The following is a 225583-nucleotide window of genomic DNA, read 5'->3' on the forward strand; positions in this document are numbered from 1 at the left end:
CGCGTGGCGGGGGGCGCGGCGCTCCTGGTTGGGGGGGCTCCGCATAGATGTGGTCTTGTTCCCCGTTAAACATGCGGGGTTCGGCTTGGTGGAGGCGGCGTGGGGCGGTTTTTCACGTGAAACACCGCCCCTCGCTCGCACGTTACGGGGTGCGTCCCGACCGGTCCCAGCGGAACACGGCCGCAGCGGCCGCCGCGTAGACGAGAGCGACCCCGATCACCAGCGTGGCCGAGCGGCCGTCGGCGGGCAGCATCAGCGCCGCCGTCGCCGCGGCGCCCACGAAGGCGACGTTGAACAGCACGTCGTAGATCGAGAACACCCGCCCGCGATAGGCGTCGTCGACCGACGACTGCACCACCGTGTCGGTGGTGATCTTCGCGCCCTGCGTCGTGAGGCCGAGGACGAAGGCCGCGATCATCATCGGTACGGGCTCGAAGGGCAGCGCGAGGGCAGGCTCGAGTACGGCGGCCGACCCCGCACACATGACCATCCACCCGTACGGTCCGAGCCGCCCCACCACCCACGGCGTCAGCACGGCGGCCGCGAAGAACCCCGCCGCTGAAACGGCAACGGCGATGCCGAGCAGCGCCAGCCCCTCGTCCCCCCGGGCCCCCGGCCCGCCGGACCAGGCGTACCGGCACAGCATCAGCACCATGACCGTCAGCGCGCCGTAGCAAAAGCGCATCAGCGTCATCGCGGCCAGCGCGCGTGCCGCGGCGCGTCGCTCCGACAGATGCCGCAAGCCGTCGGCGAGCCCCTGTGCCGTGGAGGCCAGCGCGGCGCCCAGCCGGGGCTGCACCTGATCGGGATCCGGGCCGAGCAGTTCACGGTTCATCCGCAGCGACGACAAGGCGGCGCAGAGGTAGAGGGCCGCCCCCAGCAGCACCACCGCCGCATCGGAGTCCGACGCCACCAGCCGTACGGCGAAGGCCAGGCCGCCCCCCGCGGTGGCGGCGAGTGTCCCGGCTGTCGGGGAGAGCGAGTTGGCCATGACGAGCCGCTCGGCGTCGACCACGCGGGGCAGTGCGGCCGAGAGCCCGGACAGCACGAAACGATTGACGGCGGTGACGGAGAGAGCCGAGACGTAGAAGAGCCAGTCGGGCACGGACGCGAGGATCAGCACCGCCGTGCCGCAGGCGAGCACCGCCCGCAGCAGGTTCCCGTACAGGAAGACCTGTCGGCGCCGCCAGCGGTCGAGCAGCACGCCCGCGAACGGGCCGACGGCCGAATAGGGGAGCAGCAGTACGGCCATGGCTGAGGCGATCGCGCCGGGCGAGGTCTGCTTCTCCGGGGAGAAGACGACGTACGCGGCGAGCGCGACCTGGTACACGCCGTCCGCGCACTGGGAGAGCAGCCGGACCGTCAGCAGGCGGCGGAAGTTGGTCAGGCGCAGGAGTACGCGCAGATCACGTACGACGGGCATGCGAGCAAGCGTCACACACGGCGAGGGTCCCCGGGCGGATTACCCGGGGACCCTCGCCGATCGGACTGCTACTGCTGCGCTTTTAGCGCTCGACCTCGCCCGCGATGAAGCTCTCGACGGCGCGGTGGGCCGCGTCGTCGAAGTACTGCACCGGCGGGGACTTCATGAAGTACGAGGACGCGGAGAGGATCGGGCCGCCGATGCCGCGGTCCTTGGCGATCTTCGCGGCGCGCACGGCGTCGATGATGACACCGGCCGAGTTCGGGGAGTCCCAGACCTCGAGCTTGTACTCCAGGTTCAGCGGGACGTCGCCGAAGGCACGGCCCTCGAGGCGCACGTACGCCCACTTGCGGTCGTCCAGCCAGGCCACGTAGTCGGAGGGGCCGATGTGGACGTTGTCGGCGCCCAGGTCACGGTCGGGGATCTGCGAGGTGACGGCCTGCGTCTTCGAGATCTTCTTGGACTCCAGGCGCTCACGCTCGAGCATGTTCTTGAAGTCCATGTTGCCGCCGACGTTCAGCTGCATCGTGCGGTCCAGGACGACGCCCCGGTCCTCGAACAGCTTCGCCATGACGCGGTGCGTGATGGTGGCGCCGACCTGCGACTTGATGTCGTCGCCGATGATCGGGACGCCCGCCTCGGTGAACTTGTCCGCCCACTCCTTGGTGCCGGCGATGAAGACCGGGAGAGCGTTGACGAAGGCGACCTTGGCGTCGATGGCGCACTGCGCGTAGAACTTCGCAGCGTCCTCGGAACCGACGGGCAGGTAGCAGACGAGGACGTCGACCTGGCGGTCCTTGAGGGTCTGGACGATGTCGGCCGGGGCCTCGTCGGACTCCTCGATGGTCTCGCGGTAGTACTTGCCCAGGCCGTCGAGGGTGTGACCACGCTGCACGGTGACGCCCGAGTTCGGCACGTCACAGATCTTGATGGTGTTGTTCTCGCTCGCGCCGATGGCGTCCGCGAGGTCGAGGCCGACCTTCTTCGCGTCGACGTCGAAGGCGGCGACGAACTCGATGTCCTTCACGTGGTAGTCGCCGAACTGCACGTGCATGAGACCCGGCACCTTGCCCGCCGGGTCGGCGTCCTTGTAGTACTCGACGCCCTGCACCAGCGAGGCGGCGCAGTTGCCCACGCCGACGATGGCTACGCGAACCGAACCCATTGGCGGTTGCTCCCTGTGTGTTCTCTACGAAGCCCTGCGGATGTGCAGGGCCTCACTTGACGGTGTCGTCGGACGGACCCGGCGGGGAGTCATCCCGGTGCCGGGGCAGGCCGTCCGTCTGTCCAGATGTGGTGTCGTGACGAGCCGGGGACTCGGGGTCGGATCGTCGCTGATCCCGCCCCGCCCGCTCGCTCTCGATGAGCTCGTTCAGCCAGCGCACTTCGCGCTCGACGGACTCCATGCCATGCCGTTGCAGCTCAAGCGTGTAGTCGTCCAGGCGCTCCCGGGTACGGGCCAGGGAGGCGCGCATCTTCTCGAGACGCTCCTCCAGCCGGCTCCTGCGGCCCTCGAGCACCCGCATCCGCACCTCGCGCTCCGTCTGTCCGAAGAAGGCGAAACGGGCAGCGAAGTGCTCGTCCTCCCAGGAATCGGGACCGGTGTGGGAGAGCAGCTCCTCGAAGTGCTCCTTACCTTCGGCTGTCAGCCGGTAGACGATCTTCGCCCGGCGTCCGGCGAGCGAAGCGGCGAGCGCGTCCTCGGGAGCGCTGCCGGGCTCTTCGATCAACCAACCGTTTGCGACGAGCGTCTTGAGGCAGGGGTAGAGCGTCCCGTAGCTGAAAGCGCGGAAGACCCCCAGTGAGGTGTTGAGCCGCTTTCGCAGCTCGTAACCGTGCATGGGGGACTCGCGCAGCAGGCCGAGCACGGCGAATTCGAGGATGCCTGAGCGCCTGCTCATCCTTCGCCTCCTCAGTCGCCGACGGGCCTTATGCCGAGCTGATGTATCGACTCGATACATCCAGACGATAGATCGGCTGTCCCGCTTCGACAAGGGGGGCCATGGTGAACGGCGTCACATCACCAATTCGATGCACGCAACTTGCCTGATTTGGGGTGAACATCGGCACTGGGTGGGTTTTGACGGTGCGTAGTCTGTGCGGCATGCAGACCACCGGGAACCAAGTGACGCCTGGGAGCGTCCTCGTCCTGGATGCACATGAGGCCGTACGGACGAACCCGATCCCGGGCTGGTCCGTACTTCGGGGGGACCGGAACTCACCTGCCGCTTCCAGGCGATCTCGCCTGCCCGAGGAGTAGTCGTTCGATGAGCGAGCACCGTCGCAAACCGTCGCAGCCGCAGGACGGAGGACGTGCCGCGGCCCGGCGAGCCGCCCAGCAGCCATCAGGCCGCCGCGCGGCCCCCACGCGGGACACCAGCAGCACCACCGAGATGCTTTCCGGCTCGTACGGAGAGGAACGTCCGCCCGGCGGCAGAGCGGAAGCCCGCCGGGCCGCCCAGCGCGGCACGGCGGGCGGCTCACGCCGACGAGGCGCCGAGCCTGCCGGCCGGGGCTCCGGACGGTCGCGCGGGGGCCCGCCGCCCAAGGAGGACCGGTTCATCAACTACCCGCGCTCGGAGAAGTACGGGTGGCGGCGGTTCGTACCGTCCTGGAAGCTGGTCGGCGGCACCTGCCTCGGCTTCTTCGCGATCATGGTCGCGGGCGCGGGGGTGGCCTTCGCATGGGTCGACAAGCCCAACCCGCAGTTGATGGCTCAGGCACAGAACAACGTCTTCTACTGGGACGACAAGACGCAGCTGGCCGCGACCGGCGGAGAGCGCAACCGCCAGTCCGTCGGCATCGCCGAGATTCCGCAGTCCATGCAGGACGCGGTGATCGCTGCGGAGAACGCCTCTTTCGAGACCGACTGGGGTGTCGACCCCATGGGTATCGGCCGGGCCGTCTTCAACATGGCCATGGGCGAGGAGACGCAGGGCGGCTCGACCATCACCCAGCAGTACGTGAAGAACCTGTACCTCAAGCAGGACCAGACGATGAAGCGGAAGTTCACCGAGCTCATCATCTCGCTCAAGGTCGGCGCGACGGACGACAAGGACGACGTCATGGAGGGATACCTGAACACCGCGTACTTCGGGCGCGGCGCGTACGGAATCCAGGCCGCGTCCCAGGCGTACTTCGGCAAGGACTGCCAAGACCTGAACGCGTCCCAGAGCGCCTTCCTCGCGGCACTTCTCAAGGGTCCGAACCTCTTCAACCCCGATGGCGGCATCGGCGACAACGCCACCCGCGAGAAGAACACGGAGCGCGCCAAATACCGCTGGTCATGGATCCTCGACCGCGAGGTCGAGGTCGGCCGGATGGAGCCGGCTGAGGCGGACAAGTGGAAGAAGGCCGGATTCCCCACGCTCAACGACTCCGACCTGGCCAGTGGCCTCGGTGGCCAGAAGGGCTACCTGGTCGAGACCGCCAAGAAGTACGTGATGAAGCAGACCAACATCACGCCGGAGAAGTTCGAGCTCGGCGGCTATCGCATCTACACGACCTTCAACAAGGACAAGGTCAAGGCGATGGAGAAGGCGGTCAACAAGACGCGCAAGGCGTTCCTGGACACCAAGGCGCGCCCCGAAAAGGACAAGTTCGTCCAGTTCGGTTCCGCCTCGGTGGACGTGAAGACCGGCAAGATCGTCGCGCTCTACGGCGGCGAGGGCTGGGACAAGAAGCACTTCACCAACAACGCCGACACCTCCGGCGTCCCTGTCGGCTCGACCTGGAAGCCGTACGTCCTCGCCGCGGCGATGGAGCACGGCACCCACAACTCGGGCGGTGAAGGGCTCTCGCCGCTGAGCAAGTACAACGGCAACGACATGATCGAGATCAAGTACCCCAGCGGTAATCCGGTCCCGGGAAAGAACGGGCAGCCGTTCCGTCAGAAGAACGAGAGCGACAAGGCGTACGGCTACGTCACGCTCAGGGAAGCGATGGAGAAGTCCATCAACACCCCGTTCGTGCAGCTCGGCATGGACGTGGGCCTGGACAGGGTGGCCGAGATGGCAGCGAGCACCGGAATCCTCGAAGAGAGCATGGACCAGCGGAACGCGTCCTTCTCCCTGGGTACGTCCACCCCGAGCGCCATCCGCATGGCCGACTCGTACGCGACCTTCGCCGACTCCGGCACGCACCGCGAGCCCTACTCCGTGAATGAGGTCCGCCTGAAGGGCGAGCAGCTGCCCGGCTTCGAGAAGCCCAAGGCCCAGCGGGCGATCGACCCTGACGTCGCGGACAACGTCACCGACGTCCTGAAGAACGTCGTCGAGAGTGACGAGGGCACCGGCAAAAAGGCGCAGGAGCTGGGGCGCCCGGTCGCCGGCAAGACCGGTACCACCGACAAGAACAAGTCGGCCTGGTTCGTCGGCTACACCCCGCAGCTGTCGACCGCGGTCACCCTGTTCCGTACGGACCCCGAGTCCCGCAAGCTGCTCTCGATGAACGGAACGGGCGGCGTCTCCTCCATCCACGGTGGTGACATTCCCACCGAGGTGTGGACGAACTACATGCGCGACGCGCTCAAGGGGGAGGAAGTGGAGGACTTCCCCGAAGCGCTCCCCATCGGCAAGAAGGCCGACTCGGCCGGTGCGCCGACGCCGAAGCCGAGCGTCACGCCCAGCCAGACGCCGTCCTCGACCCCGTCCTCGACCCCGTCCTCGACCCCCTCGGAAACCACGCCAACACCCTCCGCGACCCCGACCGAGACCGAGACGTGCGAGCCGCTCGACTGGGCCTGCGAGAGCGGTGGGAACGACAACGGCGGCACTGCCGACGGCGGCACGGACGCGGGCGGCACCGACGCCGGCGGTACGGACGCAGGCGGAACCGATACCGGCGGCACCACCGGCGGCGGAACCACCGACGGCACCACGACCGACGGCACGACAACCGACGGCGGCACCGACGGCAAGCCGGGCAACGGCAACGACGGTGGCCTGTTCGGCGGAGGCGGCGGCTGACGCCACGCCCCACCCCACCCCTGACGAGGGCCGTCGCACCCCGGTGCGGCGGCCCTCGCCGCATGCACAGCCCCGTACGGCAGGATGACCCCCATGACGAGCGTGCACGAGGACCGGCCCGTAGTACGGCCCACGCAGCAGGACAAAGTCGCCGCGGCGGGCAGCGAGCTGATCGGCGGACCCGTCGGCCGGTGGGCCCGGCTGGAAGCCGGCCGGCTCACGCCGGTCCGCGTCGTAGCCCTCGTCGCCATCGGCATGTTCGCGCTCGGCATGGTGCAGAAGATCCCGTGCTACGAGTGGGCCTGGTTCCGCGGCACCAGTTCGCAGTACACCCACGCCTGCTACTCCGACATCCCGCACCTCTACCTGGGGCGGGGCTTCGCCGACGGTCTCGTACCGTATTTCGACCGCCTGACCGGCGACATGGAGTTCCTCGAATACCCCGTCCTGACAGGGCTGTTCATGCAGGTCGCCGCCTGGTTGACCATGCCCTTCGACGGCTCCGTCCAGGAGCGCGAACAGGCCTACTGGATGGTCAACGCGGGCATGCTGATGATCTGCGCCGCCATCATCGCCGTCTGCGTCGCCCGTACCCACCGACGACGCCCCTGGGACGCCCTGCTCGTCGCTCTCGCGCCCGCCCTCGCCCTCACCGCCACCATCAACTGGGACCTGCTCGCCGTCGCCCTCACCGCCGCCGCGATGCTCATGTGGTCCCGGGGACGCTCCCTGGCCTTCGGCATCCTCATCGGGCTCGCCACCGCCGCGAAGCTCTATCCCGTACTGCTCCTGGGACCGCTCCTCGTGCTCTGCTGGCGAGCCGGGAAATACCGGGAGTACGGAGCCGCGCTGCTCGGCGCGACAGGCGCCTGGCTGCTCGTGAACCTGCCCGTCATGATCTTCGCCCCCGAAGGGTGGAAGAAGTTCTACACCTTCAGCCGGGAACGGACCGTCGACTTCGGCTCGTTCTGGCTGATCATCACGCAGCGCACCGGCAAGTCGCTCGACGTCGAAGCCGTCAACACGTACGCCACCCTGCTGATGATCCTGCTGTGCGCCGGCATCGCCGCGCTGACGCTGACAGCGCCGCGCCGGCCGCGCTTCGCCCAGCTCGCCTTCCTGGTCGTCGCCGCGTTCATCCTCACCAACAAGGTCTACTCACCGCAGTACGTCCTGTGGCTCATCCCCCTCGCCGCCCTGGCCCGGCCGCGCTGGCGCGACTTCCTGATCTGGCAGGCCTGCGAGGTCATGTACTACCTCGGGATCTGGATGTACCTCGCGTACACCACCAGCGGCGACAAGCAGCGCGGACTGCCCCCCGAGGGCTACCAGCTCGCCATCGCGCTGCACCTGCTGGCCACGCTCTACCTGTGCGCCGTCGTCGTACGCGACATCCTCATGCCCGAACGGGACGCCGTACGGCGCGACGGCTCGGACGACCCCTCGGGCGGCGTCCTCGACGGGGCCGAGGACACCTTCGTCCTGGGGAAGGCGGCGCACCCGCCGCGGCACGCGGTGCACCACTTCGAGGGACCACGGGTGGAATGGGGCACCACGTCCCGGACATGACCTCCCGGGACAAGCGTCAGCGGCTGCTCAGCGGTCGACGATACGGTCGAACTGCGTAGTCGTGTGGCGCAGATGGGCCACCAGCTCCTCGCCCACCTTCGGCTCCTGCGCGTCCGAGGGGACGAACAGGATCGACACCTGCATGTGCGGCGGCTCCGCGAACCAGCGCTGCTTGCCCGCCCACACGAACGGCGCGAGATTACGGTTCACCGTGGCCAGACCGGCCCGCGCCACGCCCTTCGCGCGCGGCATCACCCCGTGCAGCGCCTTGGGCGCCTCCAGGCCGACACCGTGCGACGTACCGCCCGCCACCACCACGAGCCACCCGTCCGACGCCGCCTTCTGCTGGCGGTAACCGAACCGGTCGCCCTTGGACACCCGGGTCACGTCCAGCACCGCGCCGCGGTACTCCGTGGCCTCGTGGTCGCCCAGCCACAGCCGCGTGCCGATACGCGCACGGAAGCGGGTCTGCGGGAACTGCTGCTGCAGCCGCGCCAGTTCCTCGGCCTTCAGGTGGCTGACGAACATCGTGTGCAGCGGAAGACGCGCCGCCCGCAGCCGGTCCATCCAGCCGATGACCTCCTCGACCGCGTCGGAACCGTCCGTACGGTCCAGCGGGAGGTGCAGGGCGAAGCCCTCCAGGCGTACGTCCTCGATGGCCGCGTGGAGCAGCCCGAGCTCCTCCTCCTTCACGCCGTGACGCTTCATCGAGCTCATGCACTCGATCACGACACGGGCGCCGACCAGCGCGTGCACCCCGTCGACCGACGACACCGAGCGCACCACCCGGTCCGGCAGCGGAACCGGTTCCTCACCGCGCCGGAACGGCGTCAGGACGAGCAGGTCACCGCCGAACCAGTCCTTGATGCGGGCCGCTTCGTAGGTGGTGCCGACGGCCAGGATGTCCGAGCCGAAACGGGTCGCCTCGTCCGCGAGCCGCTCATGGCCGAAGCCGTAGCCATTGCCCTTGCAGACCGGCACGATTCCCGGGAACTGGTCGAGCACGGACTTCTGGTGCGCCCGCCAGCGCGCGGTGTCGACGTAGAGGGTGAGCGCCATGGCCGGTCCGGAACCTTTCTCGTGGCTGCGGTGTATCAGAGGTATGAACGGAAACGGGGTCGGGCAGGGATCAGCGGTACGACATGTACATGTCGAGCGCCTTGTGCAGCATCTTGTTGAGCGGGAAGTCCCACTCGCCGACGTACTCCACAGCCTCCCCACCCGTACCCACCTTGAACTGGATCAGGCCGAACAGGTGGTCGGTCTCGTCGAGAGAATCGGAAATACCCCGCAGGTCATAAACGGTCGCACCCATCGCGTACGCGTCACGCAGCATCCGCCACTGCATCGCGTTCGACGGCCGGACCTCACGGCCGATGTTGTCCGAAGCGCCGTACGAGTACCAGACATGCCCACCGACGACCAGCATCGTCGCCGCCGACAGGTTCACCCCGTTGTGCCGCGCGAAGTACAGCCGCATCCGGTTCGGGTCCTCGGCGTTCAGGACCGACCACATCCGCTCGAAGTACGAGAGCGGACGCGGCCGGAACCGGTCACGCACAGCCGTGATCTCGTACAGGCGCTGCCACTCGGCGAGGTCCTCATAACCGCCCTGCACAACCTCGACACCGGCCTTCTCGGCCTTCTTGATGTTGCGCCGCCACAGCTGATTGAAGCCCTTGAGCACGTCGTCCAGCGACCGGTTCGCCAACGGCACCTGGTACACGTAACGCGGCTGCACGTCACCGAAACCGGCGCCGCCGTCCTCGCTCTGCTGCCAGCCCATCTTCCGCAGCCGGTCCGCCACTTCGAAGGCACGCGGCTCGATGTGCGTCGCCTCGATGTCCCGCAGCCGCTTCACATCCGGATCCTGGATACCGGCCTTGATGGCCGGCGCGTCCCAGCGCCGGATCACCACCGGCGGGCCCATCTTCACGGAGAACGCCCCCTGCTGCTTCAGATGCGCCAGCATCGGCTGCAGCCAGTCGTCCAGATTCGGCGCGTACCAATTGATCACCGGGCCCTCGGGCAGATACGCGAGATACCGCTTGATCTTCGGCAGCTGCCGGTACAGCACCAGGCCGGCACCGACCAGCTGGTCACTCCGGTCGAACCAGCCCAGGCTCTCCGAACGCCACTCCGTCTTCACATCAGCCCACGCCGGGACCTGGCAATGGCTCGCCGACGGCAGGCTCTGGATGTACGCCAGATGCTGCTCGCGGCTAATGGTCCTCAGGGTCAGGCTCATGCGGGGCGCTCCTCGGCAGGTCTGTCCCCATGGGATCAGGGGCTCCGGCTCTCGCGCCGAAGCCTACTGCGCCTAAGGAGCGCCCCGACTGGCCCGCTGACCCAGCCGGGCCTATCCCAGCACCCCACCGAACAGGCCACCGTGCGCCATACCGAGGTAGAAGCCGACCGCGGACGCCCCCAGCCCGACGATCAGCAACGTCCGCTCGCGCGTCGTGACCGAGATGAACTGCCCGTACGCACCCGCGATGATCCCCACCAGCCCCGTCCAGGAGCTGATCAGATGCAGGTCGTGGAACATCGCCGTGACAAAGGCGACCACGCCCAGCAGCACCGTCACGGCGACCAGAGTGTCCTGGCGCGGATGGGGCTTGCCGTCGGTCTCGAAGAGGGAAGTCGAGGAGTGTCGTCGCATTGCCTGTGCCATGGGGCACCTCCTGCTCGAAGCGGCGAACCGTGATGCCGCACACACCCGATGTGTACAGATTGTGGGCCTTCCCGCCCGGATTTCAACCGCAAGGCGGTGAGCAGGTAGTCTGTACGGTCTGCACCGGTGTCTGCCCATGTCAGAAAACAAGCCTCTTCTCTCGAAGAAGGCGGCTTGTCAGTGGCGGCCGATACCGTTGCGTACGCATCACGACCCTCCTGCCACGGAACGACCGTGGCCGCTGAGTCCAAAGGAGGTGGGTTCCACATGCGTCACTACGAAGTGATGGTCATCCTCGACCCCGATCTCGAGGAGCGCGCTGTCTCCCCGTTGATCGAGAACTTCCTCTCCGTCGTCCGTGAGGGCAACGGAAAGGTCGAGAAGGTCGACACCTGGGGCCGTCGTCGTCTGTCCTACGAGATCAAGAAGAAGCCTGAGGGCATCTACTCGGTCATCGACCTGCAGGCCGAGCCCGCAGTCGTCAAGGAGCTCGACCGACAGATGAACCTGAACGAGTCGGTCCTCCGGACCAAGGTCCTCCGCCCCGAAACCCACTGAGCTCAGTAGCTCAGCGGTAATCGGGTCCGAGTAGCAACAAGCAGCCAGCAGCAATCCCCGCCGAGAGGTTCACCCATGGCAGGCGAGACCGTCATCACGGTCGTCGGCAATCTCGTCGACGACCCCGAGCTGCGCTTCACCCCGTCCGGTGCGGCGGTCGCGAAGTTCCGTGTCGCGTCCACTCCCCGCATCTTCGACAAGCAGACCAATGAGTGGAAGGACGGCGAAGGCCTGTTCCTCACCTGCTCGGTCTGGCGTCAGGCGGCGGAGAACGTCGCAGAGTCGCTTACGCGAGGCATGCGCGTCGTCGTACAGGGCCGGCTCAAGCAGCGGTCCTACGAAGACCGCGAGGGCGTCAAGCGCACGGTCTACGAGCTGGACGTCGAGGAAGTCGGCCCCAGCCTCAAGACAGCCACGGCCAAGGTCACCAAGACCACCGGCCGCGGCGGTCAGGGCGGATACGGCGGCGGTCAGCCGGGCGGCCAGCAGGGCGGCGGCAACTGGGGCGGAGCCCCCAGCGGCGGCGGCCAGCAGCAGGGCGGCGGCGCACCCGCCGACGACCCCTGGGCCAGCAGTGCACCGGCCGGCGGCGGTCAGCAGCAGGGCGGCGGCAGCTGGGGCGGAAGCTCCGGCGGTTCCGCCGGCGGCGGCTACTCGGACGAGCCCCCCTTCTAGGGCGGGCCCGTACACCACTTCTTGATCACACAGGAGAAACACCATGGCGAAGCCGCCTGTGCGCAAGCCTAAGAAGAAGGTCTGCGCATTCTGCAAGGACAAGGTCACGTACGTGGACTACAAGGACACGAACATGCTGCGGAAGTTCATTTCCGACCGCGGCAAGATCCGTGCCCGCCGCGTGACCGGCAACTGCACGCAGCACCAGCGTGACGTCGCCACGGCAGTCAAGAACAGCCGTGAGATGGCGCTGCTGCCCTACACGTCCACCGCGCGATAAGGGAAGGGTGACCGAAAAATGAAGATCATCCTCACCCACGAGGTCTCTGGCCTCGGCACTGCCGGCGACGTCGTTGACGTCAAGGACGGCTACGCTCGCAACTACCTGGTCCCGCGTGGTTTCGCGATCCGCTGGACCAAGGGTGGCGAGAAGGACGTGGCGCAGATCCGCCGCGCCCGCAAGATCCACGAGATCGCGACCATCGAGCAGGCCAACGAGATCAAGGCCAAGCTCGAAGGCGTGAACGTCCGTCTGGCCGTTCGCTCCGGCGACGCCGGCCGTCTCTTCGGTTCCGTCACCCCGGCCGACGTCGCTTCGGCGATCAAGGCTGCCGGTGGCCCCGACGTCGACAAGCGCCGCGTTGAGCTGGGCTCGCCGATCAAGACCCTTGGTTCGCACCAGGTCTCGGTGCGTCTGCACCCCGAGGTTGCCGCGAAGCTCGGCGTCGAGGTCGTCGCCGCCTAAGGCTGCGCACCTCACAGCAGTACGAAGGGCCGCACCCCACGGGTGCGGCCCTTCGCCGTTTCACGTGAAACATCGCTTTCGCCCAGCGCGTGGCTTCGCTCAACGCGTGGCGCCCGTGACAATCCAGCGGCCCGAACGCGCACGCAGCCAGAGCGTCACCATCCGCACCGCCATCATCAGCGTCATCGCCCACCACAGGGCGGTCAGCCCACCGCCCAGCACCGGCACCAACAGTGCCACCGGCGTGAAGACCGCCAGCGTCGCCAGCATGGCCCACGCCAGATAACGCCCGTCCCCCGCGCCCATCAGCACACCGTCCAGCACAAAGACGATCCCCGAAATCGGCTGCGAGACAGCCACCACCAGCAGCGCCGTCAACAGCGCGTCCCGCACCACCTGATCGCTCGTGAACAGCGGAATGAACAATGGCCGCGACACCGCGACCAGCACGCCGAGCACGACCCCGGACGCGATGCCCCACTGCACCATCCGGCGGCACGCTTCCTGCGCACCCTTGGCGTCGCCGGCGCCCAGATAGCGCCCGATGATGGCCTGGCCCGCGATGGCGATCGCGTCGAGGGCGAAGGCCAGCAGACTCCACAGGGACAGAATGATCTGGTGGGCGGCGACATCCGCGTCACCGAGCCGGGCGGCCACCGCGGTGGCGATCACCAGGACGGCACGCAGCGAGAGCGTACGCACCAGCAGCGGTGCTCCGGCCTGCGCGCAGGCCCGTATGCCCGCGGCGTCGGGGCGCAGGGATGCGCCGTGCTTCCTGGCGCCCCGTACCACCACCACGAGATAGGCGGCGGCCATCCCGCACTGGGCGATCACAGTGCCCCACGCGGAACCGGCGATGCCGAAACCGGCGCCGTACACCAGGCCCACATTCAGCAGAGCGTTGGCGGTGAATCCGCCGACGGCGACGTACAGCGGTGTCTTCGTGTCCTGGAGACCGCGCAGGACACCGGTGGCCGCCAGGACGACGAGCATCGCGGGGATGCCCAGACTGGAGATCCGCAGATAGGTGATGGCGTACGGAGCCGCCGTGTCGGAAGCGCCGAAGACGTCGACGAGCCAGGGGGCGGCGGGCAGGACGATCGCGATCACCGCGGCGCCGAGGAGCAGCGCGAGCCAGATGCCGTCCATTCCCTGCCGGATGGCGGCCTGGAGATCGCCCGCGCCGACGCGGCGGGCGACCGCGGCGGTGGTGGCGTAGGCGAGGAAGACGAAGACGCTCACCGCGGTCATCAGGAGCGTGGCGGCGATGCCGAGACCCGCGAGTTGCGGGGTGCCGAGGTGGCCGATGACCGCGCTGTCGACCATCACGAAGAGGGGCTCGGCGACCAGGGCGCCGAAGGCCGGGAGGGCGAGCGCGATGATCTCGCGATCGTGCCGGCGTCGGCTGGTCTTCGCTGCCGTGGGGGCCTGAGTCATGAGGTCAATCTAATCTTCCACAGGTAAGAGATGCAATGGCCTTGCGATCCTTACGGACGGGTGCTTTTCGGGTTCGGCTGTGCGCCGTTTGTTCTGATCTTGAACCGGGGGGCGAAGTTTTTCTTCCCCACAGCCGGTGGATGGAGAAAGTGCAGGTCAGGGCCGTGGAGGTGGGTGCGTTATGAGTTTGTCCACAGTGCTGTCCCCCGGTCCGTGCACAGGTTCGGTGGACTTCTCCACAGCAAGTGGTCTTTCGTCCACATGGCCTGTGGATAACAAGATTGGCTGACGGTGCCCGCGGGCCTACCGTGGTGCGGCGCCCGCCTTCCGTTCCGGCCCCGGAAGCTCGTCGAACCCGATGCGCCGGAACCGGAGTCGGGCGTCTCATTTGTCAGAGCCGTGCCGTAAGAAAGAGTGGCACAGCGAGGTCCGCGCAGCGGACGGGAGGAGGTGGCCCGGTGAGCATTTCCGAGCCATTGGACGACCCCTGGGCCGACAGCGGTCCTGGTGACCGTCTGCCCGCCTCCCGTCGGCGCCGGGGTGAAGGCAGGGGGCGGGACGAGCAGCACGACCGCGGCGGTGAGAGTGGTGGTGGCTGGGAGGGCGGGGCTCCTGCCTTTGAGCGAGTACCCCCGCAGGACCTTGACGCGGAGCAGTCCGTTCTCGGCGGCATGCTGCTGTCGAAGGATGCCATCGCCGACGTGGTGGAGATCCTCAAGGGGCATGACTTCTACCGCCCGGCCCACGAGACCGTCTACACGGCGATTCTCGACCTCTATGCCAAGGGTGAGCCGGCCGACCCCATCACGGTGGGCGCCGAGCTGACCAAGCGCGGCGAGATCACGAAGGTCGGCGGCGCCTCGTATCTGCACACCCTTGTGCAGACGGTGCCGACGGCGGCCAACGCGGAGTACTACGCCGAGATCGTCCATGAGCGGGCGGTGCTGCGCCGGCTGGTCGAGGCGGGCACGAAGATCACGCAGATGGGATACGCGGCCGACGGCGATGTCGACGACATCGTCAACGCCGCGCAGGCGGAGATCTACGCCGTCACCGAGCAGCGGACCAGCGAGGACTATCTGCCGCTCGGCGACATCATGGAGGGCGCGCTCGACGAGATCGAGGCGATCGGTTCGCGTACGGGCGAGATGACCGGTGTGCCGACCGGTTTCACAGACTTCGACTCGCTGACGAACGGCCTGCACCCTGGCCAGATGATCGTCATCGCGGCCCGTCCCGCCATGGGTAAGTCGACGCTGGCGCTGGACTTCGCGCGGGCCTGCTCGATCAAGAACAACCTGCCCAGCGTGATCTTCTCCCTGGAAATGGGGCGCAACGAGATCGCGATGCGCCTGCTCTCGGCGGAGGCCAGGGTGGCGCTGCACCACATGCGTTCCGGCACGCTGACGGACGAGGACTGGACGCGGCTGGCGCGGCGTATGCCGGATGTCTCGCAGGCGCCGCTGTATATCGACGATTCGCCGAACCTGTCGATGATGGAGATCCGGGCGAAGTGCCGTCGGCTGAAGCAGCGCAACGATCTGAAGCTGGTGATCATCGACTATCTGCAGCTGATGCAGTCGGGTGGTTCCAAGCGTGCGGAGAGCCGCCAGCAGGAGGTCTCGGACATGTCCCGAAACCTCAAGCTGCTGGCGAAGGAGCTTGAGCTGCCGGTGATCGCGCTGTCGCAGTTGAACCGTGGTCCCGAGCAGCGTACGGACAAGAAGCCGATGGTCTCCGACCTGCGTGAATCCGGCTCGATCGAGCAGGACGCGGACATGGTCATCCTGCTGCACCGTGAGGATGCGTACGAGAAGGAGTCGCCGCGCGCGGGCGAGGCGGACCTGATGGTGGCCAAGCACCGTAATGGTCCGACGGCGACGATCACGGTGGCGTTCCAGGGTCACTACTCGCGCTTCGTGGACATGGCGCAGACCTGATCCGTATAAAAACCTGATCCGTATAAAAGGGGTCGACGGGGTGGGGTCGTGCCGGTAGGTGTTGACCATGACCTCACCGCTCGAAGAGCTGCTTCCCAGTACGCAACGCGCCCTCCTGCATCGCATCGCCACCGCACAGGCCGAGGGGAGGGCGCCCTCGTTCGTCGCGGCGGTGCAGCGTGATGGGCAGACCGTGTGGACGGGGTCCCGTACCTGTGTCGACGGGCATGGGCCGGATGCGGATACGCAGTACCGGATCGGTTCGATCACCAAGACTTTCACCGCTGTGTTGGTGCTGCGGATGCGCGACGAAGGCCTGCTCGACCTCGGTGACCCGCTGGAGAAGCATCTTCCGGGTACGGGGGTGGCGGGTGGGGTGACTGTTGCTCAACTGCTCAGTCATACCGGCGGGTTGTCAGCGGAGGCGCCGGCGCCGTGGTGGGAGCGGACGCCTGGCAGTCTGCGTCCTGAGTTGGCCGATGTGCTGGGTGAGCAGGCGCGTATGCATCCGGCCGGGCGTACTCACCATTACTCCAACCCCGGTTACACGCTGCTGGGTCAGCTTGTGGAGGCGGTGCGTGGGGAGTCCTGGGCGGAGGTGCTGCGGCGGGAGGTTCTTGAGCCGCTGGGGATGGGCCGTACGAGCGCGGAGCCCGAGGCGCCGCATGCCGGTGGGTGGGCGGTGCATCCATGGGCGGATGTGATGCTGCCGGAGCCGGCGGTGGACCTTGGGCTGATGGCTCCGGCCGGTCAGCTCTGGTCTACGACCGGCGACCTCTGCCGCTTTGCCAGGTTCCTTGCGGTGGGCGACGAGAAGGTGCTGAGTGCGGAGTCCGTACGGGAGATGCGTACGCCGGCTGCTCCGGCGGGTTCTGGGGACGCGGTCGGTGGCTATGGGCTGGGGTTGCAGATCGTCCAGGGCGGCGGTCGGACGCTGGTGGGGCACTCCGGGTCGTTGCCGGGCTTTGTGGCGGGCCTGTGGGTGAGCGTGGAGGACGGGGTGGCTGCGGTGGCGCTCGTCAACGCTACGTCGGGGGTGTCCGCTCCGGCGGTGGCGGCCGATCTGATCCGCATTGTGGTGGAGGCCGAGCCGCGGATCACGGAGCCTTGGCGGCCGCTGCCTGAGGCCGAGGTCGACCAGGAGCTGCTGGCGTTGACGGGGCCCTGGTTCTGGGGCACTTCGTCGTACGCCCTGACTCTCGTCGCCGATCGTGGCGTGGAGCTGCAGCCGCTGCGGGGCAACGGGCGCGGATCGCGATTCGCCGCGCGGCCGGACGGTATGTGGACCGGTCTTGATGGTTACTACCTTGGGGAGACGCTCCGGGTGGTTCGGCGGGAGGACGGGTCGGTGAGTCATCTCGACCTGGGGTCGTTCGTCTTCACACGTGAGCCGTACGAGCCGGGGGACGCGGTTCCTGGAGGCGTGGACGAGGGTGGCTGGCGCGGGCTGTGACGTTTCACGTGGAACCCGGCATGCGGGTGCCGGGCCGGTAGAGTGCGAGCGGGCCCGAAGCCGCAAGTTCGGATTGCGACTTCGGGCCCGATCTGTGGACAGACTCCAAGGGTCGTGTCTTTAAGACACGACCCCTTAAGGTGCGACGTTGAGGACCTGCAGCTGGGCTCCGTTGTTCCATGCCTCGAGCAGGCCGCGGTGGACAGCCGTCACGTCGTGGCGGGCGGCCAGCAGGAGGGCGTCCCGTGTGAAGGGGCAGGTGGCGACGAGTAGCGCGATGTCGGCGTTGTATTCGAGCTTGGCCATGCCGATGAACTGCTGAACGTCGCCGCTGGCGATGGTCGATCCGGGGTTGCGGGACTTGCACTGGACGACGATGCGGCGGCCGTCGGGGGTGTAGGCAACGATGTCTGCGCCGGTGTCGCCGTGGCCTCCGGTGACCGTCACCCGGTCGCAACCGTCGCGTCGGCAGAGCCAGGCGATGTGTTGCTCGAACTGGCGGGGGTTCATGGCGTCGAGTGCGCCCATCGATCCGGCTGCCTCGCGTTCGCGCAGAACGCGCCGGAGGTGGGTGACTTCGTCCTCGAGGGCCTGGATGCGGCCCCGGTGTTCACCGTCGTTCTCGACGGCGGCGTTGAGCAGGGGGACGACGGCGCGGCCGATAGTGGTGCGGCAGACGTCCTCCGCGATGTCGGCGATCTTTCCGTCGGTGCGCGTGGCCAGACGCTGGTCGAGGACTTCGGTGATGTGCTCGTCGAGCAGCGAGGCAAGCCTGTGGACAAAGTTATCCACAGGCTGCGAGCGCTGGTTTTCCTCGACGTCGAGCAGGTGGGTACGCACCTGACGTGCGACGATGCTGTCGCGCAGCAGCATTGCGACGTTGAGCACGGTCCTTCTCGTGAACAATCCGACCTTGCTCGTGTAGCGGTCCACGGAGGCTCCTGCCTTAAAGCGAGTAACCTCCTCGCTGGTCGCCAGGCGGTAGCCGTTCGACTCGAGCTCCTCGCGGTGGTCGCTCACCATGTTGTGAATGGTGGTCTCGAGTACCTCGAAGTATGTGGCGACCATCTGTGTCGTCACATGCGTCCCGTCAGGGAGCAGTGAGAGCGCCTTGACTTTGTCGAGCGCTTCGGTGCGCTCAGCGACGCTGTTGCGCAGTGCCCTTGATTCCAGCAGGGCGACTTCGTTGACCATCCGGCTTGTCTCCTCCTGGGCCTTGAGGCCCGTTCGAGTGGAGGGGCGGCATCCGGACATACGGCCGCCCCTCATGCCAGGGGCAACGAGTCAAATCGGATAAAGAAACGGTTTTCAGATACTCAGCTTGAATCCGACATGGGAGGCTTCGAAGCCGAGTCGCTCGTAGAAGCGGTGGGCGTCGGTGCGGGTGGCGTCGGAGGTGAGTTGGACCAACTGGCAGTTCTGTCGGCGGGATTCGTCGATGGCCCACTCGATGAGTTGGGTGCCGAGGCCGCTGCCGCGTTCGTCGGTGTGGATGCGTACGCCTTCGATGATCGAGCGGGTGGAGCCGCGTCGGGACAGCCCGGGGATGACCGTGAGTTGCAGTGTGCCGACGATGCGGCCCTCGCGTGCCGCGACTACCAGGTGCTGATGGGGGTCGTCGGTGAGGCGGGTGAGGGCGGCGGTGTACGGGGCGAGGTCGTCGGGGGACTCGCGCTGGGCGCCCAGGGGGTCGTCGGCGAGCATGGCGACGATGGCGGGGAGGTCTTCGGGGGCTGCGGGGCGTATCTCAAGGTCGCTCATGGGGGCAGGTTACGCAGCGGGTGCGGGGGCGCGCAGTTCTTCGACTGCCCTGACCAGGGGCGCCAGTTCGGGGTTCTTCGCGGCTTCGTCGAGGGCTTCGCGCAGTGCGGCGTCGTTGGTGGGGCGGGCTTCGGCGAGGAGGGCTTGGCCGGCTTCGGTGACGTCGGTGTAGATGCCGCGCCGGTCGGTGTCGCAGAGGTAGCGGGTGAGCAGGCCGCGGTCTTCGAGGCGGGTGACCAGGCGGGTGGTGGCGCTCTGGCTCAGTACGACGGCTTCGGCGACCTGCCGCATTTGGAGGTGTCCGCCGGGGCCGCTGTGCTGGCGGCTGAGGACGTCGAGGAGGGAGTACTCGCGGACGCTGAGGTTGTGCCGGCTCTGGAGGGCCTTCTCGATGTGGGCGTCGATCCTGCCGTGCAGCAGGGAGAGGGCGCACCAGCCTTGGGAGAGGGCGGTGAGGGCGGGGTCTGTCGCTGTCATGGATCTCTCCTTGTCCGGAGCGGCTTGAGCTCAGGATAGACGACGGGCGCAAAAGCCCGCGCTTGCATTTAGCCCGCGTCTGCAATTATTGTCGACGCTTGTAAGGCGCATGTGCAATCTATTCGGAAGGTCTGGCCATGCCACTCGCGCTCCTCGCCCTCGCTATCGGGGCGTTCGGTATCGGCACCACAGAGTTCGTGATCATGGGGCTGCTGCCGGAGGTGGCCGCCGACTTCGGTGTCTCGATACCCACCGCCGGATATCTGGTCAGCGGTTATGCCCTCGGTGTCGTGCTGGGTGCTCCGCTGATGTCCGTCCTCGGTACCCGGATCTCCCGCAAGCGCATGCTGATGCTGCTGATGGGACTGTTCATCGCGGGCAATCTGCTCTCAGCTGTCGCCCCCTCGTTCGGCGTGATGCTCGGGGGCCGCGTGGTCGCCTCCCTCGCGCACGGTGCGTTCTTCGGCATCGGATCGATCGTCGCGGCCGATCTCGTCGCCCCGGAGAAGAAGGCCGGAGCCATCGCCATGATGTTCACCGGTCTCACCACCGCGAACGTTGTGGGTGTCCCGCTCGGTACGTTCATCGGCCAGAGCTACGGCTGGCGGATCACGTTCGCCGCGGTGGCCGCGCTCGGCGTGCTCGGTCTCGCGGGCGTCGCCCGGCTCGTACCGGAGACGCCGAAGCCCGAGGGCGTACGGCTGCGCCATGAGCTCGCCGCCTTCCGTAATGTGCAGGTGCTGCTCGCCATGGCGATGACCGTGCTGGGCTTCGGCGGTGTCTTCGCCGCGATCACCTACCTCGCGCCGATGATGACCGGCGTCGCCGGCTACTCCGCCGGGTCCGTCACCTGGCTGCTGGTTCTTTTTGGTCTCGGCATGGTCGGCGGCAACCTGATCGGCGGCAAGTTCGCCGACCGTGCGCTGATGCCGCTGCTGTACGTGTCCCTGGGAGCCCTCGCCCTGGTCCTCGCCCTCTTCACGGTCACCGCCCACCACCAGATAGCGGCGGCAGTCACGATCGTGCTGATCGGCGGGCTGGGCTTCGCGACCGTTCCGCCGCTCCAGAAGCGCGTCCTGGACCAGGCCGCGGGCGCTCCCACCCTGGCCTCCGCCGTCAACATCGGCGCGTTCAACCTCGGCAACGCGCTCGCCGCCTGGCTCGGCGGCCTCGTCCTCGCGGCAGGCCTCGGCTACACCGCTCCCAACTGGGTCGGTGCGGTGCTCGCTGCCTCGGCCCTTGGGCTCGCGTTCCTGTCCAGCACCCTGGAGCGCCGTACGGACGCCCGCAGCCGGGTTGTCGCGGGATCGGCGCCAGCCCCGGAGAAGCCGGCCGCTGCCGTCCCTGCCGCCGCACGGCGCTGAATCAATCCCCCTGAAACAACCAAGGAGTACCCCCGGTCGCTGTCACCGTTCTCGGAGCGCCGGACCAGGACCACGGCTTCGTGAAGGCGGCGGCTGAAGCCCTCGGCCGGTAGCTGGGAGGTCCCGGCCGTCAGCCCGCGGCGAGCGTGAGTGGGGCGAAGCGGCGGGTCCAGTCGCCGGGGAGGGCGGGGATCCCGTAGGTCATTGCGGCGTTGAAGGCGACCGGCTCCAGGCCGTGCGCCTTCAGCCATTCCAGCAGGTCCTCGTGGCGTACGTCGATGTCGGTGCGCAGCGGGCGGTCCGTACCGGCGGCCAGTGAGGCGATCAGTGCCTTGGCGGTCTCGGGGTCGCGGGCGATCAGCGGGCCGACGACGTGGGTGTGCATGTTGGGCCAGGCGGCGGCGTAGCCGATGAGGCCGCTCTCGTCCTCGGCGACGCGGATCTGGTGGGCGAAGGCGGGCAGGCGCGTGAGCATGTGGGTGCGGTCCAGGCCGAAGACTTCGGTGTCCAGGCGCAGGATCGCGGGCAGGTCGTCGGCGGTGGCGGGGCGGGTGGGTACGTCGGCCGGGGGCCCGGAGGGGCGGAAGTGGCCGCGGACCATCTCGGCGTTGCCGGTCATGGTGAAGCCGAGGTCTTCGTAGAGCGGGCGGCCCTGGGGTGTGGCGTGCAGGGTGAGGGGGGTGTCGCCGGCTTCTGCGAGGAGGTGGTGCATGAGGCGGCGGCCGATGCCCTGTCGTGCGTGGCGTTCAGCGACGAGGACCATGCCGATCACGGCGAGTCCGGGTTCGGACGAGGTCCGGGGGGCGTATGAGGTGAGGACGCCGGCGGCGGCGAGGCCTTTTCCTTCCGGTGCGTCGATGCCGTAGCCGGTGCCGGCTGCGAGCAGCAGGCCCCATTTGTGCTCCTGGCGTGGCCAGCTCCTGTTTTCGGAGAGGTCGGCGCAGGCGGTGAGGTCGCCCAGGGTCAGGCGGCGGATGGGCAGATCGGCGTGCGGAGTCGGCATTGGATCAGGCTGGCTGACGTACTGATCGTCCGTCCACCGCTTTACGTGAAGAGGAGGAGGCGGCTCGGAAACGCCTGCCGCGGCGGGTGAGTCCCCAGGGCTTGAGGACCGAGATCGCGGTCATGAAGAAGTAGGCACTGGATGCGACGATCGGCGCGGCGACCAGGCTGCTGTCGGGGATGCCCAGGGCCGCGGCCGCGCTGATTTCGGGGCGCAGCGCGAAGATCGTCGCAGCGCCCGTGATGAGGGTGAGCCAGAACTTCACCCAGACCCAGCGGTGTCTGGCCAGGCCCCACGGCGTGCCGAGAGAGAGCACAAGACCGGTGGCCAGCGACAGTAGCGCGACGGGTGCGAGGAGCCAGTCGCCGAAGACCTTCATGGAGGTGTAGGCGGCCTGCGTGATGGCTGGGGACTCGGTTGTGTAGGCGGTGATGCCGAGAGCGAGCAGTCCGACGGTGAGGCCCAGCCAGCCCACGGAGGCGGCGACGTGCGTGACGAGGAGTGCCCGGCGTGCGGGGCGAGGGAGTGGTTTCACGTGAAACACCGTGCCTGGCGGCGGGCCGGTCCGGCGTCTGACGGGGGGAGTAACCGCGCGTACTAGCCTCGGCGTACATGACGAGACTTCATCTCTTCGATCTCGACGGAACGCTGATGCGAGGTTCGGCGGCGGCTGTCGAGATCTCCCGCCAGTTGGGTGTGAGTGCCGAGATCGCGGAGCTGGAGCGCGATTTCCTGCTGCGGGGCATGGCGCCCGACGAGTTTGCCGTACGGGCCAGGGAGCTGTGGGCGGAGCTCACCGAGGCGCAGGTGGCGGCGGCCTTCGAGGGTGCGCCGTGGCTGTCGGGCATTGAGGAGGTGTGGGCGGATATCCGCTCGCGCGGTGAGTACTGCGCGGTGATCTCGCTGTCTCCGGACTTCTTTGTGGAGCGCTTGCTGGCCTGGGGTGCGCATGCCACACATGGTTCGCGCTGGCCGGCGGTGCCCTTCCTGGAACCGGTGGAGCGGGCGGGGATCTTGAACGCGGCCGCAAAAGTGAAGATCGCTGAACGGCTCTGTGAAGAATTCGGGCTGCTTCGGAGTGACTGCGTGGCTTACGGGGATTCGATGTCGGACGCGGAGATCTTCGCAGCGGTGCCGGTTTCGGTGGCCGTCAACGCAGATCACCATGTGTCGGACCTTGCAGTGCTTGCCTATCGGGGCGGCGATCTGCGTGAGGCGTACGAACTGGTGCAGTCCCGCCGGTAATTCGGGAATGGCCGCAGAGCGGGCGTGGGCCGGCGAGTGCGGGCTGCCGCGGCAGGGGGCTTGTGCGCCGCGCTACCGCCGGTAGGGTCGACTCCGGTTTGCTCCTGGTGGCCTTACTCCGTAAGGCATGGGGCAAAAGGAGCTTAACCAGAAAACGGGTTCGGATGCCCGGACTTCCTGGTCTTTGTCCGATGCGGGAGCGGTGCCTGGCATGCTGCGACGACGGAACTGCGGGCAATGTCACACTTTTGTCCGGCTCACCCCAAATCGGGGTGGGGGCGTGATTAGTGTGGGCCACCGGCAGCATTGACGAACTGACAGGACTGAAGCGCAGACCGACCGAAAGATGTTCGAGGCGAGGCACATCTATGGACGCTCCGACCACCACGTCGGCCGACAACGGCGCTTCCGGTGACAACGGCGCCGGCTGGTTCAAGCCGCGCAGGAAGCCGGGTGCGGGGCCCCAGCAGCCGCCCGGCCAGGGCTCGGACCCGGGTCAGGACCGGATACCGGGGGCGGGCGCGAGCCGTCCGAGCCGCCCGGTGTCCGCGATACGCCCGGTGGGCACCGGCGCCTCACGGCCCCGGCCCGCCGCCGCTCCCACCATGCCTCCCGCAGCCGAAGCTCCTGCTCCCGCGCCTGCTCCCATGGCCGCAGCGCCCGCTGTCGAAGCACAAGCCCCCGAGCCGCGAGCCCCCGAGCCGCGAGCCGCCGAGCCGGCAGCCCCCGAGCCCCAAGAGGCGCCCGCCACCCCCGCGGCGCCCGCCGCCCCCGTGTCCCCCGACGCGGCCCTCATCCGCCGCACCCTCGCCGACATCGGCGACGACGCCGGCAAGGTCACCTCGTACTTCTACGCGCTGCTCTTCACCCGTTACCCCGAGCTGCGCGCGCTCTTCCCCGCCGCCATGGACACCCAGCGCGACCGTCTCCTGAAGGCGCTGCTGACCGCCGCCGAGCACATCGACAACAAGCCGGTGCTCACCGAGTACCTGCGCAATCTGGGTCGTGGCCATCGCAAGTACGGCACCCAGGCGTCCCACTACCCGGCGGTCGGTGAGGCGCTGCTCGGGGCGCTGGCCCGTTACGCGACGTCCACCTGGGACGACGAGTCGGAGGCCGCGTGGATCCGTACGTACACCGCGATCTCGCAGATCATGATCGACGCGGCCGCCGAGAACCAGCTGCGCGCGCCCGCCTGGTGGCAGGCCGAGGTTGTCTCGCACGACCTGCGCACACCCGACATAGCGGTCATCACCCTGCGCCCCGACCAGCCCTACCCCTTCCTGGCCGGCCAGTACACGAGCCTGGAAACGCCGTGGTGGCCGCGGATCTGGCGGCACTACTCCTTCGCCGCCGCCCCCCGCCCCGACGGCCTGCTGTCCTTCCACGTCAAGGCGGTCCCGGCGGGCTGGGTGTCCAACGCGCTCGTCCACCGCGCCCGGCCCGGTGACACCGTGCGCCTCGGCCCGCCGGCCGGCTCGATGACCGTCGACCACACCACCGACAGCGGTCTGCTCTGCCTGGGCGGCGGCACCGGCATCGCGCCCATCAAGGCGCTTGTCGAGGACGTGGCCGAGCACGGCGAGCGGCGCCCCGTCGACGTTTTCTACGGCGCACGCACCGACTACGACCTGTACGACATCGACACCATGCTGCGCCTTCAGCAGTCGCACTCGTGGCTCTCGGTGCACCCGATGGTCGACGGCAGGACGCACTTCCCGGACGCCGTGCTGGAGTACGGTCCGTGGAACTCCCACGACGCCTATCTGTCCGGCCCGCCCGGCATGATCCGCAGCGGCGTCGACGCCCTCAGGAGCCTGGGGATCCCCGGCGAGCGCATTCGCCACGACTCCCTCGAAGAGCTGGTGGCGGCGGGCGACTAGCCACCGGGTGTCTGTCAGCCCAGGTCGTGGGCGTGCATGGCCCGTACGCCCTCGATGTTGCCGTCCAGGTAGTGCCTCAGCGACAGCGGTACGAGGTGCACCGCCGCGATCCCGACCCGGCTGAAGGGCACCCGTACGATCTCGTACTGACCGCACGGCTCGTCGATTTCGGGCCCGTGCCGCCGGGCGGGGTCCATGGACTCCAGTCGGCAGACGAAGAAGTGCTGCACTTTTACGCCCGTGACTCCGCCGCCCGCGATGTGCTCGACGGTGTCGACGAAGCAGGGCACCACGTCGGTGATCTTCGCGCCGAGTTCCTCGTCGAGTTCGCGGTGCAGGGCCTCGACGACGGTGGCGTCCTCCGGTTCGACGCCGCCGCCCGGCGTCAGCCAGTACGGATCGACGCCAGGCTTGGTGCGCTTGATCAGGATCAGGTCGTCGCCGTCGAGCAGGATGGCGCGTGCGGTGCGCTTGACCACGGGCCTCGCGGGTGCGGGTGTGGTCCCCTCGGGAAAAGAGGTGCCGGTCATGGCAATACAGTGGCCCACCTCACCCGTTCTGAAACTCCCGCACCGCTGCCGGATGCCGGCGTGTCGGCTCACGACCAGTCGGTGGCGGCGCGCAGCAGCCACTCGTGCGCCCGCGCGATGTGCGGGAGGGTGAGCGTGCCGGTGCGTACGGCCAGGAAGTAGGTCCGCAGGGGCGGCACGGGAGGGTCGAAGAGCGCCACGACCTCCCCGCGCTCCAGCGCCTCTTCGCACAGATAGCGCGGCAGTACGGCGAGTCCCGCGCCGGCGGCCGTGGCGTGCAGCACGGCCCGCAGGTCGGGTGCGACGACGGTGCCGGCCGCGGCCGGCCGGGCGTCGAAGACGGTGGTCCAGTAGCGGGTGACCAGCGGCAGTGACTCGTGCACCTCCACCACCGGTAATTGCTCCAGTACCTGTGGCCCCTTGCGGCGCAGCAGCCCGGGGCCGATCCTTCCGGCCCAGCGCGGTGCGGCGACCAGGACGTGTTCCTCGTCGCAGAGGGCGGTCCCGGTGAGGATGGTGCCGCGCGGCCGGTCCGTGGAGATGGCGAGGTCGTGGTGTCCGGCGGCGAGGCCTTCGAGGCTCTCCTGGGCGTTGGCGAAGGAGATGCGCAGCGTCAGGCCCTGTGCGATGAGCGGGGAGAGCGTGGGCAGGACCCGTACAGAGGTGAACTCCGGGGGCCCCGCGAGGTGCAGGGTTCGTACGGCGGAATCCTCGTCGAGTCCCGCTTCGGTGATCTCGACGAGTGCGTCGAGGTGCGGCGCCGCCCGGTGCGCGAGCTCGTCGCCGACGGTTGTGGGGGTTACGCCGCGTGCCTGGCGCAGGAACAGCGGGCGGCCCAGCTGCCGTTCCAGGGTGCGGATCTGGCTGGTGACCGCGGGCTGGGAGAGTCCGAGGAGGGCGGCGGCGCGGGTGAAGGAGCCGGCTCGGTGAACCGTGACGAACGTGCGGAGCAGAGCCAGGTCCATGGCGCGGCCTCCCGTCCCGGCGAGGTCGCCGACGGTCACAACTATAAATATGTCGATAGGTCTCTGTCGCTACTGTGATTGGACACTGACGCAGAGTCAACTAGCCTTTGTTTCGCGGTTCTTCGCGCGTGGAACCGGGACGGTCCGAGTCATGAGGGGGGAGGCTCGGACCGTCCGTCGCACGTTGAGGACGCTCGTACGGTCCGCGCTACGGAGCCGCCTCGTCGAGCGCGCGCAGGACGTCCGCCACCAGGTCCTCGGGGTCTTCCGCCCCGACGGAGAAGCGGATGAAGCCCTCCGGTACGGCGTCGCCGCCCCACCGCCCGCGCCGCTCGGCCGTCGACCGTACGCCGCCGAAGCTGGTCGCGTCGTCGGCCAGCCGCAGCCCGTCGAGGAACCGCTCGGCGTAACCGCGGTCGGGCAGCGTGAAGGAGACGACGCAGCCGAAGCGGCGCATCTGGCGCGAGGCGACGGCGTACGACGGGTCGCCGGGCAGCCCGGGATGCCGCAGGCCGCTGACGGCGGGATGCTCGCGCAGGGCTTCGGCGAGGGCCAGCGCGTTCGCGCCCTGCTTGTCGGCGCGCAGCTGGAGGGTGGCCAGGGAGCGGTGCGCCAGCCAGGCCTCCATGGGGCCGGGGATGGCTCCGACGACCTTGCGCCAGCGCCGTACGCGCGCCGCGAGGCGGGCGTCGCGGCAGGTCACGTAGCCGAGCAGGACGTCGCCGTGGCCGGTGAGGCCCTTGGTGCCGCTGGCGACGGAGAAGTCCGCGCCCAGCTCCAGGGGCCGCTGCCCGAGTGGTGTGGCGAGGGTGTTGTCGACGGCGACCAGCGCTCCGGCGTCGTGCGCGGCGTCCGCGAGCCTGCGGATGTCGCAGACGTCGAGCCCCGGGTTGGAGGGCGTTTCTATCCACAGCAGCCGTGCCCCGTCGAGTATGCCGAGCTGGGCGTCCCCGCCGGTCGGGGCGGTGCGCACTGTCACGTCGTACGCCGCCAGTTGTTCGCGTACGAGCGCGAGCGCCTGGTAGCCGTCGTCGGGCAGTACGACCGTGTCGCCGGCCCGCGTCTGGGAGAGCAGGACGGCGGAGACAGCGGCCATGCCGGACGCGAAGACGACCGTCTCGACCCCCGTGTCCCGCGGTGCCTCCAGTTCGCCGATGGCCCGCTCGAGGTGCGTCCAGGTGGGGTTCTCGTCGCGTCCGTAGGTGTACGGTCCGGTCGGTTCACCGGGCAGGTGGTAGTGCGCGGCGAAGACCGGTCCCGGGAGCGTCGGTTCGTACGCGACGGGCTCGGGAAGGCCTGCGCGTACGGCCCGGGTGCCGTCTCCCACGGCGTCGTCGGGCTTGGTCTCGGGGCTCATGCGTCAGTCCTTCTCGGGCAAAATGACATTCAGCGCCCACGAGACGATGCTGATGATCAGGGCGCCGAGCACGGCTGTCCAGAAGCCCTCGACGTGGAAGCTGAGGTCGAACTTGTCGGCCAGCCAGGAGGTCAGCAGCAGCATCAGCGCGTTGATCACCAGGGTGATCAGGCCGAGGGTGAGGATGAAGAGCGGCAGCGTCAGCAGCTTCACGATGGGCTTGACGACGAAGTTCACCAGGCCGAAGAGGAGCGCGACGATGATCAGCGTCAGCGCCTTCTTGCCGGTGCTCTCGCCGGTCAGCGTGATGTCGTGCAGGAGCCAGATGGCTACCAGCAGGGCCCCCGCGTTGGCGATCGTCTTGACTAGAAAATTCATCATGTGTCTGATCGTGGCAGACATGATCTGCGCCGGACAGCGGCGCACGGCTGGGCGAGGGGCGGACGGACGATGAAGGCATTCCGACTGGACGAGCTGGAGGCGGAACGCGCCGCCAATGACGGTGCGTATCTGCAGTTCCTGCGGGAGAGGAACATGTCGGTCGGCCTGTACGCGCTGAACGCGGGCGAGAGCGACCCGCAGCAGCCGCACCGCGAGGACGAGGTGTACTTCGTCGTCAGCGGGCGCGCGTCGATCACCGTGGGCATGGAGACGACACAGGTGGGGCGGGGCAGCGTGGTGTACGTACCGGCCGGGGTGCCGCACAAGTTCCACCACATCACCGAGGATCTGCGGGTAATGGTCGTCTTCTCGCCGCCGGAGAGCTGACGCAGGAGAGCTGACGCCCCGAGGGACTGACACGGAACTCGGGGTTCCCTCGGGGGCCGATCAGGGGTCTTCCAGGGCTCCGGATGCCCCGCGAGCCACCCCTTCGCCCCTAGCATCGAGGTCAACGAAGCAGAACTCCGAGGGAGAAGAGGCAGGGCGATGGCTGTGCGGGAGATATACGCGGGGATGCCGTGGTGGGTGAAGTGGGTCGCGGTGCCCGTCATCGCTCTGGTCGTGTTCGGCGGCGCCATCCTGAGCGCGATCGGTCTGCTGATCGGCCTCCTCTTCAAGGTGCTGCTCTTCGTCGCCCTGGTCGGCGGACTGATCTACGTCGTACGGAAGTTCATGGCGTCGTCCTCGTCGTCCTCGTCGTCGGGCGGCGGCTGGTAGCCGGCCCCGGTTAGCCCACCTGAGGGATACGGGCGCGACAACCACTCTGCACGCAGGGGTTGGGCAGTTAGAGTGACGGCCGTGGCTACGTCACACACCGCCGCTGCTCCGACTCCGACTCCGACCCTGATCGGTTCGGTACAGCGCGCCCTGCGGCTTCTCGAGGCGGTGGGCGCCCATGCCGACGGTGCCCCAGCCAAGCAGCTCGCGCGGGAGGCCGGTCTTCCGCTTCCCACCGCCTATCACCTGTTGCGCACGCTGGCGCACGAGGGCTATCTGCGGCGCGAGGGCGGGGTGTTCGTCCTCGGCGAGGCGGCCGTGCGGCTGGCGGCCACGGGGGCGCGGCACCATCGTCGCGGCCTGATCACGCAGTCGCTGGAGTACTGGCGGGACGCGATCGGCGTAGCCGTCTACTTCGCGCTCTACCGCGAGGGTGAGATCGATCTCGTCGCGGTCGCGCAGGCCCCGTCGTCGCCGGCCGTGGAGGAGTGGGCCGATTTCCGTGAAACCGGTCATGCCCACGCCCTGGGCCAGTGTCTGCTGAGCCAGCTCGACGAGGAGTCCCGCCGGGATCATCTGGCCCGTCATCCGGTCGAGCCGCTCACGCCGTATTCGGTACGCGACCGAGGGGCGCTGCTGGAGCGGCTGCGGTCGCTGGAGCGGATGCGGCCGGTCGTGGAACGCCAGGAGTACGCGGTCGGCTCCGTCTGTGCGGCCATTCCGATCACGGTCGGATCGACGGCCGCGGCGATGGCCATTTCTCTGCCCGTCGAACAGGAGCGGCGGCTGCTGCCCGCGGTTGACCAACTGCGCGGTGGGGTGGGCGGGCTGATCAGCTCGTTCGCGTTCTCTATCAGTATCTGAAATATCACTCCTTGTGCCTCGGTCGGTGGTTCAAGCACGATGGGCGAATGCGCGAGTCGGTTCAGGCACAGGTCATGATGAACTTCCTTGTCTCGGAGGAGCTTTCCTTCCGGATCCCGGTGGAGCTTCAGTACGCGGTCAGGGATCCGTACGCGGTCCGGATGACGTTCCACCTCCCCGGCGACGACCCCGTGACGTGGGCGTTCGGCCGGGAGCTGCTTTTCGACGGTCTCGCCGGGCCGTGCGGCGAGGGTGATGTGCACATCGAGCCAACCGATCCTGATGAGCTCGTGGATGTTCACATCCGGCTTCAGGTCGCCGGTGAGGGTGCGCTGTTCAGTGCGAGCACCGCCCCGCTGGCGGCGTTCCTCGACCGTACGGACAGGCTCGTGCCGCTGGGGCAGGAGTGCGGCCTCGCGGGCTTGTGCGGGGACGTCGAGGAAGCGCTCGACCGGATCCTCGCCGAGGAGCAGAACGCCGGCTGAGCACCCCTGGGCGGGCGGTCAGCGCTTGCGGCGTCGTCCCCCGCCGCCGGTGCCGCGTGCCGGGGACGCCGCAGCGGCCTCGCCGGAGCCCGGACGGTCGGCCGAAACGACCAGCGCCGCGAGCGCGGTGGTCACCGGCACCGAGGCGACCAGGCCGATCGAGCCGACCAGGGTCCGTACGATCTCCTCCGCGACCAGCTCGCTGTTGGCGACCGTACCGACACTGCTCTGCGCGATCGAGAAGAGCAGCAGCAGGGGCAGCGCGGCGCCCGCGTACGCCAGCACGAGGGTGTTGACGACAGACGCGATGTGGTCGCGCCCGATGCGGATACCGGCCCGGTAGAGGGCGCGGGGGCCCATGGACGGGTCGGCCTGGTGGAGTTCCCAGACCGCCGACGTCTGGGTGACGGTCACGTCGTCGAGCACGCCGAGGGAGCCGATGATGACGCCCGCGAGCAGCAGGCCGCTCATGTCGATGTCCGGGTAGAGGCCGTGGATGAGCCCGGTGTTGTCGTCCGTGTTGCCGCTCAGGAACGCCCAGCCGATGAAGAGCGAGCCGAGCAGCCCGATCAGCAGCAGTGAGATGAGCGTGCCGACGACGGCGACGGACGTACGGGCGGTCAGGCCGTGGCAGGCGTACAGCGCGATGAGCATGATGGCGCTCGCTCCGACGACCGCGACGATCAGCGGGTTCGAGCCCTGGAGGATGGCGGGGAGGATGAAGAGCGTCAGGATCGCGAAGGACACGGCGAGCGCGATCAGCGCCATCAGGCCCTTCATGCGGCCGACGACGATCACCGCGAGGGCGAAGATCCCGGCCAGCAGGGCCATGGGGATCCCGCGGTCGACGTCGGTCACCGAGTACTGGAGGTCGCGGGGCGCGTCGGGGGCGTACGCCACCACCACGCCCTGCCCCTGGTTCAGCTGCCTGGGCGCGTCGGGCTGGACGATCTCGGTGAAGGTACGGCCCTTGTCCTTGCCGGACGTGACCTCGATCGTCGCTCTCTCGCAGGTGCCCTGCTGGGCCTGCTGGGCTTCGCGGCCGGACGGGGTGGAGGTGTCGCCGGTCGGTGGCACCTGGGCGGCGTTCACGTCCTTGCAGTCGACCTGCTGGACGGCCGTCACCTTGCCCGACACGGTCTGCCGGTCGAAACCGACACCGGTGCGCTCGTGTCCGGGCGCGCCGCCCGGCCAGAGCACGACGAGGCCGATGAAAACGGCCGTGGCGAATGGGATCAGCACCGCCGCGATGACCTTGCGCAGGTGCTTGGAGACGGGCGCGGCGGGCCCGTGGCTGTGGGTGTGGCCGTGGATTTCGGGCGTTGGCTGTGGGGACGTCACCGACCGATCATCGCAAGAACGGAGGGGGCCCTCTGTTCAGCGCGCCAGAAGGGACGCTAGCGTGGGGGCACCTTTGCACACGCGGGAGCTCGGAGCACCGGGCTGAGAGGGCGCTGACCTTCGTACGTAAATCCGTACGAAAGCCGCTGCGTCGACCGCCGAACCTGTTACCGGGTAATGCCGGCGTAGGGAGTAGGTCTCATGACCACAGCGGATGCACACACGCCTGCCACCAGCCAGGACGGGCGCAAGCCGGGCTGGCACAAGGGATACGTCTCGGGGCCCGAGGGCTCACGGTCGGATCTTCGCGTGCCGGTCCGGCAGGTGCACCTCACCAACGGGAAGGACGTGACGCTGTACGACACGTCCGGCCCGTACACCGACCCGACCATCGAGACGGACGTACGCCGGGGACTCGCGCCGTTGCGCGAGAACTGGATCATCGGCCGCGGCGACACCGAGGAGTACGCGGGCCGTCCGGTCCGTCCCGAGGACGACGGGATCAAGCACACCTCACCGCGCGGGGGCCTCAGGAACCTCGACGCGGTCTTCCCGGGCCGGCCTCGCCTGCCGCGCCGGAGCCGCGACGGGCAGGCCGTCACGCAGCTGGCGTACGCGCGCCGCGGGGACGTCACGCCCGAGATGGAGTACGTGGCGATCCGCGAGAACGTCTCCCCCGAGGTCGTACGGGAAGAGATCGCGGCGGGCCGGGCGGTCCTGCCGGCGAACGTCAATCACCCGGAGATCGAGCCGATGATCATCGGCAAGCGGTTCCTGGTGAAGGTCAACGCCAACATCGGCAACTCGGCGGTCACTTCCTCCATCGAGGAGGAGGTGGACAAGATGACGTGGGCGACGAAGTGGGGCGCCGACACGGTCATGGACCTGTCGACCGGCCGCAACATCCACACCACTCGCGAGTGGATCCTGCGCAACGCTCCCGTGCCGATCGGCACCGTGCCGCTGTACCAGGCCCTGGAGAAGGTCGACGGCAAGGCGGAGGAGCTGACCTGGGAGGTCTACAAGGACACGGTCATCGAGCAGGCCGAGCAGGGCGTCGACTACATGACGGTCCACGCCGGCGTGCGGCTGGCGTACGTTCCGCTGACGGCCCGCCGCAAGACCGGCATCGTCTCGCGCGGCGGTTCGATCATGGCCGCGTGGTGCCTGGCGCACCACAAGGAGTCGTTCCTGTACGAGAACTTCGAGGAGCTGTGCGACATCCTCGCGGCGTACGACGTGACGTACTCGCTCGGCGACGGTCTGCGGCCCGGTTCGATCGCGGACGCCAACGACGAGGCGCAGTTCGCGGAGCTTCGGACCCTCGGGGAACTCAACACGATCGCCAAGCGTCATCACGTGCAGACGATGATCGAGGGTCCGGGTCACGTCCCGATGCACAAGATCAAGGAGAACATCGACCTCCAGCAGGAAATCTGCGAGGAGGCCCCCTTCTATACGCTCGGCCCGCTCACTACGGACGTGGCCCCGGCGTATGACCACATCACCTCCGGCATCGGGGCGGCGATGATCGCGTGGTGGGGCACGGCCATGCTCTGCTACGTGACGCCCAAGGAGCACCTGGGTCTGCCCAACCGTGACGACGTGAAGACCGGCGTCATCACTTACAAGATCGCGGCGCATGCCGCGGATCTCGCCAAGGGGCACCCGGGGGCGCAGGAGTGGGACGACGCGCTGTCGGACGCCCGCTTCGAGTTCCGCTGGGAGGACCAGTTCAACCTGGCCCTGGACCCGGACACGGCGCGGGCGTTCCACGACGAGACGCTGCCCGCCGAGCCGGCGAAGACGGCGCACTTCTGCTCGATGTGCGGGCCGAAGTTCTGCTCGATGAAGATCAGCCAGGACATCCGGCGTGAGCACGGCGGCACGCAGGACGAGATCGAGGCGGGCATGGCGGAGAAGTCCAAGGAGTTCGCCGCCGCCGGCAACCGGGTGTACCTCCCGATCGCGGACTGAGCCGCTGAGGGGCCCCTGCCTGCCGTAAGGCGGGGGCCCATCGGCCGTGGGGTAACGGAACAGGCAAGAGCCACCCGCCTCTTGATCGTTCTGCCTACGCTCCTCACCATGGGTGGAATCGACGTGGCCAATGGTGTGGTGGGCGCCCTGCTGGGCATGGTGTTCGCCACGCTGTTTCAGCAGCCTTTGCAGGACGCCTGGTTCAGGGTCCGCAGGCGCTCGTCGAGTGCGGTCCGCAGCCTGCGCTCGCGCGGGGAGCCCAGCCGTGCGTGGACCTCCTTCGCTCTGGGGCCGCTCCACACCTGCGCCCTGATCGTGGAGGGTGACGGTGAATCCACGATCATGGCCGATGCCATCCACATTCAGGTTCTGGACGATGAAGTGGCCCTTCCGCCGGAAATGGCCCCGTGGCGTGACGAGATCGAGGCCGAGAGCGCGCAGCTCCAGGCCGGGGGCCGGACGCCCGTATGGAACGGTCCTCGTTACGCCGTCGAGGCGTTCGACATCTCGCGGAGCGCTCTCGACGAGCACCCCGAGGTCCACCTGAGGCTGCGGCCCACGGACTACTACACGTTCCTGGCCGCTCAGCAGCTCGACCGCCGGCTGCCCAACGGCGGCACTCCGCGGTCCCAGTACCTCGACCCGGACCGCCCGCTGGACGCCCCGGCCTTCCTGCAGTGCAGCTTCGCGGTGAACGTCGCCGTGGTGACCGCCGACGACATGCTGGTGGTCAGTCAGCGAAGCGAACGGGTGCGCATGGCGCCCGGGGTGTGGAACTCCTCGGTGAACGAGGGCCTGTCCCGGCACATCGACTCCTCCGGCCGCAACGCGCCGGACCTGTACGCCGTCGCCCGGCGCGGTATGCGCGAGGAACTCTCCCTGGAGCCGCCCGAGTACACCCTCGCTCTGCTGGCCTTCGTGCTGGACGTCGACAAGCGCCACTGGAGCGCCCACTTCTACGCGCGCCTGAAGACGTTGACCCGCGAGGGCGTGCAGGCGCGCATGAGCAGAGGCGTCGCCGACCGGTGGGAACACCAGACGACGGAGTTCGTCCCCTTCCGCCCGGCGGACGTGTCCAGGTATCTCCTGCGTACGGACCGGATCCACCGGTGGGCGCCCCTGGCTCCCGCGCTGTTCCACCTGGCGCTGGTGCACGTCCACGGGCGTGCTTCGGTGGAACGCGCCGAGGCGCAGGTGGTCCGTCGGCTGTAGGAGTTGTTGGGGTTACTCCGGTTTGTGGTCGGGGCCGCCGAAGTCGGGGCTGGAGAAGTCCGGGCTGGAGAAGCTCGGGCGCGGCCCCGGTGTGGTGCCGCCGTCCGGGCCGGGGCTGCTGTAGTTGGGCCGCGAGTACCCCAGGTCGGGGATGCGGCCGGCGGGCCGGCGCGGCGCCGGGGCGGCCGGGGGCGTACCGGGGTCGGCCAGGGCGTCCCGCAGGAACGGTACGACGCCCCGCTCCAGCAGGGCGTGGCGCCAGGCTTCCCTGGCCCGGTCGACCTCCTGCGTACGCTCGCTTCCGCGTCCGTCGGAGAACGCCGTCGAACCGTTGCGCAGAGCTGTCAGCAGCAGTCCGACGGCGGCGACCAGGATGCCCGCCGCCGTGAGCGCCCCGAAGATCCAGCCTGCCGTCAGGAGCGTCTGGGCGAAGGCGGGCTCGGGCGTGAGCATCTTGAGGAGGTACCCGACGAGCAGGAAGATCGCCGCCGCGGTGCCCGCCAGTACGGGTGTCAGCACGGCGACGACGGCGACGGCGCCCGCCCCCGTGGTCTCGGTGGCGTCGCCCATGGCGAGGACGGAGCCGGTGTGGGCGGCCGCCGCGGTGGGTGTGCGCCCTTCCTCGCGGACCTTTACGTAGTGGTCGTACTCGGCGGCCGCGGCCGCCGCGACGATCGCACTGGCGTTCATTGCCATGGTGCGCAGTTGTTCCGTGTTGAGCCGCTGCCCGACGGCGGCCAGTTCCGGGCGGTCGTGAGCAGTGCGCAGTGCCTCGTCGAGGACGCGTTCGTATTCCGGGCGGTCCTCGGCCAGCAGGTGCGGAGCGCTGCTGTTCATGTGCATCCCCCGATGCTCCGTAGGGCCGGACAACCCGCTTCGGGCGGGTAATTGGGCGGAAACGGAGGAGAGCCTGCTACGGATAAGCCGATGGTAGAGCGCCTACGGCACGGGGTGACAGGGGGTTTCCGGAAATAGGGCCCAGTGGTAAGTGCGGAATGTATATGGCCGCGCCTTCCCCGGCGAAGTTCAGTTATGCAGGGGCAGTTGGACGACCAGCAGCTTTCCGGCCATGGTCACGCCGCCGTCCATGGCGATGGCGAGTCCGTCGGCGTACACGTGAGGGCCTTCCACGACCGGCCCGGAATTCTCGTCGCCGCCGTCCGAGCTCTCATTGCCCACCTCGCCGAGGAGGTAGGGAATGGGGCTGTGACCATGGACGATGCGTTCGCCGCCGTACGCGTCGAGGAGCTCGCGGACCGCCTGGGCGCCGCCCTCGTCACGGAAGGCGAAGCGCTTGGTGAACTTGCGGAAGACGTCCCAGCACTCGTCGGCGTCGTTGCGGGTGAGGATGGCGTGGACCGTGTCGTTCACGTCCTCGATGGTGCTGCCGTAGTCCAGGTAGGCGGTGGTGTCGGAGTGGGTCAGCAGATGCGCGTCTTCCAGCGCGACCGCGTCGAGGCGCGACATCCACTGAAGGTGTACGTCCTGGAGCCGGTCCATGTCGGCCTTCTGGCCGCCGTTGAGGAGCCAGGCGGCCTGGAAAGTGGCCGTGCCCGCCCCGGAGTTGACGGGCGTGTCGCCGAACCGTTTGGCGCCGATGAGCAGCAGTTCGTGGTTGCCCATGAGGGCTTTGCAGTAGCCGCCGGCGGCCGCGGCCTCGGCGGACAGGCGCATCACGAGGTCGATGACGCCGATGCCGTCGGGTCCGCGGTCGGTGAAGTCGCCGAGGAACCACAGCCGGGCGTTGCCCGCGGACCAGTGGCCCTCGGCGTCGATGAGGCCCTGTTCGGCGAGGGCGGCGTACAGCTCGTCGAGATAGCCGTGCACGTCGCCGACGACGAAGAGCGGGCCGAGGCCCTCACCTGCGGCGGGCCGCGGTTCGGGCTCGGTCTGCACGCTCACCTGCACCGTGTCGCCGGGGCCGCCGCGGCTGATCACCGGGAGGTCGCGCTGCGTGGGTGTGTAGCCCTCCGGTTCCTCGTCGGGGGCGTAGGCGCTCTCGTACGGGCTCGCGTAGGCGTTCCCGAAAGCGTTCGTGTGCGCGGGATCGGGGGCCTGTGCGTACGGCGGTACGCGGAAGTCCCGCAATGTAGCCGTCCGCACTGCGGGTCCCTGACCGGCCCCCTGAGTCATCGACCCCTCCACCACCGTCGCGCGCCGCCGTACACCTTTGGGTCCCACCTGGTCGTGGTTGGTCCGCGGTGTCGTGCGCCCATCATAGGAATGAGGCTCGTGGTCTGTGACGCACCAGGGGTGGTGAATCCGGATGCGCGCGCGGTTCGCTGGTTGTTTCGTACCGATTAGGGGGTTCGGTCCCCGTCAGTCGGTCCCCGTCAGTCTCCGGCAGGTGAGCGCGGCGGACTCACCGTGGTGCGTGGCGGCCGGCGCTGTGAAGAGGTCCGGACGATGAGTTCGGTCGGTATTACCTGTTCGACGGGACTGTCGGTATTGATGCCTTCGATGGCGTCGATGAGGAGCTGGACCACGGCGGTGCCGATGCGGCGCGGTTTCAGCGAGAGCGTGGTGATGGGCGGTTCGGTGGCGGCGTACACGGTGGATTCGCTGCAGCAGACGAGCAGCAGGTCCTCGGGTACGCGCAGCCCGTAGCGGCGGGCGGCGGCGAGCAGGTCGGTGCCGTTGGGGTCGAAGAGCCCGTACACGGCGTCGGGCCGGTCGGGGCGGGCGAGCAGCCGGTCGGCGGCGACGGCGCCCGCGCAGGGGTCGTGGGCGGGGTAGGACTCGTAGACGGGGTCCTGTCCGACGCGCTCGCACCAGCGCAGGTACGCGTCGGTGGACAGGCGGGTGTAGGTGTCGGTGGTGTTGCCGGTGAGCAGCCCGATGCGGCGGGCTCCGGCGTCGGCGAGGTGGTCGAGCAGGTCGAGGACGGCGGCTTCGTGGTCGTTGTCGACCCAGGCGGTCACGGGCAGGGTGCCGGCAGGCCGGCCGTCGGAGACGACGGGAAGGCCCTGGCGTACGAGCTCGGTGACGACCGCGTCCTGGTCGGACGGGTCGATGACGACGGTGCCGTCGAGGGCGACGTTCGACCAGACGTCGTGCCGGGAGGTGGCGGGGAGGATGACTAGGGCGTACCCGCGGGCGAGTGCGGCGGAGGTCGCCGCTCTCGCCATCTCGGCGAAGTATGCGAATTCGGTGAAGGTGAAAGGTTCATCCCCGTAGGTGGTCACGGTCAGGCCGATGAGGCCCGACTTGCCGGTACGGAGGGTTCTGGCGGCCGCGGAGGGGCGGTAGCCCAGTCTCTCGGCGACCTCGCGAACATGGCTGCGGGTGGCGTCCGGGAGCCGGCCCTTGCCGTTGAGCGCGTCGGAGACCGTCGTAATCGAGACACCGGCTGCGGCGGCTACGTCTCGAATGCCCGCTCGTCCTGGCCGGGTGCTCCGCCGGGGGGTTTCCGTCCGGCTCACCTGATGCTTCCCTGCTGCTGTCATGGCGAGCCGATAGTAGGGCTCGGGCGGGCGGTTAGGGCGGATGCATATGCAGTCGTTGACAGGCACGTTTCTGCAAGGCGATATCTGCCCAATGGCCTTTGATTTAAAGGCAGTTGATGAGAATGGCCGGTCGGTCACGGTTGTCGACCGGCATGCTCCTGCCCAGTGGCCGAGGTCTCGAAGAGGTCTCAACTCACCTTCACGGGGGATGCGCGCCACGGAGTGAGCCACCGGCGCGCGGCGGAACGCAGAGCGCTCCCCCCAATTCCGTGCGCCTGCCATTCGCAGCGCGGCGCAATCCTCATAAGGTGAGCAGCATTGGTGGTACGTACGGTCGAGGAGGACCCGAAGTGAGCGAGACGAGCCCCAAGCTGCGTGCGGTGCTGGACGGCATTCCCACCTACAAGCCGGGGAAGCCTGCCGCCGCCGGGGGACCGGTGGCGTACAAGCTGTCCTCCAACGAGAATCCGTATCCGCCGCTGCCCGGTGTGCTGGAGAGCGTGATCGGCGCGGCCGGGAACTTCAACCGCTACCCGGACATGGCCTGCACCGGCCTGATGAACGAGCTCGCCAACCGGTTCGGGGTGCCCGTGTCGCACCTCGCGACCGGTACCGGCTCCGTCGGGGTGGCGCAGTCGCTGCTCCAGGCGACCTCGGGGCCCGGTGACGAGGTGATCTACGCCTGGCGGTCGTTCGAGGCGTACCCGATCATCACGCGGATCAGCGGCGCCACGGCGGTGGAGGTGCCGCTGACCGACGGTGACGTGCACGACCTGGACGCGATGGCCGAGGCGATCACCGAGCGGACCCGGCTGATCTTCGTCTGCAACCCGAACAACCCGACCGGGACGGCGGTGCGCAGGGCGGAGCTGGAGCGCTTCCTGGACCGGGTGCCGTCGGACGTGCTGGTGGTGCTCGACGAGGCCTACCGGGAGTTCGTACGCGATGACGAGGTGCCGGACGGCATTGAGCTGTATCGCAGCCGCCCCAATGTGGCGGTGCTGCGTACCTTCTCCAAGGCGTACGGGCTGGCCGGGCTGCGGGTCGGCTTCGCCGTGGCGCACGAGCCGGTGGCGGCCGCGCTGCGCAAGACGGCGGTGCCCTTCGGCGTGAGTCAGCTGGCGCAGGACGCGGCGGTGGCCTCGCTGCGGGCCGAGGACGAGCTGCTGGGCCGGGTCGGTTCGCTGGTCTGCGAGCGCAAGCGGGTGTACGAGGCGCTGGTCGAGCAGGGCTGGACCGTGCCGGACACGCAGGCGAACTTCGTGTGGATGCGGCTGGGGGAGCGTACGGCCGACTTCACGGCGGCCTGCGAGAAAGCCGGCGTCATGGTCAGGCCCTTCGCGGGTGAGGGGCTGCGGGTGACGATCGGCGAGGACGAGGCCAACGACATCTTCCTGCACACCGCGGAGGCGTACTTCAAGGAGCTGTAAGTCACACGCTCCGTCCCGCCCGGGCGCTCCGCCTTGGTTCTGGCGGCCGTATCGCCGCTTCTCCCTTGCTTTCCTGTGCCCTCGTGCGCCTTTTCGGAGGTGTTCGAGGGCGCAGTTGTACCCCCCGGCTGGATGTCGCAGAACGCGTGTGCGCAATACTGTTGCTTGTGAATGTGAACGCGTTCACAAGCTCCACAAGCTCCGATGCGATACGAAGGAGAAGGCGACGTGGACCTAGCTCTGGCGCCGGAGACTCTCGCGCGATGGCAGTTCGGCATCACCACCGTCTACCACTTCCTCTTTGTCCCCCTGACGATCTCGCTGGCCGCGCTCACCGCGGGGCTGGAGACCGCCTGGGTGCGTACGCAGAAGGAGAAGTACCTCAGGGCCACGAAGTTCTGGGGCAAGCTCTTCCTGATCAACATCGCGATGGGTGTCGTCACCGGCATCGTCCAGGAGTTCCAGTTCGGCATGAACTGGTCCGACTACTCGCGCTTCGTGGGTGACGTCTTCGGTGCGCCACTGGCCTTCGAGGCCCTGATCGCCTTCTTCTTCGAGTCCACCTTCATCGGGCTGTGGATCTTCGGCTGGGACAAGCTGCCGAAGAAGATCCACCTGGCCTGCATCTGGATGGTCTCGATCGGCACGGTCCTGTCCGCGTACTTCATCCTGGCGGCCAACTCCTGGATGCAGCACCCGGTCGGCTACCGCATCAACGAGGAACGCGGCCGCGCCGAGCTCACCGACTTCTGGCTCGTCCTCACCCAGGACACCGCGCTCACCCAGTTCTTCCACACCATCACGGCCGCGTTCCTGGTCGGCGGCGCCTTCATGGTCGGCATCGCCGCCTTCCACCTGGCGCGCAGGAAGCACATCCCGGTGATGCGCACCTCGCTGCGGCTCGGGCTGATCACCGTCGTGATCGCCGGAATGCTCACCGCCGTCAGCGGCGACCTGCTCGGCAAGGTCATGTTCAAGCAGCAGCCGATGAAGATGGCCGCCGCCGAGGCGCTGTGGGACGGAGAGGCGCCGGCGCCGTTCTCGATCTTCGCGTACGGAGACGTCGAGAAGGGCCACAACACGGTCGCCGTCGAGATCCCCGGCCTGCTGTCCTTCCTCGCCAACGGCGACTTCACGTCGCACGTCCCCGGCATCAACGACGTCAACAAGGCCGAGCAGGAGAAGTTCGGACCCGGCGACTACCGGCCCAACATCCCCGTCGCCTACTGGGGCTTCCGCTGGATGATCGGCTTCGGCATGGCGTCCTTCTCGCTCGGCATGCTCGGGCTGTGGCTGACGCGCAAGAAGTTCCTGCTGCCGGCGGCGCTGCGCACCGGCGACGACGAAGTGCCGAATCTGGTGCTCTTCAAGAACAAGGCGCTCAGCCCGAAGTTCGCCAGGTGGTACTGGATCGTCGCGCTGTGGACGATGGGCTTCCCGCTCATCGCCAGCTCGTGGGGCTGGATCTTCACCGAGATGGGCCGCCAGCCCTGGGTCGTGTACGGCGTGCTGCGCACCAGCGACGCGGTCTCCCCCGGCGTCTCGCAGGGCGAGGTCATCGCCTCGATGACCGTCTTCACGCTCCTCTACGCCATCCTCGCCGTCATCGAGGTCAGGCTCCTCCTGAAGTACGTCAAGGCCGGACCGCCCGAACTCACGGAGGCCGACCTCAACCCGCCCAACAAGATCGGCGGCGACCACGCGGGCGCCGACCGGCCGATGGCCTTCTCGTACTGAGGACTGAGGAGCTGCTGAGGTATGGAACTCCACAACGTCTGGTTCGTACTCATCGCCGTTCTGTGGATCGGCTACTTCTTCCTGGAGGGCTTTGACTTCGGGATCGGCGTACTGACGAAGCTGCTGGCTCGTGACCGCAAGGAGAAGCGGGTCCTCATCAACACCATCGGACCCGTCTGGGACGGCAACGAGGTGTGGCTGCTGAGCGCCGGCGGTGCGACCTTCGCCGCCTTCCCCGACTGGTACGCCACCCTCTTCTCCGGGTTCTACCTGCCGCTGCTGCTGATCCTGGTGTGCCTGATCGTGCGCGGCGTGGCCTTCGAGTACCGGGTCAAGCGCAGTGAGGAGCGCTGGCAGACCAACTGGGAGCACGCGATCTTCTGGACCTCGCTGCTGCCCGCGTTCCTGTGGGGCGTCGCCTTCGGCAACATCGTGCGCGGCGTGAAGATCGACTCGGAGATGGAGTACGTCGGCACCCTGGGCGACCTGCTCAACCCGTACGCGCTGCTGGGCGGCCTCGTCACCCTCACCCTCTTCACCTTCCACGGTGCGGTCTTCGCCGGGCTGAAGACGGTCGGCGACATCCGGGAGCGGGCGCGGAAGCTGGCGCTCAAGCTGGGGGTCGTCGGTGGGGTGCTGGCCGTTGCCTTCCTGGGCTGGACGCAGCTGGAGAACGGCGACTCGGCGAGCCTGGTCGCGATGGGCGTGGCGGCGCTGGCACTGGTCGCGGCGCTCGGGTTCACGGCGGCAGGGCGCGAAGGATGGGCGTTCGCGCTGTCGGGGGTGACCATCGTGGCCGCGGTCGCGATGCTCTTCCTCACGCTGTTCCCGAACGTGATGCCCTCGTCGCTGGATGACGCGTGGAGCCTTACGGTCACCAACGCTTCTTCCACGCCGTACACCTTGAAGATCATGACCTGGTGCGCGGGGATCGCCATGCCGGTGGTGCTGCTGTACCAGGGCTGGACGTACTGGGTGTTCCGCAAGCGGATCGGCACGCAGCACATCGCCGATGCGCACTAGTAGGGAATGTTTCACGTGAAACCGATCGACCCGCGTCTGCTCCGTTACGCCCGCGCCACCCGCCTCTTCCTGGGGGCCGTGGTGCTCCTCGGGCTGGCCGGGGCAGGCCTGGTCGTCGCCCAGGCGATGATCGTCGCCGAGGTCGTGGTGGGGGCGTTCCAGCGCGGGCTGGACGGCTCCGAGCTGCGTACGCCGCTGATGCTGCTGGCGGCGGTCGCGGTGGGGCGGGGAGTGGTGGCCTGGCTGACCGAACTCGCCGCGCACCGGGCGAGTGCGGCGGTCAAGTCGGAGCTGCGGGGGCGGCTGCTGGCGCGGGCCGTTGAGCTCGGGCCCGGGTGGCTGACGGGGCAGCGGGTCGGTTCGCTGGTGGCGCTCGCGACGCGGGGCGTCGACGCACTGGACGACTACTTCGCGCGGTACCTGCCGCAGCTCGGGCTCGCGGTCGTGGTGCCGGTCGCGGTGCTCGCGCGGATCGTCACCGAGGACTGGGTCTCGGCGGCGGTGATCGTGGGGACGCTGCCGCTCATTCCGCTCTTCATGGTTTTGATCGGGTGGGCCACCCAGGCGCGGATGGACCGGCAGTGGCGGCTGCTCTCGCGGCTGTCCGGGCACTTCCTGGATGTCGTCGCCGGGCTGCCTACGCTCAAGGTCTTCGGGCGGGCGAAGGCGCAGGCCGAGTCGATCCGGACGATCACGGCCGAGTACCGGCAGGCCACCATGCGCACGCTGCGCATCGCCTTTCTGTCGTCGTTCGCGCTGGAGCTGCTGGCGACGCTGTCGGTGGCGCTGGTCGCGGTGGGCATTGGTATGCGGCTCGTGCACGGGGACCTGGATCTGTACACGGGTCTGGTGATTCTGGTGCTGGCGCCCGAGGCGTATCTGCCGCTTCGGCAGGTCGGGGCGCAGTATCACGCGGCGGCGGAGGGGCTGGCCGCCGCGGAGGAGATCTTCGACGTACTGGAGACGGAGCCGCGGGGGCCTGCGGGTGGCGCGGATGCGCCTTCGGGGCCGCTGCGGGTCGAGGGTGTGACGGTCCGGCACGCGGGGCGGACCGAAGCGTCGCTGGACTCGGCGTCGCTGGTTGTGGGCGAAGGCGAGACGGTCGCGGTCGTCGGGCCGAGCGGGGTCGGCAAGAGCACGCTGCTGAACGTGCTGCTCGGGTTCGCCCCGGTGGACGAGGGGCGGGTGGTCGTCGGCGACGGGCCGCAGGCGGTGGACCTGGCGACCGTGTCGATGGAGCGGTGGCGGGAGCGGATCGCGTGGGTGCCGCAGCGGCCGTACCTGTTCGCGGGAACGGTCGGGGAGAACGTACGGCTGGCGCGCCCGGATGCGGACGACGCGGCGGTGGCCGCGGCGTTGCGGGACGCGGGGGCGTACGACTTCGTGGCCGCACTCCCCCAGGGCGCCGGGACGCGGCTCGGGGAGGACGGCGCGGGGCTCTCGGCCGGGCAGCGGCAACGGCTCGCCCTGGCGCGGGCGTTCCTCGCGGACCGGCCGCTGCTGCTGCTGGACGAGCCGACGGCGAATCTGGACGGGGAGACGGAAGAGGGGATCGTCGACGCGGTACGGAGGCTGGCGGCGGGGCGGACCGTGGTGCTGGTGGTGCACCGGCCCGCGCTGCTGGCGGTGGCGGACCGGGTGGTGGAGCTGGGTGCTCCGGCGGGGCGGGGCCCGGGTGCGGGTGCGGGTGCGCGTGGTGGGGCGGCGGATGCGTGCCCCGGGAGCCCGGGGGAGCCCCCGGCGCCCCGGGTGGCAGCGGGGGCTCTGGGGTCGGTGCCGCGTCGGGGCGTCTCCTCGGGCGTCGAACGTTCGGCTACGTCGGTTGCTTTGGGGCGGTTGCGTTCAACGCCCTGCGGGGAGCGCCCCGACACGTCCCCTCCTGGCACCGCGACTTGTGGCGCGGGGGCAGACGTGGCCGCTGGTGGGCGGGTGGCCGGCTTGCGCTCGTCCCGGGCCCGGTCGGTGTTGGGGCGGGTTCGGGAGGCTGCTGGGGAGTTGCGGGGGCGGTTGGGGCTCGCGTGGGGGCTGGGGAGTCTCGCGCTCGGCTCGGCCGTGGGGCTCATGGCCGTGTCCGGGTGGCTCATCTCGCGTGCCTCCGAGCAGCCTCCAGTGCTTTATCTGATGGTCGCCGTCACTGCTACCCGGGCCTTCGGCATCGGGCGGGCCGTCTTCCGGTACGCCGAGCGGCTCGTGTCGCACGACGCCGTACTGCGGATGCTCGCCGAGATGCGCGTCGCCGTGTACCGCCGGCTGGAGCGCATCGCGCCCGCCGGGCTGCGCGACGCCAGGCGCGGGGATCTGCTGTCCCGGCTTGTTGCGGATGTGGACGCGCTGCAGGACTACTGGCTGCGTTGGTCGCTGCCCGTCGGGACCGCCGTGCTTGTCGGTGCGGGCTCTGTGGGGTTCACCGCGTGGCTGCTGCCCGAGGCCGGGGCCGTGCTGGCCGCCGGGCTGCTCGTCGCCGGGGTCGGCGTGCCGTGGCTGAGCGGGGCCTGTGCCCGGCGGGCGGAACGGCAGCTGGCGCCCGCGCGCGGCGTGCTCGCCACCCGGGTCGCCGATCTGCTCGGCGGTACGGCCGAGCTGACCGTCGCCGGTGCGCTGAAGCGACGTACGGACAGCGTCAGGGAAGCGGACGGGGTGCTCACCCGGATCGCCTCGCGCGGTGCCACCGCGACCGCCCTCGGTGGCGGTCTCTCCTCGCTGGCCTGCGGGCTGACCGTCGTGTTCGCCGCGCTCGCCGGGGTGCAGGCCGTGCACGACGGGCGGCTGTCGGGTGTGACGCTGGCCGTGGTCGTGCTGACGCCGCTGGCCGCCTTCGAGGCCGTCACCGGACTTCCGCTCGCCGTGCAGTACCGCCAGCGCGTCAAGCGCAGTGCGGAGCGCGTGTACGAGGTGCTGGACGCGCCGGTGCCGGTGCGTGAGCCGCTGACGCCTGCCGCCGCGCCCGCGTCGCCGTTCCCCCTGGAGGTACGCGGGCTGAGCGCCCGGTACGCCGGGCAGGAGCGGGACGCGCTGGCGGGCTTCGACCTGACGCTGGAAGCGGGCCGGCGCATCGCCGTGGTCGGCCAGTCCGGCGCCGGGAAGACGACGCTCGCCCAGGTGCTGCTGCGCTTCCTGGACGCGCGGGAGGGGACGTACACGCTCGGCGGAACGGACGCCGCCGAGCTCGACGGCGACGACGTACGACGGCTCGTCGGCCTGTGCGCGCAGGACGCGCACATCTTCGACAGTTCGGTACGGGAGAACCTACGGCTGGCCAGGACCGACGCGAGCGAGGAGGAGCTGCGGGACGCCCTGGCCGCCGCTCGGCTGCTGACCTGGGTCGACGCGTTGCCCGACGGGCTCGACACGATGGTCGGCGAACACGGCGCCCGCCTCTCCGGCGGCCAGCGCCAGCGCCTCGCGCTGGCCCGCGCCCTCCTCGCCGACTTCCCCGTGCTCGTGCTCGACGAGCCCGCCGAGCACCTCGACCTCGCGACGGCGGACGCGCTGACGGCCGACCTGCTCAGGGCTACCCAGGGGCGTACGACGCTGATCATCACGCACCGGCTCCAGGGCCTGGAGGCCGTGGACGAGGTGATCGTCCTGGATGAGGGGCGCGTCGTACAGCGCGGTGCGTACGCGGACCTGGTGGATGCCGGGGGGCCGCTGCGGCGGATGCTGGAGCGTGAGCTGGAGGCCGGGGTCCGACTTTCCCGTTGAAATAGGACTTATTAGGCTCAAGGGCATGTCAGTGCAGGACGTGCCGGACCCGAACGACCACCTTGAAGCCGCCGCTCGGGCGGCCCGCAGTCTGCAGGGCCTTTCCCCCGAGCTCACCGCGCGCGTGCCCCAGCTGCTGGAAGCCATGCGATCCGTCGGCACGGGGCTTGATCTGCACTCCACGCTCGACCGGATCTGCGAGACCGCCGCAGAGCTCGCCGACGCCCGGTACGCGGCGATCGGCGTCGTCGACGAGGAGCGTGGCGGCCTCCGCGACTTCGTGACGTACGGGATGACCGAGGAGCAGGCCGCGTGGATCGGGCGGCTGCCCGACGGTCTCCCCGCGCACCACCCGGCGATGGGGACTTTCCTGGGCGTCCCCATCCGCGTACGGGGCGAGGTCTTCGGCAATCTCTACCTCGCCGAGAAGCACGGCGGGGCCGACTTCAGCGACTACGACCTGCACATGGTCCGGGTGCTCGCCACGGAGGCCGGGATCGCCATCGGCAATGCCCGGCTGTACGAGGCGGCGCGGCAGCGCGAACGCTGGATCGACGGGTCCGTCGCCGTCACCACCGCGCTGCTGTCGGGCGGCGACGCCGACGACGCGCTGAGCGTCGTAGCGGAACAGGCCCGTCGCCTCGCCGACTCGGCAGCCGCAATGGTGCTGCTGCCGGCGCGGGACGGCGGCCTGGAGATCGTGGCGGTCTCGGCCGACGACCCGTCCGAGTCGCTCGGTGTGGTCATCCCGCCCCAGAACCCGGTCGCCGCCCGGCTCCTCGCGGGTGAGGCGGTGTTCATCGGCGACTTGGCGAGCGAGCCGCGCATGATGAACAGGGCGGCGCGGCGGTACGGGCCGAGCATGCTGCTGCCGCTGCGCAGCGGCGGCCGGGTGCTGGGCGCGCTCGCCACACCCCGGGCGCGGGGCGGCAGGCTGTTCACGGAAGCCGAGCGGACCCTGGCCACGCAGTTCGCCTCGCAGGCCGCGCTGGCGCTGATGATGGCGCAGGCACAGCGGGACCGGGAACGGCTCGCTGTGTACGAGGACCGCGACCGCATCGCCCGCGATCTGCACGACTTGGTCATCCAGCGGCTGTTCGCCACCGGGCTGATGCTGGAGAGCGCGCAGCGCAGGTCCGTCGTCCCCGAGGTGCGCGACGGGGTGGGCAGGGCGGTCGACGAACTGGATGTGACGATCCAGGAGATCCGTACGGCCATCTTCGCGCTCCAGCAGGGCCCGGCCGAGGCGCCTTCGGGGCTGCGTACGCGCGTACTGCGGGAGATCAACATGGCGTCCGTGCCGCTGGGCTTCAAGCCCGGGCACCATTTCGTCGGCCCGGTCGACTCGCTGGCCGGCGAGCTGACCGGCAAGAACCTCATCGCGGCGCTGCGGGAGGCGCTGTCCAACGCCTTCCGGCACGCGCGGGCCTCCCGTATCGAAGTCGTCGTCGACGCCACCGCCGAAATGGCGGACGGGAGGCGCGGGGTGCGTCTGTCGGTCGCGGACGACGGGGTCGGCATCCCGGAGGGCGGCCGGCGCAGCGGACTGCGCAACCTCAGGCGGCGGGCCGAGTCGCTGGGCGGTACGAGTCGGTGCGGGCCGGGGCTCGGGGAGGGCGGCGGGGGGACGACGGTGGTGTGGGAGGTGCCGCTATAGGGCTCTTGTGCGGGGGCCGCCGCAGGACCCTCCGCAGGTGCCTGGGTAGGCCGGATGGCGGGACGACACCCCGGTGACGTGACCTCGGTGCACGAGATCGGGGGGTGAGCGGGACACGATCCGTGGATGCACCTCGGACCCTGCCAACGGCTGCTCGTGCCGGTGCTGTGCGTGCTTCTGTGCCTTCCCGCGCCGGCCGCCGCTGCTGCCTTTGCCGCTGCCCCCGCCGCTTCGGGTGCGCCCGCGCCGGCTGTACGTGCCGGGGGCGCCTCCTCCGACGGGCCCGCCATCGCCGCCGAGGTGGCGCGGCTGTACGAACAGGCCGCCCGGGCCGCCAAGACGTACGAGCAGGGCAGGCGGGCGGCGCGCGAGCAGCAGGCGAAGGCCATGCGCCTGGAGCGGCTGCTCGCGGAGGAGCGGCGCGAGATCCAGCGGCTGCGTGGGGACGTGGGCCGGGTCGCCCGCGCCCAGTACCGCGCCGGCGGCGGTGGAATCGCGTACACCGCCAAGCTGCTGCTCGCCGACGACCCGGAGGAACTGATGGACGGTCACCGGCTCGCCTGGCAGGCCGAACTCGCCGTGTCCCGGATGCTGGACCGGTCCGAGCGGGCCGAGCGCAGGCTGGTGAAGGACGAGCAGCTGGCGAAAGCCGCCTGGCACGACCTCGACGCCCGTACCCAGCGGCTCGCGTCGATCAAGCGGACCATCACGGCGAAGCTCGACAACGCCCGGTGGAAACTCCAGGGCGAGGCGGAGCGCAGCGTCGCGGCGGGGCGCTGCGCCGGCGCCGTACGCCTGAAGGAGCAGGGACGGTCGTCCACCAAGCGCGCGTGGGTGACGCCCGTCGAGGAATACGAGCTGTCCGCGGGATTCGGCGGTGAGGGTGCCCGCTGGAAGAACCGGCACACCGGGCAGGACTTCGCCGTGGACATCGGCACACCGGTACGGGCCATCGGTGAGGGCCGCGTCGTCTCGGTCTCCTGCGGCGGTGGTTTCGGGATCGAGGTGGTGATCGGGCACCCGGACGGCTACTACTCGCAGTACGCGCACCTGGCAGGCGTCATGGTCGACCAGGGTGAGCTGGTGCGTACCGGCCAGTGGATCGGGCAGGCCGGCACCACCGGGAACTCCTCGGGACCGCACCTGCACTTCGAGGTACGGCTCACTCCCCACCTGGGATCGGGGATCGATCCGGCGCCTTGGATGCGGGAGCGCGGGGCGGGTTTCTGAGGGCGCCGCGGCGGCCGCCCCCACCTGCGCGGCGGCTACAGGGCGGCCAGGATCCGCTCGATGACCACCGCGACGCCGTCGTCGTTGTTCGCGACCGTACGGCCGGACGCCGCGGCCACCACGTCCGGGTGCGCGTTGCCCATCGCGTACGACGTGCCCGCCCAGGCCAGCATCTCGACGTCGTTCGGCATGTCCCCGAAGGCCACGACCTCGGCGGGCGAGATGCCGCGCTCGGCGCAGCACTGCGCCAGGGTGCTGGCCTTGGAGACGCCGTAACCGCTGATCTCCAGCAGGGCCGTCGGGCTGGACCGGGTGACCGACGCGCGGTCGTCCGTCGTCGCGCGGGCCAGCGTGAGGAAGTCGTCGGGGGACAGCTCGGCGTGGTGGGCGAGCAGCTTGACGACCGGGGCGCCCGAGCCGGGGGTGGGCTCCTGGAGAAGCTTCTCGGCGGTGGCCACGGTCGCGCCCGGGTCGAGGTGGAAGGGCGGGTAGTGCGGCTCGTAGTGGATGCCGGTGGAGAGCTCGACCGCGAAGGACGTGCCGGGGGCGGCGGCGCGCAGCGCGAGCACGACGGCGAGGGCGTCCTCGCGGGCCAGCGGGCGGACCTGGATCAGCTTTCCGCCCGCGTGCAGGTCGACGACGGCGGCGCCGTTCGCGCAGATGGCCAGGCCGTGGCCGTGGACGTGGTCGCTGACGACGTCCATCCAGCGGGCCGGGCGGCCGGTGACGAAGAAGACCTCGATGCCGGCCCGTTCGGCTGCGGCGAGCGCGGCGATCGTACGGTCCGACACGGACTTGTCGTCACGCAGCAGCGTGCCGTCGAGGTCGGTCGCGATGAGCCGCGGGGTGGTGGTGGCGGCCGGGGCCGGCCGGGCCGGCTGGGCCTGCTGAGGGTCGGTAGCTGAGGTCACAGATCCATCTTCCCGTACGGGATGCACGGGCGTGCGAAGTGGCGCACATCTGAGACCTGCCGGAAGGCCTGCCGGAAGCGGCCTGCTGCCTGCCACCGGTCGGGATCAATCTCCTTGGGCATTGTCAGTGCCCGCCTCTACGATTGCCATCAACTCCGAGCCCTGTGCTTGCGTGTACACCTCGTGTTCCGTGCGTGCGTGTGCGTGCCACTCAGTGCGGGCCGGGCATCCATCGCGATTCGTGAGGGGGGGACCCCGCGATCGCCCGACCCCGCGCTGCGCGCGAGGTGACCCAATGAACCTGCCTGCTGCCCATTCCGACGCCAACGCCGCCGCCAATGCCCATGGCGATGCCAACGGCACGGCCCATGACGGCGCCTCCGTGAACACCTTCCAGGTGGACCTCAGAGGTCTTGTCGACCTGCTCTCCCACCACCTCTACTCCAGCCCACGCGTCTACGTCCGCGAGCTCCTGCAGAACGCGGTGGACGCGGCGACCGCGCGCCTCACGCACGACCCGGCCGCCCCGGTCCGTATCCGGCTGACCGCCACCGGGTCCGCCGTGAGCATCGAGGACACCGGCATCGGCCTGACCGCCGACGAGGTGCACACCCTCCTCGCCACCATCGGCCGCAGCTCCAAGCGCGACGGGCTCGAAAGCGCCCGCCAGGAGTTCCTCGGCCAGTTCGGCATCGGGCTGCTCGCCTGCTTCGTCGTGGCCCGGCAGATCCGCGTCGTCTCGCGTTCCGCGCGTACGCCCGACCAGCCTCCCGTCGAGTGGCTGGCCACCGACGACGGCTCGTACACCGTGCGTACGCTCCCCCACGAGGCCCGCCCCGAGCCCGGCACCACCGTCCATCTGGAGCCCAGGCCCGGCGCCGAGGAATGGGCGGCTCCCCAGCGCGTCGAGGAACTGGCGCGGGACTTCGGCTCATTGCTTCCGTACGAGGTGACCTTCGCGGGGCCCGACGGCGCCGTCCGCGAGATCACCGACCGGCCCGCCGTCTGGGACCGCCCGCACCCGACGCCGACCGCCCGCAGGGTCGCCCTGGCCGGCCACTGCGCCAAGGTCTTCGGCTTCACACCGCTCGACTCGATCGACCTGGACATCCCCGTAGCGGGCGTGCGCGGCGTCGCGTACGTCCTGCCGTCCGCCACCAGCCCCGCCCACCGCGCCTCCCACCGCGTGTACTTGAAAGGCATGCTGCTCACCGACGGGGCGGACAACCTGCTGCCCGACTGGGCCTTCTTCGTACGCGTCGTCCTCGACACGGACACGCTCCGGCCGACCGCGTCCCGCGAGAACCTGTACGACGACGAGACCCTCGCCGCCGTACGCGAGGCCCTGGGCGTTCGCATCAGGCAGTGGCTGACCGAGCTGGCCGCGGGCGACCCCGCCCGGCTCGCCGCCTTCCTCACCGTGCACCACCTCGGCGTGAAGTCCCTCGCCCGGCACGACGCCGAGCTGCTGGAACTGATGCTGCCGTGGCTGCCGTTCGAGACCAGCGACGGCCGCGTCACGCTCGACGAGTTCGTACGCGCCCACCCCGAGGTCCACTTCACGCGTACGGTCGAGGAGTTCCGCCAGGTCGCCCCGATCGCCGCCGCGCACGGCCTGGGCGTCGTCAACTGCGGTTACACGTACGACGCCGACCTCATCGCGCTCCTGCCGCGGATCCGGGCCGGCGTCAAGGTCACCGAGCTCGACGCGGGCGCCGTCACCGCGCACCTCGACCAGGTCGGGCCCCAGCAGGAGCTGGCACTGTCCGGCTTCCTCGCCACCGCCCGCACCCGCCTCGACCCGCTCGGCTGCGACGTGGCGCTGCGCGCCTTCCAGCCGGTCACCGTGCCCGCGCTGCACCTCGACGACCGCGACGCACGCCACGAGCGGGACCGGGCCGCCGCCGAGTCCGACGCCGACGCGCTGTGGAGCGACATCCTCGGAGCGCTGCGCGGCTCCGGACCCCGCGCACGCCTCGTCCTCAACCACAACAACCCGCTCGTCCGGCGGATCGCCGCGATCCCCGACGCCGAACTGGCCGGGACCGCCGTCGAGTCGCTGTACGGGCAGGCCCTGCTGATGGCACAGCGGCCACTGCGCCCCACCGACACCTCCCTGCTCAACCGGGCGTTCCTCGGACTTCTGGAGTGGGCCACCCACCCGACGGTCACCACCCCGACTGCCACCACCCCGCCCGCCGCGTCCTCGGAGGACCAGCAGTGACCAGCCCCGTGCCCCCGTCCCCCGACGCCGTCCGCCAGGCGCTCTGGGAGAACCGCAGCGCCCCGAACGGCCCGCTGCGCAATGCGCGCGGCGAGGAGATCGTCGCGGCGGCCGAGCAGACCGGCGACCGGGAGCTGCTGCGCCAGGCGCTGTTCGGCCTGATCAACGCGTACGAATACAGCACCGAGAGCGGCAAGATGCTGGTGCCGTTCGCCAGGCTGCTCCAGGAGTGGGACCGCGACCCGTCCGGCTTCGACAAGGCCGACACCCACAGCCTGCACTGGTTCTTCAAGTGGGCCAGTTCCGGGATGCTGAGCCTGCCCGAGGTGCCGATGACCTCCATCGAGAAGTGGCTCGGAGAGATGGAACGCCGCTACCGGATCGCCGGGTACTCCGAGGGCCCGGTGCGCAAGGTGGAGCTGCACGTCGCGGAGAATAGGGGCGACACCGAGCGGGCCGCGCGCGCCTTCGAGGCATGGACCGCGGCCGAGCGCACCCGCATGAGCGACTGCCACGCGTGCGAGCTCAACGACCAGGGCCGGTACTGGGCCGCCCAGGACGAGTACGAGAAGGCGCTCCAGGTCTGGGAGCCGGTTCTCGCCGGGCGGCTCACGTGCGCGGAGGAGCCGCACCGGGTGCTCGCCAAGTCCCTGCTGCCCCTGGTCGCACTGGGCAGCCTCGACCAGGCGCGCACAAACCATCTGCGCGGCTACCGGATGGCGAAGGGCAACGAGAGCCTGCTCTCCTCCATCGGCATGCACATCGAGTTCTGCGCGCTCACCGGCAACGAGGCGCGCGGCCTGGAGCTGCTGGCCGAGCACGGTCCGCACCTGGGCAACAGCGAGAAGCTCGAAGGGCGGCTGGGTTTCGTCACGGGCGTGCTGGTGCTGCTGGGCCGACTGATCACTCTTGGCCACGGGGACCGGCCCACCGTCGCGTACGAGGGGGAACAGCGCACCGTAAGCGAACTCCACGGGCTGCTGGCCCCGTTGGGGGTGGCGCGGGCGAAGCTCTTCGACGAGCGCAACGGAAGCACGGTCGTGTCCGACGCGCGGACGAAGCGGCTGGAGCGGCAGCCGCTGCTGGACGCGCTGCCGCTGGGGGTACGCAGTCGGGTGCTGGCCGGACCCGGTGTGTCAGCGGTGGGCGTGGTCTCCGCTGCTGCCCCGGCGGTGAGCGGCGACGTACAGGAACTGGCTGTCGAGGCACGGAGGTTGCGGGCACTGGGACATCCGGGCAGGACGGCCGCGTGGGAGCGGGTCGCGGAAGCCGTTGCCGAGGGGGTCGCGAACGGGGGCTATGAGCCGGACGCGCTGCTTGCCGCGGATCTCCTGTCGCACCGTGCGGTGCTGGCCGGGCGCCGGCGCGAGCCGGCCCGGAAGCTCTTCGCGGATGTGGCGCAGGCGTACCGCGCGGCGGGAGAACCCGGCGGGGCCGTGCTCAGCGAGATGCGCCTCGCCCTTGCCGCGCTCCAGGAGGGCGCCGAGGCGCAGGAGGTACGGCAGCTGCTCGACCTGGCCGCCGCTTCCGCCGAGGCCCTGGACCCGGCGAAGCCGGCGCGGCTGCGGCGGATCGCGGGCGTGCAGCTGATGCGGATCAAGATCGGCTCCTTCCTGGCCCACCAGGAGGCGCGCAGTCACGGAGATCACGACCACCAAGAAGCGCTCTCGGGCTTCCTGGAGCGGTACGCGGCGCACGGCGGTACGGGCGCGGTGGACGGCGTGGACGACATGCTGGCCGACGTCGAGATCATGCTCGCCGAGGACGCGTGGGAGGACGCGGACTGGATACGTGTCGAGGCTCTTCTCTCGTCCGCCGCCGCCCGCAGCGTCAGCACCGGGCGCGTGTGGGACAGCGTGGAGCCGCTGAGCCGGCTGGCCCGGCTGCGGATGATGCACGGCCGCTTCGTTCAGGCCGAGGAGTCGGCGCGCGCCGCCGTTAGCCACAGCGCGGAGCTGACCGACCCCGCTGAGCTGGGCGCCGTACGCCTGGCGCTGGCGGAGGCGCTCTACCGCCAGGACGGCAAGGAGGAGGAGGCGGCGACGTACGCCTTGGAGGCCGCGCACTGGTTCGACGCCGCGGGCGACACGGCGGGCGCGGGAGCGTACGCACGGTTGATCCTGGCCCAGGCCTACGGCGAGAGCGGGCGGCAGGCGGAGGCCGCGGAGGTGCTGGAGTCCGCGCTGCCCGATCTGCTGGAGCATGGCGAGGAACGGGCCGTGCGGGCACGCGAGACGCTCGCCGAGAACCTGCGCGGCCTGGGCGATTCGCGCGGAGCGGCCGAGCAGTACCTCCAGGCCGCCGAGGTGGCCAAGGGCTGGGGCGACCAGGTGCCACAGGCGAAGCTGGCGTCCCTGGCCGCGGAATGCCTCGCGGGCGGCGGGCTGACGGAGGAGGCGAAGCGGGCGTACGCGCGAGCGGTGGAGCTGTGGCGCCCCACGGGTCAGACCGTCCCGTACGTCAGGGCGCTGCGCTCGCTCGCCTGGCTGGAGGTGGACGGCGAGGGACCGGACGCGGAAGCCGTCGTACGGGCGCGGGCCCTGATGGACCAGGCGCTCGATGCGATGGAGGGCGGCCCCGAGGAACTCGTGGTGGAGCGGGCGCGTACGTGGGCGCAGCTGGCGGAACTGCTGGAAGCACAGCTCTACAAGTATGACGACGACGACGACGAGGACGAGGACGAGGACGACGACGAGGACGAGAACGTCGACGCCGTGCGCCGGGAGACGGCGGTCCTCTGGGAGAAGGCGATCGACGCCTTCACGGCCTCCGGTGCGGAAGCGCTGCAGGAGCGAGTGGAATGTGCGCTGCGCTGTGCTTGGAACGACAACAGCCTCGGGCGGTGGGAGAACGCCCGCCACCGCTTGCGCGAGCTGGCGGCCGAGTTGAGCGAGAGCGACAGCGACGAGGCACGCCGGCTGCTGCGGGCGGTGGAAGGCAACCTCAAGAACCTGACCTGAGGAACTGAGCTGACCCATGCGCAGCCCCCGGCCCCGGCCCTTGGGCCCGCCCCAGCGCGGGCGGCGTCCCGCGTAGGGTCGGGGGATGCGTCTGAGTACCGTGATCCTTCCCATCCACCGTTGGTCGCAGGGCGGCCGTGACGCCTGGCTGCGGGCCGAGCAGCTCGGCTTCCATGCCGCGTACACGTACGACCACCTGTCCTGGCGGACCTTCCGCGACGGCCCGTGGTTCGGCGCCGTGCCGACCCTGACCGCCGCCGCCGGGGCGACCACGCGCATGCGCCTGGGCACCCTCGTCACCTCGCCGAACTTCCGGCACCCCGTGACGCTCGCCAAGGACCTGATCACGCTGGACGACGTGTCCGGCGGACGTGTCACGCTCGGCATAGGAGCCGGCGGCAACGGATTCGACGCCACCGCCCTCGGCCAGGAGCCCTGGACGCCGCGCGAGCGCGCCGACCGCTTCGGCGAGTTCCTGCCGCTCCTGGACCGGCTGCTCACCGAGCCCGCCGTCACCCACGCGGGCACGCACTACTCCGCGGACGAGGCCCGCAACATACCCGGCTGCGTTCAGCGGCCCCGGCTCCCCTTCGCCGTCGCCGCGACCGGCCCGCGCGGGCTGAAGCTCGCCGCCCGATACGGCCAGGCCTGGGTGACCACGGGCGACCCGAAGCTCTTCGAGTCCGGTACGCCCGCCGAGTCGCTGGAGGCCCTCCGCGGCCAGATCACCAAGCTGGGCACCGCCTGCGCCGAAATCGGCCGGGACGCCGGCGAGCTCGACAAGATCCTGCTCACCGGTTTCACCCCGGAGCGGAGCGGCCCGCTGGAGTCGCTCGATGCCTTCGTCGACTTCGCGGGCAGGCACTTCGCCCTCGGCTTCACCGAGATCGTGCTCCACGCACCCATTCCCGGCTCGGATTTCGCGGCCGACGAGAAGGTCTTCGAGCAGATCGCGACGGAGGGACTGGCTCAGCTCGGTTCCTGACGTTTGTGATCAGGAAAGTGCGGGCGTTGCATGCCGAAGATCATCCGGGCTGCCTAGGGTGTTCCGTATGAACGGGGAAACGGTTTTGGCGGCCTTCAGGGCCGAATCGCAGCGCTTGTACGAGAAGGTCTGCGGGATCCCGGAAGCGGAGTGGGACCGGCCGAGCCCGTGCGACCCCTGGACCGTGCGTGAGGTGTTCGCCCACCTGACGGGCGCCGTCGGCCGGGTCGGCGTGATGCTGGCGGAGCCCGAGCCCGAGCCGTCGGGTGCGCTGGTGACGGCCGCTGGTTACTACGCGCCGGACGAGCGCTTCTCGCCGGGCGTCAACGACGTACGGATCGGGTCGGCTCAGGAGTCCGCCGGCTCGTACGAGGACGGCCGGGCACTGGCCGAGCACTTCGACGCCGTCTGGCGCACCGTCGCCGCCGCCTGCGCCAAGGAGCCGCCGGAGCGGCAGGTCCGTACCCGGCACGGTGACCCGATGCTGCTGTCCGACTTCCTCGTCACCCGCGTCGTCGAGGTGTGCGTGCACGGTTTCGACGTGGCGGCGGGGCTGGGTCACCCGCCGTGGCCGACCGGCGAGGCGGCGGACGTGGTGGCGAGGCTGCTGCTCGACGGGCGCCCGTACGACAGGCCGGTGACCGTGGCGGGGGCCGGCTGGGACCGTACGACGTTCCTGCGCAAGGCGACCGGGCGGCTGCCGATGTCCGCGACCGAACGCGCAGCGGCGGAGCGCCACGGGCTGCACTGGCTGACGCTGGGCTGAGGACCGACCGGAGGGACGGAGTTCAGCGCGGGAAGCGCAGGAACTCCGGCGGTACGGACGCGGTGAGCCATACGCCGTTGGCGCTCACCCGGAAGGCATGGCCGGCGCGGTACATGGACCCGGCGTCCACGCTGATGACGACGGGTCGGCCGCGCCGGGCGCCGACGCGGGTGGCGGTTTCGCGGTCGGGTGAGAGGTGGACGTCGTGCCGGGCCATGGGGCGCAGGCCCTCGGCCCGGATCGCTTCGAGGCTGCGGGCGACGGTGCCGCGGTAGAGGTACGCCGGCGGCTCGGCCTCCGGGAGCCCCAGGTCGACTTCCACCGTGTGTCCCTGGCTGGCGCGGATCAGGGGGCCGTCGATCGCGAAGCGTTGTTTGTCATTGACGGCGACGACGTGGTCGAGTTCCGCGCGGGTGACGGGGAAGCCGTGCGCGGCCGCGGCGCGGAGGAGGGTGTCGATCGCCACCCAGCCGTTCTCGTCGAGCGTGATCCCGATCCGTTCGGGCTGATGCCGCAGGTGCTTCGAGAGGTACTTCGAGACCTTTGTGGTGCGTCTTTCGTCCATCGCGTCAGAGTGCCCGGCGAGACGAGCGTCACGCCACTTATTTGGGCGCCCAGGTTTGATCCACAGCCAACTTGACTTTTCCACAAGGGATTTGAGGATTCTGTGGACAAGTCACATGTGATTTCAGGGAGTTTGGCCAACTTCTCCCGCTGTGCGGTGATTTGCGGCGAAGGAGTCCAATGTCCGGGCCTGTACCTCGCGTTCAGTCGCCGCAGCGATGAAGGCCGCAGCATTGCCGGGCCCAACCAGCCGTCGTACAGCGCGCATTGTTTCCTCGGGGAGCGTCACCGTGGCGGGCTCCGAGTCGGTTACGGGCGGGCCGTCCGCACCGAGGTGCTGCTGGAGGTGACGGGTGGCGAACAGCCGCATGGCGCGGGCGAGTTCCGCGTCGACCGTCTGCTGGGCGAGCGGCCTCAGCCGCCGCACCAGCGTCGCCGCCTGCGCCGCGTCCGCGTCCGTGGGCGGCCGGTGGCCGAGGTAACGGGCGAAGACGTGCTCGGTCGTGAACTCCAGGAAACGCGCGGCGATGTGCTCCACCTGCCCGCGAAGTTCCCGCAGGTGACCGGAGATCGCGGGCAGCGGAACGCCCGCCGCGTGCAACTCGGCTGCCACGGAGAGCTCTTGTGGCGAAGGCACCAGAAACTCGTCCTCCCGCCCCGCAATGCGCTCCAGGACCCCGAGCTCCACCGCCTCGTCGACCGCCGCGTCGTCGGGCTTTCCGCCGAACCGCTCGTCCAGCTCGGCCCGCGAGATCCGGTCCGCCTCCTCGTCCGTCCACGGACCGGCGACCTCGGTGACGAGTCCGAGCACCCCGCCGAGCCCCTTCCCCGCGTCCCACGCCTCCAGCAGCTCCTTGATGCTGGCCAGCGTGTACCCGCGGTCGAGGAGGCCGGCGATCTGATGGAGCCGGGCCAGATGCGTGTCCCCGTACACATTGGCCCGCCCGCGCCGCTCCGGCTTGGGCAGCAGCCCGCGGTCCTGGTAGGCGCGGATCGTACGGACCGTGGCACCACTGAGGTGCGCGAGGTCCTCGATCCGGTACTCGGCTGCCGGCTGCCCGGACCCGCTCACGCTTTCACTCCCTTGTCCTTCTCACCTATGACATCGCCGCCCGTCCCACCGCCCCCGCCGCGGCCCGGGCCGCGGGCGAGGTCGCGAGGTATTCGACGGCCTTGCGCAGCGAGCCTTCCTGCGAGGGATGGTACGACCGCCTGAAGTAGCGCGGAATCGCGGCGCCCAGCTCGCGCCAGGTCGGCAGCAAGCCCTTGGCGACCGCCCTGTTGTGCTCGCGCAGCGAGTACCGCATCCGGCCCGCCAGCTGAGGATCGTGGCGTATCAGATACGCCGCTCCCCACGCCCACAGCCACAGCAGCACCGGGGCGACCACCACCATCCCCTCGACGCGGCGGACGTACCGGGGCAGCCCCGTGCCCCCGCAGTGCTGGTACATGTCGAACGCCACGGCCCGGTGCTCGACCTCCTCGGCGCCGTGCCAGCGCAGCAGGTCGAGCATCACGGCGTCCGGGTCGGCGTGGTCCAGGCCCTCGGCGTGCAGCACCCAGTTCCCCAGGACCGCCGTGAACTGCTCGATCGCGGCGACCAGCGACAGCCGGAAACGCAGCCACTCCTGCGCCGGTATCGGCACCCCCAAGGGAGGCGCCTCGCCGAGGAGCTTCTCGAAGAGGAAGTCCACATGCTTCGTGTACGCGCCGGTGTCCAGGTTCTGCTCGGCCAGGTGGTTCAGCACATACGCGTGCTGCACGCTGTGCGTCGCCTCCTGCCCCATGAACCCCTTGACGTCCTTCAACAGTTCCGGATCACGGACCAGCGGCAGCGCTTCCTTGAAGACCCTGACGAACCACCGCTCCCCCGCCGGCAGCAGCAGATGCAGCACATTGATCACGTGCGTGGCCGTGGGCTCGTCCGGTATCCAGTGCAGCGGCGTCTCGCGCCAGTCGAAGGAGACCCGGCGGGGGGTGATGGCGTACTGCTCTTCCGTGCTCACAGCGGCGGCTCCATCCGGGCGATCGCGCGCAGCGTCTTCGGTGCGAAGCGCGACAGGAAGTGGGCGCCGCGCGCCTCGGGCGTCACCGGCACGACCGCCTGGTTGCGTACGACGGCCTTCAGGACCGCGTCGGCGACCTTCTCCGGCGGATAGTTGCGCAGCCCGTACAGGCGGGCCGACTTCTGCTGCCTGCGCTTCTCCTCGGCCACCGTGACCCCGGCGAACCGGGCGGTCGAGGTGATGTTGGTGTTCACGAGCCCGGGACAGATCGCGCTGACCCCGATGCCCTGGCCGGCGAACTCCGCCCGCAGGCATTCGCTCAGCATCAGCACCGCCGCCTTCGATGTGCTGTAGGCGGGCAGCACCTTTGACGGCTGGTACGCCGCCGCCGACGCGGTGTTGACGATGTGGCCGCCCTGGCCCCGGTCGGCCATCTGCTTGCCGAACAGGCGGCAGCCGTGGATGACGCCCCACAGGTTCACATCCAGGACCTTTTTCCAGTCCTCGGAGGTGGTGTTCAGGAAGGAGCCGGAAATGCCGACCCCTGCGTTGTTCACCAGGACGTCGACGACGCCGTACTCGGTGGCGACCTTTTCGGCGAGCTTCTCCATCGCCTGCTCGTCACTGACGTCGACCGTCTCGGCCCAGGCCTTCGGGGCCCCGATCAGCCGGGCCATCTCCGCCGTACGGGCCGCGCCCTCCGCGTCCCGGTCGACGGCCACGATCCGCGCCCCGGCCTCGGCGAACGCGTAGGCGGTGGCGCGTCCGATGCCGCTGGCCGCGCCCGTCACCAGGACGAGCTGGCCGCCGAACCGGTCGGCGTACGGGCCGCTCGCCACTGTGTCCCTGGGCGCCACCCCTGCCGCCGTGTCCTCGTTCCCGGTGACGAATTCGGTGATCCACGCCGCCAGCTGATCGGGGCGGGTGCGCGGCACCCAGTGCTTGGCGGGCAGCGAGCGGCGCACCAGCTGGGGTGCCCACTGCTCCAGGTCGTCGTACAGCCGCTCCGACAGGAAGAGGTCGCCGGTCGGCGTGATCAGCTGGACGGGGGCGTGGGCGTACGCGTCGGCTCGCGGCCTGCGCAGCCGGGCGCGGACGTTGTCGCGGTAGAGCCAGGCGCCGTGCGCCGCGTCCTGGGGCAGGGACGCCGTCGGGTAGTCACCGGCCGGCACCTTCTCGACCCGCTGGAGGATCTTGGGCCACTGTTTGCCGAGCGGGCCGCGCCACGCCAGCTCCGGCAGCACGGGCGTATGCAGCATGTACACGTACCAGGACTTGGCGCCCTGCCCGAGCAGCTGGACGGCCCTGCGCGGGGTCGGCCGCGCCATCCGCTTCTTGATCCAGTGCCCGAAGTGGTCCAGGGAAGGGCCGGACATCGACGTGAAGGAGGCGATCCTTCCCTCGGTCCGCTTGACCGTGACGAACTCCCAGGCCTGCACGGATCCCCAGTCGTGCCCGACCAGGTGCACCGGCTTGTCCGGGCTGACCGCGTCGGCGACGGCGAGGAAGTCGTCCGTCAGCTTCTCCAGCGTGAAGCCGCCGCGCAGCGGCTTGGGCGCGGTCGACCTGCCGTGGCCCCGTACGTCGTACAGCACCACATGAAAGTGCTCGGCGAGCCGCGCGGCGACCTCCGTCCACACCTCCTTGCTGTCCGGATAGCCGTGCACCAGCAGTACGGTCGGCCGCGCCGCGTCGCCCAGCTCGGCGACGCACAGTTCGACTCCGCCCGTACGCACCCACCGCTCGGTGGCTCCCTGGATACTCACGCCGACTTCTCCTCTGCCCAGCGCCGCACGTGCGGCAGATCGTCGTCGAGCCAGAACGCGCTCTGCTCCGGATCCTTGGAGTCCGTCACCACCAGAATCTCCTCGAACTTGGCGCCCGTACCCCGGAATCCGAGGTGCGGTTCGACCGCCCACAGGCCCGGCTGGGGCGGGTGGTCGGAGAATTTGTACGGACTCCACAGCGGCGACCAGCCGTCGCGGTGCCCGTGCAGTGCGTCGCTCGCCAGCCCCTTCAGTGACTGCGTGCCGAACCCGAAGAGATGCGGCGACCAGCGGCGCTCCTTGACCCGGTCGACCTTGTGGGCGATGACGCCGAAGGGGTACGCGCGATGCCGGTTGGCGTAGCCCTGACGGGCCATGAGCCGCTCGACGTCCTCGTAGATCTCGCGCAGCGGGCGCCGCTCGCGCACCTCGCGCAGGATCAGCTCGCGGTGCGGTTCGAGATCGGCGAGGAGTTTGTCGTGCACGGGGTTGAGGCCGAGGCATCCCGAGTAGCCGATGTCCGAGGTGAAGCCCTTGAAGACCGGGGCCATGTCGAGGATGAACGGCATCCCCGGCTCCAGCCGCCGGTTCGTCGGGAAGAACTGCAACGGCACCCGGAAGTTCACGAAGGCCGTACGGTCCCCGAACCAGGCGAAGGGCAAGTGGAACCAGTCCTTCACGCCCCGCTCGCGCAGCCAGTCCCGCTGCATCCGCGCCGCCTCGCGCTCCGTCACCCCCGGCTTGAGCTGGGCCGCGACGGCTTCCGCGCAGGCGTAGGCGAGGCGCTGCACCTCCCGGAACCCCCGCAGCTGCGCGGCGCTTTCACTCTGCGACGCAGAGACTGCTGAGACTGCTGCTGAAGCCATGCCACCTGTCCGTCCCGTGTTGCGGTACGCGTACGTAACTTGACACTGATGAATGTGACAATGCCCGGCGGCGACGTCAAGGGGTCGGGTGTTACCTGTGGAAACTTCCCTCTGGACCACCGCCCCCTACGGGCCCGTACGCCTTGAGTCGGACACCGATCCAGCCGCCTGGTCTGACGCGTGATGTGGTCCGCGCCACTACCTTCAAAAACGTGACTGTGATCGCGACCGAAAGCCTGAGCAAGCGGTTCCCGAGGGTGACCGCTCTTGACCGGCTCTCCTTGGACATCGGACCCGGTGTTACCGGCCTGGTGGGCGCCAACGGAGCCGGCAAGTCCACCTTGATCAAGATCCTGCTGGGTCTGTCCCCCGCCACGGAGGGCACCGCTGCCGTGCTGGGCCTGGACGTCGCCACCAGCGGCGGCGCCATCCGCGAGCAGGTCGGCTACATGCCCGAGCACGACGCGCTGCCACCCGACGTCTCGGCCACCGAGTTCGTCGTCCACATGGCACGCATGTCGGGACTCCCGCCGACCGCCGCCCGCGAGCGCACCGCCGACACCCTGCGCCACGTCGGCCTGTACGAGGAGCGCTACCGCCCCATCGGCGGCTACTCGACCGGCATGAAACAGCGCGTGAAACTGGCCCAGGCCCTGGTCCACGACCCGAAACTGGTCCTCCTCGACGAGCCGACCAACGGCCTCGACCCAGTCGGCCGCGACGAGATGCTCGGCCTCATCCGCCGCGTCTACACCGACTTCGGCATCTCGGTCCTGGTCACCTCGCACCTCCTCGGCGAGCTCGAGCGCACCTGCGACCACGTCGTCGTCATCGACGGCGGCAAGCTGCTCCGCTCCAGCTCCACCAGCGACTTCACGCAGACCACGGCCACACTCGCGGTCGAAGTGACGGACAGCGACACCCATCCGGACGGTACGCGCGCCCTGCGCGAGGCCCTCACCGCCGCGGGACTGACGCTCCAGGCGAGCGCCGAGGACGGCCTCCCGGGCGCGGGCCACATCCTGCTCATCGAAGCGACCGGTGAGGAGACGTACGACCTGGTGCGGGACGCCGTCGCCGACCTCGGAATCGGGCTCGTACGGATGGAACAGCGCCGGCACCACATCGCGGAGGTCTTCCGCACCAACGAGCACCCGCAAGCAGGCACAGACGCAGCCGTCGAGGCCCGTGAGCCCGTCGCAGCCGCCATGCCGCAGAAGGGAGACAGCCGCGATGGCAGCTGACCTCACGACACCGAACGGCACCCCGGGCAACGGCACCCCGGGCAACGGCACCCCGGGCAACGGCACCCCGGGCAACAGCACACCCGGCAACGGCACCCCGGGCACCGACCCGGCCCGTATCCACAACATCGGCTACCGCTCGTACGACGGACCCCGCCTGGGCCGGGCGTACGCACGCCGCTCGCTCTTCTCGCAGTCCCTGCGCGGCGCATACGGACTGGGCCGCAGCGCCAAGTCCAAGGTGCTGCCGATGATCCTCTTCTCGGTGATGTGCCTGGTCGCCGCCATCATCGTCGCGGTCGCCGTCTCCGTCCCCACCATGACCGACCTGCCGCTTCAGTACACGCGATACGCGATCGTCATGCAGGCCGTCATCGGGCTCTACCTGGCCTCCCAGGCCCCGCAGTCCGTATCACGCGACCTGCGCTTCAAAAGCGTCTCGCTGTACTTCTCACGCCCCATCGAGCGCGCCGACTACGTCCTCGCCAAGTTCGCGGCGATGGCGTCGGCCCTCTTCATCCTCACGGCGACCCCCCTGGTGATCCTGTACGCCGGTGCGCTGCTCGCCGAATTCGACTTCGCGGACCAGACGAAGGCGTTCGCACAGGGGCTGGTGTCCGTGGCACTGCTGTCCGTCCTCTTCGCCGGCCTCGGCCTGGTGATGGCCGCCCTCACGCCGCGCCGCGGCTTCGGCGTGGCCGCCGTCATCGCCGTACTGACGATCTCGTACGGCGCGGTGTCCACCGTCCAGGCGATCGCCTGGGAACAGGGCTCCACCGCGGCCGTCGAGTGGCTCGGGCTCTTCTCGCCCGTCACCCTCATCGACGGCGTACAGACCGCCTTCCTCGGCGCCACTTCAGCCTTCCCCGGAGGGGAAGGCCCCTCGGCCGGCAGTGGCGTGGTCTACCTGCTCGCCGTCCTCGCGCTCGTCTGCGGCTCGTACGCCGTGCTGATGCGCCGCTACCGAAAGGTCGGGCTGTGACCACTATCGACATCGACCACGCCTCCCGCTGGTTCGGCAACGTGGTGGCCGTCAACGACATCACACTGCGCGTCGCTCCGGGCGTGACCGGACTCCTCGGCCCCAACGGCGCAGGAAAGTCCACCCTGATCAACATGATGGGCGGCTTCCTCGCCCCCTCCACCGGCACCGTCACCCTCGACGGGAAGCCGATCTGGCGCAACGAGTCCGTCTACAAGGAGATCGGAATCGTGCCCGAGAGGGAGGCGATGTACGACTTCCTCACAGGACGCGAATTCGTCGTCGCCAACGCCGAGTTGCACGGCCTGACAGCGGAGGCGGCGCAGAAGGCACTCGCGACCGTCGAGATGGAGTACGCGCAGGACCGCAAGATCGCGACGTACAGCAAGGGCATGCGCCAGCGCGTGAAGATGGCCTCCGCCCTGGTCCACAACCCGTCGGTGCTGCTCCTGGACGAGCCGTTCAACGGCATGGACCCGCGCCAGCGCATGCAACTGATGGAGTTGCTGCGGAGGATGGGCGCCGAGGGCCGTACGGTCCTCTTCTCCTCCCACATCCTGGAGGAGGTCGAGCAACTCGCCTCGCACATCGAGGTGATCGTGGCCGGCCGGCACGCCGCTTCCGGTGACTTCCGCAAGATCCGCCGCCTGATGACCGACCGGCCGCACCGCTATCTCGTACGGTCCAGCGACGACCGCGCGCTCGCCGCCGCGCTGATCGCGGACCCGTCGACGGCGGGCATCGAAGTGGACCTGGCGGAAGGGGCGCTGCGCATCCAGGCCGTCGACTTCGGCAGGTTCACCGCACTGCTCCCGCAGGTCGCCCGCGCGCACGGCATCCGGCTGCTGACGGTCTCGCCCTCCGACGAGTCCCTCGAATCGGTCTTCTCCTACCTCGTAGCGGCCTGAAAGGAGCTTGAAGCGATCATGTACGAACCCACAGTCGCCCGGCTCACCTACCGGGCCCTCCTTGGCCGCCGCAGGGCCGCCATCCTCTTCGTCCTCCCCGCGCTGCTGATCGTCATCGCGAGCGCGGTACGGCTGCTCACGGGAGCGGACGACCAGATCGCTTCCGACGTCCTCGGCGGCTTCGCGATCGCCACGATGGTCCCGCTGATCGGCGTGATCGCGGGCACCGGGGCGATCGGTCCGGAGATCGACGACGGCTCGATCGTCTACCTGCTCGCCAAGCCGGTGAAACGGCCCACGATCATCTTCACCAAGCTCATCGTCGCGATCGCCGTGACGATGGCCTTCTCCGCGATCCCGACCTTCATCGCGGGCCTGATCCTCAACGGCAACGGCGGACAGATCGCGATCGCCTACACGGTCGCGGCGCTGGTCGCCTCCATCGCGTACAGCGCGATGTTCCTGCTGCTCGGTACGGTCACCCGGCACGCGGTGGTCTTCGGCCTCGTCTACGCACTGGTCTGGGAGACGCTCTTCGGCAGTCTCGTGCCGGGCGCGCGCACGCTCAGCGTCCAGCAGTGGGCGCTGTCCCTGGCCGAACGCATCGGCGCGAACGGCACGATCACCTCGGATGTCGCCCTGCCGACGGCGGCGGTGCTGCTGGCAGCGGTCACGGTGGCGGCGACGTGGTACGCGGGCCAGAAGCTCCGCACGCTCACCCTGGCCGGCGAGGAGTAAGCGGAACGCTGCCGTCCATCAACCCCCGCCCTCCCGGCGGGGGTTGATGCGTTTTCCGCGTAACTGTACGTTTATCGGCTCGTTGTTCACTATGCGTGGAGGCAACTGGAATCTGAGGCGTCGAGCGTTCGTGAATTTGGGAATTGCCGGTACCGGAACGCATCCGGGCCGGTCGCCAGAGTGAGTAGCCACCTTGAGCGTCCTCCGCCCCTAAAAAGCCCGGGGACAGGGCTGTCCATCGTCGGCTTTCCCGAACAGAAGGCATGCTCATGCCATCAGAAGTCACCCTGCTCGAATCGCGCACGATGCGCGACGAGCATCTGGGCCGCATCGACGTCCTCGACAAGGTCAAGGCGCTTGTCATGCTCCCGGACGGAGTTTACGTTCGCACAGAGGACGTGGCCCGGTATTTCGAAGTATCCACAGAGGTGCTGAAGAAGGTCGTTCAGCGCCATCGGGCGGAACTCAACGAGAACGGGTTGCAAGTACTGCGAGGCGATGACCTGCGGCGCTTCCATAGGGACATCTTGTCCCTATGGAGCGACGACCTGGGGACAAGTTATCCACAGGCGGCCACTCAACTGACGCTCTACACCCGCCGGACCGTCCTCAACATCGCGATGCTTCTTCGCGACAGCGACATCGCCCGCTGCGTCCGTACGTACCTCCTCGACGCCGAGGAGAACGGCTGGCGCGCAGGCTACGCCTCGCTCGACAAGCGCGTCACCAAGGTCGAGACGCATCTCGACACCGTGGGGCGCGCGCTCCAGGAGCTCGGCCCCGTCATCAACGGGATCTCGGTACGGCTCGACCGCCTCGACCGGCGTCTCGACGCCACCAACCAGGTGGTCGGCGCCATCAGCAACCGGCTCTGTGACCTCTCCGACCACATGCACCGCATGGAGGACCGCATCGACCGCAGGCTGGACGACGTCTCCCACCGGCTGAGCGCCCTGGAACGCGGTCAGCGCAGCAAGCGAGGTAAGCGCCGCTGATGCAACGCCGCCGCCCGAGGACCTCAGCCCAGCAGCAGCCGCGCCAGCACCGCCGTGTGGCTGCGGTCCGGGTCCTTGGCGGCGGTCAGCAGCGTCATCCGGCCCGCCTTCGCGAGCGTACGCAGGTCATCCAGGGCCGCGGCCGCTTCGGGAGCGGCGAGCTCGGACTCGTAGCGCCGGCAGAATTCCTCGTACTCTCCGGAAGGCCCGTGGTACCAGCGGCGCAGTTCCGTCGACGGGGTGAGGGCCTTCGGCCACTCGTCGACCTCCGCCGTCTCCTTGCTCAGGCCGCGCGGCCACAGCCGGTCGGCCAGGACGCGCGTACCGTCGTCGGCCGACGGCGGCTCGTACACCCTGCGCACTCGGACATCAGGTTTGGTCACGAGGACCAGCCTGCTACACCTTGCGGTCGCGCGCCGCGAAGAGGCCGACCATCAGGGCCGCCGCGCACACCCCCAGCATCAGGATGATCGGCAGCGTCCAGCCTCCGGTCGCCTCGTACACCGCGCCCGCCGCCGGCGGGCCCACCGCGGCCAGCAGGTAGCCCACCGTCTGCGCCATCCCGGACAGCCGGGCCGCCGTCACCGCGTCGCCCGAGCGCAGCACGATCAGCGTCAGGGCCAGGCCCACCGCACCGCCCTGCCCGACGCCGAGCACCGCGGCCCAGAGCCAGGCGCCGGACACGGGGGTGGCCATCAGGCCGGCGTAACCGGCCGCGACCAGGGTCGTGACCAGCACGATCAGAGGGCGCTGGCTGCGCATACGTCCGGCCAGCAGCGGCACCACGAACGCGCCCGCCACCTGGATGAGGTTGTTGAAGGCGAAGACCACACCGGCCGTGGAGCGGCTCATTCCGTGGTCCGTGAAGATCGTCGGCAGCCAGGCGATCAGGACGTACGTCCAGAGTGACTGCAGCCCCATGAAGAGCGTGACCTGCCACGCCAGCGCCGACCGCCACACGCTGCGGACGCGGACGTGGGCAGGGATGCGAGTTCGGTCGCTGCCCGTCGGTACGCCGCTCCGTACCTCATGTCCCGTACGGCCACGGGCGATCAGCACTTGCGGCAGCCACGCCACCGCGGCGACCACGGCGAGCAGCGACCAGAACGCCAGCGACGCCTCCCAGCTGCCGCCGAAAGCCCTCTCCAGCGGCACCGACGCTGCCGCCGCGACCGTCGCGCCCGCGATCATCGCGCCGGTGTAGACCGACGTCATCGAGGCGGCCCTGCCCGGGAAATCGCGCTTGATCAGGCCCGGCATCAGGACGTTGAGCAGCGCGATCGCCAGCCCGATCAGCAGACTGCCCCCGTACAGCGCCGTCACGGTGGGAACGGCCCGCACCACAATCCCCGCGCCCAGCAGCAACAGCGCGCCCAGCAGCACCACTTCAGTGCCGAATCGCCGCCCCAGCCACGGCGCCACCATCGCGCCCACGCCGAGGAAGAGCACCGGCACCGACGTCACCAGGCTGGTCGCCGTCGACGACAGCCCGAACGCCTCGCCGATCTCGCTCACCAGCGGCGACGTACTCGCAAGCGCCGCCCGCATGTTGACGGAAGCGAGCACGATCCCGATCAGCAGGACCACCGGACTGGCGAGCAACGCCCTTCTCGCGGCCGCCCCTTGAGCCGATGGCCGTACGTCGGCCTCGGCGTGCAGGAGGAGTTGACCGGAATCCGGGCGTGACAAGGCAAACACCTTTCAGGAAGGGATTGATGGGAGAAATCAGGGGGTGGTCAGGGCCGTCACCACATCGATCGGCACCTGGAGCACAGCCCGCGCCGCCCCTTCCGCCGCCGCCGCGTCTCCGCTCTCGATCGCGTCGAGCAGCGCCCCGTGCGCGGCGAGGTCGATCGGCGGCATCTCGTGGTCACCGAGCGCGGTCACCAGCGTCTCGTGCACCTGGGTGGAGAAGAAGCGGTAGACCTCGGTGAACGCGGCGTTGTGCGTCGCCTCGACGACCCCGAGGTGAAAGGCGAGGTCGGCATCCGCGGCCCGGTCACCCTGTTCGTGCAGGTCGGTGAGGGCGTGGCGCAGCGCGCGCAGGTCCGCCTCGTCGCGTCGTACGGCCGCCAGCCGCGCCGCCTCCGCCTCCAGCGCGACCCGCAGTTCCAGTACGTCGAGTACGCCCGCGTGCCGCATGCCGCGCAACACCGCCGCCGGGTCGGCGGCCGATCGGACAAAGGTGCCGTTGCCCTGCCGCGATTCGAGGAGCCCGGCGTGCACCAGCACGCGCACCGCCTCGCGCACGGTGTTGCGGCCCACGCCGAGCTGTTCGGCGAGATCGTGCTCGGTCGGGATGCGGTGGCCGACCGCCCACTCGCCCTCGGCGAGCTGGGCCCGCAACTGGTCCACGACGTTGTCCACCAGGGACTGCCGTCCCGCCGCCCGCAGCGCCATCCAGACCTCCCACTCGTAAGCTGTTTGCCCGGTTGCCCGGTCATCCTACAACTGGACAATACAGTGGCGCGGCTCAGCAGACGCGGGGACACTGGGTGACGCACCACTCACGGGGGAGGAGTGTTGGCCGGTGACGTGCCGACCCGGCCAACACTCGCCACGGTGAGAGGGCTCAACCTCAGCTGCTGAGCAGCTGTTCCAGGACGATCGCGATGCCGTCCCCGTCGTTCGACGCCGTGATCTCGTGCGCCACGGCCTTGAGCTCGTCATGCGCGTTGGCCATCGCCACGCCGTGCGCCGCCCAGCCGAACATCGGGATGTCGTTCGGCATGTCGCCGAAGGCGATCGTGTCCGCGGCCTTGAGCCCCAGCCGCCGCGCCGCCAGCGACAGGCCCGTCGCCTTGCTCAGGCCCAGCGGCAGCAGCTCCACCACGCCGGGACCCGCCATGACCACGTCGACCAGGCTGCCGACCGTCTGGCGCGCGATCCGCGCCAGCTCGTCGTCGTCCAGGTCCGGGTGCTGGATGTAGACCTTGTTCAGCGGCGCCGACCACAGCTCGGAAGGGTCCTCGAAGGCGACGTACGGGAGCGGGCCTTCCTGTACCCGGTAGCCCGCCCCGACCAGCACCTCGCCGTCCAGGCCGTCGCGGCTCGCGGCGAGCGCCAGCGGGCCCGCCTCCGCCTCGATCTTGGACAGCGCCAGCCCGGCCAGTTGCCGGTCCAGCGTCACCGAGGTCAGCAGCCGGTGCTCACCGGCGTGGTAGACCTGCGCGCCCTGGCCGCAGACCGCGAGGCCGTCGTAGCCCAGGTCGTCCAGGATGTGCCGGGTCCAGGGGACCGAGCGTCCGGTGACGACGATGTGGGCCGCGCCCGCCGCCGTGGCGGCGGCGAGCGCTTCGCGCGTACGGGCCGAGACCGTGTCGTCGGAGCGCAGCAGCGTCCCGTCGAGGTCGGTCGCGACGAGCTTGTACGGGAACGGCCGGGAAGCGGTGCTCACTTGGAGATGGGCTCCAAGATCTCTCGTCCCCCGAGATACGGACGCAGCACCTCAGGCACCCGCACCGAACCGTCCGCCTGCTGGTGGTTCTCCAGGATCGCCACGATCGTGCGCGGTACGGCGCACAGCGTGCCGTTCAGCGTCGCGAGCGGCTGCACCTTCTTGCCGTCGCGCATGCGGATCGACAGCCGGCGCGACTGGAACTCCAGGCAGTTCGACGCGGACGTCAGCTCGCGGTACTTGCCCTGCGTCGGGATCCACGCCTCGCAGTCGTACTTCCGCGAGGCCGAGGAACCCAGGTCACCGCTGGCCACGTCGATCACCTGGAACGGCAGCTCCAGCGACGACAGCCACTGCTTCTCCCACGCCAGCAGCCGGTCCAGCTCCGCCTCGGCGTCCGCAGGGGCGACGTACGAGAACATCTCGACCTTGTCGAACTGGTGCACCCGGAAGATGCCCCGGGTGTCCTTCCCGTACGTACCGGCCTCGCGGCGGAAGCAGGGCGAGAATCCGGCGTACCGCAGCGGCAGCTTGTCCGCGTCGATGATCTCGTCCATGTGGTACGCCGCGAGGGGGACCTCGGAGGTGCCGACCAGGTAGTAGTCGTCCTTCTCCAGGTGGTACACGTTCTCCGCGGCCTGGCCGAGGAAGCCCGTGCCCTCCATGGCGCGCGGGCGCACCAGCGCCGGCGTCAGCATCGGGATCAGGCCGGCCTCGGTGGCCTGCGCGATCGCCGCGTTGACAAGTGCGAGCTCAAGCAGCGCGCCGATGCCGGTCAGGTAGTAGAAGCGCGAGCCGGACACCTTGGCGCCGCGCTCGACGTCGATCGCGCCGAGCGACTCGCCGAGCTCCAGGTGGTCCTTGGGCTCGAAGCCCTCGGCCGCGAAGTCGCGCGGGGTGCCGATGGTCTCCCGTACGACGAAGTCTTCCTCGCCGCCCACGGGGACGTCGGGGTGCACGATGTTGCCGAGCTGGAGCAGCAGCCGCTTGGACTCCTCGGCGGCCTCGTCCTGCTCGGCGTCGGCGGCCTTGACGGCGGCGGAGAGCTCGCCGGCCTTCCGCAGCAGCTCGGCCTTCTCGTCGCCGGAGGCCTTGGGGATGAGTTTGCCGAGCGACTTCTGCTCGGAGCGGAGTTCGTCGAAGCGGACGCTGGACGACCTGCGCCGCTCGTCGGCGGAGAGGAGGGCGTCGACGAGGGCGACGTCCTCTCCACGGGCGCGCTGGGAGGCGCGAACACGGTCGGGGTCCTCACGGAGCAGGCGAAGGTCAATCACCCCACCAGGCTACCTGCGACCGCTTCCGCCGATCGACTTGATATCGCATTGCGTGGCGCTTTGCCCGTATTGCCCTAAATCGGAATCCTGGGGAGCGGTCACTTCGGCGCCGACGACCCGCGTCAATAAAACAGGCGCTATTCCCTGAAACAGGGCAGTTTATGCTTGCCCCGTTGACGCTTCCCCCTTGCGTGAAGCGGGAGTTGGCGACTTGGTTGTCCACAGGAATGGGCGACTCCAGTGACTTATCCACAGGCTGTGCGAAAGATCTGTGGACACCGGAAGAGATCGTTCCCAAAGGTGCATGAGGGGCAGAGGATTCCCCGCTCAAACCCTCTTCACACGCTCATTCGGGTGGGAATTGCTCGCTCTAAAGAGTTGATCAATGGAATTGAGGTGACAGAGCCCGACCTGCCGTCCTGTGGACGGAAGCGAGGTCTGTGAGCAGATTTGTCGACGATGTCGGGATACGTTGTCGACTTGTCCCCAGGTCGAGAAGCGACCCTGTGGATAACTTCTGTGGGTAAAGGTCAGGCCCGGCCGTCCTGGCTCCGCGCCAGCCATTCCGCGGCCGCCACGAACTCGGCGTCCGAGGTCCCCGGCCGCAGAGACCGGACCTCCTGGGGCGTCACACCGGCCCGCGGATACGACCCGAGGAACCGCACATTCGGGCAGATCCGCTTGAGACCCATCAGCGCCTCGCCCACCCGCCGCTCCGAAATATGGCCCTCGGCGTCCACGGCGAAGCAGTAATTGCCGATCCCCGCACCCGTCGGCCGCGACTGGATCAACATCAGGTTGACGCCCCGCACCGCGAATTCCTGGAGCAGTTCGAGCAGCGCACCCGGGTGGTCGTCGCCCAGCCAGATGACCACCGACGTCTTGTCCGCCCCGGTCGGCGCCGACGGCCGCGCGGGCCGCCCGACCAGCACGAAACGGGTCTGCGCGTTCACGGCGTCGTGGATCTCGGTGACGAGCGGCACGAGGCCGTACGTCGCCGCCGCGAACTCACCCGCGAAGGCCGCGTCGTACCGGCCCTCCTGGACCAGCCGCGCGCCGTCCGCGTTCGACGCCGCCGACTCCCACAGGACGTCCGGCAGGTTCGCCGCCATCCAGTTGCGCACCTGCGGCTGGGCGGCGGGGTGCGCGGTGACCGTCTTGATGTCGGAGAGCTGCGTACCGGGACGCACCAGCAGTGCGAACGTGATCGACAGCAGCACTTCGCGGTAGATCATCAGCGGTTCGCCGGACGTCAGCTCGTCGAGGGTGGCGCTGATCCCGCCCTCGACGGAGTTCTCGATCGGTACGAGCGCTGCCGCGGCCTCCCCGTTGCGTACCGCGTCGAGAGCGGCCGGTACGGACACCATCGGGACGAGCTCCCGGGTGGCGGCTTCAGGGAGCGTACGGAGGGCGACCTCGGTGAAGGTGCCTTCGGGACCGAGATAGGCATAGCGCGTTGCCGACATACGGTCACCTTAATGCGCCGTACGAAGCAGCCGTGCGTACGTGTGCCGTCCGCCTTGCACCCTCAGGACTCCAGGAGCCGCTGTCCCACGTACTCCCCGTCGCGCGCCCCGCCCGGCACCGCGAACAGCCCGCTCGCCTCGTGCCGGATGAACGGCGAAAGCGCGTCCCCCCGGTCGAGCTTGCGCTGCACCGGTACGAAGCCGCGCAGCGGGTCCGCCTGCCAGCAGATGAAGAGCAGCCCGGCGTCCGGCGTCCCGTCCTCACCGATCCCGTCGTGGTACGAGAACGGTCGCCGCAGCATCGCCGCGCCGCCGTTCTGCTCGGGCGCGGAGATACGGGCGTGGGCGTTGGAGGCGATGACGAGTTCGCCGTCGGGTCCGGTCTTGTCGAGGTCGAGCTCGGTGGTCTCGCTGCCGCCCGTCAGCGGGGCTCCGTCGCTCTTGCGGCGGCCGATGACCGTTTCCTGTTCGCCGCGCGGCAGCTTCTCCCAGTCGTCGAGGAGCATGCGGATGCGGCGTACGACGGCGTAGGAGCCGCCCGCCATCCACTCGGGCCCCTCGGCTCCCGCGGCGTTCGCGGGCACGAAGATCCGCCGGTCGAAGTCGGCCTCGGCCGGCTTCGGGTTGCCCGTACCGTCGATCTGTCCCATGAGATTGCGGGCTGTCATGGGCTGCGCGGTCGCCCCCGGGGAACGGTTGAAACCGTTCATCTGCCACCGCACCCGTGCGGCGTCGCCGGCCTCTCTCTGGATCGCTCGCAGTGCGTGAAAGGCGACCAGTGAGTCGTCGGCGCCGATCTGTACCCACAGGTCGCCGTTGCTGCGGCGGGCGTCGAGGTGGTCGGAGGAGAAGTCGGGCAGCGGGTCGAGGGCCGCTGGGCGCAGCGCGTTCAGTCCCGTACGGCCGAAGAAGGTGCGTCCGAAGCCGAAGGTGACGGTCAGCGAGGAGGGGCCGGCGTCCAGCGCCACCCCGGTGTCGGCGTCCCCGGACGGCTCGCCCGCCATCATCGTGCGCGCCGCCGCCGACCAGCGCCGCAGCAGCGCCGCTGCCTCCTTGCGTCCGGCGCCGGGGGCGAGGTCGAAGGCGACGAGGTGGCCGCGGGCCTGGAGGGGCGTGGTGATGCCGGCCTGGTGCTCGCCGTGGAAGGGGACGGCGGTGGAGCCGAGCGACGTCAGGGCCTTCGCACCCGAGGGGCCCGAGGACGCGGACGCACCGGCGTCCGAAGCTGTCGCGTACACACCCGTGGCGCCGAGGGCGAGGCCGGCGGCTCCGGACGCGCCCGCGGCGGCGAGGAGCCGCCTCCTGGAGATGCCGTTGTCGCTCACTTCGTTGTTGCTCACGCCGGTCAGCCGATCTTCACGTTCTTCTTGACGGTCACTTGGTCGATGTCGGAGGTGCGTACGGTCACTTCGATCTCCCACGTCCCCGGCAGGGGGATCTGCACCCCGGTGGCACTCCAGTGTCCGGTGCCGATGCGGTCGGGGGCGGCGGGCAGCGGTCCGATCTCCTTGGCGTTGTGCGTGAACGCGACCTTCACTTCCGGTGCGTCCAGGGCACGTCCGTTGGGCCGCTCCAGCCATACGTGCAGGGCGTTGCTGCCCGAGCGGGCCGGGTCGAGTTCGATCCTCGCTGTGCCCTTGCCGTCCTCGCCGCCCGTGTCGAAGGGGATACGGACCTTGACCGGACCGGCGGGAGCGGCGGTGGAGGTCGCGCTCTTCCCCGCCTCCTTCTCCTCGGTGCGTCCGGGTTCGGTGCTCGTCAGTACGGTCGTCACGGCCAGCAGCACCACGGCGACCGCGGCCTCTGTCAGCACGGAGCGCCGCAGCCCGAGCCGCCCGGGGTCGGCGTCCCGTACCCGCTTCACGCGCGCGGTGGCCACCGCGGCCTTCTGGCGGGCGAGCTGGGCGGCCCGGGCGGGGTCGTCGGGGACGGTGACCGGTTCGGGCTCCTCGGCCGTCTCCTCGCCGACCGCGGCGGCCTCCGCGTCCTCCTTCTCCTCGGTGACCGCCTTCTCGGCCAGCCGCCCCGTCCAGCGCCGTGAGATCCAGGCGATGCCGACGAGGACGGCGACCAGTGCGATCTTGACGAGCAGGAGCTGCCCGTACGCCGTCCCGGTCAGTGCCGACCAGGAGCCGACCTGCCGCCAGGACTGGTAGATCCCGGTCGCGGCCAGTACGGCGACGCTCGCGAAGGCGACGCGGGAGAAGTTGCGTACAGCGGTACGTTCGATGCCCGGCACCCGGTAGAGCGCGACCAGGAGCGCGGCGAGGCCGCCGAGCCAGGTCGCGACGGCCAGGAGGTGCAGGACGTCGACGGGCATCGCGATGGCGGGCTGGAGGCCGGTCGAAGCGTGCTCGGAGAGCGCCCAGGTGGCCGCGATCCCGGCGGCCAGGACGCCGCCGCCGAGGGCGAGCCCGAAGGTGAGGTCCTTCTTTTCCGCCGGGTCGTCCCTCTTGGCGTACGCGCCGAACAGCACGGCGACGAAGAGCGCGGCCGCGCCGAGCAGCAGCAGCCGTGAGACGAGTGAGGCGCCGGTCTTTGTCTCCAGTACGGCCTTGAGCCCGCTCAGGTCGAAGGCGTCGGCGAGCTTTCCCGAGCCCGTGTAGGGGGCGCGCAGCAGCAGCATGGCCAGGGTGGAGGCGGTGAGGGTGAGCCAGCCCTGGACGACGAGGCGTTGCAGTGGCCGTTCGCGGGCGCCGCGTTGCCAGCAGGCGAGCACGAAGGCGCCGCCGCCGACGAGCAGGATGAAGCCGGCGTACGAGGTGTAGCGCGCGATGCCGTAGAGGGCGCCGACGAGGCCGCCGCCGGCGGACTCTTCGGGGAGGGCGACGGTGGTCTTGGAGGGGGCGCCGATGGAGAAGGTGAAGGCGCCGGAGATGGGGTGGCTGTCGGCGGAGACGGCCTGCCAGGCGACGGTGTATGTGCCGTCGGGCAGCCCCGGGTGCAGGGGAACGCCGTATTGGACGATGCTTCCGCTGCTCATGTCGCGTACTTCACCGGTGTCGGAGCGTTTCCCGCTCGGTTCCAGTACGCGGATCGAGTCGTTCCCGAGAGCGATCTTTTCGGAGAACGTGAGGGTGATGTGCTTGGGCGCGGTGGCGACAACCGCCCCGTCCTTCGGGTCGCTTCCCGTGAGCGCGGCGTGCGCGGACGCGGGTGCGGCTCCTGCGAGCAGGGTGCCGAGGAGTGCTGTGGTGATGAGCAGCAGCCTGATCACTGCGGCTGCTCCGAAGCGCGGGGCGGTTACCGGCATGGTGTGTCAGTCCCTCACTGCTTCTTGGGGTTGTGGGTGGACTCCTTCACGGGAAGCTCGGCCTTGACCGGGTCGGCCTTCTCGAAGTGCAGCTCCACGGACACCTTCTCGCCCTGCTTGGGCTTCTTCTTGAGCTTCAGGAACATCATGTGGTTCCCGCCGCGCTCCAGATCGAGCTCGCCGTTCGCGGGGATGTCGAAGGACGTGACCTCCTGCATTTTCTGGTTCTTGGTCTCGTGGATCTGGACCTGGCCGGCGATCTCGCTGGTGACGGAGGTGAGCTTGTCCGCGATGTCGCTGTCGTTCTTGACGGTGAGGAAGCCGGCGGCCATGTCGTCCATGACGGGCTCGGGCATGAAGGCCCCGCTGATGTTCAGCCGGGGCTTGTCGTCGCTCCCGGTGGAGCAGCCGGTCAGGACGAGGCCCGTGGCCAGGACCACGGCTGTCGCGAGGGTGGTGCTGCGGCGGCGCTTCACGGCTTCTCGCCCTTGAGGAGCTTGGGGAGGTCCTTGATGTAGTCGTCGGCGGAGGTGTCCTCGCTGTAGAGGACGTATCCGGCGTCGGTCTTCGGGGAGAACGCGATGACCTGTGCGCCGTGCATGGAGACGACGGTGCCGTTCTTTTCCTTCTTGGGCGGGTCGATGCCGATTCCCATCTGGCGGGCCCCGGCCTGGATGGTGGGGAAGTCGCCGGTGAGCCCGGTGAAGGCGGGGTCGCCCGCGCCCTTGAGCCACTCGCCGAGTACTTCGGGGGTGTCGCGTTCGGGGTCGGTGGTGACGAAGACGACCTGGAGCTTGTCCCGGTCGGCCTGGGGGAGCTTCTTGTAGGCGATGGCGATGTTGCTCATCGTCAGCGGGCAGACGTCGGGGCACTTGGTGTAGCCGTAGTAGATGAGTGTCGGCTTGCCCTTGGTCTGCTCGCGCAGGTCGTACTTCTTGCCGTGGGTGTCGTTAAGGACGAGGTCCGGCTTCTTGAAGGGCCGGTCGAGTACGGTCGCGGCTTTGTCGTTGGCGGTGGCGGAGACGTCGGTGACGGGCTTGGAGCCGCCGTCGGTCTTGCCGCCGCACGCGGACAGGGTGAGCGTGGCCGTGGCGGCGAGCGCCGCCACGGTCAGCGCGGTCTTCTTGCGCATGTGGATATGTCCTGGTGGTTCGTGAGGGGGGAGTTGGCGTCAGGCGGTGCGGCGGCGGCCGGCGAGTACGCCGAAGGCCACACCTGCGACGCCCACGATGATGCCGACGATGCCGAGGATGCGGGCGGTCGTGTCGCTGCTGGTGGTGTCGCTGTCGGCCGCCTTTTCGCTCTTGTGTCCGGCGTCGTCCTTGTGGTCGGCGTCGTCGGCCTTGGCGGCTTCCTTGCCGGAGGCGCCGTGGTGGTCGTCTCCGGCGGGCTCGGTCAGCTTGAGGACGGGCGCGGGGGACTGCGGCTCTTCCTCGCCGTCCTTGGGCTCCTCGATCCAGCGGACGACTTCCTCGTTGTCGTACGTCTGGACGGCCTTGAGGACCAGCTGGTCGGCGTCTTCGGGCAGCTGTCCGAGGGAGAGCGGGAACTGCTGGAACTGGCCGGGTCCGACCTTGCCGCCGCTCCAGGTGACCTTGGAGACGGCTTCGTTGATCTCCTTGCCGTGGACCTTGAGCGGCTTGTCGAGCTTGGTCTTGGTGACGTCGACCTTCCAGCCGGGCACGGGCTGCGGCATGACGGAGGACAGCGGGTGATCGGTGGGGAAGGAGACTTCGAGCTTGACGGTCGAGGCGTTGTCCCGCTCGTTGGGCACCTTGACGTTGACGGTGGCGTAGCCGCCCTTTTCGGCGACGCCGACGGGCTGTACGCCGACGTGCGCGAAGGCCGTTCCCGCGAACAGCAGGACGGTGGAAGCGGCGGCACCGGCGACGGAGACGGCAGCGATACGAGAGACGTTCATGTCTGGGAACACTCCACGGGGCAGAGGTGAATGACGCTCCGGTGCGCGGGTGCGCACCGGCATCGCGGCGCCGCTCCCGTGATCGTGCGTGTGTTACGCCGGAGAGTGCGCCGCGTCAGGCTGCGAGAACGAGCGCCGCAGTGGGCGGTCCGCGCCTGATCACCGTGTGCTGGAGTGCTTCGCCGGCCGGCCGTGGTGGCGTGACGAAGGGGGTGTGGGGGGTGCCGGGGCGCTGTGCGGGCGCTGCGGGGAGCAGGCCGGCGTTCAGTGCCCGTACGAGGGCCAGGGCGGCGCGCAGCGACCGTACGAGCGCGCCTTCGGCGACTCCGTGGGCCGACAGGAGGACCAGCCGGGACAGTGCGATTTCTCCGCGCCGCAGGAGCCATCCGGTGGCGACGGCGGCCAGGAGGTGGCCGAGCAGCATGGGGAGGGTGGGCAGCAGTCCGGCGGCGGGTTCGGTGGCTCCTGTGTGGTGCGCCGCGGTGTGTGCGGTGTGCGTGAGGTGCTGCTGCGCCTGGTGTACGGAGGCGGGGTCGAGGCCGGCTTCGGTGATGATCCGGCGCGCTTCGGCGGTGCTGAGCGGCAGTGCGCCGGCGCTGCACACGAGTTTCGCGGCGAAGGTGCGGAGCGAGGTGTCGGTGGCCGCGCTTTCGAGGGCGGGGTTGTGCTGGCCGAGTCCGAAGAGGGTGTGCAGTGCGAGTTGTCCCGAGGCCAGTGCGGTGGCGATGGCGGGCATGGAGCGGGCGCGCCCGGCGAAGGGTGCGATCAGGCCGAATACGGCGGCGGCGCCGAGTGCCAGGGTCCACCACGGGACGGTGGCGCAGGAGGCTATGGCATGCCCGGTCGCGGACAGCACGACGCAGACCGCGGTGAACACCGCGGTCCTGAGCAGCCGCAGACGGGCTCCGGCGCGTGCGTCGGACGTAGACATGGCCTCGACATCATCGCATCGCGTTCACAGCATTCCTACGGCAGGTCCAGGAGCGTATACACCGGCGTAAGGAGTGCGCGCGTCGGCCGAATGAGGGCAATCACGTTCACTCCACGCTTATGAAGCGCTGCTTGCGGCAATACGTATCCGTATGTCGAGCCGCAGCCAGGAGGCTGGAGCATGAGCATCTGGTGGTCTCTCCACTTGCGGCGCGAAGCCGCGAGCGTCCCGCTCGCCCGCCGCCTTCTGCTCGGCACCATGGAGACGGCGGGGGTGGATCCGGACATCTCCTACGACCTGTCGGTCGCGCTCAGCGAAGCGTGTGCGAACGCGGTCGAGCACGGTGGGGACGAGCGATCCGGGACACCTTCCGCGGAATATCGCGTGACCGCTTATCTGGACGGCGAGAAATGCCGTATTGAGGTCGCCGACTCCGGGCCGGGCTTTCCTTCTTCACGGCGGGGGCATCGCGCTGATCTGCGTCCGGCGCACACGTCGGCGGAGAACGGCAGAGGTCTGTGCCTGATCGAGCAGCTGGCCGATCATGTTCATTTCAGAAACAGGCCTGGGTGCGGCGCCGTGGTCAGTTTCGACAAGATCCTGAAATGGCGCGAGGGCGCACTGCTCAAGGTGTCCTGAAGCCCTGAGCGGCACGCCCTCGCGCGGGTGGGGCTGGTCGGCCGTACGTCAGCCCTGCTTGACCTGCGCCATCCATGCTTCGACCTCGTCGGAGCGGCGCGGCAGCCCGGCCGACAGGTTCCGGTTGCCGTCCTCGGTGACGAGGATGTCGTCCTCGATGCGGACGCCGATGCCGCGGTACTCGGCGGGCACGGTCAGGTCGTCGGCCTGGAAGTACAGGCCGGGCTCGACGGTGAGGCACATGCCCGGCTCCAGTGTTCCGTCGGCGTATGCCTCGCGGCGGGCGGCGGCGCAGTCGTGGACGTCCATGCCGAGCATGTGGCCGGTGCCGTGGAGGGTCCAGCGGCGTTGGAGGCCCAGTTCCAGGACGCGCTCGACGGGGCCTTCGACGAGGCCCCATTCGACGAGCTTCTCAGCGAGTACGTGCTGTGAGGCGTCGTGGAAGTCGCGGTACTTGGCGCCGGGCTTCACGGCGGCGATTCCGGCCTCCTGGGCGTCGTACACCGCGTCGTAGATCTTGCGCTGCAGGTCGGTGAAGGCGCCGTTGATCGGCAGGGTGCGCGTGATGTCGGCGGTATAGAGAGTGTGGGTCTCTACTCCGGCGTCGAGGAGCAGCAGGTCGCCGGAGCGTACGTCGCCGTCGTTGCGTACCCAGTGGAGGGTGGTGGCGTGCGGTCCGGCGGCGCAGATGGAGCCGTAGCCGATGTCGTTGCCCTCGACGCGGGCGCGCAGGAAGAAGGTGCCTTCGATGTAGCGCTCGCTGGTGGCCTCGGCCTTGTCGAGGATCTTGACGACGTCCTCGAAGCCGCGGACGGTCGAGTCGACGGCCTTCTGGAGCTCACCGATTTCGAAGGCGTCCTTCACGGCGCGGGCTTCGGAGAGGTAGACGCGCAGTTCCTCGTCGCGCTCGGCGGTGACCTTGTCGGCCAGGGCGGCTTCGATGCCGGCGTCGTGTCCGCGGACGTTGCGGACCGGTCCGGTGGCCTCGCGCAGTGCGGCGGCCAGTTCGCGGACGTCCTTCGCCGGGATTCCGAGCAGCTGCTCGGCCTCGGTGAGGGAGTGGCGGCGGCCGACCCACAGTTCGCCCTGGCCGTCGAGCCAGAATTCGCCGTTCTCGCGGTCGGAGCGGGGCAGGAGGTAGATCGTCGCGTCGTGGCCGCCGTCGGCTTCTGGACGGGGTTCCAGGACGAGGACGCCGTCCTGTGTCTGGTCGCCGGTGAGGTAGGCGTATTCGGTGGAGGCGCGGAAGGCGTACTCGGTGTCGTTCGAGCGGGTCTTGAGGTTGCCGGCGGGGATCACGAGGCGTTCGCCGGGGAAGCGTGCGGAGAGTGCGGCGCGGCGGTCGGCGGTGTGGCCGGCCTGTGCGATCGGCTCCAGGTCGTGCAGTTCGGTGTCGGCCCAGCCGGACTTCATGTTCTCGGCGAGCTCGTCGGACACGCCCGGGTACAGGCCGTTCTTCCGCTGCTTGATCGGCTCTTCGGTCTCTTCCGGGGTCTCCGGCATGAGCTCTTCGGACACGACTGTCTCCTTGATACGACACTGGACCGCCCTCCATCGTATGTGCGACGGGAAGACGGCCCAGGGCGCTGTGGGCAACTGTGACGGATCAGTCGAACCGTGCCGCGAGCAGCACGATGTCCTCCGCCGAATCCGCCGTGTCGGCGCCGCCGGGGAGCATGGTGCGCAGTACGTGGTCGGCGATCGCTCCGGGGTCGTTCCTGAGGGCCCTGGGCACGCTCGCGGCGGCGGCGTGCAGGCGTGCGAACGCGCGGTCCATGGGGTCGCCGGTGCGCTCGAGCAGCCCGTCGGTGTAGAGGAGCACTGTTTCGCCGGGTGCGGGGTTAAGTTCCACGCTCGGTGCCTCCCAGCAGGCGAGCATGCCCAGCGGTGCCGACAGTGAGGTCTCGACGTATTCGGTGCGGCGGTCGCCGATGATCAGTGGGGGGCTGTGTCCGGCGCCGGCCAGCACGATTTTGCGCTGGGCCGGTTCGCAGTAGGCGAAGAGCGCGGTGGCGGACCTGGCCGGTTCGGTGAGGCGCAGCAGCAGTTCGAGGTCGGACAGTACGGCGACGGGGTCCTCGCCCTCCATGACGGCGTACGCCCGCAGGCTGGCCCGCAGTCGCCCCATCGCGGCCAGGGCGCTGGGGCCCGTTCCGGAGACCGACCCGACGGCGAGCCCGAGAGCGCCTTCGGGCAGCGGCAGGGCGTCGTACCAGTCGCCGCCGCCCTGGGGGCCTGTGCGGTGGCGGGCGGCGAGCTGCATGCCGGCGACCCGGGGGAGTCTGCTGGGCAGCAGCTCTTCGGCGACGGTGGCCACCTGGGCGCGGGCGTGTTCGAGCTCCAGGAGCCGGGCAAGGTGTTCGGCGGCGTAGCGGGCGTAGAGGCTCGCGAGGTGGCGCTGGCGCTCCGCGGGTTCGGCCGGTTCGTCGTACAGCCAGACGGCGGCGCCCAGGCGCGGGGAGGTGTCGGTGGTCAGGGGCAGGGCGTAGCTGGCGGCGTATCCCAGGCGCGCGGCGACTTCGCGGTGGCGCGGGTCGAGTTCCGCCTCACCGAGGAGGTCGGGGTGGGCGATCTCGCTGGGGCGGGGGCTTCCGGGGAGTCCGTCGAGGAGCCGCCCGTACGACGTGGAGCTGCGCGGCACGGTCTCGATGTGGCCGAGGTCGGCGTGGGCGAGGCCGAGGCCGACGGTGGTGGCCGGGCCGAGGCCGTCGGCCGGTTCGAGGACGACGAGGCCGCGGCGGGCGCCCACGAGGGCGGCGCCGGCGCGCAGCAGTTCGTGCAGGGCGCTGTCGAGCGAACGGGTGCGGACCAGGCGTTCGGTGAGTTCATGGAGGGTGGTGAGGTCGGAGACCCAGCCCGCGAGCCGGTCCTGAAGCACCGCGCCGGCGGCGCCGGGTGGGGCAGGGGTGGCCGGATGAGGCGTGACAGTGTGCGCGGGGGGCGGAACCACTGGATCGATTCCAGCCACTTTCGGAACGTGAGGGGCGCTCATGATCGCCGGCTTTCCAGCTGGTGCGTTTTGCTCAATAGCATCGCAAACCCCCATGTCATTCTGCGCCGCTATCAATGCATCCACATGTACACGCACAAGTAAGGGGATGTCCAGCATTGTCATCGTGGGACTGTTGGTGTCTGTGGGATAGCCAACTTGGCCTAAAAATGCCACACACGGCAATAATTTGCGGTCGACTGAGGGTGTTCGACAGCGCGTCATATGAACCGTGATGGGTACCTAATCGGTGATGGCCAGGGGCAGTTGGGACCGCCCCGGAACCTGGCGGCGGGCCTGGGCGTCTTAACCGCCGTGGGCCGTGCCTCATCCCCGACAGCGGGAACAGCACGCGGGACAGCACTACGGATCTCCTGCAGATCCTGTACGGACCTGTACGGATCAGTTAAGCGCCATGTGTGCGCCACCCTCCGCTACGTTTCACGCCCGGCCCCGAGGGGTTACCCGTGCCGCAGGCTGAAAAGTGCGGCGATTGCACCACCAGTACGCAGCCAGTACGTGACGTGCACGCTCAGTGAAGATATGCACACATGGTGTGATATGGACCTCGGCGTTCAACGGAAAGGAACGAGCGCTCATGCGCGAGATCCCCGGAAAGCGACGCAGGCTCCGGTTCCGGCGAAGTGAGGGGCCTGCCCAACTCGGCGCGGCGCTGACCTGCGCCGGTGCTTGGCAGTGGCCCGTGCTCCCCGGAGTGGGCCTGAACGGACGGGCCTGTGCCTGTCCCGATCCCGAATGCGTGGTTCCCGGCGCGCATCCCTTCGACCCGGGCATCCTGGCGGCCACCACGGACGAACGCATGATCCGCTGGTGGTGGACCAACCGTCCGACCGCGCCCGTCATGCTGGCCACCGGGGGCGCGGCTCCGTGCGCGATCAGCCTCCCCGCGGTCGCAGGCGCCGTCGCGCTGGCGGCGCTCGACGACATGGGGATGCGCCTGGGCCCCGTGGTCGCGACTGCGACCCGCTGGTCGCTGCTGGTCGCCCCGTACTCCCTGGAGCGGCTCGGTGAGCTGCTGTACGCCAAGGACTGGGTGCCCAGTTCGCTGCGGTTCCACGGAGAGGGCGGCTATCTGGTGCTGCCGCCCTCCGAGACGGGGACCGGGCAGGTGCGCTGGGAAAGGGCGCCCCTGGCCGGTTCGGCCGCGCCCTGGCTGCCTGATGTCGAGGCGGTGGTGGACGCACTGGTGGCGGCGAGCAATGGCGCACCGGACGGCGGCAGCAGGCTCGCGTACTGACAGCCCACCCGTACTCACTCGTATGGGTGTGAGCGCGCCCGTGTTCTGAGGGATTCGGGCGCGCGGCTGCCGTGTCACCGGTCATCCGTCGATATCTTCGGCCCACCGTCAAGAATTTCCGGGCAGTTGACAGGTGGGACCCGCCTTGAATCTCCGCATGATCGGGCTCGCGGCCGTCGTGGTGTTCACCGTCCTGCTGCCGCTGGCCGGCGCCTCCGCGGAGCCCGAGCCGCTGTCCGTACCCGACGACGCCAAGGCGGCTGCGGTGAACGCTCCCGGGAACGCTCAAAAGGACGTTCCCCGGAACGCTCAAAAGGACGCTCCCGGGAACGCTCAGGACGACGTTCCCGGGAACGCTCCGCAGTGCGGTCCCGAGCTCAGCTCCCCGGAAGGCATCGAGGGCCAGACCTGTGTGCTGACCGAGGACGGCAGTACCTGGGCGCGTACGTACTACCGCAACGCGACGGGGACGGAACTGCGATCCGTACTCACCCTGATGGGCCCGGCCGGACGGACCGTTCAGATGCATTGTCCGGTGAGTGCGCAGGACGAACCCGGGGTGTGTGAAACACCGCGTGAGCCGTCGCGCGGAAAGGCAGATGAATATTCGGCGGTGTCGGAGTTCGCCGCGGCGGGAGACGGGCCGTTGCTGCTGCGCTCCGGAAGCAACTCGGCGGTGCCCGCGCGCCATTGACCGGGCGATGCGCCACGCGACGGAACGGGGATACAGAAAGACCCGGTCGCTGGCGACGGGGGATGCACCAGCGACCGGGCACTTAGAACGGTAACAAGAGATCTGCGGTTGGCAAATTCGATCTCCCTTATTCAGACAGGGATTTATCTGCTGAAACGGGGGTTGTGACCGGGGTCACCGATCGGCCGACAGAAATTGTCACTGTCAGCTGAGTGTCACCTGGCGGTTGGTGAGACCGCCCCGCGCGCGGCGCTCCTCCGACGTCAGCGGAGCGTCCGAAGCGAGTGCCACGGCCAGCCGCTCGGCGAGCTCCGCGGCGGCCTTCTCGATGTCCTGCGCCCCGGTCTCGCTCGGCAGGTCCCAGACCGGAACCATCAGCCCGTGCGCGCGGAAGGAGCCGACCAGACGAGTGCCTTCGCCGAGCGAGGACGTACCGGCGGCGTGCAGCCGGGCGAGTGCGTCGAGGAGCTCGTCCTCGGCGTACGGCATGACCCAGCGCAGGTGGTTCTTCTCGGGCGTCTCGCACCAGTACGCGGCGTCGACACCGGTCAGCCTGACCGTGGGGATCGCGGCGGCGTTGGCGCGCTCCAGGGAGGCGCTCACCTCGGGTGTCGCGTTCTCCGCGTCGGGGACCCAGAACTCGAACCCGGAGTGCACTGCGGGCTCGAAGGGCGCGTCGGCGTCCAGCAGGTCCTGCAGGCGCGGACCGTCCGCCGGGGCGCGCTCGGCCGCCACCGGCGTGCCGGGCTTGGCGGTCAGCGCGCGCCGCAGGGTGTCGGCGAGGTCGCGGCTGAGGTCGCCGGAGGGGGTGTCGTTCTGCAGGCCGAGCAGGACGGAGCCGTCGTCGCGGCGCAGGGCCGGCCAGGCCATCGGAAGTACGGTCGCCAGCGTGACGGAGGGGACGTCGTCCGGCAGCCCGTCCTTCAGCGTCAGCGGTACGGTCGCGGCGGGCACCAGCTCACGCAGGGCGACCCAGTCGCATTCGCCGGGCAGGCCCTCGAAGGGGCGCTGGACCAGTTCGGTGACGGCGTGCGAGGCGGCGCGGCCGTGGCAGGCCTTGTAGCGACGGCCGGAACCGCACGGGCAGGGCTCGCGGGCCCCGACGACCGGCACCTCCCCGCCGGCGACCTGGGCCTGCGGCTTGGTTCCCCTTGCGGGCTGGGGGCGCTTCTTGGCCATGGCTTGGCTTCTCCCGTTCACGGCAGTGCTGTGTCGGGCGCGAGCCTAGCCGCTGAGCCGCCCCCGACCAGGACCGGCCGGTACCGGAACCGGACGGTCGAGGTCGGTGAGAGGGTCGGTGAGGGGACCAGTGAGAGTCAGTGAGAGGTCAGTCCGGGGTCGGTCAGGTCGTCGAAAGGGGCCGCGAAGTCCAGTCCGGGGACGGCGACGCGCGTAGCGAAGTCCTCGCGACGGTGCCCCTCCGTCACGTTGACCCACACCGTGACCTCGCCGGCCACGCTGTCCCGTACGCCCCAGTCCTGCGCCAGGGCCGTAATGATGTTGAGCCCGCGGCCGCCGCGTGCGGTGACCGAGGGCGTGGCCGGAACCGGTCGGGTCGGACCGCCTCCGTCCGTCACTTCGACGGTCAGCCTGCCTGTTGAGTCGACGCGCCACGCGGCGCGGATGTCACCGTCACCGACCTCCGCCTGCCCCAGTGGCCTGCCATGACGGCAGGAGTTGCTGAGCAGTTCGGACAGGATCAGTACGGCATCGTCGATGACCGAATCGGACACGCCGCTGATGCGCAGTTCGTCGCGCATACGGCGTCTTGCTTCACCCACGCCCGCAGGGCCATGGGGTACGGCCATGCTCGACGACGTGGGCACTTCCCGTGCCACCACCAACGCCACCCCCGAGACCTCCTTCGCCCCACGCCACGGAGTGAATGCCCCAATGGCCTGGACCGGAAACCGGCCAAGCGCCGGTCAGTGACGCACTCGTAACGATCGAATACGGAATGAACGCGCCGGTGCACTCCCTGTAACCAGGGTTATAGGCGTCCCAATTGAGACAGGACCCGCTTCGGGCGGTTCGTGATGATTGCCTCCACACCGAGGCGCCGGCAGAGCTCGACGTCCTCCGGCTCGTTGACCGTCCATACGTGCACCCGGTGCCCCGCGCGGTGCAGCCGTTCGATGTAGGCGGGGTGGTTCCGGACGATCCGGATGCCGGGACCCGCGATGTGCGAGCCCGCCGGGAGCCGCCCGTCGCGCAGGCGCGGGGAGACGAACTGCATCAGGTAGACGGTCGGGAGGGTGGGCGCCGCGGCCGACACCCGGTGCAGGGAGCGCGCCGAGAAGCTCATGATGCGTACGGGCGAGGGCTCGTCCGCCGCGGGCGCGTCCAGGCCGAACCGCTTCAGCAGATGGAGCAGTCGCTCCTCGACCTGGCCGGCCCAACGGGTGGGGTGCTTGGTCTCGATGGCCAGCTCGACCCGGCGCCCGGCGTCCGAGACCAGCTCCAGGAGGCGCTCCAGGGTGAGTACGGAAGTGAACTCGCCGGGGGCCTGGCCCCGGGCCGGGTCCCAGTCCGGGGATTCCGCGCTGTCGCGCCAGGAGCCGAAGTCGAGGGCGGCGAGGTCGGCGAGTTCGAGGGCGGAGACGGCGCCGCGGCCGTTCGAGGTGCGGTTCACCCGGCGGTCGTGGACGCAGACGAGGTGCCCGTCCGCGGTCAGCCGTACATCGCACTCGAGGGCGTCCGCGCCGTCCTCGATCGCCTTCATGTACGCCGCCAGGGTGTGCTCGGGGGCGTCCTCGGAGGCGCCGCGGTGTGCGACGACTTGGATGGTGTGCTGCCGTGCGTGGGTCACGGCGTCATGGTGTCACCGCGGATGGGTAGGCGGGAAAACACGTCACAGGGGGCGGCCGATCGGCTCCTCTCGGCATGCGACCGTTTTGACCGATGTAAAGGATGTTCCGTGGATGCACAGGAACCGCTTACGGTCGTCTGATGTGCGGTGGGAAAAGCTGACAGCGGACACTTGCACAGTGGTGACGTTGACCGAAACCGACGTGGGACCGAGGAGAAGAGAGCTGTGAGCACCGAGAACGAGGGCACTGCGGTTCCGGCCGCCCCTTCAGCACCTCCCGTGCCGGTGGCCGCTCCCGGGCCCGCCTCCGACTCCACGGGTACGAACGCCGTGGACCCGGGGCGCGAGCAGACTCCCCCGGCCCCCGAGCAGCCCGTACACAACCCCACCGCGCAGGGGCACACGCCCGAGCCGCAGCCGGGGTACATGCCCGTCGCGCAGCCTCACGCGGCCGTGCCCGGGCCCGGTCCCGCCGCCGGATGGCCGCCGCCCCCGCCCGCGCACCCCGCCTACGGCGGCGGTGGCAGCGGCGACAGCGGCGGCCCCGCGTGGGGCGCGCCCATGCCGCCCGTACCGCCCGGTCCCCGCAGGAAGCGCACCGGCGGCCTGGTCGCCGGGGTGCTGGCCGCCGCGCTGGTCGCGGGTGGCGTCGGTGGCGGCATCGGGTACTGGGCCGCCGAGCGCAACGACAGCCCCACCGACTCGACCACCGTCTCCGCCTCCGGCACCGCGGAGGGTTTCAAGCGCGACCCGGGCACCGTCGCGGCGGTCGCGGCCAAGGCGCTGCCGAGCGTCGTCACCATCGAGGCGCAGGGCGGCGACGGCGAGGGCGGCACAGGAACGGGCTTCGTCTACGACAAGCAGGGCCACATCGTCACCAACAACCACGTGGTGGCGTCGGCGGCGGACGGCGGCGAACTGTCCGTCACCTTCTCCAACGGCAAGAAGTACGACGCCGAGGTGGTCGGGCGCGCGGAGGGATACGACGTAGCCGTACTGAAACTCAAGAGCGCCCCGGCCGGCCTGGCCCCGCTGCCCCTGGGTGACTCCGACAAGGTGGCCGTCGGGGACTCGACGATCGCCATCGGCGCGCCCTTCGGCCTGTCGAACACGGTGACCACCGGCATCATCAGCGCGAAGAACCGGCCAGTGGCCTCGGGTGACGGCCAGAACAGCAAGGCGTCGTACATGAGCGCCCTGCAGACCGACGCGTCGATCAACCCGGGCAACTCCGGCGGCCCGCTGCTCGACGCGCGCGGCGCCGTCATCGGCATCAACTCCGCCATCCAGTCCGCCGGCACGGGCGGCTTCGGCCAGTCCCAGGCGGGCTCCATCGGCCTGGGCTTCGCCATCCCGGTCAATCAGGCGAAGACGGTCGCCCAGCAGCTGATCAAGACCGGCGAGCCGGTCTACCCGGTGATCGGCGCCACGGTCTCCATGGACCCGAAGAGCGACGGCGGCGCCGTCATCGCGGACCGCGGCACGGGCGGCACCGCGGCGGTCCCGCCGGACAGCCCGGCGGGCAGGGCCGGTCTGAAGGCGGGCGATGTGATCACCAAGCTCGACGACCGGGTGATCGACAGCGGCCCGACGCTGATCAGCGAGATCTGGACCCACAAGCCGGGCGACAAGGTCACGCTCACGTACGAGCGCGACGGCAAGACGTCGACGGCCGAAGTCACCCTGGGCCAGCGCAAGGGCGACGACAGCTGACCGGTTAGGCTGTCTTCGCGCGACCCCCAGCGGGGCGATGGCGCGAGGTGGGTTGCCCGAGCGGCCTAAGGGAACGGTCTTGAAAACCGTCGTGGCAGCGATGTCACCGTGGGTTCAAATCCCACACCCACCGCGCAGCTCAACGCAGGTACAGGTCAGAAGGGGTGTCTCCGAGCCGGAGACACCCCTTCTGCGTTCACCCTGTCTGGAAGGGGCGGCCGCTGAGGAGGTCGCCGGCCGTGCCGAGCGTGAACGCGACCATGAATCCGGCGACTGCCCAGCGGGTACGCCCCCGCATGGCCAGGGCCGTCGCTGCGATGCCGACGGCTGTGCCCAGGGCACAGACAGCGACCCAGATGCCCGTGTTCACACCGGCGTCGAATCCCAGGGCGATGATCGCCAGAGGGGCGATGGCCGCCAGCGCCGAGACCGCGGTCGACATAATGCGTGCCCCCCGCGCCTTCCGAGCCCGGTCGTTCGTCAGTCCTGACCGCGCCTGTTGCTGAAAGCGCGCCCGCAGGTCGTCTTCCGTGTCCGACGTTTCTTGGCCCCGTGCAGTCATGGGGTGGAGCGTAGTGCCGGCCGCCCGCGGTACGGCCGGGGAGTCGCTCTAGGCTCGATGGCCATGACGAGTCCCCATGCCCAAGGTCCCGCCCCCACCGCCACACTCATACGCATGGGCCGCAGCGCCGCCCGGACCGAGGTTCCGGTCGGTGCCGGCTGCACCGTGGTCGGCGCGTTCGTCGTGCTGGGCGGCGTTGCCGTCATGGCCGGGCTGACCGGGAAGGCACCCAACCCCGGTGGGGTCGCCGGCGTCGTCATCGGGCTGCTGATCGGCTTTCTCGGCGTCGTTTTCCTGTCCGCCGGCTGGAAGTCCCGGCACACCTTCCTGTGCGTCGACCACACGGGCTTGTGGGTCAGCAACCCCGGCGGCCAGAAGGTCATCCCCTGGGACAGCCTCGCCGGTGTCGGTCTGAACTGGTGCGGGACGGGAAGCCGCCCCGCGAAGCACTACTCCGTCGAGCTGTACCCCAACGCGCCCGTCGATCGCGACGATCCGGTCCTGTGGGCCATGGTCCGCGACGAGGAGCCGTTGCGGCCCGACCTGCCGCGACTGCGCTACCGCCTTGTCGCCAACAGCGGTTTCCGGGAGCCCCTGGTGGCGGCGATCCAGCAGTACGTCCCCCAGCTGTGGCTCGGCGAGGCCGAACGCGAGCGGGGTTATCTCGGTCTGCCCGACGTCAAGGGCCACCGGGAGCGCACCCGCGGCCGCACGCGCTGAGGCGGGCGGCGGAGGCGATGGTGGCGCGGGCTTCGCGTTCGGTGAGGCCCGTGTGGATCGCCGCGTCCGTCAGTGCGTTCGCGAGGCAGTCGCCGATGCCGTTCTCGTACGCGCGGCAAGCGGCCCAGAAGAGGCGGGTGTTGCGCTGGCCTTCATGGGCCGCCAGTACGAACTGGACCAGGCCGTGGCCGCTTCCGTGCCCGCCCGCCGGGTGGTGCGCCGGGGAGTGAGGGCGTGCGGGGGGCGTGAGGAGGCGGAGCAGTGCGCCGGGGCAGGGGGCCGGCGCGAGGTGGCCGGTGCCGGGTGCGGTGCGGTAGGTGCCGCGGGTGGTGACGGAGCCGGGGCCGACCAGGTAGCCGCCGGTGCCCCGGATGTCGATGCCGGGGGCGAGGCGGCCGGCGGAGTTCGGGACGACGACGTCGGGCGGGCCGGTCAGCCAGATGTGGCGGCCGCCGCTGGGGGTGATGACGACGACGGTGTCCGGGATCGTGAAGAGATGCCGCAGTGCCAGGTGCCGTAGGGCCGCGGTGGCGTCGGTAGGGGTGGCGGTGTCGGTGTCGGCGGCGGTGTTCGTCGGCGGTTTCGTGTCCAGGTCTATGCCGATCAGGCGGTGTGGGGGGCGGCCGCAGGCGATCCCGTAACCCGTCGCCCAAGGCGCGGCGGCGAAGAGGGCGCGGACGGTGGCGGGGTCGGTGGTGGCGTCGTGTACGCCGTGCCCGGGGCGCCCGCATTCGCCCCGGCACAGGAACGGCTCAGGGGCGTCCCGGTGCGGGGAGCGCAGGGCGGGGAGTTTGGTGCGGGACAGGGGAATGACGGGGAGCCCGCGCTCGGCGGCGGAGAGAGCGTGGGCGAGGGCCAAGGTGGCGGCGCGCCGGTCGTGGGTGGCCATAGGTTTTATTTTCGTACGGGTGTTCGAAGAAGGGAAGGGGGGTGGATTGGCGGAAAATGTGCTGGAACGCTTTTTCCCTTGCGGCGGCCGGGTTGCCGTGGTGCGAGAGGGATGAGCTGGGGTTTTGGGGGCGTGAAGGGTGTTTATCGACATGTCCTCACGCTTGAGGGGGAATAAGGGCCTCAGGGGTGGTTCGCCGGGGATTCGGTGGGCAATTCTGATCTCGCGACGTCGTGACCATCGCTGAGGCAGTCGGCCAACTGCCCCGGAACAAGCCGTACTTAGCGTTCCTGGAGGAATTCACATGGCAAGCATCCGTACCGCCCGTGTCATCGCAGCCGTTGCCGCCCTGCCCCTCGCGGCCGCTCTCTTCTCGGGTGTCGCCCTTGCGGACAACGGTTCCTTCGCGAATGACGGGTCGAACGCGACCGTGGCCACGGTTGGCGGCAGCGGTGTCGGTGGCCACAACCTCGGCAACTCGACCACTACGCAGCAGGTGGCGACGGGTGCCGGCGCGTCGAACCAGAACAACACGGCGAGCGTGAGCGGATCCGGCTTCACGGCGATCGACCAGTCCAACGAGAACGTGGCCGTGAACTTCGTGCAGCTCTGGTGAGTCGCGGCCCGGCCGGGGTCTGTGTTGCGGGGTGAATGACTGCCTGCGCGACGGCGCTTGTCGCCGTTGCGCAGGCCGTTCCCGTTTCGGGGCGTGCTGGTGCCTTGACAGTGCGCGTCGATCTGACGGACAGTCAGAAACCATCAGACTGTGACGCCGCCTGCCGTCGGAGGACGCTGCCGTGCACCTTGCCCCCACCGTGCGCCAGCGGCAGCTGCGCACCGAACTCCGCTCGTACTTCCGCGAAGTGATGGAGGGAGCGGACCCGCACGACGCCGCCGGACAGCGGGCGCTGCTGCGGCGGATCGGCCGCGACGGGATGCTCGGGCTCGGCTGGCCCGTCGAGTACGGAGGCCAGGGGCGCGGCGCCGACGAGCAGTTCGTCTTCTTCGACGAGGCGTACCGGGCGGGCGCCCCCGTCTCGATGGTCACGCTCAATACGGTCGGGCCGACCCTGATGAAGTACGGGACGCCCGAGCAGAAGGACTTCTTCCTCCCCCGGATCCTGCGCGGCGAGATCGTCTTCGCGATCGGCTACACCGAGCCGTCGGCCGGTACTGACCTCGCCTCGCTCCGTACGCGCGCGGTGCGCGAGGGCGACGAGTGGATCGTCGACGGCCAGAAGATCTTCACCAGCAACGCCCAGAACGCCGACTGGATCTGGCTCGCCTGCCGTACGGACCCGGATGCGCCGAAGCACAAGGGCATCTCGATCCTGCTCGTGCCGACGCACGCGCCGGGCTTCTCGTGGACGCCGATCGAGACCGTCGGCGGGCTGACCACCACGGCGACGTACTACGACGGCATCCGGGTGCCCGCCGGGAATGTGGTGGGTGAGGAGAACGGCGGGTGGGGGCTGATCACCAACCAGCTCAACCATGAACGGGTGGCGCTCGCCGCGATCGGCATGCAGGCCGAGGACTGCTACGAGCAGGCGCTGGCGTACGCCGTGACTCCCGGCCCGGAGACGGGCGAGCGGCCCGCGGACCGGCCGTGGGTACGGGCTCGGCTGGCCGAGGCGCACGCCAGGCTGGCGGCGGTGCGGCTGCTGAACTGGCGGCTGGTCGGCGATGTGGGGGCGGGGGCGCTCGCGCCGGGTGATGCAAGTGGCGTGAAGTTTATGGGAACCGAATCGGCTGTTGCGGTGTATCGAATGTGTCAGGAAGTTGCGGGCGAGGCGGGAATGGTGCGCTCCGGTTCTGTGGGGGTCTGGGGAGACGGGGAGCTGGAGCGGATGAACAGGGCGGCGCAGATCAATACGTTCGGGGGCGGGGTGAGCGAGGTGCAGCGGGAGATCGTGGCGACGATGCGGCTCGGGATGCCGAGGGGGCGGCGGGGATGAGTGCGAATGGGGGTGCGGACGCGAACGTCGGTGCGGACGCGGAGGCGGGCGCGGGTGCGGGTGCGGATGGGGATCTGTACGGGCTGCTGAAGGCGTTCGAGGGGCGGGCGGCGGTGGTCGCCGGGGTCGGCAAGGACCCTGTCAACGAGCCGATGATCAGGCACTGGTGCGAGGCGATGGGGGACGGCGCGGCGGCGTACTCCGGCCCCGGTGCGATCGCCCCGCCGACGATGCTCCAGGCCTGGACGATGGGCGGCCTGTCCGGGCATACGGACCATACGGGCAGGTCGGCGGCGTACGACGAACTCCTCGCGCTGCTGGACGGCTCGGGGTACACCTCGGTGGTCGCGACCGACTGCGAGCAGGAGTACGTGCGGGATCTGCGGCCCGGGGACCGGATCACCTTCGACGCGGTGATCGAGTCCGTGTCGGAGCGCAAGACCACGAAACTGGGGACCGGGTACTTCGTCACGACGCGGATGGACGTCCGGGCGGAGGGGGAGCCGGCGGGGACGCACCGCTTCCGCATCCTCAAGTACGCGCCGGCCGCGGGGAAGCGCGAAGCGCGGGGTCGCGACGGGCGAGGTGAGCGGCCCCGGCCCGTTGTCAACCGCGACAACGCCGGGTTCTGGGACGGGGTGGCCCGGCACAAGCTCCTGATCCAGCGGTGCGAGGGCTGCGGGACGCTCCGGTTTCCCTGGCTGCCGGGGTGCGGCGGCTGCGGGTCGCCGGAGTGGGACACGGTCGAGGCGGCCGGGGCCGGCACGGTCTTCTCGTACGTCGTCATGCACCATCCGCCATTTCCGGCCTTCGACCCTCCGTACGCCGTCGGGCTGATCGAACTCGCGGAGGGCGTGCGGATGGTCAGCAATGTGGTCGGGGTGCCGTACGACAAGGTGCGGATCGGGATGCCTGTCCGGCTGGGATTCCTCCGGGTGGACGGGGAGTTGGAGCTGCCGGTCTTTCGGCCGGTGGCGAGCGGCGGCGGCGGGGGTGACGGCTGATGGATTTCACGCCCACGGACGAGCAGGCGGCGGCGCGGGACCTGGCCGCGCGGATCTTCGGGGACCTGTCGACGCACGACCGTCTCGCCGCGGCGGGGACGGGCACGGACAGCGAGGTCTGGAAGGCGCTGTGCGGGGCTGGGCTCATCGCCGCGGTCGGGGAAATCGGTCTGCTCGGGCTGGTGCTGCTGCTGGAGGAGCAGGGGCGTACGACGGCGCAGGTGCCGCTGGCTGTGACGTGTGTGTACGGGATGCTGGCTGTCGGCGCGCACGGGACCGAGGAGCAGCGGGCGCGGCTGTTGCCTGCGATTGGTGATGGCTCGGTGGTGGTGACGGGGGCGTTTCCCGCTAGCGGGACGGTACGAGCCGACGCGCCCGCGCCCCCGCCCGCTTCCGCTTCCACGGCCGGGGCGCTGAGCGGCACCGCGGGCGTGGTGCCGTGGTTGCGTGACGCCACGCATGTGCTGGTTCCGGATGCGGACCGGGGGCTGTGGCTCGTGGCGACGGCGGATGCGGGGGTGACGGTTGAGGCGGTCGATACCACCGCGCCCTGGTCAGCGGGGCGGCTCACGTTGGACGCGGCTCCCGGGGAGCGGATCGGGGTCCTGCGGAGCTTTCCCCGACCCGCCCCTTCCCGCTGTGACATTTTGCGGCTCCGCCGCGTGGGGGGCTCCGCCCCGGACCCCGGTCCTCAAACGCCGGACGGGCTGGATGTGGCCCGGGGAGGGCTCGGTGCGGCGCCGGGTGGGGCGAGTGTGGCGCCGGACGGGCTGAATGTGGCCCGGGGAGGGCTAGGTGTGGCGCCGGATGAGGCGGATGGGGGTGGTGCGGCGTACGAGGAGGTGCTTGGGGTGGGGCGGGTTGCTTTTGCTGGGGTTCAGGCGGGGGTTTGTGCCGGGGCGGTTGCCCGTGCTGTGGCTCATACCTCGCAGCGCGAGCAGTTCGGGCGGCCGCTCTCGGCCAACCAGGGCGTGCTGCTGCGGGCCGCCGACGCGTACATGGACACCGAGGCGATACGCGTCACGGCGTACGAGGCGGCCTGGCGCTACGACGAGGGCCTGCCCTTCGCCACCCACGCCCTCACCGCCGCCTGGTGGGCCTCGGATGCCGGGCACCGCGTGGTGCACGCCGGGCAGCATCTGCACGGCGGGACGGGCGCGGACCTGGACCATCCCGTCCACCGGCACTTCCTCTGGGGCCGGCAGCTCGACGCGTATCTGGGCGGAGCAAGTCAAGTGCTGGAGGAGCTGGGGCAGTTGCTGACTGGTGAGAAGGGCGACGAGGAGGAGACGGCGGTATGAAGGTCGGGCATGAGTTGGCGCCGCTGGAGATCCCGATCACCCGCACACTGATCGTCGCAGGCGCCGTGGCCTCCCGCGACTACCAGGACGTCCACCACGACGCCGAGGCCGCGCGGGCGAAAGGCTCGCCCGACATCTTCATGAACATCCTCACGACCAATGGGCTGGTCGGCCGGTACATCACCGATCACTTCGGCCCGGGCGCCAGGCTGCGCGCTGTGAAGATCCGCCTCGGGGTGCCCAATTATCCCGGCGACACCATGGTGCTGACCGGCACCGTCACCGCGCTCGACGCGGACGGCACGGCCGAGGTTCGGGTCGTCGGCGCCAACCGGCTCGGCCATCACGTCACCGGCAAGGTGACCGTCGGAGTTCGGGAGAAGGACTCATGAGCGTACGCAGCGCCGACACGCTCGGCGAGAAGGCCGCGATCGCCGGTATCGGGGCGACCGAGTTCTCCAAGGACTCCGGGCGCAGCGAGCTCAAGCTCGCCGTCGAGGCCGTGCGGGCCGCCGTCGAGGACGCCGGGCTCACCCCCGCCGACGTCGACGGCATGGTCACCTTCACGATGGACACCAGCCCCGAGATCACCGTCGCCCAGGCGGCGGGCATCGGTGAGCTGTCGTTCTTCTCCCGTATCCACTACGGCGGCGGCGCGGCCTGCGCCACCGTCCAGCAGGCCGCACTCGCCGTGGCGAGCGGGGTGGCGGAAGTCGTCGTCTGCTACCGGGCGTTCAACGAACGCTCCGGCCGCCGCTTCGGCTCGGGCGTACAGCACCGCGAGCCGTCGGCAGAAGGCGCGGCGCTCGGCTGGAACCTGCCGTTCGGGCTGCTCACGCCCGCCTCCTGGGTCGCCATGGCCGCCCAGCGCTATCTGCATGTGTACGACCTGACGACCGACGTCTTCGGCCACGTCGCCGTCACCGACCGCCGTCATGCCGCCCGCAACCCCGCCGCGTACTTCTACGAGAAGCCGATCGCCCTCGCCGACCACGCCGCCTCGCGCTGGATCGTCGAACCGCTGCGGCTCCTCGACTGCTGTCAGGAGACCGACGGCGGGCAGGCGGTCGTCGTGACCTCCGTCGAGCGGGCCCGGGATCTGCCGCACCCGCCCGCGGTGATCGTCGCCGCCGCGCAGGGAGCCGGGCGCGGACAGGAGCAGATGACGAGCTTCTATCGCGACGGGCCGGACGGTCTGAACGGGCTGCCCGAGATGGGTGTGGTCGCCCGGCAGTTGTGGCAGACCTCGGGGCTCCGGCCGGCCGACATCGATGTGGGCATCCTCTACGACCACTTCACACCGTTCGTGCTGATGCAACTGGAGGAGTTCGGGTTCTGCGGGCCCGGCGAGGGCGGCGGTTTCGTGGCCGAGGACAGGCTGGCGCTGAACACGCACGGCGGCCAGCTCGGTGAGGCGTACCTGCACGGCATGAACGGCATCGCGGAGGCGGTCAGACAGCTGCGCGGTACGTCGGTGAACCAGATACCGGGCGCGGCCACGTCACTGGTGACGGCGGGCACCGGTGTTCCCACGTCCGGGTTGATCTTGGGGGCGGATGGCTGAGGCCGGGGCGTGAGCGGTGGTCGGTTCGGGTGGGGGCACGTTCACTCTCCCCATGTACCTGCAGAAGATCTACGCGCAGAAGCTCCTCGGATACACAGTCGCGCTGGCCGGCCTGCTGGGAGTGCTGGTCGTGCCGCACCAGGTGGACGCCGCCGCCCGATCGCGAGCACCGGCCGGCGGACCGGCCGCGGTCGCGGCCGCCTCCACCGTGAAGTTCCGCGGCCGCGCCTTCGACACCTGCCACGCACCCTCGCTCTCCACCATGCGGGCGTGGCGTTCCTCCCCGTACCGGGCCGTCGGTGTCTACTTCGCGGGCCGCGGCCGGCACTGCCAGAAGCAGCGCCACCTCAGCAAGCACTGGGTGGCGGCCGTGGACCGGATGGGCTGGCGGGTGCTGCCGGTCTTCGTCGGTTCGCAGTCCCCCTGCGTACAGGCCAAGAACAAGCAGCGCGTCAGGATGGGCCGCGCGCCCTGGCGCCAGGGCAAGAAGGAGGCGAGGCAGGCGGTCCGCGCGGCGAAGGCGCTGGGCATGCGCGCCGGCAGTGCGCTCTACCTCGACATGGAGGCGTACAACGAGGGGAACAGCCGCTGCGCCCGCACCACCCTCGACTTCATCCGCGGCTGGAACCGTGAAGTGCGCAAGTACGCGTACCTCCCGGGCTTCTACAGCAGCGCGGAGTCCGGCGTACGGCACATGGAGCGCGCCCGCAGGGCGGGGGTGACGGACCTGCCGTCGGCGATGTGGTTCGCCCGCTGGGACGGCAAGCCGTCGCTGTACGGCGAACGCGCCCTGTCCAAGCGGGCCTGGCACCCGCACCGCCGCATCCACCAGTACGCCGGAAACGTCGTGGAGAAGCACGGCGGCCGCCGCCTGAGCATCGACCGGAACGCGGCGGACGCCCCGGTCGCACGGATCGGCCGCTGACCTGCTGTAACGGAGGAAGAGACGGCCCCGCCCCTGAGACGCGACCCCTACGGAGAGTCGTGCGGTCTCCACCCTCAGGAGGTGGGGCCGTCCCCACCCCTACAACCTGAGGCGGATCCGGTTTCGGGACCTGGGGCCGATCCGCCGCGCACGACGCGCTCCTAGCGTGGTCCTTATGACCACGCCTGTCTGCACCAGCGCATCCAAGGCGGCGACAAGGGCGGCGACGCCGACGCCCTACCCGTCGTTCTCCACGTACGTACGCGCCCGGGGACCCGTACTGCTGCGCACCGCCCGCTCGCTCACCGCCAATCCGTGCGACGCGGAGGACCTGCTGCAGACGGCGCTCACGAAGACGTACGTCGCCTGGGACCGCATCGAGGACCACCGCGCCCTCGACGGTTACGTACGCCGCGCCCTGCTCAACACTCGCACCTCGCAGTGGCGCAAGCGAAAGGTCGACGAGTACGCCACCGACGAGCTCCCCGAACCCGCCTCCGCCTCCAGCACCGCCACGGCCACCGCCCTCGCCAACGACCCCGCCGAGCAGCAGGTGCTGCGCGACGCCATGTGGCGCGCGATCATGAAGCTGCCGGACCGCCAGCGCGCCATGGTCGTCCTGCGCTACTACGAGGACCTCAGCGAGGTCCAGACGGCCGAGGTTCTCGGCGTCTCCGTCGGCACGGTCAAGAGCGCCGTCTCGCGCGCCCTCGGCAAGCTCCGCGACGACCCGGAGCTGGCCCCGGTCCGCTGACCTGTCCGCCGGCCTGCCGGCGGACCTCCCCCGATCGCATTCGATTCGTACTCCCGGAAGTAGTGACATACCGCCTGGTACGTGCGCAGAATCAGGCCACCCTTATTACTGCCGCGTAGCGCCCACCGGGAGGACGCCGTGCTGAGCACCATGCAGGACGTACCACTGACCGTGACCCGCATCCTGAAGCACGGGATGACGATCCACGGTCGCTCACAGGTCACCACATGGACGGGTGAGCAGGAGCCACAGCGCCGCACCTTCGCCGAGACCGGCGAGCGCGCGACACGGCTCGCGAACGCTCTGCGCGACGAGCTCGGCGTCGACGGCGACCAGCGCATCGCGACGCTCATGTGGAACAACTGCGAGCACGTGGAGGCGTATCTCGCGATCCCCTCCATGGGCGCCGTACTCCACCCGCTCAACCTGCGCCTGCCCCCGGAGCAGCTGGTGTGGATCGTCAACCACGCCGCCGACCGCGTCGTGATCGCCAACGGCTCGCTGCTGCCGCTGCTCGCGCCGCTCCTCCCGCACCTGAAGACCGTCGAGCACGTGGTCGTCTCGGGCCCCGGCGACCGCTCGCTCCTCGACGGCTGCGCGCCGCGCGTGCACGAGTACGAGGACCTGATCGCGGACCGCCCCACCACGTACGACTGGCCCGAGCTGGACGAGCGTGCCGCCGCGGCCATGTGTTACACCTCCGGCACCACCGGCGACCCCAAGGGCGTCGTCTACTCCCACCGCTCCATCTACCTGCACTCCATGCAGGTCAACATGGCCGAGTCGATGGGGCTGAACGACAAGGACACCACCCTCGTGGTCGTCCCCCAGTTCCACGTGATGGCGTGGGGGCTGCCGCACGCCACCTTCATGACCGGCATCAACATGCTCATGCCGGACCGCTTCCTCCAGCCCGCCCCGCTCGCCGAGATGATCGAGCGCGAGAAGCCGACGCACGCCGCAGCCGTCCCCACCATCTGGCAGGGCCTGCTCGCCGAGGTCACGGCCAACCCCCGCGACCTCTCCTCCATGGCGAGCGTCACCATCGGCGGCGCCGCCTGTCCGCCCGCCCTCATGGAGGCGTACGACAAGCTCGGTGTGCGGCTGTGCCACGCCTGGGGCATGACGGAGACCTCGCCGCTCGGCACCATGGCGCACCCGCCGGCCGGGCTCACCCCCGAGGAGGAGTGGCCGTACCGCATCACGCAGGGCCGCTTCCCGGCCGGTGTGGAGGCGCGCCTGATCGGGCCGAACGGCGAAATCCTCGCCTGGGACGGCGAGTCGGCCGGTGAGCTGGAGGTACGGGGCAACTGGATCGCCGGCGCGTACTACGGCGGCGCGGCGGGCGAGGACTTCACGCCCGCCGACAAGTTCAGCGAGGACGGCTGGCTCAAGACCGGCGACATCGGCGTCATCAGCCACGAAGGCTTCCTCACCCTCACCGACCGCGCGAAGGACGTCATCAAGTCGGGTGGGGAGTGGATCTCAAGTGTTGAACTGGAGAACGCTTTGATGGCGCACCCCGACGTCGCGGAAGCGGCCGTAGTCGCCGTACCGGACGACAGGTGGAGCGAGCGCCCGCTGGCCACGGTGGTGCTGAAGGAGGGCGCGACCGCCGGCTACGAGGAGCTGCGGGCCTTCCTCGCCGGCAAGATCGCGAAGTGGCAGCTGCCGGAGCGCTGGGCGATGATCCCGGCCGTGCCGAAGACGAGCGTCGGCAAGTTCGACAAAAAGGTGATCAGGAAGCAGTACGCGGACGGCGAGCTGGACGTCACGACGTTCTGACGCAGTTCTGACGCACCCGTGAACCACTGGAGGGGCCCCGCAACGGCGCGGGGCCCCTCCAGTCTTCAGTTCGTTCTCAGTTCGTGCCGATCTTCGCGAGCAGGTCCACGATCCGGCCCTGCACCTCACTGCTCGTCGAGCGCTCCGCCAGGAAGAGCACCGTCTCCCCCGAGGCGAGCCGGTGCAGTTCGCCCTCGTCGAGTCCGGCCGAGGTGTAGACGACCAGCGGCGTGCGGTTCAACTGCCCGTTGGCGCGCAGCCAGTCGACGATTCCGGCGCGGCGGCGGCGTACCTGCATCAGGTCCATCACCACCAGGTTCGGCCGCATCTGCGTCGCCAGCGTGACCGCTTCGGTGTCCGTCCCGGCGCGCGCCACCTGCATGCCGCGCCGCTCCAGCGTCGCCGTCAGCGCGAGCGCGATCTCCTCGTGCTCCTCGATCAGCAGCACGCGCGACGGGTGCTGCTCGCTGTCGCGCGGCGCGAGCGCCTTCAGCAGTACGGCGGGATCCGCGCCGTACGCCGCCTCACGCGTCGCCTGCCCGAGCCCGGCCGTCACCAGGACGGGGACCTCGGCGGCGACGGCGGCCTGGCGCAGGGACTGGAGCGCCGTACGGGTGATGGGCCCGGTCAGCGGGTCGACGAACAGCGCCGCGGGGAACGCCGCTATCTGCGCGTCGACCTCCTCGCGGGAGTGCACGATCACCGGGCGGTAACCGCGGTCGCTCAGCGCCTGCTGCGTGGAGACGTCCGGGGCGGGCCACACCAGCAGGCGGCGCGGGTTGTCGAGCGGCTCCGGGGGCAGCTCGTCGTCGACAGGCTGCGGCTGGGGCCGGTTGGCCACCTCCACGGCGCCGTTGGGGCCGTCCAGCGGCTCGGGGCCCTCCGAACCCTCGTCGGGTGCGCCTATGGCGTACGCACGGCCCTCGCCCTGGGGCGACAGCCGCTGCTGGAGCGGGCCCTGGCCCGGGCCCTGGGGGTGCGGACGGGCCGCGGGCTCGGCGCTGTCCTGCGTCGCGGTGCCTTCGGCGGGCGTGGACTGCTCCGCCTCCGTACGCGAGGCGGCGAGCTTACGGCGCCGTCCCGAACCCAGGGTCTGGTTCTGCTGCTGGGCGATCTGCTGGGCGAAGGGCATGCCCTGGCCGAGGGTACGGACGCTGAACGCGCGGCCTTGCGTGGAGTCGGCGGGCAGGGGAGCGGACGCGGGTGCGGGTGCTGCCGGTGCCTGTGCCGGTGCCGTGGCCGGTGCGGGGGCTTCGGCGGGGAGGGGCTGGGCGGGTGGCAACGGCTGCGCGGTGCGCGGCTGCTGTGGTCCGGTGGCGGGCTCGGCGTCGTCCTCGCTCACCGCTCCCACCGCGAAGCCAGGAGCGGGCCAGGTCTGCGTCGTACCGGTCGCCGTCGCGGTGGCTCCGCCGGGGGCGGCCGACCAGCTCGGGGGCACGGAGACGGCATCGCTGTCGTGAGCGGCGTTGCCGTCCGGAACCGAAGCCATTGCCCGCGCCGGTCGCGCCGGCTGTCCGGGCTGTCCGGGCTGCCCGGACTCCCCCGGCTGAACGTCGCTGGGCGCCCTGCGCCGCCCCGTCGGTGCCGGGGCCGGGTGCGGCTGCGGCGGAGTGTGGTCCGCCTCCGGAGTGGTGCGTACGGCGTCATGGCGGCCCGGCAGCGAGGCATCCGCCTCACCCGCCGTCGGCGGCACCCGGTCGGCGTCGGCCGGCGGCAGCGCGAACGCGCTGCGGGGGGCCGTCTCGGACCGCTCCTGCGGCGGCGGCGCGAGCGCCCGGCGCGCACGCCGCCCGGAAGCCTGCTGTTGCTGGAGCTGCTGCTGCGCGGACTCGTTCCCGCCAGACGGTGCGGAAGGCAGGGCGGGCAGCGCGGGTGCGTTCTCGTGCGCCGCATCCCCACCACGCCGTGCACGGCGCCCTGTAGACCCCTGTGCGTCGACGGGCACACCCTGGGGCGGCACCGTCTCCCCGAGCGCCGCGCGCCCGGTGCCGTGCGCCCCCTCGGAAGCCGTCACGACGGAGCCTTCCGAAACCGCACCCGAAGGTACGGGCGGCGCGGCGGCCGGCAGCGCGGCGCGCAGTTCTACGGCGCCGCCACCTCCACCGCCCGTACGCCCGTCGCCGCCACCCTCGACGGGACTGGGCCGCCCGCGCCTGCGCCCCGTACCACCAGAGCCGGAAACAGCACCGGAAGCAGCGCCGGAAGCAGCGCCCGGACCGTCCCCGGAGACCTGCGCCGGAATACGTTCCTGCGGCCCCGCCACCGCGCCCACCGCGCCTGCCGCGTCCGCCTCGCCCGGCCCGCCACGCCGCGCCCTGCGCCGCCCGGTGGGCGCCGCCGCCTTGCCTTCAGAGCCCGCAGGACCCACAGAGCCCGCAGCACCCGCGCCAGTGGGAACCGGCTCGGCCGCCGCGGCGGCCTGCTCGCCCGTCGCGCGCTTGCCGTCCAGCTCCAGGAAGGCGTCCGTGGACGACCGCCGCGCCCGCCGCCCGCCACCGTCCGCGGGTGCCGACTGCTGCGCCGGCACCGGCACCGGATCCGGGACGGCCGCCTTGCCCTGCGACGCCGGAGCGACCGCCCCGGCGCCCGTGCCGAGCGGCACTTCCAGCACATACGCGTTCCCGCCCACGCCGGGCACCTCGTGCGTCTGCAGCACGCCGCCGTGCGCCGCCACGATGCCGCGCACGATCGGCTCGTGCACCGGGTCTCCCCCGGCGTACGGCCCGCGCACCTCGATGCGTACGACCTCACCGCGCTGCGCCGCCGCGACCACGATCGTCGAGTCCGTGTAGCCGCCGCCGGGCGCCGCCGCCGGGGCCTTGCCCGTCGAGTCGATCCCGGCCACGTCGGCGACGAGATGCGCGAGCGCCGTCGCCAGCCGCCCGGCGTCCACCTCGGCCTCGATCGGCGGCGCGTGCACCGCGAACTGCGCCCGCCCGGGACCGATCAGATCGATCGCGCCCTCGACACCGGCCGCCACGACACCGTCGAGCAGCACCTTCGCCTTCGTCAGCTGCTCCGTGCCCGCCGCGAGCCGCTGGTAGCCCAGGACATTCTCGACAAGGGTCGTCATCCGGGCGTACCCGGCGGCCAGGTGGTGCAGGATCTGGTTCGCCTCGGGCCACAGCTGTCCGGCGGGGTCGGAGGCCAGCGTCCCCAGCTCGCCGCGCAGTTCTTCCAGCGGGCCGCGCAGCGACTCGCCCAGGACGGCGGTCAGCTGGGCGTGCCGCCCGGCCATCTCCTCGTACCGCTTGGTCTCGCGCTCGAGTACCTCTGCCTGCTTTTCGACCAGTTCGTCGTACGGCCGGCGGTCGGTGAAGGTCATGACGGCGCCGACGAGCTGGTCGCCGTCCCGTACCGGAGCGGTCGTGAGGTCGACGGCGACCGGCTTGCCGTTCTTCGCCCACAGGACCTGCCCGCGCACCCGGTGCTTGCGCCCGGACTTGAGGGTGTCGGCGAGCGGCGAGTCCTCGTACGGGAAGGGGCTGCCGTCGGACTTCGAGTGGATCGCGAGGGGGTGCAGCTCCTTGCCGCCGAGGTCGCTGGCGCGGTAACCCAGCATCTGCGCTGCGGCCGGGTTGACCAGCACCACGCGCCCGTCGGTGTCCGTCCCGACGACACCTTCCGCGGCCGCCCGCAGGATCATCTCGGTCTGGCGCTGCGAACGGGCCAGCTCGGCCTCGGTGTCGACGGTCCCCGACAGATCGCGTACGACGAGCATCAGCAGCTCGTCCCCGGTGAAGCTGGGGCGGTCGCTGTGGGACGCATACGCATCCCGGCCGTCCTCCAGGTTCGCGCTGGTCACCTCGACCGGGAACTCCGTCCCGTCCGTGCGGCGCGCGATCATCCGGGTCGGCTTCGTACGCCCTTGATCGTCCTCGCCGTCGGCCCGGCGCATGGATCCGGGGATCAGCTTCGAGTCGAACGTCGGCAGGAGATCGAGCAGTCCGCGCCCGACGAGGCCGGTCCCCGGGGACTCGAACGTCTCCAGGGCGATGGTGTTGGCATTGACGACGGTGCCGTTGCAATTGACGAGCAACAGCCCGTCAGGAAGTGCGTCGAGTATCGCTGCGAGGCGAGCAGCGCCTCGGGATGGCCTGCTGCTCACGACGACGGTTCCTCCCTGAACTACTGCACCTTGCCGACAGCCGGCCTCATTTTGCCCCTCGGGCCGCAAGCTGTCACTGGAGGGAGTCTAAAGGCAGGCGATGGGCGCGCGACGGCGGATGAGGGGGAGCTCTCACCAAGGTTGTGTGCGCTTGGGGCCCCGTCGGACGGCGCGGCGTAGGCCCTGACCAGGCACGAGTGCCTGTGGGCGGCGCTGCGCGCGGAGCGGGAGCGGACGGTCAACGCACGCTGGGAAGCACCGGCACCATCTGACGCCAGCGGGAGATTTCGCAGCCATTGCCCTGATTGAACGTCGCGTCGACGCTTCGCCCGTTCCAGGTACCGGTGATCCGCGCCGTGGCCGGCCCGCCGTGCTGGTGGGTGCACATCCGGTCCTGCGGCACGGGGGCGAAGGGGTCGCCGTCCTCCCCGGCCAGCTCCTCGAGCCGGTCGCAGGCGGCCTGCGCCTCCGGGTGCGTGCCGCCGGTGGGCCCGCATTTCAGTTCGTACGTCCCATTGGCGGCGCGGTTGCCCGTCTCGGCCGTCGTCACGGTGAGCCGGTCCTGCGTGTCCTGCGCGTCCTGCCCGTCCTGCGCGCCACCCTGGAGTACGTCCTGGAGCAGCGGAAGCGGGACGGGCGCCGCCACGGCCGACGTGCCGGGGACGGCGGCGGACAGTGCGGCGAAGGACGCGGCGGCGGTGAGGGTGAGACGGCGCAGCATGGAGGCTCCTGAGGTTCAAGAGGGGGCAGGGGCGCCCCGCACTCTCTAACGCTCCGCAGCCCCGGGCGTTGCGCAACCGGTAAGACTTTGCCCTGGCCCCTGCCTGCCTAGTACCGTGGGCTGCGATTGGTGGCACCCCGCAAGGCTGTGTCATCATCTGCACGCACCCACTCGCGCAGGCGAGAGAGTGTGCTGGAGGCGTCGCCTAGTCCGGTCTATGGCGCCGCACTGCTAATGCGGTTTGGGTCTTAAAGCCCATCGAGGGTTCAAATCCCTCCGCCTCCGCGCATGATCACCGAAGCCCCGGTCCCAGGACCGGGGCTTCGGTCGTTCCGCAGGCTGTTTCGAAGCCGTCTGAAGGTCGTTTCCGCAGCTCAGCAGGGGTGCGGCTAATGGATTTCGCGTGACGGCGCAGGTCATGTAATGTTGTTCTCGCAACGCCGACGGGGCAGAAAAAGCCCCGGACGCCAAGCACTCGTAGCTTAACGGATAGAGCATCTGACTACGGATCAGAAGGTTGCAGGTTCGAATCCTGCCGAGTGCACAACCGGCCAGAGGCCCTGACGAGAAATCGTCAGGGCCTCTGGTTTTTTGATCGTTGCCCGTCAATCGCCGTAGCGCCTGGCCGACTCAGCCTCCTGGGCGAGGCGGCGCAGGGCCAGTAGCGCGGGTTCCAGCAACACGGTCAGCAGCAGGGCTCGTTCGGCCTGTTCCAGGGGGTCGGTGGTGTCGGCCAGTTGGTCGAGATCGAGGGTGGCCGTGCGCTCGGCGAGTGCCGCGTAGGGGATGAGGGATCGCCAGTCGTAGTCCACGCCGAGTGAGCGCAGGGTCTCCAGGGTCTCGGCGACGACGCTCTTGGCCGGGGCGTGCTCGGAGACCTCCCAGCCCATCTCTGCCAGCAGTGCGTCCGTGTCGGCTGCCCCGGCAGGGCGTTCGCGGGAACCTTCCCCGGTGCCTTCTCCGGTGTCTTCCTCCGCTAGGACGGGCGGTCTGGCGCCGAGCACGAGGCCGAGTACCTGGTGCGGGTCCGTTTCGTTCTCGGACACGGCCTTCAGCACTTCCCGTGTTGCGCCGATCGACAGCCCCCGTACGCCGATGAGGGCGCGGATCAGCCGGAGGCGGCGTACGTGCGGCTCCCCGTACTCCGCCTGGGTGGCGGACGTCGGCCGGCCGGGTGGCAGCAGGCCCTCCCGGAGGTAGTGCTTGATCGTCGTGATCGGCACTCCGCTGCGGCGGCTCAGCTCGGAAATTCGCACCGGCTTGCTCCCCCATTTTCTTCTCGGCTGGCCATTAGAGAGTGTCACTCTCTAAATATGGATAGTGTCACTACCTCCCTACGAAGGCGAGAAGTGCGAGGGCCGACACTCCCCTGGGTCACGCCCAACGCCGCTCCGCCGCACGTTCAGGTCTTCGTACGGTCCGCGCCGGAGCCGCTGCCTGACGGCCGGCGGCCCGCCAGTTGTCAGAGGGGGTCGTTAGCCTGCGGGTATGGGCTGGCTGTGCGGTGGTTTGCGGTGGACGGCGGGGCGGCCGGCGCTTGCCTGGTACGGGGGCGGGAGCGGGAGTGGGAGCGGGGGACGGCCGGGAGGTGTCGAGCGCGTCAGTGAGCTGACGTACGGGGGCGATGTCGCGTTCCGGGTGGCGGGCGTCGAGCGCCTGTGTGTCGGGGCGCGCCGGGGCGGGTGTCCGCTGCGCGCCGTGGTGCCGCGACGGAGCAGCGGGGGGCAGTGCTCCGAGTGTGCGCGGCTGGACCGGTCGCGGTCGGTGGCGGCGGACACGATGGCCGACGATCCCCGGCCGTACGCCGTCTACCTGGCCTGGTTCGGGCCCGGGATGGTCAAGGTCGGGATCACGGCGGACGAGCGCGGGTCCGCCCGGCTGCTGGAGCAGGGGGCGGTCGCGTTCACCTGGCTGGGGCGCGGGCCGCTGATGGCGGCCCGGCGGACCGAGGAGCTGCTGCGGGCGGCGCTGGGGGTGCCGGACCGGATCCCGTACAAGGTGAAGAGGGCCGAGCGGGTCTCGTTGCCCGCGCGCGGGGAGCGGGCACGGGAGATCGCGGAGTTGCACCGGCGGGCCGGGGCGCTGGTGGGGTGGCCCGAGTCGCTGGAGCGGGCGCCGTTCGAGGCGGTGGACCACGCCGGGGTGTTCGGGCTCGAAGGGCTGCGGCCGATGACCGGCGTGGTGACCGAGCTGGCCCCGGGCGGGGTGGTCGCGGGGCGGCTGCTGGCCGCTGCCGGGCCCGATCTGCATCTGGGGACGGCGGACGGTGGGGTGGTGGTGCTCGATACGCGGCTGATGAGCGGGTGGGAGCTGGCTGGGGCCGACGCGGGGGCTGATGCCGGGGCCGGCGTGACGGTGCCGGTGATGAGCGTGGAGCCGGGGGTGCAAGGGGGGCTTTTCTGACGCGAAGGTCAAGAGATGGATCCCCTTTGGATCCCTTGTGGCCATGGGGCTGGACCGGGGGACGTGCGTGTCGGAGGGTGATCGACATGGACATCAGACCTGTCGAGGCGCATCAACCGCCCTACTACACCGTGGTTTTCACGTCGGTGAGGAGGGAGGACGGGGCCGGCGAATACGGCGAGGCCGCCGAACGCATGGCCGAGCTCGTGAAGGACGTGCCCGGGTTCCTCGGGTACGAGTCCGCACGGACGCCGGGCGGGCTCGGGATCACCGTCGGGTACTTCCGGGACGAGGAAGCGATCGGCGTCTGGCAGCGGAACGCGGAGCACCGGGCCGTGCAGCAGCAGGGCCGGGACGAGTGGTACGAGAACTACACCGTTCACGTCGCCAAGGTGGAGTGGAGTTACGGCTTTGAACGAGGCTGAAGACGTACGGCGGTTCTGGGAGCGGCTCGGGCTGCCGGGGATCATCGACGTACACACGCATTTCATGCCGGATCAGGTGCTCAGGAAGGTGTGGGCGTACTTCGATGCCGTCGGGCCGCTGACCGGGACGGAATGGCCCATCACCTACCGGCACGAGGAAGAGGAACGGGTCGCGCTGCTGCGGGAGTTCGGGGTGCGGCACTTCACCTCGATGATCTACCCGCACAAGGCGGGGATGGCGGCCTGGCTCAATGGCTGGGCGGCGGATTTCGCCGCCCGGACCCCTGACTGCCTGCATACGGCGACGCTCTTCCCGGAGGACGGGGTGGCGGCGTACGTGCGGCAGGCCGTGGAGAGCGGGGCGCGGGTCTTCAAGTCGCACCTCCAGGTCGGGGCGTACGACCCGAACGACGCGCTGCTCGACCCCGCGTGGGGGCTCCTGGCGGAGGCCGGTATTCCGGTGGTGATGCACTGCGGTTCGGGACCCGCGCCCGGCAAGCACACCGGGCCCGAGCCGGTCGGCCGGCTGCTGACGCGGCACCCGCGGCTGAGGCTCGTGGTGGCGCACATGGGGATGCCGGAGTACGCCGATTTCCTTGAGCTGGCCGAACGGTACGGGGAGGTCAGGCTGGACACGACCATGGCCTTCACCGACTTCTCCGAGCGCTTCACGCCCTTCCCCGAGGGGGAACTGGGGAGGCTGGCGGAGCTGGGTGACCGGGTTCTGCTGGGGACGGATTTTCCCAACATTCCGTACGGCTACGGGCATCAGCTGGAGGCCCTGGAGCGGCTCGGGCTGGGGGACGACTGGCTGCGGGCTGTCTGTTACGGCAACGCGGAGCGGCTCTTCGGGGTGTGAGGGGGCGGCGGGGCGCGTCGTCCGGGTTTCTCAGGGGATTCACAGGAACGGGAAAGAGCGCTCTCAGGGGCGTCGCCCAGCCTGGCCCCCATGCGTACCGAAATGCTGAGACCCGGCGGCGGGCCCGTACGGGTGCTCGTCGTGGACGACGAGGCGCCGCTCGCCGAGCTGCTGTCGATGGCGCTCCGATACGAGGGGTGGGAGGTCCGCAGCGCCTGCGACGGCGCGGGCGCGGTCCGTTCCGCGCGCGGCTTCCGGCCCGACGCGGTCGTACTGGACATGATGCTGCCGGACATGGACGGCCTGGCTGTTCTTGGGCGCCTGCGCTGCGAACTGCCGGACGTGCCTGTGCTGTTTCTGACCGCCAAGGACTCTGTGGAGGACCGAATCGCGGGGCTGACGGCGGGTGGCGACGACTACGTCACCAAGCCGTTCAGCCTGGAGGAGGTCGTGGCGCGGCTGCGTGGGCTGATCCGTCGCTCGGGCACGGCGGCCGCGGCCGTACGCAGTGCATCGCTTCTGGAGCTCGGGGACTTGACGCTGGACGAGGACAGTCACGAGGTGGCGCGGGGCGGCGAGGGGATTCACCTGACCGCTACCGAGTTCGAGCTGCTGCGCTTCCTCATGCGCAACCCGCGGCGCGTGCTCAGCAAGGCGCAGATCCTGGACCGGGTGTGGAGCTACGACTTCGGCGGGCAGGTGAACGTCGTCGAGCTCTACATCTCGTACCTGAGGAGGAAGATCGACGCCGGCCGCCCGCCGATGATCCACACCCGGCGTGGGGCGGGCTATCTGATCAAGCCGGGTGGGTGAGCGCGCGGTGTCCCTGCGGACGCGTCTGGTGGTGTCGGCTCTCGCGCTGATCGCGGTGGTCGCGGCGGTGATCGGGGCGGTTACGACGATCGCGCTGCACTCGTATCTGGAGAATCAGCTCGACGGCGAGCTGGTGTCGTCCGTGCGGCGGGCCGAGCGTGACCCGGCGGCGGAGGAGGCGCCGGAGGCGGGGGCGACGGAGGGGGCGGCGACGGAGGGGGCGGCGGCCGGCCGGGAGCTGAGGTTCGTGGCGGCGCCGGGACAGCCGCTGGGGACCGTCGGGGGGCGTGTGGGGGCGGACGGGACCGTGCGCGTCAGCGCGAAGAGCGTCGAAGCGGAGGGGGTACGGCCCGAGGCGCATCTGGCGGCGCTGTCCGGCGCGCAGGCGCGGGCGCTGGGGTCGGTCGAGCGGGACTCCGAGCCGCACACCGTGGCCGTTCCGGGGCTCGGTGACTACCGGATCGTTTCGGCGGGTGACGGCTCGGTCGTGTTGGGGTTTCCGCTCGGTGGCGTACAGGACACGGTGAGCACTCTGGTCGTGGTCGAGGTGTGCGTCACGGCCGCCGGGCTGGTGGCCGCGGGGCTCGCGGGGACGGCGCTCGTGGGGGTCGCGCTGCGTCCGCTGCGGCGGGTCGCCGCGACCGCGACGCGCGTCGCTGAACTGCCGCTGCACAGCGGCGAGGTGGCGCTGCACGAGCGGGTACGGGGCCAGGAGGCCGACCCGCGGACCGAGGTCGGGCAGGTCGGTGCGGCGCTCAACCGGATGCTCGGGCACGTCGGTTCGGCGCTGGCGGCGCGGCAGGAGAGTGAGACGCGGGTACGGCAGTTCGTGGCTGATGCGAGCCATGAGTTGCGTACGCCGCTGGCCTCGATCCGGGGGTACGCCGAGCTGACGCGGCGGGGGCGCGAGGCGGCCGGGCCGGATACGCGGCACGCGCTCGGACGGATCGAGTCGGAGGCGGCGCGGATGACGGGGCTGGTGGAGGACCTGTTGCTGCTGGCACGGCTGGACGCGGGGCGTCCGCTCTCGGTGTCGTACGAGGACACTGATCTCTCGCCGCTGGTCGTGGACGCGGTGAGCGATGCGCGGGTGGCCGGGCGGGAGCATGTGTGGCGGCTGGAGCTGCCGGACGAACCCGCCGTTGTGCGGGGCGATCCTGCGCGGCTCCAGCAGGTTCTGGTGAACCTGCTGGGCAATGCGCGCGCGCATACCCCGGCGGGGACCACCGTCACGGCGGCTGTGCGGTGCGAGGGCGGCGGCGGCGGGTGGACGGTGGTGGAGGTGCGGGACGACGGGCCGGGCGTCGCGCCGGAGCTGCTGCCGTACGTTTTTGAACGGTTCGCACGGGGGGATGCGTCGCGGGCGCGGGCGCGGGCGCGGGCGGGGGAGGCGGGGGGCGGGGGTGCCGGGGCCGGGTCAACGGGGCTGGGGCTCGCTATCGTGCAGGCGGTTGTGCGCGCGCACGGTGGAGGGGTGACGGTGGAGAGTGCGCCGGGGCGAACGGTTTTCGCGGTGCGGTTGCCCGGGGCTTGATGGGGTGCCCGGTGCTTTGCGCTTCGGGGTCCGCGCGCTTCGCGGTCGGTCCCGCGCCGGGGCGTCTCCTCGGTCGCCGAACACTTGGGTACTGGGTTTTGTTGGGGGCGGGTTGCGTTCGACGCCCTGCGGGGAGCGCCCCGACACGTCCCCTCCGGCAGCGTGGCACGTGAGACGCGGTCGGGCGCGTCCTCGCGGTCCGGCGGCTGGGAAGCCCTGCGCCGGCTCGTTCCCCCTCGGGCGTGGTCTCGTACGTGGCGCTGATGAGGGCTCACAGGTTCGGCACAGGCGCGTCACACGCTCCTGACAGGGCAGTTCGTGAGTGTCGGGGACATGCGAACCCACACTTCAGCGGGCGCCCTTCCGGCCAGGGAGCACCTTCCGGCAGGGGAATCCGGCGCCCCCGTACCCGTGCTTGACGTCGTCATTCCCGTGCACAACGAGGAGAAGGACCTCGAAGCCTGCGTGCTCCGGCTCCACGAGCATCTGGACCGCACCTTCCCGTACGCCTTCCGGATCACCGTCGCCGACAACGCGAGCACCGACCGCACGCCCGACATCGCCGACCGGCTCGGGCGCGTGATGGCGGAAGTGGCCTCCGTACGGCTGGAGCAGAAGGGGCGCGGGCGGGCGCTGCGCGCCGTCTGGGAGCGTTCCGACGCGCCTGTCCTCGCCTACATGGATGTTGATCTGTCCACCGACCTCAAGGCGCTGCTGCCTCTGGTCGCTCCGCTGATTTCCGGCCACTCCGACCTCGCCATCGGCTCCCGGCTCGCGGGCGGTTCGCGGGTCGTGCGCGGGCCGAAGCGCGAGTTCGTTTCCCGTACGTACAACCTGATCCTTCGATCGTCGCTCGCCGCGCGCTTTTCCGACGCGCAGTGCGGGTTCAAGGCGATACGCGCCGATGTGGCGGAGCGGCTGCTGCCGATGGTCGAGGACACCGGGTGGTTCTTCGACACCGAGATGCTGGTGCTGGCTGAACGGGCCGGGCTGCGTATCCACGAGGTGCCGGTCGATTGGGTCGATGATCCCGACAGCACGGTGCATATCGTGCGCACGGCCGTCGATGACCTCAGGGGCGTGTGGCGGGTCGGGCGGGCGCTTGCCGTGGGCGCGCTGCCGCTGGACCGGCTCGCGCGGCCCTTCGGCGACGATCCTCGCGACCGGACGATCGGCGGCTTGCCCGGCGGGCTGGCCCGCCAGCTCGTCGGGTTCTGCGTCGTGGGCGCGCTCAGCACGCTCGCCTACCTGGTGCTGTACTCCGTCTTCCGGGCGGGAGCGGGGGCGCAGGTGGCCAATGCCCTCGCCCTCCTCGTCTCGGCCGTAGGCAACACGGCGGCCAACCGGAGGCTCACCTTCGGGGTACGCGGCCGTGAGCGTGCCGTACGCCATCAGGCCCAGGGGCTTGTGGTGTTCGGCATCGGGCTCGCCCTCACCAGCGGCTCGCTCGCCGCCCTCGAAGCGGCGGCCGGCGCGCCCTCCCACGGCACCGAACTCGCCGTGCTCATCGCGGCCAACCTCGCCGCGACCGTGCTCCGCTTCCTGCTCTTCCGCGCCTGGGTCTTCCCCGACCGGCGCACCGATCAACCCGAGATGAAGACGAAGATCAAGAAGGCCGCCCTGTGACCACACACCGCAACCGCGATCCCCGCTGGGTACGTCCCGCGCTCGTCGGGCTGCTGATCGCCACCGCGCTGTTCTATCTCTGGAACCTCAGCTCCTCCGGCTACGCCAACTCCTTCTACTCCGCCGCTGTCCAGGCCGGCAGCGAGAGCTGGAAAGCCTTCTTCTTCGGCTCGTCCGACGCCGCGAACTCCATCACCGTCGACAAGCCCCCCGCCGCCCTGTGGCCGATGGCCCTGTCCGTACGGCTTTTCGGCCTCGGTTCGTGGCAGATCCTCGTCCCCGAAGTGCTGATGGGAGTGGGGACGGTCGCGGTGCTGTACGCCGCCGTACGCCGACGCTTCTCCCCCGCCGCCGGCCTGATCGCAGGTGCGGTGCTGGCGCTCACTCCGGTCGCCGCGCTGATGTTCCGGTTCAACAATCCGGACGCACTGCTCGCGCTGCTGATGACCGTGACCGTGTACTGCGTGCTGCGGGCGCTGGAGGGGGCGCGGGCCAAGTGGCTGGTTTGGGCGGGTGTCGCGGTCGGTTTCGCGTTTCTGACCAAGACCTTGCAGGCGTTCCTGATCCTGCCGCCGCTCGCCGTGCTGTACGCCGTGTGCGCGCCCACGTCCGTACGCCGCCGCCTCGGCCAGCTCGCCCTCGCCGGGCTCGCGGCCGTCGTCGCGGGCGGCTGGTGGGTCGCGATCGTCGAGCTGTGGCCGGCGGCCTCGCGCCCGTACGTCGGCGGCTCACAGACCAACAGCTTCCTGGAGCTGACCTTCGGGTACAACGGCCTCGGCCGCATCAACGGCGAGGAGACGGGGAGTGCGGGTGGTGGCGGCGGTGGCCGAGGCTGGGGTGAGAGCGGCATCGGGCGGATGTTCAGTACGAACATCGGCGGCCAGATCTCCTGGCTGCTGCCCGCCGCGCTGATCCTGCTGGTGGCCGGGCTCGTCATCACCTGGAAGGCGAAGCGGACCGACACGGCTCGCGCCGCCTTTGTCGCGTGGGGCGGCTCGCTGCTGATGACCGCCGCCGTCTTCAGCTTCATGGCCGGGATCTTCCACGAGTACTACACGGTGGCCCTCGCCCCGTACATCGCCGCCCTGATCGGCATGGGTACGACCGTGCTCTGGGAGGAACGCCGCTCGCTGGTGGCGGCGGGGACGCTGGGCGCGACGGCCGTGGTGACGTCCCTGTGGGCGTACGTCCTGCTGGGGCGCACCGCGGACTACCTGCCGTGGCTGCGCTGGGCCGTGCTCGCCTGCGGTCTGGCAGCCGGACTCGGTCTGCTGCTCGCGGGGCGCGTGGACCGGCGGATCGCCCTCGGCGCCGCAGGGCTCGGGCTCGCGGCGGCGCTGGCGGGGCCGAGCGCGTACGCCGCCTCCACGGTCGGCAGCGCGCACACCGGTTCGATCGTGACGGCGGGCCCGGCGTCGCCGCGGGGCGGACCCGGTGGGGGGCCTGGTATGGGTGAGCGCCCGGTGGGCTCCATGGGGCAGCCCCCGGCGGGCCCGGGTGGGCAACTGGCCGTCACTGGCGGCGCGAGGCCCGGTGGCACTCCTGGAGCAGCGGCAGGCCGCGAAGGCGGCGGCGGGGGCGGCATGGGCGGGCTGCTCAACGGGCAGAGCGTCAGCTCCAAGGCCGCGGCCAAGATCGGCGCAGGCGCCGACGACTACACCTGGGCGGCGGCCGCGATCGGCTCCCAGAACGCCGCGAGCTACCAACTCGCCACGCGGAAACCGGTGATGGCGATCGGCGGGTTCAACGGCAGCGACCCGTCCCCGACCCCGGCCGAGTTCAAGGCGTACGTACAGAAGGGCGAGATCCACTACTTCATCGGCGGCGGCAACTCCGCGATCACCACCTGGGTCGAGGCCAACTTCATCAAGGTCACCGTCGACGGGACGACCGTCTACGACCTGACGGAACGGAAATAGCTATACGGCGTATAGGACTTCCTTGTACGGTGTACGGGAGCGGATTCGTTCCGCCCCCGTGCCTGCCCCCGTACCCGTACAAGGAGACCTCCGCATGACGGCGATGACCGCCGAGAACCGCCCCACCGTGCAAGGCCACCCGCAGCGCTGGCTGATCCTCGGTGTCATCTGCCTTGCCCAGCTCACCGTGCTGCTCGACAACACCGTCCTCAACGTCGCGATCCCGTCCCTGACCAAGGAACTGGACGCGTCCACCGCCGACATCCAGTGGATGATCAACGCGTACTCCCTGGTCCAGTCCGGCCTGCTGCTCACCGCCGGCAGCGCCGCCGACCGCTACGGGCGCAAGAAGATGCTGGTCGCCGGCCTGGCGCTCTTCGGCATCGGCTCGCTCGTCGCCGGTCTCGCCCAGTCCAGCGCCCAGCTGATCGGCGCCCGCGCGGGCATGGGTATCGGCGGCGCGCTGCTGATCACCACCACCCTCGCCGTCGTCGTGCAGATCTTCGACGACACCGAGCGCGTGAAGGCCATCGGTCTCTGGTCGACGGTCAACTCCCTCGGCTTCGCGGTCGGCCCGCTGATCGGCGGGGTCATGCTCGACCACTTCTGGTGGGGAGCGATCTTCCTGATCAACATCCCGGTCGCGATCGTCGGCCTCATCGCGGTCGTCTCGCTCGTACCGGAGTCCAAGAGCAAGCAGGGCGACCGCCCCGACCTGCTCGGAGCACTGCTCTCCACCATCGGTATGACGGCCGTCGTGTACGCGATCATTTCCGGCCCCGAGCACGGCTGGACCTCTCCGCAGGTGCTGGTCTCGGCGGCGGCGGGCGTCATCGTCCTGGGCGCCTTCGCCGTGTGGGAGCTGCGCGTCCCGTACCCGATGCTGGACATGCACTTCTTCCGCAACCAGCGCTTCGTCGGAGCGGTCGCGGGAGCGATCCTGGTGGCGTTCGGGATGGGCGGTTCGCTGTTCCTTCTGACGCAGCACCTGCAGTTCGTGCTTGGGTACGGGCCGCTGGAAGCCGGGCTGCGGACGGCGCCGCTCGCGCTCACGGTCGTGGCGCTCAACCTCACGGGCCTCGGTGCGCGGCTGCTGCCGAAGCTGGGTACGCCCGGAACCATCGCCTCCGGTATGACGCTGCTGTCGGCAGGCCTCGCCGCGATAGCACTGCTCGGCAGCTCCGGATACGGCGGAATGCTGCTCGGCCTGGTGGTGATGGGCGCGGGCATCTCGCTCGCCATGCCTGCCATGGCCAACGCCATCATGAGCGCCATCCCGCCGGAGAAGGCGGGCGTCGGCGCGGGCGTGAACGGCACGCTGGCCGAGTTCGGCAACGGCCTCGGCGTCGCCGTCCTGGGCGCGGTACTGAACTCCCGCTTCGCCGCGCTCGTACCAGCCGCTGTCGGCGCGGCCTCGCTGCCGGCGGCGCTGGCGGCGGCGGGTGACGCGGGCGAGCGGGCCCGTATCGCGGACGCCTTCGCTTCCGGCGTCGAGACCAGCCAACTGGTGGGCGCGGTCGCGGTGCTCGCGGGCGGACTGCTCGCCGCGGTGCTGCTGCGGCGGGCGGAGCGGGCAGACTCATCGGGAGCAGCAGCGGCATAGCATCGAAGCGGGGGAGCGGACCGGAACATTCCGGTCCGTGGCCCGCCCCCGCCCCGCCGGGAGAACGAGGAGTGTGCGCCCATGGTGTCCGCGGCCGACCGCGTCAAGAATCCAGCTCGGAACAGCGTCTGGCTGGAGGGAAAGACATCACGCACCCGCAAGGCCGAACAGCCGGCCGGGCTCGACCGGGACCGGATCACGGCGGTGTCGGTGCGGCTGCTCGACGCCGAGGGGCTCGCGAAGTTCTCCATGCGCCGGCTCGCCGCCGAGCTGAACGTGACCGCCATGTCGGTCTACTGGTACGTCGATACCAAGGACGACCTGCTGGAACTGGCCCTGGACTCGGTCTTCAGCGAGATCACGCCGCCGGCCGAGGGCGATGACTGGCGCGACCGGCTGCGCGCACTGGCCACCAGCTACCGGGAGTTGCTGGTCCGCCATGTGTGGGTGGCGCCGCTGATCGGTACGTACCTGAACATCGGGCCGCACTCGCTGGCGTTCTCGCGGGCGGCGCAGGACGTGATGCGCGCGACCGGGCTGCCGCCGAACGGGCAGATGGGGGGCCTGTCCGCGGTCTTCCAGTTCGTGTACGGATTCGGCACGATCGAGGGCCACTTCGTGCAGCGGTGCGCGTCGGCGGGGATGAGCCAGGACGAGTTCTTCAGGCAGGCGATGGGGACGTTCGCCACCGCGCCGGAGCTCCGTGAGACGTTCGAGAGCGCGAAGGATCTGATGGAGGCGCGGGGCGGGGACACGGTGGCGGAGATGCGGGAGCGGGACTTCGATTTCGCGCTGGAGACGCTGATCGCGGGCATCGAGGCGATGGCGTCCCGCGCGGGGTAGTGGGCGCCCGCTGCCCTGCGGGGCTTTTCCCCACCCCGCGCCTTCCCGAACTGGGGCGCTGCCCCAGCCCCGCTCGTCAAACGCCGGAGGGGCTGGATTTTCCAGCCCGTCCGGCGTTTGAGGACACGCCCGCCGGGCGTCCCGGGGGCCTGGGGGCTTGCCCCCCACGCGGCGGCAGCCGCAAAGTGTCACAGCGGGGAGGGGCGGGGTGGGGAAGGCCCCGCGCAGCGGCCCGCCCGCTCGCCTCCCGGCACCTACCCCTGCGGCAGCGCATCCCCCCGCACCGCCTGAACGTCCAGCTCAACCCTTAGCGTCGCCCCGATCGCCGAGATCCCCGCCTGGACGACCTGGTTGTAGTTCATGGCGAAGTCGTCCCGCCGCAGCTCCGCCGTCGCCCGAAAGGCCGCCCGTACGCCGCCCCACGGATCCGGCCCGGTCCCCAGGTAGCTGAGGTCCAGGTCGACCTCACGAGCAACCCCGTGCAGCGACAGCTCACCCCGCACCGTCCACCGGTCCGGCCCCGCCGGGACAACGCCCGTACTGCTGTACCTGATCTCCGGAAACCGCTCCACGTCCAGGAAGTCCGGCGACTTCAGATGCCCGTCCCGCATCCGATTCCCCGTATCAATGCTCGCCGCACCGATCACCGCCTCCACGCGCGACTTCCCGAGATCCTCCGCGATCTCGATGCGCCCGCCGAATTCGAGGAACCGGCCGTGCACGCTGGAGATCCCCAGATGCTGGGCGACCGCCGCCACCGAGGAGTGGGCCGGGTCCAGCGTCCAGACACCAGGCGGCGGGAGTTCCACGCCGCCCTGGCGGGCCAGTACGACCGTGCCGGCCTCCGCCCGGCCGCTCGCCGTGACGAACGCCGTGGACGCCGCCGGGGCGTAACCGGCCGCCGTGACGATCACCGTGTAAGGACCGGGCGACAAGGGAGCATCGGTCCTTACCGAACCCTCCTCATCCGCATCCGCCCGGATCACCTGCGTGCCCGTCATGTCGGTCACGGTCACCACCGCGTGCTGCACGGCCCAGCCGTCCCGGGTCCGTACCTGTGCGCGAAGTCCCATCCCGTTTTCTCTCCTTGCCAATGAATTACGAGGGCCCCGGGGCCGGGGCCGACAGGCGTCCCCTGCCTGTCGGCCCCGCCACCGGGGCCCGTTTCCACACCGGCCGCACGTCACGAGGGGCGCGCCTCCGCCAAGGACGCACCCGCCGCGCGGCCGGGGGCTCTGGATTACTCGCCCGGGTGGGCGAGTTCGATGTCGTGGCCGTCGACGCCCCGGCCCGTGACCGTGAGGGCTCCGGCCACCGGCGGGTAGCCGGTCGCGACGACCGTGTACTCGCCCGAGTCGAGGTCGGCGAAGGCGTACGCCCCGTCGTCCCCGGTGGTGGAGGTGGCGACCACGTTCCCGGCCGCGTCCATCAGCGTCACCCGGGCGTCGGCCAGCGGGCGCCGGTCGGCGCCGCCGCGTACCGTGCCCTGGACCAGCGCACCTGCCTGGAGCGCGACTTCGATGCGGGTGATGCCCTGGCCGCCGATCTCCACCGGCAGCGCCATCGGCCGGAATCCCGCCGCGTTCACCGCGACCGTCACCGTGCCCGGGATTAGCTCGCCGAAGATGAACTCCCCCTGGGCGGCGGACTTGTCCGTGGCCAGCACATCGCCGCGCACGTCCGTCACGATCACCATCGCGTCCTGGACCGGCAGCCCGCCGTCGGCGGCGCGCACGGTCCCGGTGAGGCCGCTCGTACCGGACAGGAGGATGTCGTACGCGACGGGCTCGTCACCCACGACCACCGTGGAGGCCTGCGGCTGGAAGCCGTCGGCGGAGGCGATCAGGACGTATGAACCGGCAGCCGGGGCGTCCAGCGCGTAACGGCCGTCCTGGGCGACCGCGCGGCCGAGCTGCCGCCCGGCCAGGGAGATCAGCGTGACCGCGGCCTGCGGCACGGCCGCTCCCTCGGCGGTACGGACCGTGCCGTGCAGGGTCTTGCCCGTCACGGGCGGGGCGGCGACGACGACGGCCTCGGTGGCGGAGACGGCCTGCGGCGCCTCCACAGCAGCGGGCGCCGCATCGTCGTTGGACGACTTCAAAGCGACCTCCTTCACGAACAGCACCAGTACGAGACCGATCAGCGCGATGGGCGCGGCGTACAGGAAGAGGTCGGCGACCCCGTCGCCGTACGCGCTCTCCATGACGGTCCTGACCGGCGCCGGCAGGGCGTCCATGTCCGGGATCGTGTTCCCGCCGCCCGCCGCGCCCGGCTTGATGTGGAGCGCGGCCAGGCCGTCCTCGACGTAATGCGTGATGCGGCTGGAGAGCACCGCGCCGAGCGCGGAGACGCCGACCGCGCCGCCGAGGGAGCGGGTGAAGGTGACCAGTGAGCTGGCCGCGCCGAGCTCGGCGGGCTCCACCTGGTTCTGCGAGGCCAGGACCAGGTTCTGCATCATCATGCCGAGGCCGAGGCCGAGGACCGCCATGTAGACGGCGACCTGCCAGTAGTCCGTGTCGTACTTGATCGTGCTGAGCAGGCCCAGGCCCGCGACCAGGCCGACACCGCCGCCGACCAGGAAGCCCTTCCAGCGGCCGGTCTTGGTGATGATCTGGCCGGACACCGTGGACGAGATGAAGAGTCCCGCGATCATCGGGATCGTCATGACGCCGGACATCGTCGGCGACTTGTCCCGGGCCAGCTGGAAGTACTGGCTGAGGAAGACGGTCGAGCCGAACATCGCGACACCGACGAAAAGGCTCGCGAAGGACGTGAGCGCGATCGTGCGGTTACGGAAGAAGCGCAACGGAATCAGGGGCTCCGCGGCCTTCGTCTCGACGAGGATGAAGATGAGCCCGAGCACGACCGAGCCGCCGACCATCGCATACGTCTGCCACGAGATCCAGTCGTAGTTGTCGCCCGCCAGGGTCACCCAGATCATCAGCAGGGAGACGGAGGCGGCCAGGAAGAAGGCGCCGAGCCAGTCGATCTTGACCTTGCGGCGGACGACCGGGAGCTTGAGGGTCTTCTGGAGGAGGACCAGGGCGATCGCCGCGAACGGCACGCCGACGTAGAAGCACCAGCGCCAGCCCAGCCAGTCGGTGTCGGTGATGACACCGCCGAGCAGCGGCCCGCCGACCGTGGCGACCGCGAAGGTCGCGCCGATGTAACCGGCGTACCGGCCGCGCTCACGCGGCGGGATCATCGCGGCGATCACGATCTGCGACAGCGCGACCAGACCGCCGGTACCGACGCCCTGGAGCACGCGGAAGGCGATGAGCGTGCCGGTGTTCTGAGAAATGCCTGCGAGCGCCGAGCCGATGACGAAGATGACCAGGGCTATCTGGACCAGCAGCTTCTTGCTGAAGAGGTCCGCCAGCTTGCCCCACAGGGGGGTGGTCACGGTCATGGAGAGGAGGGCGGCGGTGACGACCCAGGTGTACGCGCTCTGGGTGCCGTCGAGGTCCCTGATGATCTCGGGGAGGGCGTTGGACACGATCGTCGACGAGAGCATCGCGACGAACATGCCGAGCAGAAGACCGGTGAGGGCCTCCATGATCTGCCGGTGAGTCATCGGCGCGCCGCCGTCGGAGGGGGAGTGGTGGGGGGACCCCTGCTTGGCGTGGCCGCCCCGCACACCGGCCGGTGTGGTCGTAGCCATTGAATTCCTTTGCTTTACGCGGGTGTTGCGGGTATCGCTGAGTCGTGCTCGAAGTGGTGCGGGGCCCGCGCCCGGCAGTCTCCGAAGCTGCTGCGCAGGCGGGCCAGCATCGTGTTGAGCTGTCCGACCTCGTCGTCGGACCAGTCGTCGAGGGCGCCGGCGAGCGTCTGGGTGTAGCGCTCGGAGAGTTCCTCCAGGAGCGCTCGGCCCGCCGGGTTGAGCCGCAGGATGCGTGAACGCTTGTCGCACGGGTCGGGGGCCCGGTCGATCCAGCCGCGCTCCGCCACATGCGCCACGTGCCGGCTGGTTACCGACATGTCGACCGCGAGGAGTTCGGCGAGCCGGCTCATCCGCATCTCGCCGTGCCGGTCGAGGAGAGTGAGTACGGCGGCCGATCCGGCCGGGCAGTGGGCGGGGAGGACGCGTGCGAGATCGCGCTTCACGGCACCTATGGCACTGAGCTGCCGGGCCAGTTCCTCGAACTGACTCTGTGCGGCCATGGGCACCTCCGAACATCTTGTTGCTTAGGGCAACCATAGAAGTAGTTGGTTGCTTCAGGCAAACTAATTCGGGCCTGTGGGAGTAAAGGAACCCAAAAGGCTCCGTGCACGGCAGGTCAAGGACGTCCGCATGGCCGGTAAAGCCGCAGATCACGCGCCTCGGAGGGTCCGGGGGTGTGCGGAGCGGGCCCACTTCGCTAGGGTCGTGCCCCATGGCACACAACCCCCACGCTCCGCAGGGCCCCGAGGGTCAGCACGACCCGGCGGGCAGCACCCAGATGTTCCGCGCCTTCGTAGACGACGGCGAACCGCAGCGGCAGCAGCCGGCCGCGGCCGCCGCGTCGGGCGGCCCCAAGACCGGCCTGATCATCGGCGTCGTAGCCGCCGTCGCGATCCTCGCGGCGGTCGCCTGGCTCGCGTTCGGCTGATCACGCTGTAAATGATCACTGCCAGTCGGCGGTGACCTTCTGGGTCTCGACACGCATACCCAGCGGCACCCGCCAGGCGTCCACGCACACGGTGTACGTCTTCTTCACGGCCGCGCCCGCGGCGATCGGCCCGGGCAGCGGCTGGGTCGACATCCTGGTGTCCCAGTCGATGCCGAGCGCGCCGATGATGTGCGTCGCGAAGGTCACGGTGCCCGAACGGACCGCTGATTCCCCGGTGTTGCGGAACGGTACGGTCACCTTCTCGCACCACCGCTTCTCACCGGCGGCGAGCACAGGGTCACCGAGCTTGAGTACGGCGGGCCCCGGGGGCGGCGCCGGCGAACTCGGCGCCCCGGGCGATCCGGTCACCGGCGGCTTTGTCGACGTACCGCCATCGCTCCCGTTGTCGCCGCCGTCACCACTGTCGCCACCTCCGCCGTCGCCAGGCGCGTCGGGCACTTCCGGGGCGTCCGGCGCGTCCGTCGAGCCCGGGCTGCCGCTGTCGCCGGACGGCTCCTCACCGCCGCCACCGGCCTCGGGCGTACCTCTGTCGCGGTCGTCGTCGCCGCCTTCCGGTGAGGACGGGGACGAGGGCGAGGACGGGGACGGGGGCGGGGACCCGCGCCCGTCACCACCACCACGCGCGCTGTCCCCGTCGAGCGGCACCAACTCGACCTTGCCCTCCGGCGGTACGGCCCGTCCCGGCGCCCGCTCCGGACCCGAGCCCGCCGCGCCGACCGCCGCATAACCGTCGTCGTCGCCGCTCCCGCCGCCGCACGCTGCCAGTACCGCGCCCAGACACAGCACAACCGCCGCGGCGCTCGTCGCAGCGCCTCGGCGGCCGTGTGTCAGACCATGACGTCGCATCGCGCCAGTGTGTCTGACGCACCGTCAATTAGAAAGAGCCCAGCATCAGTCGGCGATGAGGCCTTCCCTCAGCTGCGAGAGCGTGCGCGTCAGCAGGCGCGAGACGTGCATCTGGGAGATTCCGACCTCTTCGCCGATCTGGGACTGGGTCATGTTCGCGAAGAACCGCAGCATGATGATCTGGCGTTCGCGCGGCGGCAGTTTGGCCAGCAGCGGCTTCAGCGATTCGCGGTACTCGACGCCTTCCAGCGCCGTGTCCTCGTACCCGAGCCGGTCCGCCAGCGAACCCTCGCCGCCGTCGTCCTCGGGGGAGGGCGAGTCCAGCGAACTGGCCGTGTAGGCGTTGCCCACTGCCAGCCCATCGACGACGTCCTCCTCCGACACGCCGAGCACCGCGGCGAGTTCGGGAACGGTCGGCGAACGGTCGAGCTTCTGAGCCAGGTCGTCGCTGGCCTTCGTCAGCGCGAGCCGCAGCTCCTGGAGACGGCGCGGGACCCGTACCGACCAACTGGTGTCGCGGAAGAAGCGCTTGATCTCGCCCACGACCGTCGGCATCGCGAACGTCGGGAATTCCACGCCCCGTTCGCAGTCGAACCGGTCGATCGCCTTGATCAGGCCGATCGTGCCGACCTGGACGATGTCCTCCATCGGCTCGTTGCGGCTGCGGAACCGGGCCGCGGCGTAACGCACCAGAGGGAGGTTGAGTTCGATGAGCGTGTCCCGTACGTACGTACGGTCAGGGCTGTCCTTGTCCAGGGCGGCAAGCCGCAGGAAGAGCGAGCGGGACAGAGTGCGGGTGTCGATTGCTTCCGGCTGTGACACGACGAGCGGCGGCGGAGGAGCCGTCACCTGGTCGAGCACGGCGGGCACTTCCTTCGTGAGCACCTTCGAGCTGCCCTGATCTGCGGACATGCCGGCCCCCTTTCAAGCACTGAGGTCGCTGACGGTAGCGGCGGGCGCTCCCGTCGGAGGAGAGCAGCCTCCACCTGAATACCGGCGGCGGAGCTGCGGCAAACGCGGTTCCAGCAGAATGTCACATGTCGGCAACACGCTGTAGCGCCAAGTCGACAAATCTGCGCAGGAAAAGGGGGGTGTGCGGCTTTTCGGCCATTCGGCGGGTACTACACGATCCGGTTACGCCTCGATTCGATTTGCGGATCGAAGGCGGGCGAAGCTTCTCGCCAGAAGTCTTGACACATGCATCTGCGAGACGCCCAGTTCGGCGCTGATCTGGGACTGCGTCAGGTTGTTGTAATACCGGAGCAGCAGGATCCGTTGTTCGCGCTCGGGCAGTTGTACGAGCAGGTGCCGCACGAGGTCGCGATGCTCGACGCCGGCCAGTGCCGGGTCCTCGTACCCGAGCCGGTCGAGCAGCCCCGGCAGCCCGTCACCTTCCTGGGCGGCCTCCAGTGAGGTCGCGTGGTACGAGCGCCCGGCCTCGATACAGGCCAGCACCTCGTCCTCGGAGATCCGCAGGCGCTCCGCGATCTCGGCGGTCGTGGGGGAGCGCCCGTGGGCCGTCGTGAGGTCCTCGGTGGCCCCGCTGACCTGTACCCACAGCTCGTGCAGCCGCCGGGGCACGTGGACGGTCCTGACGTTGTCGCGGAAGTACCGCTTGATCTCGCCCACGACGGTCGGCATCGCGAAGGTCGGGAACTGCACGCCGCGGTCCGGGTCGAAGCGGTCGATCGCGTTGATCAGTCCGATCGTGCCGACCTGTACGACGTCCTCCATCGGCTCGTTGCGGCTGCGGAACCGGGCGGCGGCGTACCGCACCAGCGGCAGGTTCGCCTCGATGAGCGCTCCGCGCACGCGGTTGTGCTCGGGTGTCCCCGGGTCCAGCCCCTTCAGCTCCCCGAACAGCACCTGTGTGAGGGCCCTGGTGTCCGCGCCGCGGCTCTTCGGGGTGCCGCCCGCCGGGGGCTCGGGGGCGGTCTCGGGCGGGAGCGGCTGAAGCTGCTGGGGCGGAGCTTGAGGCGCTGTACTGGCCGGCACGGTCACGCCACCCCTCTTCTCGGTCAACCACGGTCAACTCATCCGTCAAAAGCGGTCATAGCATCACAAGACATGTGCACTGTGTGCAAGCACCGCATAGCTCCGTGTTGAGGGGCAAGTTGGGGCGTACGCATGCAAAAACCCCGCACCGGACTGGTGCGGGGCCTGCTGTCGCGGGGGCTCAGAACTCGTAGTCGGCGATCACCCACGTGGCGAATTCACGCCACTGTCCGGCGGCCGCCTGGTGGGCCGGGTGCTCGATGTACCGCTTCAGCGCATCGCGGTCCTGGACCGCCGAGTTGATGGCGAAGTCGTACGCGATGGGCCGGTCGGTGATGTTCCAGGCGCATTCCCAGAACTCCAGCTCGGGAACGACCCCGTCGAGCTCCTCGAACGCCTTCACTCCGGCGAGGACGCGCGGTTCGTCCCGCTCGACACCCTCGTTGAGCTTGAAGAGGACCAGATGGCGGATCAAGGGGCACTCCTTCGGTGCTTACTGGGCTTACTGGATCAGCTGTGACATGAACTCGCCGACGCCCTGAGCGGCACTGGACACGCCTTCGAACCCAATCTGGACAAGATCGGCCGCCCGGTCGGGGGAAGTGATGATCGTGTACAGCACGAAGACGACGACCATGTACAGCGCGATCTTCTTCGTTTGCACCATCTGTGCGGCCTCCCCTGCCGGTCCCGTGAGTCGCGTGAGTCTAACCGCACAACACGAAAGCCCCGACTCCGGGAGTCGGGGCTTTCGTTCTGAGCGGTAGCGGTGGGATTTGAACCCACGGAGGAGTTGCCCCCTCACACGCTTTCGAGGCGTGCTCCTTAGGCCGCTCGGACACGCTACCGAGAGAGAGCTTAGCCCACGCCGGGCCGTGCTCCGAAATCGGTTCTTCGGCGGTCCCTTCAGCGGTCCCGGAAGAAGGCCGTCAGCTGCGCCGAGCACTCCCTTTCCAGTACGCCCTGGATGACCTCGGGCCGGTGGTTCAGCCTCCGGTCCCGTACGACGTCCCAGAGCGAACCCGCGGCGCCCGCCTTCTCGTCGAGCGCCCCGAAAACGACCCGGTCCACCCGGGACTGTACGAGCGCACCCGCGCACATCGTGCACGGCTCCAGGGTGACGACCAGTGTGCAGCCCGTCAGCCGCCACTCACCGAGCTTGAGCGACGCCCTGCGGATGGCCAGCACCTCGGCGTGCGCCGTCGGGTCACCCGTCGCCTCACGCTCGTTGTGGCCCGTCGAGAGCAGCGAGCCGTCGGGGCCCAGCAGGACGGCGCCGACCGGCACGTCGCCGGCCTTCGCCGCCCGCGCCGCCTCGTCCATGGCCAGGCGCATGGGCGCCCGCCACCGGTCCCGTACCGGATCGGGTTCCGGTTCCGGTTCTTCTTCTGTCACTGCCGGGCTCACTACTGGACGGTCTCCAGTACGTCGGCGGCGCCCAGCGCGTCGGCGATCTCGCCAAGTGCGTCCGTGCTCAGCGCCAGCAGCTCCTTCTCGGACAGGCCGAGGTCCGCCAGGATCCCTGTCTCCCCGAGCGGACCCGCCGGTACGACGCTGCCGTCGTCCGCCGTGATCTCCTCCTCGTCGTTCTGGTCGTTGAGTTCCGCGTCCGGTTCCCCGTCCTCCGTGCCGTCGAGGTCGACGAGGTCTTCCAGGGCATCCGGGTCCTCGGGATCCCGGCCGAGCAGTTCGTCGGTGAGCAGGATCTCCCCGTACGAGGAACGAGCGGCCGCGGCCGCGTCCGAGACATAGATACGTGGGTCCTCCTCGCCGTCCACCCGGACGAGGCCGAACCATGCGTCTTCCTGCTCGATGAAGACGATCACCGTGTCGTCGTCGACCGTGGCCTCGCGGGCCAGATCGGTCAGGTCGGACAGGGTTTCCACGTCGTCGAGCTCCGTGTCGCTCGCTTTCCACCCGTCTTCGGTGCGCGCGAGCAGTGCGGCGAAGTACACCGTGACTCTCCCACTGGTCTTGAGAAGTGCCGGTTGGAGTTCCTCCCGGCCCGGAGGGTGTCGCTCAGGTTGTTGCTGAGGTTGGGGAGAAACCGTTTCGCAGCTCCGAGCCCCGCCCACTCGGAATCGTGGCAGAAACAATCGCTCCGCGAGAGGTCTTCCGCTCTTGCGTCGTGTACCAGTCCTGCGAGATAGCCCCTACCAGCGGAAGGTACGCATCCGCATCTGTTGCCGCATCCGGGCCGCCCGGGCCCGGCGTGGCTGTACCCGCTCGCGCAGTGCCTTCGCCTCGTGCAACTCGCGCAGGAACTGGGCGCGCCGCCGCCTGCGGTCGACCAGACCCATGTTCTCCTGCTGTTCCTGTTCTTGCCCGGCTTCCTGTTCCTGATCCTGCTCCTGGTCCCCGTCCGGCATCGGCCCCACCACCCCAAGCCCGCGTCTGTCCCCCACCCCACCTTCCCTCCGGCCGGCGTGTTGATGCCAGCGCGGGCGGCCCGTATGCCCGGCTACTGTTGACGGCATGCGGATCCACGTCGTCGACCACCCGTTGGTGGCGCACAAACTCACCACGCTGCGCGACAAGCGCACCGACTCCCCGACCTTCCGGCGCCTCGCCGACGAGCTGGTCACCCTGCTCGCGTACGAGGCCACCAGGGACGTGCGCACCGAACAGGTCGACATCCACACCCCGGTGACGGCGACGACGGGCGTGAAACTGTCCCACCCGCGCCCCCTCGTCGTACCGATCCTGCGGGCCGGTCTCGGCATGCTCGACGGCATGGTGCGGCTGCTGCCGACCGCCGAGGTGGGCTTCCTCGGCATGATCCGCAACGAGGACACGCTCCAGGCGGAGACGTACGCGACCCGGATGCCGGAGGACCTCTCCGGCCGCCAGGTGTACGTCCTCGACCCGATGCTGGCCACCGGCGGCACGCTGGTCGCGGCGATCCGTGAGCTGATCAAGCGCGGCGCGGACGATGTCACGGCGGTCGTGCTGCTCGCGGCGCCCGAAGGCGTCGAGCTCATGGAGCGGGAGCTGGCCGGCGCGCCGGTCACCGTGGTCACGGCGTCGGTCGACGAGCGGCTCAACGAGCACGGCTACATCGTGCCGGGCCTCGGCGACGCGGGTGACCGGATGTACGGGACCGCCGGCTAGCGGCTGTTCGTACGTACCGTTCTCAGCACCGTTCTCAGCACTTCCCGGAGGGCGCGGGCGCGGGCCTGGCCAGAGCGGCCAGGGCCTTGTCCGCGTCCTTCTTCGTGGCCAGCGTCTTGAAGGCGGTGCCCAGGATCAGGTCCACGTCGGCGCCCTTGCGGGAGTCGGCCTTGTGTACGGCGCCCTTGAGCTGCGTACCGAGTACGGGCAGGACACCGGAGACCGCCTTGGGCGCGCCCAGCAGTATCCCGGCGCCCTTGACCTTCTTGTCGTACTCGGGCGGCGCGTTGCCGACCTTGCCGATGGTGAAGCCGCGCTTCTTCAGCTCGTCGGCGGTCTCCTTGGCGAGACCGCCGCGCTTGGTCGCGTTGTAGACGTTGACCTTGATCGTGCGCGGCTTCGGCAGGGCGGCGTTCCGGGCCGGTGCGGAGGGTGCGGCGGCCTTTGCCTTCGTCTTCTCGCAGCCCTGCCCGCGTCCGGCGGCCGTGGTCTTCTTCCCGCCGCCGCCCGTGAAGACATCGATGAGCTGCAGTGTCCCCCAGCCGGCCAGGCCGAGGGCCACGATGGAGGCCACCACCGCGAGGATGGTCCTGCGCCGGTTCCGGGGGCGTCGCATACGCGGGTACTTGTCGCCCGTAATGCGGTACTTTCCGCCCATGCCGGGGGGTGTCAGCATGCTCATGGGCGCAGCGTAGTGCGCCTTGGTGATGATGCCTACTAAATGATCAATGACATCGGGTCAGGCCAACCCATAAGGCGCAATGGGACGTCCGTTCGGGCGTCGCCCGGCAGCCGGTCGTCGTCCTGGGTGCTCTCACATGGTGTCGAGTTCGAGGACGCGCGCGTGCAGCACCTGGCGCTGCTGGAGCGCGGCGCGGACCGCGCGGTGCAGTCCGTCCTCCAGGTAGAGGTCGCCCTGCCACTTCACGACGTGGGCGAAGAGGTCGCCGTAGAACGTCGAGTCCTCGGCCAGCAGTGTCTCGAGATCCAGCTGACCCTTGGTGGTCACGAGCTGATCGAGGCGGACCGGGCGCGGCGCGACATCCGCCCACTGCCGGGTGCTTTCCCGGCCGTGGTCGGGATACGGCCGGCCGTTTCCGATGCGCTTGAAGATCACACGGAAAGCCTACCGGGCGAGCGGGTCCGGGCGCAGCCATGAGGCCGGGGTGCAAAGGTCTTATTCGGCGCCAGAACGGGAGTAAAGCGCGAGCGGAAGCGGGTCCTCCGGTGATGCGGGGGCCTCGGGCGGCCGGTCCGCGCCGATTGCGGGTGAGGACTTCCCCTCATTCGGAGTACGCCCCCGAGGAGCCGTTGACCCGGAGCGGCCGGAGCGCGGGCGCCTGCGGCGGGCTTTCCCCTACCCGCCCCTTCCCGCTGTGTCACGGTGCGGCTGCCGCCGCGTGGTGGGGGCAAGCCCCCAGCCCCCAGACAACACGGACGCCCTCCGGGCGTGTCCTCAAACGCCGGACGGGCTGGATTTGCTGCGCTGGAGTCCCAGAGCGCGGCAATTGCACGGAGCGCGGCAACCTCGAGCTGGGGCGAAGCCCTCAGCTCGGAAGAGCCCCCTGGGCAACTCCAGCCCCTCCGGCGTTTGAGGAGCGGGGTCTGGGGCGGCGCCCCACGCGGGCGGAGCCGCCCCCGCAGGGCCGGGGGCGCCGGTGGCCTACTTCGCCGGGGGCTTCTTCTTTGCCGCTGCCTTCGTCTGCTGCTTGAACGCCCGGACCTTCGCCAGCGACTCCGGGCCCGTGATGTCCGCCGCCGACCGGTACGAGCCCTCGTCGCCGTACGAGCCCGCCGCCTCCCGCCACCCCTGTGGGCGTACGCCGAGCTGCTTGCCCAGCAGGGCCAGGAAGATCTGCGACTTCTGCTTGCCGAAGCCGGGCAGCGCGTTCAGCCGGGCCAGCAGCTCCTTGCCGGTGGCCACGTCGCGCCAGAGGGCGGTCGGGTCGCCGTCGTACTCGTCGACCAGGTACTGGCACAGCTGCTGCACACGCTTGGCCATCGACCCCGGGTAGCGGTGCACGGCTGGCTTGGCCGACAAGAGCCCGGCGAAGGCCTCCGGGTCGTACGCCGCGATCTCGTGCGCGTCGAGGTCGTCGGCGCCCAGCCGCTGGGCGATCGTGTACGGGCCCGCGAACGCCCACTCCATGGGGACCTGCTGGTCGAGCAGCATGCCGATCAGGTCGGCTAGCGGGCTGCGGCCGAGCAGTTCGTCGGCCTCCGGTTGCTGGGCGAGGCGGATTTCGGGGCTCATCACTCGATGATCACGCACACACGCCGGCTTCGCACACCTCACCGTCCGACATTGACAGCCGCGTGCCCGCGAAAGAGCCCCGCATCCGCCGGTCGTGCGTGACGATCACCAGCGCGCCCGCATAACCCGCCAGGGCCACCTCCAGCTCCTCGACCAGCGCCGGCGCGAGGTGGTTCGTCGGCTCGTCGAGGAGCAGCAGGTCCACGGGGGAGGTGACGAGGCGCGCCAGTTCGAGCTTGCGGCGGCCGCCGGTGGACAGGGCGCGTACGGGCTTCGCCAGGTCGGCCTCGCGGAACAGGCCGAGGGAGAGCAGTTCGTCGGCCCCTTCCGCCCCGCCGAAGGAATCCAGGACCGTACGGCCGTCGTCGCGAGCCTCCGTACGGAAGCTGTCCTGGCGCAGGAAGCCGGTCCGGGGCGGGCGGGCGACCGTACCGCTGTCGGGGGTCAAGTCGCCCGCGAGGACCTGGAGCAGGGTGGACTTGAGGGTAATCACTGTCTCTCCGCATACGCAAGACGTTTCGTCTCGCCATCCCGCCGGCCCAAGCCCGTGGGCGTACGGGCCGGACCCGGCCAATGATCGAGGGGTGGTCGAGGCGACCAACCAGGCCAGCAGGAAGGACGCGCCCATGTCCGACGCGCCACCCCCACCGCCCGGCGACCTCCCTCCGCCCGGTTGGGCCGCCTCCCCGCCGCCGCCCGAGAAGAAGCGCCGGGTCTGGCCCTGGGTCCTGCTCGGCCTGCTGTTCCTCTTCGCCGGCGGCTGCGTCGCCGTCATCGCCACCGTCGCCACGGTGGTCGACGACGAGTCGAACCGGACCGTGACCGTGAAGTACGTCGTGACCGGCGACGCCAAGGGCGTCACCATCGCCTACACGACCTGGAGGGACGGGAACGCCTCGTCCAACACCGTGTCCGACGCCCGGCTCCCGTGGCGCAAGGAAGTCGAGACCAGCGGCTTCGCGAAGGGCGGCTCCCTGACCGTCACCACCGGGGCCTCCGGCTCCTCCGCCACCTGCTCCGTCACGGTGGACAGCGGCGAGCCGCAGACGGCCACCGCCACCGGCAGGTTCGCCACCGCGACGTGCGACGACTTCTGAGAGAGGGCGAGCGGGCTATCCGGCGACGTACTGCCGCAGGTGCCGCGCCGTCAGCGTGTCCCCGTCGGCCACCAGCTCCGCCGGGGTCCCGGTGAAGACCACGCGGCCGCCGTCGTGGCCGCCGCCCGGACCCAGGTCGATCAGCCAGTCCGCCCGTGCCATCACCGCCTGGTGGTGCTCGATGACGACGACCGTGTTCCCGGCGTCGACCAGCCGGTCGAGGAGCGCCAGGAGCTTGTCGACGTCCGCCATGTGCAGCCCGGTGGTCGGCTCGTCCAGGACGTACGTCGTCGACTTCTCCGCCATGTGGATCGCCAGCTTCAGCCGCTGCCGCTCGCCGCCCGACAGGGTGTTGAGCGGCTGGCCGAGGCGGAGGTAGCTCAGGCCGACGTCGGTCAGCCGGCCCAGGATCGCGCGGGCCTGCCCGGACGGGAAGAAGTCGTACGCCTGGGCCATCGACATGCCCAGCACCTCGCTGATGTTCTTGCCGCGCAGGGTGTAGGTGAGTACCTCCGGCGTGAAGCGCCTCCCCTCGCACTTCTCGCAGACCGACGCCACGCCGGCCATCATGGCGAGGTCGGTGTAGACGAGGCCGAGGCCGTTGCAGACCGGGCAGGCGCCTTCCGAATTCGCGCTGAAGAGCGCCGCCTTGACGCCGTTCTCCTTCGCGAAGGCGGTACGGATCGGTCCCAGCAGGCCGGTGTACGTCGCCGGATTGGAGCGGCGCGAGCCCCGGATGGGGGACTGGTCGGCGACCGCCACGCCGTCGCGCGTCGACAGGTAGCCGTGGATCAGTGAGCTCTTGCCGGACCCGGCGACGCCGGTCACCACGGTCAGTACACCGGTCGGGATGTCGACGGAGACGTTCCGCAGATTGTGCAGGTCCGCGCCCTCGATCGCGATCTTCCCGCGCGGCTCGCGCACGCTCTCGCGCAGCCGCGCCCGGTGTTCGAGGTGGCGCCCGGTGAGCGTCCCCGAGGCGCGCAGGCCGGGTACGTCGCCGCTGTAACAGACCTGCCCGCCCGCCGAACCCGCCCCCGGACCCAGGTCCACCACGTGATCCGCGATCGCGATGACCTCGGGCTTGTGCTCGACGACGAGGACCGTGTTGCCCTTGTCGCGCAGGCGCAGCAGGAGGTCGTTCATGCGGCTGATGTCGTGCGGGTGCAGGCCGATGGTCGGCTCGTCGAAGACGTACGTGACGTCGGTGAGGCTGGAGCCGAGATGGCGGACCATCTTCACGCGCTGCGCCTCGCCGCCGGAGAGCGTGGACGACGTACGGTCCAGGCTCAGATAGCCGAGCCCGATCTCGACGAGTGAGTCCAGGGTGTGGCTCAGGCCCGCGAGCATCGGCGCGACCGACGGATCGGCGATCTTCCGTACGAAGGCGGCCAGGTCGCTGATCTGCATCGCCGAGCACTGGGCGATGTTGACGCCATCGATCACCGAGGACAGCGCGGCGGCGCTGAGGCGGGTGCCGCCGCAGGCCGGGCAGTCGGTGAAGACCACGGCCCGGTCCACGAAGGCCCGGATGTGGGGCTGCATCGATTCGCGGTCCTTGGAGAGGTAGACGCGCTGGACCTTCACCACGAGGCCTTCGTACGTCATGTTGATGCCACCGGTCTTGATCTTGGTGGACGGCTTGTGGAGGAAGTCGTCCCACTCGGCGGCCGTGAAGTCCTTCAGTTTCGTGTCGGGGTCGTAGAGGCCGGAGTCGGCCATGACCTGCCAGTACCAGGCGTCGACCGCGAAACCGGGGACGGTGATCGCCCCTTCCCTGAGGGACAGTTCACGGTCCACGAGCTGGTCGACGTCGATCTTCGTCACCTGCCCGATGCCCTCGCACTCGGGGCACATGCCCTCCGCGCTGTTGAAGCTGAAGGCGGTGGACGTGCCGATGTGAGGGGTGCCGAGGCGGCTGAAGATGATCCGCAGCATGGTGTACGCATCGGTCGCCGTACCCACCGTGGAACGGGAGTTGGCGCCCATCCGCTCCTGGTCGACGACGATCGCCGCGCTCAGATTGTGCAGGGCGTCGACGTCGGGGCGGCCCATGCTCGGCATGAACGACTGGATGAAGGCCGTGTACGTCTCGTTGATCAGGCGCTGGGACTCCGCGGCGATGGTGCCGAAGACGAGCGAGGACTTGCCCGATCCGGAGACACCGGTGAAGACCGTGAGCCGGCGCTTGGGGAGGTCGACCGACACGTTCGCCAGGTTGTTCTCGCGGGCTCCGCGGACCTGGATCACGTTGTGGTGGTCCGCGGCGGTCGGCTGATGGCTGGACGGGTCGGCAGACATTCCGGCTCTCCTCTTGGATGCGTGGGGGCGGTCGTACAGTCTGTCGATTCGGTGGTCCGCCGTGGGGCGGAATTCAGTAGTCCGGAAACGGACCGGCCAGGGGTACGGCGGGTACGGCAGGGGTACCTTGTCGGCCATGAACCCTCCCGCCGCGCTCGACATCGACCAGGCCCACGCCCGGCTGGCCGACCTGACCGTCATCGACGTACGCGCACCGGGCGAGTACGCCTCCGGGCACCTCCCCGGCGCCCACAACGTCCCCCTCGACCGGCTGCACCACGCGCTGCCCGCGATCGAGGAAGCCGCGCGGCAGGGCGAGATCCTGGTGGTCTGCGCGTCCGGCACGCGCTCCGAGAACGCCTGCCGGACGCTGGCCGGCCTCGGCGTCACCGCCGCCACCCTCACCGGCGGAACCAGCGGCTGGGCGGCGCGCGGGCACGACCTGCACCACCCGGCGGGAGCCGCTCGCAGCGCGTGGGCGATGGAGCGCCAGGTCCGGCTCGCCGCCGGCGCCCTGGTCCTGACGGGCCTCGCCCTCGGCCTGCTGCACCCGGCCTGGCAGCTGCTCTCCGCCGGGGTCGCGAGCGGCCTGGTCTTCTCCGCGCTCACCAACACCTGCGGCATGGCCGTGGTCCTGGGCAAGCTTCCGTACAACCGGCCCCGCACCGCCGCCCCGGACCTCGCCGCGACGCTCGCCGCCCTCAGGCAGCGCCGCCGGGGCTGACTGCCGCCGCCGGGCGGCGGACGCGCGTCGGGTGTCAGGGCCGCTGTCGGCATGATTGTCAGACCCTCGTGGAACGATTGTCCAAGTCGGCTGTAAACAGGGCGGTTTGCGGGTGGTGGGGGCGACATGGTCTCGTACGGCGAGCGCGGCGCATGCGACGTGTGCGACGCGTGCGGTGTCCCGCGCGGCAGGTGGCGGGCAGTTCTGGGGATGACGCTGTGCGGTCCGTGCGAGCGGACCGGAGGCAGCAGACCCGGCCGTGAACCGGTGCTGCTCGCCGAGGTGCTGGCCACCACGGCCGTCGAGCTGACCCTGGCGGCCCGTCGTTCGGCCTCCGTGCCCGACCCACGGACGGCCACGGCAACGGCATGCAAACGGTGCGGCGCCCCGGCCGCCTGGCACCGGACCGTACGCGGCCGCTGGATCCTGATCGAGCCGGGCGACCGGCCGCTCGGCTCCGTCCCCGCGGGCAAGCGCTGGCGCATCGCGGGCGACGGCACGGCGGTCAACCTGGGCTCGTCGTCCCCGTCCGACACCTGCCGCATCAGCCACTTCGACCTCTGCCCGGCGCGGGAGCGGTTTCCGGCACCGGCTGGGAGCGGAGCGTACGGCTGAAACCCAAAGGACCAGCTCCGCCGGGGGAAGTACGGAGCTGGTCGTCTTTGGGGTGGGCGGGACCGCCGGGCGTCCCGGTCCGTCGAGGACGATGAAGTGCAGCAGCCTGCCGCGCGACTTCTTGTCGACCCTCATGGTCCGAAGGAGCGCGGCCCACTGGCCGCCGCTACAGGTCAGCGGCAGCCCGACCGTGCCGCGCGTCAGGCCTGCTGTTTGCGTGGCAGCCGCAGCGCCGCCAGCGAGCTGACCAGCGCCCCGGCCGTGACGAGCAGCGCGGTCACGAAGATGGCGTGCGCCGAGGAGTCGGCTCCCTGGCCGTCGGCCGAGCCGAGATACACGCTGCCGTACGCCGCGACGCCGAGGACCTGCGCGATCTGGGCCGCGGTGGTCATCACGCCACTCGCGTCCGCCGCGTCGGCCGGCTTGACCTGAGCCAGCGCCACGGTGAGCAGCGGGCTGGTGATGTAGCCCATGCCGATGCCGACGACCAGCTGAAGGGCCGGCAGCGCGAGGCCGCCGTGGCCGCCCGAACGCATGTCGAAGCCGATGGCGAGGTACCCGGCCGCGGCGACCACACACGCGGTGGCGATCATGGGCCGGTGCAGCCGCTCGGGCACCTTCTGCCAGGTGAGGCTGCCGGTCGCGACGCCGATGGCGAGCGGGGCGAACGTCAGACCGGTACGGGTCGCGGACTCGCCGAGTCCCGACTGCATGTGCTGCGAGAAGGCGAAGAGGAATCCGGCGTACCCGGCCATCGCGAAGAAGTTCGCGGACGCCCCCGAGACCAGACCGGGCGTCTTCAGCACCCGGCCCGGCACCAGCGGCGCTCCGCCGCGGCGCGCGACCGCACGCTCGACGAGGGTGAACACCACGAGCATGGGGACCGAGGCGACCAGGGAGATCTTCATCCACAGCGGCCAGTCCTGCTCATGACCCATCACGAGCGGCACGACCAGCAGCAGCAGCGCCGCGGTCAGCGTCAGCAGACCGGGGATGTCCAGGCCCTTGGGCTTCGCGGGCCTGCCCTCCGGCAGCAGCCGCAGTCCGGCGATCACCAGCACCACACCCACCGGCACATTGATCAGGAACACCGGACGCCAGCCGGTGCCGAAGAGGTCCGCGCTGACCAGGAGGCCGCCGACGACCTGGCCGATCACGACGCCGAGTCCGATGACGGCGGCGTACAGGCTCAGTGCCCGGGCCCGCGCGGCCCCTTCGAACCTCAGCTGAATCAGGCTGTAGATCTGCGGCATCATCATCGCCGCGCCGACGCCCTGCACCACGCGTGCGCCGATCAGGGTCGCCGAGCCGGGTGCCAGGCCGCAGGCGAGTGAGGCCGCGGTGAAGGTGATGAGCCCGAACAGGAACATGGCTCTGAAGCCGTTGCGCGCGCCGAGACGGGCGCCGGTCACCAGCAGCGTCGCGTACGCGATCGTGTAGCCGGAGACGATGAGCTGCAGCGCCGAGCCGGTGGTGCCGAGGTCGGTGCGGATGGTCGGCGTCGCGACGTTGACGATGGTTGAGTCGAGCAGGGCCATGAAGACCGCGCCCAGCATGACGACGAGCATGCGGTTGTTCTTGCGATGGCGTACGGCCGGGTCCTCGGCCGGCGGCTCGGTCTCCCGGAGCGGGGCCGTAACAGCCCGGTTCTGTGTGGTCTCACTCATGACGGCGATGATCCTGGTCATCAGATTGCCCTGCCAGATATCCAGTTGTCCCGGTACCGGGGGTATCTGGCTGCGGTGTGCGGCCGTCCCGCACACTGGGGTGGTGACGCCCGACGATCCCCACTCCGCGTACGTCCCCACCAGCGGTTCCGCAGCCGGCGAGGCCGAGCGGCGCTCCGAACTGGGCGCGTTCCTCAGGCTCCGCCGGGAGCGCATCACCCCGGAGGAGGCGGGGATCCCGCCCGGCACCAGGCGGCGGACGCCGGGGCTGCGCCGCGAGGAGGTCGCCCAGCTCTCCGGCATCGGGGTCGCCTGGTACACGTGGCTGGAGCAGGGCCGGCGCATCAACCCGAGCGTCCAGGTGCTCGACGCGATCGCCCGGACGCTGCGGCTCGACCGGACCGAGCGGGATCATCTCTACCGGCTCGCGGACATCCCCAGTGTGCCCCTCGACGCGTCGGCGGGGCAGCCGCAGCCGCCGGAGCAGCAGACCATCCTCGATGCCCTGACCCCGCTTCCGGCGAGCATCGTGACGGCCCGCTACGACGTGCTCGCCTTCAACGACGCGTACGCGGCGCTCGATCCCGGTCTGGCGCTGCTGCCGCCGGCGGACCGCAATGTGCTGTGGCATCTGTTCACCGCCGAGGAGCATCTTCAGCCGCTCGTCGAGTGGGAGCGCGAGATCTCTTTCATGGTCGCCCAGTTGCGTGCCGAGTCCGGCCGCCGCCTGGGCGACCCGCACTGGACCGGGTTCATCCGGCAGCTCACCGAGGCGAGCGGTCGCTTCGCCGAGATATGGGCCCGGCACGAGGTCGCCTCGTCCGTCACCCGGCGCAAGTCCTTCTGGACCGTCGACGGTGACGAGATCAGCGTGATCGCGACCGGCTTCGCGCTGGCCTCCGCCCCCGACACCAAGATGTGGATCTACACGCCGGGCGACCCGGAGACGGAGGGGCTGCTCGGCCGGCTCGTGGGCCGTCTCCGGGAGCTGGGCCCCGCCGAACTGCTGCGGCAGGGCGCCCGCACCGGCCACGGCCTACGGCCGGCTCACTGACTTGTGGCCTGGTCCGGCTCACTGACCCGTGGCCGCTCCGCCGCTGCGGCTGGGCTCGGACGGCTCGCGGCGGCCGGGGAATCCGGCCCCGGTGAGCATCAGCAGCGGGGCCGACTTGACCGCCGTCTCCTCGAACTCGGCCTCCGGGTCCGACAGCGCGACGATCGCCCCGCCGACCCCGTAGCGGACGCGGCCCGGGGTGAGCACCGCCGTACGGATGGCGACGCTCAGGTCCGCGGCGCCGGACAGCGAGAAGTAACCGATGGCACCGGAGTAGACCCCGCGAGGTCCGGCCTCCAGACGGTCGATGATCCGCATGGTGCGGATCTTCGGGGCGCCCGTCATCGAACCCGCGGGGAACGCGGCCCGCACACAGTCCACGGCGCCCCGGTCCGGGCGCAGCCTGGCCCGTACCGTACTCACCAGCTGATGCACGGTCGCGTACGTCTCGACGTCGAAGAGGTGGGTGACCTCGACCGATCCCAGCTCGGCGTGGCGGCCGAGGTCGTTGCGCACCAGGTCGACGATCATCAGGTTCTCCGCCCGGTCCTTCTCGTCCGAGCGCAGGTCCGCGACGGTCGCCGCGTCCTGCTCCGCGCTCGCGCCGCGCGGCCGGGTGCCCTTGATCGGCTTGGAGGAAGCGGTGCCGTCCGCGGCGATGCGCAGGAAACGCTCGGGCGAGGTGCTGAGTACGGACTGCTGCCCGAAGCGCAACAGCGCGGCATACGGAGCCGGGCTGAAGCGGCGCAGTGCGCGGTACGCCTGCCAGGGGTCCAGGTCCACTTCGGCCTCGGCGAGGTTGGTGAGGCAGACCTCGTACGTCTCACCCGCCGCGATCTCCTCCTGGCAGGTGTCGATCAGCCGCAGGTACGCGTCGCGGGCGTGCCGCAGCCGGATCTCCGCGACTGCGGAGGGCGCGGCCGGCACCCCGGCGGGCTCGCCCGCGATCGACTCCAGCGTCCGGGCGGCGGTCCGCAGCCAGGCACGGGCCGCCGCCTCGTCGCCGTCCTCGGCCAGCGCCAGCAGATACGTGGTGCCCGTGGCGTGGTCCAGGACCACCGCGCGATCGGCGAACACCATGGTGGCGTCGGCGTCCTCGGCCTGATGGGCCGCCTCGCCGCCGCACTGCGCTTTGAGTTCGTAGCCGAGGTAGCCGACCCAGCCGAGGGTGAAGTCGAAGGGGACGAGGGGGAGTTCGGTGCGCATTCCATCGAGGTCGCGGCCGAGCCAGTCGAGGAAGCCGCCCGTGATGATCTCGGAGCCGGTGGCCGAGTGCACGGTGACGGTGTGACTCCACACATCGGCCTTGGCCACCCGCGCGAGCGGGCCCGCCGCGTCACCCATGACGGAGAACCGGCCGGAGTCGGCGTCGGTCCTGCTGCTGTCCAGCCAGAAGGCGTTCTCGCTCGCGCCGAACAGCCGGTGGAAGGCGGCCTCGTCACCCCAGCCGGTCGGCGTGCGCTCCACCAGGACGCGCAGCCGGCGCACCTCGTCGTCCGTGGGCAACTCCGGGCGGGCGCGGGGCGTCTTCGCAGGGGCGGCAGGTATCGGCGTACGAGAGGGTGCTGAGCCTCGTTCCGCGTGCCACTGGCGGCTCAAGTCCATGAAGTTGGCGAGGAGTTCATGTCCGTACTGCGTGAGTATCGACTCGGGGTGGAACTGGAGTCCCCACATCGGCCGGTGCCGGTGCCTCAGCCCCATCAGGACACCGTCCGGCGTCCAGGCGGTGCCCTCCAGCTCGTCGGGCAGGTCCGTCACCGTCAGCGAGTGGTAGCGCACCACTTCGAAGGGCGAGGGGATGCCGCGGAAGAGACCGGTTCCGTCGTGGAGTACGGGCGAGGTCCGGCCGTGCCGCGGCTCCGGAGCCCGGGCGACCGTGCCGCCGTGCAGCAGCGCCACGCCCTGATGCCCGAGACAGACGCCGAGCAGGGGGATGTCGCCCTTTTCGACGATGTCCGCGCAGATGCCGAAGTCGGCCGCGCGGGCCGGGGTTCCGGGGCCGGGAGACAGCACCACATTGTCGAATTCCGCGAGCCGGGTCGGATCCCATGTGGGGTCGTCGTTACGGATGACGACGGTCTCGGCCCCACTCACCTCGGCGAGGTAGTGGTACAGGTTGAATGTGAAAGAGTCGTAGTTGTCTATCAGCAGAGTGCGCACGGGTTCTTTCGCAGTTCAGTGGACGGTGATCTCGAAGAGAATGTGCTCGACGGTCTCCTCGCCCTCACGGACCGGGCGGCTGCGCACCACCCGCAGGGCGCGTCCGCACTCCTCGGCGATCGCGTGCAGCGAGGCGATGTCGCCGCGGTCGCTGAAGTGCAGCAGTACCGCGCCCCCGTCGGCCACGTACGAAGGGGCGTCGGCGAGGAAGCGGCGGTGGGCCCGGTAGCCGGGATCCACGTAGGCGCGCTCGTGCACCGTCTTGTAGTGGTAGGCGGGCGGAGCCAGTACGAAGTTCGAGTGCCAGTAGACGGTGTCGAACCGCTCACCGCCGCTCTCCCCCGCCGCGAGCTCGTCGAACAGGTCGCTGTGCACGGCCCGCAGACGGTCGCTCACCCCGTGCCGCGCCGCGTTCATCGCGGTGTTCCGTACGGCAGCTTCGCTGATGTCGAGGGCGGTCACACGGTCGCAGCCCGCGAGCGCGGCGCTCACGGCGATGATGCCGGTGCCGCACCCGATCTCCAGGAACGAGCCGCCGCGGGGCACTGGGGGCGTTTCGGTGAGGCCGAGCAGTTCCATGGCCACCCCGGTCGACGCCGAGAACGTCGGTGCGAACACCTCGTCCAGCAGATCCCACTCACGGCCCGCCATGGTGAAGGTCCGTGGCCGGTCCTGGTGCGCGAGTGCCGCCCGGCTCCGTTCGAGCGACCGCAGGTAGTCCTTGAGTCCGGTGAGTCCGGTCATCCCGCCCCCGTTTCACACTGATGGGCGCCGTTCATCACGACGCCCTCCTGAAATCGTTGTCCGAGCCGGTCGGCACCCGGAAGGTGGCCGGACAACAACACACCGCCCGCAAGTGATGGCGAGGCCACACTCAGCCCGTAAACACGCAGGTCAGCAACTTGACCCATCTTATGAAGAAACATACGTTCCCACGAAGGTGGGCGAGCCGGCCGAGAGCACGGGGGAAGCATCATGGCGAAGGACGAGGCGTTGACCGACGCCCCGGCGCTGGCAGTTCTGGAGCTGCTCGCACAGGAGTCACCGCCGGGCCACTTCCAGGAGCTGTTGCAGCGCGGCCGGCGGCAGAATCTGCCCCCGCGGCAGCTCGCCGAGCTGGAGCGGGCGACCCAGTTGGCGATGGGCATCCACGCCTCGGCCAACCAGCGCCGCCAGCGGGAGGCGGTCATGGCCGCCCTGGTCGACACGGTCCACGACATGACCGCGCCGTACGACCCCGACACCCTGCTGAAGGTCATCACCAGCCGGGCTCGCAGGCTGCTCGGCTTCGACATGGCCTACATCAGTCTGCGCAAGTCCGAGGGCGGCTCGTACATCCACAGCTCGGACGGTGACACGACCGCGCTCAACGTCGGGCTCGTGGTGCAGGAGAGCCATGGCCTGGGCGAGATGGCACAGGACAAGGGCGCGCCCTTCTGGACCTCGGACTACCTCAACGACGACCGGATACCGCACCGGGAGGAGGTCGACGAGGTCGTACGCGCCGAAGGGCTGCACGCCATCATGGCGGTGCCCATCTTCCAGGGCAGCGCGCCCACCGGGGCGCTCTACGGCGCGGACCGGGTCGTGCGCCACTTCACGCCCGACGAGATCAGCGTGATGCGTTCCCTGGCGGACTTCGCGTCGGTCGCCCTGGAGAAGGCCAGGCTCCTCGACCGTACGCGGACGGAGATCGCCGAACTGGAGTCGGAGGGGTTCAGGGCGCGGGGGAGCATCGCGCGCATGGCGTATCTCAACGAAGTCCAGTCCCGGCTGATCGCCCAGGTGCTCGACGGCGGGGATCTGCAGGACATCGTGCGGACGGCGGCCGACGCGCTGGGCGCGACGCTCGCGGTGGGCGACCCGCAGGGGCAGATCCTGGCGTCCACCGGCTCCGACGCCCAGGGGGAGGACTTCGAGGAGGCCGAGGTCTTCAAGGAGGCGCTGACGGGCCGGGCCGCGCTGGAGGCGCGTGCCGCCGGCTCGCCGAGCGCCCTCTCCGAGAACCTGTGGGCGACGCCTGTCGCGGCCGGGGCCGAGGATCTCGGAGTCGTACTGCTCAAGGCCGCGCAGCCGCCGGCCCCCGAGGCCGAGCGGTTCTTCGGCTTCGTCGGGCAGATCGTCGCGCTGCTGCTGGTGATCCAGCGCAGTACGGCCGTCGCCGCCGGGCCCGTGCGTGACGAGCTCTTCGACGACCTGCTTGCCGCACCGCTGCGGGCACCACGCCAACTCACCCACCGGGCCTGGCAGTCGGGCATCGATCCGGACGGTTCGTACGTCGTCGTACTGGCCCGTCCCGAGGGCGGGGAGCACGGCAAGGCCGTCGTCTGGGCCTCCTCCTACGCCTACCGGCACTCCGGGCTCAAGACGGTCCAGGGCGGGTGCATCGTGCTGTTGCTGCCGGGCTCGGACGCCTCGGCCGCCGCCCGGGCCGTCTCCGACGAACTGTCGCCGCTGCTGGGGCGGCCCGTCACGGTCGGCGCGTCGGGTCCGGCCGAGGGGCTCGCCGCCGTCGCCAAGGTGTACCAGGAGTCGCTGCGCTGCCTCGACGCCCTGATCGCCTTGGACGGTGTCGGCAGCGCCGCGGCGATGAGCGATCTCGGCTTCCTCGGGCTGCTGCTCTCCAACGACCACGACGTCGACGGATTCGTCTCCTCGGCCATCGGCCCGGTGCTCGACCACGACGCCCGGCGCACCACCGCTCTCGTCCCGACCATCGAGGCCTACTTCACCTCCGGCAACAGCCCGACCCGCGCGGCCGAGGAGCTGCACGTCCACCCCAACACGGTCGCGCGCCGGCTCGACCGGATCACCGAGCTGCTCGGCCCCGGTTGGCAGAAGCCCGCCCGGGCGCTCGAAGTGCAGCTCGCACTGCGGCTGTTGCGCGCCCGGGACGTCCTGCGGCGACAGCGCGAGTCGGACCCTCAGGCCGGGATCCCGGGAAAGTAGCGCTCGCCGCCGCCGCGGCGGCCGGCCGTCAGCACCTCCACAGCATGCGCCGCGGACGCCAGCGTGATGTGGCAGTGCCAGCCCCGCAGGGACCGCCCCACGAAGTCCCGCAGCCCGGCCCGGTCGCCGAAGCCCGACAGGTCCCGCCCCACCCGGTCGGTGAGCTTCGTCAGACGCAGCAGCGCCGACGCGGGCGCCCCGGCCATGTTCGTGACCCACATCCGGGTGGGGGGACGCCGGGGGTTTTCCCACTCCCCGAGGAGTACGAGCCCCCGCCCCGGGCCCTCCTCGGTGCTCGGCAGCCCCACACGCACCTTCACCGCCGGCACCTGCCGTACGCCGGAGGGTGCCGTCGGGTCGAACCATCCGGTGGGCCTGCGCAGCCCCTTGACCGCATCGAGGATCCGCTGGGCCGGGTGCGCGCCCTGACCGTATCCGGGCATGGCCGCTTCCCGGACCGTGAGCCGCGCGGTGCCGTGCAGGCGTACGAGCACGGGCACACCGGCGTCGCTGAAGCGCCGGATCGTGGCCTCGGGGCTCCTGGTGGGCGTGTCGAGTACGACGGGACGGCGGGCGGCGTCGTAGAGGCGGGCGAAGTCCAGGGCCGCCGAGGCGGCGCATTCCTCCTGCGTCTCGCCCTGTGCCTCTTCCAGCAGCAGCCGCCAGTTCACCGGTGCACTGGCCTGCTCGGAGGCGGACCACACGCCGAACGCCTGCTGCCCGTCGAATGTCTGGTCCCGGTGGAGGTCGAAGCCGCGGCCCACGCCCACCGAGTGCCGGCCGGACTTCGGTATCGACATCTGCCGCACCACCCAGGCCAGCGGGCCGATGGCCTGGTCGAGCCAGTCGGCGAGTGCCTCGCGCACCGGCATCCAGTCCCAGGTGGAGTTGCAGATGAAGTGGTGCAGGCTCTGTTCCAGTGTCGGGTCGCCCAGGCAGACCGCGACGTTCCTGATGGACCTGCGGCCCTGCGCCGCGAGCAGGCCGCGCAGATACTGCTCGCCCTTGCGTCGCTGGTCCCGGCGGGGGAGTGAGGCGAACAGGGCCGTGCTCAGGTCCTGGAGCACGACTTCGCGTTCGGATCTGACCGCCACTGCCCCGAGCCGCTCGGGCCCCCAGCCATCTCGTACAGCCATGATCCTGTCAGCCTGAAGGCTCACAGAAACCCCCCTCCACGCACTGCCCAGGCAACTCTCTTGAGCGCCGCCAAAAGCCTGGCTGCGCAAGGGGGGTGAGGGCGAGGTGCAGGCGCCACTCACTTGTGACGGGACTGTGGTTGTCCCGTCACAAGAGGGCTGCTCAGGCGCCGGTGGCAGGGCCCCGCCACCGGGTGCGGCTCCGCCGCGGCGGTGGCGGGACCACACCCGGACGGACCGCCGGCCGGGGATCCGCTAGCCGGTGATCGGGCGCGGGTCGAAGGCCACCCGCTGGCGGGCGATCTTGCCGTCCACCACATGGCTCCAGGTGGCCACCTGGACGGGTGCGGCGACGCTGGTGTGCATCTCGAACCAGGTGAGCACGTCGGGTCCGTCGCTGAAGACCTTCTTGACGACGATGTCGGTGTTGATCTCCGAGGCCACCTCGATCTTCGCGCGGAACTCGTCGGCGCTGGTCGCGCTGCCGTACGGGCCGATGAAGTCCACGGTCTCGGCGAGCACCGAGCGCAGGGTGTCGAAGTCCTTGGCCTTCCACGCCGCGTAGTACGTCGAGGTCACGTCCGTGGGCTCGGGGGTGACTGGCTTGACTGTCATGTCGGAGTTCCCTTGCGGATCGGCGGGTGCAGCGAGGCACGCGCGTTGAGGCCGGCCACGTCGTCACCGGTGGAGTTCCGGTACGTGGTGGCGATCTTGGTGTAAACGCCCTGGGTGAGCGCGGTATTTGAGCCGGTCGCGCTCGCGCTCGGGCTCCTGGGCTTCGACCGGTCCATCTGCCGGTTCGCGAGGACGACGGCGCTGGTGGCCGCCCGGCGCTTGTCCTCGTACGCACGCAGGGCGGCGACCGGGTCCTCGTGCGTCGCGAGTTCGTACGCGAGGACCCGCGCGTCGACGATGGCCTGCGAGGCGCCGTTCGCACCGACCGGGTACATCGGGTGAGCGGCGTCGCCCAGGAGCGTCACCCGGCCGTCGCCCCAGCTCGGCAGCGGGTCGCGGTCGACCATCGGGTACTCGAGGATGTCCCCGGCGCCGGTCAGCATCCCGGGCACGTCGAGCCAGTCGATCTCCCAGTCGGCGAAGTGGGGCAGTACGTCCTCGATCCGGCCGGCCCGGTTCCAGCCCGCGGCGCCGTCGAGAGGCTGGGGGTCGGCGACCGAGACCATGCAGACCCAGTTGGTCAGCGACCGTCCCCGGCCGGCCGCCCCGGGGCTGATCGGGTAGGCGATCACCCGGGCGCCCCGGCCGGCATCGGCGTGGACCATCGTGCGGCCGGTCAGGAACGCCTCGGTCTCGGTGACCCCGCGCCACATCATGGTTCCGGACCAGTGCAACGGGCCCTCGTCCGGGTGAAGCCCGGCCCGTACCGCCGAGTGCAGGCCGTCCGCACCGACGAGGAGATCCCCGGCGATGTCCACCGCCTCGCCGGTCTCCCGGACGCCGGCGCGCACCCGTACCGCGTCGGCGGTGTGGCGTACGCCCTCGAAGGCCGTCCCGGTGCGGACCGCGTCCGGGCCGAGTCGCTCCCGTACCGCGGCCAGGAGCATCATCTGAAGCTCACCGCGGTGGACCGAGTACTGCGGCCAGCGGTAGCCGCGGGCGATGCCGCGCTCCTCGTGATGCTGGCGGTTGCCGGTCCGGTCGACCCAGACCATGTCGGCGGTGGGTACGCCGATGGCGGCGAGCTCGTCGGCGAAGCCCAGTTCAGTGAGCTCGCGGACCGCGTGCGGCTGGAGGTTGATGCCCACACCGAGCGGCCGGATCTCGCGGGTCCGTTCCAGCACCGTCGCCCGGATGCCCGCTTCGTGGAGGGCCAGGGCGGTGGTGAGACCACCTATCCCGCCCCCGCTGACCACCACATGCATGTGCCCGGCCCCCCTCACGGCTGGAGCCGGCTCGTGCTCCAGCTCTGATCGTCGAGCCGGTCGTAGCGGAGCCTGCGGTGCAGCCGGTCGGAGCTCGCCGCCCAGAACTCCACGGTTGAGGGCACCAGCACATAGCCGACGAAGCGCTCCGGGCGCGGCAGCGGCGTACCGGTCGCCTCGAGGCGGACGGCCTCGGCCCGCAGCGCCGCCACGTCGTCCAGCGGCTCGCTCTGGTGGGCGGCCGTCGACATGGCGTGCATGGGGACCGGGCGCCCGAACCACAGGGCGTCGGACTCGGCGTCGCCGAGCTGCTCGACCGGGCCCGAGACGCTGATCTGCTGGGCGGTCTCACGCCAGTAGAGCAGGCCCGAGGCCCAGCCGGTCTCGGCTATCTCGCGGCCCTTCTGGCTGCTGGTGTGGCTCATGAAGACCAGGCCGCGGTCGCTCACGCCGCTGAGGGCGATGATGCGGGTGGAGGCGCGACCGCGGGCGTCGGCGGTGGCCAGCGAGAGGGCCCGCGGCTCGCGCACGCCGCGCTCGACGGCCTGGTCGAGCCAGGTCCGCAGCAGCGCGATGGGATCGGCTGCGGGGGCGTCGTACTCGGGGAAGTCGAGGTCGGTCTCGCCACTGAGCGACTCGAACTGGCTGCTTCTCCCCATGGTGCTGGTGCTGGTGCTGGCGGTGGTGCTGGTGGTCGTGCTGGTGGTCGGGGTGCTCACAGGAGCCTCTCTAGACGTAGATGGTGCCGCGGGCGACGACCGCGCCGTGGCCGCCGACGTGCGCCGAACCGACCTTCTCGCCCTCGCCCTCGGCGATCGCGCGCATCAGCGAGGGGCGGCCCATTTCGACGCCCTGGAGAATCTCCAGGTCCTGCCCGTACGCGGCGAGCCCGTGCCGGGCCAGGTGGATCGCGAGGGGGCCCGCCGCCGAACCGGTCGCCGCGTCCTCGACCACGCCGTACGCCGGCGAGAACATCCGGGTACGCCAGTGCGTGCCCGACCCGGCGAAGCAGTTGGCGGCCATGTCGGGGAACGCGGACAGGGCCCGGTGGTCCGGGTGCAGGGCGGACAGCGCCTCGACACTCGGCAGGCCGACGAAGACATGGCGTGGGCCGTTGCGGTAGGCCACGACCGGGGTGACGGGCTCGTCGACGCCGAGCGCGGCGAGCAGTGGCGCGCTGTGCTCGTACGGCTCCCAGGTGGGCAGCGGCTGTCGCATCCGTACGGCTGTGGCGCCTTCCTCGTCGGCCAGCTCGAAGGGTATGACGCCCATGGCGGTCTCAAGACGCAGCCGGTCGCGCTTCATGGTCAGCCCGAGTGCGACCGCCGTGCCCAGCATCGGATGGCCGGCGAACGGCAGTTCGTTGACGGGGGTGAAGATCCGGACGCGCGCGTCGCCGCCCTGCTCCGCCGGGAGCACGAAGGTGCACTCGGAGAGGTTCATCTCGCGGGCGATCTGCTGCATCCGCTCGGCCGTGAGGTCGGCGGTGTCGAAGAAGACGGCCACCGGATTGCCTTCGAGCGGCTTACGGGCGAAGGCGTCCACAACCATGTAGTCGTGCATGAGTTCTCCTGAAGAGGTCGTGCGGCGTCACTGCGCGAGTGCCGGACCGAGGCGGTGAAGCAGCGGGAGGGAGTGAACGCCCTCGACGGTGGCCTCGATGTCGAACCGCGTCCGGTGCGTGGGCGGACAGCCGATCAGCTCGGCGGCGCGGTTGGGCGGCAGCAGCCGGTCCGTGGGCCGGTCGGCCTCCCACAACATGACCGCGCCCCAGCGGTTGTTCTCCCGGTCGGCCATCCAGAACTTCAGGCGCAACCCGGGCACGTCCGCCCACGGGTCCACGGCGCCGTCGCGCAGATGCTCACGCAGCGATTCGATCGTCTGCGGTGATCCATCCAGGTCCCACCAGGCGATGTCGGCCCGCATATCAGGTGGGAATTCCTTCGCGCTTCACCGAAGGTACGGGAATTCCCAGCGCGCGCAGCTGCTGATTGGGGTTCATGAACTCCCGCTCCTGCTTGATCTTCCCGTTCTCGAACTCGAAGGAATGGATGAAGTGGTTCCTGTAATAGCCCTCGGGATAGCCGGGGAAGAGGATCTTCCCTTCACCGTCGCACTCCACCCAGAAACGATTCGGGTCCTGCGTCTCGAAGATCTCGATGTTCGTCCAGACCCAGTCCGGGAAGCACTTCAGCGACCACACCGCGTGCTCGCCGAGCGTGTCCCGGCCGCGGATGACGATCGGCTCGCCGGTGTCGGTGGTCCACAGCCCGCCACTGCCGTCCTCGGTGAACAGCAGATGGCGCTGGAGACGGTCCTCACCACGGGTGTTCATGTACTGCTCGACGATCGCCCGGTTGTCGCGCCGCAGCTGCGCATCGTCGGCGAACGCCTGGGGGCGCGCGGTCTCGGACATTACTGACCTCCACACATCGGGGGACTGACTGATCCGCGGCGCGTCTCGGGGGCCGCACTGCTGGACTCTCTTCGGGCCGCCCGCCTTTCGCAACGCCGCAGGCGGAACTCCGTCAAGTCGGGACGACAATCCCCCGCTATTTGACGGAGTCCGCCGGTGAGGCTTCTTGTCCCTTCAACGGTCGTTAAGAGTCGGTGCGCAGCCGTCGTCTGGCCGTCCGTACTCGGACGGGCCGCACTCACTTCACGGCATCAATTCGCCCTGGGGGGTATCAGGTGAACAATGTCCACGAATTCCTCCGTTCGTTGCCCGCGGTTCAGCAGCCCGACTGGGAAGGTCACGCGGAACTTCCGCGCGTAAGGGAAGAACTCGCGTCCGCGCCCGCGCTCGTCGACGCCGCCGGCACCGACGCGCTCGCCGCGCGGCTCGCCGAGGCCGCCGCCGGCCGGGTCCAGATCATCCAGTCCGGCGACTGCGCCGAGGACTGGGCCGAGTGCGATCAGGGCGACGTCGCCCGCAAGGCCGGTCTGCTGGAGGTGCTGGCGGGGGTCATGAAGATGACCTCCCACAAGCCGGTCCTGCGGGTCGGCCGCATGGCCGGCCAGTACAGCAAGCCGAGATCCAGCCCCACCGAGACCGTCGGCGGCGTGGAACTCCCCGTCTACCGGGGCCACATGGTCAACGCGCCCGAGCCCGATCCCGACCTGCGCAGGCCCGACCCCACCCGGATGCTGACGGGCTACCGCGCGTCCCGCGACGTCCTCGATCACCTCGGCTGGGGCGGCGAGGGCCGGCGCACCCGGCCCGAGACCCCGGTGTGGACCAGCCATGAGGCGCTGCTGCTGGACTACGAACTGCCGATGCTGCGCACCCTGCCGGACGGCCGGCTGCTGCTCACCTCCACCCACTGGCCGTGGATCGGCGAGCGCACCCGCCAGGTGGACGGCGCGCATGTCGCGCTGCTCGCCGCCGTCGCCAACCCGGTGGCCTGCAAGGTCGGCCCGAAGATGACGGAGCCAGAGCTGCTGGCGCTGTGCGAGAAGCTCGACCCGGAGCGTACGCCCGGCCGTCTCACCCTGATCGCGCGCATGGGCGCCGACACGGCGGGCGAGCGCCTTCCCGCGCTGGTCGAGGCGGTACGCACGGCCGGCCACCCGGTCATCTGGCTGACCGACCCGATGCACGGCAACACCGTCACCGGCCCCGAAGGGCTCAAGACGCGGCTGGTGAAGACCGTCGTACGGGAAGTCGTGGAGTTCCACCACGCGGTCACCGCGGGGGGAGGCGTCGCCGGCGGCATCCACCTGGAGACCACTCCCGACGAGGTCACCGAGTGCGTCACCGACCAGGACCGGATGCATCAGGTCGGCGACAAGTACACCAGCTTCTGCGACCCGCGGCTGAACCCGCGCCAGGCGATATCGGTCGCCTCGGCCTGGCTCGGATGACCGGCCGACTCCCGCATCCCGTACCGCACAACCATCTCGTACGGCACCCAGCGAAAGGACAGCACCATGGGGGGAATTCCGCCCATCGACCCGTATCCGATGCCTTCCGAGGGCGACCTTCCGGCCAACACCGCGCGGTGGACGGTCGACCCGGGCAGGGCGGTGCTCCTCGTCCACGACATGCAGCGCTACTTCCTGCGGCCGTTCCCGCGGGACCAGTCCCCCGGCAGCGAGCTGGTGAGCAACGCCGCGCTGCTGCGCGACCGGTGCGCCGCACTCGGCATCCCGATCGCCTACACCGCCCAGCCCGGCGGCATGACCGACGAGGAACGCGGTCTGCTGAAGGACTTCTGGGGACCGGGCATGAAGGTTTCGGCGGAGGACCGCAAGGTGGTCGACGAGCTCGAACCAGGGGCCGCCGACTGGGTGTTCACCAAGTGGCGCTACAGCGCCTTCTTCAAGTCGGAACTGCTGGAGCGGATGCGTTTCCACGGCCGTGACCAGCTGATCATCTGCGGTGTGTACGCCCATGTGGGTGTCCTGATGTCGGCTGTCGAGGCCTTCACCAACGACATCCAGCCGTTCCTGGTCGCGGACGCGGTCGCCGACTTCTCGTCGCAGTACCACCGCCTGGCGCTCGACTACGCGGCACAGCGCTGCGCGGTGGTCACCACCGCCAAGTCGCTGCTGGACGACCTCACACCGGCGAACCCGGCGAACCTCACGAGCGGGGCCGGCCGATGACCGAGGACCTGCTGGGCCGGGTGCTCGCGTCGCCGTCAGCGGCGTACGCACTGCTGTACCGGCCCGAGACCGCCGGCCAGGACGTGCTCGAAGTCCTGCTCGGCGAGGTCTCCACGGTGGACGCGCTCGCTGACATTCCCGTTGCCGACGCGCCCGCCGACGCGCCCGCCGAAGGCGCCGCCGCACGCCATGAAGTCCTCGCCGTGATCCCGTACCGCCAGATCTCCGAGCGGGGCTTCGTCAGCGCCGACGACGGGGAACCGCTGATCACCATGACCGTCGCCGAGCAGTGCGCCCTGCCGCTCGCCGACGCCCTGCGGCGGCTGCCCGACGAGCCGATCACCCTGTCCGGCGGTCACTTCGACATGGACGACGACCGCTACGCCGCCATCGTGCGGGACGTCATCGAGCGCGAGATCGGCAACGGCGAAGGCGCGAACTTCGTCATCAAGCGCTCGTTCGTCGCGGACATCACCGACTACACACCGCGCAGCGCCCTGTCGTTCCTCCGCCGCCTGCTGGAGCGGGAGTCGGGCGCGTACTGGACCTTCCTGGTCCGCGCGGGCGGCCGCACCTTCGTCGGTGCCAGCCCCGAGCGCCACGTCAGCCTGCACGGCGGCACCGCGGTGATGAACCCGATCAGCGGCACCTACCGCTACCCGGCCGCCGGACCCGATCTGCCGGGCGTGATGGCCTTCCTGGCCGACCGCAAGGAGGCCGACGAGCTCTACATGGTCGTGGACGAAGAGCTCAAGATGATGGCCCGGATCTGCGAGAAGGGCGGGCGGGTCGTCGGCCCGTACCTCAAGGAGATGGCCCGTCTCGCCCACACCGAGTACTTCATCGAGGGCGAGACATCGCATGACGTACGGGACATCCTGCGCGAGACGATGTTCGCGCCCACCGTCACCGGCAGCCCGCTGGAGAGCGCCTGCAAGGTGATCAACCGGTACGAGCCGGACGGCCGCGGGTACTACAGCGGCGTCATGGCCCTCATCGGCCGGGACGAGAACGGCGGCCGCACCATGGACTCCGCCATCCTCATCCGGACCACCGACATCAGCGACGCCGGCCAGGTGCGCATCGGCGTCGGCGCGACCCTGGTCCGTCACTCCGACCCGGCGAGCGAGGTCGCCGAGACCCGGGCCAAGGCCGCCGGGCTGCTGTCCGCGCTGGAGGCGGGGGGCACGAACCGGTTCGCCGCGCACGCCCAGGTCCGCGAGGCGCTGGAGCGGCGCAACGACAGCATCGCCGGCTTCTGGCTGCGGGAGACCGGTGAGCGGTCCGACACCGTCGCCGAGCTCGCCGGGCGTAGCGTCCTGATCGTCGACGCCGAGGACACCTTCACCGCGATGATCGGCCACCAACTGGCCGCCATGGGACTGCGGGTCACGGTCTGCCGCTTCGACGAGCGGTACGACTTCGACGACCACGACCTGGTCGTCATGGGCCCGGGACCTGGTGATCCGCGCGACACAGGCCACGCCAAGATCGCGCATCTGCGGTCGGCGGTCTCCCAGCTCCTCGCCGAGGAACGGCCCTTCCTCGCCGTATGTCTCAGCCACCAGGTCCTGTCCACGCTGCTCGGCCTCGAAGTGGCCCGCCGGGACGTGCCCAACCAGGGCGTGGCGAAGGAGATCGACCTGTTCGGCGCGCGTGAGCGGGTCGGCTTCTACAACACGTTCGCCGCCCGCAGCCAGGAGGACAAGTTCGGCCACCCGGAGCTGGGAGTCGTCGAGGTCAGCCGGGACGCGCGGACCGGCGAGGTGCACGCGCTGCGCGGCCGCGGTTTCGCGTCGATGCAGTTCCACGCCGAGTCGGTGCTCACCGAGGGCGGCGTACGGATCGTCGGCGATCTGCTGACCGGGGTGGTGCGCTCGTGCGAGCGGCAGCCGTCCTGATCGGCGTCCCGGGCTCCGGCAAGACCACCGTCGGCGCACTGCTCGCGCGGCACCTGGGGGTGGCCTTCAGGGACACCGACCACGACATCGCGGCGGCCTGCGACATGCCCGTGCCCGACTTCGTACGGCACCACGGCGAGGCCCGTTTCAGGCAGCTGGAGCGGGAGGCGGTACGGGCCGCCCTCGCCGAGCACGACGGTGTTCTCGCGCTGGGCGGCGGCGCCGTCCTCGACGAGGCGACCCAGCGGCGCCTCGCCGGCCACCGCGTCGTCCACCTCCAAGTGGCGCTCCACACGGCGCTGGCAAGGATCGGCAGCGCCGAGGGCAGGCCGCTGCTGGCCGGGTACGCCGGGTACGCCGGATACACGGAGAGCCGGCTCAGGGAGGTCTTCCGGGTGCGCGGTCCGGTGTACCGGCGGCTCGCCCGCCTGCATGTCGACGCCGACACCGACTCGGCGGACGACACCGCGCAGCGGCTCGTACAAGCGCTGAAGGCGCCTGCATGACCGGGCCGCACGCCCCTGCGCCCCCCACTTGTCTCGTACGAAGGAGCCCTGACCGTCCGGTGAACACCCAGCCGAGCCCCACCACCACCGCCTTCGAGTTGGAGCGGGGGTACGCCCGATGAGCGCCCCGCTCACGGCCCGCGTCCCGGGCTCCAAGAGCATCACGAACCGGGCCCTGCTGCTGGCCGCGGCCGCGCCGGGCACCAGCAGGCTGCGGGACCCGCTGGTCAGCGACGACACGGTGGCTTTCCGGGACGCGCTGAAGGCTCTGGGCGTACGGGTGGAGGACTCGGGCTCCTGGGACGTCACCGGGACGGGCCGCGGCCCGACCGCCGGAGCGCGCGTCTGGTGCGCCGACGCCGGGACGGCGGCCCGATTCCTGCCCCCGTTCGTCGCGACGGGCCGGGGCACCTACGTCTTCGACGGCTCCGCGCAGCTGCGGGCCCGCCCGCTGCGCCCGCTGGCCGACGCGCTGACGGGCCTCGGGGCGAAGGTGACCGTCGAAGGGTCTGGCGGGCTGCCGCTGCGGGTGGACGCCGACGGCCTGCGCGGCGGTGAACTGGCTGTGGACGGCGGCCTGAGCAGCCAGTTCCTCAGCGGCCTGCTGATGGCGGCGCCCCTGCTGGCCGAACCGCTGACCGTGACCGTACGAGACCTGGTCAGCCGGCCGTACATCGACATGACCCTCGCGCTGATGCGCCGCTTCGGGGCGCGCGTCGACGAACAGGCGCCCGGCGTCATCACGATCGCGGGTGGCGGCTACACCGCCACCGACCTGGTGATCGAGCCGGACGCCTCCACCGCGTCGTACTTCTTCGCGGCCGCGGCCGTCACCGGACGCACGGTCACCGTGCCGGGACTCGGCCGCGACAGCCTCCAGGGAGACCTCGGATTCGTCGAGACGCTCCGCAGGGCGGGCGCGCGGGTGGAGATCGGCGCGGACTCGACGACGGTCACCGGAACGGGTCTCCTGCGCGGCGGCTTCGACGTCGACATGGGCACGATCTCGGACACGTTCATGACGCTGGCCGCGATCGCGCCGCTCGCCGACGCGCCGATCACCATCCGGGGTATCGGGCACGCACGGCTGAAGGAGTCGGACCGTATCGCCGCTGTCGCGGGGAACCTGGCCGCGTGCGGGGTGGCGACCCGGTCGGGCCGGGACTGGATCACGGTGCATCCGAGGCCGGTCCGGCCGGCCCGGATCGCCTGCCACCGGGACCACCGGATCGCGATGGCGTTCTCGGTGCTGGGGCTGCGGGCTCCGGGCCTCGACCTCGACGATCCGGCGTGTGTGGGCAAGACATTCCCCGGATTCCACGCCGAGTTGGCCCGGCTCTTCCCCCAGGAGGTCCTGACGTGAGCGCCGGCCGGATTCTGGTCGTCGGCGCGGGAATCGGCGGCCTGGCGACGGCGCTGAGTGTCGCCGCCAGGGGGAATCGGGTGACCGTGCTGGAGCGACGGAACGATTTCGCCGAGCCCGGCGCGGGCACGCAACTGTCACCCAACGCCTTCCACGCGCTCGAACGGATCGGAGTGGACGGGGCGGTGCGCGAACGGGCCGTCTTCGTCGACGAGCTGCGTCTCATGGACGCCACGACAGGTGAGCGGATCGCCGGCATGCCCCTGAAGGGCCGCTACGAGGAGCGTTTCGGGAACGGGTACGCGGTCCTGCACCGCGGCGAGCTGCACTCCGTACTGCTTGACGCCTGCCGCGCGGCAGGCGGGATCGAGCTGGTCCCGGGGCAGTCGGTCACCTGGTACGACCAGACCGCGGATCGCGTCACCGCGGTCACCGACACGGGGCGGCGCTTCACGGGCTCCGCACTGATCGCCGCCGACGGCATCCGCTCCGCCGTCCGGCGCCAACTCGTCGGCGACGGCGGCCCCCGGGCATCAGGCCACACCATCTACCACTCGGTGGTCCCGCTGGCGGACATTGCGGACGATCGCCTTCCGCCCGATCTGTCGCCCGGCAGCGTCACGGCCTGGGTGGGCCCGGGCCGTCACATAGTCCACTTCATCCACCGCGCGGCCGACGGCACCCGGTATCTGAACCTGGGCGCCACCCGGGACCACGGCGCGCAGGAGGCCCTGGTCGGACTGCCCCTTGACCAGCCTCACGTCCTGGGCGAGTTCCCCGCGCCGGCCGAGTCCGTACGAAGGCTGTTGGAGCTGGGGCAGGAGTGGCGCACGTGGGTTCTCTGCGACCGCGACCCCGTGGCGGGCTGGACCGACGGCCGGGTCGCGCTGCTGGGCAACGCCGCGCATCCGATGCTCCCGTACGCGGTCCAAGGCGTATCCATGACCTTGGAAGACGCCGCCGCACTCGGTGAACTGCTCGACTGCGACGGGCGGGACATGGCACAGCGCCTGGAAAAGTACAACGCCGTGCGGCGGGCCCGTACGGCCAGAACCCAACTGGTGGCACGCGAGCTGGGCACGCGGCTCCTGCACCCGGCGGGCGAGGCGGCCGCGGAACGGGACGCGATGCTGACGGCGCTGACGGCGGACGAGCTGCACGACAGAGTCGCCTGGCTACACGGAAAACGCGACTTCACCGACTCCACCAACTCCACCGAGGGAGCAGGAAATTGAGCAGGCTGCGCTGGCTGACGGCGGGGGAGTCGCACGGACCCGCCCTGGTGGCGACGCTGGAGGGCCTGGTGGCCGGTGTGCCGGTCACCACGGCGATGGTGGCGGACCAACTGGCCCGGCGGCGGCTGGGCCATGGCCGCGGCGCGCGGATGAAGTTCGAGCGGGACGAGGTCACGTTCCTCGGCGGCGTGCGGCACGGCCGCACGATGGGTTCGCCTGTCGCCATCATGGTCGGCAACACCGAGTGGCCGAAGTGGGAGCAGGTCATGGCGGCCGACCCGGTGGACCCGGCCGAGCTCGCGCAGGTGGCCCGCAACGCGCCGCTGACCCGGCCCCGTCCCGGTCACGCCGACCTGGCGGGAATGCAGAAGTACGCCCTGGACGAGGCCCGTCCGGTCCTGGAGCGGGCGAGCGCCCGTGAGACGGCGGCCCGCGTGGCGCTGGGTGCGGTGGCGCGCTCGTACCTCAAGGAGACGACCGGCATCGAGATCGTCTCGCACGTCGTCGAGCTCGGCGCCGCCAAGGCCCCCTATGGTGTCCGCCCCACCCCCGCCGACGAGGCGAGGCTGGACGAGGACCCGGTGCGCTGCCTGGACGCGGACGCGTCGAAGGCGATGGTCGCGGAGATCGACCAGGCGCACAGGGACGGCGACACCTTGGGCGGCGTGGTGGAGGTCCTCGCCTGCGGAGTGCCGGTCGGCCTGGGCTCGCACGTCCACTGGGACCGCCGTCTCGACGCCCGGCTCGCGGCCGCGCTCATGGGCATCCAGGCCATCAAGGGCGTCGAGGTCGGCGACGGCTTCGAGCTCGCCCGCGTACCCGGCTCGAAGGCACACGACGAGATCGTGCCGACCGCCAGGGGCATCCGGCGTTCGTCCGACCGCTCCGGCGGCACCGAGGGCGGCATGTCCACCGGTGAGACTTTGCGCGTACGGGCCGCGATGAAGCCGATCGCGACCGTGCCACGCGCCCTGGCGACGGTCGACGTCAGCACGGGAGAGGCGGCGCGGGCACACCACCAGCGCTCCGACGTGTGCGCGGTCCCGGCCGCCGGGATCGTCGCCGAGGCGATGGTCGCCCTCGTCCTGGCGGACGCCGTAGCGGAGAAGTTCGCCGGCGACAGCGCACCCGAGACCCGCCGCAACGTCCACTCCTACCTGGCCAACCTCCCCATCCACTGACCGCGCCGCAATCCCCCAGCCCGAGGCCTCCCACGCAACGACGAAGGCCCCAACACGGCTTTCCACATGTTCGTACGGCCGTCCGTCGGCTGTGACGCGACATGAGTCCATGGCGCCGGCCATGCGGCTTCAGATGAACACCAGCGCGGCCAGGCCAAGGTAGATGCCACCGGTGAAGTAGGACAGGTGGCGGGCGCGGCGCGGTGTCCCGCGGAGTCGGCCGGTGAGTGCTGCGCCGATGAGGGCGTAACAGAGGTCCAGCGCGAGGGCGATGGACAGGAAGACCGCGCCGAGTATGAGCATGTGCGACCGGGCGTCCGACGGAGACAGGCCGGTGGGCAGGAACTGCGGGAGGAAGGCCAGGAAGAAGAGGACGACCTTGGGATTGAACAGGTTCACGAGGACGGCGTCGCAGTAGAGCCGGAGCAACCGGCGTTGAGCAGGACGGCCGGTGGCGTCTGCGGCGCCGACGGCGGGGGGCGGACGGTGGAGCAGCGCACGTACGCCCAGGTATGTGAGGTAGCCGGCGCCCGCGTAGCGCAGGACGGTGAAGGCGAGCGGGTGGTCGGCGATGAGCGCTGCCAGTCCGCAGACGGCGGCGATGACGTGGAGGAGCGTGCCGGTCTCCACGCCGAGGGCCGAGACGATGCCGGCCCGCCGTCCGTCCTGCACGCCGCGCGTGACGATGTAGATCAGGTTGGGTCCGGGCACGGCGACCAGGACCAGTGAGGCCAGGACGAAGGCGGCGAGTGAGGTCATCCGCGTTCCAGTGCCGTGTGCAGCAGGCCGAGGGGCGGGGCGCCGAGGTCGAACAGGGCACTGTGGAATCGGCGGAGCGAGAAGGCACCGCCCCAGCGTGCCTCGGCCTGCTCTCGAAGGTCGAGGATGGCGAACTTGCCCCAGGTGTAACGGCCGTAGGTGGGGTCGAACAGCCCGCGCTCGGCCTCGTGCAGGGCTGCGGGACCGGCCAGCGAGACGTCCTCGGTGAACCGCGCCGCCGCGTCCGAGAGGGTCATGGTTCCGGTGTGGAGTCCGATGGCGCAGGCGAAGCGGGTGACCCTGCGCAGCGCGTCCTGGGCGACGGCGACGGCGACGCGTGGGTCGCCGTCGCGGAAGCCCTGTTCCAGGGCCAGCTCCTCGCAGTAGTGGGCCCAGCCCTCGATGAAGGCCTCGGAGTGGAGCGTGCGGCGGACGTCGGTCGTCGCCCGGCGCAGCGCCCTGCCGTGGCTGGCGTGCCCGGGTGCCACCTCGTGGATGGCCATGTTGGGCATCAGGGTCCGGTTGAAGCCGGTCGACAGCCACTGGTCGCTCTCGGCCCCGTTCCAGCTGCCGTCCGGGAGGGTGACGCGGAAGCTGCTGGGTGCGTCGGCCTCGTGCGGCGCGGACGCGAAGAGGCCGGCCAGCGCTCGGCGCTGGGATTCGGGCATCGGCTGGACGTCCACTTCGACATCGTGGTGGGGCACCAGATCGTGCCGGGCGGTCCAGGCGACCGTCTCGTCGACGAGCGCCGCGAACTCTTTCAGCAGGCCGTCGGCGTCGGGGTGGTCGGCCTGGAGGGCCCGTACGGTGTCGGCAGGCGCGGCCTTGGGGTCGATGCGGCGCAGCGACTCGTCGAGCAGCGCACGCAGACGGTCCCGTTCCGCGTCCACCCTGGCGGTCATCGCGGTGAGGTCCACGGTGCAGGCCTCGGCCGCGCCGAGGAGCCGGGCGAGTGCGGGGCCGCCGAGCGCGGCTGACGGCGGGCCTTCGCAGGCGGCTCGCTCCAGGTGGGTCAGGAGCCGGGCGTGAGCCCGGCCGGCGGCGGCGTGGACGGGGCCGCCCACGGGGTCGAGAAAGGCGGCCAGTCCACGGGCGAGCGGCAGCGTGGCATCCGCCAGCGCCGCGGGCACGCTGTCCAGTGCCTCGATCGCCGCGTCCACGGCGTCCGGCCAACGGCGCAACTGGGCCGACCGGGCGGCGTCCCGCTCGGGCTGGGGCGCGTAGGGGCGGTCGTAGCCGGACAGGTCCAGGTTCTCGATGTGCCACAGGGGGTTGCTCCTGTGCAGTTCGAGCTCGCCGAAGCGGACCCGGAGGGCTTCCTCCGCGGCCGCCGCGTGCGCCTCGTCGTGCGCGTCCGGGTAGGACTCGGTACCGGCGGGGCCGCCGAGGGCGGCGAGGCCGCGTCGCACTCCGTCCGGGGACAGGTCCTGGACGGTTCCGTCGTACTCGTGCCGCCCTGCGCCGTCTCGCGCGGCGAAGACGGACAGGTCGCAGATGGCTGCCAGCCGGGGGTCAAGGGCTGAGGTGGATGTCATGCCGTTAGCCTCTGTCGGCGGCGGCTCGTACTTCCGTGCCAATGGAGGGGAAAGTGGACCGGAATCGTGAGACGTCCGAGCCGACCGGGCTGATCGACCTGCTGGGCGACTGGAGTTCGGCCGAGGGCCCGCTGTATCGGCGTCTTACCGATGCGTTCGTCCGAGCCGTACGGTCCGGGGACCTGCGCCCAGGTGACCGCCTTCCGTCCGAGCGGCGGCTCGCCGACGCGCTCTCGGTCAGCCGGGCGACGGTGGTCGCCGTCTACGACGCACTGCGCGGGTCGGGCCTGGTCGAGACCCGCCGGGGCAGCGGCACGCGGGTGTCGGGAGGAGCCGTCGTCCACCGGGTTACGCCGGATGGGCGGGTGCACGGCGGCCAGGCCACCGCGGTGATCCAACGGCTGGTGGCACAGCCGCCGAACCTCATCTCCTTGGGGCAGGCGGCCGAGGCCGGAGGTCCGGATCTGGCCCGGGCGCTGCTCGACCTTGTCCGTGAGGACCTGCCCGGGCTGATCCGTGACGCGGGCTACCACCCGGCCGGGCTACCCGCGCTGCGGGCGGCGATCGCCGCCCACCACACCGCGCACGGGCTGCCGACCACGCCCGACCAGGTGGTGGTGACCACCGGTGCCACGCAGGCCGTCGCCCTGAGTGCCCAGCTGTACCTCGGACGCGGGTCCACCACCATCGTGGAATCCCCCGGGTGGCCGGGCTGCCTGGACGTCCTCAGAGCGGCCGGCTCACGGCTGGTCGGCGTCGAACTCGACTCCGACGGCATCCGGATCGACCGGCTCGCCGCCGCACTCGCCGAACATCAGCCCGCGCTGCTCTACGTCATGCCGACCTACCACAACCCCACCGGCACCCTGATGTCCGCCGGACGCCGTCGCCGGGTGGCCGAGCTCGCCGCCGAACACGGCGTCACCATCCTGGAGGACAGCGCCCACGCGGCGTCTCTCGCCCCCGGGCAGGCTCCGCCGCCGATCGCCACGAACCGAGCCGGAGGAACCGTACTGACGGTGGGTTCGCTGGCCAAGGCCGTATGGGGTGGTCTGCGGATCGGCTGGATCCGCGCGCCGCAGGACGCCGTGGCACGCCTGGCCCGGCTCAAGGCGCTCAACGACCTCGGCAGCCCCATCCTCGACCAGGCCCTCGCCGCCCGGCTGCTCCCCGCGCTCCCGACCCTCGCACCCGAGCGGGACCGCATCCTCCGTGAGCGGCTTGCGACCATGACCCGGCTGCTGGCCGAGCGGCTTCCGGACTGGCGGTGGCAGGAACCGCAGGGAGGCTCGGTGCTGTGGATCCGGCTGCCGCCAGGCACGGAGGCCCAGATCTACGCGCAGCTGGCACTGCGCCACGGCGCGGAGGTCATCCCGGGTGCCACGATGGATCCGACCGGCACCCACGACAACTACCTCCGCCTCCCCTACTCCTTCGCCCCGGAGACCTCGGCAGAACTGGTCGGCCGCCTCTCGGCGGCCTGGGCCGCACTGCCTCGGAGCAGTGGCCGCTGAGGCTGCGACCAAAACCGACACCAGGGAACGACGAAGGCCCCGACCGGCGAACCGGTCGGGGCCTTCGTCTGCCCTGGCGGGCGAGTGCGGAGGATACGAGATTCGAACTCGTGAGGGGTTGCCCCCAACACGCTTTCCAACTCTGCTGGTGCACGTTCCGGGTAGTTCAGGCACGTTCACATCCCACGCGTCGTCCTCGGCCGGCACGGCCGTGAACGCGGGCGAACTTCCGCGGATGAGACTGCTGTTGAGACTGAGCAACAGTCTCAACCGCCAGCAAAGTACGGCGGGCTCGCTGGGCTATGCCAGGTCACTCCGTCACGAATCGATGAGCCGCCAGGCCTAGCGTCGCCACCCCAACGAAGGCTCCTCCCCCTACAACCAAAGAGACAGTTGCCTCGGCGCCAAGCGCGTGGAACAGCACTCCCGAAGCAACTGCCGCGCACACGCCGCCCAGCAGAATGATCGCCAGCCATACACCGCGCTGTGAAGCGGTAGTTGTGCCCACTTGCCCTCCTCTCCCAGCGCCTACCGCGCCAGGATCGCCATGCTCACCAACGCCCCCCTCAGGGCCGCAACCTGAAGGTGTCAGAGGTAAAAGCGCAGGTCAAAGGAGCTTATGGACGCTACTGAAGGAGTTCCAACGCCTATGTGCTGGACATGCTCTACTGATGTGGAGTAGTGATATGGCCGTTGCGTAGGGGGCCTCAACCCTCCTTGGAGGAAAGGAAGAGAACTACTAGTACACCGTGAACCCCTGGTACCCCTGTACCGCCTGTCTCTCCTTCACAAAGGTCAACGAGTTTGCCGAACCCTCTCTGTCCCGCCGCCATCACCTTGCTGGACAAGGCGGTGACCAACGCAGCAAGGCGCACCAATGTGTCCTTCCCCTTGGCCTTCGTGAGGCCCACCGAGACGGGATCCACTCCTCCACTCGCCCGGCTGATCCAAGGAGGCCGCGGCGGAGAAGTGCGGCTCAAGCTCTACTTGTGCATAACGATGATGGCCACGGCGGAGCCACACGACATTCGGAGGCCTCCCACACCACAACTGTGGGCCCGCATGCTCGCGCTACCTCCAGACACCGGACCCCGCCGGGTGACCAGCAACCTCAAGTGGCTGGCTGGGAACAAGTTCATCGAACTGAAGCCCCGGCGGGGGAACACGCCGATTATCCAAATGCGCTCGCTCGACGAAGAGGGGGCCCCGTACCAGCGGGCCAGCAAGCAGGGCCGATACATCGGCATCCCGATCGACTTCTGGAGCCGGGGCTGGATCTTGGAGCTAGGGGCGACCGCCATCGCGCTGCTGTTTATGCTCCTTGAGTCTCAGGGTGGATACGCCCATCCCAGGTACATCCCAACGGAGAGGCGCGAAGCCTACGGCGTCTCCCACAACACCTGGACTCTGGGCAGAAAAGAGCTTGAGCGACACAGGTTCCTGACCGTTGGGCGGACGCCACAAGGGGGTGACTTCGACTACACCCGCCTGCGCAACACGTACTGGATCCACGAGGACCGATTCCTTAGGCCGCCGGGATCGCCGTAACGTCGCACTCACCGCTGTGGCTGGAGCTGACCGCCCCAGCCACCACCCATCAACACGGGCTCCAGGCGTGGTTGGCGCCGGGCCGGAGCAGACCGAAGATGGGAGCCGTCGTCGGCCCGAGTCGTCTCGCCGCACCGGTTTTCAAGACCGGCCGGATCTGACCGGCCCAATGCGGCTTGACCTGTGCAAGCGTCCCCTCATCGTGCGCCGCCTACGCCTGGTTGGCCAGAGGTTGGCCGCGCCGCCCACCGGGTTGGCGCGTCAAACCCCCGCCAACAGCCGTCCCTAGCTGGGCACGACCTCTTCGTCCCGAAGCAACTATGCGAACTGGCCCACAGACGGCCCAGCTTCCAGGCACGAGGGCGCGCTATGGACCTAGGTCCATCAGACGCCCCATTCCGCCTGACGGGCGCCGCCCCGATGATGTCTAGTCATGAAGGAACTTGTTCTCGCTCTGGTGGCGGCGGTGTTCGGACTGGCAGGCACAGCTGTTGGTGCGCGGGCCGCGAAGAAGGGAGCCTTGATCAGTGCGGAAGTCACTTTGCAGCAAGTTCGCGATCAGGCCGACGTCGATCAGGCCCACTGGCTTCGGCAACAGCGACTTCAGGCGTACGAAGGCTTTCTCGCAGCCTGGGACGAGTGCCTTCGCATCATTGACTCCGTGGGTCTGCCGGGAGACTCCGAATCTCCGGGAATCAACCCGCTGAAGGAAGCTGCTGGCCACATGGCAGAGCCCGCGAGGCGGATCGACATCCTAGGACCTGCCGAGGTGGCCCAGGCAGCGGAGGAGCTCGCCGTCAGCATTCGGCGCGACGTGGACCTAGCCACCAAACTCATGAAACTCGCAGAGTCGCAGCGGCCGGCAGCCGAACGCATCACCAGCGGGACAGTACCAGCGATGACATGCGCTGTTGAGGCCATGGAGGTGGCTACAAGACAGATGCAAGAGCTTACGGCGGAGCTAATCGAGGACGTTCGAGTGCCTCCTGGAGCGGACGCGATGTTCCAGGCCTTCGAACGGGCCGAGGAACTCGCAAACGCTGCAATCGCTCAGGCGCACGAGAACAACGACGAATTTGCTGTCTTCCTTGACCAAGCGACTGCGATTCTGGCTGAGCTGAAGCGCAACCAGGAAGCCCGCGAGGGTATTCGCGAGCGGTTCACGACCGCAGCGCGGCACACGCTTGATTCCGCAACTCCATGAGCATGGCGCCGGATGCCGACTCATGACGCATTGAGCGACCAACAGCTTAGAAGATGCGGGCACGCCTAGGTGGGCGGCCCTGATTCGGCCTTGCCGATGCTGTGCCGTCCATCGTCGTTGCCGTCACGGTTGCCGGCACTGCCGCGCTGCGTCGCCACACCGCCCGCGCTCAGTTCAGCCACAACTGATCATCGGCGGCCGTGACCTGCGGCCGCCTTATCGATCAACGTTCTGACCTGCTGCTGAGTCGTCGGCAGTTGTCGGTGTTGGTCATCGTTGAGCGCCCTTCCACGGCCCGAGGACGGCCCGGGAGGGCGCTCGTGCTACGGATCTTTTCCCACGCTCTCGGGTCCGTGGTTACAAGTGTGCTGATCAGGTTGCGGGGGTCTCAGACGGAAAATCTCCGCCCACCGCTTTGATGGCCGCATTCATAAACCTGCCGCGCAGTGTGTACCTTTGATTGTTTTGCGTGTCTCTCTTGTTTCGGTCGATCCGGGCAATTGATTGGCTTGACCCGTGATTCGCCTTGAGGGTCTCCGCGATGTCACTGAGGTGTCGCGTTTCCGCTGCGACGATTTCTAATCGATCATCCCGACGTCCTCGGGCCCCTCAAGGACAACGAGATTCATACTCTGCCGCCACTCGTAAATAGCCTTCTCGGCTTCACTGTATTCGTTGTAGCTGCGCAGAGACGCGATCATTTCGGCCGGTGGGGATGGCTGGCGCCACAGTGTCACAAGCAAGTCTTCTGTCTTTCCCCAGTGATCCAGAAAATGAAGGTAGGCGTCGCGCCTAAGCTCCCGATGCCGAGATGTCCGTTGCTCGCGCCTGTCTGCATCTGCGGAAATGCGTGATGAGACGAGTTGAGCGCGATTCACCCATAGTGCTATTGCACCTGTTAGGGCGCCACCTGTCAGGGTTGATACCGAAGTAATGAGCGCCACAGCGATGATGTCCTGCATTGCAGCAGTATGTCGCATCAGAGGGGTGCGGAAGGACGAATTGATAGACGGTGGAGCGGCTTTGGGCTGGAGCTGCTTTGGGGCGATAGGGAACCAGCTCTGACCTGGACGTTCAGCGTCTGGCGCGCCGGGTGCGTGGCCGCTTCGGCCGGAGGATGGCCACGCGGCCTCAGGATCACGGTCTCAGCGACGCGTTCCCGCATCGTCTGACACGAGTCGACTCGTGAAGCCTGCATGGCACAGCCGCTCGTACGCCGACGCCACAGCGTCCGGCACCGGCTGACGGATCATGAATCCCTGATCCGGGTAGATCAGCAGCCGCTGTAGCGCGCCGACGAGCATGTCGAGCACCAGGCGAGCATCACCGATGGAATCCACGTAGTCGTCGAACGTCATGGGCGTGGACGCGCTCACGATCTCGACGTCCGGCCACAGCTTGCGGGCCGTGGCGTACGCCCGGCGCTCCTCGTACGGCTTACTGATCAGCAGGACTGACGAGACGTCCACGCCGGATTCTTCGAGCAGGGCTTTCGAGAAACGGATGTTCTCGCCGGTATTACGCGCGTTGGGTTCAACGAGCACGGCAGAGCCGGGGACTCCAAGCTCCAACGCCCGCTCGCGGTAGTGAACGGCTTCGCCGCGCGGCATGCGCTCTCGCGTCGTTGGGCTGGTGGCCCCGGTGAAAACGATGAGCGGCATCACGCCGCGCTTGTAGAGATCCACCGCAGTGTCAGCCACGCCCAGGTCGTGACTCCCCAAGCCGACCGCTACCGAGCACGGTCGCAGCTCATGATGCATTTGGTGGAAGTCCCACAGTTGCCGCGCATCCGCCCATGACTGTGCCGAGATCACTGCGCTGCCCTTCCGTCCTTTGCCGAGTCAGGAACCTTGAAGTCGTACTCCCACGCAAAGCGCGACGCCGCGTGCACGCCGATCGCGTACTCCACCACAGTGCCATCTGCCGTGTACGTCGTCCGGTGCAGCTCGACAACCGGCTCCCCAACTGGCAACTGGAGAAGCTTCACTTCCTCTGCCGTTGGGATACGGGCGAGCAGCTCCTCTTTCATGTGGTCGATCTCGTATCCCGCGTCGTACAGCACCCGGTACCCGCCGCCCCGTCCAGCCGGCCCCGGAGTCGGGTCGACCAGTCGCGTTCCCTCAACGTGCTCGGGTCGGTAGTAGCTGGTCAGGGTGTGCGTCGGCTGTTCCCCCTCCTTGACCAGACGCGCACGCGCGTACACCTCGGCACCCGCAGGAAGCCCATGGGCAGCAGCGACGGCCGGCGGTGCCTCAATGAGGCTGACGTCTTGGGTCTGCTCACCGCGCCGGTACGCCCGACCAGAAGCGACACGGTCCGCGATGAACGCCACCTCGTCGCCGTCTCGCCACTTGGCCTTGTCGTATCGCGCGATGCCGAGCCGCTTCATGGGCGTCTGCTGCCGTACGACTGTGCCGTGCCCGCGAGAGGAAGTGACGAGTCCTTCCGCCTCTAGCGCCTTGTACGCCGCGTGGACCGTGGACTTGGAGCCCTCGCCAGCCTCGACGAGATCGCGAATGTGCGGCAACTGCTGACCCGGTGCGTACTCACCGCTCTTGATGCGGTCGGCCAGTCTGTCCGCCAGTTCTCGCCACTTGGGTGCCATGCAGAACTCCTCTCGACACGTCCAGTCAAACACAGTCCCAGGACTGTTGACAGTCCTGGGACTGTGCGCCATGGTCTTAGCAAGCGGTTCGCAGTCCTAGGACAGCGAAACGGATGGCCCTTCTTTGGGCTGCCTGGACCCCCGCAAATGCGGCCCTTCGGGGCTGAGGGCCCCGGACCCCTTGTCAACCGGAGGGCACGAGACCGAAAGGTCACGTCTCTGCCTGAAACGGGAGCGCGCTCCCGAAGGAGACAAGAACTGCACGTCACACGAAGACCACACAGGCAACGGCGCGGCCCCGGTGCTCGAACACCGGGGCCGCTGTTCGGGCCGTTCCACTGAGAGGACTGCGACCCATGGAGTTCATCGGCACTGTTCAGGCGGTTGTTACGGCCGCTGGGTTTGACCGTGAGCCGTCGGCTGCGGAGCTGGACGCGATCGAGCAGGAGATGCCCGTCATCACGGCGGAAGTCGAGTTGCTGGACGTGCAGATCATGACGCTGGACCGGCCGCTGTCTGAGCTGGACGCGCGCCGGATTCGGCGGGCGCGGCGCAGGGTGTTGGCCGCTCGCCGGGCCCTGACCAACGCCGGCGCCGTCGCTTCGGGAGTGGGGGCATGAAGCGGCGCGGCAAGACGCTGCTGGTGCTCGCGCTGGTCGCCGTGGTCGGCATGGCGTTTCGGGTGTCCTGGAACGCGCTGCGGGACGTGGCGAAAGCGGTCGGTGCGGACGAAAACGCGGCGACGCTCTACCCATTCGTGGTCGACGGACTCATGGCGCTTGCTCTGATCGCCACGCTCGTGCTGGTCGGCAACGACCGACGGTTCGCGCTGCGGGTGCTGGGCGCTTACACGCTCGCCTCGCTGGTCCTGAACTACGTGCACGGGCTAGTACCCGAGCTGCACGGGGAGTCGGTCGACTGGGGTCGACTGGCCGACTGGGATCCCGCCAACTGGGCCCTGGTCCTGCTCGCCACTTCACTGCCGGTTGGGTCGATCTACTTCGGATCCGAGCTGGTGGCCAAGGTCCTCCATCACCAACCAACCGACTCCACAAATCAGGAGAAAAACCCTGAGATCGCCGTAAATCGGTCTACCTCTGGCCTGGATGAGTCGGCCCCGGCGCTGCCCGCCCCGGTCGCTGAGTCGCCCGCTGTGGAGTCGGCGGACGTGGCCCTGGTCGTCGAGTCCGCCGTACCGGTCGAGTCGGTGGCGGTTACTGCGGTCGCCGCTGAAGCACCTCGGCCGCGTCGGGCGACGGGTCGGGTTCCCGCGTCGGCGCGCACGCCCCGACCGACGCGCACTCCTGACGAACTGCTCCGTGAGGCGCGGTCGGTTACGGCCGACTGGTCGGATGCGGAGCTGACGGCCGACGGGATTCGTAAGGCGGTCCGTACGGCGGCCGCCAACGGACGCACCCTGCGCGACGCGCTCAAGGCGGAGCGCGGTGAGCAAGGGACCGACGGGCCTGATGCGGCGGTGGCCTGATGTCCCCCGCGTTCGGCAAGTGCTACGACCCGTCCGGCGCGCAGTACGGGATACCGACTTTCCCTTGGAAGCTCGCTCCGGACGGAATGGCCACCCGCCGTCAGTTACGGGCCCGTGGACTGCGCCCCGGCGGGCAGGTCATCGCAGCGCAGGTGATGCGCCGCTCCCGCCGCCGCAAAGCCGGTGTCTCGGTCGCCTACCTCTACCGCATCGACCAGGCCAAGCCCGTCCGCCCCATGACGCCGGGCCGGGCTGCGGCGCTCGCGAAGGCGATGACCGCCCGCCGTACCTGCCCGCAGTGCCAGGCGGATGCGGGTTACTGCATCCCCACCTCGCTCGGCATGTGCGTGACCTGCGCCTTCCCCGACCAGCAATCGGCCGCCTGAGCTGCGGCGATGAACGGAGACGTCATGAAGCTGACCGTCAGCACACACAAGCTCCTCGGCTACCGCGCAACCCTGCGCACCGCGAAGCGTCTTGCCGAGCAGGCCGTTCCGATCGTGGAGCGGGCCGTGCCCGGCAGGATGCCCGACGTTCAGATCGTCCTCACCTCGGAGCGCGGTATGGCTGAGGTTGCCACCGCCGCCCAGATCGAGACGGCCGCGTGCGTGGACAAGCGGGTCCAGGCCCGTGCGCTGCGGGCCGCGAACCGCACCGCCCGCGACATGGCCGGCCGCGCGGTCCCGCTTGTCAACGGCGGGGTGCTGGTCGTCATCAACGTCGACCAGCACCCCAACGAGGCCGCGTTCGCGATCACGCTCGTGCACGAGCTGGTCCACGCCATGCAGCTCAGCCGCAAGGGCGTGCGCGAGCGCGTTGTGTCCGGCCTGCGCCACGACCTCGGGGTCGAACGGCTCTCCCGCCGCCAGTCCCGCGAGCACGACCGCTGCCTGAAACAGGAGGAGAACGAGGCGTACGGGGCCGAGTACCTCGCCCGCCGTCTCGTCCCCGCCGCCGCAGCCTGACCCACTCCACTACCCCCTCTCGCTCCGGGTTCCGGGGCAGTCAGGAGTCGTTCCGTCATGAGCGACAACGTCGTTCCTCTCTTCGAGAAGACCACTTCCGCCCCTGAGATGCCGCCGTTGGTCGTGGCGGCTGTAGCAACGCCCGCCGCAGAAAAGCCGCCTGTGCCGCTGTGGATGCGTTCCGGGCGGGCGATCCGGACGGCGGTCACGGACGAGCGCACCAAGACCGTCGTCCGTGCGGTGGCCCGTAACGGGCTCTACGTCGTCGGCGGGAGTCGGATCGTGGCCCGCCGCACCTGGGACGGCCGTACCGCATCCCGCTACGAACGCCTGCTCCGTGCCGCTGAAGCCGCGGGGAACATGGAGGCGGCGGCGGAGTGGGAGGAGCGCGGGCAGCGCTTCCGCCAAGAGCGCCACCGCCGCCGCATGGACCTGCTCACCGCCCCCGTCGACGCCGCCAAGGGCGCCCTGGTCGGCACCGGCATGGGCATCGGCGCCCTAGTCGCCCTCGGGGTGGTGCTCGCCATCGCCAACAAGGAGGTGACCGACGTGGTCACGCCGCTGATGGCGGTCATCGAGTTCGTCCGCCTGCTCATCACCATCGTGACCATCGTGTGGGGCCCACTGGTCACGATCGGCCCGTTCCTCGCGCTCCTCGGATTGTGGGCGGTCGGCCGCCACCAGCAGGCCGCGCCCCAGTGGGCACTGCCCGCCAACGACCGTGGCACCGACGGGGAGCCGATCACGCCGTCCATCGTCGTTCTCGCCCTGCGCAACCTCGGCATCGCCCCGCTGCGCAACGCGATCAAGGAGATGGGCGACGCCGGCGCGTCGATGCTGGGCCCGATCCGGATCGCCGGATGCGGCGTGGAAGTCGACGTCGCCCTGCCTTCCGGTGTCTCCACGAACGAGGTGCAGAACCGGCGGCGGAAGCTCGCGGAGAACCTGGCCCGGCATGAGCACGAGGTGTTCATCACGATCCCGCAGGCGGCCCGCACGGTCCGCCTGTGGATCGCGGACAGCGGCGCCCTGGATGAGCCGATCGGCCCGTCCCCGCTCACCACCGACCAGGACCTGACCGCCAACTACAAGACCGGGCGCGCCCCGTGGGGGCAGGACCTGCGCGGTGATGCTGCCGCGTTGAGCCTGTACCAGCGCCACCTGCTCATCACGGGTCTATCCAACCAAGGCAAGACCGCCGCCCTTCGCGCTCTCGCGTTGTGGCTTGCGCTGGACCGCAGTGTGGAGTTCCGCATCGCGGACCTCAAGGGCGCTGGCGACTGGGCCATGTTCGACGGCCTGGCCACTGTCCTGATTCAAGGGCCGACCGATGACCATGTCGTCCAGGCGACGGAGATGGTCGAGAGCGGCGTGAGCGAGATGGAACGGCGCCTTCAGGCGCCGCCCGGCACCGCGTTCCCGCCGCTCGTGCTGCTGGTCGATGAGGCGCAGGTGGCGTTCATGTGCCCGCTTCAGGACGACGAAAAGCGCCCGTACGGCGGGTCCAAGGCCACCAGCCGGTACTTCATGGCCACCCGGAAGATCCACAACCAGGGCCGCGCGGTGAACGTCACGCTGTGGCAAGGCACCCAGGACCCCACGGACCAGAACCTTCCCAAGCTCGTCCGCGAGGGCGCCCACACCCGCGCATCGCTCGCGCTGGGCACGGAGTCGCAGGCGCGCATGGCGCTGGGGGACAAGGCCGTGGACGGCGGGGCCGCCCCGAACCTGCTGCGGCCCGGACTGGACAAGGGGACCTTGGTCGTCGCGAGCGACGGCATCGAGATCCCCGCCGGCCAGGCGTCCATCACGGTGCGCACGCACTACATCGACACCGAGACTGCCGCGCAGATCACCGCCCGTGCCAAGGCCATGCGCGACGGTGTCACCACCCTCCACGTCATCGAGCGGGGCGAGGACCGCGACCCGCTCGCGGACATCGCCACCGTCATCGGGAACACGTCCCGGGTGCTCACACAGGACGTACTTCAGCGGCTCGCGACGCTGAACGAGGACGCCTACGGGTCGTGGACTCACGCGGACCTCAAGCGGGTCCTGGAGGGCACGGGCGCGGAGCCGTACAAGTCCGATGGGCGCATGGTCGTCGGCCGCGACCGGATCGCCCGCGCCCTCACTAACCGCGACACCGAGGGTTCCGCTTCCGCCACTCAGTAGAGGGAGCCGCACCCCCGGCGGGTCAGGGAGGCAGGGAGAACTCCCTGACCCCCTCCCTGACCCGCCTCCCTCGCTCTGACCTGCACAAACGATCTCGCAGGGAGTCAGGGAAGCGCCCAGCTCAGTACCCCTGAAACTTCCTCCATACGCCCACCCCAGGGGGTGCCTTTGCCTCCCTGACCCGTCCGAGAAGGAGATTCCGGATGCACGCCGACCAGCCTGGTCGCCTGCCTGCCGAACAGGCCGTGACCATCCACCAGCCCACCCCCATCGCCACGGTTCCGGGGACGCCCATCGTTCCTCTGCCGGGCGTCGTCCCGGCGGTGCAGAGCGTCGTCCTGCCGGACGGCCGCGTGATCACCGGATACGCGATCACCCCGGCGCCCGCGCCCGCTCTGATCGAGCAGCGGCCGGCCGTCAGCCGCGCGGCGGTGAATATCGCGCTCGGTGGCATCGGCTTCGCCGCCGCCTGCGGGGGGCTGCTGATCCTCACCGGTTTCATCGCCGCCCTGGCCGCGTTCGTCCAGCAGCTCATCACCCTGGCCGCCGTCATCTTCGGCGGCTGGATCGTCGTACAGGTCCTCGGCACTGGACGAGACAACGGCGGGACCACGGTCAACATCCGCAAGGCCGTCATCAAGCGCAACCACTTCCACCACTGACCAACCCGAGAGGACCCCGCCCATGTTCGAGGACGACGACGACTGCACCGACTGCGACCTGTGCGACCCCACCGACGGAACCGAACCGTACGACTACCCGCACTGCTGCGGATGCGGCGCGGACGGCAGCAGCGAACGCCCTGACTGCACCTGCGCCTAGCAATGGCTAGGGCGGCCGTGACTTTGGCGAGCGACGGCCGCCCTGGTTCTCCAGTCCACAACAGACCTGTTGGAGGCATCCAGCATGACCCAACCCACCCCCATCCGGCGATCCCGCCGCTTAGACGCCGCCCTTGAGGCGGCGGAACGCGGGCGGCACGTCTTCCCACTGCGCCCCGACGATAAGCGCCCCGCTCTGCACGGTGAAGCCCACTGCCCCCGTCTCGGGGACTGCGCGAGCGGTCACCTCAAGTGGGAGCAGCGCGCCACCACCGACCCCGACCGCATCCGCCGGGCATGGGCATCCATCCCGTTCAACGTCGGGATCGCCACCGGCCCTTCCGGGCTTGTGGTCGTGGACCTGGACATGCCCAAGCACAAGGGCAGTAAGGGCACGCCTAGCGGCGTGACGACCCTCAAGGCGCTCTGCGAGCGCGCCGGGCAGGCCGTCCCCGCCACCTACCGCACCCGGACCGCGAGCGGTGGAGAGCACCTGTACTTCACCGCCCCGCCCGGTATCCGGCTCAGCAACACCGCTGGGGCCCTCGCACCGCTGGTCGACACCCGGGCCTGGGGCGGATACGTCGTCGCTGCGGGCAGCATCGTCCCCAGTGGCAGCTACACCGTGGCTGACCCTCGCCCGGTAGCGCCACTGCCCGCATGGCTGCTGCATGCCCTGAAGCCCGCTGAGCGTCCCGCACAGCCGCTTCGGCTTGCCCTCCCGAAGCACGGGAACCGGGCCGCTGAGACCGCCCTGAAACGCGAGACCGCACTTGTGGCAGCGGCCAAAGAGGGTGGCCGCGAAGCCCAGTTGTTCGAGAGCGCCCGCAAGGTGGCCCGGTTCGTCGGATGGGGTGACCTGACTCGGCAGGAGGTGGAGCAGGCATTTCAGATGGCCGGTGAGTCGGCCGGACTCCCGGCATCCCAGTGCCGCTCCACCCTGCGCAGCGTCCTGAACTGGTCGCTGCGCAACTGCCGGCCGAGGGAGGCGACGTGAGCGCCCGCCCCGATACCCATCTGAAATGCCTCCCCGCCACCGCTTACACCAGCCCCGCCGAACCGGCTCCGGCAGCCCACGGAGAGAGGGCGCCGAAGGTCGTCGGCCGTCAGGCCGTCCCCATTGCTGTTCGTCCTGACCCGCAGCACGGAGATGGGCGGTACTTCGTCGCGTGGCTGCACATCGTGGCCCCCAAAGGCGCTGTGCCCACGGCGACTTCGACGTGCGCATGCGGTCGTGACCGCAGCGCGGTCGGCCGACGACAGGTCCTGGCCCTGGTCGGGGACCACACCGCCCACCGCGACGCGTGCCCGCTCCGCAACCCCAGCGCAGGAAGGAACGCCGCATGACCAGCACCGCACCGCAGGCCACAACGCCCATCGACGGGGCGGCACTGCTCAACGAGGTGGAAGCCTTCCACCGCCGCTTCAACGTCTTCCCGACCGAAGCGGCCTACGTCGCGGTCAGCCTGTGGGACGCACACGCCCACTTGATCGACGCCTTCGACTCCACCCCCCGTATCGCCTTCCTGTCCCCCGAACCAGGGTCGGGGAAGTCGCGCGCGCTGGAGATCGTCGAAACCCTGGTGCCGAACCGGATGGCAGCCGTGGACGCCTCACCGTCAGCACTGTTCCGGGCCGTGTCCGGCATCGAGGGCGAGCGGCCCACGATCGTCTTCGACGAGATCGACACCGTCTTCGGTCCCAAGGCTGGAGACAACGAACAGCTTCGGGGCTTCCTGAACGCCGGACACCGCCGTGGACGACTCATGTACCGATGCGTGGGCGACGGCTCCAACCAGACCGTGCAGGGCTTCCCGTCCTACTGCGCCGTGGCCATGGCCGGACTCGGCTCCCTGCCCGACACGATCCTCACCCGCTCTGTCATCATCCGCATGCGCCGCCGCGCCCGGAACGAGAAAGTCGAGCCGTTCCGGCAGGGCATCCACGAGCAGGAAGGCAACGCCCTGCGCGACCGCCTCGCCTTATGGGCCGACCAGGTCCGCGACACGGTGAAGGGAGCCTGGCCCGAGATGCCCGAAGGCGTCACCGACCGGCCGGCCGATGTGTGGGAACCCTTGCTCGCCGTCGCCGACGCCGTAGGAGGTGGCTGGCCCCAGCGCGCCCGCGCCGCCTGTGTGCAGCTCGTCAAAGCCTCGCAAGGGGACGACAAGGGCAGTCTCGGTATCCGCCTGCTGACCGACCTGCGCGACCACGTCCTCATCGGGGTCGACCGGCTGCCCACCATCGCCGTGGTCGACCGGCTCAACGCTCTCGATGACGCTCCGTGGGCCGATCTCCAGGGCAAGCCGCTCGACTCCCGCCGCCTTTCCCGGATGCTCCGCGACTACGTGACCGCCGACAACGAACCCATCACCTCACGCAACATCCGCACCACGGGTGGGGTCCTCAAGGGCTATTACGCCGTCGACCTCCACGACGCATGGCAGCGCTACTGCCCGCCCCCTCCGGAAAGTCCGCTACAAGCGCTGCACCCGCTACAGCCCAGCTCAGACGGCACGACGGCGTAGCGGCACACCCCAGATGTAGCGGCTACGGCACCGCCACGGCTATCCGCCCCAACGTGCCGCAGCCGCTACATCCGTACGCCCCGCTACACAAAACACGCCGCTGACCTGCGATGTAGCGGTGAAGCGGATGTAGCGGACTTTCCAGAGGGGCCCCGCCCCGAACTCCGTTCAGGAGGTCCACCTGTGACGACCACCGCAGCGTCCGGACCAGCGACCGGTCCTAGCGCAGTCGAGTTCGACCCCACGCTCCTCGCGCTCACGGTCGAGGAAGCCGCCCGCCGCCTCAGCGTCGGACGCACCACCATGTACGCCCTCATCCGCGACGGAGCTGTGCGAACCGTCCCCATCGGTCGCCTCCGCCGCCTTCCCGTGCAAGCCCTCAGCGACTACCTCACCGCCCGCATGCAGCCGCAGGGCCAGTCCTTGGCCGCGTAAGGAGAGTCATGGAAAAGCGCGCCAAGCGCCCCGATGGAGCCTCGTCCATCTACTTCGGCAAAGACGGCTACTGGCACGGTCGGGTGACCGTCGGTGTCCGCGACGACGGTCGGCCGGACCGGCGCCACGTCATGAGCAAGGTCAGTGAAGGGGAGGTGATCAAAAAGGTTCGGGAGCTGGAGAAGCAGCGGGATGCGGGGAAGGTTCGGAAGCCGGGTCGGCCGTGGACGGTGAAGGTGTGGCTCCAGCACTGGCTGGAGGAGATTGCCAAGCCGTCGGTGCGGGAGAACACCTACGCCGGGTACGAGGTCGCTGTCCGGGTGCACCTGGTCCCCGGCGTCGGTGCTCACCGGCTGGACAAGCTGGAGCCGGAACACCTGGAGCGCTTCTACACGAAGATGCTGGCCAATGGCAGCAAGCCCGCCACCGCGCACCAGGCCCACCGCACCATTCGGACGGCGCTCAACCACGCCATGCGACGCGGCCACGTCACCCGGAACGTCGCCACGCTCGCCGTACCGCCCCGGATCGAAGACGAAGAGGTCGAGCCGTACGGCATTGAAGAGGTGCAGCGGCTCCTCTCCGAAGCGAGCAAGCTCCGGAACAGCGCCCGCTGGTCCATCGCGCTCGCCCTCGGTCTTCGGCAGGGGGAAGCGCTGGGACTGCGCTGGTCGGACGTGGATCTCAAGGCAGGCATCCTGCGGGTTCGGAAGAACCGTCTTCGGCCGAAGTACCTGCACGGTTGCGGCGGTGAGTGCGGACGCACGCCTGGCTACTGCAAGCAGCGCGTTAGGAAGAACGAGGACACGGCGAACACGAAGTCCCGCGCCGGCCGCCGCGTGATCGGGGTGCCTGACGAATTGGTCCGGCTTCTGGAGCTGCACCGGCAGGAGCAGGAGCGAGAGCGGGTGCGGGCCGCGCAGGCATGGCGGGAGACCGGATTCGTCTTCACGTCGCCCGTCGGGGCGCCCTTGGTGCCCAGCACCGACTACGACGCGTGGAAGCAGTTACTCGCGGATGCCAAGGTGCGCGACGGCCGGTTGCATGACGCCCGGCACACGGCCGCCACGGTGCTGCTCATCCTCGGAGTCCCCGAGCGCGTCGTGATGCAGATCATGGGCTGGTCGTCCACCGCGATGGCGGCCCGCTACCAGCACGTGACCGGCGGCATCCTGCAAGACGTCGCGAAGCAGGTCGGTGGACTCATCTGGGAGGTCGCGAAGAGCGACGGCGAGGCGACGGAGGAAGATCCCGAACAGCCGCGTTGAGACTGCGGATGAGACTGCAAAAGCAGAAGGCCCGGACCGCGTGAGCGGTCCGGGCCTTCTAGCTGCGGAGGATACGAGATTCGAACTCGTGAGGGGTTGCCCCCAACACGCTTTCCAAGCGTGCGCCCTAGGCCACTAGGCGAATCCTCCGCCGCAAACAATACAAGACGTTGAGGAGTGCTCGCGAACGCGTTCCGGGTGGTGGGGGCCCGGCTCGTTTTCCTGGGGGGCGATCCGCTACTGTGGGGGCCAGCCCCTCACGTGGCGCTATCTCACCGAACTCCCCCAGGGCCGGAAGGCAGCAAGGGTAAGTGAGCTCTGGCGGGTGCGTGGGGGGCGCTTTCGTTGGGCGGGGCCGGTTGTCGGTGGGTCCCGATAACCTCGTATACGTGTCGTCCCTTGCGCTCTACCGCCGCTACCGTCCCGAGTCGTTCGCCGAGGTCATCGGGCAGGAGCATGTCACTGCCCCGTTGCAGCAGGCCCTGCGTAACAACCGGGTCAACCACGCGTACCTGTTCAGCGGGCCGCGGGGCTGTGGAAAGACGACCAGCGCCCGCATCCTCGCCCGCTGTCTGAACTGCGAGCAGGGCCCCACGCCGAACCCGTGCGGCGCGTGTCAGTCCTGCCTCGACCTGGCCCGCAACGGCCGGGGATCGATCGACGTCATCGAGATCGACGCCGCTTCCCACGGTGGTGTGGACGACGCCCGTGACCTGCGGGAAAAGGCGTTCTTCGGGCCCGCCAGCAGTCGCTACAAGATCTACATCATCGACGAGGCCCACATGGTCACCCCGGCGGGCTTCAATGCCCTGCTGAAGGTGGTTGAGGAGCCCCCGGAGCATCTGAAGTTCATCTTCGCGACGACCGAGCCCGAGAAGGTCATCGGGACCATCCGGTCGCGTACGCACCACTACCCCTTCCGGCTGGTGCCCCCGGGGACGCTGCGCGACTACCTCGGTGAGGTGTGCGGCAAGGAGGGCATCCCGGTCGAGGACGGAGTGCTTCCGCTCGTGGTGCGGTCCGGAGCCGGGTCGGTGCGTGACTCCATGTCCGTCATGGACCAGCTGCTCGCCGGCGCGGCCGACGACGGTGTGACATATGCCATGGCCACCGCACTCCTCGGGTACACGGAGAGCTCACTGCTCGACTCGGTCGTGGACGCGTTCGCTTCGGGTGACGGAGCGGCCGCGTTCGAGATCGTGGACCGGGTGATCGAGGGCGGCAACGACCCCCGCCGGTTCGTGGCCGACCTGCTGGAGCGGCTGCGGGACCTGGTGATCCTGGCCGCCGTACCCGACGCACGCGAGAAGGGCCTGATCGACGCGCCCGCCGATGTCGTCGAGCGGATGCAGGCGCAAGCCTCTGTCTTCGGCGCGGCCGAGCTCAGCCGCGCCGCCGACCTGGTCAACACCGGGCTCACCGAGATGCGGGGCGCGACGTCGCCGCGGCTGCAGCTGGAGCTGATCTGCGCCCGGGTGCTGCTGCCCGCCGCCTTCGACGACGAGCGCTCCTTCCAGGCACGACTGGACCGCCTTGAGCGGAACGGAGGAGGTGGCGGCGGCGCGTTCGTGGCCGCGGCTGCCGCTCCCGGGCCCGCGATGGGGTACGTACCGGGGCCCGAGGCACATGCGGTGGCACATGCGCTTCCTGCCGCCCCCGCTCCTGCTCCTGTGGCTGCCGCGCCCGCGCCCGCGCCCGCGCCCGCCCCCGCACCGGAGCCGGCCCCGGCCGCCGCCGAGGACGGCCAGCGTCCCGGTGCGTGGCCCGGCTCAGCCGGCGCCGGGCAGGACGGCGGGCGTCGGCCCGGCGGGTGGCCCACCGCCTCGGCACCGGGCCAGGGCCGGCCGGAGCCGCAGCCCGCGGCAGCCCCGGCGGCAGCCCCCGCACCTGCCGCAGCCACAGCTGCCCCCGCCGTTACACAGTCGTCCGCCCAGGGCGCGCTGCAGGTGCAGAACATGTGGCCGGGCATCCTGGAGGCCGTCAAGAACCGGCGGCGCTTCACCTGGATCCTGCTCAGCCAGAACGCCCAGGTCAGCGGCTTCGACGGGACCACGCTCCAGATCGCCTTCATCAACGCCGGCGCCCGCGACAACTTCGCGAGCAGCGGCAGCGAGGACGTGCTGAAGCAGGCGCTGGCCGAGTCCTTCAACGTGCAGTGGAAGATCGAGTCCATCGTCGACCCGTCCGGCGGTGGCGGTGGCGGCGGGCAGCCGTCCGGTGGCGGCGGCTTCGGCGGAGGCGGTGGCGGTTTCGCCGGGCGGCCCCCCGCCCCGGCCCCGCGCCCGGCACAGCCCGCCCCGCAGCCCCACGCCGCCCCGGGCCCTGCCGCACCGCAGGCCGCCCCCGGCCCGCAGCGCCCGGCACCCGAGGCGTCCGCCGGCACTCCGTACGCCGCAGACCCGACACCCCCGCCCCCGCCCACACCCCCACCGATGGCGATCGAGGACGACGTACCGGAAGAGGACGACCCGGACCTCGTCGACTCGGCACTTTCCGGCCACGACCTGATCGTGCGGGAGCTGGGCGCGACGGTCGTCGAAGAGTTCACGAACGAATAGCTCACGAACGCGCGGAACGGGCAGCCGGGCGGGGGAGTGCGGCGCGCGGGCTAGGCTGCACACCGTGAAGGTCCTCGTCATCGGCGGCGGCGCCCGCGAACACGCCCTGTGCCGCTCTCTGTCCCTCGATCCCGACGTCACCGCGCTGTACTGCGCCCCCGGCAACGCCGGCATCGCCGAGGTGGCCGAGCTGCACCCGGTTGACGCCCTCGACGGTGCCGCCGTTGCCAGGCTCGCCACTGAGCTCGGCGCCGGCCTCGTCGTCGTAGGCCCGGAGGCGCCGCTCGTCGCCGGCGTCGCCGACGCCGTGCGTGCGGCCGGCATCCCCTGCTTCGGCCCGTCCAAGGAGGCCGCCCAGCTGGAGGGCTCCAAGGCCTTCGCCAAGGACGTGATGGCCGCGGCGAACGTCCCCACCGCCCGCAGCTACGTCTGCACCACCCCCGAAGAGATCGACATCGCGCTGGACGCGTTCGGCGCGCCGTACGTCGTCAAGGACGACGGCCTCGCCGCCGGCAAGGGCGTAGTCGTCACCGACGACATCCAGGCGGCCCGCGAGCACGCACTCGCCTGCGACCGCGTGGTCATCGAGGAGTTCCTCGACGGCCCCGAGGTCTCGCTCTTCGCGATCACCGACGGCGTGACCGTGCTCCCGCTCCAGCCCGCGCAGGACTTCAAGCGCGCGCTCGACGGCGACGCGGGCCCGAACACCGGCGGCATGGGCGCGTACTCCCCGCTGCCGTGGGCCGACCCCAAGCTGGTCGACGAGGTCATGGCCACCGTCCTCCAGCCGACCGTCGACGAGCTGCGCCGCCGCGGCACACCCTTCTCCGGGCTGCTGTACGCGGGTCTCGCGATCACCTCGCGCGGCGTACGGGTCATCGAGTTCAACGCCCGTTTCGGCGACCCGGAGACCCAGGTGGTCCTGGCCCGCCTCAGGACTCCGCTGGCGAGCGTGCTTCTGAACGCCGCCAAGGGCACGCTCGACGTAGAGCCGCCGCTCAGCTGGCGCGACGACGCGGCCGTGACGGTCGTCATCGCCTCGCACAACTACCCCGAGACGCCGCGCACGGGCGACCCGATCGAGGGCCTCGACGAGGTCGCGGCCCAGGATGCGCCCCACGCGTACGTCCTGCACGCCGGGACCAGGCGCGAGGGCGACGCCATCGTCAGCGCGGGCGGCCGCGTGCTCTCGGTCACAGCGACCGGCACCGACCTCACCCAGGCCCGCGAGCGGGCGTACACGGCACTCAGCCGCATTCATCTCGACGGATCCCAGCACCGCACGGACATCGCCCAAAAAGCAGCGGCCGAGGCCTGACTCAAGCCCGCCCCCACCCCTCCGAACGTCAGCAGCTTTCCCCAAAGCCATTCCATCGAGTGACCGCTGGGCCATCCGGCTGACGGCCGCCGAACCCCCAACTAGGGTGCGGCGCAAGCATTCCGGCACTTGGCCCACCGACATTGCGATGTCAGTGGCGGGTGCCACAGTGGGGGAGTGAGCAAAGCCGTCGCAGGGCGAAGGGGGTGACGTCCGGCCGTGTCCGGTACCGGTATGGGTGTGGAGAAGGGCGCGCAGTCCGCGCGTGACAGGGCTCTCGCTGTGCTGCGCATCCGCGGCAGAGCGCTGGCCGTCGCCCTGCTGCCCGCAGCCGTCGCCGTCGTCCTGCTGGTGGGCGGCGCGACGGGGCATGCGGTCGGCGGGGGCTGGGACACCGCGCGCTGGGTGATGACCGTCGTCGCGGTGGTGGTGCTGCTGGCGGCCGCCGCCGTAGGGGCCGTGATCGTACGGGCGAGACCCGCCACGACGCCGACGGTGGAGGTCTCCGAACGCTCAGCGCCGGACCTCTACCGGCTCGTGCGCGACCTGGCGGACCGCCTGGAGGTACCGGCGCCGTCGGCCATAGCGCTCACCCCCGACTGCGACAGCTGGCTGGAGGACCGCACGCACCCGGCAGCGTCCATACCGGGCGCCACTCCTCGACGCCGCAGGACCGCGGAAGCGCCCGTGCTGGTGATCGGGTCCCCGTTCCTGTGGTGGATGCGGGTGGCCGAGCTGCGCGCGGTGCTCGCCCCGGTAGTCGCCGGTACGGGCCCCTCCGCGCACCCCGACATAGCCGCCGCCCGCCGCTTCGTACGAGGCCTGGACGCAGCGGTGGCGGTCGCGGCCGCCCCGAACCAGGGACTACTCCACCGGCTGCCCCTCCGCTTCGTCGGCTGGGTCTCCAGACTTCTCCTGCGCAGCTGCCGCGTTCACGCGGCCGAGATGGAGCGCGGCGTAGCCACAGCCGCCTCCGAGCGCGCCCAGACCGTCGACTACGGCCTGCGGATCGTCGCCCAGGAGCAAGTAGGCCTGGCGTACGCGGGCTGGGACCGCCTCCTGACCCGGGTCGCGCTGCCCGCATGGCGGATGGGCCGCTGGCCGTCCCGCCTGGACGCGGGCGTGGTCTCCGCCCTCACCGAACTCTCCCGCCGCGACCGCCTGGCAGAGGGCTTCGCCTCCCGCCTCGGCGAGCGCCCGGCGTGCGACCTCCTCGAAGAACCGGGCACGGTCGACGAGGCGGCCTCGCTCCTCGCCGCCCGCCTCTTCCACGGCGGCCCGGCCGAGCCGGGCCCGGACTGGTCACCGGTGGACTGGGCCCAGTACCCGGAAGAGGTCGTCGACCGGAAGTGGCGCGCGGACGCCGCCCGCCTGCACCGAGTCCTGGACACCATGGGCGCACGCCGCTCCACGGCCCCCACCCTGACCCGGGTAATGGACCACCTGTCGACGTCAAACCCCACCCCCCCGGACACAGCCGCCGAGACACTCGCCGCCGCCATCGGGGCAGAGGTAGCCCGCGAGGAGTCCGCCGCCCCGGCGCCCGCGCCGCTCGGGCTCGGTGAAGCCGACCACGACCCCTGGGACACCGGACCCCTCCCGCTCTTCCCGCTCCAGCCGCCGAGGACCGGCCGCGAGCTGCTGGCCGACCATGTCACCGCGATGGTCTGCTGCGCCGCCGTCGACACCGCCGGCGCCGTACCGGGCCTGGACTGGCTCGACGGCCCAGCGCTCCTGATCGATGGCGAGCGCCGTACGGACCTCGGATCCCACGTCCTGAGCCTCGTGGAGGACGGCGACGCGGCACCACTGCGCTCCTGGCTGGCCACGGTAGGAGTACGCCCCGAGAAGACGGTCCGCCTGGTCTGAGCCCGCATCCGCGCACCCCGGTGCCGGACGCAGGATCCGACGTGCCAGGAGGGGTCGTGCCGGGGCGCTCCCCGCAGGGCGTCGAACGCAACCACCCCGAAGAAGTCTCCCTACCCGAACGTTCGACGTCCGAGGAGACGCCCCGGCGCGGCACCGACCCCGGAGCCCCCGCGAAAAGGCCCCCGCCAAAAGCCCCCGCAAAAAGGCCCCCGCACCCCATATCACGACCCCCGCGATGCGGAGGCTCACGTTCCGTTATCGTCAATTCGCGACGAACGGTGACGGAGTGCGTGCGTTATGTGATGTGCTGGGGACCAGTAGCTGACAAGTGGCGCATCACAGTTGTCTCGGGGGCTCGAGGGAGGGAAGCGGCATGGGGGACGAATTCATCCGGCGCTGGCAATCGGGCGCCCTCGCGCATGCCGTGTCCGACCCCTTCGGCCAGGGCCCACTGCCCTGGCTCCGCGGCAGCGAGACCTACTTCGGCGACAGCGGCCAGGTCATCCCCTGGTACGCCGAGCCCACGGAGGGCGCGGACCACCGCGACCCCGTCACCGGAGCCCGGCTCCCGCAGCCCCGCTCCGCCTCCACGGGCAGCCCCCGCACCGCCGACGACGTACGCCAGCAGATCAAGGGCTTCGCGTCTCCCGGCGCGGCAGCCCCCGGCGAGGCGATCGACTTCCACATCACCGTGGACCCGCCCCAGCAGTTCTCCGTGGACATCTACCGGATCGGCCACTACGGCGGCGACGGCGCGGCGAAGATCACCACCAGCCCCCGCCTGTCCGGCATCGTCCAGCCGGCCCCGCTCACCGCCGACCGCACGGTCTCCTGCCACCACTGGTGGCTGTCCTGGCGCCTGCAGATCCCGGACTTCTGGAACATCGGGGCGTACGTCGCCGTGCTCACCACCGCCGACGGCTACCGTTCCCACATCCCCTTCACGGTCCGCGACAGCCACCCGGCCGACCTGCTCCTGCTCCTGCCGGACATCACCTGGCAGGCGTACAACCTCTACCCGGAGGACGGCCGCACCGGCGCGAGCCTGTACCACGCGTGGGACAGCATGGGCCGCCTCCTGGGCGAGGAGGACGCGGCCACGACGGTCTCCTTCGACCGCCCGTACGCCGGCGCCGGCCTCCCCCTCCACGTGGGCCACGCGTACGACTTCATCCGCTGGGCCGAGCGCTACGGCTACGACCTCGCCTACGCCGACGCCCGCGACCTGCACGCGGGCCGCATCGACCCGACCCGCTATCGAGGCCTGGTCTTCCCGGGCCACGACGAGTACTGGTCGGCCCCCATGCGCCGCACCACAGAGCTCGCGCGCGAGGCAGGCACGTCCCTCGTCTTCCTCTCCGCCAACACGATGTACTGGCAGGTAGAACTAGCACCGTCCGCCTCCGGCACGGCCGACCGCCTCCTCACCTGCCGAAAACGCCGAGCCCCCGGCAAGCCCGCCCTCTGGCGCGAGATCGACCGCCCCGAGCAACAACTCCTGGGCATCCAGTACGCCGGAAGGGTCCCCGAACCCAGCCCCCTGGTCGTACGCAACGCGGACCACTGGCTCTGGGATTCGACCGGCGCGCACGAGAACGACGAGATCGAAGGCCTGGTCGCGGGCGAGGCCGACCGCTACTTCCCCCGCACCCAGCTCCCCGAGCACCAGGACCGCATCCTGCTCGCCCACTCCCCGTACGAGGACGGCGAGGGCCACCGCCGCCACCAGGAGACATCCCTCTACCGGGCCCCCAGCGGCGCACTGGTCTTCGCCTCCGGCACCTTCGCCTGGTCCCCGGCCCTGGACCGCCCGGGCCACGTGGACCCCCGCATCCAGCGAGCCACAGCCAACCTCCTGGACCGCATCTGCAAACGCGACTGAGCTCACAGACCGCCCCGCCCCCACACTCACGCCCCGCATACGGGAGAATCGGAAGCGCTCCTGGATCAACCTACGCGGAGGAACCGTGTCCGGATTCGTAGAAAAGCCCGAGCCGCTCCAGCTGCCGGGCCTGACCCACCTCCACACGGGCAAGGTGCGTGACCTCTACCAGAACGAGGCCGGCGACCTCGTCATGGTCGCGAGCGACCGCATCTCCGCGTACGACTGGGTGCTGCCCACGGAGATCCCCGACAAGGGCCGGGTCCTGACCCAGCTCTCGCTCTGGTGGTTCGACCAGCTCGCGGACCTCGCCCCGAACCACGTGATCTCCACCGACCTCCCCGCCGGCGCCCCGGCCGACTGGGAAGGCCGCACCCTCGTCTGCAAGTCGCTGCGGATGGTGCCGGTCGAGTGCGTCGCCCGCGGCTACCTCACCGGCTCGGGCCTCACCGAGTACAACGAATCCCGCACGGTCTGCGGCCTTGCCCTCCCCGAGGGCCTGACGGACGGCTCCGCGCTCCCGGCCCCCATCTTCACGCCCGCGACAAAGGCGGCGGTCGGCGATCACGACGAGAACGTGAGCTACGAGGAAGTCGCCCGCCAGGTCGGCGCCGAGACCGCCGCCCAGCTGCGCCAGATGACCCTCGCCATCTACAGCCGGGCCCGCGACATCGCCCGCGACCGGGGCATCATCCTCGCCGACACGAAGTTCGAGTTCGGCTTCGACGGCGACCAGCTGATCATCGCCGACGAGGTGCTGACCCCGGACTCCTCGCGCTTCTGGCCCGCCGCCACCTGGGAGCCGGGCCACGCCCAGCCGTCGTACGACAAGCAGTACGTCCGCGACTGGCTGACCTCGCCCGCCTCCGGCTGGGACCGCAAGGCGGAGCTGCCGCCGCCCCCGCTCCCGCAGGAGATCGTCGACGCGACCCGGGCGAAGTACCTGGAGGCGTACGAACTCCTCACCGGCCTCAGCTGGTCCTAGCCGGTGCCCAGCTGGGCCCCGCGGCAAAGTCCGGGGCCCAGCCGGCCCGGCTCCAACGGCCCCAGGCAACGCAGAAGGCCCCGGTCGCAATGACCGGGGCCTTCTGACTCTGAGCGGACGACCAGGTTCGAACTGGCGACCTCAACCTTGGCAAGGTTGCGCTCTACCAACTGAGCTACGTCCGCATGCGCTGTGTTGCGATGCCCACTATACCCAACCTCGCTCGCGTGCGAGCCGCACCGCCGTATGACGATTTTCCGCACCCAGTTTCGAGGCGGCCGAAGACAGATAGTTGCGCACCGTCCCCGGCGACAGCGCCGCCCGCTCCGCGATCTCCGCGACGGGCGCCCCGTCCGCCGCCAGCTCCAGCACTTCCGCCTCCCGTACGGTCAGCGGAGAGTCCCCGGCGGAGATCGCGTCGGCCGCCAACTCCGGGTCCACGTACCGGTTTCCGTCCCGTACGCTCCGGATCAGCTCGGCCAGCCGCTGCGCGCTGACGGTCTTCGGTACGAACGCCCGCACCCCGGCCGCGAGCGCCCGTTTCAGGTGCCCGGGACGCCCGTGGCTGGTCACGATCATGCAGCGGCAGTCGGGCAGCTCGGCCCGCAGCGTTGTGGCCACACTCACACCGTCGGCGCCAGGCATCTGCAGATCCAGTACGGCGATGTCCGGCCGGTGCGCCCGGGCCATCGCGATCGCCTCGGGCCCGGTGGCCGCCTCAGCGACGACCACGAGGTCGTCCTCCAGCCCGAGCAGCGCGGCGAGCGCACCCCGGATCAGATGCTCGTCGTCAGCGAGCAACACCCGCACCGGCCGCCCCACCACGGAACCACTCACCCCAACACCTCCGAAACCACCGAAACCACCGAAACCACCGGCACCTCAGCAGTCAGCCGGAACGTCCCGTCCCCGCCCGGCCCCGCCCGCAGCGTCCCGCCCACCGCGCTCAGCCGCTCCCGGAGCCCGGCCAGCCCCGACCCCGGAGTGCCGTCGGCGGACACGTCCCCCGCCCCGTCGTTCTCCACGACCAGCACCGCCCTCCCGCCCTCCGCCGTCAGCCGGACCGTGCAGCTGCGCGGGTCCCCGTGCCGCAGCACATTGGTCGTCGCCTCCCGTACGACCCACCCGAGCGCCGACTGCACGCCCGGCGGAAGATCGTCGCCCAGCTGTCCCCTCTCCATCAGACAGTCGATGCCCGCCGCACTCAAAACGCCCCGCGCCCCTTCGAGTTCGGCAGCCAGATCCGCCTCGCGATAGCCGCGTACGACCTCACGCACCTCGCGCTGCGACTCCCGCGCGATTCGCTGCACTTCGGCCATCTGCTCGGCGGCCTCCGGTCTGCCGCGCCGCGCCAACTGCACCGCCAGTTCGCTCTTCAGCGCGATGACAGCGAGATTGCGCCCCATGACGTCGTGCATGTCCCGCCCGAAACGCAGCCGCTCCTCGGCGACCGCGAGCCGCGCGATGGCGTCGCGGTTCCGGTCCAGTTCCCAGATCACGGCCATGAACCAGGCCGAGGACCGCGTGGTCAGCAGCGCGAACAGCCCCACGAAGAACACGACCACCGCCCCGGCCACTGCCGCCCCCGCCTCCGCCCCGGTGGCGGCCAGCGCCCCCGCGACCAGCGCCGCTGTCACCACGGTCCCGAGCATCAGCCGCCGGAGGGTCGACAGCATGAACGTCGACATGGCCGTGGTGAGCAGGGCGTACGGCAGTATCCCCACCATCGCCGTCCCGTCGCCGATCCCCCCGGTCGCCTGAAGTGCCACGATCAAGCCCACCGAAACCGCGCCCAGCCCCATCGCGACGGCCGCCGAGCGCCACGGCGCCGGGGCCCCGTCGACGTAATGCGCGAGCCCGTGGTGGATGGTGTGCATCGCGACCGCGCACTGCGCCACGGACAGGGCGAGCAGCCCGCGCGCGAGCGCGACGGCGCCGGGTTCGCGGCTCACCTCCTGAGTGAGGGGCGCGAGAGCCCCGGTCGAGATCAGCCACGGCAGCAGATAAAGCGTCACCCGCATGTACAGGTCAAGCTTCGCGGCCTGGCTCCGCTTCCGCCAGAAGCCCTTCATCCCCGTAGTCCCCCCATTCCCCTACCGCACATTCCCCTACCGCCGCGGCTCCCACCGGAACCACCGCTGCACAGCGAATACAGACAGTACGGTCCAGGCCACCGCCGTAGCGACGGCGCCCAGCGCCTCGTACGCCCCCAACTGCCCGCTCCAGCCGCCCCGCACGAGCTCCACGACCGGCGACAACGGCAGCAGCTCACACACCGAGGCGACCTTGTCCGGCAGCAGCTCCAGCGGAACGACGACCCCCGACGCGACCATCGAGACCAGCATCACCGGCAAGATCGTGATCTGCGCGCCCTCGGCGGACCGGGTGAAGGCGGTGGTGGCCGCCGCCATCGTCCCCGCGACCGCAAGCCCCAGCACCACACCGACGACCACCCACAACGGATCGGCCGGCATCTCCACCCCGAGGACCACCACCCCCGCGACCACCAGCAGCACGCACTGCGCCAGCCCGGCCACGAGCGTGGCGGCGGCCGTCCCCGTCAAGATCTCCGCGTCACCGGGCTCCCCGGTCCGCAGCCGCTTCAGTACGAGCTCCTCGCGCCGTACGACATAGACCGTGACCAGCGCCGAGTACACCCCGAAGAGCAGCACGAACGCCACGGACATCGGCATCATCGCCGCCCCCAGCGAAATCCCCGCCTTGCCGAGCTCCAGATCATCGAGGACCGGCCGCATCGCGAACGTCATCGCCACCGGCAGCACCAGCGCCGTGAGGAGCACCGCCTTGTGCCGTACGAGCAGCGTCAGTTCGGCCCGCGTCAGAGCCGCCATACGTCCCGCGACAGCAGTGCTCATCGCGCCCCCACCTCTTCCGCGTTCTCGTTCTTCTTCGCCTCGCGCGCGATGTTCAAAAAGGCCTCCTCCAGCGAGGCCGACCGCACATCGAGCCCGCGCAGTTCCACCCCGGCCGCCTCCGCCCACGTCAGCAGCCCGGTCGCCGTCCGCTGGAGCCGTTCGGTGAACAACTTCGCCGTACGCCCCGCCACCTCATGCCCGGTAACGCCCAGCGCTCCCAGCGGCGGCAGATCCCCCAGGTGGTAGCCCTCCGGCAGCTCGAACGAAATCTGCGAGGGGTACGCCGCCACCACCTCGTCCACCCGCCCCTCGGCGGCGATCCGCCCCTCGTGCATGATCGCCAACCGGTCGGCGAGCTCTTGCGCCTCCTCCAGGTAGTGCGTGGTCAGCAGCACGGTCGTCCCCCCGTCCCGCAGCTCGCGCACCAGCTCCCACGTCTCGCGCCGCCCCTCGGCGTCGAGCCCCGTCGTCGGTTCGTCGAGGAAGAGGATCTCCGGCCGCCCGAGCAGCGCCGTCGCCAGATCCAGCCGCCGCCGCTCCCCGCCGGACAGCTGCTTGACCCGTACGCTCGCCCGCTTCCCGAGCCCCACCAGGTCCAGCGCCTCGCCCACCGGCCGCGCCCCGCTGGTGCACCCGGCCCACATCCGGACGGTCTCGCGCACCGTCAGCTCGGACGGAAAGCCGCCTTCCTGGAGCATGACGCCGACCCGGGGCCGCACCTTGGCGCGCTCGGTGTACGGGTCGTGGCCGAACACCCGGACGCTGCCGCCGGTGGGCCGGGCCAGGCCTTCGAGGAGCTCCAGGGTCGAGGTCTTGCCCGCCCCGTTCGTGCCGAGCAGCGCGAAGAGCTCGCCGCGCGCCACGGAGAAGGAAACGCAGCGGACGGCCTCGAAGCCGCCGGTGTAGGTACGCCGGAGCCCCTCGGCGTCGATCACGTACTCAGGGGTGGTCATCGTGGTCATGCCACAAGACTTCCGCCGGACGACGGCCACCGGCAGTGCGGGCTGTCACTACTGCATATGACAAATGTCAGCAGCGAACAACGGACCCAACGACGAAGGCCCCGGTCGCAATGACCGGGGCCTTCGTACTCATGGAGCGGACGACGAGATTCGAACTCGCGACCCTCACCTTGGCAAGGTGATGCTCTACCAACTGAGCCACGTCCGCATTTGGTGCCACCACTGTACCTGATCCACCGAAGTGGTCGGTAAGCGATGTAGAGCGGGTGACAGGAATTGCACACTGCGCCTTCCCCCTGGAAGGGGGATGTTCTACTACTGAACTACACCCGCACGCTGCTTGAGGTCCGGCCCTGTGGCCTTGCCCCTTGGCGTGTTCCAGACTCTAGCCGATCACCAGGGGTGCATTGCAAGTCGGCGGGCGCCCAGGACTCTCGGCGGACCTTCAGCGGCTGTCTACGAGGCCTCCGCGAAGGCCTCGTAGACCTTCTTCGGGATGCGGCCCCGGGCCGGCACGTCCATCTGGTGCGAGCGCGCCCACGCGCGCACGGCCGCCGGATCCGGTGCCACGGAGGTGTGGCGGTAGACCTTGCCCGACTTCGAGTGCTTTCGGCCCGCCTCGATGTACGGCTCCAGCGCCGTGCGTAGTTTCTTTGCATTGGCGGGATTCAGGTCGATCTCGTACGACTTCCCGTCCAGGCCGAAGCTGACCGTTTCCGCTGCTTCCCCTCCGTCGATGTCGTCGGAGAGCGTGACCACTACGCGCTGAGCCACGGATATTGGTCCTTTCCTGCGGCACTACCGCGTCCGACGTGACGTCTGACATGACGTCTGACATGCGGTGATGCCGGCCTTCCGGCTGATTTGGAGCAATGCTGTTTTTCTCGCTATTCCTTTGTACAGCGACAGCCATTGCATTGTGAAGCCCATTTAATTCCGTCCGCGTGTCCTTCCGCAATCGGGGGCGGCACCCGAGCCCCATTTTCCCCCGGATTTTCCCCCCGGTTGTCGCCCCCGATACCGGAACGTGATCCGCGTAGACTCATATCTACCCGCGTAGAATTTCAAGCCGGGTACGCTGATGGAACCGCCTTCGCACCACACCACCACCGGGAGTGCCAGTGGCACGCGTCGTAGTCGACGTCATGCTCAAGCCCGAGATCCTCGACCCGCAGGGACAGGCGGTGCAGCGTGCACTGCCCCGTCTCGGCTTCGAGGGAATCGCGGACGTCCGTCAGGGAAAGCGTTTCGAGCTCGAGGTCGATGGGCCGGTCGATGACGCCGCCCTCGCCCGCATCCATGAGATGGCCGAATCGTTCCTCGCCAACACCGTCATCGAGGACTTCACCGTGAAGGTGGAGGAGTCGAAGTGACCGCTCGTATCGGAGTCGTCACCTTTCCGGGAACGCTCGACGACCAGGACAGCCTCCGGGCCGTCCGGACCGCGGGCGCCGAGCCGGTCTCGCTGTGGCACCGCGACAAGGACCTCAAGCAGGTCGACGCGGTCGTTCTCGCGGGCGGCTTCTCCTACGGCGACTACCTGCGGGCCGGCGCCATCGCCCGCTTCTCGCCGGTGATGGAGACGATCATCGAGCAGGCCAAGGCCGGTATGCCGGTCCTCGGTATCTGCAACGGTTTCCAGATCCTCACCGAGGCCCACCTCCTGCCCGGCGGGATGCTGCAGAACAACCACCTGCACTTCATCTGCCGCGAGCAGAAGCTGCGCGTGGAGACGAGCGAGACCGCCTGGACCGCGGACTACACCGCCGGTCAGGAGATCCAGATCCCGCTCAAGAACATGGACGGTCGTTACGTCGCCGAGGAGCGCGTGCTCGACGAGCTGGAGGCGGAGGGCCGCGTCGCCTTCCGCTACCTGGACGTCAACCCGAACGGCTCGCTCCGCGACATCGCCGGCATCACCAACGCCGCCGGCAACGTCGTGGGCCTGATGCCGCACCCGGAGCACGCCGTGGAGCCGCTGGTCGGCACGGGACGTACCGACGGCCTCGGATTCTTCACCTCGATCCTGAAGAAGCTGGTCAACGCATGACTCTGGACACCGTCAAGCACGCCGCGGAAACCCCCGAGGTCGGGCAGCCCTGGAAGGAGCTCGGCCTCAAGGAGGACGAGTACGCGCGTATCCGCGAAATCCTGGGGCGGCGGCCCACCGGCGCCGAGCTCGCCATGTACAGCGTCATGTGGTCCGAGCACTGCTCTTACAAGAGCAGCAAGGTCCACCTGAAGCAGTTCGGCGAGAAGGTCCCGGTCAACGACGCGATGCTCGTCGGCATCGGCGAGAACGCGGGCGTCGTCGACGTCGGCCAGGGTTACGCCGTGACCTTCAAGGTCGAGTCGCACAACCACCCCAGCTACATCGAGCCCTACCAGGGCGCGGCCACGGGTGTCGGCGGCATCGTCCGCGACATCCTGGCGATGGGCGCCCGCCCGGTCGCGGTCGTCGACCCGCTGCGCTTCGGCGCGGCCGACCACCCCGACACGCGGCGCGTCCTTCCGGGCGTCGTCGCGGGCATCGGCGGCTACGGCAACTGCCTCGGCCTGCCGAACATCGGCGGCGAGGTCGTCTTCGACGAGTGCTACCAGGGCAACCCGCTGGTCAATGCCGGCTGCATCGGCGTGATGAAGCACGAGGACATCCACCTCGCGAAGGCGAGCGGTCCCGGGAACAAGGTCATTCTGTACGGCGCCCGTACGGGCGGCGACGGCATCGGCGGCGTATCGGTACTGGCCTCGGAGACCTTCGAGTCGACGGGTCCCGCGAAGCGTCCCGCCGTCCAGGTCGGTGACCCCTTCCAGGAGAAGCTCCTCATCGAGTGCACCCTGGAGATCTTCCGCGAGGAGCTCGTCGCGGGCATCCAGGACCTGGGTGGCGCGGGCCTGTCCTGCGCGACGTCGGAGCTCGCGAGCGCCGGCTCCGGAGGCATGCGCGTCGAACTGGACACCGTCCCCCTCCGTGACTCCTCCCTCTCGCCCGAGGAAATCCTCATGAGCGAGTCGCAGGAGCGCATGTGCGCGATCGTGGAGCCGGGGAAGGTCGACCGGTTCATGGAGATCTGCGAGAAGTGGGACGTCATCGCCACCGTCATCGGTGAGGTGACCGACGGCTCGCAGCTGGAGATCTTCTGGCACGGCGAGCAGATCGTCGACGTACCGCCGCGGACGGTTGCCCACGAGGGCCCTGTCTACAACCGTCCGTACGCCCGCCCTGCCTGGCAGGACGCGCTCCAGGCCGACGACGCGAACAAGCTGGCGCGGCCGGCGAACGCGGCGGAGCTGCGGGAGCAGGTGCTGAAGCTCGTCGCTTCCCCCAACCAGGCGTCGAAGTCGTGGATCACCGACCAGTACGACCGGTTCGTGCAGGGCAACACGGTGCTCGCCATGCCCGAGGACGCCGGCATGGTGCGGATCGACGAGAAGACGAACCTCGGCGTCGCGATGGCGACGGACGGCAATGGCCGGTACGCGAAGCTCGACCCGTACACGGGTGCGCAGCTGGCGCTGGCGGAGTCGTACCGCAATGTCGCCGCTTCGGGCGCGAAGCCGCTCGCGATCTCGGACTGCCTGAACTTCGGTTCGCCGGAGGACCCGGACGTCATGTGGCAGTTCGCCGAGGCCACGCGTGGGCTGGCGGACGGCTGCCTGCAGCTGGGCACCCCGGTGACCGGCGGCAACGTCTCCCTCTACAACCAGACCGGCGAGACCGCCATTCACCCGACGCCGGTCGTCGCGGTGCTCGGTGTGATCGACGACGTGACGCGGCGTACGCCGGTCGCCTTCGCGGAAGAGGGCCAGCTCCTCTACCTGCTCGGTGACACGCACGAGGAACTGGGCGGTTCGGCCTGGTCCCAGGTCATCCACGACCACCTGGGCGGCATGCCGCCGAAGGTGGACCTGGACCGCGAGAAGCTGCTGGGCGAGATCCTGATCTCGGCGTCGCGCGACGGCATGATCGACGCGGCGCACGACCTGAGCGACGGCGGCCTGATCCAGGCGGTCACCGAGTCCTGCCTTCGGGGTGGGAAGGGTGCGCGGCTGGTCGTGCCGGACGGGCTCGACGCGTTCGTGTTCCTCTTCTCCGAGTCGGCGGGCCGGGCGGTCGTGTCCATCCCGCGCAGCGAGGAGCTTCGCTTCAACGACATGTGTGGGGCGCGGGGTCTGCCGGTGTCCCGGATCGGTGTCGTCGACGGTGACGAGATTGAGGTGCAGGGCGAGTTCAGCATCCCGCTGACGGAGCTCCGTGCGGCGCACGAGGCGACGCTGCCGGCGCTCTTCGCCTGAGCGGCTCCCCTGAGCGATCATCTCGGCCCCGGCCAGTTACTTGGCCGGGGCGGGGTGGGGGAAGGCCCCGCGCAGCGGTCCGCCCGCGAATTGAGGACCGGGGGTAGGGGGCGGAGCACCGCCTTCGGTGCGGCCGGGCAAAATGAGGGGCCCTTGTCGTAGCCGGGGGCTAATCTCGGGGCCATGTCATCCGCTGCCCAGAAGCGACCGCGCCCCCGCCCGCGCCGTTACGACGCCGGCAAGATCCGCGCCGCGGTCCTGGCCCAGTTCGGCAACGTACAAGACGCCGTGCGCGACCTCACGCCCGCGCAGCTCGCGCTCCCCACCCACCTCGGGGACTGGACCGTCCGCGACCTGGCCGCGCACGTCACCATGGCCGTCGGGGCCGTCACCCGCTGCCTCGAACAGCCGGCCCCGCCCAAGCAGGAAGTCCCCCTGCTCGACTGGCCGTTCGCCACCGCATCCCGCGCCGCGCAGATCTCCGACGACACGAAGTCGATCGCGGAATCCGCGCCGGATCTCGACGCTCTGTACGAGCGGACCCGCGCCCGGCTCGCCGAGCTCCTGCCCACCGCCCCCGACGACCGGCTCCTCGCCACCCGCGTCGGTGCGATGCGCCTCGACGACTACCTCGTGACCCGCACCGTCGAACTCGTCGTCCACACCGACGACTTGAACCACGCCGCCGGCCTCGCCGTCCCGTACGACCGCCAGGCCCTCGCCGCCTGCACCCGCCTCCTCGCCGACGCCCTCGCGGTCAAGGCGCCCGGCGGTTCCGTCGAGGTCCGCGTCCCGCCGTACGCCGTCGTCCAGTGCGTGGAAGGCCCCCGTCACACCCGCGGCACGCCGCCGAACGTCGTCGAGACCGACCCCCTCACCTGGATCCGCCTCGCCACGGGGCGTACGGACTGGGACACGGCCGTCGACGACGCGAAGGTCAGCGCCAGCGGCGAACGCGCCCATTTGGCGGGGTTGTTGCCGATTCTTGGCTAGCAATGCCAGCAATTACTTGATCATGTAATGTTGCCGTCGCCAGCGCAGGACGTACTTCGCACCAAGGAGGTGAGACCCATTACCGCTGTATCAGGTCGGGTGCTCTCATCTCGCGACCGCGCGGTTCACCCGGCATAGGTGACCGAGGGAGCGCCCATCGGCGTCCCGAAAGGTTTCCCATGTCTCTCTCTCCTTCTCTCATCGTCACCAGGCTTCGGGCCGCCGGCTGCGTATTCGCCGAGGACGAGGCGGACTTGCTCCTCTCCACCGCGCGCGATCGCGCCCACCTCTCCGCCATGGTGGACCGCCGGATCGCCGGCCTGCCCCTCGAACACGTCCTCGGCTGGGCCGAGTTCTGCGGCCGCCGCATCGCCGTGGACCCCGGGGTCTTCGTCCCCCGCCGCCGCACCGAGTTCCTGGTCCAGCAGGCCGTGGCCCTCGCGCCGCCGCGGGCCGTCGTGGTCGACCTGTGCTGCGGCTCGGGAGCGCTCGGCGCGGCGCTGGCCGCGTCCCTGGAGCGGGTCGAGCTGTACGCCGCCGACGTGGACCCCGCCGCCGTGCGATGCGCCCGGCGCAACATCACCGCCGTCGGCGGCCAGGTCTACGAGGGTGACCTCTACGCGCCGCTGCCCGCCGCCACGCTGCGAGGACGGGTCGACGTACTGCTGGCCAATGTGCCGTACGTACCGACCGAGGAGATAGAGCTGCTGCCCCCGGAGGCCCGCATCCACGAGGCGCGGGTCGCGCTCGACGGCGGGGCCGACGGGCTCGACGTACTGCGGCGGGTGACGGCGCAAGCGGCGCGGTGGCTGGCGCCGGGCGGCCACCTGCTGTTCGAGACGAGCGAGCGCCAGGCGCCGCAGGCCGTCGAGACCGTGGCCCGCGACGGGCTGGTCCCGCGGGTCGTCACGTCCGACGAGCGGTACGCCACCGTCGTCATCGGGACCAGGGGCAGGTGAGTGCGTAAGCGGAACCGGGCCGGTGGAACCAGAAACCCCACTCGTCCCGTCCCATCGCCATGGATACGTCGCGCACCCGCATCTCCGCCCGCCGCCCCCTCACCGGCGCCGTCAGCGCCCTGGCCGTCCTCGCCGTCCTCACCCTGGCCGCCTGCGGCGCGGAGTCGGGCCCGGGCGCCGGCGGCGACGGCACCGTAAAGCCGGACCTCCAGCTCAGCGGCATCGACTGGACCGTCGACAGTGTGACCGTCGACGGGAAGAAGATGCCGGCACCCGAGAAGGCCACGGTCCGGATCGACGACAAGGGGCGGGCCGAGGGGCACACCGGCTGCAATCGCTTCGGCGCCGATGTGAAGGTCAAGGGCGACACGATCACTGTGGGACCCGGCCAGACCACCGAGATCGGCTGTCCGAAGAACATCGCGAAGTTCGAGCAGCACCTTCAGCGCACCTTCACCGGTGAGCTGAAGGCCAAGGTCACGGACGACAAGCTGACGCTGACCACGGCCGAGGGCGACACCATCGCCCTCTCCGAGACCAAGCCCGAGCCCGACGCGCAGCTCCTCGGTACCGAGTGGAAGGTCGAGTCGCTGCGTGACGGTGACACCGCCACCTCACTCCCCGGGGACGCGGCGGCCAAGGCGAAGCTGTTCTTCGGCGAGGACGGGACCGTAGGCGGACATCTCGGCTGCAACAACGTCTCGGGCAAGGCGAAGGTCTCCGGATCCACCATCACCTTCTCCAAGATCGCCACGACTCGGAAGATGTGCGCGCCGCCGGTGATGGACGCCGAGAAGGCCCTGCTCAAGGTCCTCGACGGCAAGGCGGCCTATGAGGTGCGCGAGCGGGCCCTGTCCCTCACCGCGGAGAGCGGCAAGGGACTGGAAGCGGTCGCGATCGCCAGGTAGACCGAACGGTTACGCGCGACGGCGGCGCAGCGTCGCCAACACGGCCGCGCCGCCCAGCGCCAGTGCCGCACCCCCGACGGCCAGTGGCCAGCTGGAAGCGTCGCCGCCGGTCTCGGCCAGGCGCTGCTCGCCTCCTTGGGGGCGTACGCCGGACTCCGGAGCCGCGGGTGCCTCGGCCGCCTTGGACGCGACGGCCGTGGCCGGTGCGGCGGCGGCCGGGCCCCCAGGTGCCGGCGAAATCTCCGGAGCGGAAGCAGAAGCAGCAGAAGCAGGAGTCGACCCCGGCGCCACGCCGCCCAGGCTGACGGCGACCGTCGCCTCCGTCCTGCCGGAGGCCACGACCTTCACCCGCACCTTGCGCGCGGTGTCGGTCAGTTCCGTCCCGGCCTTGACCGCGTCCGCGTCCGGCGCCTTGCCGTCACCCGGCGTCGGGTCGATGAGTGCCGACCTCGTGTAGTCGTCCGCCAGGACGCGGTGGGCGTGGACGCCCTCGATCGCGCCGTCGAGCGCCCCCGCCTTCGCCCGCAGCTCGACGACGATCCTGTCCTTGTCGCCGAGGGGGATGCGCAGCGCGCGGACGCCGCTGCCCTCGCCGTACAGCGGGCGCAGCTTGTACGTACCGGACTCGGTGACGTCGGCGAGTTCGTCGCCCGCCAGCCACTTGTTGTGGATCAGCTCGGGCGACGTCAGCCCGGCCGCCGAACCGCCACCGCCCATGACGGACTTGTGACTGGTCCCGTCCTCCTTGCAGCCGGCGCCCAGGTCCCCGGCCGGACAGCGCAGCCGCTGGTGATGGTGGTAACCGAGATTGTGGCCGAACTCATGGACCAGCGCGTCGATCGAGAAGTGCTCGTCCGGCATCCAGGTTTTCCCGCCGCCGACCGTGCCCAGTCCGGCGTACTCGCACTTGGCCTTCTTGTTCGGGAAGACGATCGAGACGTGGTCGTACGCGCTCTCCCCGACGCCCTTCGCGATCAGCGCCTTCTGCGTCTCGTCCGCGATCCGGCCGCTGTCGCAGGCGGCGGCCATGGGGAGCGTGAGCGGCCCGCTCACCAGGTCCGTACCGGCCGGTCCGAAGGTGGTCCTGCCCCGGGTGATCTCGGTGTAGTACGAGGTCAGGGAACCGCTCTTGCCGTAGTAGGCGGACTCCAGGGTCGACTCCAGCTTCGCGGGGTCGCCGTGCGCGCTGTCGCTGAAGTTCACCATCACGATCTGCACACCGCGCCGGCCGTCGGGCGCCGCCTCGGCGGCGTACGCGGCGGGGGCCGCCGCCGAGGCGAGTACGACGCCGCAGGCGAGGGCCGACAGACGTCGCACTCGGGAGGTCGGCTGCATGTGGGGGTTCCTTCCGCCGCAAAACGAAAACAGTGGGGGAAGGACATCGTGATCAAGCGCGGCACCCGTTAAACGCGAATACAGTGTGCTAAGTGCGCCTACGCGCAGCAACGTACAGTGCGCATGCCAAGTGGACCCTCAAGATCCCGTCCCACTTCGCGGATGCCCGTATGGACAGGGAAAGGCGCGTGATTACGGGCCGCATGCGCCCATAGCGCCCCGATCCGGAGCCGTCCCGCATCCCCAATTCGGACCAGTGGTCGATCTCGCCTACACTCGGTGGTGTGCCTCGTGGTGATGGACGACTCAACCACGACCTGCTCCCCGGTGAGAAAGGCCCCCAGGACGCTTGCGGCGTCTTCGGTGTCTGGGCTCCCGGCGAAGAGGTCGCCAAGCTCACCTATTTCGGACTGTATGCCCTGCAGCACCGTGGACAGGAGTCCGCGGGCATCGCAGTGAGCAACGGGTCCCAGATCCTCGTCTTCAAGGACATGGGACTGGTCTCGCAGGTCTTCGACGAAACCTCTCTCAGCTCTCTCCAGGGCCATATCGCGGTGGGCCATGCCCGCTACTCCACCACCGGAGCCTCGGTGTGGGAGAACGCACAGCCGACCTTCCGTGCCACCGCGCACGGATCGATCGCCCTGGGTCACAACGGCAACCTGGTCAACACGGCGCAGCTCGCCGAGATGGTCGCCGCCCTGCCCAAGGAGAACGGCCGCGCGACCCAGGTCGCCGCGACCAACGACACCGACCTGGTCACAGCTCTGCTGGCCGGCCAGACCGACGACGACGGCAAGCCCCTCACCGTCGAGGAAGCCGCCGCAAAGGTTCTCCCCGAGGTCATGGGCGCCTTCTCCCTCGTCTTCATGGACGAGGGCACGCTCTACGCCGCCCGCGACCCGCAGGGCATCCGCCCGCTGGTCCTCGGCCGCCTCGAGCGCGGCTGGGTGGTGGCCTCCGAGTCCGCCGCCCTCGACATCTGCGGCGCCGCGTACGTCCGTGAGGTCGAGCCGGGCGAGATGCTCGCCATCGACGAGAACGGCCTGCGCACCTCCCGATTCGCGGAAGCGAAGCCCAAGGGCTGTGTCTTCGAGTACGTCTACCTGGCGCGCCCGGACACCGACATCGCCGGCCGCAACGTCTATCTCTCGCGTGTGGAGATGGGGCGCAAACTGGCCAAGGAAGCCCCGGCCGACGCCGACCTGGTGATAGCTACGCCCGAGTCCGGCACTCCCGCGGCCATCGGCTACGCGGAAGCCAGCGGAATTCCGTACGGCTCGGGCCTCGTCAAGAACGCGTACGTCGGCCGGACCTTCATCCAGCCGTCCCAGACGATCCGCCAGCTCGGCATCCGCCTGAAGCTCAACCCGCTCAAGGAAGTCATCCGCGGCAAGCGACTGGTGGTCGTCGACGACTCGATCGTCCGCGGCAACACCCAGCGAGCCCTGGTCAAGATGCTCCGCGAGGCCGGCGCCGCCGAGATCCACATCCGGATCTCCTCCCCGCCGGTGAAGTGGCCCTGCTTCTTCGGCATCGACTTCGCGACCCGCGCGGAGCTCATCGCCAACGGCATGACGATCGACGAGATCGGCAAGTCCCTGGGCGCCGACTCGCTCTCGTACATCTCCATCGACGGGATGATCGAGTCGACCACCATTCCCAAGGCGAACCTGTGCCGCGCCTGCTTCGACGGCGAGTACCCGATGGAGCTCCCGGACCCCGAGCTGCTCGGTAAGCAGCTTCTGGAGACCGAGCTCGCGGCCGGCCCGGCGAACGCCGCGGCCGAGGCGCTCCGTCGCCCGTAACGCCCCCGTTCCACGACACGAAAGTTCCCAGCAATGTCTGAGACGACTGGTGCCAGCTACGCGTCCGCGGGCGTCGACATCGAAGCGGGCGACCGCGCCGTAGAGCTCATGAAGGAGTGGGTGAAGAAGACGCAGCGCCCCGAGGTCACGGGCCTCGGCGGCCTCGGCGGCTTCGCCGGTCTCTTCGACGCCTCCGCCCTCAAGCGCTACGAGCGTCCGGTGCTCGCCTCCGCCACCGACGGTGTCGGTACGAAGGTCGACCTCGCCCGCAAGATGGGCGTGTACGACACGATCGGGCACGACCTCGTCGGCATGGTCGTCGACGACCTGGTCGTCTGTGGCGCCGAGCCGCTCTTCATGACCGACTACATCTGTGTCGGCAAGGTGCATCCCGAGCGTGTCGCGGCCATCGTCAAGGGCATCGCCGAGGGCTGTGTCCTCGCGGGCTGCGCCCTCGTCGGCGGCGAGACGGCCGAGCACCCGGGTCTGCTGGGCGAGGACGACTTCGACGTCGCGGGCGCCGGTACGGGCGTGGTGGAGTACGACCGGCTGCTGGGCGCGGACCGTATCCGTAAGGGTGACGCGGTGATCGCCATGGCGTCCTCCGGTCTTCACTCGAACGGGTACTCACTCGTGCGCCACGTGGTCTTCGACCGCGCCGGCTGGTCGCTGGACCGCGAGGTCGAGGAGTTCGGCCGTACGCTCGGCGAGGAGCTCCTGGAGCCCACCAAGATCTACTCGCTGGACTGCCTGGCCCTGACCCGCACCGCCGAGGTGCACGCTTTCAGCCACATCACGGGCGGCGGTCTTGCGAACAACCTGGCCCGTGTGATCCCGGACGGCCTGCACGCCACGGTCGACCGCTCCACCTGGACCCCCGGCGCGGTCTTCGACCTGGTCGGCAAGGCCGGGCAGGTCGAGCGCCTGGAACTCGAAAAGACCCTCAACATGGGTGTCGGCATGGTGGCCGTCGTCCCCGAGGAGTCGGTGAACGTGACCCTGGAGACCCTCGCCGACCGCGGCGTGGACGCCTGGGTCGCCGGAGAGATCACCGAGCGCGGCGACCACACCACGGGCGCGACGCTTACGGGCACGTATTCGAATTAAAAGCGCCGCGAAGTAGTCACCGGTGGCAGCACAGAACCCGGTCCGGGGCCGAGGCCCCAGACCGGGTTACGTGTGTAATGCCTGTTCGAGGTGTACGGACGTCAAGCGCCGCGACGATGGGCCGAAGGACCGGACTCTTCGGTCGAGTCTTCGTCCTCGTCATCGTTGTACTGAGCCGCGTACTGTGCGTACGGGTCGTCTTCCTCGTCGTCGTCCTCGAACGGCTCGCCATTAGGCGGCTGTTGCGAAGTCGTCGAAGCGCCCAGCTCGTTGGCCAGACGCGACAGGTCCGTCCCGCCGCTGCTGTACTTCAGCTGGCGGGCGACCTTAGTCTGCTTGGCCTTTGCCCGGCCGCGCCCCATGGCTCGACCCCCTCGGTGACGGGGCTCGACGGCCCCAGAGTCTTGACACGCGTTCATGGTTCGGAACGGGCTCCCCTTGGAGAGACCGGTCCGTAGGGCATCAACGGTACCTGCTTCCGCGGCCATACGGTACGCCGCCCGCACGCAACGCCTCGCCGCAGAACCTTCGAGGAGCCCCGTCCTCGCTGGTCAACTGCGATTTTAACCTCTTCTTGAGGGTCGACCCGCCGACGGGGGTGAGTCATGTCTCGTCATGTCCCACCCATGTCACACCGACGGCGGGCCGGCCCTCCCGCGGGTCAGCTCCGGCGCGCCTCGGCCATCCTCTGCTCGGCGATCCTGTCGGCCGCCGCGGCCGGCGGAATGCCGTCCGTCTTCGCACGTGCGAATATCGCCAGCGTGGTGTCGAAGATCTTCGCGGCCTTCACCTTGCACCGGTCGAAGTCGAAGCCGTGCAGCTCGTCGGCGACCTGGATCACGCCGCCGGCGTTCACCACGTAGTCGGGCGCGTAGAGGATCCCGCGGTCCGCGAGGTCCTTCTCGACGCCCGGGTGGGCGAGCTGGTTGTTGGCCGCGCCGCACACCACCTTCGCAGTGAGCACCGGGACGCTGGCGTCGTTGAGCGCGCCGCCGAGTGCGCACGGGGCGTAGATGTCGAGACCCTCGACGCGGATCAGCGCCTCGGTGTCCCGGGCGACGGTGACGTTCTGGTGACGGTCGGTGATGCGGCGTACCGACTCCTCCCGTACGTCCGTGATCACTACCTCGGCGCCGTCCGCCAGGAGGTGCTCGACGAGGTGGTGGCCGACCTTGCCGACGCCCGCGATGCCGACCTTGCGGCCGCGCAGGGTCGGGTCGCCCCACAGGTGCTGGGCCGAGGCCCGCATGCCCTGGAAGACGCCGAAGGCGGTCAGTACGGACGAGTCGCCGGCGCCGCCGTTCTCGGGGGAGCGGCCGGTGGCCCAGCGGGTCTCGCGGGCGACGACGTCCATGTCGGCGACGTACGTGCCGACGTCGCAGGCGGTCACGTAACGCCCGCCGAGGGAGTCCACGAACCGGCCGTACGCGAGGAGCAGCTCTTCGCTCTTGAGCGTCTCGGGGTCACCGATGATCACGGCCTTGCCGCCGCCGTGGTCGAGTCCGGCCATGGCGTTCTTGTACGACATGCCGCGCGCGAGGTTCAGCGCGTCGGCGACGGCCTCTTCCTCGCTCGCGTACGGGTAGAAGCGTGTGCCGCCGAGGGCCGGGCCCAGGGCGGTCGAGTGGATGGCGATGACGGCCTTGAGGCCGGAGGCACGGTCCTGGCACAGCACGACTTGCTCGTGGCCGCCCTGTTCCGATCGGAACAGGGTGTGCAGGACGCCGTCGGTTGCGTCGGTCACGGTGGTGACTCCCAAGTACGAGGCGGCTTTGCCCTCCTGCGGGTGGGGAGGGCTGATGAGCAAGAGAGTAAGACCTGGCGGGCCGCGGGCGTGCGGCAGTGCTGAGGATCACCCCCTGGCGGAGTACGCGTGGGACGATTTCTCTCCGGTTTCCTTTCCGGTTTTTTCAGTTTTTCTCTTTCAGGTTTTCTCCGGTCCGAGTGAGGAGCAGGCGTGGCCCAGGAGTCATCGGTGATCGTCCCGTACGTCTCCTATTTGCGGGTGTACGAGCCGCTGGCCGCCTTCCCCGAGTCGGAGCGCGGCCACTGGACGCAGTACGCGAAGCGCGAGCGGCTGCCCACCGCGCAGGACGAACTGCGGCGTTCCCTGGCGGACTTGCTGCCCACCCCGCCCGTCCCGGTGCCGGTCCACGAGAGCGGCGACGCGTTCGTGACCGAGGTGGACGGAGTGGTGTGCGTCTGTCCCTGGCGGACGCGGCTGCGCGGCTGGCTGGCGCTGGAGGAGCTGCCCGAGCTCTTCCCGGAGCCGCTGCTGGACGCGGCGCTGCCGCCCCTGGTGCGCCGGCAGGCGGCGGCGGACTTCGAGCGCTGGCTGGAACGCAACCCGGACGCGCGCCCGTGGATCAGGAGTTCGGTGTGGCACGTGCCGGTGCGCTGGTTCGCGCTCTTCGGGGGCGAGGAGCGGGAGTACGCGAAGGCCGAGGGGGAGGCGGCGGCCGTACTGCGCTACCGGACGCCCATGGCCCAGGCGCGGCGGCGGGTGGCGCGGGCGCTGAAGGCGCTGCGGGAGAACCTCGACGAGGAGGCCGGGCAGCCGCTCGTCGACGGCCTGGTGGATGTGGGGCGCTGGCTGGAGGAATTCCACCCCCGTTCACTGGTTGAGCTCGATTACGGCGGCCTCGCGCTCGTACTTCCCGAGGAGCATCTGGCCGAGGACCTCTCGGCGGCGGACGTGGCCGAGGGGATCGCGGCGCTGAAGGCCGGGGACGGTGCGGCGGCCGGGGAGGCGTACGGACGGCTCACGGAGCGGTGGCGGGTAGTGCGCGAGCGCCAGTTCGCGAACTGAGGGCGGCCGGGTGATGATCGGCGGCTCCGGCGCGCCGGGACGTAGGTCCTGATCCGGGCCTTTGCCTCAAGCGTGACGGACAGCACTAAGCGGGCTCTTGCGCCCATCGCCCACCCTCATGCCAAAATAGGACAAGGAGTCCGGCGAGGGCTCCTTCTGTCCACCTACGGGCAGAATAGCTCGGTAATGCGCGCTATGAGGGGTCTGGTGGCTCCTGATCGCTCTGTGACTGATCGTCACTGTGACGTGACTGTCCGCTATGGCATGGTCCATCGGCTTCGTCGCTGATGAACACCTGGGAGGGCAATTCCATCGGTTTGGCCGACGTGGCTGGACGGATGGTGTAGTTGTAGTGCCGAGGACAAGCCGTTCGTCCTATAACCGACTCGGCCCGCGTCCGCCATTTCGGGCAACGCGGGTCAAGGTGCAGAATTTAGAGGAAAGAACCGTGATGGTTCGGTTCTCCCGAGGAGGCCGCTCATGACCGCTCGCACCCCTGACGCCGAGCCGCTGCTGACCCCGGCTGAGGTTGCCACGATGTTCCGCGTGGACCCGAAGACGGTCACGCGCTGGGCCAAGGCAGGCAAGCTCACGTCCATCCGCACGCTTGGTGGACACCGGCGTTACCGCGAGGCAGAGGTCCGCGCACTGCTTGCGGGTATTCCGCAGCAGCGCAGCGAGGCCTGAACAACCGCATAACCCCGCTTTATCGGGCATTCCTCCGGGTCCCCCAACCCGGACGCCCACCTGAGCACCACACGACAGGCGTCTGCCCCAACAGGCGCCACATCCATGCAAGACGGGTGCGTCGTTGATCGCGCTGGACTCCGCCGGGTCCAGCGCGATCTTTTTTTGTGCCCGCGCCGGGGTGCCCGCCGACCGCTCTGACCTGCGGTCCACCGGCCTTTCGGGGGGCTTTGGGCAGCCCTTCGGAGAGGTGCAATTGCACATATTAAATTGAGCGGTTGTAGGGAGGGTGTAAGTGCACCAGTTTCCAAAACTCGTGCGGTGACACCCGTCACATGGCTCAACTCTTGTTTATTCAGGGCCTACCAGCGATAGAGGATCACGGAGCTGGGGGACTCTTGTCCTCGGTGGTCCCTGCGTCGTCGGTGCGCTCGTCCGCCGGCTCGACTTCCGCGACGGGCTCGCCCGGTTCCGGCTCCATGGCCAGCCGCAGGAGGCGGTGGCAGATGGGGCAGTGCCGAGTGAGGTGGCGATAGCCCGTCGAGGCCGCCAGATGGGCGCGTAGCAGTGCGCGCGTCTCGTGCCTGGCAGTGGATGCCGCCATTGCGTCACCTCCCCGGTACGGGCCCCCGATGCCCTGATGCCTGGGTACCGGTGGCAGATGACGCAGTCAAGACGCAAGAAGGCCCGGATCCATACGGATCCGGGCCTTCTGTACTTCATTCGATGCGGTCCTGACGGGATTTGAACCCGCGGCCTCCACCTTGACAGGGTGGCGAGCACTCCAAACTGCTCCACAGGACCTTGATTCGCTTCGCCGTACTGCGTGGCGCTGCGAAGACAGACTGTACAGCAGGTCAGGGGGTGCGGGCGAACTCACTCAAGGCGACGGAGGAGTTACGGCGCCGCCGCGTCGATCGCCGCCACAATCCGCTTGTCCGAGACCGGCTGGGGTGTTCCCAGGGCGTGCGCGAAGTAGCTCACCCGCAGCTCCTCGATCATCCAGCGGATGTTCAGGACTTCCTGCGGCACGGGCCTGCCCTGCGGCAGCTGCTCCAGCAGCCACGCGTACTCGTCCTGCATCTCGTGGACCTTCTCCATGCGCGTGGTGTCGCGCTGGACGGCCGTGGGCATCTGCTGGAGCCTGCGGTCCACCGCGACGAGGTAGCGCATCAGATCGGGCAGCCGGCGCAGCCCCGTCTTCGTGACGAACCCGGCCGGCACCAGGGCCGCCAGCTGGTCCCGTACGTCGGCGACGTTCTTGACCAGGGTCAGGCTGTTCGTGGCCTTCAGGCGGCGCTCGCAGGCCTGCCAGGCGGCCAGGATCTGCTGGACCTGGTTCACCGTGCGTACGGTCGCGTCCACGAGGTCGGCGCGGACCTTGTCGTACAGCTTCCGGAACGATTCCTCGTCCCAGGCCGGGCCGCCGTGGTCCGCGATCAGCTTGTCGGCGGCAGCGGTGGCGCAGTCCTCGAAGAGGGCCTGGATCGAGCCGTGCGGATTGCGCGAAAGGGCAAGTTTGGCCTGATTGCTGAGCTTTTCGGAGGCGAACTTCGCCGGGTTCACCGGGATGTTGAGCAGGACGAGCCGACGCGTGCCCCGCCACATCGCCTGCTGCTGCTCGGCCTCCGTGTCGAAGAGCCGTACGGAGACGCTCGCACCGTCGTCGACGAGGGCCGGATACGCCCGGACCGGCTGCCCGGCCCTCCTCGTCTCGAAGACGCGGCTGAGCGTGCCGATGGTCCAGTCCGTGAGGCCCGTACGTTCGATGGACTCGCCCGATGGCCCTGCCGTCGCCGCGGCGGCCTTGGAGAGCGCCTGACGGGCCTTGGGGCGCAGCTTCAGCCGCAGCGCCTCCAGGTCCTTGTCCTCGGCGAGGTTTTTGCGGCGCTCGTCGACGATCCGGAACGTGATCTTCAGGTGGTCCGGGACGCGCGAGAGATCGAAGTCGTCGGCCTCCACGGGGACGCCGACCATCCGCTTCAGCTCGCGCGCGAGCGTCAGCGGCAGCGGCTCCTGGAGGGGCACGGCCCGGTCGAGGAACTTGCGGGCGTAGTCCGGCGCCGGGACGTAGTGCCGGCGGATCGGCTTGGGCAGGGAGCGGATCAGCTCGGTGACCACTTCCGTGCGCAGGCCGGGGATCTGCCAGTCGAAGCCCTCGGAGGTGACCTGGTTGAGCACCTGGAGCGGGATGTGGACGGTCACACCGTCCGCGTCCGCGCCCGGCTCGAACTGGTACGTCACCCGGAACTTGAGCTTCCCCTGCCGCCAGGAGTCCGGATAGTCATCCTTTGTGACCTGCCCGGCCTTCTCGTTGATGAGCATCTCGCGCTCGAAATCGAGAAGTTCGGGCTCTTCGCGCTTCTTGTGCTTCCACCACGAGTCGAAGTGCGCGCCCGATACGACGTGTTCGGGGATGCGCTTGTCGTAGAAGTCGAAGAGCGTCTCGTCGTCCACGAGGATGTCGCGGCGGCGGGCGCGGTGCTCCAGCTCCTCGACCTCGGTGAGCAGCTTGCGGTTGTCCGCGTAGAACTTGTGGTGCGTACGCCAGTCACCTTCGACCAGTGCGTTGCGAATGAAAAGGTCGCGACTCGTCTCTGCGTCGATCCGGCCGTAGTTGACCTTGCGCTGGGCGACGATCGGGACGCCGTACAGCGTGACCCTCTCGTACGCCATGACGGCCGCCTGGTCCTTCTCCCAGTGCGGCTCGCTGTACGTGCGCTTGAGGAGGTGCTGGGCGAGCGGTTCGATCCACTCCGGCTCGATCTTCGCGTTGACCCGTGCCCACAGGCGTGACGTTTCGACCAGCTCGGCGGACATGATGAAGCGGGGCTGCTTCTTGAACAGCGCCGAGCCGGGGAAGATCGCGAACTTGGCGCTGCGGGCACCCAGGTACTCGTTCTTCTCGGTGTCCTTCAGCCCGATGTGGGAGAGCAGGCCGGCGAGCAGGGACTGGTGGACGGACAGCTCGGGCGCGTCGTCCTCGTTGACGTGTATGCCCATCTGCCTCGCGACCGAGCGCAGCTGGGTATAGATGTCCTGCCATTCGCGAATGCGCAGGAAGTTGAGGTACTCCTGCTTGCACATCCGGCGGAAGCTGGAGGAGCCCCGCTCCTTCTGCTGCTCGCGGACGTACCGCCAGAGGTTGAGGAAGGCGAGGAAGTCGGACGTCTCGTCCTTGAAGCGGGCGTGCTGCTGGTCGGCCTGTTGCTGCTTCTCGGAGGGCCGCTCGCGCGGGTCCTGGATGGAGAGCGCGGAGGCGATCACCATGACCTCGCGTACGCAGCCGTTCTTGTCGGCCTCCAGGACCATGCGGGCCAGGCGGGGGTCGACGGGGAGCTGGGCGAGCTTGCGGCCCTGGTCGGTGAGGCGCTTCTTAGGATCCTTCTCGGTGGGATCAAGCGCGCCGAGCTCCTGGAGGAGCTGGACACCGTCGCGGATGTTGCGGTGGTCCGGGGGATCGATGAAGGGGAACTTCTCGATCTCACCGAGACCGGCGGCGGTCATCTGGAGGATGACGGAGGCGAGGTTCGTACGCAGGATCTCGGCGTCGGTGAACTCGGGCCGGGTGAGGAAGTCGTCCTCGTCGTACAGCCGGATGCAGATGCCGTCGGACGTACGGCCGCAACGGCCCTTGCGCTGGTTGGCGCTGGCCTGGCTGATCCGCTCGATCGGCAGGCGCTGGACCTTGGTGCGGTGGCTGTAGCGGGAGATGCGGGCGGTGCCCGGGTCGATCACGTACTTGATGCCGGGGACGGTGAGCGAGGTCTCGGCGACGTTGGTGGCGAGGACGATCCGGCGGCCGGTGTGGCGCTGGAAGACGCGGTGCTGCTCGGCGTGCGACAGGCGGGCGTAGAGGGGGAGGACCTCGGTGTGGCGGAGGTTCTTCTTGTTGAGCGCGTCGGCGGTGTCGCGGATCTCGCGCTCGCCGGAGAGGAAGACGAGGATGTCGCCCGGGCCTTCGGCCTGGAGCTCGTCGACGGCGTCGGCGATGGCGGTGATCTGGTCGCGGTCGGAGTCGTCGCTGTCGTCCTCGAGGAGGGGTCGGTAGCGGACCTCGACGGGGTACGTACGGCCGCTGACCTCGACGATGGGCGCGTCGCCGAAGTGGCGGGAGAAGCGCTGCGGGTCGATGGTCGCCGAGGTGATGACGACCTTGAGGTCCGGGCGCTTGGGGAGCAACTGGGCGAGGTAGCCGAGGAGGAAGTCGATGTTGAGCGACCGCTCGTGGGCCTCGTCGATGATGATCGTGTCGTACGCGCGCAGGTCGCGGTCCGTCTGGATCTCGGCGAGCAGGATGCCGTCCGTCATGAGCTTGACGAAGGTGGCGTCCGGGTTGACCTGATCGGTGAACCGGACCTTCCAGCCGACCGCCTCGCCGAGCGGGGTCTTCAGCTCGTCCGCGATGCGTTCGGCGACGGTGCGGGCGGCGATGCGGCGGGGCTGGGTGTGGCCGATCATGCCCTTCACGCCACGGCCGAGCTCCATGCAGATCTTCGGGATCTGCGTGGTCTTGCCGGAGCCGGTCTCGCCCGCGACGATCACGACCTGGTGGTCGCGTATCGCCTCGGCGATGTCGTCCTTGCGCTGGCTGACCGGCAGCGACTCCGGATACGTGATCTCGGGCATCCGGGCAGCACGCTGCGCCAGGCGGGCGGCGGACTTCTCCGCCTCGGCGGCGATTTCGTCCAGTACGGCCTGGCGGGCGTCGGGCTTGCGGATGCGACGGGCGCCGTCGAGACGGCGGCCGAGCCGGTGGGCGTCGCGGAGCGGCAGCCCTCCGAGCACGGTCTGGAGGTCGGCGAAGGAAGTAGACATACCTGATTCAGGATCTCACCCGCCGCTTGCGACTGGCGAACCGATTTCCGCGGGGCGGGGGCGGGGGTGGCGGCGTCGCAGCCTTTACGCTGGGCGAGACGTTCCCCGGACAGGAGATCCAGAGCCAATGCCCCAGGTCAGGCCCGCGACGGTGAGTGCGCTGCTGGGGATGCTGCTTGCGGTGGCCGTGCTGCTGCTGTGTACGGACACGGGGGCCGGGGGCGTGCGTGCTGCGGGGGCTCCGGTTGCGACCGGGGCGGTTGTGGCGGTCGTGGCGGTCGTGGCGCCGGAAGGTTCCCCCTCCGCCGGCGAGCGGGAGCCCGGCCCCGGTTGCCGTGAGCCGGGCGGGGACGGCGTGGGGAGCGTTCCTGCGGCGCCGGGGCGGAGTGGGGCGGCGTACGAGCTGCTGCCCGCCCTGTACGACGCCCGGGCCGGGGCCGGCTCCTGGGGCGCCGAGGCCTTGGTCCCGGACCTCGCCCCGGACCACTGGCCCCCGCCGGTGGCCCCACCGACGCCGATGGACCTCTCGATCCTGCGGGTGTAGGGCGCGCCTGCGGCGGGCTGTTTCCCCTACCCGCCCCGCCCCTTCCCGCTGTGACACTTCGCGGCTGCCGCCGCGTGGGGGCAGGCCCCAGACCCCGACCGCCCTCCGGGCGGTGTCCTCAAACGCCGGACGGGCTGGATTTTGTCGAGGACCGGCCCACTTCCACGTCCCGCATTCCATCCAGGAGTACCGAACACCCATGACCTCCTCCCGTACCCGCTCCAAGCCGGTCGCCATCGGCGCGGCCGTCGCCGCAGCAGCCGTCCTGCTCGGTGTCGTCTCGTACACCGCCACCAAGCCGCCCGGCGAGACCCGCACCGCTGTCTCCACCGACGAGGTCTCCGCCGATCCGCAGACCGGCGTCTACCCCGAGCTGGCGAAGCTCGCCCGGCGCGACGGCAAGGACCCGCTGGCGCAGGGCAGGGCGGATGCGCCCGTCGTCCTCATCGAGTACGCCGATTTCAAGTGCGGCTACTGCGGAAAGTTCGCCCGGGACACCGAGCGCGACCTCGTGAAGAAGTACGTCGAGAACGGCACCCTGCGCATCGAATGGCGCAACTTCCCGATCTTCGGCGAGGCGTCGGACGCGGCGGCCCGCGGGGCGTGGGCGGCCGGGCAGCAGGGCCGCTTCTGGCAGTTCCACGCGGCCGCGTACGCCGACGGCGCCAAGGAGAAGGGCTTCGGCGACGCCCAGCTGAAGGCGCTGGCCGAGGAGGCAGGGGTGAAGGACCTCGCCCGCTTCACCCGGGACACCGGCAGCGAAGCCGCCGTGAAGGCCGTGAAGAAGGACCAGGAGGAGGCGTACACGCTGGGCGCCACCTCCACGCCGTCCTTCCTCGTCAACGGCCGCCCGATCGCCGGCGCCCAGCCGGCGGAGACCTTCACCACGGCCATCGAGGCGGCAGCGAAGGCAGCGAAGGCCGCCGAGTGAGCGCCGACATCGGGTATCTCGCCGCCTTCCTCGGCGGGCTGCTCGCCCTGCTCAGCCCGTGCAGCGCACTCCTCCTCCCCGCCTTCTTCGCGTACTCCATCGACTCGGCGTCACGCCTGATGGCCAGGACCGGCATCTTCTACGCCGGACTGGCCACCACCCTCGTGCCGCTGGGCGCGGCCGGCTCGTACGCGGGGCGGCTCTTCTACGGGCACCGCGACCAGCTCGTTCTCGCCGGCGGCTGGCTGATCATCGCGCTCGGCGTCGCGCAGATCCTCGGCAGAGGCTTCGCGTCACGCCGTATCGCCGCCCTCTCCGGGCGGATCCGGCCGACGACCGCGGCCTCGGTGTACGCCCTGGGGGCCGTCTACGGCCTGGCGGGGTTCTGCGCGGGTCCCATCCTCGGCAGCGTCCTCACGGTCGCGGCCGTGAGTGGCAGCCCGGCGTACGGCGGACTGCTGCTGGCCGTCTACGCCTTGGGCATGGCCGGGCCGCTGTTCCTGCTCGCGCTGCTCTGGGAGCGGTTCGAGCTGGGGAAGCGGCAGTGGCTGCGGGGGCGGGCGTTCAAGGCCGGGCGCTTCGAACTGCACACCACGTCGCTGCTGTCCGGGCTCTTCTTCATCGCGCTGGGCGCGCTCTTCCTCGTATTCGACGGGACGACGGCTCTGCCCGGGCTGCTGGACGTGGACGACTCGTTCGCCGTCGAGGAGTGGGTGAGCGGGCTCGGCGAGTCGGTGCCGGACGCGGCGCTGCTGACCGGCGTGGTGGCGGTGGCGGGATTGGCACTCGCCGTGCGCTCCTGGCGCCGCCGCCAGGCACCGGCCGAGGAGGGCTAACGCGAAAGGCCCCGTCCACTGGACGGGGCCTTCGAAGTGGTGGCTGGGGCCGGGATCGAACCGGCGACCTATCGCTTTTCAGGCGATCGCTCGTACCAACTGAGCTACCCGGCCACTCGGATCTTTCGATCCGCAGCGGTCCTGACGGGATTTGCTGTACCCGATGGCGGCTGCGCCGCGGGCGCGGCCTCGACCTTGGCAGGGCAGCGAGCTGGTTGGTGGGGTGGGGGGTACGCAAAGACCCCCGTCCGGTGGGCGGGGGTCTTCGGAGTGGTGGCTGGGGCCGGGATCGAACCGGCGACCTATCGCTTTTCAGGCGATCGCTCGTACCAACTGAGCTACCCAGCCACTCGGATCTCGCGATCCGCAGCGGTCCTGACGGGATTTGAACCCGCGGCCTCCACCTTGACAGGGTGGCGAGCACTCCAAACTGCTCCACAGGACCAAGCGTGGTGCGAGACAAGTCTCGCACACAGTTGTGCGTGCCCCCAACGGGATTCGAACCCGTGCTACCGCCTTGAAAGGGCGGCGTCCTGGGCCACTAGACGATGAGGGCAAAACAGCTAGTGTTGCTGCTTCTGCGTCTGTCGCCCCCAGAGGGACGTGAGAAGCATGTGACTCCGCTTCCCCTCAAGAGGTTCCGCTTCTTCTTCAACCTCTGGGGTCTCAGAACGGTCAAGCCCTGACCGGCGCCCTTGGGCACGTCGGAGACTGTACTACGGCGTTTCGGTGTCAGCCAAACCGAATAGGCGAAGGGGTCGCTCCGGGCCTGTTCTCCTCCGGGAGGTGGCGGCTGACCTCGGCCGTTGTCAGGCCCAGGCCGCCCAGGGTGACCTCGTCCCACGCCTGCAGCCGCTTGGTCGTACGGTCCAGGTAGAGGACTGACGTACGCACCTTCTCCGGCTCGTCGTTCTGCAGCGCCCGCAGGCCGCCGCCGCCCGTCGAGCCCTCGATCTTGAGGCGGGTGCCGTGGTCGAGGACCTCGGTCTTGCGGTTGTGGACGTGGCCGGCCAGGACCAGCGGCACCGTGCCGTCCGTTTCGCGGGCCGCGACCGGGTTGTGCGCCACCGCGATGTCGACGGGCGTGCCGGCGCGCCGCTGGTCGCGCAGGGCCGAGGCGAGGCGGATGCCCGCCATGCGTTCCGCCGGGTCGCCCTGCGCCTCGACCGAGCGGTCCGGGGTGAACTGCGGATCGCCCGTGCCCGCCACCCGGATCCCCGCGACCGTGACCGCCTTGCCCTCGTCCAGGACGTGTACGCCGTTCCCCATGCCTTCGAGGTAGCGCTGGGTGGCGAGCGAATCGTGGTTGCCGCGGACCCAGACGTACGGGGCGCCGAGGTCGGGAATCGGGTCCAGGAAGCCGTTCTCGGCAGCCGTGCCGTGGTCCATGGTGTCGCCGGAGTCGATGATCACGTCGATGTCGTACTGCTCGACCAGCGAGCCGATGATGTGCCACGACGCCGGGTTCAGGTGGATGTCCGAGACGTGGAGGACGCGCATCGTGGCGGGGTCCGGTCGGTAGGTCGGGAGCGTTGAAGTGGCGTCGTACAGCTTCGTCACATTGGTGACCAGGCGCGCCAGCTCCTTCTGGTAGACGTCGAACTCGCTGACGATGCTGCGCGCGTTGCCGACCAGGGAGGGCGCGGAGGACAGGAGCCCGGAGAACTTGGGCTCCAGGACCGACTTCGGGTTCCAGGTGGCGTACGCGCTGATGCCCGACGCCGTCAGCAGGGCGAGCGCGAGGCCGCCCGCCGCCAGGGCGCGGCGCGGGCGCCGGTAGACGGCGAGCCCGAGGGCGGTGGCGCCCGAGACGACGGCGACACAGGACCGTACGGCCAGGTCGGTCGTGCCGTCGGCGACGTCCTGGGTGATCTCTTCCTGGAGGCCGGAGAGGCGTTCGGGGTGCTCGACCAGGGCCTGGGAGCGGACCGGGTCCAGTTGGTCGACGTCCACGTCCAGGCGGATGGGGGCGATGTGGGTGTTGAGTTCGAGGGCGCCCAGCGGGGACACGTTGATCTTCGTGCCGCCCGCGGTGGACGCGCGCAGCGTCATGGTGGTGTCCATCGGGCCGACCGGCGTACGGACGCTGCCGACGATCAGCAGGCCGAGCCAGGCGCCGACGAGGACCACGGCGGCGAGGCCGAGCACGCGCGCGTACGGATGCGGGGTGTGCAGAAGGGTGCTGGTCGGCGCGGTGCGGCGGGAGCCGTAGTGGCGTCGCAGTCGGGTCAGCGGGCCGGTCAGCGGCCGGGTCAGCGATCGGGGCAGCTTGGCACGGAAAGGGGCGCGGGCCATTGGTCCCGTATGCCCATCCGGGCGGGGCCCCATGCCCACCGGTGCTCAGCCCACCCCGTCGCACGGATTTACGTGACAATGGCCGGGTGCTGGAGATGACGCGTGAGGAGTTCGAGGAACTGGTCGCCGAGGCGCTGGACAGGATCCCGCCGGAGCTGACGCGACTGATGGACAACGTCGCGGTGTTCGTGGAGGACGAGCCGGCCACGGACGATCCCGACCACGGTCCCGATCTGCTGGGCCTCTACGAGGGAACCCCGCTGACGGACCGTGGCGAGTGGTACGCGGGCGTGCTGCCGGACCGGATCACGATCTACCGGGGGCCGACGCTGCGGATGTGCGAGTCCCGGGAGGACGTCGTCGCGGAGACGGAGATCACCGTCGTCCACGAGGTGGCGCACCACTTCGGGATCGACGACGAGAGGCTGCACGCGCTGGGGTACGGGTGAGTGCGGTCGAGCCGGTCGATCCGGATGTTGATCTGCATGTGCCCGCCGACCGCGCCGAGCTGGCAGGCCACGGCAAGTGGCGGGTGCTCGGGGCCATATCGGCGGGCGGCGCGCTGGGGGCGCTGGCGCGGTACGGGGCGTCTCTGGTGTGGCCGGGGAGCGTGTGGACGACCTTCGGCGTCAACGTGGTGGGCTGCGCCCTGATCGGCGTCCTGATGGTGCTGGTGAGTGAGCAGGGGCGCGGGCATGCGCTGGTGCGGCCGTTCCTCGGGGTCGGCGTGCTGGGCGGCTTCACGACCTTCTCCACGTACGCCGTGGATGTGGCGCGGCTGCTGGAGCGGGGGGACGCGCTCGCCGCGATGGCGTACGCCGCCGGGACGTTCGCGGGGGCGATGGGTGCGGTGTGGCTGGGCGTGGCGGTGACGCGGGCCGCCGTCGCGGGGGCGGGGGCCCCGGGATGACCTGGCTGCTGGTGGCGGTGGGGGCTGCGGTCGGGGCGCCGCTGCGGTATCTGACGGACCGTGCGGTGCAGGCGCGGCACGATTCGGTGTTCCCGTGGGGGACGTTCGTGGTGAACGCGGGGGCGAGCCTGGTGCTGGGGGTGCTGACGGGGGCGCTGGTGTCCTCGGGGACGTACGCGCTGCTCGGGACCGGGCTGTGCGGGGCCCTTTCGACGTACTCGACCTTCAGCTACGAGACGCTGCGGCTGGCCGAGCGGGGCTGGAAGTTTCTCGCGGTGGCCAATGTGGGGGCTTCGTTGCTGGTGGGGCTCGGCGCGGTCTTTCTGGGGTTCGAACTCGCGCGGGGGTCGGCGGGGTAGCGGCGCCGGCCGGCGTTGTGGCGTGTCCCTTGTGGGCCAAAGGGAGTTGGGCAGTGAAATCCCGCCCGCCGTGCCCCGGAGGTGCGCCCCGTGCGCCAGTTGCCCCGTCGTGTCCGTTTGGCCCCTGCCAGATTGGCCGTTGCCGTACTCGCGGTCGCGGCGTCCGCGGGCTGCATGAGCGTAAGCGACGACGAGGACGGCAAGCCGGCCCCGTCCCGTTCGGCGGCCGCCCGGCAGGGGGCAGCGGCGGCGGAGCCGGACGGCGGGACGGCGCAGCGCGGGGCAGGAATCGGACGTACGGGCGAACCCGGGGCATCGGGCCGCGACGGCGGCGGCAAGGCGGACGACGGCAAGGCCGGGGACGACCCGTCGGCGAGCCCCGGCGCGTCGCCGGGCGCCTCGGCCGCGCCCTCGAAGAGCGCCGGGGTTCCGCCCCGGCCTGGCGGCACCCCGCCGAAGCCGCGCCCCGGGGTGCCGACGCCGACCGAGCAGCCGCCGGAGCCGACCCGGCCGCCGGAGCCGCCCGAGCCGCCGCCGGCCACGGAGCCGCCGCCTCCGGAGCCGTCCGAGCCGGAGCCGAGCCCTCCGCCGCCCTCGGCGTCACCGGCGGCGGACACGCAGACGGCGGCGATGGGGACGCGGCGCGAAATGCGGCGGGAGCCGGCGGCATCACCGCAGGTGGGACCCGCTTAGGAGGGGTCGGTTTGCCATAAGGGGGGGAGGGTGCGTATGGTTATAGATCGTTTGATCCCATTGCCCGGCGCCGTTGAGTTCTCGTAAAAAACGAGGACCTGGAGCGCCCCGTGGCGCGTACTCTCCCTTACCGTGACCTGACCGCACTGAGGCGGTCGAATTTGCGATTGATTTGCGATTTCACGGAGTTTGGGCGCGTGCCGAGACTCCGAGAGGTTTCGCATTTCGTATGTCCATTTCCAGCACTGACCGCACCGCCATGCCCGAGAACGAGAACGAGACGGTCGTAGAGACCGCCGTCGAGGTCATCGAGGTCATCGAGGCCGCGGAGAGCACCACCGAGATCGCCGCCGAGATCACCGAGCTCGCCGAGATCGCTGAGATCGCCGAAGCCGGCGACATCGCTGAGCTCGCCGATGACGCTGCCGACGCCAACGCCGATGTCGACGCCGAGCCCACTGTGACCTTCGCCTCCCTGGGCCTCCCGGACGGCATCGTCCGCAAGCTCGCGCAGAACGGCGTCACCGCCCCCTTCCCGATCCAGGCCGCGACCATCCCGGACGCCCTGGCCGGCAAGGACATCCTCGGCCGTGGCCGCACCGGCTCCGGCAAGACGCTCTCCTTCGGTCTGCCGACCCTGGCCCAGCTGGCCGGCGGTCACACCGAGAAGAAGAAGCCCCGCGCGATCATCCTGACCCCGACGCGTGAGCTCGCGATGCAGGTCGCGGACGCGCTTCAGCCGTACGGCGACGTACTCGGCCTGAAGATGAAGGTCGTCTGCGGCGGTACGTCCATGAGCAACCAGATCTACGCCCTGGAGCGCGGCGTCGACGTCCTCGTCGCCACCCCGGGCCGTCTGCGCGACCTCCTCAACCGAGGCGCCGCGTCGCTCGCGAACGTCCAGGTCGCCGTCCTCGACGAGGCCGACCAGATGTCCGACCTGGGCTTCCTGCCCGAGGTCACCGAGCTGCTCGACCAGATCCCCGGCGGCGGCCAGCGCATGCTCTTCTCCGCCACCATGGAGAACGAGATCAGCACGCTGGTCAAGCGCTACCTGACGAACCCCGTCACGCACGAGGTCGACAGCGCGCAGGGCAACGTCTCGACCATGACCCACCACGTCCTCGTCGTGAAGCCGAAGGACAAGGCGCCGGTCACGGCCGCGATCGCCGCCCGCAAGGGCCGCACGATCATCTTCGTCCGCACCCAGCTGGGCGCGGACCGCATCGCCGAGCAGCTGCAGGACTCGGGCGTCAAGGCCGACGCACTGCACGGCGGCATGACGCAGGGCGCCCGTACGCGTGTCCTCGAAGACTTCAAGAAGGGCTACGTCAACGCCCTGGTCGCCACCGACGTCGCCGCTCGCGGTATCCACGTCGACGGCATCGACCTGGTGCTGAACGTGGACCCGGCCGGTGACCACAAGGACTACCTGCACCGCTCGGGCCGTACCGCCCGTGCCGGCAAGTCCGGCGTAGTCGTCTCGCTCTCCCTGCCGCACCAGCGCCGCCAGATCTTCCGCCTGATGGAGGACGCGGGCGTCGACGCCTCGCGTCACATCGTCGGTGGAGCGGGCGCGTTCGAGCCGGAGGTCGCCGAGATCACCGGCGCCCGTTCGCTGACCGAGGTCCAGGCCGACTCCGCGAACAACGCCGCCAAGCAGGCGGAGCGCGAGGCCAAGGAGCTCACCCGCGAGCTGGAGCGCATCCAGCGCCGTGCGACCGAGCTCCGCGAGGAGGCGACTCGTCTGGTCGCCCGCGCGGCGCGCGAGCGTGGCGAGGACCCGGACGAGGCTGTGGCGGAGGTGGCGAAGGCCGCCGAGGCCGAGCTCGCGGCCGCCGAGGCTGCCGCCGCTGTTCCGGCGCCGGCGCCGGAGCGTCGCGACGACCGCGGCAACTTCCAGCGCCGTGACGACCGCGGCGGCGACCGTGGCGGCTTCCGCGGCGGCGACCGCGGTGGCGACCGCGGTGGCGACCGCGGTGGTGACCGTGGTGGCTTCCGTCGTGACGACAACCGTGGTGGCGGCGAGCGCGGCGGGTTCCAGCGCCGCGACGACCGTCCGACCGGTGGTGGCGACCGTGGTGGCCGCCCGTTCGAGCGCCGTGACGACAACCGTGGCGGTGGCTTCCGTCGTGACGACAACCGTGGTGGCGGCGAGCGTGGCGGGTTCCAGCGCCGCGACGACCGTCCGACCGGTGGTGGCGACCGTGGTGGCCGTCCCTTCGAGCGCCGTGACGACAACCGTGGCGGTGGCTTCCGCCGCGACAACGACCGTCGTGACGACAACCGTGGTGGCGCCGAGCGTGGCGGCTTCCAGCGCCGTGACGACCGTCCGGCCACCGGTGGCGGCTTCCGCTCCGGCAGCGCCGACCGTCCGTTCAACCGCGACCGTCGTGACGACCGTCCGGCCGGCGGCGGCTTCCGCACCGGCGGCCACGACCGTCCGCAGGGCCGTTCTGACGGCCACCGCGCCGGCGGCAGCACCGGCACCGGCACGGCGACCGGCTCCTTCGGCCGCCGCGACGACAAGCCGCGCTGGAAGCGCAGCTGATAGCTGATCAGCTCGGCGGCGTAATCCGCTGACCTGCGAAAGCGGGCCCGTTCTTCACGAACGGGCCCGCTTTTCTTTTCCCTTCCCTCACATACGTAACTCCTGTTACGATCCGCCCACTTGCATGGGGAGCACTGCCGGGGGGCGTGGCTCGATTTCGATTCGCCGACGGCGCGCGCACAGCCGCCGTCGCTTCCCCATGCCTTCTTCAGGCTCCCGGGGAGGGACCCGAGTGACACGTCATGCCCTTGTACGCGGCACGATCGCCGCAGCCATGGGACTAGGACTCACCGCAGTCCTTACACCGCTGCATGCAGCAGGCGCCGACAGCGGGACGCAGGAGGACCAAGAGGTCGTGGTTCCGACGGAATTCCGCTCGGACGTTCGCAACGCGACCCTGCAGGGCCCCGTTCCCGGTGGCGCTGACGGCACCGGCCGGCAAGGTGTGTTCCACACCGAGCAGGGGCGCACCGGCGTCCTGTGGACACGGTTCGCAGACGGCAGGTCGTTCCCCGTCGGTACCAACGACGACGGTACGCGTGGCCAGTCCACCGGAAGCGACGTGCTGGCCTACGTGAAGGGGCGGAGCGTCGAGCTTCGTGACTTCGCGGACGGTTCGGTCCGTACGATCACCGTCCCCGAGGGGCAGGTCTACCGCGCCACGTACGGCTCGACCGCCCTGACCGCCGAGCGGGTCGTGAACAGCGACGGTACGCAAACGACCTTGCTGCACCTGCTTTCGCCGGGCGCCGACGGCACGACTCGTGATGTGCCGGTCACTGGTCTGCCCCAGGGCACGGCGCTCACCTCGATCGCCGTCGGTGACGACACCTCCATAGTTCTCAGGGGCACGGTGGAGGGCACCCCACGCATGATTCTTGTCGACAAGGCGACTGGCGTCGTGAGCGGAGTCACCGCGCCTCTGAGTGGAACTCTCCTGTACGCCGAGCTGACGCCGGACCGTCTCGCTGTGTACAACCGGACCGACAGCACCATGCTGTCCGTGGCGCGTGGCAACCCCTCCGCCACCCCGAGCGTGCTGCAGCTGGATTCAGCCCTGTACAGCACCACGACCGGCTGGGCGGTGGTCGGAGACTGGCTTGTGTACGTGCCCTCTGCGGCCTCGGCGGTGATGGCGGTGCCGCTTACCGGAGGCCCGTCGATCACGCTGCTGCGGAGCAGCGCGAGCGCTGTGCTGGCAGGGCCGGACGGCACGGCGGTGACAGTCGGCGGCCACAAGGCCGACGACTGGGGGATTCGTCGCATAGTCGCCGGTCCGGACGGCAGGCCGCAGGTCTCCACCGTCAAGAAGCTGCCGCCGTGGCCCGCGACCGTTGAAGGGCTGGCGCTCGCGCAGGGCCGCCTCGGTTTCATCGACGACAGCAAAGGTCAGAAGCGGGACTTCGGGCGCACGCTGAGTGCCACCGGGACGCCGGCGTACGGAGAGCGGACCCGGCTCACCGACTACTACTACAGCGTGCCTGGGTGCACGGACGACGACTCCGCCTGCGGAGCGCTGCACGGCGTGGGCGACGGGCGGTTCGCGCGGCTGGAGCGGGACACGGCCGAGCGGGACCTCGTACGTATCGACGGACCCCGCGAAGACGACGACACCGTGCTCTCCGTCCCCGAGGGCGGGGACATCACCTCCGTCACCCGCGACCACCTGGTCCACACATCCAAGGCCGCCGGAAAGCAGACCGTCTTCCGTCTCTCCGACGGCAAGGCCGTAGCCCAGCGAACTCCCGGTGCCGCCGCAGTCTGGGCGGGCCGACTGTGGACCCCCGGCGCCGAGAAGGGCACCGTCACCGCCCTGGACATCGCGACTCAGAAGACCACCGAGACGGCCGCCACCGGCGCCGACTGCGTTCCGGACGAGCTTCAGGCGGTCGGGCGCTGGGTGTACTGGAGCTGCCCCTCGGGCGGTCCGGCCGGGGTGTACGACCGTACGGACAAGAAATCCGTGCACGTGCCCTCGGGCGAGGCGCTGCTCGGTGACGGATGGGTCGTCACGCACGACAAGGCCGCCGGGAAGCTCGTCCTCACGGCAGTGGACACCGGGGAAGCCCGCAGCCGTACCGTCGGCGAGCTGCCCGGCACGACGGGCTCGCAGCGGCACGTGCGGTGGACGGTGGACCGCTTCGGCGGGAACGCCGCGTACGTGGACGGCGAGGAGCAAGTGCACCTGGTCCCGTCCGGCGTCCCCGGGCAGCGCATGACCACAGCCGGGGCCCCGGCCAACAGCACTCAGGTCACCGCGCGCACCTTCGACGCCGTGCCCGAGACCGTCACCACCACACCGCTGTCCAAGCCGGCCGCGTCCTGGACGCTGACGCTCCGCGACAAGGGCACGGGCAAGGTCGTCGACACGGTCCGCGGCGGCGCCGCGCGGGAGCAGCTCACCGCACACTGGCACGGCATGGTGCCCGGCGCGCAGGGCGATGCCGCCTTCCCGAACGGTACGTACGCCTGGACGCTGTCCGTCCTGCCCGCGGACGGAAACGGCCCCGCGTTGCAGCGCACCGGGACCGTCAAGCTGCGTGGGGCGGCACCTGTGCGCCACGACTTCGTCGCGGGCGACGCCGTCGGGGACCTGCTGACGCTGAACTCCTCCGGCAGCTTCACCTTCCAGCACGGGACCGGCGCAGGGAAGTTCTCCGGCAAGACGTCGGGCAGTGGCTGGCCGACGTCGGCGTACGCCGTGCCGTTCGGCGACGTGAACGGCGACCGGTGCAACGACGTCCTGGTGCGGCAGTCCTCCGGCGAGCTGCGGGCGTACAAGCCCGGATGCGGGAAGGCGCTGACGCCGTCGACGGCGTACACCTCGGTCGGTACCGGCTGGGGGCAGTACGACGTGCTGACGGCCCCCGGCGACATGAGCGGTGACGGCCGTACGGACCTGGTGGCGCGTCAGGCGTCCACCGGCGACATGTACTTCTACGCGGGCGCGGCCGGCGGGAAGCTCGCGGCCAAGGTGAAGATCGGCACGAACTGGAAGACGTACGGGCGGATCACCGGCGCCGGCGACCTCACGGGCGACGGCAAGGCGGACCTGCTCGGGCACGACAGGTCGGGCGGCCTGTGGCGCTACGACGGTACGGGCAACGGCACGTTCAAGGCCCGGGCGCAGGTCTTCAAGGACTGGGGCCGCTCGTACAACGCCATCGTCGGCATCGGTGACATCACCGGTGACGGCAAGGCGGACATCGTCGAGCGCGACTCCGCCGGAAACCTGTTCCGCAACGACGGCAACGGCCGCGGCTCCTTCGGCGGCCGCACGCAGATCGCGACCGGCTGGCAGGGCTACAAGGGCCTGTTCTAGGCTCCTGCCCGGCTCCTGGCCGGCTTCGACGGGCCCGGTAACCGATACCCGATCGGCTGCCGGGCTCGCTGCGGCTATGCTCGGGGGTGATCTGTCGAGGGCCGTTAGCTCAATTGGCAGAGCAGCGGACTTTTAATCCGTTGGTTGTGGGTTCGAGTCCCACACGGCCTACCGCCTCAGCCCCAGCTCAGAGCACATCCGAGCTGGGGCTGATCTTGTTTTCCGAGCAGTGAAGATCGTTAGCTGGCCCCCTGCTGGCCCGAGAGGCTAACGATCAAGATACGAAAGAGCCCCGACCGTCCGCCTCGGGGGAAGCGGACGGCCGGGGCCGGCAGGGGGACGTCAGATGCAGAGAGCAAGTTCGGCAGCAGCGCGCGATCGGTCGGGCAGGACGCCGCGCGCCTGGCTCATGAGCTGCTCATCGGGTGACGCGTGGTTGGGAGTGGTGAGCGTGAACCGGCCGGCGCGCAAGAACCGGTGGCCGTACATGGTGGCCTCCAGCTCGCTGGACTCCTCCACCTCGAGCGACCACGCGGCGTCCGGCAGGTGGAGCGTTCGCGGCTTCGGCACCACGCGGGAGCTCCACCCTGTGCAGAGAACCCACTCGGTGTGCGCTCGGCGTGACTGACCAACGGCGTGACGAGCGGCCACCTCCATCAGGTGGACGTCCGGGACTTCCGCGATCGGGATGTACCCGACGATCGCCGTGTCCCCGAAATGGCCAGTCGTCGTATACGCCACGACACCGTGGGTGTCGGGCCACCGGTGGAGCAGCGGGAACACGGTCACCCTGCCGACGCCCGTCACGGTCTTTGCCATCGTTCTCTCCTTCGCGAGGGGGCGGCCCCGCCCGAGTCTTTCAGAGCGGGGCCGCCGTCAGTGGCTGTTAGGCCGTGGTGGTGAAGGTGTAGTCGTCGCCGCAGCCGGTGGGCGGGTTCCCTTCCTGCCCGTCGGAGCCCGAGCCGGTCTCGCCCTGGCTGTTCTCCTCGTCGCCCTGGACGATCGCCCAGCGCTGTACGTTGGTCTTCATGTGCCGTTCCCTTCTCTCGATGGGTGGTGCATGGACCCGTCTCGGCCGTCGACCTGTCCAGGGGCGTGGCGGCCGAGACGGGGGCTTAGTGGGGGTGCTGGCCCAGCGCGCGAGGCGCGGTAGGCGGCGGTGCGCGCCGGGCCTGAGGCTCGGGTGCGAAGTCCTCGGGCGTGATCGGCGGCCCGCGCCACAGCAGGGTCACGCCGTGCTCTTCGCAGCGGGCGCCGACCTCGTCCTCGTCGGGGATATCGTGACCCCCCTTGGGGCACTCCGTCATCGCCGCGCCTCCCGTACTGCTTGCCGCAGCTGGGCGCCGGTCTCGCACCCTTCGAGGCACGTCGGGCAGTCCTTGGAGTGGTCGAGGAGCGCCTTGTACGCCGCGTCCCCGCTGTGACTCTGGCAGGACCGGGGGAACCAGCGAGTGGCGTAGTCGAGGATCTTCAGCGGGCGCGGCCCGAGGTCGACGGCCGTGGACGCGGTGAGGGTGACCCCACACCACACGCAGTCCATGCCGCGCTGCTGCCGCGGGGACAGCCCGCGGAAGGGCGGGAGTGGTGCGGTTGCGGTGTCGTTGGACATGCTGGACCCCTGCGGCAACAGTGGGTGATCCCTGCGGAACACCCCGTACATGCATGGTCCACCGGTGGACTAGTCAGGTCAAGGGCTGCGCACGAAAGAGCCCCCGCCAACGGCAGGGGCTCACAAGAAGATTGACGGACGATCAGCCGCCCATCGAATACTCCTCCGTCCGCGACCAGCGGCCCGCCGGGCTGATGCCCACCTCGTAGGCCAGCGCGCGCCCTTCAACGTCGTATGCCACGTGCCGGGACTCGGCCACGGCGGCCGGGCCCTCCAGCCGCAGCAGCTCCAGCTCCTGGTCTGTCGCAAGGCGAGCAGTCCACCAGTCCCGGCCGGTGTGGGGCCGGCGCCCGGTCTGCATCTCCACGTACCGGGTCGTTCCCTCGCGGACACGCTCACGCTGCAGCAGTCGCGGCGCTGCTGCGCCGACCTCGGCCGTGAACCAGCTGTACGAGGTAGCCGTGGGCGTCTCGCCCTCGAACGTCACACGGTGGCGGCAGACCACGTTTGCGCCGGTCTCGATGCCGAGCCCGGTGGCGACATCTTCGGGCGCCGGGACGATGTCGGCTGACACGATCTCGGCGTACTCCCCAGCGGTGTAGATGTTGCCGGTGGCGACCGCCGTGGCGTACCGCTCTCCTGCAGTCCGGGCCAAAGGAGTGCGCTCGCGCACCGTTGAGCCAGTTCCCTGGCGGGTTTCGACGAGGCCCTCCTGGCGCAGGACATCGAGCGCCTTCACGACGGTGGCGCGCGATACACCCCAACGCTCAGTCAGCTCGCGTTCGGACGGCAGCGCCTGGCCCGCCGTCAGTTCGCCGCGCACCACCTTGCCTCGGAGGTCGGCTGCGATCTGGTCGTACTTGGGCAGTGCCATTACTTTCCCCTGCTGACTAGTGGACTGGTCCAGTAGTCATGCTGAGGGTCAACGTGCGTAGAGGTCAAGCGTCCCAGGACGCACGAATCGCCCCCTCCCACCCGAAGGTGGAAGGGGGCGCGTTCGTTCAGGGGTACTGGCGGCGGAACGGGTCCAAGGCTTTCGACTGGGAGTTGCCCGGCGGCGGGTCGGGGTCGGGGGCGCCGTCGCGGCGGCAGATCCGGGCGTCCGGGTCATACTCCGGCGTCTGCCAGCTGTACCCGTCCTCGCACGACTGGCCAGCCGGCCCTGGCGGTCCGGTGTCGCCCTTCTCCCCTTGCTCGCCCTGGGGCCCAGGGACGGTGGAGTCTGCCCCAGGCTGGCCGACGGGCCCGGTTGGGCCGGGCACGGTCGAGTCGGCACCGGGCCTGCCTGGTTCACCGGAGGGGCCAGGCACAGTCGAGTCCGACCCTGGCTTGCCCGGAGCACCAGAGGCGCCGGGCGACGGCGTGATCGTCGGGGCATTCTTGCCGTCTTCGCCGTCGGCTCCAGCGCGGCCGGGCAGCCCGGACGGTCCGACGTCGCCGCGTGAGCCCGGTTTCCCAGCGACCGGTGTGCCGCCCATCTGCTGCACCTGGCGGGCCAGCGCGTCGCGGGCCTCGTTCGAGGTGCGTAGGTCGGCGGCCAAGTCCTGCACGGTGAACAGTGCTGCGCCAGCGAGGAGCGCGCCGCCGACCGCAAGGACGTTGCCTCGGCGTGAGCGGTTCGGGTCCAATGCCTTATGCCGCTTCACGCTCTCGCCCCCGTCACGATCGCTATCAGGTAGGGGAGCAGGGCCACGACGACGGTGATGACCACGCCGACCATCCACCGGCGGGTGGCGATGATGCGCTCGGCGTCCTTCTCGCGCTGCGTCTCCAGCGCGCTGACGCGCTCGGTGATCGTGGTCTTCTCGATGGTGTAGACGTCCACCGGGACGACCTTGTCGAGACGCAAGTTGAGCTGCCCCATGTCCTCGCGCATGTCTTCGCGCAGGGATTGGATGAGCCGCCCCAGCTCCCCGTTCGACATCGACGGCTCATCGGCCATGTTCTGCTCCGATCAGATGCTGGTGGGCCCACGGTGCGTATGCCGGGCTGCCCACCCGGCGACGAATGTGATCGCCGCGGGCACGAGGGCGAGGACAAACGGCTCGGTGGGGTCCGGCAGCGGGGCGACGAGGCCGGCGTCGCCCTGGACCGCGGTGAGTATGGCCAGCAGGCCGGTGCTGCCGAGGTACGCCGCAACGGTCGCGGCCGTGACCTTCTTCTCTACGGGTGCAGCCATGGGGTTACTCCTTTTCCAGCGCGGTGACGCGCTTCTCCAGAGCGGCGATCCGCTCGGCGGTTGTGGGCGGCTTCGGTGAGGGCGCCGGGGCCGGCGGCTTGGGTGCGCTCGGCGACCAGCTGGCGGGGTGACGGAGGCGCTCGGCGACGCGGCGGCGGATGTCCCCCATCGTGATCCCGGGGCCGCGCGGGTCGATCTTTCCGGGCTGCCACTCGGAGTGGCCGATGACGGAGGTGTCGCCGCCCTTGCCCCAGCCGTGCGCGCGGAGGATCGCAGCCGACGCGCGGACGCTCGCCTCCACCTGGGCGGCGGGCCACGGGTCCTTGCCATCGCCGAGGTTTTCGCACTCGAAGCCGTAGAAGTGCCGGTTGCCGTCAGTGTTGGCCTCGTTGTCGGCGGGCAGGGCGGTCTCGTTGATGACGGCCTGGAGGACGTCGTCGTCGCCGAGGCCTGCGTGGTTCGTTCTGCCGTGGCCGACCAGGTGCACGACGCCGTCCTTGGCTATGACGCCGTGGCACAGCGGGCCGGGCAGGGCGGAGTGCCCGGTGCGGCACAGGGCGACGGTCGCCGCGGTGCCCTTGCTGACGGTGTGGTGGATCATCACGCCGTGTACCGGGCCCCATGCGCCCTTGTGGTTGCGGTTGTGGGTGCGCCAGTTGCCGACCTCGACGACCTTGACGCCCTCGGCTCTTAGGGCGGCCAGGAGGCGGTCGGCTGTGAGCGGTGTGGCCATGGGATCTCCAGACATGACGAAAGCCCCGGCCGGGTGGCTCGGGGCTCGGGTGTACGGGTGGGTTATCCGATGCGCCAGTAGAGGAGCCTGGTCTGGTTGCCGCCGCGCAGGATCGTCTGGTCGGCGTGCGATGTGTTCTGCGCGAACTGCATCGCGAGCTCCGCCACGGTGCCGTCCGTCGAGAACGTGCCCCGGTCGTAGGCGCTGTGGAAATCCCCCGGCGGGGATGTTGCGTTGGAGCCGCCCGCCACGCGCGGCGTGGTGTTGCCGGGGCGGCGCATGACCACGTCGCTGCCTGTGTTGACGCCTGAGGCTGCTGAGGTTGCGTAGCCGAGGCTGAACGACGCGAGCAGTGCTGTCCCTCGCCAGGCCCATTTCATGTCGGAGTTGATGGTGGCGCTGTACGAGATGAACAGCTCGTAGGCGTACACCGCGTTCGGCTCGGGCGTAAAAATGATCTCCGAGTCGATGAGGGTCGTCGAGGTCTCGATCACCTGATCGTTGACCTGCGTCACCAGTTTTGGATGGCGCGCGTTCAGGCCATCAGCGGTC

General features: G+C 70.0%; 207 protein-coding genes, 14 tRNA genes, 1 other RNA gene, 2 pseudogenes and 1 riboswitch (1 of these 225 cut by a window edge). Of the genes and pseudogenes, 112 read left to right on the top strand and 112 right to left on the bottom strand.

Annotation, left to right across the window (positions count from 1 at the left end; translation table 11 throughout):
• Positions 1-142: 142 nt before the first annotated feature.
• The 3 genes from ABZX79_RS13790 to ABZX79_RS13800 form a co-directional block, all read right to left on the bottom strand.
• Positions 143-1423: an MFS transporter gene (locus tag ABZX79_RS13790; RefSeq protein ID WP_355255728.1), complete on the bottom strand. Its 1281-nt coding sequence runs from the start codon at positions 1421-1423 to the stop codon at positions 143-145.
• A gap of 82 nt (positions 1424-1505) precedes the next feature.
• The gene (locus ABZX79_RS13795) at positions 1506-2588 is read right to left on the bottom strand and encodes an inositol-3-phosphate synthase (protein WP_355255731.1); all 1083 of its coding nucleotides are present in this window, start codon (positions 2586-2588) and stop codon (positions 1506-1508) included.
• A gap of 52 nt (positions 2589-2640) precedes the next feature.
• The gene (locus ABZX79_RS13800; protein ID WP_355255734.1) at positions 2641-3324 is read right to left on the bottom strand and encodes a helix-turn-helix transcriptional regulator; all 684 of its coding nucleotides are present in this window, start codon (positions 3322-3324) and stop codon (positions 2641-2643) included.
• A gap of 366 nt (positions 3325-3690) precedes the next feature.
• Between ABZX79_RS13800 and ABZX79_RS13805 the strand changes: the two genes are divergently transcribed.
• Positions 3691-6390 (top strand): transglycosylase domain-containing protein, encoded by a 2700-nt coding sequence (locus ABZX79_RS13805; protein ID WP_355255737.1) that lies wholly within the window; start codon positions 3691-3693, stop codon positions 6388-6390.
• 84 nt (positions 6391-6474) lie between these two features.
• Positions 6475-7959 (top strand): glycosyltransferase 87 family protein, encoded by a 1485-nt coding sequence (locus ABZX79_RS13810; protein ID WP_355255740.1) that lies wholly within the window; start codon positions 6475-6477, stop codon positions 7957-7959.
• Between the two features lie 27 nt (positions 7960-7986).
• Here ABZX79_RS13810 and ABZX79_RS13815 read toward each other — a convergent pair whose 3' ends face one another.
• The 3 genes from ABZX79_RS13815 to ABZX79_RS13825 form a co-directional block, all read right to left on the bottom strand.
• Positions 7987-9018 (bottom strand): alanine racemase, encoded by a 1032-nt coding sequence (locus ABZX79_RS13815; protein WP_355255743.1) that lies wholly within the window; start codon positions 9016-9018, stop codon positions 7987-7989.
• A 70-nt stretch (positions 9019-9088) separates the two neighbouring features.
• Positions 9089-10207: a peptidoglycan bridge formation glycyltransferase FemA/FemB family protein gene (locus tag ABZX79_RS13820; RefSeq protein ID WP_214974272.1), complete on the bottom strand. Its 1119-nt coding sequence runs from the start codon at positions 10205-10207 to the stop codon at positions 9089-9091.
• A 111-nt stretch (positions 10208-10318) separates the two neighbouring features.
• On the bottom strand, positions 10319-10633 hold the full coding sequence (locus ABZX79_RS13825; RefSeq protein ID WP_355255747.1) for a hypothetical protein: 315 nt from the start codon (positions 10631-10633) through the stop codon (positions 10319-10321).
• Positions 10634-10900: 267 nt separating this feature from the next.
• On the opposite strand from ABZX79_RS13825, the gene rpsF reads away from it, so the two are divergent.
• From rpsF to rplI, 4 genes are all read left to right on the top strand, one after another.
• Positions 10901-11191 (top strand): 30S ribosomal protein S6, encoded by a 291-nt coding sequence (rpsF, locus tag ABZX79_RS13830; RefSeq protein ID WP_006604399.1) that lies wholly within the window; start codon positions 10901-10903, stop codon positions 11189-11191.
• Between the two features lie 75 nt (positions 11192-11266).
• Positions 11267-11866 carry a single-stranded DNA-binding protein gene (locus tag ABZX79_RS13835; RefSeq protein ID WP_355255750.1) on the top strand — a complete coding sequence of 200 codons (600 nt, stop codon included), beginning with the start codon at positions 11267-11269 and terminating at the stop codon, positions 11864-11866.
• 43 nt (positions 11867-11909) lie between these two features.
• Positions 11910-12146, top strand: a complete 237-nt coding sequence (gene rpsR / locus ABZX79_RS13840) for a 30S ribosomal protein S18 (protein ID WP_003949403.1) — start codon at positions 11910-11912, stop codon at positions 12144-12146.
• An 18-nt stretch (positions 12147-12164) separates the two neighbouring features.
• A complete protein-coding gene (rplI, locus tag ABZX79_RS13845) occupies positions 12165-12611 on the top strand; it encodes a 50S ribosomal protein L9 (protein WP_214974266.1) in 447 nt (148 codons plus the stop codon).
• 99 nt (positions 12612-12710) lie between these two features.
• On the opposite strand, the gene ABZX79_RS13850 is transcribed toward rplI, so the two are convergent.
• The gene (locus tag ABZX79_RS13850; RefSeq protein ID WP_355255753.1) at positions 12711-14048 is read right to left on the bottom strand and encodes an MATE family efflux transporter; all 1338 of its coding nucleotides are present in this window, start codon (positions 14046-14048) and stop codon (positions 12711-12713) included.
• 458 nt (positions 14049-14506) lie between these two features.
• Here ABZX79_RS13850 and dnaB point away from each other — a divergent pair, with 458 nt between their 5' ends.
• Both dnaB and ABZX79_RS13860 read left to right on the top strand, forming a co-directional pair.
• Positions 14507-15988 (top strand): replicative DNA helicase, encoded by a 1482-nt coding sequence (dnaB, locus tag ABZX79_RS13855; protein WP_214974262.1) that lies wholly within the window; start codon positions 14507-14509, stop codon positions 15986-15988.
• 67 nt (positions 15989-16055) lie between these two features.
• Positions 16056-17441: a serine hydrolase domain-containing protein gene (locus ABZX79_RS13860; RefSeq protein WP_355255756.1), complete on the top strand. Its 1386-nt coding sequence runs from the start codon at positions 16056-16058 to the stop codon at positions 17439-17441.
• A gap of 135 nt (positions 17442-17576) precedes the next feature.
• On the opposite strand, the gene ABZX79_RS13865 is transcribed toward ABZX79_RS13860, so the two are convergent.
• From ABZX79_RS13865 to ABZX79_RS13875, 3 genes are all read right to left on the bottom strand, one after another.
• Entirely contained in the window at positions 17577-18635 is a 1059-nt protein-coding gene (locus ABZX79_RS13865; protein WP_355255759.1) for a restriction endonuclease, read from the bottom strand.
• A gap of 114 nt (positions 18636-18749) precedes the next feature.
• A complete protein-coding gene (locus tag ABZX79_RS13870; RefSeq protein WP_355255762.1) occupies positions 18750-19202 on the bottom strand; it encodes a GNAT family N-acetyltransferase in 453 nt (150 codons plus the stop codon).
• Between the two features lie 9 nt (positions 19203-19211).
• On the bottom strand, positions 19212-19679 hold the full coding sequence (locus tag ABZX79_RS13875) for a MarR family transcriptional regulator (RefSeq protein ID WP_355255765.1): 468 nt from the start codon (positions 19677-19679) through the stop codon (positions 19212-19214).
• A gap of 137 nt (positions 19680-19816) precedes the next feature.
• Between ABZX79_RS13875 and ABZX79_RS13880 the strand changes: the two genes are divergently transcribed.
• On the top strand, positions 19817-21043 hold the full coding sequence (locus ABZX79_RS13880; RefSeq protein WP_355255768.1) for an MFS transporter: 1227 nt from the start codon (positions 19817-19819) through the stop codon (positions 21041-21043).
• A 130-nt stretch (positions 21044-21173) separates the two neighbouring features.
• Here the strand turns inward: ABZX79_RS13880 and ABZX79_RS13885 are convergent, their stop codons facing one another.
• Both ABZX79_RS13885 and ABZX79_RS13890 read right to left on the bottom strand, forming a co-directional pair.
• Positions 21174-22046: a GNAT family N-acetyltransferase gene (locus tag ABZX79_RS13885; protein ID WP_355255771.1), complete on the bottom strand. Its 873-nt coding sequence runs from the start codon at positions 22044-22046 to the stop codon at positions 21174-21176.
• Positions 22047-22050: 4 nt separating this feature from the next.
• Positions 22051-22581, bottom strand: coding sequence for a DUF2269 domain-containing protein (locus tag ABZX79_RS13890; protein ID WP_355255774.1), 531 nt, complete (start codon positions 22579-22581; stop codon positions 22051-22053).
• A 77-nt stretch (positions 22582-22658) separates the two neighbouring features.
• On the opposite strand from ABZX79_RS13890, the gene ABZX79_RS13895 reads away from it, so the two are divergent.
• Together ABZX79_RS13895 and ABZX79_RS13900 are read left to right on the top strand one after the other, a co-directional pair.
• Positions 22659-23291: an HAD-IB family phosphatase gene (locus tag ABZX79_RS13895; RefSeq protein WP_355255777.1), complete on the top strand. Its 633-nt coding sequence runs from the start codon at positions 22659-22661 to the stop codon at positions 23289-23291.
• A 368-nt stretch (positions 23292-23659) separates the two neighbouring features.
• Complete coding sequence (locus ABZX79_RS13900; RefSeq protein ID WP_355255780.1) at positions 23660-25174, top strand: globin domain-containing protein; 1515 nt, start codon at positions 23660-23662, stop codon at positions 25172-25174.
• 14 nt (positions 25175-25188) lie between these two features.
• On the opposite strand, the gene ABZX79_RS13905 is transcribed toward ABZX79_RS13900, so the two are convergent.
• From ABZX79_RS13905 to ABZX79_RS13920, 4 genes are all read right to left on the bottom strand, one after another.
• Positions 25189-25704 (bottom strand): NUDIX hydrolase, encoded by a 516-nt coding sequence (locus tag ABZX79_RS13905; RefSeq protein ID WP_355255783.1) that lies wholly within the window; start codon positions 25702-25704, stop codon positions 25189-25191.
• 68 nt (positions 25705-25772) lie between these two features.
• Positions 25773-26669 (bottom strand): LysR family transcriptional regulator, encoded by an 897-nt coding sequence (locus tag ABZX79_RS13910; RefSeq protein ID WP_355256458.1) that lies wholly within the window; start codon positions 26667-26669, stop codon positions 25773-25775.
• 208 nt (positions 26670-26877) lie between these two features.
• Positions 26878-28026, bottom strand: coding sequence for a cystathionine gamma-lyase (locus tag ABZX79_RS13915; RefSeq protein WP_355255786.1), 1149 nt, complete (start codon positions 28024-28026; stop codon positions 26878-26880).
• 3 nt (positions 28027-28029) lie between these two features.
• Positions 28030-28407, bottom strand: coding sequence for a phage holin family protein (locus tag ABZX79_RS13920; RefSeq protein ID WP_355255789.1), 378 nt, complete (start codon positions 28405-28407; stop codon positions 28030-28032).
• Positions 28408-28476: 69 nt separating this feature from the next.
• On the opposite strand from ABZX79_RS13920, the gene ABZX79_RS13925 reads away from it, so the two are divergent.
• From ABZX79_RS13925 to ABZX79_RS13940, 4 genes are all read left to right on the top strand, one after another.
• Positions 28477-28794: a cupin domain-containing protein gene (locus tag ABZX79_RS13925; RefSeq protein ID WP_355255792.1), complete on the top strand. Its 318-nt coding sequence runs from the start codon at positions 28477-28479 to the stop codon at positions 28792-28794.
• Between the two features lie 165 nt (positions 28795-28959).
• On the top strand, positions 28960-29184 hold the full coding sequence (locus tag ABZX79_RS13930) for a DUF5326 family protein (RefSeq protein WP_355256461.1): 225 nt from the start codon (positions 28960-28962) through the stop codon (positions 29182-29184).
• A gap of 81 nt (positions 29185-29265) precedes the next feature.
• The gene (locus ABZX79_RS13935; RefSeq protein ID WP_355255795.1) at positions 29266-30048 is read left to right on the top strand and encodes a helix-turn-helix domain-containing protein; all 783 of its coding nucleotides are present in this window, start codon (positions 29266-29268) and stop codon (positions 30046-30048) included.
• A 47-nt stretch (positions 30049-30095) separates the two neighbouring features.
• Complete coding sequence (locus tag ABZX79_RS13940) at positions 30096-30533, top strand: SsgA family sporulation/cell division regulator (RefSeq protein ID WP_355255798.1); 438 nt, start codon at positions 30096-30098, stop codon at positions 30531-30533.
• 18 nt (positions 30534-30551) lie between these two features.
• Here the strand turns inward: ABZX79_RS13940 and ABZX79_RS13945 are convergent, their stop codons facing one another.
• Complete coding sequence (locus ABZX79_RS13945) at positions 30552-31874, bottom strand: YibE/F family protein (protein ID WP_355255801.1); 1323 nt, start codon at positions 31872-31874, stop codon at positions 30552-30554.
• A 71-nt stretch (positions 31875-31945) separates the two neighbouring features.
• Positions 31946-32083: riboswitch (TPP riboswitch) on the top strand.
• Between ABZX79_RS13945 and thiC the strand changes: the two genes are divergently transcribed.
• Together thiC and ABZX79_RS13955 are read left to right on the top strand one after the other, a co-directional pair.
• Positions 32076-33851 (top strand): phosphomethylpyrimidine synthase ThiC, encoded by a 1776-nt coding sequence (gene thiC, locus ABZX79_RS13950; protein ID WP_355255804.1) that lies wholly within the window; start codon positions 32076-32078, stop codon positions 33849-33851. It overlaps the preceding riboswitch by 8 nt.
• A gap of 108 nt (positions 33852-33959) precedes the next feature.
• Positions 33960-35063: a hypothetical protein gene (locus tag ABZX79_RS13955; protein WP_355255806.1), complete on the top strand. Its 1104-nt coding sequence runs from the start codon at positions 33960-33962 to the stop codon at positions 35061-35063.
• A 12-nt stretch (positions 35064-35075) separates the two neighbouring features.
• On the opposite strand, the gene ABZX79_RS13960 is transcribed toward ABZX79_RS13955, so the two are convergent.
• From ABZX79_RS13960 to ABZX79_RS13970, 3 genes are all read right to left on the bottom strand, one after another.
• The gene (locus tag ABZX79_RS13960; RefSeq protein WP_355255809.1) at positions 35076-35906 is read right to left on the bottom strand and encodes a hypothetical protein; all 831 of its coding nucleotides are present in this window, start codon (positions 35904-35906) and stop codon (positions 35076-35078) included.
• Positions 35907-36089: 183 nt separating this feature from the next.
• Complete coding sequence (locus ABZX79_RS13965) at positions 36090-37196, bottom strand: metallophosphoesterase (protein WP_355255812.1); 1107 nt, start codon at positions 37194-37196, stop codon at positions 36090-36092.
• Positions 37197-37396: 200 nt separating this feature from the next.
• Positions 37397-38509 carry a LacI family DNA-binding transcriptional regulator gene (locus tag ABZX79_RS13970; protein WP_214974229.1) on the bottom strand — a complete coding sequence of 371 codons (1113 nt, stop codon included), beginning with the start codon at positions 38507-38509 and terminating at the stop codon, positions 37397-37399.
• A gap of 350 nt (positions 38510-38859) precedes the next feature.
• On the opposite strand from ABZX79_RS13970, the gene hisC reads away from it, so the two are divergent.
• The 6 genes from hisC to ABZX79_RS14000 all read left to right on the top strand — a co-directional run bounded on the left by hisC (position 38860) and on the right by ABZX79_RS14000 (position 49288).
• The gene (gene hisC / locus ABZX79_RS13975; protein WP_355255815.1) at positions 38860-39939 is read left to right on the top strand and encodes a histidinol-phosphate transaminase; all 1080 of its coding nucleotides are present in this window, start codon (positions 38860-38862) and stop codon (positions 39937-39939) included.
• A 228-nt stretch (positions 39940-40167) separates the two neighbouring features.
• On the top strand, positions 40168-41676 hold the full coding sequence (locus ABZX79_RS13980) for a cytochrome ubiquinol oxidase subunit I (RefSeq protein WP_355255818.1): 1509 nt from the start codon (positions 40168-40170) through the stop codon (positions 41674-41676).
• A 21-nt stretch (positions 41677-41697) separates the two neighbouring features.
• Complete coding sequence (cydB, locus tag ABZX79_RS13985) at positions 41698-42699, top strand: cytochrome d ubiquinol oxidase subunit II (RefSeq protein ID WP_355255821.1); 1002 nt, start codon at positions 41698-41700, stop codon at positions 42697-42699.
• 15 nt (positions 42700-42714) lie between these two features.
• Positions 42715-46401, top strand: coding sequence for a thiol reductant ABC exporter subunit CydD (cydD, locus tag ABZX79_RS13990; RefSeq protein ID WP_355255824.1), 3687 nt, complete (start codon positions 42715-42717; stop codon positions 46399-46401).
• Between the two features lie 25 nt (positions 46402-46426).
• Positions 46427-48058, top strand: a complete 1632-nt coding sequence (locus tag ABZX79_RS13995) for a GAF domain-containing protein (protein ID WP_355255827.1) — start codon at positions 46427-46429, stop codon at positions 48056-48058.
• Between the two features lie 126 nt (positions 48059-48184).
• Positions 48185-49288: a peptidoglycan DD-metalloendopeptidase family protein gene (locus ABZX79_RS14000; protein ID WP_355255830.1), complete on the top strand. Its 1104-nt coding sequence runs from the start codon at positions 48185-48187 to the stop codon at positions 49286-49288.
• Between the two features lie 35 nt (positions 49289-49323).
• On the opposite strand, the gene ABZX79_RS14005 is transcribed toward ABZX79_RS14000, so the two are convergent.
• Positions 49324-50124: a Cof-type HAD-IIB family hydrolase gene (locus ABZX79_RS14005; RefSeq protein ID WP_355256464.1), complete on the bottom strand. Its 801-nt coding sequence runs from the start codon at positions 50122-50124 to the stop codon at positions 49324-49326.
• 71 nt (positions 50125-50195) lie between these two features.
• A complete protein-coding gene (locus ABZX79_RS14010) occupies positions 50196-50321 on the bottom strand; it encodes a hypothetical protein (protein WP_355255833.1) in 126 nt (41 codons plus the stop codon).
• A 173-nt stretch (positions 50322-50494) separates the two neighbouring features.
• Here ABZX79_RS14010 and ABZX79_RS14015 point away from each other — a divergent pair, with 173 nt between their 5' ends.
• The 4 genes from ABZX79_RS14015 to ABZX79_RS14030 all read left to right on the top strand — a co-directional run bounded on the left by ABZX79_RS14015 (position 50495) and on the right by ABZX79_RS14030 (position 57134).
• Positions 50495-52423: an HSP90 family protein gene (locus ABZX79_RS14015; RefSeq protein WP_355255836.1), complete on the top strand. Its 1929-nt coding sequence runs from the start codon at positions 50495-50497 to the stop codon at positions 52421-52423.
• A complete protein-coding gene (locus ABZX79_RS14020; protein ID WP_355255839.1) occupies positions 52420-55383 on the top strand; it encodes a tetratricopeptide repeat protein in 2964 nt (987 codons plus the stop codon). Before ABZX79_RS14015 ends, ABZX79_RS14020 begins: the two co-directional genes overlap by 4 nt.
• Positions 55384-55468: 85 nt before the next feature.
• On the top strand, positions 55469-56368 hold the full coding sequence (locus ABZX79_RS14025) for an LLM class flavin-dependent oxidoreductase (RefSeq protein WP_355255842.1): 900 nt from the start codon (positions 55469-55471) through the stop codon (positions 56366-56368).
• 67 nt (positions 56369-56435) lie between these two features.
• Entirely contained in the window at positions 56436-57134 is a 699-nt protein-coding gene (locus tag ABZX79_RS14030) for a maleylpyruvate isomerase N-terminal domain-containing protein (protein ID WP_355255845.1), read from the top strand.
• A 22-nt stretch (positions 57135-57156) separates the two neighbouring features.
• On the opposite strand, the gene ABZX79_RS14035 is transcribed toward ABZX79_RS14030, so the two are convergent.
• The 5 genes from ABZX79_RS14035 to ABZX79_RS14055 all read right to left on the bottom strand — a co-directional run bounded on the left by ABZX79_RS14035 (position 57157) and on the right by ABZX79_RS14055 (position 62336).
• Positions 57157-57699, bottom strand: a complete 543-nt coding sequence (locus tag ABZX79_RS14035; RefSeq protein ID WP_355255848.1) for an RNA 2'-phosphotransferase — start codon at positions 57697-57699, stop codon at positions 57157-57159.
• Positions 57700-57822: 123 nt separating this feature from the next.
• Positions 57823-58770: a MerR family transcriptional regulator gene (locus tag ABZX79_RS14040; RefSeq protein ID WP_355255851.1), complete on the bottom strand. Its 948-nt coding sequence runs from the start codon at positions 58768-58770 to the stop codon at positions 57823-57825.
• Between the two features lie 25 nt (positions 58771-58795).
• Positions 58796-59704: a metal-dependent hydrolase gene (locus tag ABZX79_RS14045; protein WP_355255854.1), complete on the bottom strand. Its 909-nt coding sequence runs from the start codon at positions 59702-59704 to the stop codon at positions 58796-58798.
• The gene (locus tag ABZX79_RS14050) at positions 59701-61470 is read right to left on the bottom strand and encodes an SDR family oxidoreductase (RefSeq protein ID WP_355255857.1); all 1770 of its coding nucleotides are present in this window, start codon (positions 61468-61470) and stop codon (positions 59701-59703) included. The genes ABZX79_RS14045 and ABZX79_RS14050 overlap by 4 nt, the downstream gene beginning before the upstream one ends.
• Positions 61467-62336: a M24 family metallopeptidase gene (locus ABZX79_RS14055; protein ID WP_355255860.1), complete on the bottom strand. Its 870-nt coding sequence runs from the start codon at positions 62334-62336 to the stop codon at positions 61467-61469. Before ABZX79_RS14055 ends, ABZX79_RS14050 begins: the two co-directional genes overlap by 4 nt.
• 212 nt (positions 62337-62548) lie before the next feature.
• Here ABZX79_RS14055 and ABZX79_RS14060 point away from each other — a divergent pair, with 212 nt between their 5' ends.
• The 5 genes from ABZX79_RS14060 to ABZX79_RS14080 all read left to right on the top strand — a co-directional run bounded on the left by ABZX79_RS14060 (position 62549) and on the right by ABZX79_RS14080 (position 67203).
• Positions 62549-63580 (top strand): ABC transporter ATP-binding protein, encoded by a 1032-nt coding sequence (locus ABZX79_RS14060; RefSeq protein ID WP_355255863.1) that lies wholly within the window; start codon positions 62549-62551, stop codon positions 63578-63580.
• Positions 63570-64562: an ABC transporter permease gene (locus ABZX79_RS14065; protein WP_355255866.1), complete on the top strand. Its 993-nt coding sequence runs from the start codon at positions 63570-63572 to the stop codon at positions 64560-64562. The genes ABZX79_RS14060 and ABZX79_RS14065 overlap by 11 nt, the downstream gene beginning before the upstream one ends.
• Positions 64559-65470, top strand: coding sequence for an ABC transporter ATP-binding protein (locus tag ABZX79_RS14070; RefSeq protein WP_355255869.1), 912 nt, complete (start codon positions 64559-64561; stop codon positions 65468-65470). Before ABZX79_RS14065 ends, ABZX79_RS14070 begins: the two co-directional genes overlap by 4 nt.
• A gap of 18 nt (positions 65471-65488) precedes the next feature.
• Positions 65489-66208, top strand: coding sequence for an ABC transporter permease (locus ABZX79_RS14075; RefSeq protein WP_214974199.1), 720 nt, complete (start codon positions 65489-65491; stop codon positions 66206-66208).
• A gap of 269 nt (positions 66209-66477) precedes the next feature.
• Positions 66478-67203 carry a hypothetical protein gene (locus ABZX79_RS14080; RefSeq protein WP_355255872.1) on the top strand — a complete coding sequence of 242 codons (726 nt, stop codon included), beginning with the start codon at positions 66478-66480 and terminating at the stop codon, positions 67201-67203.
• A gap of 23 nt (positions 67204-67226) precedes the next feature.
• On the opposite strand, the gene ABZX79_RS14085 is transcribed toward ABZX79_RS14080, so the two are convergent.
• From ABZX79_RS14085 to ABZX79_RS14140, 12 genes are all read right to left on the bottom strand, one after another.
• Positions 67227-67586 (bottom strand): DUF488 family protein, encoded by a 360-nt coding sequence (locus ABZX79_RS14085; RefSeq protein WP_355255875.1) that lies wholly within the window; start codon positions 67584-67586, stop codon positions 67227-67229.
• A gap of 13 nt (positions 67587-67599) precedes the next feature.
• Positions 67600-68892, bottom strand: a complete 1293-nt coding sequence (locus ABZX79_RS14090) for an MFS transporter (protein ID WP_355255878.1) — start codon at positions 68890-68892, stop codon at positions 67600-67602.
• A gap of 36 nt (positions 68893-68928) precedes the next feature.
• Positions 68929-69603, bottom strand: a complete 675-nt coding sequence (locus tag ABZX79_RS14095; protein ID WP_355255881.1) for a GntR family transcriptional regulator — start codon at positions 69601-69603, stop codon at positions 68929-68931.
• A 178-nt stretch (positions 69604-69781) separates the two neighbouring features.
• Positions 69782-70600: an HAD family hydrolase gene (locus tag ABZX79_RS14100; protein ID WP_355255884.1), complete on the bottom strand. Its 819-nt coding sequence runs from the start codon at positions 70598-70600 to the stop codon at positions 69782-69784.
• Positions 70597-71874: a serine--tRNA ligase gene (gene serS / locus ABZX79_RS14105; protein ID WP_355255887.1), complete on the bottom strand. Its 1278-nt coding sequence runs from the start codon at positions 71872-71874 to the stop codon at positions 70597-70599. The genes ABZX79_RS14100 and serS overlap by 4 nt, the downstream gene beginning before the upstream one ends.
• Positions 71875-72404: 530 nt before the next feature.
• Entirely contained in the window at positions 72405-73340 is a 936-nt protein-coding gene (pheA, locus tag ABZX79_RS14110) for a prephenate dehydratase (protein WP_355255890.1), read from the bottom strand.
• A 62-nt stretch (positions 73341-73402) separates the two neighbouring features.
• A complete protein-coding gene (efeB, locus tag ABZX79_RS14115; RefSeq protein WP_355256467.1) occupies positions 73403-74689 on the bottom strand; it encodes an iron uptake transporter deferrochelatase/peroxidase subunit in 1287 nt (428 codons plus the stop codon).
• Positions 74686-76593 carry a copper resistance protein CopC gene (locus ABZX79_RS14120; protein ID WP_355255893.1) on the bottom strand — a complete coding sequence of 636 codons (1908 nt, stop codon included), beginning with the start codon at positions 76591-76593 and terminating at the stop codon, positions 74686-74688. The genes efeB and ABZX79_RS14120 overlap by 4 nt, the downstream gene beginning before the upstream one ends.
• A gap of 14 nt (positions 76594-76607) precedes the next feature.
• Complete coding sequence (locus ABZX79_RS14125) at positions 76608-77069, bottom strand: copper chaperone PCu(A)C (RefSeq protein ID WP_355255895.1); 462 nt, start codon at positions 77067-77069, stop codon at positions 76608-76610.
• Positions 77066-77725, bottom strand: a complete 660-nt coding sequence (locus ABZX79_RS14130; protein WP_355255897.1) for an SCO family protein — start codon at positions 77723-77725, stop codon at positions 77066-77068. The genes ABZX79_RS14125 and ABZX79_RS14130 overlap by 4 nt, the downstream gene beginning before the upstream one ends.
• 39 nt (positions 77726-77764) lie before the next feature.
• Positions 77765-78514 carry a YcnI family protein gene (locus ABZX79_RS14135; RefSeq protein WP_355255900.1) on the bottom strand — a complete coding sequence of 250 codons (750 nt, stop codon included), beginning with the start codon at positions 78512-78514 and terminating at the stop codon, positions 77765-77767.
• A 115-nt stretch (positions 78515-78629) separates the two neighbouring features.
• Positions 78630-79445, bottom strand: coding sequence for a hypothetical protein (locus ABZX79_RS14140; protein ID WP_355255903.1), 816 nt, complete (start codon positions 79443-79445; stop codon positions 78630-78632).
• A gap of 180 nt (positions 79446-79625) precedes the next feature.
• Between ABZX79_RS14140 and ABZX79_RS14145 the strand changes: the two genes are divergently transcribed.
• Positions 79626-80084, top strand: coding sequence for an ATP-binding protein (locus ABZX79_RS14145; protein ID WP_355255906.1), 459 nt, complete (start codon positions 79626-79628; stop codon positions 80082-80084).
• 48 nt (positions 80085-80132) lie between these two features.
• Here the strand turns inward: ABZX79_RS14145 and ABZX79_RS14150 are convergent, their stop codons facing one another.
• Complete coding sequence (locus ABZX79_RS14150; RefSeq protein WP_355256470.1) at positions 80133-81587, bottom strand: aminopeptidase P family protein; 1455 nt, start codon at positions 81585-81587, stop codon at positions 80133-80135.
• Between the two features lie 103 nt (positions 81588-81690).
• On the bottom strand, positions 81691-83193 hold the full coding sequence (locus ABZX79_RS14155) for a PP2C family protein-serine/threonine phosphatase (RefSeq protein ID WP_355256473.1): 1503 nt from the start codon (positions 83191-83193) through the stop codon (positions 81691-81693).
• A gap of 478 nt (positions 83194-83671) precedes the next feature.
• On the opposite strand from ABZX79_RS14155, the gene ABZX79_RS14160 reads away from it, so the two are divergent.
• Entirely contained in the window at positions 83672-84331 is a 660-nt protein-coding gene (locus ABZX79_RS14160; protein WP_355255908.1) for a bifunctional DNA primase/polymerase, read from the top strand.
• 157 nt (positions 84332-84488) lie between these two features.
• The gene (locus ABZX79_RS14165) at positions 84489-85025 is read left to right on the top strand and encodes a hypothetical protein (protein WP_355255911.1); all 537 of its coding nucleotides are present in this window, start codon (positions 84489-84491) and stop codon (positions 85023-85025) included.
• Between the two features lie 204 nt (positions 85026-85229).
• On the opposite strand, the gene ABZX79_RS14170 is transcribed toward ABZX79_RS14165, so the two are convergent.
• The 3 genes from ABZX79_RS14170 to ABZX79_RS14180 all read right to left on the bottom strand — a co-directional run bounded on the left by ABZX79_RS14170 (position 85230) and on the right by ABZX79_RS14180 (position 87834).
• On the bottom strand, positions 85230-86204 hold the full coding sequence (locus tag ABZX79_RS14170) for a DUF5926 family protein (RefSeq protein ID WP_355255913.1): 975 nt from the start codon (positions 86202-86204) through the stop codon (positions 85230-85232).
• 137 nt (positions 86205-86341) lie between these two features.
• Positions 86342-86920: an ATP-binding protein gene (locus tag ABZX79_RS14175; protein WP_355256476.1), complete on the bottom strand. Its 579-nt coding sequence runs from the start codon at positions 86918-86920 to the stop codon at positions 86342-86344.
• 95 nt (positions 86921-87015) lie between these two features.
• Positions 87016-87834, bottom strand: coding sequence for a glycerophosphodiester phosphodiesterase (locus ABZX79_RS14180; RefSeq protein WP_355255916.1), 819 nt, complete (start codon positions 87832-87834; stop codon positions 87016-87018).
• 225 nt (positions 87835-88059) lie between these two features.
• On the opposite strand from ABZX79_RS14180, the gene ABZX79_RS14185 reads away from it, so the two are divergent.
• Both ABZX79_RS14185 and ABZX79_RS14190 read left to right on the top strand, forming a co-directional pair.
• Positions 88060-89547, top strand: coding sequence for a trypsin-like peptidase domain-containing protein (locus tag ABZX79_RS14185; protein WP_355255919.1), 1488 nt, complete (start codon positions 88060-88062; stop codon positions 89545-89547).
• Between the two features lie 46 nt (positions 89548-89593).
• Positions 89594-89680, top strand: a tRNA-Ser gene (locus ABZX79_RS14190).
• Positions 89681-89743: 63 nt separating this feature from the next.
• On the opposite strand, the gene ABZX79_RS14195 is transcribed toward ABZX79_RS14190, so the two are convergent.
• A complete protein-coding gene (locus ABZX79_RS14195; RefSeq protein ID WP_355255922.1) occupies positions 89744-89989 on the bottom strand; it encodes a hypothetical protein in 246 nt (81 codons plus the stop codon).
• A gap of 234 nt (positions 89990-90223) precedes the next feature.
• Between ABZX79_RS14195 and ABZX79_RS14200 the strand changes: the two genes are divergently transcribed.
• The gene (locus ABZX79_RS14200) at positions 90224-90829 is read left to right on the top strand and encodes a hypothetical protein (protein WP_355255925.1); all 606 of its coding nucleotides are present in this window, start codon (positions 90224-90226) and stop codon (positions 90827-90829) included.
• Here the strand turns inward: ABZX79_RS14200 and ABZX79_RS14205 are convergent.
• Positions 90789-91718: a bifunctional DNA primase/polymerase gene (locus ABZX79_RS14205; protein WP_355255928.1), complete on the bottom strand. Its 930-nt coding sequence runs from the start codon at positions 91716-91718 to the stop codon at positions 90789-90791. The genes ABZX79_RS14200 and ABZX79_RS14205 overlap by 41 nt on opposite strands.
• Positions 91719-92022: 304 nt before the next feature.
• Between ABZX79_RS14205 and ABZX79_RS14210 the strand changes: the two genes are divergently transcribed.
• The 9 genes from ABZX79_RS14210 to ABZX79_RS14250 all read left to right on the top strand — a co-directional run bounded on the left by ABZX79_RS14210 (position 92023) and on the right by ABZX79_RS14250 (position 101009).
• Entirely contained in the window at positions 92023-92334 is a 312-nt protein-coding gene (locus ABZX79_RS14210; protein ID WP_355255931.1) for a hypothetical protein, read from the top strand.
• Between the two features lie 181 nt (positions 92335-92515).
• Positions 92516-93676, top strand: a complete 1161-nt coding sequence (locus ABZX79_RS14215) for an acyl-CoA dehydrogenase family protein (RefSeq protein WP_355255934.1) — start codon at positions 92516-92518, stop codon at positions 93674-93676.
• Complete coding sequence (locus tag ABZX79_RS14220) at positions 93673-94680, top strand: bifunctional MaoC family dehydratase N-terminal/OB-fold nucleic acid binding domain-containing protein (protein WP_355255937.1); 1008 nt, start codon at positions 93673-93675, stop codon at positions 94678-94680. The genes ABZX79_RS14215 and ABZX79_RS14220 overlap by 4 nt, the downstream gene beginning before the upstream one ends.
• Positions 94680-95981, top strand: a complete 1302-nt coding sequence (locus ABZX79_RS14225; protein ID WP_355255940.1) for an acyl-CoA dehydrogenase family protein — start codon at positions 94680-94682, stop codon at positions 95979-95981. The genes ABZX79_RS14220 and ABZX79_RS14225 overlap by 1 nt, the downstream gene beginning before the upstream one ends.
• Positions 95978-96373, top strand: a complete 396-nt coding sequence (locus ABZX79_RS14230; RefSeq protein WP_355255943.1) for a MaoC family dehydratase — start codon at positions 95978-95980, stop codon at positions 96371-96373. The genes ABZX79_RS14225 and ABZX79_RS14230 overlap by 4 nt, the downstream gene beginning before the upstream one ends.
• Positions 96370-97545 (top strand): lipid-transfer protein, encoded by a 1176-nt coding sequence (locus tag ABZX79_RS14235; protein ID WP_355255946.1) that lies wholly within the window; start codon positions 96370-96372, stop codon positions 97543-97545. Before ABZX79_RS14230 ends, ABZX79_RS14235 begins: the two co-directional genes overlap by 4 nt.
• 52 nt (positions 97546-97597) lie before the next feature.
• Positions 97598-98470: a DUF1906 domain-containing protein gene (locus tag ABZX79_RS14240; RefSeq protein ID WP_355255949.1), complete on the top strand. Its 873-nt coding sequence runs from the start codon at positions 97598-97600 to the stop codon at positions 98468-98470.
• 175 nt (positions 98471-98645) lie between these two features.
• Positions 98646-99224, top strand: a complete 579-nt coding sequence (locus ABZX79_RS14245; protein ID WP_355255952.1) for a SigE family RNA polymerase sigma factor — start codon at positions 98646-98648, stop codon at positions 99222-99224.
• A 138-nt stretch (positions 99225-99362) separates the two neighbouring features.
• Positions 99363-101009, top strand: a complete 1647-nt coding sequence (locus tag ABZX79_RS14250) for a long-chain fatty acid--CoA ligase (protein ID WP_355255955.1) — start codon at positions 99363-99365, stop codon at positions 101007-101009.
• A 76-nt stretch (positions 101010-101085) separates the two neighbouring features.
• On the opposite strand, the gene ABZX79_RS14255 is transcribed toward ABZX79_RS14250, so the two are convergent.
• Positions 101086-105117 (bottom strand): PAS domain-containing protein, encoded by a 4032-nt coding sequence (locus ABZX79_RS14255; RefSeq protein WP_355255958.1) that lies wholly within the window; start codon positions 105115-105117, stop codon positions 101086-101088.
• A 238-nt stretch (positions 105118-105355) separates the two neighbouring features.
• Positions 105356-105838 (bottom strand): SSI family serine proteinase inhibitor, encoded by a 483-nt coding sequence (locus tag ABZX79_RS14260; RefSeq protein ID WP_355255961.1) that lies wholly within the window; start codon positions 105836-105838, stop codon positions 105356-105358.
• Positions 105839-106032: 194 nt separating this feature from the next.
• Here ABZX79_RS14260 and ABZX79_RS14265 point away from each other — a divergent pair.
• Positions 106033-106123, top strand: a tRNA-Ser gene (locus tag ABZX79_RS14265).
• A 186-nt stretch (positions 106124-106309) separates the two neighbouring features.
• Positions 106310-106382: transfer RNA gene (locus ABZX79_RS14270), tRNA-Arg, on the top strand.
• Positions 106383-106443: 61 nt separating this feature from the next.
• Here the strand turns inward: ABZX79_RS14270 and ABZX79_RS14275 are convergent.
• The gene (locus ABZX79_RS14275) at positions 106444-107094 is read right to left on the bottom strand and encodes a MerR family transcriptional regulator (protein WP_355255964.1); all 651 of its coding nucleotides are present in this window, start codon (positions 107092-107094) and stop codon (positions 106444-106446) included.
• Positions 107095-107326: 232 nt separating this feature from the next.
• Between ABZX79_RS14275 and ABZX79_RS14280 the strand changes: the two genes are divergently transcribed.
• The 9 genes from ABZX79_RS14280 to ABZX79_RS14320 all read left to right on the top strand — a co-directional run bounded on the left by ABZX79_RS14280 (position 107327) and on the right by ABZX79_RS14320 (position 117863).
• Positions 107327-108241 (top strand): DUF2797 domain-containing protein, encoded by a 915-nt coding sequence (locus ABZX79_RS14280; protein ID WP_355255967.1) that lies wholly within the window; start codon positions 107327-107329, stop codon positions 108239-108241.
• An 86-nt stretch (positions 108242-108327) separates the two neighbouring features.
• Entirely contained in the window at positions 108328-108666 is a 339-nt protein-coding gene (locus tag ABZX79_RS14285) for an antibiotic biosynthesis monooxygenase (protein ID WP_355255970.1), read from the top strand.
• Positions 108653-109525, top strand: coding sequence for an amidohydrolase family protein (locus tag ABZX79_RS14290; protein WP_355255973.1), 873 nt, complete (start codon positions 108653-108655; stop codon positions 109523-109525). The genes ABZX79_RS14285 and ABZX79_RS14290 overlap by 14 nt, the downstream gene beginning before the upstream one ends.
• A 90-nt stretch (positions 109526-109615) precedes the next feature.
• Entirely contained in the window at positions 109616-110338 is a 723-nt protein-coding gene (locus tag ABZX79_RS14295; protein ID WP_355255976.1) for a response regulator transcription factor, read from the top strand.
• Between the two features lie 7 nt (positions 110339-110345).
• The gene (locus ABZX79_RS14300; RefSeq protein WP_355255979.1) at positions 110346-111872 is read left to right on the top strand and encodes a HAMP domain-containing sensor histidine kinase; all 1527 of its coding nucleotides are present in this window, start codon (positions 110346-110348) and stop codon (positions 111870-111872) included.
• A 333-nt stretch (positions 111873-112205) separates the two neighbouring features.
• Positions 112206-113498: a bifunctional glycosyltransferase family 2/GtrA family protein gene (locus ABZX79_RS14305; RefSeq protein WP_355255982.1), complete on the top strand. Its 1293-nt coding sequence runs from the start codon at positions 112206-112208 to the stop codon at positions 113496-113498.
• A complete protein-coding gene (locus tag ABZX79_RS14310; protein ID WP_355255985.1) occupies positions 113495-115417 on the top strand; it encodes a glycosyltransferase family 39 protein in 1923 nt (640 codons plus the stop codon). Before ABZX79_RS14305 ends, ABZX79_RS14310 begins: the two co-directional genes overlap by 4 nt.
• Before the next feature lie 94 nt (positions 115418-115511).
• The gene (locus ABZX79_RS14315; protein WP_355255988.1) at positions 115512-117020 is read left to right on the top strand and encodes an MFS transporter; all 1509 of its coding nucleotides are present in this window, start codon (positions 115512-115514) and stop codon (positions 117018-117020) included.
• Between the two features lie 81 nt (positions 117021-117101).
• Positions 117102-117863 carry a TetR/AcrR family transcriptional regulator gene (locus ABZX79_RS14320; RefSeq protein WP_355255991.1) on the top strand — a complete coding sequence of 254 codons (762 nt, stop codon included), beginning with the start codon at positions 117102-117104 and terminating at the stop codon, positions 117861-117863.
• A gap of 254 nt (positions 117864-118117) precedes the next feature.
• Here ABZX79_RS14320 and ABZX79_RS14325 read toward each other — a convergent pair whose 3' ends face one another.
• The 3 genes from ABZX79_RS14325 to ABZX79_RS14335 form a co-directional block, all read right to left on the bottom strand.
• The gene (locus tag ABZX79_RS14325; protein ID WP_355255994.1) at positions 118118-118936 is read right to left on the bottom strand and encodes a YceI family protein; all 819 of its coding nucleotides are present in this window, start codon (positions 118934-118936) and stop codon (positions 118118-118120) included.
• A gap of 167 nt (positions 118937-119103) precedes the next feature.
• Positions 119104-121524: an MFS transporter gene (locus tag ABZX79_RS14330; protein ID WP_355255997.1), complete on the bottom strand. Its 2421-nt coding sequence runs from the start codon at positions 121522-121524 to the stop codon at positions 119104-119106.
• Positions 121525-121538: 14 nt separating this feature from the next.
• Entirely contained in the window at positions 121539-122024 is a 486-nt protein-coding gene (locus ABZX79_RS14335; RefSeq protein ID WP_355256000.1) for a MarR family transcriptional regulator, read from the bottom strand.
• Between the two features lie 212 nt (positions 122025-122236).
• Here ABZX79_RS14335 and ABZX79_RS14340 point away from each other — a divergent pair, with 212 nt between their 5' ends.
• Positions 122237-122452 (top strand): hypothetical protein, encoded by a 216-nt coding sequence (locus ABZX79_RS14340; protein ID WP_355256003.1) that lies wholly within the window; start codon positions 122237-122239, stop codon positions 122450-122452.
• A 15-nt stretch (positions 122453-122467) separates the two neighbouring features.
• Here ABZX79_RS14340 and ABZX79_RS14345 read toward each other — a convergent pair whose 3' ends face one another.
• The 9 genes from ABZX79_RS14345 to ABZX79_RS14385 all read right to left on the bottom strand — a co-directional run bounded on the left by ABZX79_RS14345 (position 122468) and on the right by ABZX79_RS14385 (position 127683).
• Entirely contained in the window at positions 122468-123319 is an 852-nt protein-coding gene (locus ABZX79_RS14345) for a hypothetical protein (protein ID WP_355256005.1), read from the bottom strand.
• 45 nt (positions 123320-123364) lie between these two features.
• A complete protein-coding gene (locus ABZX79_RS14350) occupies positions 123365-124231 on the bottom strand; it encodes an RNA polymerase sigma factor SigF (RefSeq protein ID WP_214974123.1) in 867 nt (288 codons plus the stop codon).
• A gap of 222 nt (positions 124232-124453) precedes the next feature.
• A complete protein-coding gene (locus ABZX79_RS14355; protein ID WP_215132868.1) occupies positions 124454-125314 on the bottom strand; it encodes an RNA polymerase sigma factor SigF in 861 nt (286 codons plus the stop codon).
• A 181-nt stretch (positions 125315-125495) separates the two neighbouring features.
• The gene (locus ABZX79_RS14360; protein ID WP_214974122.1) at positions 125496-125789 is read right to left on the bottom strand and encodes a Dabb family protein; all 294 of its coding nucleotides are present in this window, start codon (positions 125787-125789) and stop codon (positions 125496-125498) included.
• 27 nt (positions 125790-125816) lie between these two features.
• A complete protein-coding gene (locus ABZX79_RS14365) occupies positions 125817-125981 on the bottom strand; it encodes a hypothetical protein (protein WP_355256009.1) in 165 nt (54 codons plus the stop codon).
• Between the two features lie 94 nt (positions 125982-126075).
• Positions 126076-126162 (bottom strand) — tRNA-Ser (locus tag ABZX79_RS14370).
• A 58-nt stretch (positions 126163-126220) separates the two neighbouring features.
• Complete coding sequence (tadA, locus tag ABZX79_RS14375) at positions 126221-126649, bottom strand: tRNA adenosine(34) deaminase TadA (protein WP_355256480.1); 429 nt, start codon at positions 126647-126649, stop codon at positions 126221-126223.
• A gap of 71 nt (positions 126650-126720) precedes the next feature.
• A complete protein-coding gene (locus ABZX79_RS14380) occupies positions 126721-127269 on the bottom strand; it encodes a hypothetical protein (RefSeq protein ID WP_355256011.1) in 549 nt (182 codons plus the stop codon).
• A 198-nt stretch (positions 127270-127467) separates the two neighbouring features.
• The gene (locus tag ABZX79_RS14385; RefSeq protein ID WP_215132704.1) at positions 127468-127683 is read right to left on the bottom strand and encodes a hypothetical protein; all 216 of its coding nucleotides are present in this window, start codon (positions 127681-127683) and stop codon (positions 127468-127470) included.
• Between the two features lie 106 nt (positions 127684-127789).
• On the opposite strand from ABZX79_RS14385, the gene upp reads away from it, so the two are divergent.
• Positions 127790-128425, top strand: coding sequence for a uracil phosphoribosyltransferase (gene upp, locus ABZX79_RS14390; RefSeq protein ID WP_355256014.1), 636 nt, complete (start codon positions 127790-127792; stop codon positions 128423-128425).
• A gap of 34 nt (positions 128426-128459) precedes the next feature.
• Here the strand turns inward: upp and ABZX79_RS14395 are convergent, their stop codons facing one another.
• The 4 genes and pseudogenes from ABZX79_RS14395 to ABZX79_RS14410 all read right to left on the bottom strand — a co-directional run.
• Positions 128460-129107, bottom strand: coding sequence for a LytR C-terminal domain-containing protein (locus ABZX79_RS14395; protein ID WP_355256017.1), 648 nt, complete (start codon positions 129105-129107; stop codon positions 128460-128462).
• A gap of 132 nt (positions 129108-129239) precedes the next feature.
• Positions 129240-129542 (bottom strand): type II toxin-antitoxin system VapB family antitoxin, encoded by a 303-nt coding sequence (locus ABZX79_RS14400; protein WP_355256020.1) that lies wholly within the window; start codon positions 129540-129542, stop codon positions 129240-129242.
• Between the two features lie 546 nt (positions 129543-130088).
• Positions 130089-130679, bottom strand: coding sequence for an HhH-GPD-type base excision DNA repair protein (locus ABZX79_RS14405; RefSeq protein ID WP_355256023.1), 591 nt, complete (start codon positions 130677-130679; stop codon positions 130089-130091).
• A 10-nt stretch (positions 130680-130689) separates the two neighbouring features.
• Positions 130690-131160, bottom strand: a pseudogene (locus ABZX79_RS14410) (ATP-binding cassette domain-containing protein); the annotation flags it as partial.
• A gap of 145 nt (positions 131161-131305) precedes the next feature.
• Here ABZX79_RS14410 and ABZX79_RS14415 point away from each other — a divergent pair.
• Complete coding sequence (locus tag ABZX79_RS14415) at positions 131306-131776, top strand: MmpS family transport accessory protein (RefSeq protein WP_355256026.1); 471 nt, start codon at positions 131306-131308, stop codon at positions 131774-131776.
• A 15-nt stretch (positions 131777-131791) separates the two neighbouring features.
• Here ABZX79_RS14415 and ABZX79_RS14420 read toward each other — a convergent pair whose 3' ends face one another.
• Positions 131792-134077 carry an excinuclease ABC subunit UvrA gene (locus tag ABZX79_RS14420; protein WP_355256029.1) on the bottom strand — a complete coding sequence of 762 codons (2286 nt, stop codon included), beginning with the start codon at positions 134075-134077 and terminating at the stop codon, positions 131792-131794.
• A 136-nt stretch (positions 134078-134213) separates the two neighbouring features.
• On the opposite strand from ABZX79_RS14420, the gene ABZX79_RS14425 reads away from it, so the two are divergent.
• Together ABZX79_RS14425 and ABZX79_RS14430 are read left to right on the top strand one after the other, a co-directional pair.
• On the top strand, positions 134214-134801 hold the full coding sequence (locus ABZX79_RS14425) for a rhodanese-like domain-containing protein (protein WP_355256032.1): 588 nt from the start codon (positions 134214-134216) through the stop codon (positions 134799-134801).
• Between the two features lie 126 nt (positions 134802-134927).
• The gene (locus tag ABZX79_RS14430; RefSeq protein WP_355256035.1) at positions 134928-135416 is read left to right on the top strand and encodes a DUF6083 domain-containing protein; all 489 of its coding nucleotides are present in this window, start codon (positions 134928-134930) and stop codon (positions 135414-135416) included.
• A 60-nt stretch (positions 135417-135476) separates the two neighbouring features.
• Here the strand turns inward: ABZX79_RS14430 and ABZX79_RS14435 are convergent.
• Positions 135477-135608: pseudogene (locus ABZX79_RS14435) on the bottom strand (3-dehydroquinate synthase); the annotation flags it as partial.
• Between the two features lie 8 nt (positions 135609-135616).
• Positions 135617-137083, bottom strand: coding sequence for an MFS transporter (locus ABZX79_RS14440; RefSeq protein ID WP_355256038.1), 1467 nt, complete (start codon positions 137081-137083; stop codon positions 135617-135619).
• Between the two features lie 103 nt (positions 137084-137186).
• Between ABZX79_RS14440 and ABZX79_RS14445 the strand changes: the two genes are divergently transcribed.
• Entirely contained in the window at positions 137187-138137 is a 951-nt protein-coding gene (locus tag ABZX79_RS14445; RefSeq protein ID WP_355256041.1) for a helix-turn-helix transcriptional regulator, read from the top strand.
• Between the two features lie 18 nt (positions 138138-138155).
• On the opposite strand, the gene pabB is transcribed toward ABZX79_RS14445, so the two are convergent.
• Positions 138156-140297, bottom strand: coding sequence for an aminodeoxychorismate synthase component I (gene pabB, locus ABZX79_RS14450; protein ID WP_355256044.1), 2142 nt, complete (start codon positions 140295-140297; stop codon positions 138156-138158).
• A gap of 15 nt (positions 140298-140312) precedes the next feature.
• Positions 140313-141041, bottom strand: coding sequence for a 50S ribosomal protein L11 methyltransferase (locus tag ABZX79_RS14455; protein ID WP_355256047.1), 729 nt, complete (start codon positions 141039-141041; stop codon positions 140313-140315).
• A 231-nt stretch (positions 141042-141272) separates the two neighbouring features.
• Here ABZX79_RS14455 and ABZX79_RS14460 point away from each other — a divergent pair, with 231 nt between their 5' ends.
• On the top strand, positions 141273-143246 hold the full coding sequence (locus tag ABZX79_RS14460) for a helix-turn-helix domain-containing protein (protein ID WP_355256049.1): 1974 nt from the start codon (positions 141273-141275) through the stop codon (positions 143244-143246).
• On the opposite strand, the gene ABZX79_RS14465 is transcribed toward ABZX79_RS14460, so the two are convergent.
• The 7 genes from ABZX79_RS14465 to ABZX79_RS14495 all read right to left on the bottom strand — a co-directional run bounded on the left by ABZX79_RS14465 (position 143222) and on the right by ABZX79_RS14495 (position 148678).
• Positions 143222-144382: a transposase gene (locus ABZX79_RS14465; RefSeq protein WP_355256052.1), complete on the bottom strand. Its 1161-nt coding sequence runs from the start codon at positions 144380-144382 to the stop codon at positions 143222-143224. The two genes, ABZX79_RS14460 and ABZX79_RS14465, sit on opposite strands and share 25 nt — an antisense overlap.
• 255 nt (positions 144383-144637) lie before the next feature.
• Entirely contained in the window at positions 144638-144997 is a 360-nt protein-coding gene (locus ABZX79_RS14470) for a nuclear transport factor 2 family protein (protein ID WP_355256054.1), read from the bottom strand.
• Complete coding sequence (locus ABZX79_RS14475) at positions 144994-146262, bottom strand: flavin-dependent oxidoreductase (RefSeq protein WP_355256056.1); 1269 nt, start codon at positions 146260-146262, stop codon at positions 144994-144996. Before ABZX79_RS14475 ends, ABZX79_RS14470 begins: the two co-directional genes overlap by 4 nt.
• Positions 146263-146276: 14 nt before the next feature.
• Positions 146277-146981: a phenazine biosynthesis FMN-dependent oxidase PhzG gene (gene phzG / locus ABZX79_RS14480; RefSeq protein WP_355256058.1), complete on the bottom strand. Its 705-nt coding sequence runs from the start codon at positions 146979-146981 to the stop codon at positions 146277-146279.
• A 10-nt stretch (positions 146982-146991) separates the two neighbouring features.
• Complete coding sequence (locus tag ABZX79_RS14485; protein WP_355256060.1) at positions 146992-147825, bottom strand: PhzF family phenazine biosynthesis protein; 834 nt, start codon at positions 147823-147825, stop codon at positions 146992-146994.
• Positions 147826-147852: 27 nt separating this feature from the next.
• Complete coding sequence (locus tag ABZX79_RS14490; protein WP_355256063.1) at positions 147853-148188, bottom strand: hypothetical protein; 336 nt, start codon at positions 148186-148188, stop codon at positions 147853-147855.
• A gap of 1 nt (position 148189) precedes the next feature.
• Positions 148190-148678, bottom strand: coding sequence for a PhzA/PhzB family protein (locus tag ABZX79_RS14495; RefSeq protein ID WP_355256066.1), 489 nt, complete (start codon positions 148676-148678; stop codon positions 148190-148192).
• 275 nt (positions 148679-148953) lie between these two features.
• Between ABZX79_RS14495 and ABZX79_RS14500 the strand changes: the two genes are divergently transcribed.
• The 7 genes from ABZX79_RS14500 to aroC all read left to right on the top strand — a co-directional run bounded on the left by ABZX79_RS14500 (position 148954) and on the right by aroC (position 157056).
• A complete protein-coding gene (locus tag ABZX79_RS14500) occupies positions 148954-150126 on the top strand; it encodes a 3-deoxy-7-phosphoheptulonate synthase (protein WP_355256068.1) in 1173 nt (390 codons plus the stop codon).
• Between the two features lie 66 nt (positions 150127-150192).
• Positions 150193-150870, top strand: a complete 678-nt coding sequence (locus tag ABZX79_RS14505) for an isochorismatase family protein (protein ID WP_355256071.1) — start codon at positions 150193-150195, stop codon at positions 150868-150870.
• On the top strand, positions 150867-152771 hold the full coding sequence (locus ABZX79_RS14510) for an anthranilate synthase family protein (RefSeq protein ID WP_355256074.1): 1905 nt from the start codon (positions 150867-150869) through the stop codon (positions 152769-152771). Before ABZX79_RS14505 ends, ABZX79_RS14510 begins: the two co-directional genes overlap by 4 nt.
• A complete protein-coding gene (locus tag ABZX79_RS14515) occupies positions 152750-153277 on the top strand; it encodes a shikimate kinase (protein ID WP_355256077.1) in 528 nt (175 codons plus the stop codon). Before ABZX79_RS14510 ends, ABZX79_RS14515 begins: the two co-directional genes overlap by 22 nt.
• A gap of 118 nt (positions 153278-153395) precedes the next feature.
• Positions 153396-154640 (top strand): 3-phosphoshikimate 1-carboxyvinyltransferase, encoded by a 1245-nt coding sequence (aroA, locus tag ABZX79_RS14520; protein WP_355256080.1) that lies wholly within the window; start codon positions 153396-153398, stop codon positions 154638-154640.
• The gene (locus ABZX79_RS14525) at positions 154637-155875 is read left to right on the top strand and encodes an FAD-dependent oxidoreductase (RefSeq protein ID WP_355256083.1); all 1239 of its coding nucleotides are present in this window, start codon (positions 154637-154639) and stop codon (positions 155873-155875) included. The genes aroA and ABZX79_RS14525 overlap by 4 nt, the downstream gene beginning before the upstream one ends.
• Positions 155872-157056: a chorismate synthase gene (gene aroC, locus ABZX79_RS14530; protein WP_355256086.1), complete on the top strand. Its 1185-nt coding sequence runs from the start codon at positions 155872-155874 to the stop codon at positions 157054-157056. Before ABZX79_RS14525 ends, aroC begins: the two co-directional genes overlap by 4 nt.
• A gap of 129 nt (positions 157057-157185) precedes the next feature.
• Here the strand turns inward: aroC and ABZX79_RS14535 are convergent, their stop codons facing one another.
• Positions 157186-157815, bottom strand: a complete 630-nt coding sequence (locus ABZX79_RS14535) for a LysE family translocator (protein WP_355256089.1) — start codon at positions 157813-157815, stop codon at positions 157186-157188.
• Complete coding sequence (locus ABZX79_RS14540; protein ID WP_355256092.1) at positions 157812-159350, bottom strand: DUF885 family protein; 1539 nt, start codon at positions 159348-159350, stop codon at positions 157812-157814. The genes ABZX79_RS14535 and ABZX79_RS14540 overlap by 4 nt, the downstream gene beginning before the upstream one ends.
• A gap of 53 nt (positions 159351-159403) precedes the next feature.
• On the opposite strand from ABZX79_RS14540, the gene ABZX79_RS14545 reads away from it, so the two are divergent.
• From ABZX79_RS14545 to ABZX79_RS14555, 3 genes are all read left to right on the top strand, one after another.
• Entirely contained in the window at positions 159404-160864 is a 1461-nt protein-coding gene (locus ABZX79_RS14545) for a PLP-dependent aminotransferase family protein (protein WP_355256095.1), read from the top strand.
• 969 nt (positions 160865-161833) lie between these two features.
• Positions 161834-162412 carry a hypothetical protein gene (locus tag ABZX79_RS14550; protein ID WP_355256098.1) on the top strand — a complete coding sequence of 193 codons (579 nt, stop codon included), beginning with the start codon at positions 161834-161836 and terminating at the stop codon, positions 162410-162412.
• 433 nt (positions 162413-162845) lie between these two features.
• Entirely contained in the window at positions 162846-163616 is a 771-nt protein-coding gene (locus ABZX79_RS14555; RefSeq protein WP_355256101.1) for a hypothetical protein, read from the top strand.
• Positions 163617-164194: 578 nt separating this feature from the next.
• Here the strand turns inward: ABZX79_RS14555 and ABZX79_RS14560 are convergent.
• From ABZX79_RS14560 to ABZX79_RS14570, 3 genes are all read right to left on the bottom strand, one after another.
• Positions 164195-164578 (bottom strand): hypothetical protein, encoded by a 384-nt coding sequence (locus ABZX79_RS14560; RefSeq protein ID WP_355256104.1) that lies wholly within the window; start codon positions 164576-164578, stop codon positions 164195-164197.
• A 183-nt stretch (positions 164579-164761) separates the two neighbouring features.
• Positions 164762-165430 carry a YdcF family protein gene (locus ABZX79_RS14565; protein ID WP_355256106.1) on the bottom strand — a complete coding sequence of 223 codons (669 nt, stop codon included), beginning with the start codon at positions 165428-165430 and terminating at the stop codon, positions 164762-164764.
• Positions 165427-166221 carry a GntR family transcriptional regulator gene (locus ABZX79_RS14570; RefSeq protein WP_355256109.1) on the bottom strand — a complete coding sequence of 265 codons (795 nt, stop codon included), beginning with the start codon at positions 166219-166221 and terminating at the stop codon, positions 165427-165429. The genes ABZX79_RS14565 and ABZX79_RS14570 overlap by 4 nt, the downstream gene beginning before the upstream one ends.
• 356 nt (positions 166222-166577) lie before the next feature.
• Between ABZX79_RS14570 and ABZX79_RS14575 the strand changes: the two genes are divergently transcribed.
• From ABZX79_RS14575 to ABZX79_RS14625, 11 genes are all read left to right on the top strand, one after another.
• Complete coding sequence (locus ABZX79_RS14575) at positions 166578-166841, top strand: DUF6284 family protein (RefSeq protein ID WP_355256112.1); 264 nt, start codon at positions 166578-166580, stop codon at positions 166839-166841.
• Entirely contained in the window at positions 166838-167707 is an 870-nt protein-coding gene (locus tag ABZX79_RS14580; protein ID WP_355256115.1) for a DUF2637 domain-containing protein, read from the top strand. Before ABZX79_RS14575 ends, ABZX79_RS14580 begins: the two co-directional genes overlap by 4 nt.
• Positions 167707-168093, top strand: coding sequence for an RRQRL motif-containing zinc-binding protein (locus ABZX79_RS14585; protein WP_355256118.1), 387 nt, complete (start codon positions 167707-167709; stop codon positions 168091-168093). The genes ABZX79_RS14580 and ABZX79_RS14585 overlap by 1 nt, the downstream gene beginning before the upstream one ends.
• 24 nt (positions 168094-168117) lie before the next feature.
• Entirely contained in the window at positions 168118-168672 is a 555-nt protein-coding gene (locus tag ABZX79_RS14590) for a hypothetical protein (RefSeq protein WP_355256121.1), read from the top strand.
• A gap of 57 nt (positions 168673-168729) precedes the next feature.
• Positions 168730-170847 (top strand): ATP-binding protein, encoded by a 2118-nt coding sequence (locus tag ABZX79_RS14595; protein WP_355256124.1) that lies wholly within the window; start codon positions 168730-168732, stop codon positions 170845-170847.
• Positions 170848-171050: 203 nt separating this feature from the next.
• Complete coding sequence (locus tag ABZX79_RS14600; protein WP_355256127.1) at positions 171051-171509, top strand: hypothetical protein; 459 nt, start codon at positions 171051-171053, stop codon at positions 171507-171509.
• Between the two features lie 22 nt (positions 171510-171531).
• Positions 171532-171669 (top strand): hypothetical protein, encoded by a 138-nt coding sequence (locus tag ABZX79_RS14605; protein WP_355256130.1) that lies wholly within the window; start codon positions 171532-171534, stop codon positions 171667-171669.
• A gap of 84 nt (positions 171670-171753) precedes the next feature.
• Complete coding sequence (locus tag ABZX79_RS14610) at positions 171754-172665, top strand: bifunctional DNA primase/polymerase (protein WP_355256133.1); 912 nt, start codon at positions 171754-171756, stop codon at positions 172663-172665.
• Positions 172666-173011: 346 nt separating this feature from the next.
• Complete coding sequence (locus tag ABZX79_RS14615; RefSeq protein ID WP_355256136.1) at positions 173012-174196, top strand: DUF3631 domain-containing protein; 1185 nt, start codon at positions 173012-173014, stop codon at positions 174194-174196.
• Positions 174197-174379: 183 nt separating this feature from the next.
• Entirely contained in the window at positions 174380-174631 is a 252-nt protein-coding gene (locus ABZX79_RS14620) for an excisionase family DNA-binding protein (RefSeq protein WP_355256139.1), read from the top strand.
• Between the two features lie 8 nt (positions 174632-174639).
• The gene (locus ABZX79_RS14625; RefSeq protein ID WP_355256142.1) at positions 174640-175899 is read left to right on the top strand and encodes a tyrosine-type recombinase/integrase; all 1260 of its coding nucleotides are present in this window, start codon (positions 174640-174642) and stop codon (positions 175897-175899) included.
• Between the two features lie 65 nt (positions 175900-175964).
• Here the strand turns inward: ABZX79_RS14625 and ABZX79_RS14630 are convergent.
• A tRNA-Ser gene (locus ABZX79_RS14630) sits at positions 175965-176049 on the bottom strand.
• A gap of 98 nt (positions 176050-176147) precedes the next feature.
• Between ABZX79_RS14630 and ffs the strand changes: the two genes are divergently transcribed.
• The 6 genes from ffs to ABZX79_RS14660 all read left to right on the top strand — a co-directional run bounded on the left by ffs (position 176148) and on the right by ABZX79_RS14660 (position 184511).
• Positions 176148-176246: signal recognition particle sRNA small type (gene ffs / locus ABZX79_RS14635), an RNA gene on the top strand.
• Positions 176247-176288: 42 nt separating this feature from the next.
• Positions 176289-178457 carry a DNA polymerase III subunit gamma and tau gene (locus ABZX79_RS14640; protein WP_355256144.1) on the top strand — a complete coding sequence of 723 codons (2169 nt, stop codon included), beginning with the start codon at positions 176289-176291 and terminating at the stop codon, positions 178455-178457.
• Between the two features lie 64 nt (positions 178458-178521).
• The gene (purD, locus tag ABZX79_RS14645; protein ID WP_355256147.1) at positions 178522-179775 is read left to right on the top strand and encodes a phosphoribosylamine--glycine ligase; all 1254 of its coding nucleotides are present in this window, start codon (positions 178522-178524) and stop codon (positions 179773-179775) included.
• A gap of 219 nt (positions 179776-179994) precedes the next feature.
• On the top strand, positions 179995-181644 hold the full coding sequence (locus ABZX79_RS14650) for a hypothetical protein (protein WP_355256150.1): 1650 nt from the start codon (positions 179995-179997) through the stop codon (positions 181642-181644).
• A gap of 373 nt (positions 181645-182017) precedes the next feature.
• A complete protein-coding gene (locus tag ABZX79_RS14655) occupies positions 182018-183526 on the top strand; it encodes a N,N-dimethylformamidase beta subunit family domain-containing protein (RefSeq protein WP_355256153.1) in 1509 nt (502 codons plus the stop codon).
• A gap of 85 nt (positions 183527-183611) precedes the next feature.
• Positions 183612-184511, top strand: coding sequence for a phosphoribosylaminoimidazolesuccinocarboxamide synthase (locus ABZX79_RS14660; protein WP_355256156.1), 900 nt, complete (start codon positions 183612-183614; stop codon positions 184509-184511).
• A 112-nt stretch (positions 184512-184623) separates the two neighbouring features.
• Here the strand turns inward: ABZX79_RS14660 and ABZX79_RS14665 are convergent.
• The 8 genes from ABZX79_RS14665 to ABZX79_RS14700 all read right to left on the bottom strand — a co-directional run bounded on the left by ABZX79_RS14665 (position 184624) and on the right by ABZX79_RS14700 (position 189123).
• Positions 184624-184696: transfer RNA gene (locus tag ABZX79_RS14665), tRNA-Gly, on the bottom strand.
• A gap of 22 nt (positions 184697-184718) precedes the next feature.
• Positions 184719-185333: a response regulator transcription factor gene (locus ABZX79_RS14670; protein ID WP_355256483.1), complete on the bottom strand. Its 615-nt coding sequence runs from the start codon at positions 185331-185333 to the stop codon at positions 184719-184721.
• Positions 185334-185344: 11 nt separating this feature from the next.
• Complete coding sequence (locus ABZX79_RS14675; protein WP_355256159.1) at positions 185345-186532, bottom strand: histidine kinase; 1188 nt, start codon at positions 186530-186532, stop codon at positions 185345-185347.
• A gap of 87 nt (positions 186533-186619) precedes the next feature.
• Positions 186620-187387, bottom strand: a complete 768-nt coding sequence (locus ABZX79_RS14680; RefSeq protein ID WP_355256162.1) for an ABC transporter permease — start codon at positions 187385-187387, stop codon at positions 186620-186622.
• Positions 187384-188340, bottom strand: coding sequence for an ABC transporter ATP-binding protein (locus ABZX79_RS14685; RefSeq protein WP_355256486.1), 957 nt, complete (start codon positions 188338-188340; stop codon positions 187384-187386). Before ABZX79_RS14685 ends, ABZX79_RS14680 begins: the two co-directional genes overlap by 4 nt.
• A gap of 141 nt (positions 188341-188481) precedes the next feature.
• Positions 188482-188557 (bottom strand) — tRNA-Gly (locus ABZX79_RS14690).
• Between the two features lie 53 nt (positions 188558-188610).
• A tRNA-Gly gene (locus ABZX79_RS14695) sits at positions 188611-188682 on the bottom strand.
• Between the two features lie 123 nt (positions 188683-188805).
• On the bottom strand, positions 188806-189123 hold the full coding sequence (locus ABZX79_RS14700; protein WP_355256165.1) for an Lsr2 family protein: 318 nt from the start codon (positions 189121-189123) through the stop codon (positions 188806-188808).
• A gap of 347 nt (positions 189124-189470) precedes the next feature.
• On the opposite strand from ABZX79_RS14700, the gene purS reads away from it, so the two are divergent.
• The 6 genes from purS (at position 189471) to ABZX79_RS14730 (ending at position 195505) form a co-directional block, all read left to right on the top strand.
• Complete coding sequence (gene purS / locus ABZX79_RS14705) at positions 189471-189722, top strand: phosphoribosylformylglycinamidine synthase subunit PurS (protein ID WP_214973755.1); 252 nt, start codon at positions 189471-189473, stop codon at positions 189720-189722.
• Positions 189719-190399, top strand: a complete 681-nt coding sequence (gene purQ, locus ABZX79_RS14710; protein WP_355256169.1) for a phosphoribosylformylglycinamidine synthase subunit PurQ — start codon at positions 189719-189721, stop codon at positions 190397-190399. The genes purS and purQ overlap by 4 nt, the downstream gene beginning before the upstream one ends.
• Entirely contained in the window at positions 190396-192645 is a 2250-nt protein-coding gene (purL, locus tag ABZX79_RS14715) for a phosphoribosylformylglycinamidine synthase subunit PurL (protein WP_355256172.1), read from the top strand. The genes purQ and purL overlap by 4 nt, the downstream gene beginning before the upstream one ends.
• Before the next feature lie 183 nt (positions 192646-192828).
• Positions 192829-193638, top strand: a complete 810-nt coding sequence (locus ABZX79_RS14720; protein ID WP_355256175.1) for a sterol carrier family protein — start codon at positions 192829-192831, stop codon at positions 193636-193638.
• Between the two features lie 179 nt (positions 193639-193817).
• Positions 193818-194597 carry a putative protein N(5)-glutamine methyltransferase gene (locus ABZX79_RS14725; protein WP_355256178.1) on the top strand — a complete coding sequence of 260 codons (780 nt, stop codon included), beginning with the start codon at positions 193818-193820 and terminating at the stop codon, positions 194595-194597.
• A 59-nt stretch (positions 194598-194656) separates the two neighbouring features.
• A complete protein-coding gene (locus ABZX79_RS14730) occupies positions 194657-195505 on the top strand; it encodes an META domain-containing protein (protein ID WP_355256181.1) in 849 nt (282 codons plus the stop codon).
• A 9-nt stretch (positions 195506-195514) separates the two neighbouring features.
• Here ABZX79_RS14730 and ABZX79_RS14735 read toward each other — a convergent pair whose 3' ends face one another.
• Positions 195515-196840, bottom strand: coding sequence for an LPXTG cell wall anchor domain-containing protein (locus ABZX79_RS14735; RefSeq protein WP_355256184.1), 1326 nt, complete (start codon positions 196838-196840; stop codon positions 195515-195517).
• A gap of 284 nt (positions 196841-197124) precedes the next feature.
• Between ABZX79_RS14735 and purF the strand changes: the two genes are divergently transcribed.
• Together purF and purM are read left to right on the top strand one after the other, a co-directional pair.
• Positions 197125-198648, top strand: coding sequence for an amidophosphoribosyltransferase (gene purF, locus ABZX79_RS14740; protein ID WP_355256187.1), 1524 nt, complete (start codon positions 197125-197127; stop codon positions 198646-198648).
• A gap of 33 nt (positions 198649-198681) precedes the next feature.
• Complete coding sequence (gene purM, locus ABZX79_RS14745; RefSeq protein WP_355256190.1) at positions 198682-199755, top strand: phosphoribosylformylglycinamidine cyclo-ligase; 1074 nt, start codon at positions 198682-198684, stop codon at positions 199753-199755.
• A gap of 101 nt (positions 199756-199856) precedes the next feature.
• Here the strand turns inward: purM and ABZX79_RS14750 are convergent, their stop codons facing one another.
• On the bottom strand, positions 199857-200117 hold the full coding sequence (locus tag ABZX79_RS14750) for a DUF3073 domain-containing protein (RefSeq protein WP_069928096.1): 261 nt from the start codon (positions 200115-200117) through the stop codon (positions 199857-199859).
• 299 nt (positions 200118-200416) lie between these two features.
• Positions 200417-201499 (bottom strand): Glu/Leu/Phe/Val dehydrogenase dimerization domain-containing protein, encoded by a 1083-nt coding sequence (locus ABZX79_RS14755; RefSeq protein ID WP_355256193.1) that lies wholly within the window; start codon positions 201497-201499, stop codon positions 200417-200419.
• A gap of 213 nt (positions 201500-201712) precedes the next feature.
• Here ABZX79_RS14755 and ABZX79_RS14760 point away from each other — a divergent pair, with 213 nt between their 5' ends.
• Both ABZX79_RS14760 and bldC read left to right on the top strand, forming a co-directional pair.
• A complete protein-coding gene (locus ABZX79_RS14760; RefSeq protein WP_355256196.1) occupies positions 201713-202564 on the top strand; it encodes a hypothetical protein in 852 nt (283 codons plus the stop codon).
• Positions 202565-203044: 480 nt separating this feature from the next.
• Positions 203045-203251: a developmental transcriptional regulator BldC gene (gene bldC / locus ABZX79_RS14765; RefSeq protein WP_003949541.1), complete on the top strand. Its 207-nt coding sequence runs from the start codon at positions 203045-203047 to the stop codon at positions 203249-203251.
• Positions 203252-203630: 379 nt separating this feature from the next.
• Here bldC and ABZX79_RS14770 read toward each other — a convergent pair whose 3' ends face one another.
• The 3 genes from ABZX79_RS14770 to hrpA all read right to left on the bottom strand — a co-directional run bounded on the left by ABZX79_RS14770 (position 203631) and on the right by hrpA (position 208069).
• Positions 203631-203855, bottom strand: coding sequence for a DUF6274 family protein (locus tag ABZX79_RS14770; protein WP_355256199.1), 225 nt, complete (start codon positions 203853-203855; stop codon positions 203631-203633).
• 125 nt (positions 203856-203980) lie between these two features.
• Positions 203981-204055, bottom strand: a tRNA-Asp gene (locus ABZX79_RS14775).
• A gap of 93 nt (positions 204056-204148) precedes the next feature.
• Positions 204149-208069 (bottom strand): ATP-dependent RNA helicase HrpA, encoded by a 3921-nt coding sequence (gene hrpA / locus ABZX79_RS14780; RefSeq protein ID WP_355256202.1) that lies wholly within the window; start codon positions 208067-208069, stop codon positions 204149-204151.
• Positions 208070-208196: 127 nt separating this feature from the next.
• On the opposite strand from hrpA, the gene ABZX79_RS14785 reads away from it, so the two are divergent.
• From ABZX79_RS14785 to ABZX79_RS14795, 3 genes are all read left to right on the top strand, one after another.
• Entirely contained in the window at positions 208197-208613 is a 417-nt protein-coding gene (locus tag ABZX79_RS14785; RefSeq protein WP_355256205.1) for a hypothetical protein, read from the top strand.
• Positions 208614-208812: 199 nt separating this feature from the next.
• Entirely contained in the window at positions 208813-209544 is a 732-nt protein-coding gene (locus tag ABZX79_RS14790) for a thioredoxin domain-containing protein (RefSeq protein ID WP_355256208.1), read from the top strand.
• Positions 209541-210380 carry a cytochrome c biogenesis CcdA family protein gene (locus ABZX79_RS14795; protein ID WP_355256211.1) on the top strand — a complete coding sequence of 280 codons (840 nt, stop codon included), beginning with the start codon at positions 209541-209543 and terminating at the stop codon, positions 210378-210380. Before ABZX79_RS14790 ends, ABZX79_RS14795 begins: the two co-directional genes overlap by 4 nt.
• Before the next feature lie 37 nt (positions 210381-210417).
• Here the strand turns inward: ABZX79_RS14795 and ABZX79_RS14800 are convergent.
• From ABZX79_RS14800 to ABZX79_RS14820, 5 genes are all read right to left on the bottom strand, one after another.
• Positions 210418-210494 (bottom strand) — tRNA-Phe (locus ABZX79_RS14800).
• A 157-nt stretch (positions 210495-210651) separates the two neighbouring features.
• Positions 210652-210728 (bottom strand) — tRNA-Phe (locus ABZX79_RS14805).
• A 22-nt stretch (positions 210729-210750) separates the two neighbouring features.
• Positions 210751-210825, bottom strand: a tRNA-Asp gene (locus tag ABZX79_RS14810).
• A 38-nt stretch (positions 210826-210863) separates the two neighbouring features.
• Positions 210864-210936, bottom strand: a tRNA-Glu gene (locus ABZX79_RS14815).
• A gap of 176 nt (positions 210937-211112) precedes the next feature.
• A complete protein-coding gene (locus ABZX79_RS14820) occupies positions 211113-212675 on the bottom strand; it encodes a metallophosphoesterase (protein ID WP_355256214.1) in 1563 nt (520 codons plus the stop codon).
• A gap of 86 nt (positions 212676-212761) precedes the next feature.
• Between ABZX79_RS14820 and ABZX79_RS14825 the strand changes: the two genes are divergently transcribed.
• The 7 genes from ABZX79_RS14825 to ABZX79_RS14855 all read left to right on the top strand — a co-directional run bounded on the left by ABZX79_RS14825 (position 212762) and on the right by ABZX79_RS14855 (position 220681).
• The gene (locus tag ABZX79_RS14825; protein ID WP_028815096.1) at positions 212762-213124 is read left to right on the top strand and encodes a metallopeptidase family protein; all 363 of its coding nucleotides are present in this window, start codon (positions 212762-212764) and stop codon (positions 213122-213124) included.
• A complete protein-coding gene (locus ABZX79_RS14830) occupies positions 213121-213585 on the top strand; it encodes a CrcB family protein (protein WP_355256217.1) in 465 nt (154 codons plus the stop codon). The genes ABZX79_RS14825 and ABZX79_RS14830 overlap by 4 nt, the downstream gene beginning before the upstream one ends.
• Positions 213582-213944, top strand: a complete 363-nt coding sequence (locus ABZX79_RS14835; protein ID WP_355256220.1) for a CrcB family protein — start codon at positions 213582-213584, stop codon at positions 213942-213944. The genes ABZX79_RS14830 and ABZX79_RS14835 overlap by 4 nt, the downstream gene beginning before the upstream one ends.
• Before the next feature lie 174 nt (positions 213945-214118).
• Positions 214119-214637: a hypothetical protein gene (locus ABZX79_RS14840; protein WP_355256223.1), complete on the top strand. Its 519-nt coding sequence runs from the start codon at positions 214119-214121 to the stop codon at positions 214635-214637.
• Positions 214638-214866: 229 nt separating this feature from the next.
• The gene (locus ABZX79_RS14845) at positions 214867-217188 is read left to right on the top strand and encodes a DEAD/DEAH box helicase (RefSeq protein WP_355256226.1); all 2322 of its coding nucleotides are present in this window, start codon (positions 214867-214869) and stop codon (positions 217186-217188) included.
• A gap of 355 nt (positions 217189-217543) precedes the next feature.
• The gene (locus ABZX79_RS14850) at positions 217544-220510 is read left to right on the top strand and encodes a VCBS repeat-containing protein (protein ID WP_355256229.1); all 2967 of its coding nucleotides are present in this window, start codon (positions 217544-217546) and stop codon (positions 220508-220510) included.
• A 98-nt stretch (positions 220511-220608) separates the two neighbouring features.
• A tRNA-Lys gene (locus ABZX79_RS14855) sits at positions 220609-220681 on the top strand.
• Between the two features lie 171 nt (positions 220682-220852).
• Here ABZX79_RS14855 and ABZX79_RS14860 read toward each other — a convergent pair.
• From ABZX79_RS14860 to ABZX79_RS14905, 10 genes are all read right to left on the bottom strand, one after another.
• Positions 220853-221329 carry a hypothetical protein gene (locus ABZX79_RS14860; RefSeq protein ID WP_355256231.1) on the bottom strand — a complete coding sequence of 159 codons (477 nt, stop codon included), beginning with the start codon at positions 221327-221329 and terminating at the stop codon, positions 220853-220855.
• Between the two features lie 67 nt (positions 221330-221396).
• Positions 221397-221540, bottom strand: a complete 144-nt coding sequence (locus ABZX79_RS14865) for a hypothetical protein (protein WP_355256234.1) — start codon at positions 221538-221540, stop codon at positions 221397-221399.
• Positions 221541-221625: 85 nt separating this feature from the next.
• Positions 221626-221817 carry a hypothetical protein gene (locus ABZX79_RS14870; protein WP_355256237.1) on the bottom strand — a complete coding sequence of 64 codons (192 nt, stop codon included), beginning with the start codon at positions 221815-221817 and terminating at the stop codon, positions 221626-221628.
• A complete protein-coding gene (locus ABZX79_RS14875; protein WP_355256240.1) occupies positions 221814-222119 on the bottom strand; it encodes a hypothetical protein in 306 nt (101 codons plus the stop codon). Before ABZX79_RS14875 ends, ABZX79_RS14870 begins: the two co-directional genes overlap by 4 nt.
• A 142-nt stretch (positions 222120-222261) precedes the next feature.
• Positions 222262-222993, bottom strand: coding sequence for a GntR family transcriptional regulator (locus ABZX79_RS14880; protein WP_355256243.1), 732 nt, complete (start codon positions 222991-222993; stop codon positions 222262-222264).
• Between the two features lie 127 nt (positions 222994-223120).
• Complete coding sequence (locus ABZX79_RS14885; RefSeq protein WP_355256246.1) at positions 223121-223660, bottom strand: collagen-like protein; 540 nt, start codon at positions 223658-223660, stop codon at positions 223121-223123.
• Positions 223661-223761: 101 nt separating this feature from the next.
• Positions 223762-224061, bottom strand: a complete 300-nt coding sequence (locus ABZX79_RS14890) for a hypothetical protein (protein ID WP_355256249.1) — start codon at positions 224059-224061, stop codon at positions 223762-223764.
• 12 nt (positions 224062-224073) lie between these two features.
• Positions 224074-224298: a holin gene (locus ABZX79_RS14895; RefSeq protein WP_355256252.1), complete on the bottom strand. Its 225-nt coding sequence runs from the start codon at positions 224296-224298 to the stop codon at positions 224074-224076.
• Between the two features lie 4 nt (positions 224299-224302).
• A complete protein-coding gene (locus ABZX79_RS14900) occupies positions 224303-225031 on the bottom strand; it encodes an N-acetylmuramoyl-L-alanine amidase (protein ID WP_355256255.1) in 729 nt (242 codons plus the stop codon).
• A 62-nt stretch (positions 225032-225093) separates the two neighbouring features.
• Positions 225094-225583, bottom strand: the 3' portion of a protein-coding gene (locus tag ABZX79_RS14905) for a hypothetical protein (protein WP_355256258.1). The gene runs 35 nt beyond the window's last position; 490 of the gene's 525 nt are visible here — the last part of the coding sequence; its start codon lies beyond the right edge, outside the window; the stop codon is at positions 225094-225096.

The organism is Streptomyces sp. NPDC002994, assembly GCF_040611155.1.
Lineage (GTDB): Bacteria > Actinomycetota > Actinomycetes > Streptomycetales > Streptomycetaceae > Streptomyces.

What these genes read in the sequence shown, in the direction of transcription:
- ABZX79_RS14035 (WP_355255848.1), bottom strand. Translation starts at nt 57,699, where the DNA reads ATGGACGAAAGACGCACCACAAAGGTCTCGAAGTACCTCTCGAAGCAC.
- ABZX79_RS13970 (WP_214974229.1), bottom strand. Translation starts at nt 38,509, where the DNA reads ATGACAGCAGCAGGGAAGCATCAGGTGAGCCGGACGGAAACCCCCCGG.
- ABZX79_RS14490 (WP_355256063.1), bottom strand. Translation starts at nt 148,188, where the DNA reads ATGCGGGCCGACATCGCCTGGTGGGACCTGGATGGATCACCGCAGACG.
- ABZX79_RS14260 (WP_355255961.1), bottom strand. Translation starts at nt 105,838, where the DNA reads ATGCTGCGCCGTCTCACCCTCACCGCCGCCGCGTCCTTCGCCGCACTG.
- rpsR (WP_003949403.1), top strand. Translation starts at nt 11,910, where the DNA reads ATGGCGAAGCCGCCTGTGCGCAAGCCTAAGAAGAAGGTCTGCGCATTC.
- ABZX79_RS13870 (WP_355255762.1), bottom strand. Translation starts at nt 19,202, where the DNA reads ATGAGCGACCTTGAGATACGCCCCGCAGCCCCCGAAGACCTCCCCGCC.
- ABZX79_RS13905 (WP_355255783.1), bottom strand. Translation starts at nt 25,704, where the DNA reads ATGACCGGCACCTCTTTTCCCGAGGGGACCACACCCGCACCCGCGAGG.
- ABZX79_RS14030 (WP_355255845.1), top strand. Translation starts at nt 56,436, where the DNA reads ATGAACGGGGAAACGGTTTTGGCGGCCTTCAGGGCCGAATCGCAGCGC.
- ABZX79_RS13805 (WP_355255737.1), top strand. Translation starts at nt 3,691, where the DNA reads ATGAGCGAGCACCGTCGCAAACCGTCGCAGCCGCAGGACGGAGGACGT.
- ABZX79_RS14820 (WP_355256214.1), bottom strand. Translation starts at nt 212,675, where the DNA reads ATGGCCCGCGCCCCTTTCCGTGCCAAGCTGCCCCGATCGCTGACCCGG.
- ABZX79_RS14165 (WP_355255911.1), top strand. Translation starts at nt 84,489, where the DNA reads ATGATCGGGCTCGCGGCCGTCGTGGTGTTCACCGTCCTGCTGCCGCTG.
- ABZX79_RS14860 (WP_355256231.1), bottom strand. Translation starts at nt 221,329, where the DNA reads ATGGCAAAGACCGTGACGGGCGTCGGCAGGGTGACCGTGTTCCCGCTG.
- tadA (WP_355256480.1), bottom strand. Translation starts at nt 126,649, where the DNA reads ATGCGCCTGGCCATGGACGAGGCGGCGCGGGCGGCGAAGGCCGGCGAC.
- ABZX79_RS14685 (WP_355256486.1), bottom strand. Translation starts at nt 188,340, where the DNA reads ATGACCACCCCTGAGTACGTGATCGACGCCGAGGGGCTCCGGCGTACC.
- ABZX79_RS14240 (WP_355255949.1), top strand. Translation starts at nt 97,598, where the DNA reads ATGTACCTGCAGAAGATCTACGCGCAGAAGCTCCTCGGATACACAGTC.
- ABZX79_RS13910 (WP_355256458.1), bottom strand. Translation starts at nt 26,669, where the DNA reads ATGGACCTGGCTCTGCTCCGCACGTTCGTCACGGTTCACCGAGCCGGC.
- ABZX79_RS13795 (WP_355255731.1), bottom strand. Translation starts at nt 2,588, where the DNA reads ATGGGTTCGGTTCGCGTAGCCATCGTCGGCGTGGGCAACTGCGCCGCC.
- ABZX79_RS14560 (WP_355256104.1), bottom strand. Translation starts at nt 164,578, where the DNA reads ATGCAGGACATCATCGCTGTGGCGCTCATTACTTCGGTATCAACCCTG.
- ABZX79_RS14475 (WP_355256056.1), bottom strand. Translation starts at nt 146,262, where the DNA reads ATGCATGTGGTGGTCAGCGGGGGCGGGATAGGTGGTCTCACCACCGCC.
- ABZX79_RS14210 (WP_355255931.1), top strand. Translation starts at nt 92,023, where the DNA reads ATGGCAAGCATCCGTACCGCCCGTGTCATCGCAGCCGTTGCCGCCCTG.
- ABZX79_RS13965 (WP_355255812.1), bottom strand. Translation starts at nt 37,196, where the DNA reads ATGACTCAGGGGGCCGGTCAGGGACCCGCAGTGCGGACGGCTACATTG.
- ABZX79_RS14350 (WP_214974123.1), bottom strand. Translation starts at nt 124,231, where the DNA reads ATGTCCGCAGATCAGGGCAGCTCGAAGGTGCTCACGAAGGAAGTGCCC.
- ABZX79_RS14430 (WP_355256035.1), top strand. Translation starts at nt 134,928, where the DNA reads ATGGTCTCGTACGGCGAGCGCGGCGCATGCGACGTGTGCGACGCGTGC.
- ABZX79_RS14750 (WP_069928096.1), bottom strand. Translation starts at nt 200,117, where the DNA reads ATGGGGCGCGGCCGGGCAAAGGCCAAGCAGACTAAGGTCGCCCGCCAG.
- ABZX79_RS14120 (WP_355255893.1), bottom strand. Translation starts at nt 76,593, where the DNA reads ATGCCGGTAACCGCCCCGCGCTTCGGAGCAGCCGCAGTGATCAGGCTG.
- thiC (WP_355255804.1), top strand. Translation starts at nt 32,076, where the DNA reads ATGACCACAGCGGATGCACACACGCCTGCCACCAGCCAGGACGGGCGC.
- ABZX79_RS14840 (WP_355256223.1), top strand. Translation starts at nt 214,119, where the DNA reads ATGAGCGTAAGCGACGACGAGGACGGCAAGCCGGCCCCGTCCCGTTCG.
- ABZX79_RS14320 (WP_355255991.1), top strand. Translation starts at nt 117,102, where the DNA reads ATGGTGTCCGCGGCCGACCGCGTCAAGAATCCAGCTCGGAACAGCGTC.
- ABZX79_RS14295 (WP_355255976.1), top strand. Translation starts at nt 109,616, where the DNA reads ATGCGTACCGAAATGCTGAGACCCGGCGGCGGGCCCGTACGGGTGCTC.
- ABZX79_RS14135 (WP_355255900.1), bottom strand. Translation starts at nt 78,514, where the DNA reads ATGAACGTCTCTCGTATCGCTGCCGTCTCCGTCGCCGGTGCCGCCGCT.
- ABZX79_RS13860 (WP_355255756.1), top strand. Translation starts at nt 16,056, where the DNA reads ATGACCTCACCGCTCGAAGAGCTGCTTCCCAGTACGCAACGCGCCCTC.
- ABZX79_RS14890 (WP_355256249.1), bottom strand. Translation starts at nt 224,061, where the DNA reads ATGGCCGATGAGCCGTCGATGTCGAACGGGGAGCTGGGGCGGCTCATC.
- ABZX79_RS14570 (WP_355256109.1), bottom strand. Translation starts at nt 166,221, where the DNA reads ATGGCACCCAAGTGGCGAGAACTGGCGGACAGACTGGCCGACCGCATC.
- ABZX79_RS14385 (WP_215132704.1), bottom strand. Translation starts at nt 127,683, where the DNA reads ATGCCGGACGGGGACCAGGAGCAGGATCAGGAACAGGAAGCCGGGCAA.
- ABZX79_RS14075 (WP_214974199.1), top strand. Translation starts at nt 65,489, where the DNA reads ATGTACGAACCCACAGTCGCCCGGCTCACCTACCGGGCCCTCCTTGGC.
- ABZX79_RS14425 (WP_355256032.1), top strand. Translation starts at nt 134,214, where the DNA reads ATGAACCCTCCCGCCGCGCTCGACATCGACCAGGCCCACGCCCGGCTG.
- ABZX79_RS14460 (WP_355256049.1), top strand. Translation starts at nt 141,273, where the DNA reads ATGGCGAAGGACGAGGCGTTGACCGACGCCCCGGCGCTGGCAGTTCTG.
- ABZX79_RS14900 (WP_355256255.1), bottom strand. Translation starts at nt 225,031, where the DNA reads ATGGCCACACCGCTCACAGCCGACCGCCTCCTGGCCGCCCTAAGAGCC.
- ABZX79_RS13960 (WP_355255809.1), bottom strand. Translation starts at nt 35,906, where the DNA reads ATGCACATGAACAGCAGCGCTCCGCACCTGCTGGCCGAGGACCGCCCG.
- ABZX79_RS13925 (WP_355255792.1), top strand. Translation starts at nt 28,477, where the DNA reads ATGAAGGCATTCCGACTGGACGAGCTGGAGGCGGAACGCGCCGCCAAT.
- ABZX79_RS14595 (WP_355256124.1), top strand. Translation starts at nt 168,730, where the DNA reads ATGAGCGACAACGTCGTTCCTCTCTTCGAGAAGACCACTTCCGCCCCT.
- ABZX79_RS13955 (WP_355255806.1), top strand. Translation starts at nt 33,960, where the DNA reads ATGGGTGGAATCGACGTGGCCAATGGTGTGGTGGGCGCCCTGCTGGGC.
- ABZX79_RS14130 (WP_355255897.1), bottom strand. Translation starts at nt 77,725, where the DNA reads ATGCGCAAGAAGACCGCGCTGACCGTGGCGGCGCTCGCCGCCACGGCC.
- ABZX79_RS14870 (WP_355256237.1), bottom strand. Translation starts at nt 221,817, where the DNA reads ATGACGGAGTGCCCCAAGGGGGGTCACGATATCCCCGACGAGGACGAG.
- ABZX79_RS14845 (WP_355256226.1), top strand. Translation starts at nt 214,867, where the DNA reads ATGTCCATTTCCAGCACTGACCGCACCGCCATGCCCGAGAACGAGAAC.
- ABZX79_RS14365 (WP_355256009.1), bottom strand. Translation starts at nt 125,981, where the DNA reads ATGGTGCAAACGAAGAAGATCGCGCTGTACATGGTCGTCGTCTTCGTG.
- ABZX79_RS14330 (WP_355255997.1), bottom strand. Translation starts at nt 121,524, where the DNA reads ATGGCTACGACCACACCGGCCGGTGTGCGGGGCGGCCACGCCAAGCAG.
- bldC (WP_003949541.1), top strand. Translation starts at nt 203,045, where the DNA reads ATGACCGCTCGCACCCCTGACGCCGAGCCGCTGCTGACCCCGGCTGAG.
- ABZX79_RS14610 (WP_355256133.1), top strand. Translation starts at nt 171,754, where the DNA reads ATGACCCAACCCACCCCCATCCGGCGATCCCGCCGCTTAGACGCCGCC.
- aroA (WP_355256080.1), top strand. Translation starts at nt 153,396, where the DNA reads ATGAGCGCCCCGCTCACGGCCCGCGTCCCGGGCTCCAAGAGCATCACG.
- purL (WP_355256172.1), top strand. Translation starts at nt 190,396, where the DNA reads ATGACTCTGGACACCGTCAAGCACGCCGCGGAAACCCCCGAGGTCGGG.
- ABZX79_RS14245 (WP_355255952.1), top strand. Translation starts at nt 98,646, where the DNA reads ATGACCACGCCTGTCTGCACCAGCGCATCCAAGGCGGCGACAAGGGCG.
- ABZX79_RS14325 (WP_355255994.1), bottom strand. Translation starts at nt 118,936, where the DNA reads ATGGGACTTCGCGCACAGGTACGGACCCGGGACGGCTGGGCCGTGCAG.
- ABZX79_RS14510 (WP_355256074.1), top strand. Translation starts at nt 150,867, where the DNA reads ATGACCGAGGACCTGCTGGGCCGGGTGCTCGCGTCGCCGTCAGCGGCG.
- ABZX79_RS14010 (WP_355255833.1), bottom strand. Translation starts at nt 50,321, where the DNA reads ATGCCCAAGGAGATTGATCCCGACCGGTGGCAGGCAGCAGGCCGCTTC.
- ABZX79_RS14735 (WP_355256184.1), bottom strand. Translation starts at nt 196,840, where the DNA reads ATGCAGCCGACCTCCCGAGTGCGACGTCTGTCGGCCCTCGCCTGCGGC.
- ABZX79_RS14590 (WP_355256121.1), top strand. Translation starts at nt 168,118, where the DNA reads ATGAAGCTGACCGTCAGCACACACAAGCTCCTCGGCTACCGCGCAACC.
- ABZX79_RS14080 (WP_355255872.1), top strand. Translation starts at nt 66,478, where the DNA reads ATGCCATCAGAAGTCACCCTGCTCGAATCGCGCACGATGCGCGACGAG.
- ABZX79_RS14785 (WP_355256205.1), top strand. Translation starts at nt 208,197, where the DNA reads ATGCCCCAGGTCAGGCCCGCGACGGTGAGTGCGCTGCTGGGGATGCTG.
- rplI (WP_214974266.1), top strand. Translation starts at nt 12,165, where the DNA reads ATGAAGATCATCCTCACCCACGAGGTCTCTGGCCTCGGCACTGCCGGC.
- ABZX79_RS14200 (WP_355255925.1), top strand. Translation starts at nt 90,224, where the DNA reads ATGGGCCGCAGCGCCGCCCGGACCGAGGTTCCGGTCGGTGCCGGCTGC.
- ABZX79_RS14235 (WP_355255946.1), top strand. Translation starts at nt 96,370, where the DNA reads ATGAGCGTACGCAGCGCCGACACGCTCGGCGAGAAGGCCGCGATCGCC.
- ABZX79_RS13850 (WP_355255753.1), bottom strand. Translation starts at nt 14,048, where the DNA reads ATGACTCAGGCCCCCACGGCAGCGAAGACCAGCCGACGCCGGCACGAT.
- ABZX79_RS14605 (WP_355256130.1), top strand. Translation starts at nt 171,532, where the DNA reads ATGTTCGAGGACGACGACGACTGCACCGACTGCGACCTGTGCGACCCC.
- ABZX79_RS14585 (WP_355256118.1), top strand. Translation starts at nt 167,707, where the DNA reads ATGTCCCCCGCGTTCGGCAAGTGCTACGACCCGTCCGGCGCGCAGTAC.
- ABZX79_RS13895 (WP_355255777.1), top strand. Translation starts at nt 22,659, where the DNA reads ATGACGAGACTTCATCTCTTCGATCTCGACGGAACGCTGATGCGAGGT.
- ABZX79_RS13790 (WP_355255728.1), bottom strand. Translation starts at nt 1,423, where the DNA reads ATGCCCGTCGTACGTGATCTGCGCGTACTCCTGCGCCTGACCAACTTC.
- ABZX79_RS14675 (WP_355256159.1), bottom strand. Translation starts at nt 186,532, where the DNA reads ATGCGGGTGACGCTTTATCTGCTGCCGTGGCTGATCTCGACCGGGGCT.
- ABZX79_RS14540 (WP_355256092.1), bottom strand. Translation starts at nt 159,350, where the DNA reads ATGACATCCACCTCAGCCCTTGACCCCCGGCTGGCAGCCATCTGCGAC.
- ABZX79_RS14730 (WP_355256181.1), top strand. Translation starts at nt 194,657, where the DNA reads ATGGATACGTCGCGCACCCGCATCTCCGCCCGCCGCCCCCTCACCGGC.
- ABZX79_RS14170 (WP_355255913.1), bottom strand. Translation starts at nt 86,204, where the DNA reads ATGGCCAAGAAGCGCCCCCAGCCCGCAAGGGGAACCAAGCCGCAGGCC.
- ABZX79_RS14880 (WP_355256243.1), bottom strand. Translation starts at nt 222,993, where the DNA reads ATGGCACTGCCCAAGTACGACCAGATCGCAGCCGACCTCCGAGGCAAG.
- ABZX79_RS14305 (WP_355255982.1), top strand. Translation starts at nt 112,206, where the DNA reads ATGCGAACCCACACTTCAGCGGGCGCCCTTCCGGCCAGGGAGCACCTT.
- ABZX79_RS14495 (WP_355256066.1), bottom strand. Translation starts at nt 148,678, where the DNA reads ATGTCCGAGACCGCGCGCCCCCAGGCGTTCGCCGACGATGCGCAGCTG.
- ABZX79_RS14150 (WP_355256470.1), bottom strand. Translation starts at nt 81,587, where the DNA reads ATGCCGGAGACCCCGGAAGAGACCGAAGAGCCGATCAAGCAGCGGAAG.
- ABZX79_RS14720 (WP_355256175.1), top strand. Translation starts at nt 192,829, where the DNA reads ATGTCATCCGCTGCCCAGAAGCGACCGCGCCCCCGCCCGCGCCGTTAC.
- ABZX79_RS13865 (WP_355255759.1), bottom strand. Translation starts at nt 18,635, where the DNA reads ATGGTCAACGAAGTCGCCCTGCTGGAATCAAGGGCACTGCGCAACAGC.
- ABZX79_RS14230 (WP_355255943.1), top strand. Translation starts at nt 95,978, where the DNA reads ATGAAGGTCGGGCATGAGTTGGCGCCGCTGGAGATCCCGATCACCCGC.
- ABZX79_RS14345 (WP_355256005.1), bottom strand. Translation starts at nt 123,319, where the DNA reads ATGCGACGTCATGGTCTGACACACGGCCGCCGAGGCGCTGCGACGAGC.
- pheA (WP_355255890.1), bottom strand. Translation starts at nt 73,340, where the DNA reads ATGTCGGCAACGCGCTATGCCTATCTCGGTCCCGAAGGCACCTTCACC.
- upp (WP_355256014.1), top strand. Translation starts at nt 127,790, where the DNA reads ATGCGGATCCACGTCGTCGACCACCCGTTGGTGGCGCACAAACTCACC.
- ABZX79_RS13900 (WP_355255780.1), top strand. Translation starts at nt 23,660, where the DNA reads ATGGACGCTCCGACCACCACGTCGGCCGACAACGGCGCTTCCGGTGAC.
- purM (WP_355256190.1), top strand. Translation starts at nt 198,682, where the DNA reads ATGTCTGAGACGACTGGTGCCAGCTACGCGTCCGCGGGCGTCGACATC.
- ABZX79_RS14140 (WP_355255903.1), bottom strand. Translation starts at nt 79,445, where the DNA reads ATGTCTACGTCCGACGCACGCGCCGGAGCCCGTCTGCGGCTGCTCAGG.
- ABZX79_RS13940 (WP_355255798.1), top strand. Translation starts at nt 30,096, where the DNA reads ATGCGCGAGTCGGTTCAGGCACAGGTCATGATGAACTTCCTTGTCTCG.
- ABZX79_RS14835 (WP_355256220.1), top strand. Translation starts at nt 213,582, where the DNA reads ATGACCTGGCTGCTGGTGGCGGTGGGGGCTGCGGTCGGGGCGCCGCTG.
- ABZX79_RS14285 (WP_355255970.1), top strand. Translation starts at nt 108,328, where the DNA reads ATGGACATCAGACCTGTCGAGGCGCATCAACCGCCCTACTACACCGTG.
- ABZX79_RS14315 (WP_355255988.1), top strand. Translation starts at nt 115,512, where the DNA reads ATGACGGCGATGACCGCCGAGAACCGCCCCACCGTGCAAGGCCACCCG.
- ABZX79_RS14790 (WP_355256208.1), top strand. Translation starts at nt 208,813, where the DNA reads ATGACCTCCTCCCGTACCCGCTCCAAGCCGGTCGCCATCGGCGCGGCC.
- ABZX79_RS14395 (WP_355256017.1), bottom strand. Translation starts at nt 129,107, where the DNA reads ATGAGCATGCTGACACCCCCCGGCATGGGCGGAAAGTACCGCATTACG.
- ABZX79_RS14470 (WP_355256054.1), bottom strand. Translation starts at nt 144,997, where the DNA reads ATGACAGTCAAGCCAGTCACCCCCGAGCCCACGGACGTGACCTCGACG.
- ABZX79_RS14405 (WP_355256023.1), bottom strand. Translation starts at nt 130,679, where the DNA reads ATGAGCCCCGAAATCCGCCTCGCCCAGCAACCGGAGGCCGACGAACTG.
- ABZX79_RS14225 (WP_355255940.1), top strand. Translation starts at nt 94,680, where the DNA reads ATGGATTTCACGCCCACGGACGAGCAGGCGGCGGCGCGGGACCTGGCC.
- ABZX79_RS14205 (WP_355255928.1), bottom strand. Translation starts at nt 91,718, where the DNA reads ATGGCCACCCACGACCGGCGCGCCGCCACCTTGGCCCTCGCCCACGCT.
- ABZX79_RS13815 (WP_355255743.1), bottom strand. Translation starts at nt 9,018, where the DNA reads ATGGCGCTCACCCTCTACGTCGACACCGCGCGCTGGCGGGCGCACCAG.
- ABZX79_RS13825 (WP_355255747.1), bottom strand. Translation starts at nt 10,633, where the DNA reads ATGGCACAGGCAATGCGACGACACTCCTCGACTTCCCTCTTCGAGACC.
- ABZX79_RS14895 (WP_355256252.1), bottom strand. Translation starts at nt 224,298, where the DNA reads ATGGCTGCACCCGTAGAGAAGAAGGTCACGGCCGCGACCGTTGCGGCG.
- ABZX79_RS14655 (WP_355256153.1), top strand. Translation starts at nt 182,018, where the DNA reads ATGGGGGACGAATTCATCCGGCGCTGGCAATCGGGCGCCCTCGCGCAT.
- ABZX79_RS14335 (WP_355256000.1), bottom strand. Translation starts at nt 122,024, where the DNA reads ATGGCCGCACAGAGTCAGTTCGAGGAACTGGCCCGGCAGCTCAGTGCC.
- ABZX79_RS14535 (WP_355256089.1), bottom strand. Translation starts at nt 157,815, where the DNA reads ATGACCTCACTCGCCGCCTTCGTCCTGGCCTCACTGGTCCTGGTCGCC.
- ABZX79_RS14600 (WP_355256127.1), top strand. Translation starts at nt 171,051, where the DNA reads ATGCACGCCGACCAGCCTGGTCGCCTGCCTGCCGAACAGGCCGTGACC.
- ABZX79_RS14440 (WP_355256038.1), bottom strand. Translation starts at nt 137,083, where the DNA reads ATGAGTGAGACCACACAGAACCGGGCTGTTACGGCCCCGCTCCGGGAG.
- ABZX79_RS14725 (WP_355256178.1), top strand. Translation starts at nt 193,818, where the DNA reads ATGTCTCTCTCTCCTTCTCTCATCGTCACCAGGCTTCGGGCCGCCGGC.
- ABZX79_RS14680 (WP_355256162.1), bottom strand. Translation starts at nt 187,387, where the DNA reads ATGAGCACTGCTGTCGCGGGACGTATGGCGGCTCTGACGCGGGCCGAA.
- ABZX79_RS13920 (WP_355255789.1), bottom strand. Translation starts at nt 28,407, where the DNA reads ATGATGAATTTTCTAGTCAAGACGATCGCCAACGCGGGGGCCCTGCTG.
- ABZX79_RS13915 (WP_355255786.1), bottom strand. Translation starts at nt 28,026, where the DNA reads ATGAGCCCCGAGACCAAGCCCGACGACGCCGTGGGAGACGGCACCCGG.
- ABZX79_RS14420 (WP_355256029.1), bottom strand. Translation starts at nt 134,077, where the DNA reads ATGTCTGCCGACCCGTCCAGCCATCAGCCGACCGCCGCGGACCACCAC.
- ABZX79_RS13820 (WP_214974272.1), bottom strand. Translation starts at nt 10,207, where the DNA reads ATGAGCCTGACCCTGAGGACCATTAGCCGCGAGCAGCATCTGGCGTAC.
- cydB (WP_355255821.1), top strand. Translation starts at nt 41,698, where the DNA reads ATGGAACTCCACAACGTCTGGTTCGTACTCATCGCCGTTCTGTGGATC.
- ABZX79_RS14455 (WP_355256047.1), bottom strand. Translation starts at nt 141,041, where the DNA reads ATGACCGGACTCACCGGACTCAAGGACTACCTGCGGTCGCTCGAACGG.
- hrpA (WP_355256202.1), bottom strand. Translation starts at nt 208,069, where the DNA reads ATGTCTACTTCCTTCGCCGACCTCCAGACCGTGCTCGGAGGGCTGCCG.
- ABZX79_RS14555 (WP_355256101.1), top strand. Translation starts at nt 162,846, where the DNA reads ATGAAGGAACTTGTTCTCGCTCTGGTGGCGGCGGTGTTCGGACTGGCA.
- ABZX79_RS14000 (WP_355255830.1), top strand. Translation starts at nt 48,185, where the DNA reads ATGCACCTCGGACCCTGCCAACGGCTGCTCGTGCCGGTGCTGTGCGTG.
- ABZX79_RS13880 (WP_355255768.1), top strand. Translation starts at nt 19,817, where the DNA reads ATGCCACTCGCGCTCCTCGCCCTCGCTATCGGGGCGTTCGGTATCGGC.
- ABZX79_RS14625 (WP_355256142.1), top strand. Translation starts at nt 174,640, where the DNA reads ATGGAAAAGCGCGCCAAGCGCCCCGATGGAGCCTCGTCCATCTACTTC.
- ABZX79_RS14280 (WP_355255967.1), top strand. Translation starts at nt 107,327, where the DNA reads ATGGGCTGGCTGTGCGGTGGTTTGCGGTGGACGGCGGGGCGGCCGGCG.
- ABZX79_RS14015 (WP_355255836.1), top strand. Translation starts at nt 50,495, where the DNA reads ATGAACCTGCCTGCTGCCCATTCCGACGCCAACGCCGCCGCCAATGCC.
- ABZX79_RS13835 (WP_355255750.1), top strand. Translation starts at nt 11,267, where the DNA reads ATGGCAGGCGAGACCGTCATCACGGTCGTCGGCAATCTCGTCGACGAC.
- ABZX79_RS14465 (WP_355256052.1), bottom strand. Translation starts at nt 144,382, where the DNA reads ATGGCTGTACGAGATGGCTGGGGGCCCGAGCGGCTCGGGGCAGTGGCG.
- ABZX79_RS14340 (WP_355256003.1), top strand. Translation starts at nt 122,237, where the DNA reads ATGGCACACAACCCCCACGCTCCGCAGGGCCCCGAGGGTCAGCACGAC.
- ABZX79_RS13810 (WP_355255740.1), top strand. Translation starts at nt 6,475, where the DNA reads ATGACCCCCATGACGAGCGTGCACGAGGACCGGCCCGTAGTACGGCCC.
- ABZX79_RS13995 (WP_355255827.1), top strand. Translation starts at nt 46,427, where the DNA reads ATGTCAGTGCAGGACGTGCCGGACCCGAACGACCACCTTGAAGCCGCC.
- ABZX79_RS14145 (WP_355255906.1), top strand. Translation starts at nt 79,626, where the DNA reads ATGAGCATCTGGTGGTCTCTCCACTTGCGGCGCGAAGCCGCGAGCGTC.
- ABZX79_RS14055 (WP_355255860.1), bottom strand. Translation starts at nt 62,336, where the DNA reads ATGGCTTCAGCAGCAGTCTCAGCAGTCTCTGCGTCGCAGAGTGAAAGC.
- ABZX79_RS14505 (WP_355256071.1), top strand. Translation starts at nt 150,193, where the DNA reads ATGGGGGGAATTCCGCCCATCGACCCGTATCCGATGCCTTCCGAGGGC.
- ABZX79_RS14770 (WP_355256199.1), bottom strand. Translation starts at nt 203,855, where the DNA reads ATGGCGGCATCCACTGCCAGGCACGAGACGCGCGCACTGCTACGCGCC.
- ABZX79_RS14160 (WP_355255908.1), top strand. Translation starts at nt 83,672, where the DNA reads ATGCGCGAGATCCCCGGAAAGCGACGCAGGCTCCGGTTCCGGCGAAGT.
- rpsF (WP_006604399.1), top strand. Translation starts at nt 10,901, where the DNA reads ATGCGTCACTACGAAGTGATGGTCATCCTCGACCCCGATCTCGAGGAG.
- ABZX79_RS14485 (WP_355256060.1), bottom strand. Translation starts at nt 147,825, where the DNA reads ATGCACGACTACATGGTTGTGGACGCCTTCGCCCGTAAGCCGCTCGAA.
- ABZX79_RS14065 (WP_355255866.1), top strand. Translation starts at nt 63,570, where the DNA reads ATGGCAGCTGACCTCACGACACCGAACGGCACCCCGGGCAACGGCACC.
- ABZX79_RS14580 (WP_355256115.1), top strand. Translation starts at nt 166,838, where the DNA reads ATGAAGCGGCGCGGCAAGACGCTGCTGGTGCTCGCGCTGGTCGCCGTG.
- ABZX79_RS14195 (WP_355255922.1), bottom strand. Translation starts at nt 89,989, where the DNA reads ATGTCGACCGCGGTCTCGGCGCTGGCGGCCATCGCCCCTCTGGCGATC.
- ABZX79_RS14615 (WP_355256136.1), top strand. Translation starts at nt 173,012, where the DNA reads ATGACCAGCACCGCACCGCAGGCCACAACGCCCATCGACGGGGCGGCA.
- ABZX79_RS14220 (WP_355255937.1), top strand. Translation starts at nt 93,673, where the DNA reads ATGAGTGCGAATGGGGGTGCGGACGCGAACGTCGGTGCGGACGCGGAG.
- ABZX79_RS14875 (WP_355256240.1), bottom strand. Translation starts at nt 222,119, where the DNA reads ATGTCCAACGACACCGCAACCGCACCACTCCCGCCCTTCCGCGGGCTG.
- ABZX79_RS14095 (WP_355255881.1), bottom strand. Translation starts at nt 69,603, where the DNA reads ATGGCGCTGCGGGCGGCGGGACGGCAGTCCCTGGTGGACAACGTCGTG.
- ABZX79_RS13800 (WP_355255734.1), bottom strand. Translation starts at nt 3,324, where the DNA reads ATGAGCAGGCGCTCAGGCATCCTCGAATTCGCCGTGCTCGGCCTGCTG.
- ABZX79_RS14025 (WP_355255842.1), top strand. Translation starts at nt 55,469, where the DNA reads ATGCGTCTGAGTACCGTGATCCTTCCCATCCACCGTTGGTCGCAGGGC.
- ABZX79_RS14865 (WP_355256234.1), bottom strand. Translation starts at nt 221,540, where the DNA reads ATGAAGACCAACGTACAGCGCTGGGCGATCGTCCAGGGCGACGAGGAG.
- ABZX79_RS14155 (WP_355256473.1), bottom strand. Translation starts at nt 83,193, where the DNA reads ATGCTGGACATCCCCTTACTTGTGCGTGTACATGTGGATGCATTGATA.
- ABZX79_RS14415 (WP_355256026.1), top strand. Translation starts at nt 131,306, where the DNA reads ATGTCCGACGCGCCACCCCCACCGCCCGGCGACCTCCCTCCGCCCGGT.
- ABZX79_RS14575 (WP_355256112.1), top strand. Translation starts at nt 166,578, where the DNA reads ATGGAGTTCATCGGCACTGTTCAGGCGGTTGTTACGGCCGCTGGGTTT.
- ABZX79_RS13875 (WP_355255765.1), bottom strand. Translation starts at nt 19,679, where the DNA reads ATGACAGCGACAGACCCCGCCCTCACCGCCCTCTCCCAAGGCTGGTGC.
- ABZX79_RS13885 (WP_355255771.1), bottom strand. Translation starts at nt 22,046, where the DNA reads ATGCCGACTCCGCACGCCGATCTGCCCATCCGCCGCCTGACCCTGGGC.